Annotated in this window: 195 protein-coding genes (1 of these 195 running past the window's edge); 102 read left to right on the forward strand and 93 right to left on the reverse strand. The window is 42.0% G+C overall.

Going from position 1 to position 230,686, the window contains the following annotated elements; all coding sequences use genetic code 11:
• The first annotated feature begins 9 nt into the window (after positions 1-9).
• Together ABKW31_RS00510 and ABKW31_RS00515 are read left to right on the forward strand one after the other, a co-directional pair.
• Entirely contained in the window at positions 10-1,524 is a 1,515-nt protein-coding gene (locus tag ABKW31_RS00510; RefSeq protein WP_348614168.1) for a hypothetical protein, read from the forward strand.
• Positions 1,525-1,699: 175 nt separating this feature from the next.
• Positions 1,700-3,388 (forward strand): DUF3466 family protein, encoded by a 1,689-nt coding sequence (locus tag ABKW31_RS00515; RefSeq protein ID WP_348614169.1) that lies wholly within the window; start codon positions 1,700-1,702, stop codon positions 3,386-3,388.
• 14 nt (positions 3,389-3,402) lie between these two features.
• On the opposite strand, the gene ABKW31_RS00520 is transcribed toward ABKW31_RS00515, so the two are convergent.
• Complete coding sequence (locus ABKW31_RS00520; RefSeq protein WP_348614170.1) at positions 3,403-3,843, reverse strand: hypothetical protein; 441 nt, start codon at positions 3,841-3,843, stop codon at positions 3,403-3,405.
• 77 nt (positions 3,844-3,920) lie between these two features.
• Between ABKW31_RS00520 and ABKW31_RS00525 the strand changes: the two genes are divergently transcribed.
• From ABKW31_RS00525 to ABKW31_RS00545, 5 genes are all read left to right on the forward strand, one after another.
• The gene (locus ABKW31_RS00525) at positions 3,921-5,120 is read left to right on the forward strand and encodes a PQQ-dependent sugar dehydrogenase (protein ID WP_348614171.1); all 1,200 of its coding nucleotides are present in this window, start codon (positions 3,921-3,923) and stop codon (positions 5,118-5,120) included.
• 186 nt (positions 5,121-5,306) lie between these two features.
• Complete coding sequence (acnB, locus tag ABKW31_RS00530) at positions 5,307-7,919, forward strand: bifunctional aconitate hydratase 2/2-methylisocitrate dehydratase (RefSeq protein WP_348614172.1); 2,613 nt, start codon at positions 5,307-5,309, stop codon at positions 7,917-7,919.
• A gap of 239 nt (positions 7,920-8,158) precedes the next feature.
• The gene (locus tag ABKW31_RS00535) at positions 8,159-8,593 is read left to right on the forward strand and encodes a DUF192 domain-containing protein (protein ID WP_348614173.1); all 435 of its coding nucleotides are present in this window, start codon (positions 8,159-8,161) and stop codon (positions 8,591-8,593) included.
• A 219-nt stretch (positions 8,594-8,812) separates the two neighbouring features.
• On the forward strand, positions 8,813-10,153 hold the full coding sequence (gene lysC, locus ABKW31_RS00540; RefSeq protein WP_348614174.1) for a lysine-sensitive aspartokinase 3: 1,341 nt from the start codon (positions 8,813-8,815) through the stop codon (positions 10,151-10,153).
• A gap of 43 nt (positions 10,154-10,196) precedes the next feature.
• Positions 10,197-10,373 carry a hypothetical protein gene (locus ABKW31_RS00545; protein WP_348614175.1) on the forward strand — a complete coding sequence of 59 codons (177 nt, stop codon included), beginning with the start codon at positions 10,197-10,199 and terminating at the stop codon, positions 10,371-10,373.
• 60 nt (positions 10,374-10,433) lie between these two features.
• Here ABKW31_RS00545 and ABKW31_RS00550 read toward each other — a convergent pair whose 3' ends face one another.
• From ABKW31_RS00550 to lptD, 7 genes are all read right to left on the reverse strand, one after another.
• A complete protein-coding gene (locus ABKW31_RS00550) occupies positions 10,434-12,458 on the reverse strand; it encodes a methyl-accepting chemotaxis protein (protein ID WP_348614176.1) in 2,025 nt (674 codons plus the stop codon).
• A 173-nt stretch (positions 12,459-12,631) separates the two neighbouring features.
• The gene (locus ABKW31_RS00555; RefSeq protein WP_348614177.1) at positions 12,632-13,444 is read right to left on the reverse strand and encodes a symmetrical bis(5'-nucleosyl)-tetraphosphatase; all 813 of its coding nucleotides are present in this window, start codon (positions 13,442-13,444) and stop codon (positions 12,632-12,634) included.
• Positions 13,445-13,449: 5 nt separating this feature from the next.
• The gene (gene apaG, locus ABKW31_RS00560) at positions 13,450-13,827 is read right to left on the reverse strand and encodes a Co2+/Mg2+ efflux protein ApaG (RefSeq protein ID WP_348614178.1); all 378 of its coding nucleotides are present in this window, start codon (positions 13,825-13,827) and stop codon (positions 13,450-13,452) included.
• A complete protein-coding gene (gene rsmA, locus ABKW31_RS00565; protein WP_348614179.1) occupies positions 13,814-14,632 on the reverse strand; it encodes a 16S rRNA (adenine(1518)-N(6)/adenine(1519)-N(6))-dimethyltransferase RsmA in 819 nt (272 codons plus the stop codon). Before rsmA ends, apaG begins: the two co-directional genes overlap by 14 nt.
• Positions 14,625-15,608, reverse strand: a complete 984-nt coding sequence (gene pdxA, locus ABKW31_RS00570) for a 4-hydroxythreonine-4-phosphate dehydrogenase PdxA (RefSeq protein WP_348614180.1) — start codon at positions 15,606-15,608, stop codon at positions 14,625-14,627. The genes rsmA and pdxA overlap by 8 nt, the downstream gene beginning before the upstream one ends.
• Positions 15,609-16,901 (reverse strand): peptidylprolyl isomerase SurA, encoded by a 1,293-nt coding sequence (surA, locus tag ABKW31_RS00575; RefSeq protein ID WP_348614181.1) that lies wholly within the window; start codon positions 16,899-16,901, stop codon positions 15,609-15,611.
• A gap of 76 nt (positions 16,902-16,977) precedes the next feature.
• Positions 16,978-19,185, reverse strand: a complete 2,208-nt coding sequence (gene lptD, locus ABKW31_RS00580) for an LPS assembly protein LptD (RefSeq protein WP_348614182.1) — start codon at positions 19,183-19,185, stop codon at positions 16,978-16,980.
• Positions 19,186-19,506: 321 nt separating this feature from the next.
• Between lptD and djlA the strand changes: the two genes are divergently transcribed.
• Both djlA and ABKW31_RS00590 read left to right on the forward strand, forming a co-directional pair.
• Positions 19,507-20,343, forward strand: coding sequence for a co-chaperone DjlA (djlA, locus tag ABKW31_RS00585; protein ID WP_348614183.1), 837 nt, complete (start codon positions 19,507-19,509; stop codon positions 20,341-20,343).
• Positions 20,344-20,442: 99 nt separating this feature from the next.
• Positions 20,443-21,186: a choice-of-anchor H family protein gene (locus tag ABKW31_RS00590; RefSeq protein ID WP_348614184.1), complete on the forward strand. Its 744-nt coding sequence runs from the start codon at positions 20,443-20,445 to the stop codon at positions 21,184-21,186.
• A 34-nt stretch (positions 21,187-21,220) separates the two neighbouring features.
• Here ABKW31_RS00590 and ABKW31_RS00595 read toward each other — a convergent pair whose 3' ends face one another.
• Both ABKW31_RS00595 and ABKW31_RS00600 read right to left on the reverse strand, forming a co-directional pair.
• Positions 21,221-21,418, reverse strand: coding sequence for an Arc family DNA-binding protein (locus tag ABKW31_RS00595; protein ID WP_348615164.1), 198 nt, complete (start codon positions 21,416-21,418; stop codon positions 21,221-21,223).
• 26 nt (positions 21,419-21,444) lie between these two features.
• Positions 21,445-22,302: an SPFH domain-containing protein gene (locus tag ABKW31_RS00600; RefSeq protein ID WP_348614185.1), complete on the reverse strand. Its 858-nt coding sequence runs from the start codon at positions 22,300-22,302 to the stop codon at positions 21,445-21,447.
• Positions 22,303-22,777: 475 nt separating this feature from the next.
• On the opposite strand from ABKW31_RS00600, the gene ABKW31_RS00605 reads away from it, so the two are divergent.
• Together ABKW31_RS00605 and ABKW31_RS00610 are read left to right on the forward strand one after the other, a co-directional pair.
• Positions 22,778-27,211 (forward strand): ExeM/NucH family extracellular endonuclease, encoded by a 4,434-nt coding sequence (locus tag ABKW31_RS00605; RefSeq protein ID WP_348614186.1) that lies wholly within the window; start codon positions 22,778-22,780, stop codon positions 27,209-27,211.
• A 94-nt stretch (positions 27,212-27,305) separates the two neighbouring features.
• Positions 27,306-27,824, forward strand: coding sequence for a PEP-CTERM sorting domain-containing protein (locus ABKW31_RS00610; protein WP_348614187.1), 519 nt, complete (start codon positions 27,306-27,308; stop codon positions 27,822-27,824).
• A 101-nt stretch (positions 27,825-27,925) separates the two neighbouring features.
• Here the strand turns inward: ABKW31_RS00610 and ABKW31_RS00615 are convergent, their stop codons facing one another.
• Positions 27,926-29,686, reverse strand: a complete 1,761-nt coding sequence (locus ABKW31_RS00615) for an acyl-CoA dehydrogenase family protein (protein ID WP_348614188.1) — start codon at positions 29,684-29,686, stop codon at positions 27,926-27,928.
• Between the two features lie 121 nt (positions 29,687-29,807).
• Positions 29,808-30,389, reverse strand: coding sequence for a hypothetical protein (locus ABKW31_RS00620; RefSeq protein ID WP_348614189.1), 582 nt, complete (start codon positions 30,387-30,389; stop codon positions 29,808-29,810).
• Positions 30,390-30,462: 73 nt separating this feature from the next.
• Here ABKW31_RS00620 and ABKW31_RS00625 point away from each other — a divergent pair, with 73 nt between their 5' ends.
• Positions 30,463-31,527, forward strand: a complete 1,065-nt coding sequence (locus tag ABKW31_RS00625; RefSeq protein WP_348615165.1) for an efflux RND transporter periplasmic adaptor subunit — start codon at positions 30,463-30,465, stop codon at positions 31,525-31,527.
• A 3-nt stretch (positions 31,528-31,530) separates the two neighbouring features.
• The gene (locus ABKW31_RS00630; protein WP_348614190.1) at positions 31,531-34,641 is read left to right on the forward strand and encodes an efflux RND transporter permease subunit; all 3,111 of its coding nucleotides are present in this window, start codon (positions 31,531-31,533) and stop codon (positions 34,639-34,641) included.
• A 96-nt stretch (positions 34,642-34,737) separates the two neighbouring features.
• Here ABKW31_RS00630 and ABKW31_RS00635 read toward each other — a convergent pair whose 3' ends face one another.
• The 3 genes from ABKW31_RS00635 to ABKW31_RS00645 all read right to left on the reverse strand — a co-directional run bounded on the left by ABKW31_RS00635 (position 34,738) and on the right by ABKW31_RS00645 (position 39,257).
• Positions 34,738-35,910, reverse strand: a complete 1,173-nt coding sequence (locus tag ABKW31_RS00635) for a dipeptidase (protein ID WP_348615166.1) — start codon at positions 35,908-35,910, stop codon at positions 34,738-34,740.
• 219 nt (positions 35,911-36,129) lie between these two features.
• The gene (locus ABKW31_RS00640) at positions 36,130-38,286 is read right to left on the reverse strand and encodes an alpha-galactosidase (RefSeq protein ID WP_348614191.1); all 2,157 of its coding nucleotides are present in this window, start codon (positions 38,284-38,286) and stop codon (positions 36,130-36,132) included.
• 212 nt (positions 38,287-38,498) lie between these two features.
• Positions 38,499-39,257 (reverse strand): DeoR/GlpR family transcriptional regulator, encoded by a 759-nt coding sequence (locus tag ABKW31_RS00645; protein ID WP_348614192.1) that lies wholly within the window; start codon positions 39,255-39,257, stop codon positions 38,499-38,501.
• Positions 39,258-39,865: 608 nt separating this feature from the next.
• Here ABKW31_RS00645 and ABKW31_RS00650 point away from each other — a divergent pair.
• The 7 genes from ABKW31_RS00650 (at position 39,866) to ABKW31_RS00680 (ending at position 49,870) form a co-directional block, all read left to right on the forward strand.
• Positions 39,866-42,649 carry a TonB-dependent receptor gene (locus tag ABKW31_RS00650; protein ID WP_348614194.1) on the forward strand — a complete coding sequence of 928 codons (2,784 nt, stop codon included), beginning with the start codon at positions 39,866-39,868 and terminating at the stop codon, positions 42,647-42,649.
• Between the two features lie 83 nt (positions 42,650-42,732).
• Positions 42,733-44,274, forward strand: a complete 1,542-nt coding sequence (locus tag ABKW31_RS00655) for a tryptophan halogenase family protein (RefSeq protein ID WP_348614195.1) — start codon at positions 42,733-42,735, stop codon at positions 44,272-44,274.
• Between the two features lie 22 nt (positions 44,275-44,296).
• Complete coding sequence (locus ABKW31_RS00660) at positions 44,297-45,046, forward strand: SapC family protein (protein WP_348614196.1); 750 nt, start codon at positions 44,297-44,299, stop codon at positions 45,044-45,046.
• Between the two features lie 3 nt (positions 45,047-45,049).
• Positions 45,050-46,534, forward strand: a complete 1,485-nt coding sequence (locus ABKW31_RS00665) for an SLC5 family protein (protein ID WP_348614197.1) — start codon at positions 45,050-45,052, stop codon at positions 46,532-46,534.
• 23 nt (positions 46,535-46,557) lie between these two features.
• Complete coding sequence (locus ABKW31_RS00670) at positions 46,558-48,174, forward strand: glycerol-3-phosphate dehydrogenase/oxidase (protein WP_348614198.1); 1,617 nt, start codon at positions 46,558-46,560, stop codon at positions 48,172-48,174.
• 169 nt (positions 48,175-48,343) lie between these two features.
• Positions 48,344-48,697, forward strand: coding sequence for a DUF4870 domain-containing protein (locus tag ABKW31_RS00675; RefSeq protein WP_348614199.1), 354 nt, complete (start codon positions 48,344-48,346; stop codon positions 48,695-48,697).
• A gap of 411 nt (positions 48,698-49,108) precedes the next feature.
• Positions 49,109-49,870, forward strand: a complete 762-nt coding sequence (locus tag ABKW31_RS00680) for a SapC family protein (protein WP_348614200.1) — start codon at positions 49,109-49,111, stop codon at positions 49,868-49,870.
• A 133-nt stretch (positions 49,871-50,003) separates the two neighbouring features.
• Here the strand turns inward: ABKW31_RS00680 and ABKW31_RS00685 are convergent, their stop codons facing one another.
• The 6 genes from ABKW31_RS00685 to ABKW31_RS00710 are packed head-to-tail and all read right to left on the reverse strand — an operon-like array spanning position 50,004 to position 55,948.
• Entirely contained in the window at positions 50,004-51,065 is a 1,062-nt protein-coding gene (locus ABKW31_RS00685) for an aldose epimerase family protein (protein WP_348614201.1), read from the reverse strand.
• Positions 51,062-52,555, reverse strand: coding sequence for a glycerol kinase GlpK (glpK, locus tag ABKW31_RS00690; RefSeq protein WP_348614202.1), 1,494 nt, complete (start codon positions 52,553-52,555; stop codon positions 51,062-51,064). Before glpK ends, ABKW31_RS00685 begins: the two co-directional genes overlap by 4 nt.
• Before the next feature lie 24 nt (positions 52,556-52,579).
• Positions 52,580-53,308, reverse strand: a complete 729-nt coding sequence (locus tag ABKW31_RS00695) for a FadR/GntR family transcriptional regulator (RefSeq protein ID WP_348614203.1) — start codon at positions 53,306-53,308, stop codon at positions 52,580-52,582.
• 45 nt (positions 53,309-53,353) lie between these two features.
• Positions 53,354-54,253 carry an SMP-30/gluconolactonase/LRE family protein gene (locus ABKW31_RS00700; protein ID WP_348614204.1) on the reverse strand — a complete coding sequence of 300 codons (900 nt, stop codon included), beginning with the start codon at positions 54,251-54,253 and terminating at the stop codon, positions 53,354-53,356.
• Positions 54,246-55,181, reverse strand: coding sequence for a 2-dehydro-3-deoxygalactonokinase (locus ABKW31_RS00705; RefSeq protein WP_348614205.1), 936 nt, complete (start codon positions 55,179-55,181; stop codon positions 54,246-54,248). Before ABKW31_RS00705 ends, ABKW31_RS00700 begins: the two co-directional genes overlap by 8 nt.
• Entirely contained in the window at positions 55,181-55,948 is a 768-nt protein-coding gene (locus ABKW31_RS00710) for an SDR family oxidoreductase (RefSeq protein ID WP_348614206.1), read from the reverse strand. Before ABKW31_RS00710 ends, ABKW31_RS00705 begins: the two co-directional genes overlap by 1 nt.
• A gap of 471 nt (positions 55,949-56,419) precedes the next feature.
• Between ABKW31_RS00710 and mraZ the strand changes: the two genes are divergently transcribed.
• From mraZ to ABKW31_RS00815, 21 genes are all read left to right on the forward strand, one after another.
• On the forward strand, positions 56,420-56,878 hold the full coding sequence (gene mraZ, locus ABKW31_RS00715) for a division/cell wall cluster transcriptional repressor MraZ (RefSeq protein ID WP_348614207.1): 459 nt from the start codon (positions 56,420-56,422) through the stop codon (positions 56,876-56,878).
• Positions 56,878-57,813, forward strand: coding sequence for a 16S rRNA (cytosine(1402)-N(4))-methyltransferase RsmH (rsmH, locus tag ABKW31_RS00720; protein ID WP_348614208.1), 936 nt, complete (start codon positions 56,878-56,880; stop codon positions 57,811-57,813). Before mraZ ends, rsmH begins: the two co-directional genes overlap by 1 nt.
• Positions 57,810-58,130 (forward strand): cell division protein FtsL, encoded by a 321-nt coding sequence (gene ftsL / locus ABKW31_RS00725; protein ID WP_348614209.1) that lies wholly within the window; start codon positions 57,810-57,812, stop codon positions 58,128-58,130. The genes rsmH and ftsL overlap by 4 nt, the downstream gene beginning before the upstream one ends.
• Positions 58,127-59,884 (forward strand): penicillin-binding transpeptidase domain-containing protein, encoded by a 1,758-nt coding sequence (locus tag ABKW31_RS00730; RefSeq protein WP_348614210.1) that lies wholly within the window; start codon positions 58,127-58,129, stop codon positions 59,882-59,884. The genes ftsL and ABKW31_RS00730 overlap by 4 nt, the downstream gene beginning before the upstream one ends.
• On the forward strand, positions 59,874-61,430 hold the full coding sequence (gene murE, locus ABKW31_RS00735) for a UDP-N-acetylmuramoyl-L-alanyl-D-glutamate--2,6-diaminopimelate ligase (protein ID WP_348614211.1): 1,557 nt from the start codon (positions 59,874-59,876) through the stop codon (positions 61,428-61,430). Before ABKW31_RS00730 ends, murE begins: the two co-directional genes overlap by 11 nt.
• Complete coding sequence (gene murF / locus ABKW31_RS00740; protein ID WP_348614212.1) at positions 61,427-62,833, forward strand: UDP-N-acetylmuramoyl-tripeptide--D-alanyl-D-alanine ligase; 1,407 nt, start codon at positions 61,427-61,429, stop codon at positions 62,831-62,833. Before murE ends, murF begins: the two co-directional genes overlap by 4 nt.
• Positions 62,827-63,909 carry a phospho-N-acetylmuramoyl-pentapeptide-transferase gene (gene mraY / locus ABKW31_RS00745; RefSeq protein WP_348614213.1) on the forward strand — a complete coding sequence of 361 codons (1,083 nt, stop codon included), beginning with the start codon at positions 62,827-62,829 and terminating at the stop codon, positions 63,907-63,909. The genes murF and mraY overlap by 7 nt, the downstream gene beginning before the upstream one ends.
• Before the next feature lie 18 nt (positions 63,910-63,927).
• The gene (gene murD / locus ABKW31_RS00750) at positions 63,928-65,250 is read left to right on the forward strand and encodes a UDP-N-acetylmuramoyl-L-alanine--D-glutamate ligase (protein ID WP_348614215.1); all 1,323 of its coding nucleotides are present in this window, start codon (positions 63,928-63,930) and stop codon (positions 65,248-65,250) included.
• Positions 65,247-66,602, forward strand: coding sequence for a cell division protein FtsW (gene ftsW / locus ABKW31_RS00755; protein ID WP_348614216.1), 1,356 nt, complete (start codon positions 65,247-65,249; stop codon positions 66,600-66,602). Before murD ends, ftsW begins: the two co-directional genes overlap by 4 nt.
• Entirely contained in the window at positions 66,595-67,695 is a 1,101-nt protein-coding gene (gene murG, locus ABKW31_RS00760; protein WP_348614217.1) for an undecaprenyldiphospho-muramoylpentapeptide beta-N-acetylglucosaminyltransferase, read from the forward strand. The genes ftsW and murG overlap by 8 nt, the downstream gene beginning before the upstream one ends.
• On the forward strand, positions 67,688-69,142 hold the full coding sequence (gene murC, locus ABKW31_RS00765) for a UDP-N-acetylmuramate--L-alanine ligase (RefSeq protein WP_348614218.1): 1,455 nt from the start codon (positions 67,688-67,690) through the stop codon (positions 69,140-69,142). The genes murG and murC overlap by 8 nt, the downstream gene beginning before the upstream one ends.
• Entirely contained in the window at positions 69,139-70,089 is a 951-nt protein-coding gene (locus tag ABKW31_RS00770; RefSeq protein WP_348614220.1) for a D-alanine--D-alanine ligase, read from the forward strand. The genes murC and ABKW31_RS00770 overlap by 4 nt, the downstream gene beginning before the upstream one ends.
• Before the next feature lie 4 nt (positions 70,090-70,093).
• Positions 70,094-70,873 carry a cell division protein FtsQ/DivIB gene (locus tag ABKW31_RS00775; protein WP_348614221.1) on the forward strand — a complete coding sequence of 260 codons (780 nt, stop codon included), beginning with the start codon at positions 70,094-70,096 and terminating at the stop codon, positions 70,871-70,873.
• A 21-nt stretch (positions 70,874-70,894) separates the two neighbouring features.
• Positions 70,895-72,124: a cell division protein FtsA gene (gene ftsA / locus ABKW31_RS00780; RefSeq protein WP_348614222.1), complete on the forward strand. Its 1,230-nt coding sequence runs from the start codon at positions 70,895-70,897 to the stop codon at positions 72,122-72,124.
• A gap of 82 nt (positions 72,125-72,206) precedes the next feature.
• Positions 72,207-73,376, forward strand: coding sequence for a cell division protein FtsZ (gene ftsZ, locus ABKW31_RS00785; protein WP_348614223.1), 1,170 nt, complete (start codon positions 72,207-72,209; stop codon positions 73,374-73,376).
• A gap of 172 nt (positions 73,377-73,548) precedes the next feature.
• Entirely contained in the window at positions 73,549-74,463 is a 915-nt protein-coding gene (lpxC, locus tag ABKW31_RS00790; protein WP_348614224.1) for a UDP-3-O-acyl-N-acetylglucosamine deacetylase, read from the forward strand.
• 241 nt (positions 74,464-74,704) lie between these two features.
• Positions 74,705-75,607, forward strand: coding sequence for a M23 family metallopeptidase (locus ABKW31_RS00795; RefSeq protein ID WP_348614225.1), 903 nt, complete (start codon positions 74,705-74,707; stop codon positions 75,605-75,607).
• Positions 75,608-75,750: 143 nt separating this feature from the next.
• Positions 75,751-78,453, forward strand: a complete 2,703-nt coding sequence (secA, locus tag ABKW31_RS00800) for a preprotein translocase subunit SecA (RefSeq protein ID WP_348614226.1) — start codon at positions 75,751-75,753, stop codon at positions 78,451-78,453.
• 113 nt (positions 78,454-78,566) lie between these two features.
• On the forward strand, positions 78,567-78,953 hold the full coding sequence (mutT, locus tag ABKW31_RS00805; protein WP_348614227.1) for an 8-oxo-dGTP diphosphatase MutT: 387 nt from the start codon (positions 78,567-78,569) through the stop codon (positions 78,951-78,953).
• A 109-nt stretch (positions 78,954-79,062) separates the two neighbouring features.
• Positions 79,063-79,980, forward strand: coding sequence for a M14 family metallocarboxypeptidase (locus tag ABKW31_RS00810; RefSeq protein ID WP_348614228.1), 918 nt, complete (start codon positions 79,063-79,065; stop codon positions 79,978-79,980).
• 62 nt (positions 79,981-80,042) lie between these two features.
• Positions 80,043-80,270 (forward strand): hypothetical protein, encoded by a 228-nt coding sequence (locus ABKW31_RS00815; protein WP_348614229.1) that lies wholly within the window; start codon positions 80,043-80,045, stop codon positions 80,268-80,270.
• A 3-nt stretch (positions 80,271-80,273) separates the two neighbouring features.
• On the opposite strand, the gene ABKW31_RS00820 is transcribed toward ABKW31_RS00815, so the two are convergent.
• The 4 genes from ABKW31_RS00820 to ABKW31_RS00835 form a co-directional block, all read right to left on the reverse strand.
• Positions 80,274-80,813: a DUF6436 domain-containing protein gene (locus ABKW31_RS00820; protein ID WP_348614230.1), complete on the reverse strand. Its 540-nt coding sequence runs from the start codon at positions 80,811-80,813 to the stop codon at positions 80,274-80,276.
• A complete protein-coding gene (locus ABKW31_RS00825; protein ID WP_348614231.1) occupies positions 80,810-82,291 on the reverse strand; it encodes a methyl-accepting chemotaxis protein in 1,482 nt (493 codons plus the stop codon). Before ABKW31_RS00825 ends, ABKW31_RS00820 begins: the two co-directional genes overlap by 4 nt.
• Before the next feature lie 272 nt (positions 82,292-82,563).
• Positions 82,564-83,397 (reverse strand): DUF2797 domain-containing protein, encoded by an 834-nt coding sequence (locus ABKW31_RS00830; protein ID WP_348614232.1) that lies wholly within the window; start codon positions 83,395-83,397, stop codon positions 82,564-82,566.
• Between the two features lie 30 nt (positions 83,398-83,427).
• Positions 83,428-84,261: a DUF1353 domain-containing protein gene (locus ABKW31_RS00835; protein WP_348614233.1), complete on the reverse strand. Its 834-nt coding sequence runs from the start codon at positions 84,259-84,261 to the stop codon at positions 83,428-83,430.
• 200 nt (positions 84,262-84,461) lie between these two features.
• Here ABKW31_RS00835 and ABKW31_RS00840 point away from each other — a divergent pair, with 200 nt between their 5' ends.
• Complete coding sequence (locus tag ABKW31_RS00840) at positions 84,462-84,836, forward strand: DUF2177 family protein (protein ID WP_348614234.1); 375 nt, start codon at positions 84,462-84,464, stop codon at positions 84,834-84,836.
• Positions 84,837-84,952: 116 nt separating this feature from the next.
• Here ABKW31_RS00840 and ABKW31_RS00845 read toward each other — a convergent pair whose 3' ends face one another.
• A complete protein-coding gene (locus ABKW31_RS00845) occupies positions 84,953-85,672 on the reverse strand; it encodes an amino acid ABC transporter substrate-binding protein (protein WP_348614235.1) in 720 nt (239 codons plus the stop codon).
• A 230-nt stretch (positions 85,673-85,902) separates the two neighbouring features.
• On the opposite strand from ABKW31_RS00845, the gene ABKW31_RS00850 reads away from it, so the two are divergent.
• From ABKW31_RS00850 to ABKW31_RS00865, 4 genes are all read left to right on the forward strand, one after another.
• Positions 85,903-87,624 carry an ABC transporter transmembrane domain-containing protein gene (locus tag ABKW31_RS00850; RefSeq protein WP_348615167.1) on the forward strand — a complete coding sequence of 574 codons (1,722 nt, stop codon included), beginning with the start codon at positions 85,903-85,905 and terminating at the stop codon, positions 87,622-87,624.
• A 63-nt stretch (positions 87,625-87,687) separates the two neighbouring features.
• The gene (gene def / locus ABKW31_RS00855; protein ID WP_348615168.1) at positions 87,688-88,218 is read left to right on the forward strand and encodes a peptide deformylase; all 531 of its coding nucleotides are present in this window, start codon (positions 87,688-87,690) and stop codon (positions 88,216-88,218) included.
• Between the two features lie 32 nt (positions 88,219-88,250).
• Complete coding sequence (locus tag ABKW31_RS00860) at positions 88,251-88,943, forward strand: phosphatase PAP2 family protein (RefSeq protein ID WP_348614236.1); 693 nt, start codon at positions 88,251-88,253, stop codon at positions 88,941-88,943.
• Positions 88,944-89,107: 164 nt separating this feature from the next.
• The gene (locus ABKW31_RS00865) at positions 89,108-90,367 is read left to right on the forward strand and encodes a lytic murein transglycosylase (RefSeq protein ID WP_348614237.1); all 1,260 of its coding nucleotides are present in this window, start codon (positions 89,108-89,110) and stop codon (positions 90,365-90,367) included.
• A gap of 80 nt (positions 90,368-90,447) precedes the next feature.
• On the opposite strand, the gene ABKW31_RS00870 is transcribed toward ABKW31_RS00865, so the two are convergent.
• Positions 90,448-92,334 (reverse strand): ATP-binding protein, encoded by a 1,887-nt coding sequence (locus ABKW31_RS00870; protein ID WP_348614238.1) that lies wholly within the window; start codon positions 92,332-92,334, stop codon positions 90,448-90,450.
• Positions 92,335-92,391: 57 nt separating this feature from the next.
• Positions 92,392-94,620, reverse strand: a complete 2,229-nt coding sequence (locus ABKW31_RS00875) for an EAL domain-containing protein (protein ID WP_348614239.1) — start codon at positions 94,618-94,620, stop codon at positions 92,392-92,394.
• Between the two features lie 886 nt (positions 94,621-95,506).
• Here ABKW31_RS00875 and ABKW31_RS00880 point away from each other — a divergent pair.
• A complete protein-coding gene (locus tag ABKW31_RS00880; RefSeq protein ID WP_348614240.1) occupies positions 95,507-97,807 on the forward strand; it encodes an immune inhibitor A domain-containing protein in 2,301 nt (766 codons plus the stop codon).
• A gap of 78 nt (positions 97,808-97,885) precedes the next feature.
• Here ABKW31_RS00880 and ABKW31_RS00885 read toward each other — a convergent pair whose 3' ends face one another.
• The 3 genes from ABKW31_RS00885 to ABKW31_RS00895 all read right to left on the reverse strand — a co-directional run bounded on the left by ABKW31_RS00885 (position 97,886) and on the right by ABKW31_RS00895 (position 98,569).
• On the reverse strand, positions 97,886-98,080 hold the full coding sequence (locus ABKW31_RS00885) for a hypothetical protein (RefSeq protein ID WP_348614241.1): 195 nt from the start codon (positions 98,078-98,080) through the stop codon (positions 97,886-97,888).
• A 113-nt stretch (positions 98,081-98,193) separates the two neighbouring features.
• Entirely contained in the window at positions 98,194-98,388 is a 195-nt protein-coding gene (locus tag ABKW31_RS00890) for a protein kinase (RefSeq protein ID WP_348615169.1), read from the reverse strand.
• Positions 98,389-98,446: 58 nt separating this feature from the next.
• On the reverse strand, positions 98,447-98,569 hold the full coding sequence (locus tag ABKW31_RS00895) for a hypothetical protein (protein WP_348614242.1): 123 nt from the start codon (positions 98,567-98,569) through the stop codon (positions 98,447-98,449).
• Positions 98,570-99,107: 538 nt separating this feature from the next.
• Between ABKW31_RS00895 and ABKW31_RS00900 the strand changes: the two genes are divergently transcribed.
• Entirely contained in the window at positions 99,108-101,393 is a 2,286-nt protein-coding gene (locus ABKW31_RS00900) for a YgiQ family radical SAM protein (RefSeq protein ID WP_348614243.1), read from the forward strand.
• 78 nt (positions 101,394-101,471) lie between these two features.
• On the opposite strand, the gene ABKW31_RS00905 is transcribed toward ABKW31_RS00900, so the two are convergent.
• Together ABKW31_RS00905 and ABKW31_RS00910 are read right to left on the reverse strand one after the other, a co-directional pair.
• Positions 101,472-103,199 carry a DUF885 domain-containing protein gene (locus ABKW31_RS00905; RefSeq protein ID WP_348614244.1) on the reverse strand — a complete coding sequence of 576 codons (1,728 nt, stop codon included), beginning with the start codon at positions 103,197-103,199 and terminating at the stop codon, positions 101,472-101,474.
• A gap of 15 nt (positions 103,200-103,214) precedes the next feature.
• Positions 103,215-104,516, reverse strand: coding sequence for a Xaa-Pro peptidase family protein (locus tag ABKW31_RS00910; RefSeq protein WP_348615170.1), 1,302 nt, complete (start codon positions 104,514-104,516; stop codon positions 103,215-103,217).
• A 353-nt stretch (positions 104,517-104,869) separates the two neighbouring features.
• Between ABKW31_RS00910 and ABKW31_RS00915 the strand changes: the two genes are divergently transcribed.
• The 6 genes from ABKW31_RS00915 to ABKW31_RS00940 all read left to right on the forward strand — a co-directional run bounded on the left by ABKW31_RS00915 (position 104,870) and on the right by ABKW31_RS00940 (position 109,321).
• The gene (locus ABKW31_RS00915) at positions 104,870-105,523 is read left to right on the forward strand and encodes a methyltransferase domain-containing protein (RefSeq protein WP_348614245.1); all 654 of its coding nucleotides are present in this window, start codon (positions 104,870-104,872) and stop codon (positions 105,521-105,523) included.
• 133 nt (positions 105,524-105,656) lie between these two features.
• Positions 105,657-105,857, forward strand: a complete 201-nt coding sequence (locus ABKW31_RS00920) for an SMR family transporter (RefSeq protein ID WP_348614246.1) — start codon at positions 105,657-105,659, stop codon at positions 105,855-105,857.
• Positions 105,858-105,979: 122 nt separating this feature from the next.
• Positions 105,980-106,393 carry an ACT domain-containing protein gene (locus ABKW31_RS00925; RefSeq protein ID WP_348614247.1) on the forward strand — a complete coding sequence of 138 codons (414 nt, stop codon included), beginning with the start codon at positions 105,980-105,982 and terminating at the stop codon, positions 106,391-106,393.
• A gap of 530 nt (positions 106,394-106,923) precedes the next feature.
• Entirely contained in the window at positions 106,924-108,135 is a 1,212-nt protein-coding gene (locus ABKW31_RS00930) for an alanine--glyoxylate aminotransferase family protein (protein ID WP_348614248.1), read from the forward strand.
• A gap of 194 nt (positions 108,136-108,329) precedes the next feature.
• Positions 108,330-108,812, forward strand: coding sequence for a hypothetical protein (locus ABKW31_RS00935; protein WP_348614249.1), 483 nt, complete (start codon positions 108,330-108,332; stop codon positions 108,810-108,812).
• Positions 108,812-109,321 carry a hypothetical protein gene (locus tag ABKW31_RS00940; RefSeq protein ID WP_348614250.1) on the forward strand — a complete coding sequence of 170 codons (510 nt, stop codon included), beginning with the start codon at positions 108,812-108,814 and terminating at the stop codon, positions 109,319-109,321. The genes ABKW31_RS00935 and ABKW31_RS00940 overlap by 1 nt, the downstream gene beginning before the upstream one ends.
• Positions 109,322-109,365: 44 nt before the next feature.
• On the opposite strand, the gene ABKW31_RS00945 is transcribed toward ABKW31_RS00940, so the two are convergent.
• From ABKW31_RS00945 to ABKW31_RS00985, 9 genes are all read right to left on the reverse strand, one after another.
• Positions 109,366-110,010, reverse strand: coding sequence for a GntR family transcriptional regulator (locus tag ABKW31_RS00945; RefSeq protein ID WP_348614251.1), 645 nt, complete (start codon positions 110,008-110,010; stop codon positions 109,366-109,368).
• A gap of 1 nt (position 110,011) precedes the next feature.
• Positions 110,012-111,187 (reverse strand): benzoate/H(+) symporter BenE family transporter, encoded by a 1,176-nt coding sequence (locus tag ABKW31_RS00950; RefSeq protein ID WP_348615171.1) that lies wholly within the window; start codon positions 111,185-111,187, stop codon positions 110,012-110,014.
• 556 nt (positions 111,188-111,743) lie between these two features.
• Positions 111,744-112,670 (reverse strand): diguanylate cyclase, encoded by a 927-nt coding sequence (locus ABKW31_RS00955; RefSeq protein ID WP_348614252.1) that lies wholly within the window; start codon positions 112,668-112,670, stop codon positions 111,744-111,746.
• 1 nt (position 112,671) lies between these two features.
• The gene (locus ABKW31_RS00960; RefSeq protein ID WP_348614253.1) at positions 112,672-116,766 is read right to left on the reverse strand and encodes a response regulator; all 4,095 of its coding nucleotides are present in this window, start codon (positions 116,764-116,766) and stop codon (positions 112,672-112,674) included.
• 374 nt (positions 116,767-117,140) lie between these two features.
• A complete protein-coding gene (locus ABKW31_RS00965) occupies positions 117,141-117,890 on the reverse strand; it encodes an SDR family oxidoreductase (RefSeq protein ID WP_348615172.1) in 750 nt (249 codons plus the stop codon).
• Between the two features lie 13 nt (positions 117,891-117,903).
• On the reverse strand, positions 117,904-118,599 hold the full coding sequence (locus ABKW31_RS00970; protein ID WP_348614254.1) for a histidine phosphatase family protein: 696 nt from the start codon (positions 118,597-118,599) through the stop codon (positions 117,904-117,906).
• The gene (locus tag ABKW31_RS00975; RefSeq protein ID WP_348614255.1) at positions 118,600-119,697 is read right to left on the reverse strand and encodes a phosphotransferase family protein; all 1,098 of its coding nucleotides are present in this window, start codon (positions 119,695-119,697) and stop codon (positions 118,600-118,602) included.
• The gene (locus tag ABKW31_RS00980) at positions 119,694-120,503 is read right to left on the reverse strand and encodes an SDR family oxidoreductase (RefSeq protein WP_348614256.1); all 810 of its coding nucleotides are present in this window, start codon (positions 120,501-120,503) and stop codon (positions 119,694-119,696) included. Before ABKW31_RS00980 ends, ABKW31_RS00975 begins: the two co-directional genes overlap by 4 nt.
• Before the next feature lie 3 nt (positions 120,504-120,506).
• Entirely contained in the window at positions 120,507-121,733 is a 1,227-nt protein-coding gene (locus ABKW31_RS00985; RefSeq protein ID WP_348614257.1) for an acyl-CoA dehydrogenase family protein, read from the reverse strand.
• A gap of 118 nt (positions 121,734-121,851) precedes the next feature.
• On the opposite strand from ABKW31_RS00985, the gene ABKW31_RS00990 reads away from it, so the two are divergent.
• Together ABKW31_RS00990 and ABKW31_RS00995 are read left to right on the forward strand one after the other, a co-directional pair.
• Complete coding sequence (locus ABKW31_RS00990; protein WP_348614258.1) at positions 121,852-122,772, forward strand: LysR family transcriptional regulator; 921 nt, start codon at positions 121,852-121,854, stop codon at positions 122,770-122,772.
• 106 nt (positions 122,773-122,878) lie between these two features.
• The gene (locus tag ABKW31_RS00995; protein ID WP_348614259.1) at positions 122,879-123,940 is read left to right on the forward strand and encodes an alkene reductase; all 1,062 of its coding nucleotides are present in this window, start codon (positions 122,879-122,881) and stop codon (positions 123,938-123,940) included.
• Positions 123,941-123,944: 4 nt separating this feature from the next.
• Here the strand turns inward: ABKW31_RS00995 and ABKW31_RS01000 are convergent, their stop codons facing one another.
• The 4 genes from ABKW31_RS01000 to ABKW31_RS01015 form a co-directional block, all read right to left on the reverse strand.
• Entirely contained in the window at positions 123,945-124,739 is a 795-nt protein-coding gene (locus ABKW31_RS01000) for a transporter substrate-binding domain-containing protein (protein ID WP_348614260.1), read from the reverse strand.
• Between the two features lie 63 nt (positions 124,740-124,802).
• Positions 124,803-125,768 carry a calcium/sodium antiporter gene (locus ABKW31_RS01005; RefSeq protein WP_348614261.1) on the reverse strand — a complete coding sequence of 322 codons (966 nt, stop codon included), beginning with the start codon at positions 125,766-125,768 and terminating at the stop codon, positions 124,803-124,805.
• Positions 125,769-125,894: 126 nt separating this feature from the next.
• A complete protein-coding gene (locus tag ABKW31_RS01010) occupies positions 125,895-126,272 on the reverse strand; it encodes a hypothetical protein (RefSeq protein WP_348614262.1) in 378 nt (125 codons plus the stop codon).
• 342 nt (positions 126,273-126,614) lie between these two features.
• On the reverse strand, positions 126,615-126,953 hold the full coding sequence (locus ABKW31_RS01015) for a P-II family nitrogen regulator (protein ID WP_348614263.1): 339 nt from the start codon (positions 126,951-126,953) through the stop codon (positions 126,615-126,617).
• A 261-nt stretch (positions 126,954-127,214) separates the two neighbouring features.
• Here ABKW31_RS01015 and lspA point away from each other — a divergent pair, with 261 nt between their 5' ends.
• Positions 127,215-127,712 carry a signal peptidase II gene (lspA, locus tag ABKW31_RS01020; RefSeq protein WP_348614264.1) on the forward strand — a complete coding sequence of 166 codons (498 nt, stop codon included), beginning with the start codon at positions 127,215-127,217 and terminating at the stop codon, positions 127,710-127,712.
• Positions 127,713-127,957: 245 nt separating this feature from the next.
• On the forward strand, positions 127,958-130,129 hold the full coding sequence (locus tag ABKW31_RS01025) for a glutamine synthetase III (RefSeq protein WP_348614265.1): 2,172 nt from the start codon (positions 127,958-127,960) through the stop codon (positions 130,127-130,129).
• A gap of 102 nt (positions 130,130-130,231) precedes the next feature.
• Here ABKW31_RS01025 and typA read toward each other — a convergent pair whose 3' ends face one another.
• Positions 130,232-132,070, reverse strand: coding sequence for a translational GTPase TypA (typA, locus tag ABKW31_RS01030; RefSeq protein WP_348614266.1), 1,839 nt, complete (start codon positions 132,068-132,070; stop codon positions 130,232-130,234).
• 377 nt (positions 132,071-132,447) lie between these two features.
• Here typA and glnA point away from each other — a divergent pair, with 377 nt between their 5' ends.
• The 4 genes from glnA to glnG all read left to right on the forward strand — a co-directional run bounded on the left by glnA (position 132,448) and on the right by glnG (position 137,073).
• Positions 132,448-133,857 carry a glutamate--ammonia ligase gene (gene glnA, locus ABKW31_RS01035; protein WP_348614268.1) on the forward strand — a complete coding sequence of 470 codons (1,410 nt, stop codon included), beginning with the start codon at positions 132,448-132,450 and terminating at the stop codon, positions 133,855-133,857.
• A gap of 108 nt (positions 133,858-133,965) precedes the next feature.
• Positions 133,966-134,493, forward strand: a complete 528-nt coding sequence (locus ABKW31_RS01040) for a DUF4124 domain-containing protein (protein ID WP_348614270.1) — start codon at positions 133,966-133,968, stop codon at positions 134,491-134,493.
• Positions 134,494-134,575: 82 nt separating this feature from the next.
• Complete coding sequence (gene glnL, locus ABKW31_RS01045; protein WP_348614272.1) at positions 134,576-135,658, forward strand: nitrogen regulation protein NR(II); 1,083 nt, start codon at positions 134,576-134,578, stop codon at positions 135,656-135,658.
• Positions 135,655-137,073: a nitrogen regulation protein NR(I) gene (gene glnG, locus ABKW31_RS01050; protein WP_348614273.1), complete on the forward strand. Its 1,419-nt coding sequence runs from the start codon at positions 135,655-135,657 to the stop codon at positions 137,071-137,073. Before glnL ends, glnG begins: the two co-directional genes overlap by 4 nt.
• A 53-nt stretch (positions 137,074-137,126) precedes the next feature.
• On the opposite strand, the gene ABKW31_RS01055 is transcribed toward glnG, so the two are convergent.
• Complete coding sequence (locus tag ABKW31_RS01055; RefSeq protein ID WP_348614274.1) at positions 137,127-137,819, reverse strand: hypothetical protein; 693 nt, start codon at positions 137,817-137,819, stop codon at positions 137,127-137,129.
• A gap of 76 nt (positions 137,820-137,895) precedes the next feature.
• The gene (locus ABKW31_RS01060) at positions 137,896-139,038 is read right to left on the reverse strand and encodes an HD domain-containing phosphohydrolase (protein ID WP_348614275.1); all 1,143 of its coding nucleotides are present in this window, start codon (positions 139,036-139,038) and stop codon (positions 137,896-137,898) included.
• 203 nt (positions 139,039-139,241) lie between these two features.
• On the opposite strand from ABKW31_RS01060, the gene ABKW31_RS01065 reads away from it, so the two are divergent.
• Both ABKW31_RS01065 and rraB read left to right on the forward strand, forming a co-directional pair.
• Complete coding sequence (locus tag ABKW31_RS01065; protein ID WP_348614276.1) at positions 139,242-139,955, forward strand: 1-acylglycerol-3-phosphate O-acyltransferase; 714 nt, start codon at positions 139,242-139,244, stop codon at positions 139,953-139,955.
• A gap of 46 nt (positions 139,956-140,001) precedes the next feature.
• The gene (gene rraB / locus ABKW31_RS01070) at positions 140,002-140,358 is read left to right on the forward strand and encodes a ribonuclease E inhibitor RraB (RefSeq protein ID WP_348614277.1); all 357 of its coding nucleotides are present in this window, start codon (positions 140,002-140,004) and stop codon (positions 140,356-140,358) included.
• Positions 140,359-140,438: 80 nt separating this feature from the next.
• Here the strand turns inward: rraB and ABKW31_RS01075 are convergent, their stop codons facing one another.
• From ABKW31_RS01075 to ABKW31_RS01090, 4 genes are all read right to left on the reverse strand, one after another.
• Complete coding sequence (locus ABKW31_RS01075) at positions 140,439-140,705, reverse strand: hypothetical protein (protein WP_348614279.1); 267 nt, start codon at positions 140,703-140,705, stop codon at positions 140,439-140,441.
• Between the two features lie 26 nt (positions 140,706-140,731).
• Positions 140,732-141,133: a hypothetical protein gene (locus ABKW31_RS01080; protein ID WP_348614281.1), complete on the reverse strand. Its 402-nt coding sequence runs from the start codon at positions 141,131-141,133 to the stop codon at positions 140,732-140,734.
• A gap of 5 nt (positions 141,134-141,138) precedes the next feature.
• Complete coding sequence (locus tag ABKW31_RS01085; RefSeq protein ID WP_348614282.1) at positions 141,139-141,447, reverse strand: DUF883 domain-containing protein; 309 nt, start codon at positions 141,445-141,447, stop codon at positions 141,139-141,141.
• A 323-nt stretch (positions 141,448-141,770) separates the two neighbouring features.
• On the reverse strand, positions 141,771-142,175 hold the full coding sequence (locus ABKW31_RS01090; RefSeq protein ID WP_348614283.1) for a hypothetical protein: 405 nt from the start codon (positions 142,173-142,175) through the stop codon (positions 141,771-141,773).
• A 219-nt stretch (positions 142,176-142,394) separates the two neighbouring features.
• On the opposite strand from ABKW31_RS01090, the gene ABKW31_RS01095 reads away from it, so the two are divergent.
• The 3 genes from ABKW31_RS01095 (at position 142,395) to ABKW31_RS01105 (ending at position 148,248) form a co-directional block, all read left to right on the forward strand.
• Positions 142,395-144,776 (forward strand): TonB-dependent receptor, encoded by a 2,382-nt coding sequence (locus ABKW31_RS01095; protein WP_348614285.1) that lies wholly within the window; start codon positions 142,395-142,397, stop codon positions 144,774-144,776.
• Positions 144,777-144,866: 90 nt separating this feature from the next.
• Positions 144,867-145,994: an alkaline phosphatase family protein gene (locus ABKW31_RS01100; RefSeq protein ID WP_348614287.1), complete on the forward strand. Its 1,128-nt coding sequence runs from the start codon at positions 144,867-144,869 to the stop codon at positions 145,992-145,994.
• A 313-nt stretch (positions 145,995-146,307) separates the two neighbouring features.
• Positions 146,308-148,248, forward strand: coding sequence for an alpha/beta fold hydrolase (locus ABKW31_RS01105; RefSeq protein ID WP_348614289.1), 1,941 nt, complete (start codon positions 146,308-146,310; stop codon positions 148,246-148,248).
• Positions 148,249-148,386: 138 nt separating this feature from the next.
• On the opposite strand, the gene ABKW31_RS01110 is transcribed toward ABKW31_RS01105, so the two are convergent.
• The 5 genes from ABKW31_RS01110 to ABKW31_RS01130 all read right to left on the reverse strand — a co-directional run bounded on the left by ABKW31_RS01110 (position 148,387) and on the right by ABKW31_RS01130 (position 154,854).
• Positions 148,387-149,475 (reverse strand): mechanosensitive ion channel family protein, encoded by a 1,089-nt coding sequence (locus ABKW31_RS01110; protein ID WP_348614290.1) that lies wholly within the window; start codon positions 149,473-149,475, stop codon positions 148,387-148,389.
• A 136-nt stretch (positions 149,476-149,611) separates the two neighbouring features.
• Complete coding sequence (locus ABKW31_RS01115) at positions 149,612-150,508, reverse strand: DapH/DapD/GlmU-related protein (protein ID WP_348614291.1); 897 nt, start codon at positions 150,506-150,508, stop codon at positions 149,612-149,614.
• A 143-nt stretch (positions 150,509-150,651) separates the two neighbouring features.
• Positions 150,652-151,815, reverse strand: a complete 1,164-nt coding sequence (locus ABKW31_RS01120) for a hypothetical protein (RefSeq protein WP_348614292.1) — start codon at positions 151,813-151,815, stop codon at positions 150,652-150,654.
• Between the two features lies 1 nt (position 151,816).
• Positions 151,817-153,880: a DUF3857 domain-containing protein gene (locus tag ABKW31_RS01125; RefSeq protein ID WP_348614293.1), complete on the reverse strand. Its 2,064-nt coding sequence runs from the start codon at positions 153,878-153,880 to the stop codon at positions 151,817-151,819.
• Between the two features lie 113 nt (positions 153,881-153,993).
• A complete protein-coding gene (locus tag ABKW31_RS01130; RefSeq protein ID WP_348614294.1) occupies positions 153,994-154,854 on the reverse strand; it encodes a hypothetical protein in 861 nt (286 codons plus the stop codon).
• A 202-nt stretch (positions 154,855-155,056) separates the two neighbouring features.
• Here ABKW31_RS01130 and ABKW31_RS01135 point away from each other — a divergent pair, with 202 nt between their 5' ends.
• The 4 genes from ABKW31_RS01135 to ABKW31_RS01150 all read left to right on the forward strand — a co-directional run bounded on the left by ABKW31_RS01135 (position 155,057) and on the right by ABKW31_RS01150 (position 159,208).
• Positions 155,057-156,682 (forward strand): VCBS repeat-containing protein, encoded by a 1,626-nt coding sequence (locus ABKW31_RS01135; RefSeq protein WP_348614295.1) that lies wholly within the window; start codon positions 155,057-155,059, stop codon positions 156,680-156,682.
• 135 nt (positions 156,683-156,817) lie between these two features.
• Positions 156,818-157,672: a PA4780 family RIO1-like protein kinase gene (locus ABKW31_RS01140; protein WP_348614296.1), complete on the forward strand. Its 855-nt coding sequence runs from the start codon at positions 156,818-156,820 to the stop codon at positions 157,670-157,672.
• A gap of 330 nt (positions 157,673-158,002) precedes the next feature.
• Entirely contained in the window at positions 158,003-158,416 is a 414-nt protein-coding gene (locus ABKW31_RS01145; RefSeq protein ID WP_348614297.1) for a GNAT family N-acetyltransferase, read from the forward strand.
• A 348-nt stretch (positions 158,417-158,764) separates the two neighbouring features.
• Positions 158,765-159,208 carry an SRPBCC family protein gene (locus ABKW31_RS01150; RefSeq protein WP_348614298.1) on the forward strand — a complete coding sequence of 148 codons (444 nt, stop codon included), beginning with the start codon at positions 158,765-158,767 and terminating at the stop codon, positions 159,206-159,208.
• A gap of 31 nt (positions 159,209-159,239) precedes the next feature.
• Here the strand turns inward: ABKW31_RS01150 and ABKW31_RS01155 are convergent, their stop codons facing one another.
• The 5 genes from ABKW31_RS01155 to ABKW31_RS01175 all read right to left on the reverse strand — a co-directional run bounded on the left by ABKW31_RS01155 (position 159,240) and on the right by ABKW31_RS01175 (position 163,816).
• Complete coding sequence (locus ABKW31_RS01155; protein ID WP_348614299.1) at positions 159,240-160,553, reverse strand: ribonuclease J; 1,314 nt, start codon at positions 160,551-160,553, stop codon at positions 159,240-159,242.
• Positions 160,554-160,736: 183 nt separating this feature from the next.
• Positions 160,737-161,882 carry a retropepsin-like aspartic protease gene (locus ABKW31_RS01160; protein ID WP_348614300.1) on the reverse strand — a complete coding sequence of 382 codons (1,146 nt, stop codon included), beginning with the start codon at positions 161,880-161,882 and terminating at the stop codon, positions 160,737-160,739.
• On the reverse strand, positions 161,879-162,352 hold the full coding sequence (locus ABKW31_RS01165) for an acyl-CoA thioesterase (protein WP_348614301.1): 474 nt from the start codon (positions 162,350-162,352) through the stop codon (positions 161,879-161,881). Before ABKW31_RS01165 ends, ABKW31_RS01160 begins: the two co-directional genes overlap by 4 nt.
• 7 nt (positions 162,353-162,359) lie before the next feature.
• Positions 162,360-163,055 carry a hypothetical protein gene (locus ABKW31_RS01170; protein ID WP_348614302.1) on the reverse strand — a complete coding sequence of 232 codons (696 nt, stop codon included), beginning with the start codon at positions 163,053-163,055 and terminating at the stop codon, positions 162,360-162,362.
• 35 nt (positions 163,056-163,090) lie between these two features.
• The gene (locus ABKW31_RS01175; RefSeq protein ID WP_348614303.1) at positions 163,091-163,816 is read right to left on the reverse strand and encodes a CBM9 family sugar-binding protein; all 726 of its coding nucleotides are present in this window, start codon (positions 163,814-163,816) and stop codon (positions 163,091-163,093) included.
• A 101-nt stretch (positions 163,817-163,917) separates the two neighbouring features.
• Here ABKW31_RS01175 and ABKW31_RS01180 point away from each other — a divergent pair, with 101 nt between their 5' ends.
• The 5 genes from ABKW31_RS01180 to ABKW31_RS01200 all read left to right on the forward strand — a co-directional run bounded on the left by ABKW31_RS01180 (position 163,918) and on the right by ABKW31_RS01200 (position 169,103).
• Entirely contained in the window at positions 163,918-164,517 is a 600-nt protein-coding gene (locus ABKW31_RS01180) for an elongation factor P hydroxylase (protein WP_348614305.1), read from the forward strand.
• Positions 164,510-165,649, forward strand: a complete 1,140-nt coding sequence (locus tag ABKW31_RS01185; protein ID WP_348614307.1) for an ATP-NAD kinase family protein — start codon at positions 164,510-164,512, stop codon at positions 165,647-165,649. Before ABKW31_RS01180 ends, ABKW31_RS01185 begins: the two co-directional genes overlap by 8 nt.
• 22 nt (positions 165,650-165,671) lie before the next feature.
• Complete coding sequence (locus ABKW31_RS01190) at positions 165,672-165,941, forward strand: YfcL family protein (RefSeq protein ID WP_348614308.1); 270 nt, start codon at positions 165,672-165,674, stop codon at positions 165,939-165,941.
• Between the two features lie 343 nt (positions 165,942-166,284).
• Positions 166,285-166,716: a hypothetical protein gene (locus tag ABKW31_RS01195; RefSeq protein ID WP_348614309.1), complete on the forward strand. Its 432-nt coding sequence runs from the start codon at positions 166,285-166,287 to the stop codon at positions 166,714-166,716.
• Between the two features lie 644 nt (positions 166,717-167,360).
• On the forward strand, positions 167,361-169,103 hold the full coding sequence (locus ABKW31_RS01200) for a SulP family inorganic anion transporter (protein ID WP_348614310.1): 1,743 nt from the start codon (positions 167,361-167,363) through the stop codon (positions 169,101-169,103).
• A 290-nt stretch (positions 169,104-169,393) separates the two neighbouring features.
• Here the strand turns inward: ABKW31_RS01200 and mnmC are convergent, their stop codons facing one another.
• Positions 169,394-171,409 (reverse strand): bifunctional tRNA (5-methylaminomethyl-2-thiouridine)(34)-methyltransferase MnmD/FAD-dependent 5-carboxymethylaminomethyl-2-thiouridine(34) oxidoreductase MnmC, encoded by a 2,016-nt coding sequence (mnmC, locus tag ABKW31_RS01205; protein WP_348614312.1) that lies wholly within the window; start codon positions 171,407-171,409, stop codon positions 169,394-169,396.
• A 232-nt stretch (positions 171,410-171,641) separates the two neighbouring features.
• Here mnmC and fabB point away from each other — a divergent pair, with 232 nt between their 5' ends.
• Entirely contained in the window at positions 171,642-172,856 is a 1,215-nt protein-coding gene (fabB, locus tag ABKW31_RS01210) for a beta-ketoacyl-ACP synthase I (RefSeq protein WP_348614313.1), read from the forward strand.
• Positions 172,857-172,925: 69 nt separating this feature from the next.
• Here the strand turns inward: fabB and ABKW31_RS01215 are convergent, their stop codons facing one another.
• Together ABKW31_RS01215 and ABKW31_RS01220 are read right to left on the reverse strand one after the other, a co-directional pair.
• Entirely contained in the window at positions 172,926-174,809 is a 1,884-nt protein-coding gene (locus ABKW31_RS01215; protein ID WP_348614314.1) for a CocE/NonD family hydrolase, read from the reverse strand.
• Positions 174,810-174,965: 156 nt separating this feature from the next.
• The gene (locus ABKW31_RS01220; protein ID WP_348614316.1) at positions 174,966-175,691 is read right to left on the reverse strand and encodes a Crp/Fnr family transcriptional regulator; all 726 of its coding nucleotides are present in this window, start codon (positions 175,689-175,691) and stop codon (positions 174,966-174,968) included.
• An 81-nt stretch (positions 175,692-175,772) separates the two neighbouring features.
• Here ABKW31_RS01220 and ABKW31_RS01225 point away from each other — a divergent pair, with 81 nt between their 5' ends.
• From ABKW31_RS01225 to ABKW31_RS01245, 5 genes are all read left to right on the forward strand, one after another.
• The gene (locus ABKW31_RS01225) at positions 175,773-176,525 is read left to right on the forward strand and encodes a class II aldolase/adducin family protein (RefSeq protein ID WP_348614317.1); all 753 of its coding nucleotides are present in this window, start codon (positions 175,773-175,775) and stop codon (positions 176,523-176,525) included.
• Positions 176,526-176,528: 3 nt separating this feature from the next.
• The gene (locus ABKW31_RS01230) at positions 176,529-177,443 is read left to right on the forward strand and encodes an alpha/beta hydrolase (RefSeq protein ID WP_348614318.1); all 915 of its coding nucleotides are present in this window, start codon (positions 176,529-176,531) and stop codon (positions 177,441-177,443) included.
• A 212-nt stretch (positions 177,444-177,655) separates the two neighbouring features.
• Positions 177,656-178,777, forward strand: coding sequence for a 4-phosphoerythronate dehydrogenase (locus ABKW31_RS01235; RefSeq protein ID WP_348614319.1), 1,122 nt, complete (start codon positions 177,656-177,658; stop codon positions 178,775-178,777).
• Between the two features lie 41 nt (positions 178,778-178,818).
• The gene (locus tag ABKW31_RS01240; protein ID WP_348614321.1) at positions 178,819-179,835 is read left to right on the forward strand and encodes an aspartate-semialdehyde dehydrogenase; all 1,017 of its coding nucleotides are present in this window, start codon (positions 178,819-178,821) and stop codon (positions 179,833-179,835) included.
• A 429-nt stretch (positions 179,836-180,264) separates the two neighbouring features.
• Positions 180,265-183,729, forward strand: coding sequence for a FimV/HubP family polar landmark protein (locus tag ABKW31_RS01245; RefSeq protein WP_348614323.1), 3,465 nt, complete (start codon positions 180,265-180,267; stop codon positions 183,727-183,729).
• Between the two features lie 117 nt (positions 183,730-183,846).
• Here ABKW31_RS01245 and ABKW31_RS01250 read toward each other — a convergent pair whose 3' ends face one another.
• The 3 genes from ABKW31_RS01250 to ABKW31_RS01260 form a co-directional block, all read right to left on the reverse strand.
• Positions 183,847-184,569 carry a DUF481 domain-containing protein gene (locus ABKW31_RS01250; RefSeq protein ID WP_348614324.1) on the reverse strand — a complete coding sequence of 241 codons (723 nt, stop codon included), beginning with the start codon at positions 184,567-184,569 and terminating at the stop codon, positions 183,847-183,849.
• Positions 184,570-184,651: 82 nt separating this feature from the next.
• Entirely contained in the window at positions 184,652-185,380 is a 729-nt protein-coding gene (locus ABKW31_RS01255; RefSeq protein WP_348614326.1) for a DUF481 domain-containing protein, read from the reverse strand.
• A 188-nt stretch (positions 185,381-185,568) separates the two neighbouring features.
• Positions 185,569-186,423 carry an HDOD domain-containing protein gene (locus ABKW31_RS01260; protein ID WP_348614328.1) on the reverse strand — a complete coding sequence of 285 codons (855 nt, stop codon included), beginning with the start codon at positions 186,421-186,423 and terminating at the stop codon, positions 185,569-185,571.
• 163 nt (positions 186,424-186,586) lie between these two features.
• Between ABKW31_RS01260 and ABKW31_RS01265 the strand changes: the two genes are divergently transcribed.
• Genes ABKW31_RS01265 through ABKW31_RS01275 form a run of 3 tightly spaced genes read left to right on the forward strand, consistent with a single transcriptional unit; the run spans position 186,587 to position 189,775 of the window.
• Positions 186,587-188,032 (forward strand): wax ester/triacylglycerol synthase family O-acyltransferase, encoded by a 1,446-nt coding sequence (locus ABKW31_RS01265; protein ID WP_348614329.1) that lies wholly within the window; start codon positions 186,587-186,589, stop codon positions 188,030-188,032.
• 15 nt (positions 188,033-188,047) lie between these two features.
• On the forward strand, positions 188,048-188,806 hold the full coding sequence (locus ABKW31_RS01270) for a hypothetical protein (RefSeq protein WP_348614330.1): 759 nt from the start codon (positions 188,048-188,050) through the stop codon (positions 188,804-188,806).
• Positions 188,807-188,857: 51 nt separating this feature from the next.
• Positions 188,858-189,775 (forward strand): alpha/beta hydrolase, encoded by a 918-nt coding sequence (locus ABKW31_RS01275; protein ID WP_348614331.1) that lies wholly within the window; start codon positions 188,858-188,860, stop codon positions 189,773-189,775.
• A gap of 34 nt (positions 189,776-189,809) precedes the next feature.
• On the opposite strand, the gene ABKW31_RS01280 is transcribed toward ABKW31_RS01275, so the two are convergent.
• The 9 genes from ABKW31_RS01280 to ampD form a co-directional block, all read right to left on the reverse strand.
• Positions 189,810-190,592 (reverse strand): SDR family oxidoreductase, encoded by a 783-nt coding sequence (locus tag ABKW31_RS01280; protein ID WP_348614332.1) that lies wholly within the window; start codon positions 190,590-190,592, stop codon positions 189,810-189,812.
• 38 nt (positions 190,593-190,630) lie between these two features.
• Positions 190,631-190,876, reverse strand: a complete 246-nt coding sequence (locus ABKW31_RS01285) for a DUF1289 domain-containing protein (RefSeq protein ID WP_348614334.1) — start codon at positions 190,874-190,876, stop codon at positions 190,631-190,633.
• 620 nt (positions 190,877-191,496) lie between these two features.
• The gene (locus ABKW31_RS01290) at positions 191,497-193,563 is read right to left on the reverse strand and encodes a M13 family metallopeptidase (RefSeq protein WP_348614335.1); all 2,067 of its coding nucleotides are present in this window, start codon (positions 193,561-193,563) and stop codon (positions 191,497-191,499) included.
• Positions 193,564-193,827: 264 nt separating this feature from the next.
• On the reverse strand, positions 193,828-195,249 hold the full coding sequence (gene lpdA, locus ABKW31_RS01295; protein ID WP_348614337.1) for a dihydrolipoyl dehydrogenase: 1,422 nt from the start codon (positions 195,247-195,249) through the stop codon (positions 193,828-193,830).
• Between the two features lie 117 nt (positions 195,250-195,366).
• The gene (gene aceF, locus ABKW31_RS01300; protein ID WP_348614339.1) at positions 195,367-197,364 is read right to left on the reverse strand and encodes a pyruvate dehydrogenase complex dihydrolipoyllysine-residue acetyltransferase; all 1,998 of its coding nucleotides are present in this window, start codon (positions 197,362-197,364) and stop codon (positions 195,367-195,369) included.
• A 20-nt stretch (positions 197,365-197,384) separates the two neighbouring features.
• Positions 197,385-200,057, reverse strand: coding sequence for a pyruvate dehydrogenase (acetyl-transferring), homodimeric type (gene aceE / locus ABKW31_RS01305; protein ID WP_348614340.1), 2,673 nt, complete (start codon positions 200,055-200,057; stop codon positions 197,385-197,387).
• A 111-nt stretch (positions 200,058-200,168) separates the two neighbouring features.
• Positions 200,169-200,921 carry a GntR family transcriptional regulator gene (locus tag ABKW31_RS01310; RefSeq protein WP_348614341.1) on the reverse strand — a complete coding sequence of 251 codons (753 nt, stop codon included), beginning with the start codon at positions 200,919-200,921 and terminating at the stop codon, positions 200,169-200,171.
• Between the two features lie 206 nt (positions 200,922-201,127).
• Positions 201,128-201,949 carry a beta-lactamase regulator AmpE gene (gene ampE / locus ABKW31_RS01315; protein ID WP_348614342.1) on the reverse strand — a complete coding sequence of 274 codons (822 nt, stop codon included), beginning with the start codon at positions 201,947-201,949 and terminating at the stop codon, positions 201,128-201,130.
• Positions 201,950-202,001: 52 nt separating this feature from the next.
• Positions 202,002-202,556, reverse strand: a complete 555-nt coding sequence (gene ampD, locus ABKW31_RS01320; protein ID WP_348615173.1) for a 1,6-anhydro-N-acetylmuramyl-L-alanine amidase AmpD — start codon at positions 202,554-202,556, stop codon at positions 202,002-202,004.
• A gap of 98 nt (positions 202,557-202,654) precedes the next feature.
• Between ampD and ABKW31_RS01325 the strand changes: the two genes are divergently transcribed.
• The 12 genes from ABKW31_RS01325 (at position 202,655) to trxC (ending at position 212,473) form a co-directional block, all read left to right on the forward strand.
• Positions 202,655-203,164 carry a TIGR02281 family clan AA aspartic protease gene (locus tag ABKW31_RS01325; RefSeq protein WP_348614343.1) on the forward strand — a complete coding sequence of 170 codons (510 nt, stop codon included), beginning with the start codon at positions 202,655-202,657 and terminating at the stop codon, positions 203,162-203,164.
• 137 nt (positions 203,165-203,301) lie between these two features.
• Entirely contained in the window at positions 203,302-204,150 is an 849-nt protein-coding gene (gene nadC, locus ABKW31_RS01330) for a carboxylating nicotinate-nucleotide diphosphorylase (protein ID WP_348614344.1), read from the forward strand.
• A gap of 170 nt (positions 204,151-204,320) precedes the next feature.
• Positions 204,321-204,764 carry a pilin gene (locus ABKW31_RS01335; RefSeq protein WP_348614345.1) on the forward strand — a complete coding sequence of 148 codons (444 nt, stop codon included), beginning with the start codon at positions 204,321-204,323 and terminating at the stop codon, positions 204,762-204,764.
• Positions 204,765-204,840: 76 nt separating this feature from the next.
• Positions 204,841-206,052, forward strand: coding sequence for a type II secretion system F family protein (locus ABKW31_RS01340; RefSeq protein WP_348614346.1), 1,212 nt, complete (start codon positions 204,841-204,843; stop codon positions 206,050-206,052).
• Between the two features lie 660 nt (positions 206,053-206,712).
• Positions 206,713-207,594, forward strand: coding sequence for an A24 family peptidase (locus tag ABKW31_RS01345; protein WP_348614347.1), 882 nt, complete (start codon positions 206,713-206,715; stop codon positions 207,592-207,594).
• Positions 207,591-208,208, forward strand: coding sequence for a dephospho-CoA kinase (coaE, locus tag ABKW31_RS01350; RefSeq protein ID WP_348614349.1), 618 nt, complete (start codon positions 207,591-207,593; stop codon positions 208,206-208,208). The genes ABKW31_RS01345 and coaE overlap by 4 nt, the downstream gene beginning before the upstream one ends.
• A gap of 125 nt (positions 208,209-208,333) precedes the next feature.
• The gene (zapD, locus tag ABKW31_RS01355) at positions 208,334-209,086 is read left to right on the forward strand and encodes a cell division protein ZapD (protein ID WP_348614351.1); all 753 of its coding nucleotides are present in this window, start codon (positions 208,334-208,336) and stop codon (positions 209,084-209,086) included.
• 104 nt (positions 209,087-209,190) lie between these two features.
• Complete coding sequence (gene yacG / locus ABKW31_RS01360; RefSeq protein ID WP_348614352.1) at positions 209,191-209,418, forward strand: DNA gyrase inhibitor YacG; 228 nt, start codon at positions 209,191-209,193, stop codon at positions 209,416-209,418.
• 153 nt (positions 209,419-209,571) lie between these two features.
• On the forward strand, positions 209,572-210,312 hold the full coding sequence (locus ABKW31_RS01365) for a glutathione peroxidase (protein WP_348614354.1): 741 nt from the start codon (positions 209,572-209,574) through the stop codon (positions 210,310-210,312).
• A 138-nt stretch (positions 210,313-210,450) separates the two neighbouring features.
• Positions 210,451-211,488, forward strand: a complete 1,038-nt coding sequence (locus ABKW31_RS01370) for an alpha/beta fold hydrolase (RefSeq protein WP_348614356.1) — start codon at positions 210,451-210,453, stop codon at positions 211,486-211,488.
• 1 nt (position 211,489) lies between these two features.
• Positions 211,490-212,035 carry a DUF1697 domain-containing protein gene (locus ABKW31_RS01375; RefSeq protein ID WP_348614358.1) on the forward strand — a complete coding sequence of 182 codons (546 nt, stop codon included), beginning with the start codon at positions 211,490-211,492 and terminating at the stop codon, positions 212,033-212,035.
• A 15-nt stretch (positions 212,036-212,050) separates the two neighbouring features.
• Positions 212,051-212,473 carry a thioredoxin TrxC gene (trxC, locus tag ABKW31_RS01380; RefSeq protein WP_348614359.1) on the forward strand — a complete coding sequence of 141 codons (423 nt, stop codon included), beginning with the start codon at positions 212,051-212,053 and terminating at the stop codon, positions 212,471-212,473.
• Positions 212,474-212,491: 18 nt separating this feature from the next.
• Here trxC and ABKW31_RS01385 read toward each other — a convergent pair whose 3' ends face one another.
• The 9 genes from ABKW31_RS01385 to ABKW31_RS01425 form a co-directional block, all read right to left on the reverse strand.
• Positions 212,492-213,166, reverse strand: a complete 675-nt coding sequence (locus ABKW31_RS01385) for a YceH family protein (RefSeq protein ID WP_348614360.1) — start codon at positions 213,164-213,166, stop codon at positions 212,492-212,494.
• An 89-nt stretch (positions 213,167-213,255) separates the two neighbouring features.
• Positions 213,256-214,440 carry a HupE/UreJ family protein gene (locus ABKW31_RS01390; RefSeq protein ID WP_348614361.1) on the reverse strand — a complete coding sequence of 395 codons (1,185 nt, stop codon included), beginning with the start codon at positions 214,438-214,440 and terminating at the stop codon, positions 213,256-213,258.
• A 53-nt stretch (positions 214,441-214,493) separates the two neighbouring features.
• On the reverse strand, positions 214,494-215,663 hold the full coding sequence (locus tag ABKW31_RS01395; protein ID WP_348614362.1) for a tetratricopeptide repeat protein: 1,170 nt from the start codon (positions 215,661-215,663) through the stop codon (positions 214,494-214,496).
• A 32-nt stretch (positions 215,664-215,695) separates the two neighbouring features.
• Positions 215,696-216,196: an Ig-like domain-containing protein gene (locus tag ABKW31_RS01400; protein WP_348614363.1), complete on the reverse strand. Its 501-nt coding sequence runs from the start codon at positions 216,194-216,196 to the stop codon at positions 215,696-215,698.
• 10 nt (positions 216,197-216,206) lie between these two features.
• Positions 216,207-217,799 carry a DUF4331 domain-containing protein gene (locus ABKW31_RS01405; RefSeq protein WP_348614364.1) on the reverse strand — a complete coding sequence of 531 codons (1,593 nt, stop codon included), beginning with the start codon at positions 217,797-217,799 and terminating at the stop codon, positions 216,207-216,209.
• A gap of 420 nt (positions 217,800-218,219) precedes the next feature.
• On the reverse strand, positions 218,220-218,936 hold the full coding sequence (locus ABKW31_RS01410) for an anti-sigma factor (protein WP_348614365.1): 717 nt from the start codon (positions 218,934-218,936) through the stop codon (positions 218,220-218,222).
• Positions 218,933-219,463, reverse strand: a complete 531-nt coding sequence (locus ABKW31_RS01415; RefSeq protein WP_348614366.1) for a sigma-70 family RNA polymerase sigma factor — start codon at positions 219,461-219,463, stop codon at positions 218,933-218,935. The genes ABKW31_RS01410 and ABKW31_RS01415 overlap by 4 nt, the downstream gene beginning before the upstream one ends.
• 204 nt (positions 219,464-219,667) lie before the next feature.
• Positions 219,668-220,993, reverse strand: coding sequence for an AarF/ABC1/UbiB kinase family protein (locus tag ABKW31_RS01420; RefSeq protein ID WP_348614367.1), 1,326 nt, complete (start codon positions 220,991-220,993; stop codon positions 219,668-219,670).
• Between the two features lie 60 nt (positions 220,994-221,053).
• The gene (locus tag ABKW31_RS01425; RefSeq protein WP_348615174.1) at positions 221,054-222,382 is read right to left on the reverse strand and encodes a M28 family metallopeptidase; all 1,329 of its coding nucleotides are present in this window, start codon (positions 222,380-222,382) and stop codon (positions 221,054-221,056) included.
• Between the two features lie 135 nt (positions 222,383-222,517).
• Here ABKW31_RS01425 and ABKW31_RS01430 point away from each other — a divergent pair, with 135 nt between their 5' ends.
• On the forward strand, positions 222,518-223,417 hold the full coding sequence (locus ABKW31_RS01430) for a histone deacetylase (protein ID WP_348614368.1): 900 nt from the start codon (positions 222,518-222,520) through the stop codon (positions 223,415-223,417).
• A 426-nt stretch (positions 223,418-223,843) separates the two neighbouring features.
• Here the strand turns inward: ABKW31_RS01430 and ABKW31_RS01435 are convergent, their stop codons facing one another.
• Positions 223,844-224,065, reverse strand: coding sequence for a penicillin-binding protein (locus ABKW31_RS01435; RefSeq protein ID WP_348614369.1), 222 nt, complete (start codon positions 224,063-224,065; stop codon positions 223,844-223,846).
• Between the two features lie 648 nt (positions 224,066-224,713).
• The gene (locus tag ABKW31_RS01440) at positions 224,714-225,724 is read right to left on the reverse strand and encodes a zinc-binding alcohol dehydrogenase family protein (protein WP_348614371.1); all 1,011 of its coding nucleotides are present in this window, start codon (positions 225,722-225,724) and stop codon (positions 224,714-224,716) included.
• Between the two features lie 236 nt (positions 225,725-225,960).
• Between ABKW31_RS01440 and ABKW31_RS01445 the strand changes: the two genes are divergently transcribed.
• From ABKW31_RS01445 to ABKW31_RS01455, 3 genes are all read left to right on the forward strand, one after another.
• Positions 225,961-226,335, forward strand: coding sequence for an MbcA/ParS/Xre antitoxin family protein (locus ABKW31_RS01445; RefSeq protein ID WP_348614372.1), 375 nt, complete (start codon positions 225,961-225,963; stop codon positions 226,333-226,335).
• 6 nt (positions 226,336-226,341) lie between these two features.
• Positions 226,342-227,100 (forward strand): RES family NAD+ phosphorylase, encoded by a 759-nt coding sequence (locus tag ABKW31_RS01450; RefSeq protein ID WP_348614373.1) that lies wholly within the window; start codon positions 226,342-226,344, stop codon positions 227,098-227,100.
• Positions 227,101-227,212: 112 nt separating this feature from the next.
• The gene (locus ABKW31_RS01455; protein WP_348614374.1) at positions 227,213-228,112 is read left to right on the forward strand and encodes a WYL domain-containing protein; all 900 of its coding nucleotides are present in this window, start codon (positions 227,213-227,215) and stop codon (positions 228,110-228,112) included.
• Between the two features lie 25 nt (positions 228,113-228,137).
• Here ABKW31_RS01455 and ABKW31_RS01460 read toward each other — a convergent pair whose 3' ends face one another.
• From ABKW31_RS01460 to ABKW31_RS01470, 3 genes are all read right to left on the reverse strand, one after another.
• Positions 228,138-228,695, reverse strand: a complete 558-nt coding sequence (locus tag ABKW31_RS01460; protein ID WP_348614375.1) for an AAA family ATPase — start codon at positions 228,693-228,695, stop codon at positions 228,138-228,140.
• A 75-nt stretch (positions 228,696-228,770) separates the two neighbouring features.
• Positions 228,771-228,950: a DUF6435 family protein gene (locus ABKW31_RS01465; RefSeq protein WP_348614377.1), complete on the reverse strand. Its 180-nt coding sequence runs from the start codon at positions 228,948-228,950 to the stop codon at positions 228,771-228,773.
• Between the two features lie 57 nt (positions 228,951-229,007).
• Positions 229,008-229,652: a peptidylprolyl isomerase gene (locus ABKW31_RS01470; RefSeq protein WP_348614379.1), complete on the reverse strand. Its 645-nt coding sequence runs from the start codon at positions 229,650-229,652 to the stop codon at positions 229,008-229,010.
• A gap of 163 nt (positions 229,653-229,815) precedes the next feature.
• Here ABKW31_RS01470 and ABKW31_RS01475 point away from each other — a divergent pair, with 163 nt between their 5' ends.
• A complete protein-coding gene (locus ABKW31_RS01475; RefSeq protein ID WP_348614381.1) occupies positions 229,816-230,628 on the forward strand; it encodes a hypothetical protein in 813 nt (270 codons plus the stop codon).
• Here the strand turns inward: ABKW31_RS01475 and ABKW31_RS01480 are convergent.
• Positions 230,593-230,686, reverse strand: the 3' end of a protein-coding gene (locus ABKW31_RS01480) for a tetratricopeptide repeat protein (protein ID WP_348614383.1). The gene runs 2,054 nt beyond the window's last position; only the last 94 of its 2,148 coding nucleotides appear in the window; the start codon falls outside the window, past its right edge — the gene reads right to left on this strand; it ends in the stop codon at positions 230,593-230,595. The two genes, ABKW31_RS01475 and ABKW31_RS01480, sit on opposite strands and share 36 nt — an antisense overlap.

Raw genomic sequence — 230,686 nt, forward strand, 5'->3', positions numbered from 1 at the left:
GGAGAAACAATGAAGTGTAAAAGCGTTCTACTGAAGCCATTCAACCCTATGGTGTATTTGTGTTTAGTGATATTGGCCTTGTCCGGCTGTGGGTCTGGCAGTAGTGACGAAGACAACAATGGTTACATTAAGTTATACAATGCCTCATCGAATGCGCCAGGCATCTTTCTAACGGTTGATGAAAACCTCGACGAAGATACGGTTGATGAAATCGAAGTGACCTATAACTCGGTAGCTTACACCAAAGTGAGTGCTAACAACGCCTTAGACAAAGGAACGTATTATATTGAGTTGGCTTGGCAAGATGAAGAAAGCAGTGCTAGAAGTGATTTAGAGATTGTTTACGAAGACAGTGTGAAAATAGTAAAAGACCAGATTAAGTTTATCGCTTTAATGGGGGATGTACGCGAACCTACAGTGCTGCAATTTGATATCGACCTAGTAGATGATGATGGGGACGATGACAATGATTTATTTAATGTTCGCTTGTTAAATATTCACCCTAGCTATCAAAGTGTTGATCTCTATATGTCTAAAGATAACGAAACTTTTAACGAAGCAATATTAATAGACACTGCTGGCTTTCAGGCGCTTTCTGACAACATTAAAGTGGAACAAGATCAGTATATTTATTATGTTACACCCGCCGGCAGTACTGAGGTAATTTACACTTCAGTAGACCAAACTTACTCTGCTGTGAGTCAATATGTCATTGTATTGCGTGAAAATACTGGAGTTGGCTCATCTCCGTTCACTATCGACAGTATTGGCGTCAATGGCGTAACTGAATTGGAAGATGTGGATTCGGAAGCTAAATTTAGTTTTTACAATGGCATCGCATTAAATGATTATTTACCAGACTATTTTGGCGAGATTGATGTAGAAGTTAAATTAGATGGTCAAAGCGAAGTTAAGTTTAGTCAACTGGGACTTAATCAATTCAGCGATACCACCATTACCTCAAATGGTGACTATGACTTTTATGTAAGCAGTAGCAATACCAATAAATTGTACGTTAATAATGCTTTGCTGAGCTTACAGGAAAACGCCGACAATACTTTGTTCTTATATGGTAAAAAAGATCCCATCGACGACGACAATGACGGTGATATTGATGAAAATAATGATGGTATTGTTGATGGTTATGAAACGACAGTTAAAACATTAACGGTGACCAAAAGCAGTAGTGCCAGTATATATAGTCATGGCATTAAAGTGATTAATTTAGCCGATTCAGATGACTTTAGTCGCGTGACTTTCTATTTTGTCCTGAGCGATGAAATCATAGCAACCGCCGCCAATAAAATTTCAGTATTACAAGAAAATAGTGCCTCTGTGAACCTGCTCAACAACACCTACAATGTTTATGCTATAGCTCCCATCGATGGTACCGATATCAAATTGACCAGCATGTATATGGTGCTGAATGAAGATAGCAAGGAACAATACCTGATTTTTGAAGCTGACCCTTCAGCGTCATCGGGCTATAAAATGACCTTGGTTAATCAAAAAACAGACGATTAGTTTTTCCAGAGTCGGGGCGTCGATACACAGTCAATAGTCAGGCTTTTATCGACGTATCCCGTTTCCATATTAAGCCCTAATTAACCAAGCAAAATCCTCTATCAGTTTGATTTTTATCGCTCTGCTAGAAAGGTGTGCGCGGTGCTTAGGCAACTTACTTGTTAAAGCAGGAATTATGTATAAAAAAGTAAAATTTGCTGTCATTTTTAGCTCTGCACTATTGCTTGTCTCACACTCTCACGGCGCACAATATCGTGTTGTTGAACTGCCTATTGCTAGCTTGGCAGAAAATTCATTTCCATCTGCAATTAACGCCTCTGGAACTGTCTCTGTAAATTTACAAAGTCCTTATAATCCAACGATTGACTTTACTTTACTCGACTTCGCTTCTGCCATCATGCTGACTTACCTTACTGATATTGAAAGTGCCAAAGGTTGGGACCTAAACGATACTGACTACACATTTGTATACACCTATATTTCATCCAATAGTGAAAATCAGTTCTTTCAGCAGATCGCAAGTTACAACAGTTATCTTGCGGATGAGTCAAGCGATGAATTACTGCATGGTTTTGACAGTATCGACAGTTCAACTGGGGCCTATCGCAATAGCGCTACAACCATGGTTCGCGGCATTAACGACTTAGGTCATGCAGTGGGTCTGAGTCAAGATGGGTTTTATCTTTTATCTTATGTTAGCAATGATGTGATAGATGTGACTTATGTACTTAATGACTTTTATTCACGGGGTTTCGCCTTAATAGAGGGGAAGTCGTTTGAATTATTGCCACCCGATATCACCGCAGGGGGCTTAAGTGATGCCTACGATATTAATGCCAATAATCAGGTTGTGGGTATAGGCACGACTGCAATCACATCGAGCGCCTTTAAAGCGAGTGTAGAAGCCTGTGACGATGAAGATAAAAGAGGTGATATTCCGCTAGAATCGTGTTTACGCGCCCTCAGTATTGAGTTGAATAACAATGTTTCCTCTATTGCGCAGCAACGGGGCATCATCTGGCAATTAGATGGAAAAGGTAACACCAGTGAGATCTTAGTTTTAGATATGTTAATTACCCCCGACATTACAGATACCACTATTTATAGCAGCACTGCGGTGGCTATTAATGACTATGGCGTAGCAGTGGGAGAGTCCCCAGCCCAATATTTAGCTACAAGCTCTTTAACCACGGCGGCCGCTTTTTATATTAATGATGAGGTTCTCACCATCAACTATGATGATGGGGTTTATGCAAGCGCGGCGACCGATGTGAATAATGATAATTTAGCTGTAGGTTATGTGACTAAAAACGTAAGTGGTCTGACTAAAACTAAGTTTTTTGTTCACGATATTAACGCCTCGCTCACGAGCTACCCAGATGACTTTTTTAGCAGTTCAGGCAGTGTTGCCAACGCCATTAATAATCAAGGTATGGTAGTGGGCTATGGCGAATCGGAAGCTACCTCTGGGCTTAGGCGTACTGAAGGTTTTTTGTATGATTACCGTAATGATTTGTTTGTAGGATTAAATAGCTTACTAGAATGCAACTCGCCTTTTACCATTAGTCAGGCTAACGCTATTAATGATGACAATGAAATTGCTGCAACAGCCTTAATGACGGGTCCAGCGAGAGACATCAAAGGTAATATTATCTATGATTCGCTCGGGGCACAAACCGAAGTCGATTATGTTGTTGCGGTTAAATTAATACCGATTTCCGGTGGCTCGGTTGATAACTGTAGCGCATATGAAGAGCAAGAGGTTCGTCAAGGTGCCAGTTTAAATTTACTCATGCTATCGTTTTTGTTTGGTTTTGTGCTACTCAGACATGCAGTCTTTGCCAGACGAGTTACAGGTAATTAAGTAAGACTAATGCCTTACTGTGCTCTTATTTTTGAAAAAATAATACCGCCAATGGCACCACAAATACACAGGCTAACAAGGCCCGCAGTGCTGCGGGCACTGGCCAGCACTGTAATATTCATGATGGGGTGCATCGCCGCTAGCATGACCCATATAGCAACTGACCCAGCAAGAGGATACAAATAAGTATTGTAGTGCCGCGTTTTTGTGAACTTGTTGATTGCGGCAACTGTAGAAAAACCAAGCAACAAACTAAGACTGATGATCGCACCTAAGGTCGCAAATAGGCCTTGCAGATCATCTATTGTCATATTAAGTCGGTCATGCAGAGATACAGTGATCCCAATATCCACCAATCCCTGCAGTACAAATTGACTGTGTACCACACTAGATAAAACAAAAGTGACTAAACAAGCAAAGGCAAAGTGGCCAACAAGTACAAAAAATCGTTGCATAAATATCAGGCTATGATGGATTAGTTTAGCGATATCATGGCACTATCTGTGTCATATCCCAAATAATACCCGTAGTGATGATGAAAAATAAGTTATTGGTCGCCCTTCAAGTCAAATTTCTAGTGAGTACTTTAATGCTGCTTACCTTTTCCCTAGACGCAGCAGAGCAAGGCACAAGGTCCAATGCAAAAAGTGACTTATTTAATTATCAAATTAGCCCAGTGGCAGAGGGCTTATCCTTTCCATGGTCTTTGGCTTTTTTGCCGAATGATGAATTACTGGTCACAGAGCGTAGTGGTAACTTAAGAAAAATCATCAAGGGGCAGGTAAGTGAACCGATAAGTGGTCTACCAGACGATGTCTATATAAAAAGTCAGGGTGGCTTATTAGATGTTGTTTTACATCCTAACTTTTTACAAAATGGTTGGATTTATTTGAGTTATGCCGCAGGGACGGATGAAAAAAATGCACTCAAAGTGATGAGAGCAAAATTAAATGGCTTAACATTAACTGAGCAGCAGGTTTTATTCACGGTGACCCCGGCTAAAGATACGCCAGTACATTTTGCGGGGCGTATGGTTTTTCTGCCTGATAATTCGCTCTTGATTACCAGTGGCGATGGCTTTGATTATCGTGAGCAAGCTCAACGCTTAGATAGCCTATTGGGCAAGATTATTCGCATTAATGATGACGGGACAGTGCCCCTAGATAATCCGTTTTCTGGACAAGATAATATGCCATTGGCAGAGGAGGGGAGTAAAGGAGATACTATTGAGTCGAAGAATTATATTTATTCTTTGGGGCATCGTAATGCACAAGGCCTAATCTATGATCCAGTCAGAACCCTAGTCTTCTCTCATGAACATGGACCCGCTGGTGGGGATGAAGTTAATATCATTTCATCGGGCAATAATTATGGCTGGCCGGTGATTACTAACGGACTGGATTATTCAGGTGCTCGTATTAGCCCATTTACCGAATACCCTGGTATGCAACAACCGTGGCTTGATTGGACTCCTTCTATCGCACCCTCCTCTTTGGTCGTTTATTATGGGCCAATGTTTGCTGATTTACAGGGGGATCTATTAGTGACATCCCTTAAGTTTAAGCAAGTTTACTGGTTGCATGTAGAGTCGAATAAAGTGATAAAACAGAGTGTATTGTTTAGTGAAATTGGCCAACGACTGCGTGATATTAAAGTGCATTCTGATGGCAGTATTTATATACTAACTGATAGTGCGCAGGGCCAAATTTTTCGAATTTCTGCTCAGCCCTAAATAAATCACTGAAATTGGTTAAAAAACACATAATTTCAAAGCCTTATCACTAAAAATAATAGTGACTATCAGTAAACAAAGGACGAGATAAATTTTAATTTTCAAGCGAAAGCTTTATAATGTTTGAGTTTATTTCTAGCCTCCATGATAAGTAGTACCAGCGGAGCCAACCAAGAGGATCGTATAGTGTTAGAAGAATATCGTAAACACGTTGCAGAACGTGAGGCTCAAGGCATTCCAGCTCAAGCGTTAAATGCAGAGCAAGTCGCTAGTTTGGTAGAGTTGCTCAAAGCACCACCAGCCGGTGAAGAGGGTTTTTTACTTGAGTTACTCTCTGAGCGAGTTCCTCCCGGTGTGGATGAAGCGGCCTATGTCAAAGCCGGATTTTTAAGCGCCATTGTCAGAGGTGAGACACAATGCAACTTGATCTCTAAAGATGCAGCCATTCAATTATTAGGTAATATGCACGGTGGATATAACATCGTTACCTTAGTTGATGCCTTAGACGACATCGAATTAGCTGAATTAGCTGCGGAAGAATTGAAACATACTTTGTTAATGTTCGACCGTTTCCATGATGTAGAAGACAAAGCAAAAGCAGGTAATCTATTTGCACAAGACGTCATTGAATCTTGGGCAGAAGCAGAATGGTTTACTGCGCAACCTGAATTAGCTGAAAAAATTACTGTTAGCGTATTCAAAGTCACCGGTGAAACTAATACCGATGATTTATCTCCCGCACCTGATGCTTGGTCACGTCCTGACATTCCCTTACATGCGCGTGCCGCTTTTAAGATGACTCGAGATGGATTGACACCCGAAAAACATGGTGAAGTAGGTCCATTAAAGCAAATCGAAGATATCAAAGCTCAAGGTTATCCAGTTGCTTTTGTAGGTGACGTAGTCGGCACTGGTTCTTCACGTAAGTCGGCGACTAACTCAGTATTGTGGTTCTTCGGTGAAGATATGCCTGGCGTTCCTAATAAACGCGGTGGTGGTATCTGTATCGGTAGTAAAGTCGCACCAATTTTCTTCAACACTATGGAAGATGCTGGAGCCTTAGTTTTTGAAGCCGACGTAGAAAAAATGAACATGGGTGATGTGATCGATATTTTCCCTCTTGAAGGTAAAATTACCAATCACAAAACTGGCGAAGTTCTAGCAACCTACGAGTACAAATCTAAAGTGTTGTTAGACGAAGTGCGCGCTGGTGGCCGTATCAATTTAATTATTGGTCGCGGTTTAACTGATAAAGCGCGTGAATCACTTAACCTACCTGCTAATGATATGTTCCGCAAACCTGAGCAGCCTGTCGATACGGGCAAGGGTTATACCTTGGCTCAAAAAATGGTTGGTAAAGCCTGTGGTGTAAAGGGTATTCGCCCTGGCACTTATTGCGAACCTAAAATGACCACAGTTGGCTCACAAGATACCACCGGACCTATGACTCGTGATGAATTAAAAGACCTAGCGTGTTTAGGTTTTACTGCAGATTTAACCATGCAGTCTTTCTGTCACACAGCGGCCTATCCTAAACCTATCGATATTGAAACTCAGCACACTTTGCCTGATTTTATTATGAATCGTGGCGGCGTATCTTTGCGTCCAGGTGACGGTATTATCCACTCGTGGTTAAACCGCATGTTGTTGCCTGATACTGTCGGAACCGGTGGTGACTCACACACCCGTTTCCCAATGGGTATTTCTTTCCCTGCAGGCTCTGGTTTAGTGGCCTTTGCTGCTGCTACCGGTGTTATGCCTTTGGATATGCCTGAATCTATATTGGTGCGTTTTAAAGGTAAAATGCAACCCGGTATTACTTTACGTGACTTAGTACATGCGATCCCTTTATACGGCATCAAAGCGGGTTTATTAACCGTGGCTAAGAAAGGTAAAATCAACGCGTTCTCTGGTCGTATTCTAGAAATTGAAGGCTTAGATGATCTGACTATCGAACAAGCGTTTGAATTGTCTGATGCTTCTGCAGAACGCTCTGCTGCCGGCTGTACCATCAAACTTTCGCAAGACTCAATTGCTGAGTATCTTACCTCGAACATCACCATGTTACGTTGGATGATTAACGAAGGTTATGGCGATCAACGTACCCTTGAGCGTCGTGCTCGTAAGATGGAAGACTGGTTAGCTAAACCAGAATTGATGGTAGCTGATGCTGATGCCGAATACGTTGAAGTACTTGAGATCGATTTGAACGAAATCAAAGAGCCTATTTTGTGTTGTCCTAATGACCCAGATGATGCCAAAACCTTGTCTGAGGTTGCGGGTGACAAAGTTGACGAAGTTTTCATTGGTTCTTGTATGACTAACATCGGACATTTTCGTGCCGCTGGTAAATTATTAGAGCAATATGACGGCACTTTACCAACACGTCTGTGGATGTCGCCTCCAACGAAGATGGACGAAGCCCAGCTTAAAGAAGAAGGTTATTACAATATCTACGCTAAAGCGGGTGTTCGTACTGAAATGTCAGGCTGTTCACTGTGCATGGGTAACCAAGCACGAGTAGAAGCAGGCGCTACCGTATTGTCTACTTCTACTCGTAACTTCCCTAACCGTTTAGGTGATGGTGCAAACGTGTATTTATGTTCTGCTGAAATGGCGGCCGTTGGTGCCATTGTGGGTAAAATCCCAAGTGCTGCAGAATATATGGAATATGCCAATAAGATTGAATCAATGTCGGGTGATGTATTCCGCTATCTGAACTTCGATCGTATGCCATCGTTTAAGGCGGCTGAAGAAGAAGCCAAGAAGAACATTATCCCAACTTTAAAAATAGCTTAATGAGACCTTAGTCAATAATTAACCACACAAGCCGGATAGGGAAACCTTCCGGCTTTTTTAATACCGAAAACTTTATACCGTCCATATTAATAAGTCGTCATTCAGAATATGTCAGTGCTTATTGAACAAGGTATCCGCAATGCAGGAATGGGAATGCAGCGCTAAACAAATGGGTTGTTGATGTAAAAAGTTGTAAACTAACACCTGTTTATTAACCATTGCCTACTAAGTTAATTATTATGAAACTTCGTTTATTTTTATTGTCTTTAGTATTTTGTTGTTCTCTCAATGCTCAATCTACAAATACCGTATTTCCTCAAATAATAGTTGAGGTGCAGGGTAAAAGTCTTGGACTTGAATACGCGAATAGCTTCGAATTACGTAGTCAAGGTTTGATGTACCGTAAATCAATGTGCAGTGACTGTGGGATGTTGTTTAATTTCAATCAGATTAAAACAGCGGGTATGTGGATGCGTAATACCTTTATACCCTTAGATGTGGCTTTCATCCGCAAAGATGGCACGATCACCGATATTAAATCCATGACACCTCATGATGAATCCACTACCTCTTCATCTGAAAAAGTTCTGTATGCGTGGGAAATGAATCAAGGTTGGTTCAAGCGCAATAATATTGCGGTAGGAGATAAAGTTTCTATTAAAGAAACCGAGTAAGAGTCGCTAATATTCTTAGCAAACAGTGTTTGCGTGCTTACTTCCTACTTTTAATCACCTAGTTAGAGGGATTAGTCTGTGGTTAAAGTTAAATCAAAATAAACTAATCTCAAAAAAAAAGCGTACAGATTCAATTTTTATTTTCTCTTGGCAACTAAAACTGCTATTTTTATCGACCATTTTTAAGACAATTTTTTAAATTTAAGTGAGGAGTGGATTGTGTTGAATGTAGCCAAGTTTGGCGGTACGAGTGTGGCTAATTTTGCTGCAATGCAAAATTGCGCAAACATAGTTAAAAGTAACAACAAGACTAAAGTAGTTGTGGTTAGTGCCTCTGCTGGCGTGACAAATTTGTTAGTCGATATCGCCCACACTGCGATGACAACTGAGCAAGTTTTGGCAAAAGTAGCACAAATCAGTGACATTCAATTTGCTATCTTGAATGCCTTAGACAATTCGCAAGATGTCAGCGATAAACTAGCAGAGTTATTAGATTCATTAAAAGAACTCGCACTGCATGAAGAGTTATTACATCGTCCTGATTTAAAAGACGCCTTATTGTCACACGGCGAAAGATTATCTTCTTTGTTGTTTAGTGCTGTATTAAAGCAAAATGGCTTAAATGCGGGCAATTTTGATGTGAGAAAAGTACTGCGTACCGATAACGAATTTGGTCAGGCTGCGCCACAGTTAGATGAGATTCGTCAATTATCTCAGAGCTTATTATTGCCTGAGTTGGCATCTAAAGTGTTGGTAACTCAAGGATTCATTGGTTCAGACCCAGATGGTAATACTACTACATTAGGCCGAGGTGGTTCAGACTTTACTGCTGCTTTATTGGCTGAAGCACTGGATGCTGAAACCTGCGAGATATGGACTGATGTTATCGGGGTGTACACTACCGATCCAAGAATAACGGCAGCCGCCAGACCCTTACCAGAACTAAGCTTTGAAGAAGCAGCCGAAATGGCTACCTTTGGTGCTAAGGTATTGCATCCGGCAACGATGGAGCCAGCACTTAGAAAAAATATTAAAGTTTTTGTGGGTTCAAGTAAAGAGCCAGAAAAAGGCGGAACATGGATAGTACGAGACTGCACAACAGAGCCTTCATATCGGGCGATTACTCGGCGTAAAGATCAGGTTATGGTAACTGTTAAAACCCCGAAGATGATGTTTGCTCAGGGCTTTTTACAAAAAGTATTTACCATCATTGCCCAACATAAGTTGAGTGTTGATTTAGTGACGACATCTGAAATTTCAGTTTCGTTTACCTTAGACAACCCACCTAACTCTGTACTACAGCGTTTGAACCGTGAAACTATCGAAGAGTTGAGTCAATTTTGTAATGTATTAGTTGAAGAAAATTACGACTTAGTCACCGTGGTAGGTAATAACATGCATAGTGCTGCGGGTGTGTCGAGCAAGATATTTGCAGCTATCAGCGACTACAATCTACGTTTGATCTGTTACGGTGCTAACCCTCATAACATGTCATTTTTAGTGGGTAATAACGATAGCACCGACGTCGTTAACGTTTTGCATAAGGCCTTGTTCGAATAAGGTAAATACATTTAACTTTAGTTAAATTAGAGGCGAGCAAATTGTGAAGTCAAACAACGGGGTATATCAGTCACCTCTAAGCAAGTTGTTTGCTCGCCAACAACCTAAGGTTAGGGCCAAGAAAGCCATGGCGGCTTTATTATTAGTGTACGCAGAACAAGATCATCGGCGTATTGCATTGCTGATAAAAGATTGGCTTAAAGACAATAAATTCAAGTGAGCACTTAAGCTACTTACAAAAAAACCGCCAACTGGCGGTTTTTTACATTGAAATGAAAAATTAGACTCTAAATTGTTGAATCGAATTTTGTAACTCTTCTGCCAATCGGGCCACTTCTTGGCTCGATTCTGAAGTTTGACGAGCGCCTATAGTGGTTTGCTCGGCAATACCCACTATGTTTTCTAGAGTTTCACTGATTTCAAGTGATACTACGTTCTGCTCTTTTGCCGACTGTTCAATCTGGCTACTTACATCGTAAGCCTTATGAACTGCGTCAGTAATTAACTGCAGGGCCGCAGTCGCTTTTTCAGTTTGCAATACACATAAGGTGGTTTGTTCTTTACCTTGATTCATTACCGCCACGGCTTTTTCAGCGCCAGCCTGTAATACTTCAATCATCGAATTTATTTCTTGAGTTGATTTTTGTGTGCGACTGGCAAGCGTACGAACTTCATCAGCAACAACAGCAAAGCCCCTGCCTTGTTCACCTGCTCTAGCGGCTTCTATGGCAGCATTTAACGCCAATAAGTTGGTCTGGTCAGCAACGCCGCGGATAACGTCAAGAATGCCGCCTATGCTGGCACTATCTTGGTGTAATTTATTAATAACATCAGCGGCTTGTTCCACGTCTTTGGCTAAGACTAGGATGATCTTTTTATTCTCCTCAGAAATGAGCTTAACTTTCTCAGCCTCGTTATCGGCATGGCGAATTTGATTAAGTGTATGCTCTGCGCTTTGTAACACTACCTGTGAGGTGCTATGCATCTCTGATGTCGCTGTCGCAACTTGCGCCACTTGTGATTTTTGCTCTTGTATTGATAAGGTCGTTTGGGCCGTGACCATTGAGGTTTCTTCAGAGGCCGCTGCTAATTGTGCTGCGCGTGAACTGATACCGGAAATAAGCGCTTTAAGACTGTTAATTAGGTTATTACAGTTTTTGGCTAATTCGCCAAACTCATCGTCTTTTGAATCATCTAATTTGCGAGTTAAATCACCAGAGGAAACAACTTTAAGCATTTCATTAACTTTGTGTAAAGGTTTAATAATGGCGTTAACGGTAATAAAGGCAATGCCGGCTGCGACGACAACAGAAATAAGTCCGATCACGATAGTAGACCACAATCCTGAGCTAACCGAACCTGCTACTTCCTTTTTGGATTCGACGGTTTTTGTATCAGTAAGTTTGAGTAAATCATCCAATTTTTTTATAGCTTGACTGATATTATCTTCTGAAGCGCGATAAGACGTTGACGCTTGGTTTCTCGCATTTAAACGCTTAACTTGAGTCTGCAATAAACCGTTTGATGATGTTACCGCAGTAACCACGTTATCCATCAAGCTATAAATTTCGTTTAGAGTGCCACTGCTATCTTGACTGTCTGCTGCAGTTTGAATCTCGGCTACCTTTTCTTTGATCTGACTAACAACTAGATCAACTTCGTTACCCAAGGTATCAGCACGCACAAGGGTGGATGTTTTAACGTATTCCGCGCCTACCGTTAGTAGCGATAATAAACTTGTCTCTAGGGTATTGCTGACTTCAGATGCTTTAGCCAATTTCTTATTTTTTGCAACAATATCTAGGTCAGCAAAGTCAAGAATATAGGTTGAGGTGTCATCCGAATTGTCTTCTATATCACCCAATAGACTATCAACCTTACTGGCATAGTCTAAACTGGCTTGTTTGTTATCGAAAATTGAATTTACATTTACAAGATAATCGTTGTAGATTTCTTCTGTTTCAATTAAAGATTGGCGCAAATCAGGCTCTTTGCTGACGATGGCTGTTAAGCTACGGATTTCACTGTCAAAGTTATTTTTACTTTTTTCGAAAGAAGCCTGTTTATTTTTGAGTTCGCTTAATTCGGTTTCATAGTAGGCTTCAGTGGTTAAACGGCCCATATTCAAAAATGAAACTTTTAGTTGACTGCTACCACTGACAGTGGGGATAGTCAAAGTATTCACTTGATCGGTGGCATTTTCTATACTTCTTAAACTGTTTACTGCAACTATACCGAGAATTAATAGCAGAACTGTAATTAAGGCGAAACCGCCGACTACCCGCATGGCTACTGTTATTTTCATTTTTTGGCCCTTGTTTTATTCGTTATATGGGGTTAAGTCCGTTTTACCTAATACTGAACTTATCTGTCCATAATTGTATCAGCAATTTGTTTGTTTAAAAAAATTTTAAAAATACCATTAACATACTGCTCTTTAAACCGAGTCACAATCTTTAACCTATCGACCCCAGATTGTTAATCTTGATAAGAGACTGAATATTTTTTGCCGTTTTGTCGTTGCCACATCGTTAATTCTTGCTGCCAGACGTATCCGGTATCCAATGCAATAAATTGCGGATGATGAGTCTGTCCAGCTAACGTTGCCCAGTGACCAAACACCACACTATCTTGGCTGCTTAAATTAACATTTTCAATATTAAACCAAGGATAAAGTGTGTTTGGGGCTAAGTCAGGCGAATCTTTACAATTAAACTCGAGTTTATCCGGCGCCAGCATATAACGCATACGAGTAAATGCATTGACAATAAACCGCCAGCGGCTGCTCCCGCTTAGGGTCTCATCCCATCTATTGGGTTGATCACCATACATCTTTTTTAAGATTTTTTGCCAGTCTTTACTTTGTAAGCTATCACTTACTTCTTGGCTTAATGCCAAAGCTTGTTTGATGGACCATTGCGGATAGAGTCCTGCGTGGCTGATCAGAGTGTGTTCATCAAGAGCCAAGGCTAAGGGTTTATGGCGCAACCAATAAATGTATTTGTCAATATTTGGGCTGGCAAGTAAAGCGTCGAATTTATCTTTTGTTTTGAGTTTTCTAATACCGCTGTAGACGGCTAAAAAATGCAGGTCATGGTTGCCTAAAACTGTTTTAAAGCTATCGCCCAAAGAATACAAGTAGTCTATTGTTTCCAGTGCTTGTGGGCCACGCCCAATTAAATCTCCTACCGCAATTAATTGGTCGTTCTTTGGATTAAACCCTACACTGTCAAGTAAACGCTCTAGAGCCTCAAAACAACCTTGAATATCGCCTACGACATACTCAGCCATAGTGTCTAATTAACTAAACTAGGAACGCGTAAGCTAAAAACGTCAATCGGCGCTTCAAATAGGGTTCCATCTTTGCCACGCATTTCGTAATAACCTTGCATACTGCCGACCGGTGTTTCAAGTATGGCACCACTGCTGTATTCAAACTGGGCACCGACAGCAATAGTCGGCTGCTGGCCAATAACTCCTGGCCCTTTAACTTCGGTATTTTTGCCATTCCCATCAGTTATTAACCAGTAGCGATTTAATAACTGTATTTCTTGTGGGCCGCTATTTCGAATCGTAACGTGGTAGGCAAAGGCATATTGGTCTTGCTCAGGCGCTTGTTCGGGGAGATATTGCGTCTGTACAGTAATTTTAATATTGTTTTCAGTTACTAACATTTGATAGTTCCAAACGATGGGCTGCATCAGCTATTTGAGCAAATTGTTGCAAGCTCAGATTTTCGGCACGTAAATCTGGATTAATGCCCAGTTCGATAATTTGTTGTTCATTTAAACTGTCTTTTAAACTGTTTCGTATCGTTTTGCGGCGCTGATTGAAGGCTTGTGCACATACTTTATGTAGGCTTGCTTCGCTTGCAACAACGACCGGTTTAATCTGATGCGGAGTAATACGTACGACAGCAGAGTCAACCTTGGGGGGTGGATTGAAAGCCTCGGGCGGCACATGTAACACTGGCATGATGTGGCAATGATATTGCGCCATCACGGAAAGTCTTCCATAATTTTTATTACCCGGCACTGCCGCTAAACGATTGACCACTTCTTTTTGCAACATAAAGTGCATATCTTGTACTTTATTAGCAAATGAAAATAGATGGAACATCAACGGTGTTGAGATGTTGTAGGGTAAATTACCAAAAATTCTGAGTGGTTTGTCGTCATTTATTAACGTTGCAAAGTCAAATTTTAAGGCATCAGCTTCTATAATCGTTAATTTGCTGGCCATAAAAGGATGGGTGCGCAGCCTTGCTGCCAAATCGCGATCTAACTCGACGACTGTTAATGCGTCAACTTGTTCACATACCGGTTCGGTTAAAGCACCTAAACCCGGCCCAATCTCGACTAAATGTTCGCCATTTTTAGGGTTAATAGCGCTAACAATTTGATCGATAACAAAAAGATCATGCAGAAAATTTTGGCCAAAGCGCTTGCGAGCTGTGTGCCCTAGATGTTGCTTACTCATAATTATTTACCAATGAAATTGCACTTTGTATTGCCAAGGCGAAACTGCCTGTTTCCGCATTCCCTGTGCCCGCAAAATCCAGCGCAGTACCGTGGTCAACAGATGTTCGTATGTAGGGTAGACCTAGGGTGATATTAATCGAAGCACCAAATCCTTTGTACTTTAGCACAGGTAAGCCTTGATCGTGATACATCGCAAGTACCGCATCCGCTTGTGCTAAGTATTTCGGATTGAAGATGGTATCAGCGGGTAGGGGACCACTTAATTTAATCCCTTCTGCGCGCAACATGTCGAGTGTTGGATTGATAATAGTGAGTTCTTCTTTACCAATGTGTCCATCTTCTCCTGCATGAGGATTTAATCCACACACAAAAATATGTGGCTGGGGGATAGCAAACTTGTGTTTGAGTTCATGATTTACGATGCGGATGACTTCTGATAATCCTGCTTGGGTAATGGATTTGGCTACATCCATCAAAGGAATATGCGTGGTGGCAAGTACAACTCTGAGTCCCTCTGTGGCGAGCATCATCACTACTTTAGGCGTGTCTGATTGCTCAGCAAAAAACTCTGTATGACCGCTAAAAGGCACACCGGCCTGGTTAATAATACCTTTGTGGACAGGGCCAGTAACAATGGCTGAAAATTCACCGCTTAAGGTTCTGGCGCCAGCTTGGGTCAGTGTTTCAAGCACATAATGGCTGTTAGCTTGATTCAATTGTCCCGCAACCACCGGCTCACCAAGCGGAATATGCACGCAATACAAACAAGCTGCATTCTGGATCTGTTCGGCTTGCGCCGTGTATGGGTGGAGCGTTAAAGGTAAACCGAGTAACGCTGCCCGTTGTTGGAGCATATTGGCATCAGCAAAAACGGTCAGTTGCACATCCCATTGTTGCTGAGCCAATTGAATAATTAAGTCAGGGCCAATCCCGGCGGGTTCGCCAGGTGTAATGGCAAGTTTAATAGTTGGCACTCAAATATCTTTTCTAGGAATAACGTCAATATAAGCACTGGCGCGAATCTCACGTAACCATGCATCCGTTTCTTCGGAAAATTTACGTTGGAAGAGCAGTTGATATGCTTTGTCTTCTTTTAGTTTTTCCGTGGCGTCACCAACGCGTTTGTCCATTAATTGCATTAAATGCCAGCCATGCACAGTACGCACAGGCGCACTAATTTCATTAATCGCTAATTTGTTCAAGGTATCTCTAAATTCAGGTACGTAAACATTGGGATCAGCCCAGCCTAGTTCACCACCTTTTAAAGCAGAGCCTGGATCGGCAGAATATTCCTTGGCCAAAGCGTCAAAGTCAGCATCACCAGCTAAAATTTTTGTGCGGAAGTCTTTGAGCATTTGCACCGCTTTTTCGTCACTCAATATGACTGAAGGTTTAATCAGAATATGTCTAGCATTTAACTCCACTACTTCGACTTTCTCGATACCACGGGTATCAATAACTTTTAGTATGTGGAAACCAGCGCCACTGCGAATAGGCCCAATTAATTCATCTTTCGCTCTATTTTGCACGGCTTCAGCAAATAATGTGGGCATAGAGTTAATATTCATCCAACCCATATTTCCACCTTCTAAGGCATTAGCACCAGAAGAAGAGGCCGTCGCAATTTTAGCAAATTCAGAACCACTTTTAAGAAGTTCGATAACTTTTTCTGCCGTACCTTTGGCTTTTTCAATATCGGCATCACTTGGTTCACTGGGGAAAGCGATAAGAATGTGACCCAACTCATACTCTGCTTGCTGCCCGCCTTGTTCATCAATCAATTTGACTAAGTTGGCTATTTCCTGAGGAGTGATGTAAATACGGCGACGTACATTGGCACGACGAACTTCTCCAACGATTAACTCTTTGCGAATTTCTTCACGATAAACATCATAGCTCATACCTTCTGCAGTGACTTTTTCGCGCAGTTGCTCAATAGTCAGATTATCGCCTTGGGCAATATTAGTGATGGTTTGCTCCAATTGCGGGTCGCTTATTTGAATACCCATTCGCTCGGCCATTTGCATTTGTAAACTATCGATAATTAGACGCTCTATGGCTTGAGTGCGCAAAGCGCGGTCAGAGGGTAAGTCTTGCTTATTAGCAATGGCGTTACGTTTTACCGAAGAAACGAGTTCTTCAATCTGACTTTCCAATACGACCCCTTGGTCAACAATAACTGACACACTATCGAGCATCTCAGGGGCGCTTTTAACGCTAGTTGATAGAAGCATACCTACTAAAAAACTGACTACTATTACTTTCATGGTTTCTTTTACTTTTAAGTTAATTACACGCCTAAGGCGAGGTTAGTTTAGAACAATTTTGGTAAGGCCAAATACCCTAGTTGAGTAAGTATGGACGGCGATAGCCAAATAATCCGTCGGTTAACATATCTCGTCCAGCACTTTTGCCGCCCATTCCTTTTAAAATAAACTGTAGGGCAATGCCTGATTCAAATTCGTTGGTACTTTGTGAACCGTTAAGGTCATAGCGATTACTCAAATGTCTTTGAGCCACTAATCTAATCGCCCAACAACAAGATTCATACTGTAGACCAGCATAAGTCTCAACAGTTCGATGACTTTTTACATCCTGATACCAACGACCTACCCAATGCCATTGATGGTTAATCGGCCAGCTTGTGGTAATACCGACCTGATTGATTTCTTCACCCGACAATTCACGTACATAACGATGGTTAATTTGTGCCACTCTATCTTTTGATGACGTGTACTCCAATGAGAGACTGCTGCGCTCTACTTTATCGGTCACACTTGATATTTGTGCTTCTGTATGGGCATACCATTTGCTGCCAATTTGCCAATCTATCTCTGCGGCTAAAGCTGAACGGTCATTTTGTTCCAATGCTGCAGCCACTTGAATATCTTGCAAATAGAATATTTGACCAAAACTGAGGGCAAATTTTTCGCGATTATTGTCATCCAATAAACGTGTTGTTAATCCTACCGTTAGTTGATTTTTATCACTAATTCTATCTAAGCCAGTAAATTTTTGACCTCTGAATAAACCATCAAAATCACTAAATAATCGAGTGGTGTCGTACAGGCCTATGTCAGTCTGACGCTGATAACTGGTATACAGGTATTGGATTTTCGGCTCAAGTGTTTGCACGGCATCTTTTTGAAACCAGTTAGCCTGTCGTTCAAAGGCTAGGGCGCCATATAATCTGGCTTGACCGAGAGTACGTGACACATTTTTAGCTAAACTAGTATTTTCAATATTGTCTTGGCGATAATAGGTTTGTAGTAGACTGGTCTCGGCTAAAAACTCACCCCATTGAGTTTGGTATGGATAACGTATACTGGGCGCTATATGTAAACGGGTTGCTTGCGGCCCAAATTCCGTATTGTTATCAAAATATGCCAGTTCTGAGGCCAAACCAAATTCAAAGCCATAGGCCAACTCACTTTCGTAATTGAGCTTCATTTCAGGTAGAGCGCGATAACTATTGGCGTGTTCTCCTAGTATTTCAAAGTCTCTAAACTGCAGGCTGAAATCGAGTTGATCATTGTAATAACTGACACCCAAGGTCTGATAAAGATGGGTATCGGCGCGGCTATAATAGTCAGAGCCAAGGTCAACAATATAGTTGCTATCGCTTAAACCATTATATTCGGCACTGACTTGCCAGTTGTCTAAAAAAGTTCCTTGATGCACAAAACGGTAAAAATAGCGGGCATCTTCTGAATCAGTTGCAATGTCAGTAGGTAAATACTCAAGGTCCACTTGACCACTATGTTGCACAGTCAGATAACGAAATTCAGTTTTTAATTGTACCCCTCTTTCCGACATAAGGCGTGGTGAAATAGTCGCATCCATATTTTCAGCGATATTCCAATAATAAGGTTGCTCGTAAGATAAGCCGGTAGCGGTCGAGCTAGAAATCATTGGATATAATAGGCCTGATTGCCTTGCGTCGGTCACTGGAAAAGCGAAATAGGGCAGATACAATACAGGAACATCTTGAATGTAAAAGCGCGCATGGCTGACTTCTCCCCAGCTTTGATCTGGGCTTAGAGTGATGCTACTGGCTTGAATTCGCCAATCTTCGTGACCTTCAGGACAAGTAGTAAAGCTGACATCGTTTAAGGCCACACCAGAATTCTGATTTAATTCAATCGTCTTGGCTTGGCCTCTGCCATTCATTGCAGCTAATTGATAGGTGGTATCAGTAATGAGTAATTCATTTGTCGAGGTGTTCAAGTCAACACTTTCACTACTTACTTTGATAAATTTATCGTGATAGGTCACCTGCCCTGATGCCTTTAATGATTGGGTGTTACGATTTACCCGAGCTTCATTGGCGGTGATCTTTGAGTCTTGACTGTCTATCTCAACCTTGCCGTCAAATTCAGCCAGGGTATCTTGTTGAATCATCGCATGTTGCGCAGTCACTCTAATTTGACCGGTTGTGAGCGCTGAATCTAATTCAATGGGCGCTATTGGAGCAAAACAAAGCTCTTGAGCTAAGCTATTGGCACTTATAAGTGCAAGGAAATACCAAAAAGAGGAAAGCTTTGTTTGCATAGAAAAGGTTTAATAGTGCCTAGGTTGCGTTGCGCATTGAAATCAATTGGCGATTTTAAGGGTTTCAACAAGATTTACCAGCAGACTTGCAAAAAAAGCAGCAATTCTATTATTTACACCGCTAAATTGAGCATTTAGAGGATTAATTTATCCTGCAACTACCCTTGTAAAACCCCTATTGGGTTCCCATTGCATTGATTAACTTAATCCACTGTTTGACTATGCAGGGTTATTTAGCCAAGTATACTGGTCTGCACTAAGCAAAAAACGGCTTAGATTTTTCACTATTTTCAATTATCTACAGGGTAACGATACATTATTATGATTGGTAGAATTTTAGGTACGCTATTTGGCTTTATGTTTGCCAGGATCCCCGGTGCTATTCTCGGCTACGTAGTTGGCCACTTTTTTGACAAAGGTTACAGTCAAGATTTCAATCAAATGGGGGGATTCAGTCGCTTTTTTACTAGCCAAGATCAGTTTAAGCAGCAAGCTATTTTTTTTCATACCCTATTTTCAGTGATGGGTCACATCGCTAAAGCGGATGGCAAGGTGAGTGATGCAGAAATAAAAATGGCCAGCTCCTTGATGAGCCAAATGGGTCTCGAAGGGGATACTCTGCGAGAGGCTCAAGCAGCATTTCGCGAAGGTAAGTCTGCTGACTTTCCGCTTAAACAAACGGTATTGGAATTTAAAGAATCGTGTCATGGTAGACGCGACATCTTGCAAGTTTATTTAGAAATACTTATTCAAGCCGCTTATGTCGATGGCAAATTGGACAAAGCTGAACAAGTTATATTAGAACAAGTTGCCCAATACATGGGCTTTAAAGACACCGAGTTAATGTATTTATTATCCGTGTTTGAAGCTGAATTACGCTTTCGTAGTGGTCAGGGCCGTGGACAGTCAAATCAAAACAAATCGAGCGCTTACTCTACTCAGCAGTCAATGAGTGACGCCTATAAAATTCTAGGAGTTAGTACCAGTGATGATGACAAATCAATTAAAAAAGCCTATCGCAAATTAATGAGTGAAAATCATCCTGATAAACTTGTTTCGAAGGGCCTGCCTAAACAAGCCTTGGAACTGGCAAAAAATAAAACTCAGGATATTCAGGCGGCTTATGAATTAATTAAAGAGAAAAGAGGTTTTCGTTAGTTTGTTTTTAGGCTGAAAAATAGTTTAAATTAAGTTTGGCTTCAGTTTTGGTTCATGCTTAAGGCTTCACACTTAACCCATCGTTAAAAGGAGAAAGTGATGAATACATTACGCTTAATTACCCTTGTCAGCTTGTTGCTTGGATTTAGTGTTCAGGCGCAAGATGGTGACTGGTCGGTACAATCGACAGAAACTCAATACAAGCAGACCAGCCAACTTTTTAGTAAAGATTCAAGGGGAAGTAACAAGTCTTTGTTGCAGACGATGAACAAAGACAAACATTCAAGCCAAACAAAGTCACAATCCCTGCACAATCAGGGAGCCATTAGTCTGCAATCGCGCTCCATATTGAACAATTATGACCACGAATTTTGGATTTATGATGCTTGGGTCACCTTGCGTAATGATTTAGATTATGACGGTTTTGTTTACCGTTTTTCTCTGGAGTTTGATGCTGATACGGTATACAGCGAAGCGGATGTTTATGCTCGTTTGTATTTATCCAGAGGGGAAGTATTCAATGAATATCATACTACCTCAGTCTTCACCATATATGGTGAGGGAAGCGATGACAGTTTATTGGTTGATAGCGAACTATTAAGCGGATTTCCCAGTGGCGATTATGAGGTACTGATTGAGTTGTACGATGCTTATACTGATGAACTTGTTGCTATCCTAGATGGTAATGATGATCCTGATCTTTATTTGCTCAGTTTAGAAAGCAAAGACTACGAATACACCGAACCTGTTGTGATAGTTGAGGGTGGCAGCTTTGGGTATCTAAGTTTATTGTTACTGCCTTTAATCGCTTTTCGTAGCAGAGTATTGCAAAAACTGCACTAGGGTAATAACCCAATAAGAATAAGCCCAGATGGGCTTATTCTTTTGGTTCGTTTTCAATCACCTCAGTTAATACTTTCTGGACTAACTTAACTCGCCCTTGCTTGACTAATGCGTCTCTCAATACGTATTCAATTTGTGCATTTAAACTACGCAAATCGTCATCAGCCCAGCGCTGTATTGCAGCTAATACATCAGCATTGATTCTTAAGGGAAAAGCTTTTTTAGACAAAATATCGGTTCCTCGTCAGATTTGCGTATTTAATAAATTGAGCCCGTATTGACGATGGGTTGTACGTTTTTGTCACCACATAAAACGACTAATAAATTACTGACCATCATGGCTTTTCGTTCTTCATCGAGTTCCACCATGTTTTTCTCTTTTAGTCTATGTAAGGCCATTTCAACCATTCCCACCGCCCCCTCAACTATCTTGCTACGAGCAGCAATAATTGCAGTGGCTTGTTGGCGTTGTAACATCGCGCTGGCAATTTCTTGGGCGTAAGCTAGGTGACTGATACGTGATTCATGCACGGTCAAGCCCGCTTTGCCTAAACGCTCCTGAATTTCTTGCTTTAATATTTCTGAAATACGCTGTGGGTGGCTGCGTAAGGCAATGTCTTGACTATCATCATCTTGCGGATCATAGGCATAACTACTGGCCATATTTCTGAGTGCCGATTCAGTTTGGATGGTGACATAACTTTCGTAGTCATCCACTTCAAACATGGCCTCTGCTGAGTCAGTAACCGACCAGACCACAATAGTGGCTATTTCAATCGGATTGCCCAGATTGTCATTGACCTTAATTTTGGCACATTCAAAATTGCGTACCCGTAAAGAAACAGTTTTGCGCATATAAAACGGGATCGTCCATCTCAGACCATTACGTTTTTCAGTACCTACATAACTGCCAAACAATGTCATCACTTTGGCTTGATTAGGTTGCACCATAAAAAAGCCAGCCCAGCATATCAACACGAGTAAACTGGCAATAAGGGCCAAAGGGACGAGGATCTGGTTAACTAACATAAAGCCAAATCCGAATTGTAAAATCGGTAAAACGGCAAAAAAAGCCAAATAACCATTGATAGAGAAACCTGCTTTTTCAGTAATCATATAAACCTCAATTTGATATCATTATGATATGTATTTGACTTAGCTTAACGTTTTTTTTGTAAGCTGCAAATTATTTTTTGCTTAATTCTAAAGAGCATGACTTAAATTTAATTGATAGAAAAAAGTTATAAGTAGTTGATTATTTTGGCTCGCCGATATTTTAGTGCGTCAAAATGATGCGTGCCTGGCCCTGTTTGGAACGGCTAAAGTCAGAGGTGGAGTGTAAAATTATCCCAAAAAAAATAATGTGGACTATTTAGTCTAAGTAAGTAGAAAACGAGTAAATCTTGTGCAATTATCGCAGCAAATCAACTGGACGCAGTTCCACTAAATAAAACATAAACACCAGTGATTTGTAATTAAAAAAGCCGCAAGTTTATTCCTCGCATTCATCTGAATGTCATAGAAGTAAAACAAAATCGCAGGCCAAAATAAAAATAACCAGAAAACTGGCTAAAAACAGTTAGGAGAAACGATGAAATTAAAATATCCAGCTTTGCTGGCGCTTTTTATGGCGCCGGTAACGCAAGCAAGTGATCTAATTATCTCGGGCGTATATGACGGGCCGTTAACCGGTGGTACACCTAAAGGTGTTGAGTTATATGTACTAAACGATATTGCTGACTTATCAATATGCGGTGTGGGTTTCGCCAATAATGGCGGTGGTACGGATGGGCAAGAATTTACCTTCCCGGCTGGTTCGTCAGCGACTGCAGGAAGTTATCTTTTTGTGGCTTCTGAAAGTGCACAGTTTAGTGCCTTTTTTGGTTTTGCTCCTACGTATACCGATAGCGATGCAGGAATCAATGGTGATGATGCTGTTGAATTATTTTGCAACGGTACTGTTGTTGATGTTTTTGGTGATATCAATGTTGACGGTACAGGAACCGCTTGGGATTCTATGGATGGTTGGGCTTATCGTAATTCGAATACTGGCCCTGATGGTTCGAGCTTTGTAATAGCGAATTGGACTTTCAGTGGTATTAACGGATTAGAAAACGGTACGACTAACGACACAACTAGTAGTCCATTCCCTATACAAACTTATGTCAACGATAATACTGGTCTTGGCGGTGGAGACACTGGTGGCACGACAATCAGCGGAAGTGTCTGCACCAACTGTCCAGATTTAGAAAAATTTAAAGATTTAGCGGCTTTTAATGCCACTGATTATTATGCTGCTGTGCAAACAGAAATTGATCTGGGTTCAAGCGCACAAGTGATTAAAACCACTATCAACTCAACTATAAGTAGTGATATTAAGTCATTAACTTACGCTGAGGTATGGACTGCACTGACTTACACCGATGAAGATCCTAGCAATACAGATAATGTGATCTTGTGGTACACCGCTCGTTCACAGGCAAAATCAACTAACGGTAGCGGAGCGGCATCCACTAATCCAGATAACTGGAATCGAGAACATTCATGGCCAAAAAGCCATGGTTTCCCAGATGAAGGCCAACTCGCTTATACCGATATTCATCATTTACGCCCCAGTGATATCAGTGTCAATGGTTCACGCAGCAATCTAGATTTTGATAACAGTGATTCTCCCTTGGCAGAAAGCCCGAGCAACAGAATCGACAGTGATTCATTTGAACCTCGTGATGATATCAAAGGTGATGTTGCTCGCATGATGTTCTACATGGACACACGTTATGAAGGCGCGGGCTCTGACAACGTGAATGACCTAGTATTAGTCAATCGTTTAACTAGCGCCGCAGAACCTAATCTAGGCTTTTTGTGCACACTTATCGCATGGAATAATGCTGATTTGGTGGACGCCTCTGAGCAAAGTCGCAACGACCGAATTTATGAATTGCAAGGTAATCGTAATCCCTTTATTGATAATCCTAGTTGGGTAGCAACGCTATATCCTGCAGAGTCATGTGATACCTCAGGTGGTGACACTGGCGGCGGCGATACCGGCGGCGGTGATACGGGCGGTGGAGACACCGGCGGAGATACTAGTGGTGGCGAAACTACCTTGGTATTTATCAACGAAATTCATTACGATAATGCTAGTACTGACAGTGGGGAAGGTATTGAAATAGCCGGTCTTGCAGGTACTGATTTAGCCGGTATGACCTTAGTGCCATACAACGGTTCAAACGGCACAAGTTATAGTATTACCGCGTTGACAGGCATTATTCCAGATCAAGAAGGTGGTTTCGGTACTTTGTGGTTTGCCATAAGTGGTTTACAAAACGGTGCACCAGATGGTGTTGCTTTAGTTGCTGCTGATGGAACAACCGTACTACAGTTTTTAAGTTACGAAGGTGCATTTGAGGCGACCAATGGTCCCGCTATAGGTATAATGAGTACTGATATCGGCGTGGCTGAAACTTCTAGTACCCAAGTGGGTGAATCCTTACAGCTAGTAGGTAGTGGATTTAGATACGAAGATTTTACTTGGCAAGACGCAGCAGCGAGCAGTAATGCTGCGATTAACAGCGGCCAAAGCTTTGTTGCTCCAGCACCATTTATCAATGAAATCCACTATGACAATAGCGGTGCCGACAGTGACGAAGGCGTTGAGATTGCCGGTCTTGCCGGTCTTGATTTAACGGGTATGAGTTTGGTGCCGTACAATGGTTCAAACGGCACAACTTATAGTGTCACCGCGTTGTCAGGCGTTATTCCTAATCAACAAGGTGGTTTTGGTACCTTGTGGTTTGCTATAAGTGGTTTACAAAATGGCGCCCCTGATGGCGTAGCATTGGTTGCGGCTGATGGAGCGGTTCTGCAATTTTTAAGTTATGAAGGTGCGTTTGCTGCAACCAATGGCCCTGCTTCGGGTATCAGCAGTACTGATATTGGTGTGGAGGAAACAAGTTCTACACCCATCGGACAGTCTCTACAATTAATCGGTTCTGGTGTGCAATACAGTGACTTTACTTGGCAATCTCCAGCAGATGGCACTGCAGGGCAAGTTAATACCAATCAAACCTTTGGTTCTGGTGGAGCTGGTGGCGACACGGGCGGTGAAACTGTTGAACTTGGTGTTTGTGCAGACCCCGCTACCTTAATCAGTGCTATTCAAGGCAGCGGTTCTGCATCTCCAGTAGAGGGCGACGATCATGTTGTTGAAGCCATAGTCAGTGCGTCGTTTGCTAATTTGAGTGGTTTCTTTATTCAAGAAGAAGCGGCCGATATGGACGCCGATAGCCAAACTTCAGAAGGTCTGTTTGTTTATTATACCGGTACGTTGCCAGAGGTTGGTTCAATAGTCAGAGTATTGGGTAAGGTTGAAGAAAGGTTTGAAAAAACTCAGCTAAGTGCGAGTGAAGCTCCCTTAGTGTGTGGCAGCGACGTTGTTGTGGCTACTTCATTTAGTCTACCGTTTGCTAATGCTTTAGTGCCTGAAAGTCTGGAAGGTATGTTGGTTTCTGCGTCAAGCGAATTAGTCGTTACTGATAATTATAGCCTTGGCCGCTATGGAGAAGTTGCACTCGCACCTGAACGTTTGTTTGTGCCAACTAATCTGTATGTAGCTGGGAGCCCTGAGGCGATTGCATTAGCGACTAACAACGCACTAAGTAAAATTACCTTGGATGATGGCATGAATGGCTCAAACCCTGAACCGGTTATCTACCCAACAGGTGAGCTATCAGCAGCGAATACTTTGCGTGGTGGTGATACGGTCAGCAGTCTAACTGGTGTGATGGATTTTAGTTTTAATTTATATCGCATCATCCCCACTGAGGCACCAACCTTTGCTGCGACTAATCCCAGAACCGCTGAGCCTGAACTGACTCAGGGCAATCTGAAAGTTGCTAGCTTAAATGTGCTAAACCTGTTTAATGGTGACGGTCAGGGCGCTGGCTTCCCAACGGCTCGTGGCGCAAGCACCGCTGCTGAATTGGAAAGACAAATGGCTAAAACTGTCGCGGCTTTAGCTGCAATGGATGCTGATATTGTTGGTTTGATGGAGATTGAAAATGATGGTTTTACGCCGACCAGTGCCATTGCGCAACTTACCGACCGGTTGAATGCTGCAGTAGGAGCTGAAGTTTATAGCTTTGTTGATGGCGGTGGTGTCATTGGCACCGACGAAATCAAAGTAGCACTGCTGTATAAACCTAGCAAGGTAGTGACTGTTGGCAGCTACAAGATTTTGGATAGCAGCAATTCAATTACTGATGAGCAAGGTCCATTATTTGTAGATACCAGAAACAGACCTGCATTCAATCAGAAGTTTGCTCTACTCAAAAATGGCGAAGAAATCGTGATCAGCGTTAACCATTTGAAATCAAAAGGCTCAAGTTGTGGTGCGGGTGATGACGATACGACAACTGATCAAGGGAACTGTAATTTAACCAGAACCCGTGCGGCAAAGGCTCTGTTAGCTTTCCTTGCACAAGAATATGCAAATGAACCTACTTTGATTATTGGTGACCTGAATTCTTATGCACAGGAAGAGCCCATTCTTACCGTCAAACAAGGGGGTTACACCGACTTGGCAAATCTTTTCCAAGGTAGTGGAGCCTACTCATATGTCTTTGGTGGTGAGTTTGGTTATCTCGACCATGCCTTAGCCAGTGCCAGTCTAGTGGACAACGTGGTTGATACAGTTGAATGGCATATCAACGCTGATGAGCCAATCGTATTAGATTACAACGTTGAGTTTAAGAGCGCTCAGCAGCAACTTGATTTCTACGCAGCCGATGCTTATCGCATGTCTGATCATGATCCTGTATTGATTAGTATGTTATTAAAAATCAGAGAAGATTATGACGGTGATGATGATGTTGACCAACGTGACATTGTTGAGTTGACTAAGGCTATTGCGAAAAAACAAGTCATAGACAGTCGTTTTGATTTAAACGGTGACGGAGTGATTAATATTCGCGATGTTCGCATCATGCAACAACGTTGTACACGTCGTAACTGTGCTACCAATTGAAATATCATTTTAATAACGCAGCAGTAAGGAATAGATAGTTTACTGCTGCCCTTGATACTTGTTGCATCAGTTGGTGACAACATAAGGAATATTGATGAAAAAAATTATTTTTACTTTACTGATGTTGGTTGGCTTTAGTGCTAAAGCCAATGTCATAAATATTGATCTGAGTAATACAAATTTGGCTGTGGGTGACACTACCCAGGTTACACTGACCGCCGATAGTTTTGAGAGTTTTGAGTACTTTGAGTTTGATTTAAACTATGACAGTACAATATTTTCATTTGTTCCATCGTCATTTTTTAGTGACATCGGGACTCGTGATGTTGATATGGTTGCTGAAGAAAATCCTTTTGGAATGACGTTCCTATTCTTCGGAACTCCAGTATTAGCAGGGACTCATGTATTGGCTCGATTCAATTTATTAGCTATTGCGGCAGGGGACCCAACCTTCTCGTTATTGAATGTAGATTTTCTGGGAGCTGTTGATGGTTTGAATGTTGATAGTTCAGCCCAAGCAACGGCCAAAGTCTCTGCTGTACCAGAACCTAGCTCCCTTGTTTTGTTTAGCCTAGTGGGTTTAACGCTATTAAGTCTTCGCCGCAAAGCCTAGTTAAAGTCGTTAATACGAAAAAGGCGCTTGATTTCATATCAAGCGCCTTTTTTAATTTTTATTAGCTCGAAGCTCGAAGCTCGAAGCTCGAAGCTCAATAGCTACTGATAATCAAATTCATTATCAGCGGGCGCTAACAAATCCTCAGCACCACTAAACAAGTTAGCTTTAAACCCGTCTTTTCGTGGTAACAGGCGCTTTAGATAAAAAGCACAAGTATTGGCTTTGCCGCTTTTGATACTGGCAATACTAGAGTGTTGAGCGCTATCTGCCATGCTAAGCCATAATACACCTAGGATCGAATATGCACTGTAATGCATATAGTCGTAAGCACTGCCGGCTAAGTCAACTGCGTTTAAGCTAAGCAGTTGTTTGGAAGTGTCAAACCACTCTTCTAGAATGTCTTGGGCAAATTGTTGGCTGGCGGACATTTGAATGTTAGCAACCAACTTGGCTAATACCGTATGAGTGGCCTGCAACATATCGCCTTTGTCTCGTGCGAGTTTACGAGAAATTAAGTCAGCAGCTTGAATACCATTAGTGCCTTCATACAGCTGGGCAATACGACTATCGCGCATCAGTTGTTCCATGCCCCATTCGCGTATATAGCCATGGCCACCAAAAACTTGAATACCAAGGCTACTTACATCTGTTCCTATGTCAGTCATAAAGCCTTTGCAAATAGGGGTTAAAAAAGCGATCACTTTATTAGCTTCGTGCTTTTGTGAGTCGCTGCCAAATTTTTCGATATCCATTTGCTGAGCGTATAAATACGCGAGTGCGCGCGAGCCTTCGGTCAAGGCTTTTTGTGTTAACAACATTCTGCGCACATCAGGTTGAAACATGATGCTATCAGCTTTTTTACTTGGTTCAGCCGCTCCTTGTGGTGCGCGTGATTGCAAACGTTCACGTGCATAAGTCAAGGCCCCTTGATAAGAGGCTTCAGCCACGCCTAAACCTTGTAAACCCACTTGAAAACGTGCGTCATTCATCATCGTGAACATGCAAGCGAGCCCTTTATTCTCACTACCCACCAACCAACCTTTAGCATTGTCGAAGTTCATCACACAGGTTGGGCAGGCTTTTATGCCCATTTTCTTTTCGATGCTTCCCACTGATAAGGTGTTGAGTTCACCTAGTTGGCCATTGCTATTAACCAGCACCTTGGGCACCAAAAATAGGCTTATACCTTTAACACCCTCGGGCGCATCGGGCAAACGTGCCAATACCAAGTGGCAAATATTGCTACTCCAGTCTTGATCACCACCAGAGATAAATATTTTGCTGCCGGTAATATCATAACTACCATCATCATTGGGCGTGGCTTTACTGCTCAATAGGCTAAGGTCAGTCCCAGCATGAGGTTCCGTTAAACACATTGTGCCAGTCCACTCTCCGCTAATTAACTGACGTAAATACCTTTGTTTGAGTGCTTCATCACCATGTTTGGTCACTGCTAGTACAGCGCTTTCGGTAAGCATACAAATCAAGCGCCAGCTTAAGTTCGCAGAATTCAGCATTTCATGCACAGGTATTGCGATGGAGTTAGGCAAATCTTGACCTTCATAGTCGGCGCTGCCTAACATGGCATTCCAACCATTAGCGATATAGTCTTGATAAGCTGCAGCAAAACCGTGGGGTGTGCTTACCTTACCTTCGTGTAATTTACTACTTTGTTCATCGCCTTCACGGTTCAATGGCGCAATGACTTCTTGTGCAAACTTGGCACCTTGATTGAGAATTTCATTGACCAACTCCTGATCAAAATCTTGCTGACCAAGAGCTTGGTAATGGTCACATATGTTAATCCAATCATGTAATAAAAATTGCATGTCAGCTAATGGGGCATGATATTGCGGCATATTGATACTCTTTAAAAGTTGACTACTCCGACCAGTATATCCGATTTTTTACTTAACTTGCGGTAAAGTAACGAATATTTGGTATAAGTTAAGGTGATACTTGCATTCACACAAGTTATGCTTAGGGTGCAAAATCGTGATCTTGTTCATCGTTATTGAATAGCTCAGTGAGCAAAATTAGATCACTTTTTTCTGACCATTGTGATGAAGTAGTAAGATTCGGGTTGATGACATTAATGTTGACTACTCTGCGCTCAGCCCATTCGGGAACGGGCAGGGCCTGTGCTAGGTTTTCAAAACCGTTGGACAATGAGCAAGCATAGATGTGCAAATTGTCAGGTCGGGTTGCCAATAACTGACCGACTTCAACGTTTAGTCCCGTGTTTTGCCAGACCGCTTGATGAGCGGTGCATTGAGCGGATTGCTGCATGTTCATACTGCCGGAAGGTAATTGCCATCCGTTGTCGTTTTGCAGCTTAATGACCAAAAGTTTAGTGTCTAACTTTATAAAACAGGCTGCAGGCGCCGCAGGGGCAGGTGAGAACATTGGGGCAATTCTGCACATAGGGTCGGCAAGTTGCTCTTTGGCACAACTACTTAGCAATAAACTACTTAAAGCAACAATGACTAATCTGAAGTGCCAAAAACCGCGTACAGAAGGGCTTTGCAAAAGCATCATTTGTTGTAAGCCTCTGGTTAGCATAAAAAATTCGCCAACGGGCGATGAAGTTTCACAAGTATTATTAAACTATTTGTTCTCATATTATAGGTAAAAAATTTTGAAAGGATTAAAGTTCTCGCCCCTTATTATCGCAGCTATCGCATTTATTGCGTTAATTGTTTATTTGTATCTTCCAAAAGAAGCAATACAACAAACTAAAAGCCAAGTGCTGACTCCTGTAACTGTGCATGTGATCAAATCAGAACCTTTTCCAATTACCATAGAGGCTTTAGGTACAGCCAAAGCCAATGAGTCTATTGCATTAACGGCGCAAACCACTGATACCGTGCAAAGTGTTGAGTTTGATGATGGCGACATTGTTAAGCGCGGTCAGTTACTTTTAACCTTAAATGACAATGAAGAGAAAGCACGGCTCAATGACTTAGACATTAATTTGCAAGAAGCCAAGCGACAATTAAATCGTATTACTAATCTTGCTAAGGAAAGCGCTGCCTCAGAACAATTACTGGACGAACAACAGGCAAAAGTAAAATCATTGAAAGCGCAAATGGACGTTGTCACTGCACAGTTAAATGAATTAGAGATACGCGCACCATTTGATGGTGTATTAGGTGTGCGCCAAGTGAGTTTAGGCGCTTTACTCAAGCCAGGTGATTTAGTCACCACTTTGGATGATATCGCCATAATAAAGCTTGATTTCAGTATCTCTGAATCTCACTTGCCTACTGTTGCCATTGGGCAGTTGATACAGGCGACGTCGGTTGCTTACCCTGGAGAAGTTTTTGAGGGAGAAATTACCAGTATTGCTTCAAGAGTAGATCCTATAACGCGCTCAATTCCGATCCGCGCTAGCATTAATAACCAACAACTCAAATTACGTCCCGGTATGTTGATGCAAATCGAGTTGCAAAAGACGGTTTTGCAAACCTTAGTATTGCCCGAGCAATCTTTGGTACCGGTAGAAGACAAACAGTTTGTTTTTGTTGTGGTTGACGGTGCCGTGATTCGACAAGAAGTGGTAGTAGGCAAACGTAAACCTGGCTTGGTACAAATCATTTCGGGCTTAAGTGAGGGCGATAATGTGGTGGTTGAAGGAACATTACGCTTGCGAGATGGCTCAAAAATTCGTGTACTAAGCACTGAAAATACCAAGGGGTAAACGATGTTACTTTCAGATCTCTCGGTAAAACGTCCGGTCTTTGCCTCTGTAGTAAACCTACTGCTGATTGTATTTGGTATTGTTTCTATTACCTTACTTTCGCTGCGCGAATATCCTGATATTGACCCGCCTATAGTGTCGATCAATACCAATTACCCCGGTGCTTCTGCCTCTATTATTGAAACCCGTATTACTCAATTATTAGAAGATCGTATTAGCGGCATTGAAGGCATCAAAAACATTTCATCGAGCAGTCGCAACGGCCGCTCGTCTATTACTATTGAATTTAATTTATCCCGTGATATTGATGCGGCCTCAAATGATGTGCGCGAACGTGTCAGTCGGGCTTTAAATAATCTACCAGACCAAGCTGAACCGCCGGAAGTCTCTAAGGCCGGCTCAGATGAAGACGTGATTGTTTGGTACAACTTGCGCAGTGACAGTCTATCGGTTCTTGAACTAACTGATTATGCTGACCGATATATTGTTGACCGTTTATCGGTGGCTGAAGGCGTGGCTAATATTAGATTGGGCGGCGGACGCAGCTACGCAATAAAAGTATGGTTAGATCGCAATGCCATGGCCGCTCGACAGATTACCGTTAGCGATGTTGAAAACGTCATTCGTTCAGAAAATGTTGAATTACCCGCCGGTGAAGTAGAATCAATAAGTCGAGATTTTGAAGTCAGGGTGGCACGCAGTTTTTTGACACCAGAAGATTTTGCTAATTTAACCATTAAAGCCAATGCCGATGGCTACCTAGTCAAATTGGGTGAAATTGCCAAAGTAGAGTTGGGCGCTGAAGATGACGAAGCTGAATTTCGTGGTGGCGGCGTGAATATGATTGGTTTAGGTATTTCTAAACAGTCAAAGGCCAATACACTTGAAGTGGCTCGCGCTGCTAAAAAAGCCATACAAGAAATTGAAGCTACCTTACCCGATAACATTTTTATTGTACCCAGTTATGACTCATCAGTATTTATTGAAGCGTCGATTAACGAGGTTTACGAAACATTAGCCATCGCGGTATTGATGGTGGTACTGGTTATTTATGTTTTCTTGGGCAATATTCGCGCAACCTTAATCCCAGCGGTTACCGTACCTGTGTCTTTAGTCGCAGCCTTTATCGTCATGTATGCTTTAGGTTTCTCAATCAACTTACTGACCTTGTTAGCTTTGGTACTGGCGATAGGCTTGGTAGTAGATGATGCTATTGTGGTACTTGAAAATATCACTCGGCGCATAGAGATGGGCGAGCCGCCTCTACTTGCTGCTTATCGAGGGGCGCGAGAAGTAGGTTTTGCAGTTATAGCGACCACCCTAGTATTAATTTCAGTTTTTGTCCCTTTGGTTTTTTTAGAAGGTAATATTGGACGACTATTTACCGAATTTGCTCTGGCTATAGCGGCAGCGGTGGCTTTTTCAAGTGTCACGGCGCTGACCCTTTCCCCGATGATGTGTTCCTCTTTGTTGAAAAAGCGCACTAAAACCTCAGGTTTTGCGCATTGGGTTAATCAAAAATTCAAAAAAATAGAACTGAGTTATTTTAATAGCTTGAATACCAGTATTCACCAAACAGGATGGATGTTGATCTTAGTTGTGACCAGCATTGCTGCTTTATTTCAACTGGCTAATTTGATCCCTAGTGAATTGGTGCCTAAAGAGGATAGAAGAAACTTTTTTATTCAAGTACAAAGCGCTGAAGGCGCTAGTTTTGAGTCAAATTCTGCCAATGTTAAAAAGTTAGAAACTATTTTACTGAAGTATCTAGATGCTGGTGAAGTAGAGAGAGTATTAGTTAGAACGCCTGGTTTTGGTGGGTCTGCAGGGATTGGGATTGTCGGCATGCCGATGCATGGTGAAGACTCGACCTCAACCTTTGACATTATGGACAAGGTAAGTGCAGAGATTTCTGAGATCCCTGACATTCAAGCTTTTGCGATTATGCGCAGTGGTATAGCTGGTGGCGGATTAGGACGACCAGTGCAATTTGTATTACAAGGTAATACATACGAAGACTTAGTCGCGTGGCGCGACATCGTTATCGATAGGGCGCGAGAAAATACCAAACTAGTCAGGATGGATTCAGACTACAAAGAAACCTGGCCACAACTGTTAGTCAATATAGATAAAGACCGCGCTGCGGATTTAGGCGTGTCATTTAGTGATATTGGTCGTACCTTGGAAACGATGTTAGGGCAAAGAAGGGTATCGACCTTTTTAGATAGAGGTCAGGAATATTACGTTATTATGGAAGGCTGGGAAGAAGACTACCGCAGCCCACAAAGTATCGAAAATATCTATGTACGTTCGTCTACAACCAATAGACTTATTCCCTTGGATAACTTAGTTAGTGTTGAAGAGCGTGCGACGTCCTCGACTTTAAATCGCTACAATCGAATGCGCAGTATTACTATTAGTGCCAACTTAGCCGATGGATATACCGTCGGTGAAGCGCTCGAATATTTACGAAATATCGTGAATACAGAACTTCCCAGTGAAGTCTCGATTGATTACAAAGGTGAGTCCCAGCTTTATCAAGAATCGGGCAATTCAATACTATTTATTTTTGCCTTAGCATTGGCTATTACCTACTTAGTACTAGCCGCCCAATTTGAAAGTTGGATCCATCCTTTGGTGATCATGCTCACTGTACCTATGGCTTTGGTAGGCGCTTTAATTGGTTTGTATTTTGCGGGCATGACCATGAATATTTATAGCCAAATAGGACTGGTGATGTTAATTGGCTTAGCGGCCAAAAACGGCATATTAATCGTCGAGTTTGCTAACCAATTACGTGACGCTGGTTACGAATTTGAAGACGCGCTGCGCCGTGCAGCAACCCAACGCCTGCGACCGATTGTGATGACCGGTTTTACCACGGTATTCAGTGCGTTGCCGTTAGTCTTTGCCACGGGTGCGGGGGCAGAGAGTCGCACAGTAATTGGTATGGTGATTTTTGCTGGCGTACTGTTGTCAGCGTTTATGACCTTATATATCGTGCCTACGGCTTACTATTGGTTAGCCAGAAACACCCGCTCTCCTAACGAGTTAAGTCAAAGACTAGAGAAGTTAGAAGAGGAAGTGCCCTATAAAAGGGGTGATCTTGAGTAGCTTCTTTCAAGCATTGAATCACTATTCAAATAACTAAAAAAGGGGCTTATGTTGTGACATAAGCCCCTTTTTTACTGCTACCACTTTTATGAATGTTTAATGTGCAGCGGCATACTCTTCAGTAGCACGCCATACTCGTAACAAGTTACCACTCAAAATTTTAACAATATCTTGCTCACTATAACCGCGGTCTAATAAACCTTGTACCAAGTTAGGATAAGTAGACACGTCTTTTAAGCCAATGGGCAAGGTATCACCAACACCATCATAATCTGAGCCAATACCCACATGGTCGATACCAATGAGTTTGACCACATGATCAATATGATCCAATACGGTTTCTAATGTGGCATAAGGCAAGGGATTTTTTTCAGTATAAGATTTTGAAAACTTCTCAGTTTCCTTGCTGTCTTTGCCTTCTTTTTCTTCAACTTCTTTGCGTTTTTTACTAAAAGCATCGCTCCAAGTACGGGCTATTTTACTGACAAAAGTGGAGCCGAAGTTTATTTGAATAACGCCTCCATTTTTACCCAAGGCTTTTATCATATCGTCATCCATATTGCGCTCAAAACCCGGTGTAAAGGCACGTAGCGATGAGTGAGAAGCAATAAGCGGTACCTTGGAGATTTCGACAGCCTGATAAAAAGCATCATCAGAAACATGGGAAATATCCACTAAGATGCCGATTTTGTTCATTTCCACCACTAATTCTTTACCAAAGGGGCTTAAACCTTTCCATTGACGGCGAATATCGTAAGAAGAGTCTGAGATATGATTGCTTTGTGAGTGGGCTAGGGTGATATAGCGAATTCCCCGTTCGTAAAAATGTTTGAGGTTTTCGAGGCTACCCTGTATGGGCGAGCCATTTTCCATGCCCATAGGTAATGAAATCAAACCTTGTTTAAATTGTTGTTCTACATCTGTGGTAGATTTTGCAATAGCGAACTTGTCTGGTGCACGACCAACGATGGCTTCTACAAAGTCGATAAGTTTGTCGGCTAAAGCGGTTGATTCAGCTGAGTTGTCTAAACTGGCTGGCACGTAAATCGACATAAAGGGGGCATTTAAGCCACCTTGCTTAGCGCGAGGATAATCAAAGTCGCCATTCTCGGTTGCTTGCGTCACATCTTCCCATTGCTTATTTAAGCGATAGGGGACGTCGATATGGGTGTCGATTAAAATATTGTCGTAAGTTAATTTTTTAGCTTTTTCAGATGCCACATAAGCGGTATCTGCAATGGCTGATGAACATAACAATGCGCTGGCCATTGCTAAATACAAATACGAAGCTTTGAACATGTCATATTTCCTTGTTTTATAGGTTGCGGCTTATTGTGCGCTGCATTTTTTGGTTCTCTTACTCTAACAGAGCGGTGATTATTTTGTCTTTATTTACCCACTTTGTTTGCGTAAATATTGCCCAAACAAAAAGACAAAAACCCGATAAATCGGGTTTTTACTTCACATTATTATCTTTTAAAGGGGGAGTTACATCGCCGTCAGTTGAAAGATTAAACTACTTTGTGGGGTGAGCAGGGGCAGTTGTAAACCAAGTTGCATCAGTAATTCACCACTGAATACTTGTCCGTCAATATCGGGTAGGTTGGTTTTAAAATTAAATAGTGCCGACTTAGGCCAATTTCCGCCCAACTTAATCGGCCAAATGACGTCCAGTTTATAGTGGTTGTCTGCACGTAAACCAGCAAACAAGTATTGTTCGGGTAAGGCGTAAGAAGGACATTCTAGCAAGCTATACGAAAATAAACCCTGTGATTTATCTGCAGCGACGATGCCCAAACCATGCATATAAGCCGGCAGTTCTAATCTGAATAGATCACCCGTGTGGACCAAGTCGCGATGCTGTTTGTAGAGCGTCGTCATTGCGGTTAATTCAATCTTTTCACTGTCGCTCAGTTCTCTTAAGTCCATCTCCATACCCATGTGCCCAAATAATGTCACAGAGGCCCGCATTTCCATACTGATATGGCGATGAGTGATATGACAATCCCGCGGACCGACATGTGAACCCATTAATTCGGCCGGGAAAAAATAAGAGAAACCTTTTTGGATTTTTAAACGCTCTAACGCATCATTTGAATCGGAAGTCCAAATACGGTCAGTATGGGCTAATACGCCAAAGTCCGCGCGCCCGCCGCCTGAAGCACAACTTTCAATTTCTACACTAGGGTGTTTTGCTTTTAAAGCGGCAACTAAATGATAAAAAGCTAAGGTTTGACGATGAATAGCCGGTTTGCCAGCAGCATCACCCGCATGATTAATATCGCGGTTCATGTCCCATTTTATATAACTAATGTCATATTCACTTAATAGACTATCTAAGCGTTCGTATAAATAATCGAATACTTCAGGGCGAGTCAGATCGAGCACTAATTGATGGCGAAAGCCTAGTTGTTCATTGCCAGCACAGCTTAGTACCCATTCAGGATGGGTGCGAAATAAATTGCTGTCAGGATTAACCATCTCTGGTTCAAACCACAAACCAAATTCAAGGCCTTGCGCTTTAACATGGTCGATAAGTGGGCCAAGTCCATCTGGATAAAATGCCTGATCAACATACCAATCACCCAGTGCTGCAGTGTCATCATTTCTGCCGATAAACCAGCCATCATCTAATACAAAACGTTCGGCACCTAATTTTCCTGCTCGTTCAGCTAGGTCTTTTAAGGTATCCATATCATGTTTAAAATATATACCTTCCCATGTGTTGTAGTGCACGGGGCGAGCTTTATTTTTTACTTCTGGGCGAATCAAATGCTGGCGGACATAACGATGATATTGTTGTGATAAACCAGATAAACCTTGGTCTGAGTAACAGGCATACAGCACTGGGCTAGTGTAACTTTCGCCATGAGCCAGCTGTATCTCACCGGGTAACAGCAACTCGCCTAGTTGCACATAAGCTCGTCCATCAGCCATTTTTTCGGCCAGAATTTTATGATTGCCACTCCAGCCTAGGTGAAAACCAAAGGCTTCGCCGACCAATTCGGTGGTGGCTTTACTGCGCATAATTAAACCCGGAAACGCATCATGTGAGGTACGCCCTCGGCGGTTTTCTCTTACATAAGAGCCAAAATGCAAGCTTTGTTCATGAGTGTGAAATTCGCCAGCCCAGTGTCCGTCAAAACCAATGATGTGTTGAAATTGACTGGTAATGGGAAGTGTTGCCGCGGCGCAATGATTAATGGTGATGGGGCTGCTGTGCAAGTTTGACACCTTTGAACTTATGCTCAATACATCGGTGTTCGGGTCTATAGCAACACTGGCTTCAATCTCGATTTGACGGTCTACATCGAGGCTGAAAATGCTGTAATGATGTTCACTGTGTTGCACTATCTTTTTAATTTTAGCTGCGACAGACCATTGATCGCCATCACCCGATAAGCTTAATCCGGGATGTCCGGTAAAGCCTTGGCCTGCAGTGGGTGTTAAGGATAAAGCAACTTCCTTCATTGGTGAAGCAGGGGCCTCCTGTCTTTGTCTCAACAGACTCAACATTTTTGCTGATATGTTTTGAGTGAGTTTTTTACGCCAGTAAACAACTTGTGGGATGTTTGAGTAACAGTCAATGACGACGCTGGATTTACTGCCATTTAATACTAATAGGGTTTGAACGGGTAAAGACATAATGGTTAAACCTGACTTGATGAGTGGGCTGATTGTGTGAATTCATTAATATGCATATTCAGCATAGTCGCCCCAAAAAATTATTTTGATTCAAAATACAGAAATTCGTATTCGCCATCATAAAAGAACGTTGAAACATTATGCTGCAGGAATGTTGCGCATTTGATAACTAAAAAGAAAGCATGTCAACAATAACGAAAATTATCGAACAATCAGGCCTTGATGAAGGTAATGCCATTTTGTTTGATAATTTCTTGAATTTCGGTGGGTGGCAACTCATCACAGACTAAGTAATTAACTTGAGAAATATGCCCTTGTTTGACCATGGCACAGCGTTCAAATTTACTGGCATCCGCAGCCAAAATAACATTGCGCGAATTCTTTAAAATCGCTTGGGAGACCTTTACCTCTCTGAAGTCAAAGTCGAGTAAAGCTCCATCTGCACTAATGCCACTGATACCAATGATGCCGTAGTCCATTTGAAACTGACTGATGAAGTCACAAGTGGCCTCACCAATGATACCTCCGTCCCGATACCTCACTTCTCCAGCAGCAATAATTACACTAAAATCCTCTTTAGCTGACAGGATAGTGGCCACATGGATATTATTGGTGACGACATGGAGGTTGCGATGATTAAGTAATTTAGAGGCAACTAACTCGGTAGTTGTACCAATGTTGATAAACAAAGATGCACCGTCTGGGATCATATTGGCGATCGCTTCAGCAATACGTTCTTTTACGCTTTTATTAAAGGTTTTTCTGTCTTGGTAAGGGGTGTTTTCCCAACTGGCATTAATGCCCGCACCACCGTGATATCGACTTATTAAACCCGCTTCAGCTAATTGATTTAGATCTCGTCTAATGGTTTGTGGGGTAACATCACACTCACTAACCAAATCATCAATCGACATGAAACCACGTTGTTTAATTAAACTAACAATTAATTCATTGCGACGAGTCTGGTTCATTTACAGAATTCCCTTATTACATTTTACAAGAGTGTACAATATTAAGTCGTTAAATGGAGAGAGTTGATCATCATATTTTCATTTACGAAAATCATCAAATTATTTTCTTTCATATTCTAACTACGAATCAAATCCATTCATTGCGCTTTCCTGCACACTTTAATGTCTGGGGTAGCATTTAATTTATGCCATTTTAGTCATTTTTCACTCAAGTCCTAAATTTTGACCTAGAGTAAAAGTATTAAAAAATTATTGTGCTGGACAGTGACCAACCAAAGGCGCAATTGCAAGTTAAGCGTAAAGATGATCAGCACTAGTTAGCGACCACAATATAGACTAAAGTGTTGATTAATCATAATAATCCTAATAATATTATAAATGGAAGTTTGTTATTTAAACGAAAATAAACGAATGCAAATGAATATCATTGGTTAACTGCTTGTTAATATGATTTTTTCAATAAAAACAATTACTTATGTTTTTATTTGGTGGTCATGCAAGTAATTTTTTGTAAATCATTTGTTATTGTTATTGAGCAAAAATGAATATTAGTGTATAAATATCGAAAATTTATCACGCGTTAATTTTTACAACCGACGAGAAAACACATGACACACAAAACAAAACAAATAGAAAGCTTTGCTAAACGTTCTCTTCTTGGCATGGCAGTAGCAACTGCTTTGTATTCAGGAGCGACCTTGGCACAAGAAACACCTGAGCCTGTTGCTGATGATGTTGAGGTAATAGAAGTTCGTGGTTTAATTAGTAGCCTTAAACGTTCTTTTTCTGACAAAAAAGAAGCGTTAATTGTATCAGACGGTATTGCAGCAGAAGATTTGGGCAAGTTTCCTGATCAAAACGTTGCTGAATCGTTGCAGCGTATTACTGGTGTTTCAATTGACCGTAGTGGCGGCGAAGGCCAGCTAATCTCGGTACGTGGTTTTGGACCACAGTTCAACCTAGTCACCGTCAATGGTCGTCAAATGGCCTCTGAAAGAGCGGGCCGTGAATTCAGTTTTGATACTTTAGCGTCTGAACTAATTGCTGGTGCAGACATTTATAAAACGGCTAATGCCGCTAACCAAGAAGGTGGCATCGGCTCATATATCAATTTAAAAACAGCTAAACCTTTTGACCTAGACGGCTTCAAAGCGGTAGGTAGTGTAAAAGCCACCTATGACAGTTTGTCAGAAAGCACCACTCCAGCATTCTCAGGCTTAGTTAGCAATACCTTTATGGATGACAAGTTAGGCGTGTTAGCGTCTTTGTCAGTGCAAAAGCGTGATGCCCAAATTAACCAAGCGGATACCCGCGGTTTTTATCGCGTTGACCGTATTCAAACCAATGACTTTGACGCTGCAACAGGCGCCGGTAAAGAAGCGTTTAACGTGTGGGTGCCTCGTAACTTAGATTTGACTTCTAACGAAGAAGATAGAACTCGTACCAGCGGTACCTTAGTGGTGCAGTATGCTGCGAGTGATGATTTAACCGTAACCTTTGATGGTCTGTATTCTAAATTTAAGGTTGATTCACAAGTAAGTAACTACGCTAACTGGTTTACTCCTGGCAACTTCCGTGATTTTGAAGTCGATGCCGCTACAGAAACCGTGACTAAATGGTCACATAATGCCTTCAATGATCCTATGGGCGGCGGTTCTGGTGCAACTGACTTTGTGCAACAAGGTTTAGATCGTAACGTCAAGATTCAAGGTTTTGGTTTTAATGCAGATTGGGACCTAAACGAGCAGTTGAATGTCAATATCGATATCTCAACTTCTTCTGCTGAAGATTTAAGTGGTGATCAAAGTCGTGTATTTACGGTTATGGGATATGCTAACGGTTATACTTACGACTTCACTGGCGGTGGCGACTTGCCTTCGTTCTCATCTGACGGTATCAATGGTCCTTTCACTGAAGCTGATGCCAGTAAATTACGCGCCCACTATGTAGAACGTGGCGGCGATGAGCGTAAAGATGACATCACTGAAATGCGTGCTGATTTTACTTATACGCCTGATAGCGAAACATTTACCCAATTGCGTTACGGTTTGTATACTCAGGATAGAACTAAGTCTGCCAAAGTTTTCCAATCACCTAGCTTACCTAACTGTTTCTACTGTGGTTACGGCTTTGATGTTCCTGACGACCTAGCGTATTTAGTATCACCAAACGGCTGGTTTGATGGTATCCCATCTTCGTTTTATGGTTATAACGTTGATGATTATCTAGCGTTTTTAGAAACTGATGGCGCTATTGCTGGCCAGTCTATCAATCGTGGTGAAGATGGCGCGACTAATATTGCGGCCTTTGCTGCCCTAAATGGTTACACTCCTGTCGAACTGGGTACGAGCTTTGAAATTGACGAAGAAATTTTGTCAGCCTATGCTGATTTTGTTTTCCAAGGTGATTTAGGTGACATGCCATGGACTGTTAATGTAGGCTTCCGTTACAGCGAAACCACTACTACAGCATCAGGTAATCAAGCAACATTATTAGATATTTCACAGAATCCATTAGACGGTACCATACTTGACCAAACCTATCAGGTAGACGCCAATGGTCAACGTGTATCTGTGCCAATTTCATTAGAAAATACTTATAGCAACTTATTACCCAGCTTAAACGTTAAGTTTGAAATTGAAGAAGATATGTTGTTACGTTTTGGTTACTCAGAAACCTTAACTCGCCCTACCATGTCAGACATGCGTCCAGTAACCAATATTGGTTCAACACGCCCTGATTTGTTATTAGCAAGCGGTGGTAACCCTTACTTGACGCCTTTCTTGTCAACTAACTGGGATGTTTCATACGAATGGTATTATGCTGATGCGAGCGCCGTTTCGATTGGTCTTTTCAGTAAAGATGTTGTCGGTTTTATTACATCAACACCTGCAACGGAGACTTTCTCTCTAGCTAGTGGTAGTTATGACTTTGAAGTTAACCGTCCACGTAATGGTGCAGCAGCGCAAGTTCAAGGCTTAGAAATGGCTTGGACACATACTTGGGAAAGTGGTTTTGGTTTCCAAGCAAACGCCACTATTGTTAACAGTACCAGTGAAGACGACTTCCAATTAGAAGGTTTAGGTGATTCACAAAACTTGATTGGCTTCTATGAAAAAGACGGTTTCCAAGCACGTGTTGCCTTTAATAATCGTGAATCTTTTTTACAGACTTTACGTAATGGTGATACAGCCGAGCCTGAATTTGTTGATACATACGGACAGTGGGATGTAAGTGCTAGTTACGATATTAATGAAAACTTTACTCTTGTGTTTGAAGGTATCAATGTTACTGATGAATACACGTCTAAACACGGTCGTTTAGCGAGTCACTTTACTGAACAAGTTCGTTCAGGTGCACGCTACGCAGTAGGTGTTAGAGGTTCGTTCTAGTTAAGTTATGTTAGTAAGTTAAAAAAGGGGATTTAATCCCCTTTTTTGCTGAAAGTTTAGCAAGCATTTTAAAGGTAAAAACGTTGTCTGGAGTTATTAAACGAATTATTGTTCTTGGCGGGGGTACGGCAGGCTGGATAACCGCCGGTATTCTTGCAAAAAAACACATGGGTAATTCAATAAACCAAGGCATTCAGATAAGCCTAATTGAGTCGCCTGATATATCTGTTGTGGGAGTGGGTGAAGGCACTTGGCCCACTATGCGCAAGACTTTAGCTCAGCTTGGCATTTCAGAGACGCACTTTATACGTGAATGTGGTGCAACGTTTAAGCAAGCAAGTAAATTTGTTAATTGGATAAAAGCACAAAACGATGTGTATTATCATCCTTTTACCGAGCCTCAGGGTTTTAACAGAATTGATCCCGCCCCTTATTGGCAATCATCTGTTGAGTCAGCTGGTTCATTTTCTGCTGCAGTTAGTTTTCAACACTACCTGTGTGAGCATGGCCTTGCGCCTAAAACCATAGCCAACAAAGAATTCGAAGTCATTGCCAATTATGGCTATCACTTAGACGCGGCTAAATTTATCACCCTCTTACGTGAACACTGTGTCAATCAACTTGGCGTTGAGCATATTTGCGATACGGTTGAGCAGGTCAAACAAAACGAACAAGGTGATATTACGGCCTTACAGACCAAACAACACGGAGAGCAACAAGCCGATTTGTTTGTCGATTGTTCAGGTATGCGCAGCTTGTTATTAGCAGATACCTTGAACGTGCCTTTTGTTCCTTGTGACCATGTTTTTTTAGCTGATACCGCATTAGCTACTCAAGTGCCTTATACCCAGGCTGATGATCCTATTGCTTGTCATACTATCGCAACTGCCCAAACAGCGGGCTGGATCTGGGATATCGGTTTACAGCAGCGCCGTGGAGTAGGCTATGTGTATTCAAGCCAGCATTGCTCTGAAGAAGAAGCTCGACGAACGCTTGCTCAGTACATTGGCTGTGAAACAGTAGAGAATGCAAAGAAGATAAACTTCAAACCTGGGCACCGCGAGGTATTCTGGAAAAATAATTGCGTTGCAGTGGGCTTAGCCGCCGGCTTTTTAGAGCCCCTTGAGGCATCCGCTTTAATGTTGATAGAAACATCGGCAAATTTTATTGCAGATCAACTGCCAGCAGACACAGAGCTTATGCCTTTAGCCGCAAAGCGTTTTAATACCATGATGTTAAAAAAATGGCGGGGTGTGATTGATTTTCTAAAACTACACTATGTCTTAAGCGAGCGCACCGAGCCGTTTTGGCAACAGCACCGCCAAACCGCGAGCGTGCCTGAGTCACTACAAGAACTGCTCACATTATGGCGTTACCGCTCACCCAATGAATATGACTTTACTGATAGTGTAGAAGCCTTTAGTGCAGCGAGTTATCAATATATTCTTTATGGGGTGGGTTTTAAGTCTGACTTTAGTCAGATGAAACATCTGTACCAGCAAGGTGAGTTGGCCAAAAAGCAAAGCTTATTGACGCAAAAACGCATCGAGCAATTGAAATATACCTTGCCAACACACAGAGAACTTATCAATAAAGTAAATACCTTAGGTTTTTCGAAACTTTAATACCCTCTGACGAGAGATAATAATGTCTAACTATGTACTACTTGATCCTGCTCAACACCAGGATATAAAAATAAAACCACACAGTAATTTTGCGTTTTCAGAGCATCAACATCACGCTTCATTAGTGGTGCATGAGTTCGGCGCTGCTGCGAGTAGTTTTCCCGTTGTGTATATGAAAGAACCCACACAGGGGCAATTTCGGGCCGTCGCTATGCTAAGTTTGGTCGCAGGTGCTAATCCATTTTTTACTGAGCAAGAATGGTTAGCTGTGCATGTACCATCAGCTTTTTTGCGTAAGCCCTTTGAATTTGGCCCTGATCCGGTGCAAGAAAAAACCTTAACAATTTACATTGATGAACAAAGCGACTATCTCAGTCAATCTGAGGGAGAGGCGCTTTATCAAAATGGTGAGCCCAGTCAGTTTTTGCTGCAGATCCAACAAAAAATGGCCGAATATTATCAACAAGAGCAGTTAACCCACCAATTTACTCAACAATTACTCAAACTTAATTTACTCAAAGAAATTGAGCTAATGATGGAGTTTAGCGATGGTAAAAAAACGCAAGTCAAAGGTATTTATACCATTGATGAAGAGGCCCTACGTCAGTTACCCGAAGCTGATATTTTGGATCTCAATAAGAAAAATTTCTTATTACCCATTCATGCAATATTGTCATCATTAATTCAAGTTAATCGACTTATCAAACAACATAATTATCGTTCAGAGAATAAAATTCTTGGCGTACAAATGCGCGTTAACGCAGAGGAATAAAAGATGTCAGAGAATATGCTCCAAGTATCTATTTTCGCCATTGTAACTGCCCTAATTGGCTTGTTAACTTACTTACAATGCCGTGGTAAAGGGCGTTTACAGAACGCCAGTGAAAGCCAGCAAAACAAAGAATTATTTCTCGCTGGTGGTAATTTAAAGTGGTACTTCATTGCGGGCTCTATCACCTTAACTAACTTAAGTACCGACCAATTAGTGGGCACTAACGGCACTCAAATGGCACTGTTAGCGTGGTGGGAGTTTGCCGCCTTAGTTGGCTTAATTATATTGGCCAAAGTCTTCTTACCGGTTTATTACAAATTTCAGTGCACGACCACTACAGAGTTATTGGAAAAACGTTATCAAAATAAACATATACGCGCGGTGATTGGGGTATTGTTTTTCTTAAGCAGTGCCTTGGTATTTTGTCCTGCAGTTATTTATTCCGGCTCTTTATTTATGCAGACTATGTTCAATGTCGACATTCCGCTAATGTACATAGCAACCGCATTTGCCGTGCTTGGCGCCATGTATGCTATTTTTGGTGGATTACGCGCAGTTGCTGTATCGGACACTTACTCTGGTGTGTTGCTTTTAACCATGGCAATTGTGGTGGTGTTTCTAGCGCTTAATGCAATCGATTATGATTTCTCTGCTATCCCAGCAGATAGAATGACCTTGATTGGCGATAATGAGTCACCCATTCCTTGGCCTACCTTATTGACCGGTATGATATTTATTCAAATGTTTTATTGGGGGACTAATCAGGTTATTACTCAGCGTGCTATGGCTGCTCCAAACTTAAAAGAAGCACAGAAAGGCGTGTATGCCGCAGTGGGTATTCGTCTGTTAATTGTACCTGCTATTGTGGTTATTCCCGGCATTGTATCCTTTCAACTTTATGGTGATATTGGTGATGCAGCCTATGGACGAATAGTGGGCGACTTACTACCCTCTTGGTTATCTGGCATTTTTGCTGCCGCAATGGCCGCTGCTGTATTATCGACCTTTAACAGTAACCTGAACTCAGCCACGACATTATACGTCTGTGATATTCATGAACCCTATGTGGGACATACTTCAAATGTACCAAGGTTAAGTGCTTGGATCACGGCAGCGTTAACCGTCATCTCTTTATTGTTGGTACCTGTTTATGCCCAAGCAGACAGCATTATTAATTTGTTGCAGCAACTATGGGGTCTATTCAGTATGCCGATACTATCCATTTTTATAGTCGGTTTAGTGTTTAGAAACGTACACGCGAATGCGGGTATTGTTGCTGTTATTTTTGGTGTGTTTTTATATGGCTTTTTGTCATTCGACTTCTCGCCTATCCACGCACCATTTGGCTTACATTATATTCACTTAATGTTTGTGACTTTAGTGTCTTGTGTTTCGATGGCACTGTTAGTCAATAAATTGGTCTTTAAGCAAAGCGCAGAATTTGCTTGGGGCAGTGATGATGGCCTTGAGCAAGTAAACAAAATTTAAACGCATTAATTATCGGAATCGCCATGAGTCATTTGAGAAAAAGTAATATTAGCAAATTGCCCCAAGGCACTTATGATGTTTTGATTGTCGGTGGTGGCATTAACGGCGCTGTGTCAGCGGCAGCACTGGCAGCTAAGGGAGTTAAAGTAGCACTGATCGACAAAGGCGACTTTGCGGGTTTTACCAGTTCTAACTCATCCAATTTAGCGTGGGGCGGAATTAAATATTTAGAAAGCTATGAATACGGTTTGGTCAATAAGTTGTGTCTTAGTCGCAACCATTTAATGCGCAGTTATCCGTCGACGGTCAAGGAAATACGCTTTTTGACCAGTATTCAAAAAGGTTTTCGGTTTCCTCCTCTGTTTGTTTATATGGGTACCTTACTTTATTGGATGATGGGGCGTTTTTTTACTAAAATGCCGAGTTATCTTTCGGGTGGCAAAATTAAATCCATGGAAAATGTTATCAATACTCAAAACGTAATAGGAGGTTTTGAATATTCAGACGCCTATTTGTATGACAATGATGCGCGTTTTGTGTTTAATTTTATTCGTTCTAGTATGAGTTATGGTTGTATCGCGGCCAATTATGTTGAGTCTTTAGGATCAACGCGCAGCGACAATACATGGGTGACTAAAAGTAGAGACTGTATTTCAGGACAAGAATTTGAAATTCGTTCAAAAGTATTAATTAACGCTGCAGGGCCTTTTGTTGATCCCTTAAATATGGTCAATAATGAGAAGACTGAACATCATCATGTTTTCTCGAAAGGTATTCATCTTATCGTAGACAGAGTGACGCCAAGTAATAAAGTTTTGACCTTCTTTGCCGATGATGGCCGTCTGTTTTTTGTCATACCTATGGGGCCTAAAACCTGTATTGGTACAACCGATACCCAAGTTGAAAGCCCAATAACCCAAGTCACCGAAAAAGACCGACAGTTTGTATTAGACAATGTCAATAAGTTACTCGCTCTGGATAAACCTCTAAGCAAAAAAGACATCATTTCTGAACGATGTGGGGTTCGCCCCTTAGCGATTAAGGGCTCTGGAGGTAAAGCAGATTGGGTACAATTATCGCGTAAACATGCTATCGACAAACATAAAGAACACAATTATTTATCAATTTTTGGCGGTAAGCTAACCGATTGCATCAATGTTGGTGATGAGGTTGCTGGTATCGTTGAGAACTTTGGAATAAGCCTGCCTTATACTAATTTCAAATGGTACGGAGAGCCAGATGATACGGTTAGAGATGAATTTTTTCATCGAGCCAAACTAATGGGCTTAGACACATTGACACCAGTAACGTCATCAGAGCCTCTTACATCAAGATTTTGGCGACGTTATGGGCGCAATGCCATCAACATGTTAGAAAGAATCCGTGAGAATCCACAAATGGCGGAATTATTGATCGAAAATTCTGAATACTTGCGGGTTGAAATTGAGCATGCGGCCGAACGCGAAATGGTCACCAAGTTGGAAGATTTTTTGCGTCGCCGTTCAAAGATATCGTTAGTGGTGCGCGATAAAGACATACTCGATGCACCCGGTTTAAAGGAGGCCTGTGAAATACTATTTGGTGACGAAGCGCAGGCTAAATTACAGGAGTATATTGACACTGTAGCAAAATACGCGTGATTCATCGTTGCGCTTGAGGTGGTGAATTAGGTATTGCGTTGAGCGTATTTTCCCTTTAACTTCAGACGTCAGCGTTGAGTGATTGGTAAGTTGCTTTGAGTTACTAAAAATTTAGTGAGACCTTGACCTGGATAGAAAAATTGACTTTAACGTTGAAAAAGGAATTACCATGAGTGAATTTGATAATGAACTGCTACCCAAAAGCGTTGATCAAGATGCTAAAAACTTAGCCTTACTCACTTGGGTAGGAACAATATTTTTCGGTTTTATCCCCGGTTTAATCATGTATTTAGTCAAGAAAGATGAGCCTTTTATTTGTAGTCACGCAAAAGAAGCGCTCAATTGGTCGATTACGGTGACCATCGCTTACTTCGCTTGTCTAGTCTTGACCGTTATTGTGATTGGCGCCTTATTGTTACCTGTTGTCGGTATTTGTCACTTGGTTTTTTGCATTCTGGGCGCGATCAAAGCCTCAAATGGTGAAAACTATTTATGCCCCTTTGCCATACGTTTGATTAAGTAAGATTTAAGGTGCTGGCTTACTTACTTAATCACTTATATCGGCTTAGGCCTTAAATCTTGGGCTTGTGTTATAAGGTAAGGCTGCAAGATTTATTTTTATTCTGCAGTCTAAGATTTTGTTTTACTTAGTAAAAATTCAATATTTTTGTCCACTTAATTTGGTTAGTTAAATAAGCTGTGAGCAGATGATGACAAAAACGGCTAAATGTAAGATACTTTTGGCCGTTTTTGTTAGGTTTAGCCTTGTAGCGATTCAAATATCGGCACTGCTAAGATGACTCTATGAAGTGATATACTGGGGTGCTCAGGTCTAATAGCTACTGTTTTTCGTTAGTCGCACTTGAATTAAATTATTTCGTCAGCATTTCGTCTAAGTCACATTTTATTTACAAATTATAAAGAGAAGTATCCAATGACCATGAATTATATCCCCTTAGATAAAGATAAACATAAAGATCTACGCGTTAACCTTAAACATGAATTTGCTCATGTAAAAGATGCCCATATCGCTGCAGCATCATTAAAAGAATATGCGCAACTAGCCAGTTGTATGCCTATTATCTTTGTTAAAGATCCTAAGTCAGACATTACTCACAGTGTGGCAATGTTAGGCACCGAGCAAAATGTAAATTTGTATATGCAAAGCGGCAAGTGGAGCGCCCATAGCGTGCCTTTGAACATTCAACGTTATCCTTTTGATGTGCGCCCCGATGGCGACAAATTAGGTGTATATATCGATGAAAAGAGCGAACTAGTAGGTACTAAAGAAGGTGAGTTATTGTTCACTGAAGCCGGTGAAGCCAGCCCTTATTTGCAGAATCGTCAACAGTTATTGTCTGATCTTGCTAACAGTGAAATGGCCACTCAACGTTTTATCAATAAATTGATTGAATTGAAATTGCTTGATCCCATTGTTTTGCGTGTGCAATACGTCAGTGGCCAGCAACGTAATATCAACGGTATGCAAAGTATTAGCGAAAAGCGTTTACATGAACTGTCTGATGAGCAGATTTTAGAATTACATAAAGCCGGCTTCCTTGGGGCGATTTATGCCATCTTGTTGTCGCTCGGCCAATTAAATCGTCTAGTACAAATGTCAGCTGAAGGCGCTTCACCCATTCAATCTTTGCAATTAAAGATTGATGAGCCAGCAAAAGAACCAGCAACAGCTTAAGTATTTGGATCCACTGTTGAGCCCCCTTGACTCAAAGTCAACGGGGCTTTTTTGTTTTATGTCGGCCACGTAGCGTTAAATAATCCTGGCGATGTGTTTTAGGGTTTAACAATATTCGTGGCTGAAGCCACTCCTACAAGACTATCTGATACTCGGTAACAGCATAAAAGGTCTGGCCTTTTTCCAGCATAGCGCTGGGGAAATGGGGCTGATTAGGTGAATCGGGATAAAACTGGGTCTCAAAACACAGGGCGCCGTTACCTTGATAGCTCACCCCTTCTTTGCCTATAGGCTCTGAGCCCAAAAAATTAGCGGTATACAGCTGCACTCCTGGCATGGTGGTGTTAACAATCAACTTACGTCCTGATTGTGTTTCTAGGGCCATTGCCGCAAAAAACGGCTGCTGTAAGTCAGCTCGATAACCATCTAAACACCAATTGTGATCATAGCCGCTTCCAAATTTAATTTGTTCATGGCTACTCGCTAAACCTACTTTAACTGGCGTAAGTTCACGCAAATCAAAAGGGGTATTGGCAACTGGTGCCAATTCACCACTTGGTATGGCATTGCTATCGGTAGGCGTAAAATGACTAGCGAGTATTTGTGCCTGATGACTGTCAATATCGCCACTTTGATGGCCAGCTAAATTAAAATAACTATGCTGAGTAGGGTTGTACAGGGTAGCTTGGTCAGTGCTGGCCCTATACTCAATCCGCAGGCTATTCTCTTCTGTCAACGTATAAATTACTTCAGCTTTGAGCTGGCCAGGAAAGCCTTGATCGCCGTCTTCGCTGGTTAACTGTAAACATATACTAGGATTGAGCGCTTGACTAATCACGCTGGTTTGCCAAAGACGACGATTAAAACCATCAACTCCGCCATGTAAACTGTTACCTCCTTGGTTTGCGTCAAGCTGATAGCGCGTTTCTTTGAGGGTAAATTTACCGTGTTTAATTCGATTAGCGTAGCGACCAACTAGGGCGCCAAGGTAAGCTTGATCAGCTAAATAGTCCTCAACGGTATCAAAGCCTAATACGATATCCACCTGTTCAGAAGAGGGAGTAGGTACTAACCAACGTCGAATAATTCCGCCAAGATTTAATATGTCTATCTGCATGCCATTAGCATTAATTAGGCTTATTTGTTCTACTGCACGGCCGTCTGGTAAATGACCAAAAATTTGCTTGCTTATCATGCTTGAAATCCTAAGGTACTGTGCACCGCACTTTGCCAACCTTTTAATAATTGCTCTCGGCTGGTGTTATCCATAGTAGAGTTAAACTCAACATCCACTTTATTACGCGAAGCGAGGTCTTCTACTGAGGCATAGATACCAGCCTGTAAGCCGGCAAGATAAGCCGCGCCCAGTGCGGTTGTTTCTAAAATTTGCGGACGTTCCACCGTGATATTAAGTATGTTTGCCAAAAACTGACATAACCAACTATTGCCCACCATGCCACCGTCTACCCTGATTTTGTGAATAGATACGCCATCTTCGGCCATTGCCTGCATTAAATCGGTAGTTTGAAAACACACAGACTCAAGGGCGGCACGCACAAAATGTGCGTTAGTTGTTCCTCGGGTTAAGCCATATATTGCACCACGTGCGTCAGGGGCCCAATGTGGCGCACCTAAACCGGCAAACGCGGGTACCATAAATACACCATGATCATCTTCCACTGACTTGGCCAAGGCTTCCGTTTCTGAGGCGCTTCGTATCAAACCTAAACCATCCCGCAACCATTGTACTGCAGCACCAGCAATAAAAATCGAGCCTTCTAAGGCGTAATGGGTTTTGCCTTTAATGGTGTAAGCGACAGTGGTCAGTAATTTGTTTTTAGAAGCAAAGGCCTGTGTACCCGTATTGAGCATGACAAAACAACCGGTGCCATAAGTACTTTTAATCGCACCTTGTTGAAAACAACACTGGCCAATGCTGGCGGCTTGTTGATCGCCCGCTACGCCCAAAATAGGTAGAGAAAAACCAAATAACTCTTCAGTAGTATGGCCATAATCATCAGCACATTCTTTTACTTCAGGTAAAACTGATTTGGGTACATTGAAAATCTCAAGTAGCTTGTCATCCCAGGCCATATCATGAATATTAAACAGGTTGGTGCGACTGGCGTTAGTCACGTCGGTGGCGTGCACTTGGCCATCGGTAAGGCGCCAAATCAAAAACGAATCAATGGTGCCAAAGGCAAGTTCACCTGCTTGCGCTTTGTCGCGAGCTCCTTCGACATTATCTAGTATCCAGGCAACTTTTGATGCTGAGAAATAGGGGTCAAGTAATAATCCTGTGCGCGAATTCACCGCTTCGAATAAACCTTGTTCTTGTAAAGTGCGGCAGCTATTAGCAGTGCGTCTATCTTGCCAAACGATGGCGTTATAAATGGTTTGGCCGGTGGACCGGTCCCAAACAACGGTGGTTTCGCGCTGATTAGTCACGCCTATTGCCGCTATGCGAGCACCTTTAGCTATGGCTAAAGAGACGGCTTCGCGGCATACCACAATGGTAGAAGTCCAAATATCTTCCGGATCATGTTCTACCCATCCATCATGGGGATAGTGTTGCGCAAACTCTTGTTGAGCAACCGCAATAATGCTGGAGTCTGGGGCAAACACAATGGCGCGAGTAGATGTTGTTCCTTGGTCAATAGCGAGTATACAGTTTGAGATCTGCATGGTCATTCTGGTCCTTTTACAAAATTACAAAGATTTTTTATGCTTTTCTTCAGCTAAAGCGTTATTCAATAAGGATTTAGCTTCTATCAGTAAGGTACGCATTTGATCCTCGGCCCCTTGCTGATTACCGGCTAATATAAGGTCGAGGATCTTTTGATGATCATCGACACTGGCACGATCTACGCCTTTAAAACGATTGGTCATGCGAATACTAAAACGTAAGGCAACTTCGATGGTATGTCGCATGTTCCAGAAAAAACGATTATTACTTGCTTCTAAAATACCTACATGAAAGGCAATATCCGCATCTAAATGATCATCTTCACCTCGATCAGCCGCTTTCATTCTCTCCATCGCTTTTAACAACGTGAGGCGACTTGTTTCATTGAGATTTTGCGCGGCTAAGGCCGAAGCAGCCGGTTCAATCGCCAAGCGCATATCAACAAATTCTGAAATAATCGGTAAGTTACCTTTGCGTGCCAACATCCAATTTAATATATCGGGATCAGATAAATTCCACTGTGATTCAGGTAATACGATAGTGCCACGACGCGGCCTCGCATCTAGCATTCCCTTGGCAGTTAACATTTTCACCGCTTCGCGCAATACAGTGCGACTGGCGTCAAATGATTCACATAGCTGCGCTTCTGCCTGCAAAGGTTGGCCTTGCGGGAATTCGCCTAGGGCAATGGCTTTACCAAGCGATTGCACAATGTGTTGGGTAAAATTTCCGCTAAACATTCTCGTTGCCATTTTATTCTCTTTATTAGTCTTCAAAGTAAATTCGCTAATCAGATGTTAGTTTGGCTTAGCAACTGACATCGGCATGTGACATATCTGTTCTGGTAAGCCCGAATAAGGGCTACTAAATATATAAAGTCCGCCATCGTTTGGGCTGACTTGAGTTTGATCTAAACTTTGACGCGCTGATGTAATACATAAGTGGTCAAGATTGGGACCCGCAAAAGTCACGCAACTGGGTTGTTTGCAGGGTAAGGTTAGAGTGAGTAACAACTCACCACTGGGACTATAACGTTTAACTGTTGAGCTACCCCACTGGGCACTCCACAAGCAGCCGTCTTTATCTATACATGCGCCATCAGGGAAGGCTTTTGGTTCAGTATGGGCAAAGTCATGTAATTGGCCAATATTGCCACTCTTTGGATCAAATTCAGCGCTTTGAATGCAACGACTAGGGGAGTCGGCAAAATACACTCGCTGACCCTCAGGGCTCCAACACAAACTATTTGATATTTGTACGCCACTAATTTGCGCGCTGACTGTTGCATCAAAATCAAGGCGGTAAAGTTTACCTAGTTGTTGTTTTCCTTTTGATGAGTCAACCATAACACCGGCCCAAAAACGGCCTTGTCGATCAACTCGACCGTCGTTTAAACGCGTACCTTCAGGAAGTTCCAATTGTGTGATCCAACTCAGGGCTTGGCTAATGGGATTAAAAAAGGCAAACCCTCTTGGAAAAGCACATATCAGCCATTGCGGATCAGTCGTTAGGCCAAAACTACATAGTTTGTCAGGGCAAGGATAAACGGTTAAATCACCGCTGAAAGTCCAACAGTAGAGCTTATTTTGTAGTATGTCGGTCCAATAAAGTTGCTGTAAACGGTGATCCCAAATAACCCCTTCTCCGAGGGCATTATTAACCAACAAACTGTGTTCTAATTTGATGTCATTAAGCACTGATAGGGTCCTCCCAATGGCTTGAAACTAAGGTTTGCAAACCCAATATTGTGGCCTCTTCACTGCTAAAAAGTGTGTTCGCGATACCAATATGGTTAAAAGCTTGGACATAGAGGCTACAAATATAATCAGAGCCAATCACGCTTACCTGCGTAAACAAATGAAAATCTTGCATAGCAGCTTTTACATCGGCACCAATTAACAAACCTGATAAATAGCCTGCGGCCTGATTGTTATCCATGTTGTTAATTACTTGCAATGAACGAGTGGCAAATAGGGTATGCAGTAAATTACTGTTGGCGCCCATACCAATTTGCAGACCTTGGGTAAAACTCATTTCACAAGCACGCTGGTGGATAGACGGATTCAATAACACACTATGATGACAAAGAACTTCAAATAACTCGCCAACGGGACTGGTCACAAAAGATTGTATCTGCTGATTATTTAGCAAAGCCCATTTGGTATGGGTACCGGGCAAACAAACAAGGTGTTCTTTTTGTGGTTGGCATTGAGATAAAAAGCCAAAAAGTTGGGTTTCTTCACCCCGCATTATGTCAGGTAAACCATGTATATTGGTGCAAGTGACCCCCGGCAATATGGTGATGTTTATGCCTTGTGCATTGAAACTAATGGCATTATCGACTAATTGATGTGGGTCGGTAGGACAAGCTACATAAGGGGACTTTTTCCAGCCAATATCAGCCCCGACAGTGCCAATTAAAAAAACCGGTAAGGAACCATGTTGATCGAACCAGCCTTGGCATAATTCAAAAAAGCAGGCTTGAGGATCACTGATATGCTTAATGCCCCGTCCTTGCGAACGCGCTAATACCGTGATGCGTTGCTGATTAAAACGGCACAGATAGAAGCGACTAACGCTGGTACCCCAATCACCAATTACCATAAGTCCGTTGTTGGGCAGCATTAAGTGCGCCCCGCATCAACAATAAATTGTTGTCCGGTGATCATCGCACTGTCATCAGCAGCTAAAAAAAGTGCCATGTTTGCTACGTGACGTGATTCAAGCCGTCCTTTTAGAGCAACTGATTTTTGCCATTCTCGCTCAGCTTCTGGTGTTAGCCACATGGATAATTGCTTTTCTGTGGTAACCCAACCCGGGAGGATAGTGTTTATACGGATACCATATTCACCATATTGATTGGCCAAAGACTTACTTAAGCCATTGAGAGCTGATTTTGCGGCCACATAACCGGGCATTTGCCGTGGACCGATAAGGACATTAATTGAGCTGATATTAATGATGTTGCCTTTGCGATTTTCTCGCATCAACTTTATCGCAGTTTGTGAGGCAAAAAATGTGGCATCGAGGTTTACTGATAAACAATCTCGCCATGCTTTTTGACTTACTTCTAAGGGCGAATGACGCATATCATTTGCCACATTATTAATTAATATATCGAGTCTTTTAAAGCGCTTGGGAATTGCCTCAATAAAATCTTGTAAGGCATCAATGTCAGTGGCATCGAGATGAGTAAACTCAGGCTTATTGCCATATTGTGCTTGTACTTTTGCACAAAGGGCTTGAGCGGCATCAGACAAGATATCAATAAAAATAACTTTAGCTTGCTGACGACAAAACACTTCGACCATAACGGCACCTATGCCTGACGCGCCGCCAGTTATAAAAACAACTTTATCTTGTAGGCTAGGATAGATAGCATCGTTATCCATTAGCTAATACCTAAGTAATATAGTATTGCAGAGCACCGAGGTATTCCTTAAGCTTATGATTAATAAATATAAAATTCAAAAATCCCTGTTGGTATAAATAGTATAATATTACTTAAATACACAATATCCCACTAAATTTGCTTATTTTTAGCCTCTTGGTGTTTTAGCGCAGATGGAAAAGCGTTTTTAGCTGCTTAAAGTTAAATATGACTACCTAGTCTATTTTAATTTTCCTGTTACCAACTTGCGTCACCTCTGGTGTTTTTCTAGCGATATCAAATACTTCGGAAATAGCTGATTTATTGCGGCTGCGAAAGCCTTTCATTTGCTGCTTTTAGTCCTTGACATGCAATACAAGTGGTACCTAAACTGTGCATTGTGGGTAAATGTGGCGTAAAGTGGATCAAAGAGGTCGATTTATCGCGCAACTAGTTCAATTCGACAGATAAAAATTAAAAAAAGGTTAGGGAAATGTTCCGCGGCGCTAATGCAATCAGTCTAGATATTAAAGGGCGCGTAACGATACCTACTCGGTATCGGCAGTCTTTGCTGGATGATTGTCAGGGACAACTGGTTTGTACGATCGATACACAACAACCCTGCTTGCTACTTTACCCACTGCCCGAATGGGAAGAAATTGAATTAAAACTCTCTCGCTTATCTAGTATGAATCCTCATGAACGTCGCCTTCAACGTCTGTTGTTGGGTTATGCCATGGAAGGTGAAATGGATAAGAATGGGCGTTTTTTGCTCAGTTCACCTTTGCGGCAACATGCCAAGTTAGATAAACAAATCATGTTAGTGGGGCAATTTAATAAATTTGAATTGTGGGATGCTGATGTTTGGCAACAGCAAATTAGCTTGGATGTCGAAACTGAACAACAAGCTGATTTTGAACTAACCGAACGCCTACAGGATTTTGCCCTTTAATGACTACCTCTTTCATTCATAATGCCGTTTTATTGCAAGAATCTATTGACGCTCTCGCCATCAATCCTGATGGCATTTATCTTGATGGTACGTTTGGACGTGGTGGCCACAGCCAGCAAATTTTAAATGCCTTATCTGCCAAAGGTCGATTAATCGCCCTCGACAGGGATCCACAAGCGATTGCTGCCGCAGAGCGTTTTGCAGATGACCCGCGCTTTTCTATTCATCATGTTACTTTTTCACAATTGACAGAAGTGGCGGAGCAGTTACAACTGGTAGGCAAAATAGACGGTATCTTACTTGATCTTGGAGTGTCTTCACCGCAGTTGGATGATGCTGAACGTGGTTTTAGTTTTATGCGTACTGGACCCCTCGATATGCGCATGGATACCAGTAAAGGACTGAGTGCAGCGCAGTGGCTGGCTAAGGCCGATGAACAAGATATTACTCAAGTTATCAAAGAATTAGGTGAAGAGAAGTTTGGTAAACGTATCGCCCATGGCATTGTAAATGCGCGTGCTCTTGCACCTATTGAAACCACCACACAATTGGCGGCTATTATTGATGAAGCTGTGCCAGTAAAAGATAAATTCAAACATCCAGCAACGCGCAGTTTTCAAGCCATCCGTATGTATATTAATAGTGAATTGGATGAAATTCGCAACGCCTTAAAAGCGGCATTGACGACGCTTAGCCCAGGTGGTCGTTTAGCGGTTATTAGTTTTCATTCTTTAGAAGACCGCATCGTAAAACGTTTTGTTCGTGAGCAAAGCAAAGGACTTAACGTCCCTCATGGTATGCCGATTTTTCAATCTGAGATAGACGCGGCCAAGGCACTCAAAGCCATCGGTAAGGCAATTATGCCCAGCCCCAGTGAATTAAAGCAAAATGTGCGTTCTCGCAGTGCGGTGCTGAGGGTGGCAGAAAAGCTATGACAAGCGCCAATACTAATTTTAATTTACTCAGTTTTATTGTTGCTGATTTAGCCCGCCACCTCTTGCGGGTTTTATTGTTTCTGGCGGTATTGATCAGTGCCGTGGCGGTTATATTGAGTGCCCATCACAATAGACAGATGGCGATAGCACTTGAAAAGCTAATGCAGCAACAAGATCACTTGGATGTTGAATGGCGCCACTTGGTCTTAGAGCAAAGTGCTTTATCAGAACACAATCGCATAGAGACCTTAGTTGAAAAGAAATTGGATATGCATCGCCCCGAGCCGGACGAAGAAGTAATGGTGCGCATCAAATGAAACGTTCAGGCAGCTCATCTCGTTCAGCTCAAGCAAAAGTGCTAACTGCGCCAACTTTATTGCATTGGCGATTTGTGTTGGTGCTTATGGTTATTTTATTGGTTTTTATTGGCTTAGGTGTGCGCGCCGCTTATATTCAAGTGGTTTCGCCCGATCAACTGATTCAACAGGGTGATAATCGTACCTTGCGCACGCGTAATGATCCGATACACCGTGGTCTTATTACCGACAGAAATGGTCAGCAGTTAGCCGTTAGCGTGCCAGTTAGAGCCATTTGGGCTGATCCTAAAAAAATCGCTGAAGGCTCCGGGTTTAGCGACAAAAGACGCTGGCAGGCATTAGCAGAAGTGTTAGGGCAAGATGTCAGTGAGCTTGTTGCCAAAGTTGATGACCCGACTAAACGTTTTGTCTATTTACAGCGCCAAGTATCTCCTGCCATGGCCGACTATGTTGATCAGCTTAACTTAGACGGTATTTATCTGCGTAATGAGTCTCGTCGTTATTATCCAACGGGTGAAGTGTCGGCCCATGTTATTGGTTTTACTAATGTCGATGATGAAGGTATTGAGGGCATTGAAAAACTTTATGATGATTGGCTGACTGGTACGCCTGGCACCCGCCAAATTCGTCGCGATGGTAAAGGCCGTCAAGTAGAAATATTGGCCACTGAAGAAGGCAAAAAAGCGCATAATATTCAATTAACCATCGATCAACGCATTCAAGCCTTAGCTTATAAAGAGCTCAAGTGGGCGGTCAATTTTTATAAAGCAACTTCTGCGTCAGCTGTGGTGACAGACGTGCGAACTGGCGAAATTTTAGCCTTGGTTAATAGCCCGTCTTACAACCCTAATAACCGTCAAGGTGTTTCTCCTCATCGTATACGTAATCGTGCGGTAACCGATGCCTACGAACCCGGCTCATCAGTAAAGCCACTTGCCATGATCAGTGCGCTAGAATTTGGTTCAGTCAACCTTAATACCATGATCGATACATCGCCAGGTTGGATGCACTTAGGCGGTAAAATAGTTCGTGATGGACATAATCTGGGTAAAATTAGTTTGACTGACATTATTCGTCACTCCAGTAATATGGGTACCTCTAAGTTAGCCTTGTCGGTGCCTAAAGAATATTTACTTGATATGTATTACAACGTGGGTTTGATGAGCGGCAGTGGCGCTAATCTATTGGGCGAAACTAATGGTATTTTTAATGAGCGCCCCCGTTGGTCTGATTTTGATATTGCAACACTCTCATTTGGTTATGGTATTTCAGTTACCGCCCTGCAATTGGCGCGCATGTATAGCATTATTGGTGATGGTGGCATGAAGCGGCCCTTGAGTATTGTCAAAAGTGACCAGCCCGTTGAGTCCGAGCGCGTGATCAGTGAGGAGGCTTCCCGCCAAGTGCTGCATATGTTGGAAAGCGTCTTACAAGAAGGCGGCACAGCGCGTAAGGCAGCTGTTCCTGGTTATCGTGTAGCGGGAAAAACAGGGACTACTCGTAAAGCTATCGCCAACGGATATGGCGAAGAATATGTCAATATATTTGCTGGGGTGGCACCGGTATCTGATCCACAACTGGCTGTTGTTATTCTTATTAACGAACCCAAAGGTGACGCATATTACGCGGGTGATACTGCGGCTCCTGTCTTTGCTAAAGTGATGGCGGGCAGTCTGCAAATGCTCAATGTCGCCCCCGATGACAAGACAGTGTCTTCGTTGGTAGCGTTAGGAGGCTCAAGTAATGCGGGTTGATATGGTATCTATAGATAGTCAGTTTGCTGAGCCTTTTGCGCAAAGTATTCAAGCCTTGTTAGCCAACTTCTCTATCACAGCGCCTGACATTATGGTCAGTGAGTTAGTGCTTGATAGTCGTGATGTCGCAGTTCATAAAGCCTTTATTGCTGTTAAAGGGCATAATCGCGATGGCCGTGATTTTATCCCTCAAGCGATTAGTCTGGGTGCCAAAGTTATTATTGCCCAATGTGACAGTGCCGAGTTACACGGGCAAGTGAGCATGCGCGAAAACTCGGTGATTATTTCTTTTTTTGAGTTGGCTAACAAACTGTCAAAGTTAGCGGCCTATTTTTATCATCACCCTGCCAATTCATTGTCCGTTATTGCGGTTACGGGAACCAATGGCAAGACTTCGGTGGTGCAGCTATGTAATCAACTTGCTTTTTTATTAGGTGAGCGAAGTGCATCTATTGGCACCCTGGGTTCTGGTGTTTATCAAAGTCAAACCAGCCAACTCAATAGCACCTTAAATACCACGCCAGACGCTATCAGTATTCAACGTCTTTTAGCAGATTTTGTTGGTGAAGGTGTTTATCAAGTGGCGCTTGAAGCCTCATCTCATGCCTTAGTTCAACAGCGCTTATCGGCATTGAAAACCGATGTTGCAGTGTTTACAAATCTAACACGTGATCATCTCGATTATCATCACACCATGGATGAATACGGTCGGGCGAAGCGAGTGTTGTTAAGCCAACCCGGTCTAAAATCAGTGGTACTGAATATTAACGATGCTGAACATAAAAACTGGCTAGCTAATGCGCCTAGTAAAATCAAGGTTGTACTCTACGGCGTTAATGTTGCAATGCACAAGATAGCCTCAGATTATCAATATTGTATAGCCAATCGTGTGCAATTTACCGCGACTGGAGTGCGGTTTAGTTTGGAATCTTCGTGGGGCAACTGCGAACTAAGACTCAATCTTGTGGGTGAATTTAATGTTTCTAATGTCCTAGCGGCAATCAGTGCGCAACTGTGCTTGGGCAAGAGTCTTAAAAATATTGCTTATGTCGCACAAAAATTACTACCGGTTGCCGGTCGAATGGAGCTTTTTAGTCATCCTCAAAAAGCCACGATAGTGGTTGACTATGCTCATACACCGGATGCCTTAGAAAAGTCTCTGATTGCTGCACGCCAACATTGTAAAGGCCAGTTATGGTGCGTTTTTGGTTGCGGTGGCGATCGTGATAAAGGGAAACGGCCACTGATGGGGGCTATTGCTGAACGTTTAGCGGATCGTGTCGTAATTACTGACGATAACGTTCGCACCGAAATACCCCAACAAATTGTCGAAGATATATTACAAGGTTGTACTAACGCCCAGCAGATCTTAGTGGAACACAGTCGTACTAAAGCGATTGAGTTGGCGGCTGGACTATGCAAGGAGCAGGACATCATTCTTGTCGCGGGTAAGGGACATGAAGATTATCAAATAATTGGCCAACAGAGCCAAGCTTACGACGAAAGAGCGTTTGTTAAGCAGTTTCAACAGGGGAAAACACTATGATCCCAGTTTCACTATCATGGGTGGCTGAGCAAATACAAGGCAAGCTTATTGACGCTAATAATCAATCAATGATGATTGCAAGTGTGAGCACCGATACGCGGCATATTGAGCAAGGCGCTTTATTTATTGCCTTGCAAGGGCCTAATTTCGATGGTCACGACTTTGTCAATCAAGCCCAAAAATCAGGGGCCATCGCTGCTATTGTAACTCATCAAGTAGTAGCTGATATTGCGCAAATTATTGTCAGTGATACTAAAGTCGCCCTGGGTCTGTTGGCTGGGGCAGTGAAAAAAGAAGTCGCTCCTCTTACGGTCGGTATTACCGGTAGTAGTGGTAAAACAACTGTGAAGGAAATGGTTGCGGCTATCTTGTCGCGTCGCGGTAAAGTATTGGCGACCAAAGGCAATTTTAATAATGATATTGGCGTGCCCTTAACTTTGTTGCGCCTTGAAGCAGATCATGAGTTTGCGGTAGTCGAAATGGGTGCAAACCACTTAGGTGAGATTGCTTATACCACTGATTTAGTTAAACCTGACGTGGCAACCATAGTTAATGCTGCGGCGGCCCATTTGGAAGGCTTTGGCAGTTTGCTCGGCGTGGCTAGAGCCAAAAGTGAAATTTTCAAAGGACTACCAGATCATGGTGTTGCGGTACTTAATGTTGATAGTCAGTTTTATGATTTTTGGAAAAGTAAATTACGTTTAACCAAAATTCAAAGTTTTTCCTGCGACAAGGCGGCTGACTATTGTGCCGAAGAAACTATCCTAGGTTTAGATGGTTGTGCCCAATTTGATTTGGTCTCACCTTTAGGTCGTGTCAGTGTGTCTTTGTCATTACCAGGTATGCACAATGTCAGTAATGCTTTGGTTGCAGCCGCACTTGCTATTGGTGTGGGAGCGAGCTTGAACGATGTTGTTGAAGGGCTACGTAATATGCCTCATGTTGCCGGACGCTTAAACGTTAAGCAGCTAAGTAATCAAGTTAAGATTTTAGATGATACTTATAATGCCAATGTTGCCTCAGTCAATGCCGCCATCGATTTACTCGCCAGTTTTGCCGGACGTAGAGTACTAATTTTGGGGGATATGGCTGAGTTAGGCGAAAAAGCGCGTTATTATCATGAACAAGTCGGTGAATATGCCAAACAAAAAGGAATTGACGAGTTATACACCTTAGGAGTGTTAAGCCAAAGCGCGAGTGTCGTGTTTGCTGCCCAGGGTAAACATTTCAGTGATATAAACCTGCTTGGTGAATATGTTTTAAGTCAATTAGCCGGTGAGCAGCGCGATATAACTATCCTAGTTAAAGGTTCTCGCAGTGCCAAAATGGAACGTGTGGTGCAGGCTTTGGAGGGCTCTAACTTGGGAAAGTTTGAACGGGTTAGGGAGCGAATCGCATGTTGATTTGGCTAGCCGAGTGGCTACAACAATTTGATTCGGGTTTTAATGTCTTTACCTACCTGACCCTGCGCGCCATTTTGAGTACTTTAACTGCATTACTCATTGCTTTGCTGATTGGTCCTAAAATGATCCGCTGGCTGCAACATATGCAGATAGGGCAAACCGTAAGAACCGATGGGCCGCAAACTCATTTAGTCAAGTCAGGCACGCCTACAATGGGCGGTTTGTTGATTTTAGCGGCTATTATGATCAGTGTCTTATTGTGGGCTGATTTATCTAATCGCTATGTATGGGTGACGCTTTTTGTGGTGGCTACTTATGGTTTAATTGGTTTTATTGACGATTATCGTAAGGTAATCCGCAAAGATCCCAAGGGATTAATTGCCCGCTGGAAATACTTTTGGCAGTCAGTCGTAGCCATTGGTGTTGCTTTCTATTTGTACGCCAGCCAACAAAATGTGGCTGAAACTGCACTCTTAGTGCCATTTTTCAAAGAAGTCATGCCGCAAATGGGGCTGTTTTTTATTGTGTCGACATATTTTGTGATTGTGGGCACCAGCAATGCAGTTAATTTAACCGATGGCTTAGATGGTTTGGCCATCGTTCCGACCATTTTAGTGGCAGGTGCATTTGCAATTTTTGCTTATACCACTGGTAACGTGAATTTTTCAGCCTATTTAAATATTCCACACATCCCACTTACTAGTGAATTGGTTATTGTCTGCACCGCCATTGTGGGAGCAGGTTTGGGTTTTCTATGGTTTAACACATATCCAGCTCAGGTCTTTATGGGCGACGTCGGTTCCCTAGCCTTGGGCGGTACCTTGGGTATTTTGGCGGTATTGGTGCGCCAAGAAATTGTATTAATCATCATGGGTGGGGTGTTTGTGGCAGAAACCTTGTCGGTGATATTGCAAGTTGGCTCATTTAAATTGCGCGGGCAGCGCATTTTTCGTATGGCGCCGATACATCACCATTATGAATTAAAGGGGTGGCCAGAGCCGCGAGTTATTGTGCGCTTTTGGATTATTTCTTTGATTTTGGTGCTTATTGGTTTAGCGACATTAAAATTAAGATAAGGGTTTTTTAGAGGGCTTATGGTCACGGTTAACTTGGCGGATAAAAATGTTGTAGTAGTAGGTATGGGGCTTACGGGCCTGTCCTGCGTGCAGTTTTTATTGGCTCAGGGTGCTAATGTGAGTGCTATGGATAGTCGCTCAGAACTCAGCCTTTCACTGGACATTCCACTTTATCTTGGTGCCCTTGACGAGAGTAGATTAAGTCATGCTGATTTAATCATTGTCAGTCCCGGAGTCAGTTTGCAAACGCCAGCATTGCAATATGCCATCGCGGCTGGGGTGAGCGTGATAGGCGACATCGAGCTATTTGCCCGATTTAATACTCTGCCTGTCATCGCGATCACTGGCTCTAATGGCAAATCAACGGTGACTCAATTGGTCGTTGAAATGTGTAAAGCGGCAGGAATGCGGGTATTGATGGGGGGCAATATAGGTGTGCCTGCCTTAGATTTATTGAATATTTCAGCGGACATTGTAGTCCTTGAACTATCAAGCTTTCAATTAGAAACCACTCAATCATTACATGCCCTTGCCGCGACAGTATTGAATATTTGTGATGATCATCTTGACCGTCATGGCAGCCTAGAAAATTACCAAAATATTAAACACCGTATCTACAAACAGGCGACATATGTAGTGGCAAGTCGTGATGATCTTGCGACTCAGCCCAAGGGGCGAGCCATTGATATCAGCTTTGGTTTATCCACCAGTCAAAGCGGATTTAGTTGGGATAAGGTGAGTGCCAGCCTGCACTATGAAGGCAAACATTGGTTGAGCAGTACTGAATGTTTGTTAGTAGGGGCCCATAATATGCTGAATATTCAAGCAGCAGCGGCTCTGGCTATGTTGGCTGGGGTACATATCCACGGCATCAAACAAGGAGCGAGACTCTTTCCAGGCTTGGCTCACCGTTGCCAAACTATATCGCTACATAAACAAGTGCGTTGGATTAATGATTCTAAGGCCACAAACGTTGGGGCAACATTAGCTGCGATTGAGGGGCTGGCTGACACGTGTACTGGCAGACTGGTTTTAATTGCAGGAGGACAAGGTAAAGGCGCTGATTTTAGCCCGCTAAGCTTGTTACTAAATGAAAAAATTGACTTACTCATTACCTTAGGTAAAGACGGCGACAAAATTGCTGCATTAAAAGCAAATAGTTCGCAAGTAAGTAGTTTGGAGGATGCTGTGAAGCTTGCTGCAGGCTATGTGCAGCCCAATGATACGGTGCTGTTGTCTCCGGCTTGTGCCAGTTTAGATATGTTTCATAATTATCAGCATCGCGGTGAGTGTTTTATCCAAGCAGTGCAACAATTAGCTGTGCAGGAGTGCTCTGCATGACGACATTAGTGCAATCAAAAATAGAAGTATTGCGTCATCTTTTTGTGCACAAGCATGACAGCCCAGCTAATGCAAAAGCAGCGTCACAGGAGATTCGCAAAGCCTACGACACATTATTGTTGTTAGTCGCCCTAGCCATTTTATCCATAGGCTTTGTTATCGTGACCTCGGCATCGATGCCGGTAGCGGATAGGCTTTACAATAATCCTTTCTATTTTGCTATTCGACACGGTATTTATATATTACTTGCCATAACTGCTGCCCTAGTCGTTATGCAAATCCCTATGCGTTGGTGGCGAATGACCAATGTGTGGTTATTGTTAATGGCCATCGCTCTGTTGGTCGCAGTGTTGCTGATTGGCCGCAGTGTTAACGGCAGTACCCGCTGGCTAGTGATAGGTCCTATTACTATACAAGCGGCAGAGCCAGCGAAACTGTTTTTCTTTTGTTACTTGGCGGGTTATTTGGTTAGACGTTTTGAAGAAGTCACTGAAAACATTAAAGGCTTCATTAAACCCTTAGCGGTATTTTTTGTACTCGCCGTATTGCTGCTGATGCAACCTGACTTAGGCACGGTGGTGGTGATGTTATTTACTACTGTTGGTCTGCTATTTTTAGCCGGTGCTAAATTGTGGCAGTTTTTTGGTTTAGCCATCACCGGTAGCTTAGCTGTCATTATGCTGATTGTATTTGAAGAATACCGCATGAAGCGGATTACATCCTTTTTAGACCCATGGGCTGATCCATTTGGTAGTGGGTATCAATTGACGCAATCGTTAATGGCCTATGGGCGTGGCGATGTATTCGGTCAAGGCTTGGGTAACAGTCTGCAAAAATTGGAATATCTTCCTGAAGCACATACCGATTTTATCATGGCGATTTTAGCTGAAGAGTTTGGTTTTGCCGGCGTATTAACCGTACTCGTGTTGATGTTGATTATCGTCATTAAGGCCATGAGTATGGGTAAACTTGCGCTGCGCAAAGAGCGTCCGTTTGACGCCTATTTAGCCTACTCCATAGGAATTTGGTTTAGTTTGCAAACTGCTGTCAATGTAGGTGCCAGTGCGGGTATCTTGCCCACCAAAGGATTGACTTTCCCCTTGTTAAGTTATGGTGGCTCAAGCTTAATTATTATGGCGATAGCTGTTGGTATATTAGTGCGCATTGACTTTGAGTTAAGAGTTGATGGTATTCAAGCGATGAACAAAGGTTTTACCGGCAAGTCTAATCGTAAGGCTTTGCAACAAGGTGATAATGCAGTCAGCGCGGGTAAAAAACGTCTTAGTCAGGTCATTGAAGGTTTGAAAAAACCAAAGATGAAAACAGATGCTAATGGTGACGTAAATGAATAAGCGCTTATTGGTCATGGCGGGCGGTACTGGAGGACATGTGTTCCCCGGTTTGGCGGTCGCGCATCTGTTGGCTGACAAACAATGGCAAATACATTGGCTTGGCACTAGTGAACGTATGGAAGCCGAACTTGTGCCTAAAGCAGGTTTTGCGATTAGTTTTATTGATGTGGCTGGTGTGCGTAACAATGGCTTACTGCGCCTAATAGCTGCTCCAGTAAAGATTATCAAATCTATTCTACAAGCCGCAAAAGTGATTAAGCAGTTTAATCCCGATGTCGTTATTGGTATGGGCGGTTTTGCCAGTGGACCAGGGGGAATCGCTGCGTGGTTAGCAAATAAACCCTTGGTAGTGCATGAACAAAATGCGGCAGCGGGTATGACTAATCGAATATTAGCGCGCTTCGCCGATAGGGTGTTGACTGGTTTTGATCATACCTTTCGTGCTCAGCTTAGCTCGACTAAGAGCCAAACTAAAAAATATCAATGGGTAGGTAACCCTGTACGTTCCGCGTTTGACAGTTTACCCCCTAAAACACAGGTATCCTTACCACTGAATATCCTAGTCGTTGGTGGCAGTTTAGGTGCACAAGTATTGAACCAAATTGTGCCTATCGCATTGGCCAACAATAATAATGTTCAGATTCGTCATCAAACCGGCAAGGGGCATTTGAGCAGTGTTGAAAGTGCTTATAAACAGTACTTCAGTGACCAAGATAATTGGCAGTTGAGTGAATTTATCGATGATATTCCAGCCGCGTATAACTGGGCAGATTTGGTTATTTGTCGCGCTGGAGCACTGACTGTGGCCGAAGTTGCTGCAGCTGGTGTGTGTGCTATTTTTGTGCCCCTACCTCATGCTGTTGATGACCATCAAACTAAGAACGCGCGAGTCTTGGCCGATGACCACGCGGCATATTTACTACCACAATCACAGTTTACAGTGTCAGCACTGCAAACTCTTATTAACGTTTGTATATCACAACCAGAAAAATTAATTTTAATGAGTCAAAAAGCAAAAAAATTAGCATGTTTAGATGCCACCCAACGTGTTGCTGCAATATGCGAACAATTAGCGGAGCACAGCAATGATTAAACCATCTGCGATGAATTATCACGTACCGGAAATGCGCCGCATTAAACATATTCATTTTGTGGGTATCGGCGGCGCAGGGATGGGAGGAATAGCTGAAGTCTTATTAAATGAAGGTTATCAGGTAGCAGGCTCTGACCGTCAAGCTAATGGTATGACAGCGCGCTTACAAAACTTAGGTGCAACTATTTTTATTGGTCACCAGGCTAGTAATGTTGAACAAGCCAACGTCGTAGTCGTTTCAAGTGCGATTGATCCGAGTAATGCCGAGGTTAAAGCGGCAATAGAGCAGCGCATACCGGTTATTCGCCGAGCTGAGATGTTGGCTGAATTAATGCGTTTTAGACATGGTATTGCCATCGCAGGTACCCATGGCAAAACTACTACCACTAGTTTGATTGCGACTATATTTGCGCAAGCAGACTTAGATCCTACTTTTGTTATCGGTGGTTTGCTTAACAGTGCTGGTACTAATGCACGATTAGGTGCAAGCCGTTATTTGATAGCCGAAGCAGATGAAAGCGATGCTTCGTTTATCCATTTGCAACCTATGGTTAGCGTGGTGACCAATATCGAAGCGGACCACATGGATACTTACCAAGGTGATTTCCAAAAAATGGAAGACACTTACATCGATTTTCTGCATAACTTGCCCTTTTATGGCTTAGCAGTAATGTGTATTGATGATCCGGTTATCAGTAAATTATTGCCACGCATCGGGCGAAAGTATTTAACCTATGGTATCTCAGATAACGCCGATGTAAGAGCGGTTGATGTTAAACTAGGTTTTAATCAAAGCGAGTTTACGGTAATTCGAGCAGATCTAGCGCCATTAAAAATTCGCCTAAATATTCCCGGCAAGCACAATGTACTTAACGCCTTGGCTGCTATCACCGTGGCAACGGACGAAAATGTGTCAGATCAAGCTATTGTAAGCGCGTTGGCAGGCTTTTCTGGCATAGGTCGTCGTTTTGAATTGTTGGGTGATTTCACGACCCAAAAGGGCCAAGTTATTTTGGTTGATGATTACGGCCATCATCCAACAGAAGTGGCAGCAACAATTGCAGTAGCTCGCAACAATTGGCCGGATAGACGCCTAGTTATGGCTTATCAACCACACCGTTTTACACGGACGCGAGACCTGTATGAAGAGTTTGTACAGGTACTGTCACAGGTTGATGTGTTATTGCTACTGGAAGTGTATTCAGCCGGTGAAGCGCAAATCGATGGTGCAGACAGTAAAGCTTTGTGCCGTTCTATTCGCCAACGAGGTGAACTAGAACCGGTTTATGTGTCTCATGTCAATGAATTGCCCAAGTTGTTAGCAGAAATTCTCACTGACCAAGATATTTTGATGACCCAAGGCGCCGGTAATATCGGCCAAATCGCGAAATTTTTACAAACAAGCAAACTTGATATTGAGCAATTGGGCAAGGGGGTGGTGCAATGAAGACAATTGATTCTTTAGACCCATCTTCTTTTGGCAAAGTGGCAGTGATGTTCGGTGGTAAGTCGGCTGAGCGTGAAGTGTCATTACTTTCCGGCAATGCAGTATTAAACAGTCTACTGTCGTTGGGCATAGATGCTCATCGTTTTGACCCTGCTGAGCAGGCAATTACCGAGCTGCTGACGCAAAATTTCTCACGAGTTTTGATTATGTTACATGGTCGTGGCGGAGAAGATGGCACTATGCAAGGAGCCTTGCAGTTGCTCAATATTCCTTATACAGGCAGTAGTGTGCTCGGATCGGCTTTGTGCATGGACAAGATAAAAAGTAAGCAGATTTGGCAAACTTTAGGTTTACCCACCGCTAAATATGAAATTGCCGTTAAAAGTTCCTTTGATGCGGGATCTTGCAAGGCTATAATGGACAAATTGGGGAATGAGGTAATGGTCAAACCTGCGCAAGAAGGTTCTAGCATAGGGATGACCAAAGTAAATAATACACAACAATTAGAAACGGCCATTCAAGACGCTTTTAACTACGATGAGCATGTCCTGATAGAGCAGTTCATTCAAGGTTCTGAATTTACCGTCAGTCTATTAAATGGTCAGGCTTTGCCTTCTATTCGTATGTCGACCCCGCGTATTTTTTATGATTACACCGCCAAATATAAATCTGATAGCACCCAATATTTCTGTCCCAGCGGCCTAAGCGGCGAGCAGGAAGAGCAATTGGCTGAGTTAGCACAAAAGGCTTTCAATGCTTTGTCGGGTAGTGGTTGGGGTAGGATAGATTTTATGCAAGATAAAACCGGACAGTTTTATTTGCTCGAGGCGAATACCGTGCCTGGGATGACAGAGAAGAGTTTAGTGCCGATGGCGGCAAAACAAGCGGGTATGAGTTTCACTGAATTAGCCTTGGCAGTATTGCAAACGTCTATGGGTAACGCTTAATAGTATGGCTGAACTAGACCAATTGCCGGCGCCTCAAGCGCGCTCACAAATGATAATCGGTCTGACGTTTCTGCTGTGTTTGTTATTAGTATTGGTATTGGGTTTAGTCAAATTGTTAGCGTGGTTAGATGACGAACAACAATCGCCCCTTAAAGAAATTACTATTTCAGGGCAACGACAGTTTATTGAAGATAAACAAATTGAAAGCTTGGTTAGGCAAGGTCAACCAGGCAGTTTTTTTGAATTAGATGTAGCACAAACCCATAAAATGATTGAAGCATTGCCGTGGGTTTATCGGGCATCAGTGCGCAAACGTTGGCCAAATGGCTTAGAAATTTATGTTGTAGAGCAGGTGCCCTCTGCTCGTTGGAATGATGATTTATTGTTAAACCAACATGGCGAAGTGTTTGATGGAATTGAAGTAGCTAAGCGCGAACAATTGAGTTTGCCGAGCTTGTTTGGACCGGGTGGTAGTGAGCAGACTGCCTTACAAGGATATCGTGATATGCAATCCTTACTTGTAGTGGCGGATTTGCAGATTCACGAGTTATTTTTGAGCGAACGATTTGCTTGGAATTTACGTTTGGCAAATGGCATAAAATTAAATTTAGGACGCAGTGAGTTTATTGACCGACTGCAGCGGTTTGTGGATATTTTTCCATTGATTTCAACGCAGAATAAGGCAGTTGACTATGTTGATTTACGTTATGACACAGGTTTAGCAGTGGGTTGGGTAAATGCCGAAACCACAGAAAAGACAAAAACCAAACAGCGAGAGAGCTAATAAAAGTGATTAGGAAATACAATGTCTAAGGTCGTAGAACGCAAACTTATCGTTGGCTTAGATATAGGCACCAGCAATGTTAAAGCTGTAGTGGGTGAATTACTTGATGACAATAGTATCAGCATTGTTGGCGTGGGCAGTCATGCATCCAAAGGTATGGATAAGGGCGGCGTCAATGATTTGAACTTAGTTGTGCAATCAGTTAAACGCGCGGTGCATGAAATGGAACTCATGGCTGATTGTCGGGTGTCTTCGGTATTTATGTCGATTTCTGGACGTCATGTTAAGTGCCAGAATGAGAGCGGCATGGTGCCGATAAATAACCAAGAAGTGACACAAGAAGACGTTGATAATGTCGTGCATGCTGCTCGCTCAGTGCCGATCGCCGCTGAACGTAAATTATTACATGTATTGCCACAAGAATTTACTATTGACGTGCAAGAAGGTATAAAAAATCCCATTGGTATGTCAGGTGTCAGGATGGAGGCTGAAGCCCATATCATTACCTGTGCCGATGACATGGCAAAGAATTTAGTAAAGTGTGTTGAGCGCTGTGAGTTAAGCGCCGATCACATGATATTTTCTGCCTTAGCCTCTAGCTATGCGGTGTTAACCGATGATGAAAAAGAATTAGGCGTGTGTGTGGTTGATATTGGTGGCGGCACCATGGATATAGTGATTTACACTGACGGAGCGATTCGTCACACCGCTGTAATCCCTGTGGCAGGCAATCAGATAACCAGTGATATTGCCAAGATATTTCGTACACCGCTTAATCATGCAGAAGAAATAAAAATCAACTATGCCTGTGCCTTAAAAGACATGGTCAGTATGGAAGAAAGCATTGAAGTACATAGCGTAGGCGGCAGACCTGCCAGAGCGATGTCTCGACACACTTTGGCTGAAGTAATTGAACCACGTTATCAAGAACTGTTTGAATTAGTTCAAGATGAAATTCGTGCCAGTGGTTTTGAAGAGCAAATAGCCGCAGGCATTGTACTCACGGGTGGCACTGCAAAAATGGAAGGGGCAGTTGAATTTGCCGAAGAAATTTTCCAAATGCCGGTAAGAGTGGGTGTGCCACTTGGTATTAAAGGATTGTCTGAATATGTAGAAGATAGCAAATTTGCTACTGCGGTCGGTTTATTGCAATACGGCAAAAATCATCTGTTAAGTAAATTAGCCACAAAAAATAAAGTCAGTGATGGACCCTGGCAAAGAATACAAAGTTGGTTTAAGGGTGAGTTTTAGCCAAGTCATTTTTAAACTTTTTAATCTGCAGCTGCTAAGGAATATAGCCAGCCTGTTTGGATGTTAAGACCGGAGAGATAGTATGTTTGAATTAATGGATAGTCACAGCGAAGAAGCAATTATTAAAGTTATTGGCGTGGGCGGTGGTGGCGGAAACGCTATCGAGCACATGGTAAAACACTCTATTGAAGGAGTGGAATTTATTGCTATCAACACCGACGCACAGGTGTTACGAAGTTCAGCAGCTAATGTAACTTTACAAATTGGTTCGGGTGTAACCAAAGGTTTAGGTGCAGGAGCGAATCCAAATATTGGACGTCAAGCGGCAGAAGAAGACGCTGATACCATTCGTCAATGCCTCGAAGGCGCTGATATGGTGTTTATTACTGCCGGTATGGGCGGTGGTACTGGTACTGGTGCTGCACCAGAAGTGGCTAAAATTGCAAAGGAAATGGGCATATTAACGGTTGCAGTAGTAACTAAACCTTTTCCTTTTGAAGGACGTAAAAGAACTGATTTTGCAGAGCAGGGTATTGCTGAGTTGTCAAAATATGTCGACTCTTTGATCACTATCCCCAATGAAAAATTATTAAAGGTATTACCCAAAGGGACTCCTTTACTGCAGGCTTTTAGTGCAGCAAATGACATCTTACGCGGTGCGGTACAAGGTATTGCTGAGCTAATTACTCGTCCAGGTTTGATCAACGTGGATTTCGCTGACGTGAGAACAGTTATGTCTGAAATGGGTACAGCAATGATGGGTAACGGAAGCGCTAGCGGCGAAGATCGTGCTGAGGAAGCGGCAGAAATCGCTATAGCCAGTCCTTTGCTTGAAGACATCGATTTGTCAGGCGCGCGCGGTATTTTGGTTAACATTACTGCCGGTCCTAGTTTCTCTATTGATGAGTTTGAAACAGTGGGTAATGCGGTTAAAGCTTTTGCCTCTGAAAATGCGACTGTGGTTATTGGTACTGTAATTGATATGGATATGACCGATGAATTACGTGTCACTGTTGTTGCAACAGGTATCGGTACTGAACGTAAACCTGATATCTCACTGGTATCAAATCGGGCGCCACGTGTGATGAACGACCACAATGAGTTCAGATTGCAAGCAAATGGGTCGTCTGCAGTGCCCTCAAGCATTACTAGTGAGAGCTTACGTTCTGCTGCGCAAGAAGATAAACATGAGAGCAGTAGTGATCTAGAATATTTAGATATTCCGGCTTTTTTACGCAAACAAGCCGATTAATAATTAAAAGAAGGGAATTTTAGGATTAATAATGTTGTCTATATATTGCATCTGCCAAAAATCAGAATATGCTGACGATTATTGGTTTATGACAGTATTTTGACAAGGCTAAGCATTTTTAGTACTATACGTGCCCATTTTTATTACGTTTTGGCAACTGAGCAAAAGGTAGATGATTAAACAACGTACCATCAAACAATCTGTTCAGGAGACTGGGATAGGTTTGCATAAAGGTGACAAGGTCACAATGACTCTCCGGCCTGCGCCGGCGAATACAGGTATTGTATTTCGCCGCGTTGATCTTGAGCCTTATGCAGATATTCCGGCGCGTGCGAATGCGGTTGGTGATACGATGTTGTGTACCTGTATCAGTAATGAGCAAGGCGTCACTATTTCTACTGTGGAGCATTTATCTTCTGCTCTGGCTGGCTTAGGCATAGATAATATTATTGTTGAAGTTGATAGCAACGAATTGCCGATCATGGATGGTAGTGCAAGTCCCTTTATATTCCTGCTGCAATCAGCAGGCATTGAAGAGTTAAATGCAGCCAAACGTTTTATTAAAGTTACTAAACCAGTAAGAGTTAAAGACGGTGACAAATGGGCAGAGTTACGCCCTTTTGACGGTTTTAGAGTGGATTTTCGAATTGATTTTGATCACCCAGTGATCAGCCAAACACGTCAACATATGGTGCTTGATTTTGACTCAAGCTCATACGTCAACGAGGTTAGCCGCGCTCGAACCTTTGGTTTTATGAAAGACATTGAATACATGCATTCACACAATTTGGCACTCGGTGGAAGCATGGAAAACGCAGTAGCCTTAGATGAATACCGAGTGTTAAATCCAGAAGGATTGCGTTATAGCGACGAGTTTTTAAAACATAAGATTCTCGATGCTATTGGTGACTTGTATCTAGGTGGTCACAGTATAATTGGTGAATTGGTGGCCTATAAAACAGGGCATGGTTTAAATAATAAACTGTTAAATGCCTTATTGAATGACAAAAAAGCGTGGGAATTTGTCAGCTATGATACTCCCGAAGAAATGCCTATCCAATTCGCTTCGCCAGTACTGGCTAGCTGAATTTGTATTTAATAAAATGCCGCAGCTTTGCGGCATTTTTGTTTTTGGTAGTTTGTATTTTTGATGTTTTGAACTAACAGAGGCTTGTGTTAATCTCAGCCCCAATAAAAAATAGATAACAATCTCAACCTAGCACAGACTGTAAGTGGCGCAAATATTGACCTGTTAAATCGAGAAATATTTACACACTAGTTTTGGCGCGATAATCTGCTCAAGCTTTTGTAAAGAGGTAATTAACAGAATGAACATCACTTTGCTTGTTAGAAGCGAAAAAACGCGACTAAAATTTCGTGCAGACAAGCCAAAACTAATTATTGCACTGCTTATAATTTGTGGCGTCTTTTTGATTTCTAGCCGCTCTACTGAGACTGTAGATGAAAAAATTGCTCGAATCTCTTATGCCAAGGCTGGCTTTGAACAGCAGGAACAACGTGTAGTAGAGTTAAAAAATGCAACAGAACAACAATTAACCAGTATGACAATGAAACTAGCAGAAATGCAAAGTCATTTACTGCGTTTAAATGCCTTGGGCGCGCGTTTAGTTGAGGACGCGAGTTTGAATCCTGAAGAATTTAGTTTCGCTGAAGGCCCCGCCATTGGTGGGCCAATAGACTCAGATGGTATCACTATTCAGGTTGAAGATAGCTTGCTCAACAAAATGGATAGCTTATTAGTGCAAATACAACATAAGGCACAACAGCTTGATGCACTTGAATCTATCATGTTAAGTCACCATATAAGTGAACAGAGTCGCCTTGCGGGCAGACCCGTTGTGTCAGGATGGTTGTCTTCGCATTACGGCATACGTAAAGACCCCTTCAATGGTCAACCCGCTATGCACAAAGGTGTCGACTTTGCCGGTAAGGAAGGCGATTCAGTGTTGGCTACTGCAGCTGGTATCGTAACATGGGCCGATGAGCGATATGGTTATGGTAATTTGGTTGAAATCGACCATGGTGAGGGATTAGTCACTCGTTATGGGCATAATAAGCTGGTTAATGTTAAGATAGGCGACGTAGTAACCAAAGGGCAAGTAATCGCTGAAATGGGCAATACTGGTCGCTCGACTGGCGCTCATGTACACTACGAAGTATTACGCAAAGGGCAACAACTTGATCCACTTCCCTATGTTTACCGGGAGTAGTTTGGGTTTGAAAAGCGTTAGTAAAAACGCACCGTAGAATCATTGATAATCGGCTCCCAGTGAGCCGATTGTTTTATTTTTATCCTGTTAGTTAGTCATTGTGCTATGTAACAACTAATTATTAGATTGGAAGCTGTAAGTTGATGTTCTCGAGTATCCTCACCAAAATTTTCGGTAGTCGTAATGACCGCATTCTTAAAAAACTTAATGTTGCTGTTGAGCAGATTAACCAGTTGGAAAGCCAGTATGAAGCCTTGGCAGATGATGAGTTAAAAGCCAAAACAACAGAATTCTCTAAACGTATCATTGATGGTGCGACGACCGAAGATATTCTGGTTGAAGCATTTGCCGTTGTCAGAGAGGCGAGTAAGCGCGTATTTAATATGCGCCATTTTGATGTGCAAATGTTAGGTGGTCAAGTATTGCATCAGGGTAAAATCTCTGAAATGCGCACAGGTGAGGGTAAAACACTTACCTCTACGCTACCCACCTATCTGAATGCCTTAAGCGGAAAAGGCGTGCATGTTATTACAGTCAACGACTACCTAGCTCGCCGTGATGCTGATTGGAGTAGAGCCTTATTTGAATTTTTAGGTTTGACGGTAGGTTGTAATATTCCAGGTATGAACCATCAGCAGAAAAAAGAAGCCTATCAAGCGGACATCACCTACGGAACCAATAACGAATTTGGGTTCGACTATTTGCGCGACAATATGGCTTTCAGTCCTGAAGACAGAGTGCAGCGTTCCTTACACTTTGCGGTGATAGATGAAGTCGATTCAATTTTAATTGATGAAGCCCGCACACCGTTAATTATATCTGGTCAAGCAGAAGACAGCTCTGAGCTTTATCGCAAGATAAACCTGATCATTCCTGAACTAGAAAAACAGGATAAAGAAGATGAGGAAGGTCAAGAGGGTGAAGGCGACTATACCATTGATGAAAAAGCAAAACAGATCCATTTGACCGAACATGGTCAGATCCATGTTGAACAGATTTTACAACGAGAAGGTGTGTTAGCCGAAGATGAATCCTTGTTTGCTGCGACTAATATTTCATTCTTACACCATGTGAACGCAGCGTTGCGAGCACATAAGATGTTCCATCGTGACGTAGATTACATCGTAAAAGAAAATGAAATCGTTATTGTTGATGAACATACTGGCCGCACCATGGAAGGCCGTCGTTGGTCTGAAGGTTTGCATCAAGCAGTTGAGGCAAAAGAAGGGGTTAATATTCAGAATGAAAATCAAACTTTAGCCTCAATTACTTTCCAGAACTATTTCCGTCTTTATAAGAAACTCTCTGGTATGACGGGTACCGCTGATACTGAAGCCTTTGAATTCCAGTCAATTTATGGCTTAGAAACCGTGGTTATTCCGACGAACCAACCAATGGTACGAAAAGATAAGGCCGATTTAATTTATTTGACTGCCGAAGAAAAATACGAAGCCATTGTTGAAGACATTAAAGAATGTGTTAAACGCGGCCAGCCGGCTTTAGTTGGAACCGTGTCGATTGAAAATTCAGAGTTGATTTCGGGTATTTTGAAAAAAGCCAAAATTCCGCATAAAGTACTTAATGCTAAGTTCCATGAGCAAGAAGCCGACATCATTGCTCAAGCGGGTAAACCCGGTGCAATTACCATCGCAACCAACATGGCTGGTCGTGGTACCGATATTGTATTAGGCGGAAATTGGCAGGCAGCGATCGATAAAATTAACGATCCTAAAACCGGTACAATTGAAAAGATTAAACAAGAATGGAAAGCCGATCACGAAGCAGTATTGAAGGCTGGTGGTTTACATATCATCGGTACTGAGCGTCATGAATCGCGACGTATTGATAACCAATTGCGTGGTCGTGCCGGTCGCCAAGGCGATCCCGGATCTTCACGTTTCTATCTGTCCCTTGATGATGCCCTAATGCGCATATTTGCTTCAGAAAAAATGGGCAATATGATGAAGCGTTTAGGTATGGAACGCGGGGAAGCAATAGAACATCCGTGGGTCACTCGCGCGATTGAAAATGCTCAACGCAAGGTAGAAGGCCGTAACTTTGATATACGTAAGCAGTTATTGGAATACGATGATGTTGCCAATGACCAACGTAAGGTTATTTACCAACAGCGCAATGAATTGCTTGATGAGGGCGATATTAGCAGCACCATTGAGGCCATCAGAGCCGACGTGCTAAACGGTGTTATTGATCAGTATATTCCGCCTCAATCCTTAGACGAAATGTGGGACATTGATGGTTTAGAAGAGCGCTTCAAAGGTGATTTCTTACTAGATTTACCGATAAAACAATGGCTAGCCGACGACAATAAATTATTTGAAGAGAAGTTGCGTGAACGTTTAGTAAGCGAAGTCGTAGCGGCTTATAAAGCTAAAGAAGATATTGTCGGTGCTCCTGTTATTCGCCACTTTGAAAAAGCGGTAATGTTGCAAAATTTGGACAGCCACTGGAAAGAACATTTGGCTGCCATGGATTATTTGCGCCAAGGTATTCATTTACGTGGTTTCGCACAGAAAAATCCTAAGCAAGAATACAAACGGGAATCTTTCGAATTATTCTCACAAATGCTTGAAACCTTAAAAGTAGAAGTGATTACTATCTTGAGTAAGGTACAAGTGAAAGCTGAGGCTGACGTTGAAGCAATGGAAGAGAAACGTCGTATAGCTGAGGCAAAACAAGCGAAAAATTTCGAACATGAGTCACCAACTGAACCTAAGGCAGCAGCACCGAGTGTTGGTTTACGCCACGGTCCTAAGGTCAGTCGTAATGACCTATGTCCTTGTGGCTCAGGTAAAAAGTACAAGCAATGTCACGGTAAATTGAGTTAAGTTTAAACAACTAGTATTTATGGATAACCAAAGTGTGTATCCATATCGTTGAATAACCACAAAAAAGTCGAACGATTGTTCGACTTTTTTATAGCTTAATATTGGAGACAAACATGAAAGTGGTCGAAGTTGCTGTCGGCGTAATTAAACGTGCGGATAAGATCTATATCAGTAAGCGGGCAGATACCCTGCATCAAGGTGGCTTATGGGAATTTCCCGGTGGTAAGCGTGAACAACAGGAAAGTATTGAGCAGGCTTTATGCCGAGAACTCCTAGAAGAGGTGAATATCACCGTACTTGAGCAACAAGCTCTAATGGTCATCGAACATGACTATGGTGATAAAAAGGTCAAGCTAGATGTTCGTTTGGTTGAGCAGTTTTTAGGTGAGCCGAGTCCGCAAGAAAATCAACTTGCGCAATGGGTTAATATTGATGAGTTAAATAACTACGAATTTCCTCAAGCAAATTTGCCCATCATCGAACATCTGATGAAAAACTGATGGTAATCGCTAAGAGAAAACGTCGGCTGTTGGGCTGACTGAAAATGGTGAGCGTAAGGGGTTTAATTGAGGCTCATTATTACTAACTAAATCAGACTGGAGGTATTACATGCAATTAGAAAGTCCATATCCGATCGGTACACCTGGACACAAGTGGGAAGCTAAAGAAAAAGCCCAGTGGTCGTCTGCGCAAAAAGTGCAGCGCTCTTACGCAAACGATGTTCTAGCCCCCATTACTGCTATGGCAGCCTCAGGCATATTTAAGACTCAGCAATACGGAGAACTCGAGTATGAGCAAGATACATATCCTCTTATTGCGCTGACCAGTACTCAGTGGGACGACAATAATCCCATCGTATTAATTACCGGTGGTGTGCATGGCTATGAAACCAGTGGCGTTCATGGTGCCTTGCGGTTTGCTCAAACAAAGGCGCAAGACTATGTTGAGGACTTTAACTTTATTATTGTTCCCTGTGTTAGTCCGTGGGGCTACGAGACCATTAATAGGTGGAATCCTTTAGCAATCGATCCTAATCGCTCTTTCTACGCTGATAGTCCAGCCCCTGAAGCGGCCAATTTACTCAGTTTGACTGAGGGATTAAATGTGTTGCTGCACATTGACCTGCATGAAACCACGGATAGCGATAACAGCGAATTTCGTCCAGCGTTAGCTGCTCGAGACGCGATTGAGCAGCGTAGTTGGGATATACCAGATGGTTTTTATACGGTAGGGGACACTCTCAACCCTTGTGAGGCATTGCAAAGCGCCATTATTGCTGCAGTAGAACAAGTAACTCATATTGCACCATGCGATGAACAGGGCATGATTATTGGTTCGCCAATGGAACAAAAAGGCGTGATCAATTATCCACTCAAAAAGTTGGGTTTATGCGCAAGCTTAACTAATGCAAGTTACACAACAACAACAGAAGTCTATCCAGACAGTCCTAAAGTGGATGCTGAAAATTGTATTGTGGCGCAGGTCGCGGCGATTTGTGGTGGTTTAGATTTTGTCAAAGAACAATAATAATTAGTCTATAAACTGATATCACTATCATTAATGCAGCAGAAGAAAAGCAAGGATTAGGTTTGAAAAACGAATTGCAGTATCGATTCAACGATGGGCAGATAGCTAATCGATTTTTAAATGAATTGACCCACTGGTCATCGTCTTCGGGGAACGTTCACGTTAAGGCTAGTTTAGCCAAAACAAGTCATACGGTGCAGGTAAGCTACCTATTTGATGGCCGTGGGTTTGATTATACTTGCTCTGAACTAGATGAACTGGCTGCCCGCTACGGTGGTGAAGAAGTTTGAATCCTAGCGAGTAACGGCAAGTTTGTTGGCACAATAACAACCCTCTACATCGGCGTTGATCTGGGCGCCAAAGTAGCGTGATTGACTTAGTTTAATGATTTTTTGTGACAAGCTTGAATTGGTGAAACAGCCCAAACCCTCAGAGTAAGGGCCCAGATAGAGAAGTTTCTGCTCATGGTTGAAAACCAACACTGCTGGTGTAGACGGTATTAACTTTGCTAATTCTGGCAGCGCATCGAGGTTAATCGCCTCGCTTTTAAAACCTAGTTTAGCTAAGTTATTGGATAATTCACTGCTGTGCTTTTCGGCTAAAGATTCACATACACATTCGCCTGAGCGAATGTGTATAACCTTATTGGCTAAATCAGCTTCTACCGTTTTGAGCGCTGCACCTAGGCGAGGTTCAAAATTCAATTCCATGCTCTGCATGATCAGCGACTGAGTGGGATCAAAGGGGCTAAGTTTAGCTGCTTCAGCAATTTTAAGCAGGGCAAAAACGGCTGTCAACCATAGAGCCAAACCAAACCAAAGCCCCAATTTCATACTTTAAATTGGCTAATTTGTTTGAGTAAAGCCACGCACATATCGTGTAACGAGACCACTTCGTGTTTGACCGCAATCATATGCTTAGACTCTTCTTTTGATAAGCTATTCAACTGTTGCGCTGCATCTGAAATAGTATTAGATAAAGTAAATTGTTGTTTCGATGCCATCGCGATCTGTTGCGAGTTTGTGCTCACTTCTCCTATAGCTTTTACTATTTCGCCCATTACCGTTGCATTTTTAGAGGATTCTCCAACTGAAGTATCAACCATAGTGACACAGTTATTCATTTGAGTAACTGAGTTGCTGGCACTGCTAATGAGTGTTGCAGTAATGGCTTCAATTTCTTCCGCGCTTTCTTTGGATTTAATGGCTAGCTGTCTTACTTCATCTGCAACCACCGCAAATCCGCGTCCATGCTCACCCGCTCTCGCAGACTCAATCGCAGCGTTTAAGGCCAATAAATTGGTTTGTTCGGCTACAGATTTTATTGATTGCATCACGGTTGAAATATTTTGACATTTTAAGCTTAATTCTTGAATAGTAGCTGATGCTAATGTGAGCGTATCACGCAAAGTCTCAATACCTTTACCTGATTCAGTTACATTTTTTGCAGTATCAGCCGTCTTCTTCTCGGCCTCTGTGGACAACTTATTGGCTTGTTCCGATAAGGAGGTAATCGAATTGATAGCGCGAACAACGTCTTGAATTGAATTATTAATATTCCCAATCTGATACACGCTGTTGTCGTATGAATTAGACAATTCAAGCGAAGAGGCTTGAACCTTATTAGTAATTTCTACCGCATTTTCACTTAAGTCTTTAGACTGACCTACCAACACTTTAATCGCACTAATAAGTTGATTAAATTCCTTTAGGTCATCTCCACTATTGAGCTCTGAAGCCCTAAAATCCAAATAGTCTTTGTTCTGCATTATGCTGCTAACACTTTTTGATAATAGGAAAGCAGAACGCCCTTCAGCATTGATTTTTATCGCCATATACATCAGAACCCCACCTTCAATTAGGGCGAAGACTGCATGTATTACAAGAATGTAGAACTCAACACGATCCTCTTCGAATATATAGATGCCTTGCGTATTGGATTGTAAAACAAAGAAAAGGATATGGTGAATTGCAACCACTGCGGTACTAGAAGCTATTACTTTCCAATCGCGGTAGAAGGACAAAAACGCCAATAGAGCGAATATTTCAAAATGCATCTCGGTCATGCCATAGGTTTGTTGAAGATGCAGCGCTGTAAATAGCTGTACGCCAACCCCTACAGCATGTCGGCTAATGGCTTCTTCAGGAAACTTCAGACTCAAGTAAAACGGGACCACTAAAATAAAGGTACCAATAACGAGCGGTTCAAGCCAGTTGCCAAAAAATGCAGCGATGCCAATAGACACTAACCACTGAATAAGGAGAACATATCGAAAGGTCGTATGGGCTTGTGAAATCCAAGGATATTGCATGGGGTAAACACTCCGAATGATGGTTGTATATGACCAAGCTTAGTCGTCAATGTTTGAATTAAACAATCAAAGTATTAACGCATTCTTATCGACTATATCGACCTAGTTGCTTGTTTCATTGAAATAAATTTTTTCACAAAATCCATAGTGTGAAGGTAGAGATAAAAACCTATATTTAAAATATGTTATTTATTTAATTAAGACAAACAAAATGCCAATGTCTATCGCTTGTTTTGTTGTTTTAAATTTTTCTTTAAAACAAGGTAATTTAGTTAATATTCAATCCTTAAGTCATAACCACTATATTTTCGTAGGTTAATGACTCGGTCACCATCTAATAATAGGTATTGGCCCTTTATACCCTGCAATATCCCGGTGAAACTGCCTTCCTTATCTAAGTTAATTGATTTTACTTTGTCGGGGTAACGCTCAACGGGATACGAAATATCAACCCCATCGTGGTCGATAAAGTGAATGGCCTGAAAACCATATTCTTGTTGAATATCATCAAGTTCTTCTTCAACTTTAGCCAATAATTTTTGTTTAAGGGCCATCAAGTCAACTTTGTCTGGTTGGGCTTTCAACATGGTTCGCCAATTAGTTTTATCGGCTATATGAGCCTTCATAGCACTTTCTACTAATCCACTGATTAAACGGTTTTGCACACGTAGTATAGCCACAGCTTGGCTTGCACCTTGATCCAACCAGCGGCTAGAAACCCCAGAACTGACCTGACGTGTAATGCCAACTTTAACAGTGCCTGTGTTAGCCAGATACACAAAATGATCTTGTAAACAATGGGTTTCACCCCAAGAGGGCTCTCTACACGTTCCTGCATCATAATGGCATAACTCAGGTTTGATAATGCAACTATCACATTGTGCTAAGCGAGTTAAACAACGATAGCAATAACCCTGATTAAAACTTGTTTTGGTTTTTGTTCCGCAATGTACACACAGAATTTTATCCATAAAGTTGACGGTGAGTTGTTGTCCAATCAATGCATTCATTGGAACTTCCTGCTCACCGATAGGAAGGATATATTGCGCGGTCTGCGAGGGCTGTGCCGTCACACGCATTTTACGAATGGTTCCGTTAAATTGCATTACTACTCCGATATGACAACTTAAAAAAGATTAAGATTTATCTATGATATTTTTAAATGTAGCACAGCTCAAACTTGAGTTTTGTTTTGATTCATTAGCGCCCACATCGTTTGCTCCAAATTTGACCACAGCAAATAAATAAATGTTAGCAATTAAATGGGGTACTTGTGCTTCAAGTAACATGGAGTAGAACAGCCCATCTACTTCTCGCTTAGCAATGGGAATATTGTCTAGGTATTGATAAAGAGCGTCATGGACTAGACTCGCGTGTAAGGCGACTTGCCAGAAAACAGTTTTGTCGATAATTTGCCCAGAGCTCGTCAATTTTTGTATTTTAAGCTCTTTATGCCACCAATCTGGGGTACCAATTAGAGCAAACCAATAAAATAACCGCTTGGGTGTACAGCCATCCCAAGCATAGGTGCGTGGACTCTGAATATTATAGCTAACTGTGCCTGCCTCTTTGTCATAAGTATTGGCGCCAGGATTAACAATGATATTGCCATTTTCGATAACCAGCCAGTCACTGTAAAAATATTTGTCTATGGCAATAGGGCTTTTATAAAGCAAGGGATAGTCAATATAATTAATCCAAGGGCCCTCTCTATCTCTACTGGCGAATCCCCATTTTTCTAGCTCTTGAGTTTTAGCTTGAAGGGCTCTTTGTTCTCTTATTTGCCAACTAATATGGCGTGGAAGATAGAAGCCTGCACAAAGAACGACTCCCAAAACGATAAAAGTGACGATTAAATTGGGGTAATTAAACAGTAAAAATACAATTAATATCCCACCCACTAACAAAAGCAGCTTTAAAATCTGGTCAATGCGTTTTACTAGTTGAATAGTGGTAGCAGGTGTTTCCATGTTGCTCACAATGTAAAAAGTAATGAGTCAAAAGTATAGAGCTGTTTGGCTTAAAAAACATCCATTGTAATTCAGCATTTATTTGAAACTATGAGCTAACGCAGGTCGCGTTGTCTTAGTTTGGATCTTAGCTCATCATGTTCCAAGTTTGTGTTTAATCAGTTATGTTAGAACATCATTACTCGACTAGCCTTATCCTTATGTATAAGAAAGTTATTTTTACTTATCTAAGTGTTTTACTGGTTTTATTGCTGATGGATGGTGTGTGGTTAAGTTTAATTGCCAAAGACAGCTATCAGCAACAAATTGGTTATTTGATGCGCCGAGATATTCCCATATGGCCATGGTTTACTTTTTATTTGCTTTACCCTGCAGGTATTATTTATTTAACCATAGTGCCATCGATTAAAATCTTGCAGGCCAGCCTTAAAGGCTTTGTATTGGGCCTAATTGCCTACGGAACTTATAATTTAACCAATTACAGTATCATTGAACATTGGCCCCTATCTATTACCTTGCAAGACTGGTTGTGGGGCAGTGTATTGACTTTGATTTGTGCAAACTGTGGCATGTAAACTTGGCTGCGGATAAACCATGATTCAAGCGAATGACTTGTTGGATCGGGTAAAAGCTCCTTAGATAGGGAGTTATCAAGCACAAAAAGCTCTAACTATTAGTCTCTTACTCAGTCTCAAAGCGCCGCAATCGCAACTTTGAGTTTATTTAAGATTATGGGGTCAATATTTTTATTGGCAGCAAGATAAGCGGTGATTTCCAGTTCTGGGATGGGGGCAATGAATTTAGCCATGTCTAAAGGTCGGTTGAATTGTTGCAGCATGCTTGCTATAAAATCTGGAGATTCAATCACAAGATCGACATTTCTATTAAGTAACAACTGCCATGAACAGCCAATATCCGAGCAAGTGATAAAATGTTTATCTTCAACAAACCCATGACCTAACAACCAAATATGCGCTATGTCATCCCGCTGGACTACTATTCTATATTGTTTGGCATCCTCTGGTTTATTAATTTGGATATCAGATCTGTCGCGTAAACTGACCCAGCCAAATTTATATTCTGTCACAGGGGTTAACCAGTAAAACAATGGTTCTCTTTGCTCACTCTTAGCAATGGAATATATCAGGGTATTGGGCTCAGTTACTGCTTTTTTGTAGGCTCTAGCCCAAGGGAAAATTTCGATGCTTGCGCTTAATTCAGCCTTATCTAGAATCTCTTGCACTTTTGCGGTGGCTGTTCCAGCTGCCTTACCATCAATGATGGTTTGCTCGGGTGGAGATAACTCAGTGACAACTTGTAAGCGGGGCTCTTGTGCTTGACTTTTAATCGGCAATAACAGACTTAAGCAACACAGTAATAATCTGAGCTTAGGCTTTTGTGAAAACAACATATTGGTTGAGCTCTGACTGATTATTTTGAGTCTTATCATAAGCAAATTAATTGAATTGTCCAAAACTTACTCTATTAATCTCTAGGTACTAATGGGTACGACACAAATTGAAGCACTTAAAATGTTATATCAAGGGCCTAATTAACTTCAATTCACGTTAAAGTAGTTACACTAGCACCAAATCAGTTTAGGTAAATTTTTCGGTGAAAAAACACTCAACTAAAGCACTCATGTTATGGTTATTTGGTCAATTAGGCCCTTACAAACGACAAGTCACTTTTGCCATGTTGGCCCTCATTGTGGGTGCTATGTCTTGGTTAGTTCTGGGCCAAGGCGTCAAGTATGTGGTTGACCAAGGTTTTGTGGCAAATAATGCACAACGACTTAATCAGCTTGTCTTAGTGGTCATTGGTATTGGTCTGGTGGGGAGTTTTGCTACTTATTTTCGTTTTTATTACATGATCTGGCTGGGTGAGCGAGTGAGTGCTGATATTCGACAAAATGTTTATTCCCATCTATTAACCTTGTCCCCATCATTTTTTGCGGCAACTCGGACCGGTGAGGTTATATCGCGGTTTACCTCTGACACCACAGTATTGCAGTCTGTTGTCGGCATGGGATTGTCTATGGCGCTGCGTGCAATTGTAACCTTTATTGGTTCATTAATTTTAATGATGTTAACCAGTCACATGTTAACGCTTTATGTACTGATTGCCGTGCCTGTGGTGTTATTTCCTATTCGGATTTTTGGTGCCAAAGTCAGAGTGTATGCTCGCAATAGCCAAGACAGAGTAGCCGATGTTGGGGCTTATATTGATGAAAGTTTACATGAGATCCAAACGGTACAAGCTTATACTCATGAGCAAATCGATAAACAACGTTTTTTTAGTCGCATCGATGGCGTAATGGAAGCGGCCAGAAAACGCATCCAATTTCGTGCCTTGATGATTGCGAGTATTATGGGCATCAGTCTCTTAGCCATCACCTTGGTGGCTTGGCTGGGTGCGCAATTAGTGCTTAATAGTGAATTAACCGCGGGTGAGTTAACCGCTTTCATGTTTTATGCGGTAATGGCAGGTGGCAGTGTCGCGACCATCAGTGAAGTTATTGGTGAAATACAAAAAGCGGCCGGGGCCAGTGAACGTCTGATGGAGCTATTGCAAACCGACAGTACAGTGCAAACTCAAGCCGAACCAATATTAATATCTAGCAAGGTCAGAGGAGAATTAAAACTTGAACAGGTTTCATTTTACTATCCCACTGTAGATGAAACACCGGTACTGACAGAACTTAATTTAAGCATCAATGCTGGCGAGCGAATTGCGCTAGTCGGACCTAGTGGGGCGGGTAAATCAACCCTTTTTCAATTGTTATTGCGCTTTTATGATGTGCAACAAGGGCAAATAACCCTCGATTCATTACCTATTGCCCAGCTAGATATCAATCAACTGCGACAACAATTCGCGTTGGTTTCGCAAGAGTCGGTTATTTTTGCTTGCAGTGTATTCGACAATATTGCCTATGGTCGTCCGAATGCGAGTAAGGATGATGTCATTGCCGCGGCTAAAGCTGCAAGGGCAGATGAGTTTGTCAGTGAATTTAGTGAGGGATATGAGACGCAATTAGGGGAACGTGGAGTGCGTTTATCGGGCGGACAGAAACAACGTATTGCTATTGCTCGGGCGATATTAGCAGACCGACCCATTTTGTTATTGGACGAAGCCACCAGTGCATTAGACGCAGCCAATGAAGTAAAAGTGAAGTTGGCACTGGATGAGTTGATGAAGGACAAAACCACGATTATTATTGCCCATCGGCTGTCTACTGTCATTAATGCAGATAGGATAGTGGTAATGGATAAAGGAAAAATAATAGCCATCGGCACTCACCAAGAACTGGTGCAGAGCAATAGTTTGTACCGAGAATTAGCGGAGCTGCAATTAATTAGTTAGGATTTTTAGACACGAGTTTCGAGCAAGAGTTAAGAGTGACAGATAGGAGTATTGAGCTTAATGATGAAAATTGCGCAAATTGGTGAAGTGATACTACGTACACCAGCTCGGCAGGTGGAAGAGGGCGAATTTAATGGGGCTGAGTTGCAAGTTTTTGCTGAAGCCTTGCTCAGTACTATGCTTGAAGCCAATGGTATAGGTATCGCCGCGCCGCAGGTATTTGACCCAAGGGCGATGATGATTATTGCCTCAAGGCCCAATGTGCGTTATCCCAATGCGCCTTTTATGGAGCCTTTATTGCTCATCAACCCGCGTATTGTCAGTCAAAGTGAAACAAAAGTTTGGGAGTGGGAAGGATGTTTGTCGGTTCCCGCACTAAGGGGGAAAATACAACGTGCCGATGTGGTCGAAGTAGATTATCAAGGATTAGATGGTCGCTCGCATAATCACCGTTTTGAGGGTTTTGTTGCTCGGGTCTTTTTACATGAGTTTGATCATTTAATTGGTCTGACTTGGTTAGACCATATTCAATCAGGACAGCACATTATGGCTAATGAAGTGTGGTTACATGCTCTTGAACAAGGTTTACTGTAATGACTTATTTTGCACAACATAGTAGCTAGAAGGTGAATAAAGTAGTTTATAAAATCAGTGATATGCGCCTAGCAAGCCTATTTTGGTTTGCTTTGGCGGCCGTGTTGGTGACGCTATTTATAGAGCTCGCGCTAAGTGTATTGGCGGGCGAGACCATGACATTTGATCGCAATATTATCCTAGCTTTGCGCAATCCCTTGGACTTAAGCGACCCCATTGGTCCTTACTGGCTGGAGGAACTGATGCGCGACATTACGGCTTTGGGCGGAACCGGTGTACTGAGCTTTGTCACGCTATTTACGGTTTTATACCTGTATTTGCAGCAGCATCGACAAATGGCCATGTTTGTTAGCATAGTGATTGTGACCGGTATGCTGAGTAGTAGTTTATTGAAATATGGTTTTGCACGTCCTCGCCCAGATTTAGTGCCACATGGTAGTTATGTTTATACCAGTAGTTTCCCTAGTGGCCATTCAATGATGTCGGCTTTGGTGTATTTAACCCTCGCTTTGATGTTTGCTAATAGCCAAATCAGAGTCAGTATTAAAATTCTGTTTATTACAAGCGCGCTATTTTTAGTGTTATTGATCGGTTTGAGTCGTATCTATTTGGGGGTGCACTGGCCGAGTGATGTTTTAGCGGGCTGGAGTGCAGGCAGTGTATGGGCCTTGATGAGTTATCGTTTTGCGCGTTTTTGGCAAAAACGCGGTAAATTTTTGTTATAAATAGCTCGATTTGATTATGCTTGTTAATCCTTTTGTTTTGCTTAAATGCTTTATTAGTAGGGGCTTTCCATAACACGCTTACACTTTATTTCATTTTTCGAGCTGTTAATTGGGGCCGCTTCAGTTAGCATATCCCTATAGTAAAAAAAGTGATTATGGTATTTATGTCTGGTTTTCCTTCTCTTCGTTGTTTTTTACCCCGCTGCACTATTGGCTTGTGTTTTTTAGCCTACCCATTGCTGGCGCAAGAGCCTTTGCTTGAAAATGAGCAGCAAACCCAAGCGCAAAGCTTTGCGCAATGTGTCGTGGGCTTGCAGCAAAAAGCATTAAGTGCGGGCATATCAACCAATACGGTTGAAACAATATTAGGTCAAGCCCGTTACTTGGCTAAAATTCTTGAATATGATCGTAATCAACCGGAGTTTGTGCAGACATTTCCTGGCTATTTCTCCGCCAGAGTCAATGACTGGCGCATTACTAAAGGGCGCGAAATGCTGGCCAAGCATAAGGACTTTTTAGCTAAGCTTACCCAAGAATATGGGGTGCCTGGGCACTACTTAGTGGCATTTTGGGGCCTAGAAACTAATTTTGGTAACTACATAGGTAAGATGCCAATTATTGATTCTTTGACCACCTTAGCTTGCGACGAACGGCGGAGTAAATTCTTTTCTGCTGAGTTAATGCAAGCTTTACGCTTACTAGAAAGAGAAAACTTGGCTGTTAGTGACATGGTGGGGTCGTGGGCAGGTGCAATGGGCCATGCACAATTTATGCCGACCGCCTATCTAACCTATGCACGTGATGGCGATGGTGATGGCAAAATGGATCTGTGGAATAGTGAGTTAGATGCCTTAGCTTCGGCGGCTAACTTTTTAAAAGCTTTAGGCTGGCAGGCAGGTTTTCGCTGGGGCAGAGAAGTGCTCATTCCGAACAATTTTGATTATCAGTTAGCTGGCAAAAGCAATGTTCAAGCGCTCTCCTTCTGGCGAGAAAAAGGTATTACTGAAGTCGGTAATATTGCGCTAAACAATAGCGATTTGCCCGCAGCGCTGGTGGTTCCCGCGGGGCATACTGGCCCAGCATTTTTGATATATCATAATTTTGAAGTCATCTTACGTTGGAATAACTCAGAATATTATGGCATCGCGGTGGGTCAACTTGCTGATCAAATTGCAGGTAGAGGCCCTCTGTCTAAGCCTTTGCCTGACTTACCCCAATATACCCTGCTTGAAATGCAAGAGTTTCAACAAAAACTCAACGACTTAGGTTTTGATGTGGGCAAGCCAGACGGCATATTAGGGCCGGCTACGCGTCAAGGTGTGCGGGCTTTTCAGGCCTCTAAACGTTTAATTGCTGACGGTTATCCATCCAAAGAAACTGTCGAATCTGTTATGAGTGAAACCTCAACAGACACTGCACTCTAGCCTCACCTTGGGGCGTAGAAATGCCGCTTAAATAGCCCTTACTGTCGGTTTAGTAAAATCTGGGCCGACAATTGTAATTGCTAACTTGTCAGGCTATCGCTCGAATCGATGGGTAATATTATAGTAAATTGGGTGGCAAATTCACTACTGCCATTTTGTTCAGAAACAAAACTCAGTTTACCCGCTAATAGTTTTGTCACCCATTGATTGACCATATATAAGCCCAGACCAATGTTGCCCTTACTTCTGCCGCTAGTAACAAATGGTTCAAATAGGGTGCTTTGCATGGCTTGTGGGATGCCCGAGCCATTGTCCGATACGGTAATACAAATTTTGTCTTCAAGCAGTCGGCGCGCTTTGATGGCAATAATACCTTGTTGTTCAGACTCAAATCCGTGGTTGAGACTATTGACTATCAGGTTTTCCAGCACTTGTGAAATAATGCCAGGCCGGCTGATAAGGTGCAGTTCAGGTTCAATGTTGTTAACCAGCGCCACTTTTACTGTTTTTAGGCGAGGCTCCAAACTTATGATTAAATCGGCAACGATTACATCCAATGAACATTCAATATAATCCTCGTTAACTCTATCAATGGCCAAGCGTTTAAAGTGTTTTATATGGCCGACGGCTTTATCTAAGTTGATTTTTGCCATATTTAGATTGCTAGCAATCGAATCCACACCCTCACTAAATTGGGTCTTGGTAATGCCTTCTAACATCGCTTTTTTAAGTAGCTCATTGGCGTTTTCTGCATTGGATACCGACATTATGGCACCACCAATTGGGGTGTTTAGCTCGTGGGCAACACCGGCTACCATTAAACCCAAGGAAGAAAGTTTATTCGCTTCGACTAATTCGTCTTGTAGCAATTGTTGGCGGGCAATGTTTTCAAGTAATATTTGATTAACGCGCTTTAATTCCTGTTGTTCAGCCCTTAGTTTTAATGACAATGCAATTAACAGACTTTGATGACGATATTCTCGCCAGTTTATGGTTAAACCAATTAAAGTTAAGCTTAGAAAAATACCTAAAGCGATAAGTAGAGAGTTGTTTCGAGCGTGTGCAAGAAAGCGACTATCACTTATTGTATATAACATCAGAGTACTAGTATCAGCACCGTATTCTGAGCCTGAAAAAGTTGCCAATGGCACAAAACTACTAAGTTGATTGTTGATTATAAGATCACCGCCAGCGGGATGTTGGCTTTGATACTGCCACAATTGTGGCGACTCATTTTTTAAGGTTAGCTGGGGTTGCTGCAACATGAACCCCCATTCTTTTTCTGGCAGGGGGTTTAACAACCAATATCCCTGATGATTAACAATGTTGATTTGAGCTTCAGCAATACTGTCCTGTTTTATCGCAGCCAGAAGATTGTCTAATCGGTAATTGACAATAAGTAAACCTTCAAATAGATGCGTTTCAGCGGAAGTTTGTATCGTTGCTCTGATACTAGGTTCATAGGGCTCGACAACCTTATTATGTTCCACGTTAAGGTCGATGGGAGAAAAGTAAATATTGGGCGGAGCGACTTTCATTGCCTGATTAAAATAATAACGTGCTTGTTTATTTTGTCGCTCTTTTGGCTCAGCTATCTTGGCTTGGTCAGCAGAAAAGTCCACTCTAACAATCTCCTGCCCATTATAATCAAGCCAACGCAGTTGAGCGATTTTGCTTGAAGCATGGCCAAATTGAATAAAATGGTCTTGAATTTGTTGTAAATATTTCGCTGGTAATTCTTGATTCTGCCATCGATCACCATTGTTATTAGCCAGAGCTTTAGTTTGCGCAAGTAACAGTAATAAATCACTTAAACTACCTAGTTCGCGGTTAAACAAGGCTGAAGTAGCTAACAACTTCTGAGCTTGAATGTTCTTTAATTCATTCACTTTATTATCATAAATGAGTTGGCAGGCTAACCAAGCGAGTAAAAAAGAAAAAAATAATAAAATTAGGGTTTTAATCATTATTTTATATTTTCTTTTTCTCAGGTTTTCATTAGAAATTAACATGAATGACAGTCACTAGATTGTGTTGTTGGCGCTTAACCATTCTATTAATTCATCGGTGAACATGGGTTTGGCAAATAAATAACCTTGACCGACATCACAGCCCATTTTTGTTAGCCACTGTTTTTGATAGTCAGTTTCTATACCTTCAGCAACGATAGTGAAGTTAAATTTTTTACCTAAATTCAAAATCATATTGATTACATGTTGGCTATTTTTATCCGTCTCCAGTTGACTGACAAAGCTGCGATCAATCTTTATGCAGTGGGCGGTAATGTTAGAGATATGGGCGAGCGAAGAATGGCCAGTACCAAAGTCGTCAAGGCTTATCTTAATGCCTAAAGCAGCAAAACGTTGTAGAGAATGTCTTATGCGCTCGTAATCGGTTATGGCTTGGGTTTCTGTTACTTCTAATTCTAGTAGAGCAGGAGACAAACCGTATTTTTTGATGCATCCTGACACATAAGTAAAATAGTCTGGATGCAATAAATCAAAGGATGAAGCATTGAAGGCCACTGGCAATGTGTAACCTAATTCAAGTAAACGTTGCAAAGCTTGCATAGTTTTTTCAAAAATCAAACAATCGAGTGAAATAATCAAACCTGATGTTTCAGCAATAGCAATAAATTCATCTGGTGGCACAAAACTACCATCATCACGCTGCCATCTTGCCAGAGCCTCAAAACCCACGACGTCGCCAGTGGATAAACTGACTTTTGGTTGTAACATTACGTTTAATTTGCCTTCCCTAATACTCTGCCGTAATTCTGTCATTAAAGAATAGCGCCGGCTGATGGTGTCGGTTTTTTCCTGTGAATACTGAACATAGGATACATTTTTAAGGGTGGCTTCTTTAAGGGCTGATTCTGCCATGCTGACTATTTTAGTAGCAGAATTTTGATTAATAGTGTCAAGCTGCATATCTAATAAGCTAAATAATGAGGTATGTGCTACACCATCCACTTTAATCTCGTTAATCGTTAGTTTGTCGATGAGTTCAGGCGACAGTTTAAATTCCTTGTCTAATAAGATTGAAAACTGCTTGTGACCTGACAATGTTACTCTTGAGCCGGAAGGCAATATTTGACGTAAGTTTTTATAAATATGGGCCAACACTCCCTGAATAAATTCATAGCCAAAAGTAAACTTCATTTCATCAAAAAATTTCACTTCAAGCATCAATAAACGGGTTTGTCGCCATTCTTGGCGGCTCATATTATGAATTTCTTTGCTTAGCCAATTACGATTTGGAATATTCAGCTCACTGTGGGTATAGGCAAGCTCGGTAACCCTATTTAATAAAGCGATATTAGTAAAACCACTGCCGATATTTTCACAAAATACTTTAAGTAGATTGATATGTGCAGAGGTTAATGGCTGCTCTGAATTAACCACGACCAAATAGCACTTTTCATTAATGTTTTTGGTTTCAAAATAAAAAAACGATTGTGTTGGTGTTATGACATTTTGCTTTTTTTCTAAGACTGCTCTTATGTCTGCATGCATGATACTAAGTTGTTGATCGACAAGTGGCAAACCCTCTAAATGGGCAAAGCAGCCCGTCGCGCTGAGTATCTGAGCCTGTTCAAATGGCAAGGTGCAATCCCCCATACACACTATGCCGCACTCTTTGACATTAATAATACGGCCAATTTCATTTAATACAGCGCGAGTAAAAGAGGGCAGGTCATAACGACTGTTTATGCTTCTGGCTGCATCCAGTACTATTTGTAAGCCTTGTTTTGCTTCGTTTAAAGCAGCTATGTAATTCCATGTGCGTATATTGCTGGATACAATAGAATGTAGTTTTTCTGGGGTGATATCCGCCTTATTCCAATATTCATCGATGTCTAAGGCACTCATTACTTCTTTTTCAGGAGCGAAACCCGGTTGACCGGTTAACAGTACTATTCTGACTTGGGCATTGCCTTGCTCTTTTCTGATGGTGTTGACTAAGCGCAGTCCTGCATCATCCTCCTCCATCACTACATCTAATAGAATGAGGCCAATATCTTTTTGTGCATTTAATACTTTGCATGCTTCAAAAGCGGAATTAGCGGTGAGCACTTGTAGTCTAGTGCGATTGGGTAATATTAAAGCCTCTAAACTGGCAACTAAGGCATTTTGGTAATCTAGATTATCTTCCACACTTAACACTTTCCAAACTTGAATCGGCGTGAGCTTGGTTTTTACTTGTTGAGTGGTTTCTTCAGTAAATTTAAATGAGTCATTAGCTTGTGACACAGCGACCTCCCCTTTTTCAACTAATAAACGCTTTTGCAGAATAAATGAGGAGAGCCTAAGAAACAATGGAGTTGTTAAATTCTTTGTGCAATACAGGCATCCGTTCCACTTTAAAAACGATAAAATTATTTACCTCAGTCTATTGAACATACGTCTTTTTAGCAACGGCTTAAACTCTAAATCTAAAGTATGGTTGGCAAACAGAAAATGTAAATATGACCCAGTTATATTTTTTAAAAGAAAGATTTGTAAAAATGTCAATTATGATGGGCCTATGTCTCTGCCTATCGATTCAACAAAGTTAAAATTGTCAGCGTCAAGAGCAGACTAATCATTTGCCAGACTGCTACTGGATTACGCTCCACCAAGGGTAGTCTAGCTTTAGATAAAAACGCTTGGCTGGATTGGCGTAGTTCAAAGATAAACGTTGGCCTTATTTATAGACTAAAGAGATGTGTTGTTGACCGCCATTCAATTGATTTCACTAAGTATTTTTAGCGATATAATTGTTCAACAGTTACTAAAAAACTGAGCAATGCAGCTTGATTATTAGTTAGTACAAACGATTTACACCTAAGTAACATGCAAATTACTTTAGTCATTATTTATTACCTAATATGGTAAAAATTCTTTATATAACATGTTGTTGGGGGTGTTTTATTAAGTTTATACTGCCATGATTAGTGTAAATAAATCATGCCAGAAAATTTCAAATAGCTAACTTGCTTTAATTATATTTGTTTCTATAATTTTTCGGACTCAAATGAGTTCATACGGAGATTTTCCTTCTTAAAGTAATGTCGTTATCGTATGTCAGATATATAAAAATAAAGGGATTGTCAGCCGTTTCAACTATGAAAAAACAATAGTGATTCAGGAGCAATACATGAAATTGAAATTCGTGACACTTGGTACATTACTGATGCTCAGCGCAACCAGCATGATGAGCTTAGCTAAATCAGACAACCTTTACGGCGACTTGCCAATGAAAGGTGCTAACACCGATAACCCCGGTCATCCTTTGGGTGATAAACAAAATGCACTAAAACTAAAAGCCCTGCAGGCTAAATTAAAGGGTAAGACATCTGGACCAGTGAAAGAAGTCGCAAAGGGCCAGTTTGTCGAGCTAGAGCGGGAAGGTGAGGATTCTATATGGACCGTCGTTGCTCAATTTGGACCGACAACTTCGCCCTATGGCATACTGCAATCTAACGTTCCCGGCCCTTTGCGTAACCAAATTCCAGAGCCAGATAGAAGCGTTGATAACACCACTATATGGGCGCCCGATTTTACCCCAGAGTATTATGAACAGTTATTGTTTTCAGACGCGCCCGGTGCCATATCGATGCGTAATTTTTATCTAGAGCAATCATCCAATCGATATACGGTAAATGGTGAGGTTAGCGATTGGGTACAAGTGCCTTTCAATGCGGCACATTACGGTCGTGACTATTGTGGGGGTATTGTATGTCAAACAACATGGTGGTTTGTAAATGATTCAATCGATGCGTGGTATCAGGCGCAACTTGATGAAGGCAAAACTGCTGACGAGATAAATGATTATCTTGCGCAATTTGATGTATGGGACCGCTACGACTTTGATGGTGATGGCGACTTTAATGAGCCAGATGGATACATAGATCACTTTCAATCCGTTCATGCCGGTGAAGGGCAAGAAACTGGCGGCGGCGCTCAAGGCAGCGATGCTATTTGGAGTCATCGGTGGTACGCCTATTTTTCTGCAAATGGTCCTGATGGCGCAGGTCCAAATGGTCGAGGTGGTGTCAAAGTGGGTGGTTCAAATTACTGGATTGGTGATTATACCATTGAGCCTGAAAATGGCGGGGTTGGCGTATTCGCCCATGAATTTGGTCATGACTTGGGTTTACCTGATTTATATGACACCTCCGGCAATACCGGTGGCGCTGAAAACTCAGTGGCGTTTTGGTCACTTTATTCCAGTGGTTCATATGGAAGTAATGGTGACGCCAGTGCAGGTATCGGTTCTAAACCGATTCCGATGAGTGCTTATGAGAAAATATTCTTGGGTTGGTCTAATTATGAGGTAATTAATTACGGTCAATCAGCCTCGTTGAAAATGGGTCCCGCTACTGACAATACCAAACAAGCACAGCAACTAGTGCTGTTGTTACCGGATAAAGAAGTTGTCACTCAAGTGGGCGGTCCCTTTGCTGGCAGTTACTTTTATTATTCCGGCTCAGGCAATAATTTGGACAATGCCATGAGTCGTAACGTTACTTTACCCGCAGGTGCGCCAATGTTAAGCGCTAAAGTTAAGGTTGCAATAGAGCTTAATTGGGATTACGCCTATTTAACCGTCAATGGCAATGCAGTGGCGACTAATCTTTCAACCAACACTAATCCCTATGGGCAAAATTTTGGTAACGGTATAACTGGTTCTAGTGGCGGAGCATGGCTTGACCTAACGGCTGATCTAAGTGCCTATGCTGGTCAAACGGTCACCATTGGTTTCCGTTACTGGACTGATACTGCTGCGATTGAGGAAGGACTGTTTGTCGATAATATCGCGATTGATGGCAGTGCTTTAGACGATGCTGAAAGTGACGCTGGTTGGATTTATTCTGGGTTTACTCGAACAACAGGCACAGTTTCTGAGTATTTCTTTAATGCTTATTTTGCCGAATATCGAACCTATCGCGGATATGATGATGGTTTGCGTACTGGACCCTATAATTTTGGTTTTACTGACGATCCGGCATTAGGAAATTGGGTAGAGCATTTCCCTTATCAAGATGGTTTGTTAATTTGGTATTACGATACTTCATTTGCTAATAACAACATAGGTGACCATTGTTTGGCGGGTAATTGTGGTGGTTTAGTGCTGCCTGTGGATGCGCATCCGGAATTATTATTGCGTCCAGATAATGCCAAAGCGTGGAGACCAAGAGTGCAATCTTATGATTCTACTTTTGGCTTAGATAAAACTGATGTTGTGTGTTTGCATCTCTATAGTATTGAACAGTGCTATGGTGGTTTACCCGCAGTGAAAAAATTCGATGATACCCAAAGTTATTGGATAGCCCCGGATGCGAGTTTAAACCACTATGGTTGGTCAAGTGTGCAGGTACCTAATACGGGCACTACTATTGAAGTGAAAAGTATTTCTGCGAAAGGTAACTTTATGCAGGTTCATGTAAACAAATAGTCATGCATTAACCAAGACAAAAAACCCATCAATTGATGGGTTTTTTTAACACATCATAATTGTTCAAACTTTACCAATTTACTTTATTAACAAAGTTACAATCATCAGCGCCAAAATAAAACTAATCATTTGCCAGACTGCAACCGGATTAAGCTCCACCAATGGTGGCCTAGCTTTAGATAAAGACGCTTGGCTGGGTTGGCGTAGTTCAAAGATAAACTCTGACAACTCCTGATAACGCTTAAAAGGATTGGGTTGTAAGGCTTTCGCCATTTCAGCGCCAAAGGGAAGTCTGCCGGTCAGCATTTGATAAGTAATCACGGCTAATGAAAATAAATCGGACTGTGTCCTACCGACTCACCTAGAAAATATTCAGGTGCGCTGTATTAGGCGTTGCCAAGCATGCTTTGTTGAGCAAGTGGGCTCGCTATTTTTGCTAAACCCGCCAATAAAGTTGAACAGAAATCGATGATTTTTACCATACCAGATTTATCGATCATAATATTTTGTGGGCGTAAATCTTGATGCAGCATTTCGAGTCGGTGAAAAGCGCCTAAACCAGTAGCAATCTGCTCAACAATTTTACGTACTGCATCTAGCTTGCGGCGGGTTGTCTAGCATCCATTGGCTTAATGTTTGTCACTCGATATATTCAAAGGCAATATATAAAAATTGACGTTGCCGTTTTTGTTCATAAGGTTTGAGTACATGGGGATTATTGATCCGCCGAGCAATCCATTCTTCTTGTAAAAAAACGTTCAAGATAGGCCGCATCATCTCGCAAATCGATAGAAGGTGTTTTGATTATAAGCGGCCGTTCATCCACTTTACCGTTAAGGCCTTGAGCAAGATAAACTTGGCTACGACTGCTGGCGTTTTTCTTTTAAGTCAATGTTCAGCAGAGAGTTTATTTTAACTAGTTGGATACTTAAATTATCATCGCTATTATTATTAAACGCCTGCTCGGCAATCAACTTTGCTGCATTATTAAGCTCATTTGCATGTTGATTAATTGCTCGTCGCTGGCAAATTCATCAATACCGGTCTGTAACACTACTCTGGTGAGTAAATAAAAAACTTTCCGCCGATAAAGCTAGGATAGGTTGCAATAAAAACTGATTTACAGTTGGTGTAATAATCAATCGCGGACAATAGCTAATATTGAAACAAAGTAACAATGACATTGATTTTAGCCCATGGCATCTGAGGAGCATATAAATGTCAGCAATTGGGCTGTTTGGCTCAATCCACATCTGCTATAATCTCGCCGATTTTTTGACCACCTGTTTTTAGAGAACCTATGCCCACTATCCAACCTGTCAGCCGTGTTAAACCCACTGAACGAATGAAAGCCGAACGTGGCTTGTTTTCGTACCCCAAATATTGGGCAGAATGTTACGGCCCAGCGCCATTTTTACCAATGTCACGCCAAGAAATGAACGACCTAGGTTGGGATAGTTGCGACATTATTATTGTGACCGGTGATGCTTATATTGACCATCCTAGTTTTGGCATGGCAGTTATTGGTCGTACCCTTGAGGCGCAAGGTTTTCGTGTTGGTATTATTAGTCAACCTAATTGGCATTCAAAAGATGATTTTATGCAGTTAGGCGAGCCCAATCTGTTTTTTGGTGTCACCGCGGGCAACATGGATTCGATGATCAATCGGTATACGGCCGATCGTAAATTACGCCATGACGATGCATACACTGCCAATAACGAAGGCGGCAAACGCCCCGATCGCGCCGTAACGGTTTACACCCAGCGTTGTAAAGAAGCCTATAAAAAACCCGTAGTCATTGGTGGTATTGAAGCCAGCTTGCGCCGTATTGCTCATTATGATTATTGGTCAGACAAAGTACGTCGCAGTGTATTGTTTGACTCTAAAGCCGACATGTTAATGTTTGGTAATGCTGAACGCCCTTTATTAGAAATGGCTCATCGTTTTGCTGCCGGTGAAACTATCGAACAAATGCAAGATATTCGCGGTACAGCGGTTATTCGTAAAGAGCCTTTGCCCGGTTGGCAAGGCGTAGATTCAACCCATGTTGATGTGATTGGTAAAATCGATCCTATCATCAGCCCATATGAAAACATTGAAGATAAGTGTGCTGTTTCATCTGAAGCCGAAAAACAAGCCGCTATTGATTTGCAAAAAGCCAAACCCGTGGTAGTGCAGCCTTATAAGGCTGGCACTGAAAGGCGCAAACCGTGGGAGTATACCTATGTGTTATTACCACCTTATGATGTGGTGCGCGCCGAAAAAACCCACTATGCTCATACTTCGCGGATATTACATCAGGAAACGAATCCAGGTTGTGCTCGTGCTTTAGCGCAGCGCCATGGTGATCGCATTGTCTGGATTAACCCGCCGGCCTTTCCCTTAGAAACCGAAGAAATGGATGCGGTGTTTGATTTGCCCTATGCGCGGGTGCCGCATCCGAGTTATGGCAAAGCTAAAATTCCGGCTTACGACATGATCAAAACTTCAGTCAATATTATGCGCGGTTGTTTTGGGGGCTGTACTTTTTGTTCTATTACTGAGCATGAAGGACGCGTGATCCAAAGCCGTTCTGAAGAGTCAATCATTCGCGAAATAGAACAAATTCGCGACAAGGTCCCCGGTTTTACCGGCGTTATCTCTGACTTGGGCGGGCCAACAGCTAATATGTATAAGCTGCGCTGTAAAAGCCCCAAAGCAGAGCAAACCTGCCGGCGTTTATCATGCGTATGGCCAGATATTTGCGGCCACTTAGACACCGACCAAACGCCTACTGTGGATTTATACCGCAAAGCCCGAGCAGTAGAGGGGGTGAAAAAAGTACTGATTGCCTCTGGAGTGCGTTATGACTTGGCGGTTGAGGACCCAAACTATGTACGTGAACTTGTTACCCATCACGTAGGCGGCTATTTAAAAATTGCCCCAGAGCATACCGAAAAAGCACCATTGGATAAAATGATGAAGCCGGGTATGGGCAGCTACGATAAATTCAAAGCCATGTTTGAAAAATACAGTAAAGAGGCGGGTAAAGAGCAATACCTGATCCCGTATTTTATTTCAGCCCACCCAGGCACTGAAGATATTGACATGCTTAACTTAGCCATGTGGTTAAAAGAGCGTAATTTCAAACTCGATCAAGTACAAAATTTTTATCCATCTCCCATGGCGAATGCGACTACCATGTATCACACCGGTAAAAACCCGATACACAAGGTTAATCACAAAAGTGAAGTGGTGAATGTGCCTAAGGGTGAAATTCATCGCCGTTTGCATCGCGCGTTTTTGCGCTATCACGATGCAGCCAATTGGCCTTTATTGCGTAAAACTTTAATAGAGATGGGTAAGGCCCACTTGATTGGCAGCGGGCCTAAGTGTTTGGTGCCTGCAGAAAGTCGCAATGAACTGAAAGGTCGCGACCAAAAAGACTTTGCCAAGCGCTCAGTGAATAAAGCCGTGGCTAAAGGTAAAAATCCAAATGCCGCCAAAGCGCAGCAGGGTTTAACGCGTTTTAGTGATAATCAGCCGCATAATAAGGCTGGTGGTACTGACAAACCTAGCGGTCGTCCGGCTCGGGCAAAGCGTTAAGCTTTCAGGAATAACAATAGCTTGGGCTGTTAGCAGCCCAAGCTAATACACCGATTAGTTTAGGTGTAGGACTTCGCGTTAGGCTTTTTGTTGCACTTTAATCCACTCGTCTATGACATCCTCTAATACATCCATCGGCAATGAACCCTGACCAATTACGGTGTCATGAAAACGACGTAAATCAAATTTACTGCCTAAGGCTTTTTCTGCTTTGGCGCGTAACTGACGAATTTTAATCTCCCCTATTTTGTAGGAAAGGGCCTGACCTGGCCAACTGATATAACGGTCAATTTGATCATTAACCGATTTTTCAGTCAAAGCCGTGTGTGAGGCTAAATAGTCAACTGCTTGCTGGCGTGTCCAGCCGAAGGCATGAATACCAGTATCAACCACTAGCCGCACGGCACGCCACATTTCATAACCAAGGCGGCCAAAATCACTGTAGGGGTTTTCATAAAAGCCCACTTCTTTGCCTAAGCGCTCTGAATATAAACCCCAACCTTCAGCAAAAGCGGAATGATTGAGAGTGCGGCGGAATTCCGGTACGTCCTGTTCTTGGGCGATGGCATTTTGTAAATGATGGCCGGGAACTGCCTCATGTAAACTTAAGGCCTCAAGGTTGTACAAGGGTTGCTGTTTGGGATCAGAGCTTAAGAAATACGTACCTGGAGTGCGGTTGTCGGGTGGCGGCATGTAAAAAGCGCCCCGTGAGGCAGAGCCTTTGATTGTGAAAGTATTACGCGGCAAATGGGTAAACAAAGAAGGTAACAGGCCATACATTTTTTGGGTAATAAAGGCAGTTTTTTCTAATACATCTTGGCGGTCAACAGCATAAAACTGCGGATCATTCGCCAGAAATTGTAAAAATTCGGCTTTACTACCTGTAAATTCAACTTGTTTAATAATGGCATCCATTTCTTGTTGAATACGTGCCACTTCACTTAAACCGAGTTCATGGATTTCTTTCGGTGTCAGCGTGGTGGTGGTATAGAAATTAGCCACGTAGGCATAATAGTCATCGCCACCTTTAATGCTGCCAATACCCGCTTGCTGTCTGCAATTGGGCAGGTATGCTGTTTGAAAATAATCGTAAAACTCTTGATAGGCTGGCACAACGGCCTCGCTGATCAATTTTTTGGCCTTAATAATGTAAGTCTGCTTTTGTTGCGGACTAAATTGTGCCGGAAACCGGGTGAATGGGTCAAACAAGGCGCTATCTTCGGGCTGAGTGACAATGTGCTGACTGATGGTTTCACCGTAGTCTTTGAAACTCTCACAATAATGCACAAAACCCTCGGCAAGGCCGGCTTTGAGCAGTGCAATATTTTCCCGATTAAAACGCGGATAGTCGGCTAAGCTGATTAAAAATTGCTCGTAATCGGCGGCACTTAAAAACGCCATATTAGCGGGGGCTTCAGCAAAGTAAGTATGCCAACCACTTAAAAAATTAATCGGAAAGTATTTGTCTTGATGGGCAAAGCTGGCTTTTTCGGTTTGCCGTTCGTAAAGAAACAAACGATAACTCATTTGATTGTCAGCACTTAATTGAGCTGGTGCAATCGACTCTAGTTTTGCCAGTACTTCGCTATTAAAAGCATCGCGCCTTGCCATGGCCTGCGGCGTCCACTGTGCAAGTTTGCCATCGGGCTTCCAGCCATCTGGGTCGGTGCGAAAAAAGACTTTTTCTTGTTGGGCGTTTTGCCAGTGTTTTGCGAGCAGAGCGGAAAAGTCACTATCGGCATCAGCCAAAACGTGGCTACTAAATAAGCAAAATAATGCAAATAAACTGTTTGGTATTAGTTTCATTGTGGTTTCTTATCGTTAAAGTGGTAGGGCGGCAAGCTTGCCGATGGGATCGGTCAATGAGTCTGGTGGCACAGTAAACCACTGTGGGCCTTTACTGCTCATATAAATACAGTCTTCCAAACGTACGCCAAATTCGCCGGGTAAATAAATACCGGGTTCATTAGAAAAACACATGCCGGTTTTTAGTAATTCAGTTTCACCGTGCACAAAGTTAACGCTTTCGTGGCCTTCCATACCAATGCCATGGCCAGTGCGATGAGATAAGCCCGGTAGTTTGTAAGCTGGGCCTAAACCTTGAGACACATAATATTGACGCACTGCATCATCGACCTTACCTGCAGCTGCACCTAACTGAGCGGTTTCAAACGCAATGCTTTGTCCTTTACGCACAGTATTCCAAATTTTGCTTTGTTGTTTATTGGGCTCGCCAAAAACAAAAGTTCGGCTGATATCCGATTGATAACCTTCGACTGCACAGCCACAATCCATTAGGACAATTGAGCCCTCGCGAATAGTTTGGCTTTGGCGTGTGCCATGGGGGTAGGCACTGGCTTCGTTAAATAGGGCCATATTCCACACACTACTGCCACCTAATTGACTTTGGGCAGACGACATCATCGATTTAACTTCGTTTTGATCCATACCTAATTGCAGGTTTGACCAAACATGGGCATACGCGTTTAGGGTGATTTCATTGGCTTTGTGCATGAGTTGTAGTTCATGGGTATTTTTGAACATGCGACAGCCTAGGGTAATAGGTTCAGCGCGTAAATCTTGCATGTCATTAGCTAATTCCATCACACCCTTGAGTACAAAATAACGTACCGTATGTTCAAAGGCGAGGTTCGCACCAGACTTGGCAACGCCGCGCTCAAGCAATATCTGCTTGACTAAGGCATAGGGACTTTCATGCTCTTGCCATACTCGTACATCTTTACCGACGGCCAAGGATTCACGAATGCTGGGCTCTTCAAAAAATGGGCAAACGACACCAATTTCCCCTTCACGAGGAATAATCACCGCCGTTAAACGTTCACTACGCCACCATTGAATACCACTAAAATAATCCATCGCTGCACCGGGCTCGAGGATTAAAGCTGCAATATTATGTTCCACCATTAAGCGTTGTGCTTTAGCGATTCTGGCTTTACGTTCGTCTGGACTGATGGGTAATACATCACCAATAATATTTTTTAGGGCACTTGAGCCAGAAGATATTGGCTTAGAGGTACTACCTGCAGCCAATGCTGGGCTGAGTGATAAAGACGCAACGGCGGCACCTCCTATCTTTAGAAATTGTCGTTTATTGATACTTATCGTCATGATATTCCTGCCTGAATTGTTGATTAGTTAGCATTCTAAGTTGCTTTACACTGCAGGCCAGACTATTACAAATACGGCTTGTTTTACAGTGTCTTGCGTTCAACGATAGGTGAGTTAAGAGCAGTGTATTAAAGTTAGCTTGGGCAAAGCTGATTTAATATTGGTTTACTCTTTGCTGCAGCACATTGCTAGCTGCCACCCCATGCTGTTTAGGCACCAGTATAAATTACTATCAAAATACGGGGTTTAGTTAGTCAGTTTGCTCTTTAGTCTATATAGTGATCAACCCTGCGTAGCGGATCTTAGGTGTATCTGGCGAGTTGCGTTTATCTAACCGAGCCCATCTCATGCCTTTTCGCGTGCGTTACCAAACCATTGAATTTGATTTATTCGATATTCACTTATGTACCTTGCGTGATAAACAGCAATTTTCTGATCAATTAGGTGAAGCCGAATCCATGGGGATTTCTTCTGCACAGTGGTCGTTGTTTGGCGTTGTGTGGGAGTCCAGTGAAATTTTAGCCAGAGAAATGCAACATTTTGATATTAAAAATAAACGCATACTTGAGTTAGGCTGTGGTATTGGCTTGTCTAGTCTGCTTTTAAATGAGCGACTTGCCGATATTACAGCCACTGATATTCATCCCTTAGCAGGGCAATTTCTAGCCGATAATGTGCGCTTAAATCATGGGCGGAAAATTCCTTTTTTACGCACGGGATGGAATGATGATAACCTGGGGCTTGGGCGTTTTGACGTGATTATTGGCTCTGATGTATTGTATGAGAGGCAACATATCGAATTGTTGGCCAGTTTTATTTTGCTGCATGCACAGCCCAATTGCGAAGTGATTTTGGTTGATCCTGGCCGCGGTAACCATGCAAGCTTCAGTAAAAAAATGTTGAGTTTAGGTTTTAGTCACACCCAAAAAAAGCCCATTTATGCTGATAATTATGCCGGCTCATTGAAGGGGCAAATTTTGACATATGGCCGTATTCAATAGGCAACATGCAATTAATTTGTTACCTTACTAGCTTGTAGTTGTGATGAGGACTACCTCATCAGGCAGCGTTACCCGATAACGTTTGCCGCTCAACCTTAATTTCTGGGGACGACCCCATCAATTAGGGGGCACTATGTCTTGGTTTATTCTATTTTTAGCTGGTTTACTCGAAGCAGATTGGGTTTTAGGTCTAAAACAATCTGATTCAATGAGTAAAATACCCTATGTTTTACTGGCCATCGTCAGTATGTTGCTCAGTCTATTTTTTTTACTCAAGCGCTACGCACTATTGCCATTGCCCATGCCTATGTGGTCTCGGTGGGTGTCGGTGTGATCAGCATTTCTATACTAAATACCTTATTATTTTCAGAGCCAATTTTAAAGCAACATTATTTTTTCTATGGATTAATATTGAATGGCGTAGTGGGTTTGAAATTTTCTTAAAGGAAACGAATTATGTTTGGTGAAAAAGACTTAAAGGTATTACTGGCATCAATGGCGCCGAGTTTGGATGTGGAAGAATTTGTTTTTTGTACAGCTGACGACCTGCAGATTGTTTTAAAACTCGGTATTTTGCCCAAAGGAATGTTTGCAGAGAAAGAGGGAACAACCTTAATTTTAACAAAATCGGAGGCACAACAAGCTAGTTTGTCTTTCTCTGGTGAATATCGCTGTATCACTCTGAATGTACATTCAAGTCTGGAGGCGGTAGGTTTAACCGCCGCAGTATCGACAGCCCTAGCCCAAGCTAATATCAGTGCCAATGTAGTTGCCGCTTATTATCATGATCATATATTTGTGCCAAGTAACAAGGCGCAAATCGCCATGTCTGCGCTTGAAGCTTTGGTAAATAAAAGTCGACTTAGCTGATTACTGCAGGGTAATGCGATGTTATTAGTGAACTGCATGAAACAGCTTAACCAAGGTACTTAGTATTTTGCGAAACCAATTTTTATCTCATTGAATACTGGTATTCATAGCCATTAACTAGGATTGCGGCAGAAAATTCCTGCTCAGAATAAAAAACATCTTTGGGACAGGTCAGTTTGCTGCTTTGTGTTCGAGTGGCAAATATATTCGTTGGGTGACGTCGACAAACTGAACCTGTATTAACAGCTATTCTATGCGAATTAAATTAGTTGTCAGCTCCGGATAAAGGGTCTTTAGTGCTGCCACAGGCATCTGCTCTCCTTCATCTAGTGCATTGGCTCGTTGCCTGCTGCGCGCAGTGGCGACCATCTCATTTTTCGCTTAGAGCTTGCTTCCTCAAGTGGGTTTAATAGGTAGTCTGCGGTCTAGAGCATATCTTATGCATAAAGATAGTTGATAGGCGGGTGGTAAGTTAAATTTCTAATGGCTTATGATGGACTCTAATTGAAAGTCATACCAAAGGAAAACCTGTGCGTATAGCAGTGCCAAATAATCTATTAGCCTTAGATAATATCCTACCTGAAGAACCATTATTGATGATGGGAGCGGGTCCAGTGCCTATTCCTGCAAAGGTTGCGGCGGCAAATGGCATCGTGATTAATCATCTGGGCGATACCATGGCACAGATTATTGAGCAGGTTAAAGCGATGTCACGTTATGTATTCCAAACTGAAGATGGTCATATACTCGGTGTCGCGGGACCGGGCTCGGCCGCGATGGAAATGGCAGTGGTTAACTTGGTGGTGCCGGGCAGTAAAGTGCTGAGTGTATGCAATGGCTTTTTCAGTAATCGCTTGGCGCAAATGGCGCAACGAGTTGGCGCTGATGTGGTGATGCTCAATATTCACAATGAACAAAGCGCTAAAGTCAGCGAGGTTGAGCAATATATTATTCAACATCAACCGCAAGTCCTCACTATCGTGCAAGGTGAAACGTCGAATACAGTATGTAATACCGAATTAGCCGCCATTGCGGCGATTGCCAAGCAGCATCATTGCTTGGTTATTGTGGATGCCGTTTGTACCTTGAGTACCATGGCATTTGAAATGGACGAGTGGGGTATTGATGCGGTTATTACCGGCGGGCAAAAAGGCTTGTCATGTATTCCGGGGATTTCCTTGGTGGGGTTTTCGGCTAAAGCCTGGCAGCATATTGAAGCGCGCAAGGATCAACTTAAACATTGGTGTTTGGATGCAAAACTGGCTGATCAATTTTGGTACAAAAAGTCTTATCATTATACCGCGCCTGTTTCAGGCATACTCGCGATTCATGAAGCGCTGCGGCTGGTCTGTAATGAGACATTATCGCTACGTTTTGACCGTCATTTGCGCTGTTCTGAGGCCTTACAAGCAGGCATAGAAGCGATGGGTTTGGGTTTGTATATCACGCCACCTTCTCGTCTGAATTCAGTTGTTGGCATCACTATGCCGGCAGCTATTAATTCGAAAGCCTTATTGAGTACTATGTCGCAGCGCTTTAAGGTCGAAATATCTGGCTCTTTTGGTCCCAATATTGTGCGCATCGGCCAAATGGGTGAACAGTGCCGCGCGCATAACTTATTTCGCACTTTGCATGCCTTTGGTGCCAGTTTTAATATTTTAGGACAAAAATTAGATTTGCCAGCGGGAATGGCAGCCCTAGAAGGTGTATTAAATAAATATCAATTTAGTGAAGGTTTATAACTAAGGGCAAAAGTGACTGGTCGGCTCGCCTCTTTTAGTTCATTATTTAAGCTAAGGGAGAGGGGGCAATACTGGCTCGTCTTCCCACCGTTAACCTTTAGTATTCTCAATTGTATCTTGCACAGAGCTTGTTGTTGAATAGTCGTATACGGTGTTATCGATATTGAAATCAGCCAATCTTGAAGGAAATAAGGATGAATAAAGCTATTCAGTTTCAACACGAGGTTATTCGACCTGTACTCGCCAAAATGCAAGCATCGAGCCTTGCTGCAGAAGAACTTTTGTTAGGCACCGCGGTGCAAGAAAGCCTAAATTTCAAATATAGACGGCAGATGGGTAACGGTCCTGCTCGTGGCTATTATCAAATGGAGCCCGCTACACATGATGATATTTGGCAAAATTATTTAAAATTTAATGCGGCAAAAGCACAACTTGTTAGCACATTTTTATCCTCAGCGAATGCCGATAAACACAGTGAATTAGAAAACAATGATCAATATGCCACTGCTATGGCGCGGGTGCATTATATGCGTGTACGAGAAGCACTACCCAAACAGGGCGATGTAGCAGGCCAGGCCAATTATTGGAAGCAGTATTACAATACCCCGCTTGGCAAAGGCAAACCGGCTGAATACATCGAAAAATGGCAACATTATGTACTTGCTGACCAGGCGTAATGTCTTACTTTAAAAATGCAGCTACGCTGCTATTACTGCAGGCCTTATTATGCGCTTGTAGTCGCGCTGCAGTTGAATCGCCCACTCTCCCTTATGTGCTGAATCACAGCACCACAGGTAAAACTTACTATCACTTGATGTATGCACTTACTGCAGATAATTTATTGAGTGTAGAGCGAATGGATCACGCACAGTTTGTGGCAAATGGCGGGCAGTTTGAAGTGGAAATAAAACAGAGTGCCTTTCCTATTCAAGCGCCCCATTGCGAGGGCAATATTATACTGAGGATGCCTTGGGTATCAGCGGGTAACGACTTGAGTGAAAAGTATCAACTGTATAGCGCGCTAACTACACTGGTTGATTCGGCTAAGGGCTCTGTGTCAGTAGCGCTAGAACTTAACCCTTATATTGAAAAAACTGCTGAGGGTATTCAGTTGCAGTATTGTAATGTGTTTTTCAGGCATGTTTACAAGCAATACATTCCCCACGTAAAGGCATTAAGCCAGTAGAGCTTATTTTTGCTGGTATTTAACATTGAGCAGAGGGGCCCTGCCTAGACTGGATTTTCGGTCAGATAAGCTACTAATATATTGCTAGCCACAGCAATATGCCGTTTTAATATTGCCTGAGCCATTACGCTATCGCCTGCTTTGACCACCTCAAGTAATTGATAATGCTCAGTCTGACTCGTGTTGTTATAGTTAAGTTGGCTATTATGATAGCCAATATAACGGGCACATTTTTGATGCAGACCAGCGATGGTATTAAACAAAGTAGGGCGATTAGCTGCCTGATACAAGCAAGCATGAAACTGCCAGTTTAACTCACCATGTTGGCTTACTGATAAACCGTCAGTATCCAGCTCGAGCAATAAGTCTTCTGCCTTACCTATGATCGCTTTAGTCAGATTAGGTAGGGCATAAGTCAGTATCAAAGGCTCAAGATATTGACGCATCAAACTTAAATCTAGGGCTTCAGTGGCATTTAAGGCTTGTACCATGACCCCGCGTTTACCACATTGTTGTAACCAACCTTCAGCTTGAAGTTTGTGTAACACGTCTCTGATGGGAATGCGACTCACGCCGTATTGTTGTGATAATTCTGTTTGTTTGAGAGTAATACCCACTGGATGTTTGTTCTCAAGAATATCCTGTTTAAACTGCTCGCAGAGTGACTGAGCCAAAGGTTTATTTGCCATCTTATCGAGCCTTATATTGTCGCAGGACAAAATGAGTTAGCAAGCCCAGTACTAAACCCCAAAAAGCCGAGGCGATATCAAAAAATGAGACGCCCGATGCGGTCACTAAAAATGTCACGATGGCTGGATCGCGATATTGCGGTTTTTCGGTGGCTGTCATTAAACTTGCGCCAATGGTGCTAAGCAGAGCTAACCCCGCCAGTGCAGCAATAAGTGGTTTGGGAAAGGCCGCAAATAGGCTGACCACTGTGGCACCACCTATACCTGCCAAGATGTTAAATACCCCAGCCGATACTCCAGCAATATAACGCTTGTTGGGATCTGGATGGGCTTCTTCGCTGGTACAAATTGCCGCAGTGATGGCGGCCAGATTAAAGGTGAAACCACCAAAAGGCGCCAAAAGTAAATTAATGATACCTGTGCCACTTAATAGCGGTGATATGGGCTGGGCGCTGTAGCCGCTAGATTTGAGTATGGCCACACCAGGAATGTTTTGTGAGGTCATGGTCACGATATACAAGGGAATGCCAATACCAATGAGGTGACTGAGGGTAAACTCGGGCATCACCCAGATAGGTGTGGCGAGAGAAAAATTAAGCGCCTCAATCAACAAGCTATCTTGCCAATAAGCTAAGGTTAAACCGCTACATAATACCAACATAATGGCATAGCGAGGCAACCAGCGTTTAGCCACAATAAACACGCTAAACATCACCGCTACCAATAGTGGACTGGCTTGTAAGGCAGTGAAAATACCTAAACCAAATTGCACCAGTATGCCCGCTAACATAGCCGCTGCGATAGGCAAAGGTAGGCGTTTGGTTAGGGTGTCAAATAGACCTGATAAGCCAGTAATTAAAATAAGTACGGCAACAAATACAAATACACCGATGGCCTGTTCAATACTGATATTGGTTAAGCTGGTGGCTAATAACGCTGCGCCAGGCGTGGACCAGACAATAATAATGGGCCGTTTGTAATACAGTGAAAAAGCTAAACAGCCAATGCCCATACCCCAACCCAGTGCCCAAACCCAAGACTCAATCATCTCCTGACTAGCACCCGCCGCCTGCGCAGCCTGAAATACAATCGCCATAGCACTGGCAAAACCTACTAACACAGCAATAAAGCCCGCGCTGATGGCAGATAAACTCAGATCGGATATAAAGGACTTCATCTGCTTCGCACCTAAAAATGTATACAAATATAATTTTGTATACATTTATAAAGCATTAGCCTTCGTGTTCCAAGTAAAAACAGTAAATAGATGCTAGGAAATAGAAGAAACTAAAGTCAACTGTAGGACAGCCTTTAGGCGGGAAAGAAACAACCACCAGAGCGAACGCTCTTGACCTCCATCTGCCAGAAGCGTTTATTCGCGAGGCCATTGCTCAACGATCCCAATTTTGCAAATAACAGCCGTTCAGTGCGTTGGAAGGTTAATTATGTTTCCAGCAAGACTTGCTAATCTGTAATTAAGACTCTGGTTGTCATTGCTATTTGGTAAGCTTTGCTTGTGGTAAGGATATCATTTGTTCAATATCTATTTTTTGATGCTGCTATATCGGTAATATTTGAATGGTTCTTCGCTCTAGGCTTAATTTTACCTTTCAGTGCATGTTTAGTTTTGGTTATATAAGAGGCGGCCCTTAAGACTAACAGACATAGTGATTTTGTTTACTAAGAGTTGCTGTAAAAAGGACTTAAATCGTATTTGGTCTCAGGTATGTAATCTAATAGCAGGCTTTGTTGCGACCAGATTCTTTTGCCGCATAGAGTTGCAGGTCTGCGTCTTCTGTGGCGCTTCGACTATTATTTTCACTCCTTAAAAAAGTCGATATGCCGATACTGACACTGATTCTATTATACGGGGACTGCGCATGTGTTATTTTTAAGCTTGCCACATTGTGCAGTATTTTTTCAGCTACCACTAAGGCACCTTCTATATCAGTATCAGGTAATACCACTACAAATTCTTCCCCCCCATAACGACTAACAAAATCTGCTGGGCGACTTAAGGCCATCTGTATCGTCAGAGCTACCCGAATCAGTGCATCGTCACCCGCAACATGACCGTAATGATCGTTGTAAAGCTTAAAGTAATCGATATCTACCATCAATATAGCGGTATCACGATTTGAACGCTTTACTTCATTGTGTAACTTTTCAAGATGGGTATCAAAATACCGTCGATTAAAAACGCTGGTTAGGCCATCCACATAAACCATTTTTAATAATAAATCACGTTGGTACTTTAGCGTTAAATGGGCTCTTACTCGATTTTTAATCGTCATTGGGTTGACGGGTTTGGTTATAAAATCTATGCCGCCACTGCGCCAACATTCATCTTCTTCATGTTGTTCGTTGTAAGTGGTAACAAATATCACTGGAATGCTTTTAGTGTCAGCGCGTTGTTTGAGCTCGTGACACAACTCTAAGCCTGTCATCCCAGGCATCGATACATCTAATAAGATCAAATCAGGCGGATTTTTTTTACAAACTTCTAAAGCGTCTTGGGCACTGGTCGCAGCCAATACCGTATAATCTGCTGCCAAGATGTTATAGATAGTTTGAATGTTGATAGCTTGATCATCAACTACCAAAATCTTTGAATGAGCTAAATCAACCTCAGCTTCTTCATTTAATCTATCAATTGACATACTACTCCTTGTCGATTAACGCATCAAAGCGCACTAATATCTCAGTGGCTGTTTTAAATTTTAATTTATTCAAGGCAGTTGTTAATTCATTTGCCAGTTCAGTAGACACTGATCTTAGTGAACCTGAAATTTTTTGGAAGGAATCAATCGCATGCATATTAAAGTTTTCAACTTCAGTCTTTAGTTGCTTGTAGGTCGCTAAAAAAACATCGGCATCGGCTTCTTGCTCATGTTCACTAAGCCCTCCTTGCAGTAACTCCATTAGTCGTGATAGCGTCAATAAATTTGTACGGCAAACCTCTGCAAAACCAATGTACTTTTTAATATCGAGTTTTTCAATGCCGTCGTCTATTAGTTTGTTATCTCTTGATTTTGCTTGTTTACTCAGTTCGGTAAAACCCAGTGCAGCAGCCGTACTTTTTAAAGTGTGAAAAATCAATTTTAGATGGTCGTAAGTACTATTTTCGTCTTCGAGTTGAAGTATATAGTTTTGCAAATCTGCTCTGAATAGGGCTAGAGATTTAAGATATAGTCTCTCAAGATGATTAAAGCGTTGCATTGCTTGTTGTATATCAATCTTGGCTTCTTTGCAAAAGTCAGTGAGGTTTGCACTTTGCTGTGGATGACTTTGGGCCTCGCTTTTGGGGGAGTCATATAGGTGGTCAAATTTATTGGTAATGAGTAAAATCTGCTTAACGACATGACTTAATTCAAATGGCTTGCCAATGTGTCCATTCATACCTGCAGCAAAGCAGCGCTCTTTATCTGAAGGCATGACGTTGGCAGTCATCGCTAATATAGGTAATTGTGTGAATTTTACATTTTCCCTAATTCGTTCGGTGGTTTCATAACCGTCAATACCTGGCATTTGTATGTCCATGAGAACGACATCAAAAGGCAGTAGGCTATTTTCTAGTTCAAATAAAGCGTCTAGCCCACTATTACTAATGGTGGTACTGGCCCCTTGGCTCTCTAATAATTGCTTTACAATATTTTGATTCGTTGGATTATCTTCCACCACCAATACCCGCATTTTTAATAGTGGTTTATCATTTATATTCAGAGCTTGTTTTATAGAAGCTTGTTTGGTGGTGGCAACTGCATCATAAAATGCGTTGATTAATTGCGCTCGAGTAATCGGTTTGGTTAAAAAGCCATTTAATAATTTGGGATTTTTTTGGTGATTTTGCACCAATATTTCTTTGCTATGTGCTGTAATCATAATAAGCAAAGGCATCATCTCAACCGGTGCCTGCTGTCTAATTAACTCAGATAGGGCCCAGCCGTCTGTATTAGGCATTACCCAATCAATTAATGCCAAATCAAAGGGGGAATTATGCTCAAGTGCTGACTGAAATAAGCTGAGCGCATCTTTTGCATTATTGGCTGTTTTTAACTGCCATCCGAGTTGAGTGATCGTTTCACTCAATATACTCAAACTGGTTTGGTTATCATCAACCAACAACACTTTAATGGGGGATTCGGATGTAAAGGATAACTTAGTGTTTTTAGGCTGCACGGCGGGTTGCATCAAAACAGAAAAGCGAAATTCTGAACCTTTATTCAGCTCACTACTGGCTTCAATCGTACCGCCAAGGAAATTGATATACTGGCTAGCAATGGTCAATCCAATACCGAGACCACCGTATTGTCTATTGGCAGCATTATTGGCCTGAGTAAACATTTCGAAAATATAGCTGAGTTTATTTTTATCGATACCGATGCCACTATCTTTGACTTTGACTTGTAAACAAATATGTTTAGTCCCTTGTTGCTGAGCTGCCAGTTCTATTAATACTTCTCCTTTATTTGAAAACTTAACGGCGTTACTACCCAAATTCAATAAAATACGTTTTAGTTTATTTTTGTCGCCATACATAACATAGGGAGTGTCTGGTGATACCTTGAAATGAATCTCTATGGCTTTGTCTCCCGCCATTTCATATAAAAATAACCCTACTTCAGCGAGTAATTCATCGAGTACAAAATCACTTTGTTCAAACCTTAATTGATTTTTCTCGGCATAGGTCACTTCTAATATTTCATCAACGATTTGGGTTAAAGATGAAATGGCTATTTTGGTTTGGGTGATATGTTTTTGTTGAATATCGTCAATGTGAGTTAATTGCAGTAGTTGCAAAAAGCCATTAGCGCTGTTTAAAGGAGTACGAAGTTCATGGCTCATATTAGTAATAAATTCTGTTTTGGCTTTATTCGCCGTTTCAGCTCTATTAAGGGCTGCTTTTAGTTCATTTTCATCTTTAATACGCTGAGTGATATCTGTGGCGGTTAAATAGATAAACTGCTGGCTTTCAACCTTTATTCGGCACGCGGATACAAGTTTTAGTAGCCATTCCCCTTTGGCATTTCTGAAACTGACTTCAAAAGTATATTGTTGCTTTTTTATCACTTCACTGACCACAGCTTCCCAAGAGCTGGCGGCTTTAAAATCGACTAGGTCACTGATATTTAAATTTGTTAACGCGGTTTCTGAGTAGTTGAGTCGTTGATATGCATAAGGGTTCGCCTTACAAATAGAGCCATCGATATTTACCCATAGGAGTAACTCTTTGGTGTTATTAATGGCGGCATCAATTAAGGCAATATTATTTTCAAGGTCTTGTTTTTCACTTAAATCGTGGGCAATCAGTACAAAACCATTTGAATTAAGCAAAGTGGTTACTGTCATTTTTACTTTAACTGATTCCCCGTTTTTGCGCAGTAGCAGACAAATAGCAGGGATCTTTTTGTTTCTCTCTGCTTGCTTCATTTCCATCTCAAACATTTGTTCTGTGACTGGTTTATCAGTGAATATCTGTTTTAAACAACTTGGGTCCATTAGGCTTACTATGTTTAATTTGCCAACGGCCTCAGCGGCGGAAAACCCGAGTAAGTTGATGGCACTGTTGTTGAGTAGTGAAATGAGACCAGACTTATTAAAAGCAATGATGGCTGAATTATCACTTTCTATTATGCTATGCTTAAAATTAAGCTCTCTGCTGAGTTGGGCTGTTGCCTCGCTAATTTTTTGACTTAATATTAAGTTTGTTTTTTCAACCACATTAGCAAAATCTGCTCTTTGCCTCAGTTTTTGTAAACGACTGGATGAGAAAACCTTGAGTAAATAGAAACCAAGTGCAGTCAAAAAGGTCAAACCTAAGACTGACCAAAATTTATGATTGGCATTTTGTAGGTGCAGTGAATCAATAAAGTTGCCCGTGGGGGTTATAGTAATTTGCCAATTGCGGCCAAATACTGAGCTAATATTTTGGCTTTGGTACTCTATTGCTAATCCATTGCTAGGCTCGGATTGTGCAGATGATGAGTAGAAATCAATTACACGATCGTTGGTCGTATCTGAAATATTGATTTGAACGTGGTCGGTCTGGGCTAACACTGCATCCAGTATTTCTGAGATGAGAAGAGGGGTGTAAACCCAGCCAACTAATTTTTTTTGTTCTGCATCTGGGACTTGTTGATAAACGGCTAATAATAACAAAAAACCGTGTTGTCTCCCTTGAACGGCCTGAACCAAGGTAATAGGCCCAGTTAATTGAGGTTTGCCCGTAATTGCCGCTTGCAGTGCTGCCATACGTCGATTTTTTTCTGAGCCAATGTCTAAACCTACGGCCGCTTGGTTATCTATTTCGGGTTCAATGTATTGAATGATAAACAGCTGATCATAAGGTTCATCCAATTGTTTCAGCGCAAAGGGTGCCTGCCTATCGGTTGCTGCAGTTTGTAAAAAGGTTTTTAGTTGCGATTTTTCAACATATTTAATTAAGCCAAAACCCCGGGTGCCTGGAAATTCAGTTGGGTAATCTCGACTATTGAAATAGGCAAGTTGCTTTTTATAATTGAAGTTTTCAACTTCGGCGGTTTTAATGGCAGCCAGTAAGCTCCGCAAACCATATTGATATTTTTCTAAGCCCAGTAGGATGTCAGAACTGATACTGTTTAATTGTACGGTTATTGTCGCTTGAATCAGTTGCTGATTGTTTTGCTCAGTAGAGGTTTTTGTTTGAATCGCGACATAAGTGCCTATTATAAAAATCCCTGCTAATAAAAAAGAAAACCAATAAGACCGAGTTTTCATAAACGACAATTATCCTTAAAGTGATTTGTGATGTTTCGGTTTAATGCCATCAAGCACAAACTAGCTATATAAACTTACTCTATTTTTAGTTTTTAGATAGTGAGTCGACCAGTTTAACTCTTATTAGTTGACTGTTGTGTGGTTTTTTTGCCGATAGTGGCATGCTTGTTTAGCAAAAAAGATAAGTACGTTATTTTTAACAGATATCAAGGAGAGTGACAAAGATGCCTACAGGCACCTTTGTTTTATGGGTAAACATATCGACTACGAATTTTTTTCTTAGGAAAGGGTGTTGTATAGCGCGAGAAAATTAAGACTTTTAATTAAGACACTGAAATTTAACACTCCTTGTAACGTCAATTGACTTAACCTAATTAACTCATTTTTGCCAGCCAACTGAGCGGTGCGATAGGGGCGATATATCTAAATAATGCCCAAGGCCATGCAGGCACAAAGCTACTTGCCACTTCTTTTTCAATGGCTTTTACCATGGCTTTGCAGCCGGTTTCAGTGTCGACGATAAACGGTACTTTTTTCACTTTTTCGTTGATTTCACTGCGAATAAAACCGGGGTGGATCGTAGTCACTTTGATAGGGGTGTTCATTACATCGATGCGGATCCCTTCACTCATTGAGGTCAATGCTGCCTTGGTTGCAGCATAAACGGTCATGGCGCGCCGTGCACCACGCACTGCACTGACTGAAGAGATCGTGACTAAGTGCCCTGCATTTTGTGCTCTAAATAACTGCATAGCGGCTTCACACTGAGCCAAGGCAGAGACAAAGTTTGTAATGGCGGTTTGTTTATTGGCGTAAAAATAACCGGTGCCCACCGAAGCGCCTTTACCCATACCGGCGTTAACAATGACTCTGTCGAGACCGCCCATATCATCAGCAAAGGCTTTGAATACGGCAAAAACTTGGTCGTGATCATCCACATCAAGAGCGCGAATATAAATTTTGATGTCTGGATTGATAACAAGCAACTCGGTTTTGAGTTCTTCTAAACGTTCTAAACGACGGGCACACAAAGCCAGATTACGGCCTTTTTTGGCAAATTCAATCGCCATACCGCGGCCTAGACCAGAGCTTGCACCGCTAATTAATATATTTTTTCTGAGCATCATATTCTCGTTTTTATTTATAGCTGATGAATTTAGGTTGCTGATTATCAAATGCAGCATGTTCGTTCATGGTAGAAAGTATCGGACCCTTGCGACTAACAATAATCTTACTAACACCACAATTAACCAAGGTCCAGTTCAGTTGCATAAGCTTAACAGCAGGCACGCCCAGTAGCATTTGACATAATAAAGCAATCGGGCCACCTGAGGTGAAAACAGCGATATTTTGGCCATGACTGTGCTGGGCAGTTAACTGAGCCAGTGCAGATCGAATTCGTTGTTGGTAAGCCGACCACGATTCTTGATAATCCTCGTCATGTTCACTTTGAATCCAGCGGGTAAAGGCCTTAAACACCAGTGTTTCAAGCGCTGTTTGAGGATTGGTTTGAGCCAGTACCCATTTTTTGACTCCTTGCGCAGTGGCACATTGCGGTTCGTATTGTGCCAATATATCTTGATGATCATATTCATTCCAGCGTGCATCCACAATGGGCTGTTGCTGATTTGAATTTAGGCCGAGTAAACAATGTTGTGCAGTTTGAGCATGACGTTGCATGGCACCCCGCACCATTTGGTCAAATTGAATATTACGTTCTAAAAAATGTTGACCTAATAAGTTGGCTTGTTGTTCACCAAGTTGGGATAAACAGTCATAATTGTCTTGACCAAATGAGGCTTGACCATGACGAATAAGATAAATACAGGTCATTTAACGTTGTCCTTTGATGGCTTTACGGCATTGCCATAACAAATAGTGCACGAAAAACCAAATATGTTTAAATGCTGGATTTTGGGTTTGTTTATGGTGATAACGGTAATAAATTTGCTGAACAATGGCGGCTAAACGAAATAAACCGTAAACCTCATAAAATGCAAAGCTTTCTACCTTAAACCCCGTTTTTGCTAGGTAATAATCAATCACTTCACGGCGTGTCAACATGCCATCTAAGTGGCTGGGCTGTCGACGTGTGCCCAAGGCTATGCGGTCATCATCTGCTTGTACCCAATAGGCGAGGGAATTACCGAGGTCCATTAAAGGATCGCCTAAGGTAGCGAGCTCCCAATCAAGCACACCAATGATATTGCTCGGGTCTTGGCTATCCAAAACTAAATTATCAAAGCGAAAATCGTTATGGGTTAAACAAATATGCTCTTGACTGGGTTGGTTATCTTGTAGCCAGGCCATGACATATTTACCGCTTGGTACATTCCACGTTTTGGCTTTACGATAGCGTTCACTCCAGCCTGATATTTGTCTTTCTATATAACCTTCACCTTTGGCAAGGTGACTTAATCCGGCCGTTTTATAATCAACTAAATGCAGTTTTATCAGACTATCTAGGGCGTTCAAACATAACTGGTGAGTTTCATTTTTTGTTATGTTCAGGCCCTTGGGCATATTTTTGCGTGGAACAATACCCTGCAGTTTTTCCATGACGTAAAAATCAGTGCCAATAATATCGGGATCATCACAAAATGCATGCATCTGCGGAACATAGGGATAAACCGGTTTTAGTGCAGCTTGTAAGCGATATTCACGGCCCATATCATGGGCACCTTTGGCTTTAGTGCCGGCAGGGGCTCGGCGTAAAATAAGCTCAAAGACAGCAGCGTTTTCTAAGGTATAGGTGAGACAGTAAGTCCAGTTTGAGGCGCCACCAGAATATTGTGTGACGCTCGGCCTTGCAAGTTGCGTCGAGGTGTTTAGCTTTGCTATATGTTGGATCAACCAAGGATGAAGTCGCTCAAAGTCTAATTCTTCGCCTTGCCTGACTTGACCTGCGGTATCGATAATAGGGTTTTTCATGTCGCTTTGGGCCCAAATTGTTTTAACTTTTTCAACATCATCTTTAAATAGCGATTGCTTGGTAGGTAACGTTTTAAGCGATAGGCAAGTCGACCTTCTTTATGACTCAGTATCATAAAATCCCCAGCGTTTGCTCGACTTACAATGATTGCGGCAACTTCGGCTGCATCAATCGTTGAGCGTGTCAGTAGCTTGTTTACTAACACTTGTGCACCGGGCTGTTGACTACGCATAGATTGACCAAGTCGAGTGGCAAAAAAAGAAGGACAGGCGACACTGACTTGGATCCCAGACTTGGCAAGTTCCAAATACATGGTTTCTGAAAAACTCACTACTGCCGCCTTACTGGCATTGTAACTGGCCATGTAAGGGATGGGCGTAATACCGGCTTGTGACGCGATATTAATTATCTGGCTATGTGTTTGCGCAGACAATAAGGGAACAAAGGCTTTGGTCATTCGAACCAAGCCCAATAGGTTGATATTTAAAACCCATTGCCATTGCTCGATATCTTCATATTCTAATGCACCGCCCGTCGCTACCCCTGCATTGTTAACTAATACATCTAATTTACCCCAGCGTGACACGATAGCCTTATATAAGTCTTCAATATCAGTTTGATTGGTAATATCGCAGGGCTGAAAAAATAGATCCTCTGCCTGCTCAGAATGGGCCGCAATGACCTCATTAGCGAACTCGGGGTTTAAATCAGCAATACAAATTTTAGCCCCAAGTTCGGCATAGTATTTTACCAAAGCGGCACCTAAACCTGAGGCGCCGCCGGTAATTAAGATATGCTGCGACATGAATTAACCTGCCTGATATTTACGTAATTCCAAGCGTGTTACCATGGCCTGATGCACCTCATCCGGGCCATCAGCTAGGCGTAATGAGCGCGCACCTGCAGCAAAACGAGCCAGTGGGAAATCACCACACATGCCAGCACCACCGTGAATTTGTACCGCCATATCAACCACTTGTTCTAACATTCTAGGCACTGCGACTTTAATTGCAGATATTTCTGTCATGGCGTGCTTCACACCCACATTGTCTATTTTCCATGCTGCATAAAGAGTCAATAAACGAGCTTGATCAATCGCAATACGCGCATCTGCAATGCGTTCGCCATTGCCGCCCAACTTGAGCAGCGGTCGACCGAAGGCCGTGCGACTTAAACCGCGTTGCATGGCTAACTCTAATGCTTTCTCAGCCATACCAATGGAGCGCATACAGTGGTGAATACGGCCTGGACCTAAACGCCCTTGGGCGATGGCAAAGCCTTGACCTAAACCAACCAGTAAGTTTTCTTTCGGCACACGCACATTGGTAAAGTGCATTTCACCATGGCCAAAGGGGGCATCATAATCTCCATAGGCTTGTAACATGCGTTTGATTTCAATACCGGCAGAATCAAGAGGCACTATAACCATAGAATGCTGACTGTGCTTGTCGTTTTCTGGGTTAGATAAAGCCATAAAAATAGCCACTTTAGCATTGGGATGACCAAGACCTGTGGTCCACCATTTTTTACCATTGAGTACTAATTCATCGCCGTCAAGTTCAACGGTCGCTTGCATATTGGTGGCATCAGAGCTGGCGACATCGGGTTCAGTCATGCCAAAAACTGAACGAATTTCTCCGGCTAAAAGTGGTTTAAGCCACTTATCTTGTTGAGCCTGATCACCAAAGTGATAAAGCACTTCCATATTGCCTGTATCAGGGGCATTACAATTAAATATTTCTGAAGCAAAAATACAGCGACCCATTTGCTCAGCTAAGGGAGCATATTCTAAGCAGCTCAAACCTTGCCCTAGTTCCGCTGAAGGCAGAAATAAATTCCATAAACCTGCAGCTTTAGCTTTTTGTTTTAGTGGCTCAATCAAAGGGTGTACTTGCCAGTTACGCCAATTACCATCTGGATTAAGTGCATGGGTTTCAGCATAAATTTGAGTTTCAAGCGGATAAATATGTTCATCCATAAAGGCTTTTAACCGCTCTAGGTAACCTTGGGTCAGTTCATTGTGAGCAAAGTTCATATTGATATTCCTTTTAGTGTTTCAAACACGGGTGGCAAGAGCATACTGCCAATTATCAATTGAATGAAATGAAAAATAGTATATAAGTAATGTGAATATTATTCACAATGGTGGCTGAGTGACGGATACTAATCAATTACACAAGCTCGACTTAAATCTACTTAAAGTTTTTGAGAGTATTTACCAAGAGCAAAATATGTCGCGTACCGCAGAGTTGCTGCATATTACTCCCTCTGCTGTGAGTCACGCTCTCAAGCGCCTGCGTGATGCCTTAGGTGACCCCCTTTTTGTGCGCAGCAATAATCAAATGTTACCCACATCGGTTTGCCAACAAATGGCCCCTTTAATCATTGATAATTTGAGTCGCTTACGGCAAATTTTGCAACATTGGGGCGCGTTTAATCCCTTGCTCAGTACCCATCATTTTCGTTTAGGTATGCACTATGCGCTTGAGCCCTCTATTTTGCCCCTACTGGCTCGATTGTTGGCTGATGTTGCACCTAATACCACTTTTGCCAGTATAAAAGTGGAGAGGGCTCATTTAACTCGCGCCTTAGCGGCAGGACACATTGATGTGGCTTTTGATGTCGCCTTGCCAATAAAACCGCCGGTTCTGCACAAAAAACTACTAATTGATGAATTTTGTGTGATGATGAAAGTCAGTCATCCGCTAGCGTCCGCGCTAAGCGCAGAGGATTATTTAGCGGCTAAACATATTGGAGTGTCTAATCGACCCAGTGGCGCAGCTTTAGAAGATATATTGTTGCAGCAGCAGGGCTTGGCACGGCAAATAGGTATTCGATGCCAAAATTACTATGCTGCCAAAGATATTGTGGCACAGTCAGATTATTTGCTGACCATGCCTCGTCGCTTAGCCACCCAATTGATTACTCAGTTAGGCATGGCAGCCGATGTAAGTTTACAAGAGCTACCTATTACCCTGACGGGCATAGAGACCCATCTTTATTGGCATACTCAAACCGAGCAAGATGAGGCACTCAGTTGGTTAAGGCATCAAATGAATCATTTATTTGATTGAATGAAAAACACTTCTACAGTAGTAGGGTAGATAAGATTGAAATTACCTTTAATTAGTGCGTAACTGGCTAACGCATTTTTGCTGAAAAATTTGGAATTTAAACACTATGACTGATCTTTTTACCCCTGTTACCTTAGGTAAAGTAGAACTAGCAAATCGTATTATCATGGCGCCGTTAACGCGCTGTCGTGCAACTCTGGAGCATGTTCCTACTGATTTAATGGTGGATTATTATAGTCAGAGAGCGAGTGCCGGCTTAATCATCGCAGAAGCGACTATGGTGGCCGAGGGAAATAGTGCATTTTTTCACGAACCGGGTATTTATTCCGAAGAGCAAATTACTGCATGGCGTAAAGTGACTACAGCAGTGCATGCCAAAGGCGGAAAAATATTTTTACAACTTTGGCATGGTGGTAGAGCCTGCCATCCTGCACTTAATAACGGAAAAGTCCCGGTAGGGCCAAGTGCTATTGCTATTCAAGGGGAGGTTCGTACACCAGAGGGGAAAATGCCTTATGTGGTGCCTAAAGTCCTTAAAGACTCTGATATTGCGGACATTCTTGAAGATTTTACTAAAGCAGCTAAAAACGCTAAAGAAGCGGGATTCGATGGTGTTGAGATCCACGCTGCCAATGGTTATTTGATTGATCAGTTTTTACGCGATGGCTCAAATAAACGTGATGGTGAGTATGGCGGTGATTTAGAAAACCGTGCTCGATTATTATGTGAAGTACTTGATGAAGTCATTAATGTTTGGGGCAGGGGGCACGTAGGCGTGCGCCTGTCGCCTATTAATAGTTTTAACAGCATGCAAGATAGCAACCCCATGGGCTTATTGGAGTATGTGCTTGAACGCATCAGTGAATACGACCTCGCTTATGTGCACTTGATGCGCGCTGATTTTGAACAAAAGCAGCAGGGCGATGTTATGCAAGTGGCATTGGACAATTTCGACGGTAATTTAATTGGCAATATGGGCTATACCTTCAAAGAAGCAACTGTCGCGGTTCAAAAAGGGCAATTAGAAGCCGTTGCTTTTGGCATGCCCTTTGTTGCCAATCCTGATTTAGTACAACGTTTTGCAAATGGTTTGTCACTTGCCCAAGCTGATAGCGCTACTTTGTATACTCATGAAGCTAAGGGCTATAGCGACTACCCCACAGCATAAGCGGCTATTTTGATTGCAGTGTGGCCGGGATCTCAGCCTTTACCCCGTGTTTTTCGAGCAAGCTCGCTAATTGGCCAGATTCTTTGATCGTTTCTATGGCTTGATTGATGATTGGCATCCATTCGCGTTTGTCATCTCTGAGTCTAATAATTATTGAACCATGAGTATGGGCAGCGGCAAAACTAATATCGATATCTAACAGGTTTGCCCAATATCTTGCTGTTTCTTTTTCAATAATGATAGAGGTGAACCTCTCGTGTTTGAGCCCGAGTAGCAACGCCTCTTCATTAAGAAAGTCCATACGTTTAAATTGGTCATCATCAACGTAGAAGTAGCCTGCAATAGTACCTACCGACTGATCATAAATGGCACTGCGGTCAGGCACGGCTGCTACATTTTTCGGCAGAGTCACCACATATTCGGAAACGTTGAATATAGGATTGCTATAGGCAAATTGTGCGGGAGAACGTCCCTCTTTTAGCCATTCTAAACACACAAAATCAAAATCGACTAAGCCATCCAATAAGGCCTTTTCTGCACGTTTTGGCGGGAAATGTACCGCTTCAAATTCGATGCCAGTTAGCTCTTGAATTAGTATGGTGACTTCTTCGAAGATGCCAAGTCGACCCCTCTGTGCACTCTGCTGATAAGGGATCCACCCACCTTGCTGCCCTAAGTCATATCGTAAAAGAACAGGCTCTTGCTTAGTCTCTTCAGCATGGGCTTTCATAGTAAGTAAATACATGCTGCACAGCATGAGAACATAAGCGAACCAGCTGTTCGTTTTATTCGGCTGCATTATTTATTCATCCTTTGGCGTGACGAAACTTTTGACACATTGTTGATACTTGGTAATCATTTTTTAAAAGCTGGTACTGATTAAATAATAATTATAAATTACAAAACAGCTGAGTAAAGCACCACCTTCTAGACGATTAAGTCTTCCGGGTTTTTTGATGCCTAAACAGAAAACCAGCAAGGCAACGGTCACAGCTAACATTAGTAATGCATCTCGATAGAAAAACACCGCGTCTACGGTGACGGGCTGAATCACACCCGCTAAACCGATAACCGCCAAGGTATTGAACATGTTAGAACCAACTACGTTGCCTATGGCCATTTCGTGCTCGCCTTTTTTAACGGCGATTAATGAAGAGATTAATTCAGGTAGAGACGTACCGATACCGATAATGGTTAAGCCAATAATCACGTCACTAACTTCAAAATAGGTGGCTATTTCCACTGCACCCCAGACTAAAACTCGTGAACTGATTACTAACACAACTAAGCCTAAAATCAGCCATACTAGATGGGGTTTTAATTGGGTTTTATCACCCTTAATAGATTCAGTGACTTCATCGGCAAGTTTATCTCCCTTGTCATTTTTGGCATGCCAAATACTCCAGACAATCAGCAGTACAAAAATACCTAGTAGAGATATTGCATCGTCATGAGACAGTTCAAAATCCATTAGCTGCCACACGGAAAAAAACGAGATGGCCAATAATAGCGGAAGTTCTTTACGAATAATGCCTGATTGCACTGCAATAGGGCTGATCAAAGCTGTTAACCCTGCAACCAAAGTGATGTTGGTTATATTTGACCCGTAGGCATTGCCGAGGGCTAGACCACCATTGCCTTGTAATGCGGCAAAAACCGAGACGATGATTTCAGGGGCAGAAGTACCAAAGCCGATGATAAACATGCCTATAAATAACGGTGAAACACCATAATAGCCAGCAGTGAAGGACGCTCCGTGAATAAAACGTTCGGCGCTCCAAATAAGTAGCGGTAGACCCAGCAAAATGGCAAGACTAGCCAACATCATAATACATCTCCATTCTCAAAATTAAGCCGCGGCATAGTAACAGGTTTAGGGTGAACACTAGTGTAAATCAGCTCGATATCAGCTGTTTTCTTTGGCATTTAGGATCTCAGTTACAGGATTACTACCTTAAAAACCGCCTAAAAGTTCTCTTAATTTTTTATCGGCGCGTTCTTTGGCGCTAAGGTTATTATCGTTATTATCTGCTTCCGGCAGCGGATCACCGAACAGTTCTGCAAATTTGACTTTGGCGGCATAAGATTTGTCTTCAGACTTTTTGTTAAACACTCGAAAAGCCGGTTTAAAATAGTCACAGAAGTTAGCTTTTTCAAGATCAGTGACCTGCTCAGCGCGCTCTTCATTGCAGCCCATTCTACTATCATAATATTCACACATCCGGCATACATGCTGGTCAGCGCCACAGTTTGCGCACTCTTCGCGCCGAGAAAGTGGAAAGATAACCCCGTCCAGTTGGCTTAAACATTTCCAACATTGCAGTGATTTCACGTGCGTTCCTTAATGACTTTGCATATTCAATTTGCCGATCTTGCGTGAATTATTAGAATTGATCAAATATTATGACATTACCAACGGGGTCTTTAAACTTGAAGTGAGCTAGGTCAGTATCAGCCAAAATCGCTAAATTAAGTCGCGTATGGTTAGGGAATAAGCATTTTTCAAACGCCCGATACGTAAACCCCATAATATTAGCGCAGCTAATACCGACGACCTGTATAAGTAATTAATTACGCTTAGGTGTTTAAGGGTCCGGCTTCAAAAAACAAAACCTGTTTGAACGGTGTTACCTAAACGAAAAGAGGACTAGGCAAAGGTTTAAGTAGGCAGGGCTTAAATTGCATCCTCATTTTCTTCACCTGTGCGGATCCGAATAGTTCGCTTAAGCGACGTAACAAATATTTTTCCGTCACCTAATTTATCTGTCTTAGCAGTTTGTTCAATTATTTCAATGCTTCGCTCTATTTCTTCGTCGGATAATACGAGCTCTAGCTTAATTTTTGGCAAAAAGTCCACTGAATATTCTGAGCCACGATAGGTTTCAATGTGACCTTTTTGCCGACCATAACCGGTAACTTCGGTAACAGTCAGACCTTTAATACCGGCTTCAGTTAGCGCTTCTCTCACTTCGTCGAGTACATAAGGTTTAATAATAGCTTCAATTTTTTTCATATAAATGACGACGGATTCAACAACGTCTCCCATGGTACAACGGCTGAAAGAAATTAAGTTGTCTGTAAGTAATAACTTAATGGGATAAGTTATTACAAATAATTAACAAAAATTTGATAATTTAAAAAGGCAAATGAAAAAACACAATCTTCCAGCTTAAAATTTGAGTTTATTAGTAGTAATGAAATTTTTAATCGGCATAATTCAAGGCTTGCGCAGTACGTATTATTTTACTGCCCCTTTTTAAAACTAGGAATTTGCATGAGCTTAGTGGTAAAACTTCGTCTTATCTTTATTATTACCTTCGTCAGCGTAGCTATTGATCAAGTGAGTAAGTTGTGGGCTGATCGCTACCTAATCCACTTTACGATGAACAGCTATTGGGGCGATATCGTCAGGATTGGTTATGTGGAAAATCACGGTGCTTTTTTAGGCTTGGGTAGTAGTTTGTCTGAGTCATTACGATTTTGGATATTTGTTGTGGCAGTGGGATTGGTGCTGTTGACGCTACTTATCTATATGTTCAAAAGCAAACAACAGACTACTTACAGTTTAACTTGTCTCGCGTTAATTTTTTCAGGTGGCATCAGTAATTTTTATGATCGTGCAATGAATAATGGCGCTGTTATTGATTTTTTAAATATTGGTATTGGCTCATTACGAACAGGTATTTTTAATATTGCCGACATGGCCATCATGTTAGGTGTGTTTATGTTGTTGTTTGCAAAAAATGAAAACAACAAAAGCCAAAAAGCATAGTTAGCAAGACTCTGTGATTAATAGCAGAGTCTGTACCTTTTATCTCCGATTTCATTGTTGCCCTTCTTAACTTTTCATCTGTTATTTAAGCGATATCCACATAACTGCCTGAACATTTTCTCTTCATTTTAACCTAATTCGGTCTGATTGTTGCTGCATGTCAGTTTAAGTCTAGTGATTTATGTTGTATGGATGGAATAAGTTGGGCGATGCGCCCCGCGTTTTTATTAAGCTGAGGAACAATAATGAGTGGAAATCAAGCAAGAGAACAAGCGATCGCATATATAACCAATCGTGAACCAAAACAGAGCAAAATGCCTGAGTCATTGAGCAAAATCTGGGCAAAGGATGTTTTTAATTTAGCCGCTATGGAAGAAGCATTATCAAAAAATGCTTTTAAAGCCATGAAAAATACCGTGCAAACTGGCGCTCCACTCGACCCCGCTACCGCTGATGTGGTTGCTGCAGCGATGAAAGACTGGGCGATGTCTAAGGGCGTTAAATTCTTCTCACATATTTTTTACCCAATGACCAATATTACGGCTGAAAAACATGATGGTTTTATCATTACTAATTCTGACGGCAATGCAATTACAGAATTTACTGGGAGTTTGCTTATAAAAGGTGAGCCAGACGGCTCTTCTTTTCCCAATGGTAGTTTGCGCATGACCAATGCGGCTCGTGGGTATACCGCTTGGGATCCCACTAGTCCGGCCTATGTTATGCACACGGATAATGGCTCTACGCTGATGATACCCAGTGTGTTTATGTCTTGGACCGGTGAAGCCCTAGATAAAAAAATTCCACTGTTACGTTCCAATGCGGCGATGAATAAATCTGCGACCAAAGTGTTGTCATTGATGGGCGAGGTAGAAATCGCTCCGCTTAATTCAAGTTGTGGTGCAGAGCAAGAATACTTTTTAGTGGATGAGAATTTTGCCAATAGCCGCCCTGATTTATTGCTAGCAGGAAGAACCTTATTTGGTGCACCACCGGCCAAAGGCCAGCAGTTTGATGATCATTATTTCGGTGCTATACCTGCGCGCGTTCAAGTGTTTATGCAAGATTTTGAAGATAAGCTTTATCATTTAGGCATTCCTGCCAAGACCCATCACAATGAAGTCGCCCCCGGTCAATTTGAAATTGCTCCCTATTTTGAAGCGGCTAATGTCGCGGCGGATCATCAGCAATTGTTAATGACCTTGATGAAAAGTACCGCCAAACAACATGGTTTTTTATGTTTATTACACGAGAAACCGTTTGCAGGTGTCAATGGGTCTGGTAAACACGTTAACTGGTCTGTGGGCAATGCCACACAGGGTAATTTACTGGATCCGGGCAGCACGCCCCATGACAACCTTAATTTCTTGTTATTTTGTGGCGCTGTTATTCGTGGCGTTCATCTATACGGCCCATTGTTGCGTGCCGTTATTGCTTCGGCTGCCAATGATCACAGACTAGGGGCAAATGAAGCGCCTCCTGCTATTTTGTCAGTCTATCTAGGTGAACAACTAGAAAGTGTCTTCAATGATATCAAAGCAGGTAAGTTGCTAGAAAAAGCTAAAGGTGGTTTGATGGATTTGGGACTGTCGCAAATCCTAAAATTTGAGCGCGATCCTGGTGACCGCAACCGGACCTCGCCTTTTGCTTTCACGGGCAACCGCTTTGAGTTTCGAGCGGTCGGTTCGTCACAATCTGTATCCGGACCCCTGGTAGCGATGAATACCATGTTAGCCGATTCATTAGATTGGATTGCAGAAAAATTAGAAGTCGCTCTCGCTAATAACGACAAAACCACAGCGGTGATATTAGTGTTGAAAGAGTTAATGGAATTACACGGTAACGTAGTGTTTGGTGGTGATGGTTATTCATCTGAGTGGCACAGCAAAGCGGTAGAAGAGCGCGGACTGAAAAATATTCCCACTGCGGCAGAAGCGCTACCTTATTTTAAAGATAAGGCGATAGTTAGCTTGTTTGAGCGCACTGGCGTGCTCAGCCCAAAAGAACTGTTAAGTCGTTTTGAAGTGTATGCAGAGCAATATATTTTGTCGATTGAGGTTGAAGCTAAACTGGTTAAAGATATTGCTACAACTCGAATTTATCCGGCTGCAATCAAGTATATTTCAGAAATATCAGCTACCAACGCTAGTTTGACGAGTGCAGGTATAGGGCTAAATAAGGAGTCTCTAGAAAAGTTAGTTGCCTTGACCAACACTATGATGACTGCCGTCAGTGAACTCAGCACTGCTATCGATGAACATGGCTTTGATTCGGTCGAAGCACATATGACTTTTTGCGCTAAAACAATATGTCCCTTAATGCTTGAAGTAAGAGCTGCCGTTGACTCACTTGAAGGCATTGTCACTGATGAATATTGGCCCTTGCCAAAATATCAGGAAATGTTATTTATCAAATAACCAGGTTTAAATACTTGGATATAAATTAAAGACTATAGTGTAAATCGTGTATAAAAAAACCGGCTAAGAGCCGGTTTTTTATGTGTTCAAATAATACTGAATTTAGTCTTTTGGACCACGACTCGCACGTTTGCGATCATTTTCAGTTAAATGCTTTTTACGGATACGAATGCTTTTGGGCGTAACTTCAACCAATTCATCATTATCAATAAATTCTAGGGCTTGTTCTAAAGCTAGAATAACCGGCGGTACCAGTGACTGAGCTTCGTCAGTACCTGATGCACGAACGTTAGTTAACTGCTTGCCTTTAAGCGCATTTACAGTTAAGTCATTGTCACGGTTATGCATACCAATAACCATACCTTCGTAAACTTCCACACCATGACCGATAAACAAACGACCACGTTCTTGCATGTTAAACAAGGCGTTAGTCAGCGCTTTACCAGTGGCATTAGCTATTAGTACACCGTTTTTACGTTGACCGATGCTGCCGCCTTTATGCGGGCCATAATGATCAAAAGTATGGTACAACAAACCCGAACCTGAAGTCATGGTCATAAAGTCAGTTTGGAAACCAATCAAACCACGGCTTGGAATGATAAAGTCTAAACGAACACGACCTTTACCATCAGAGGTCATGTTAGTCATTTCGCCTTTACGCAAACCAAGTTGTTCCATCATAGAACCTTGGTGTTGTTCTTCACAGTCGATAGTCACTGTTTCAAAAGGTTCTTCTAATACGCCGTCAACAGTGCGTAAGATTACTTCTGGACGCGATACGGCTAACTCGTAACCTTCACGACGCATGTTTTCGATCAAGATACCTAAGTGTAATTCACCACGGCCTGATACACGGAATTTATCTGCATCTTCGGTTTCATCAACACGTAAGGCTACGTTGTGAATTAACTCGTCTTTCAAACGGTCAAGGATATTACGTGAAGTAACGTATTTACCTTCTTTACCAGCAAAGGGAGAGTTGTTGACTTGGAAAGTCATCGTCACAGTAGGCTCATCCACTGATAAAGGCTTTAATGCTTCGACTTTATTTGGATCGCAGATAGTATCTGAAATTTTCAGTTCACCAAGACCGGTAATAGCAATAATGTCGCCGGCGCTAGCCGATTCAACTTCAGTACGCGCTAATCCCATATAACCCAAAACTTGGCCAATTTTGCCAGTACGTTTGCTGCCATCAGCGCCAACTACTGTTACTGCTTTGCCCGTTTTAACTGAGCCGCGGGTAATACGACCTACACCAATAACGCCAACATAAGAGTTGTAATCAAGCTGTGAAATCTGCATTTGGAAAGGACCATCAAAGTCTGCATCCGGTTGCTTAACATGCTTAACAATGGTTTCGAACAAAGGTGTCATATTCTCGCTTGGAGTATCAACATCATTTGAAGCCCAGCCGTTTAAGGCAGAAGCGTAGACCACTTGGAAATCAAGTTGATCATCTGTTGCACCAAGGTTATCAAACAAATCAAATACTTGATCAATTACCCAACTAGGACGTGCACCAGGCTTATCAACTTTATTGATAACTACTATTGGCTTTAAACCCTGTGCAAACGCTTTTTGCGTAACAAAGCGAGTTTGTGGCATTGGGCCTTCTTGGGCATCAACTAATAATAAAACTGAGTCGACCATCGACAATACGCGCTCTACTTCGCCACCAAAGTCGGCGTGTCCAGGAGTATCTACGATATTTATGCGGTAATCATTCCAGCGTATCGCGGTGTTTTTGGCAAGAATGGTAATACCACGCTCTTTTTCAATGTCATTTGAGTCCATGACGCGCTCTGCAGCAGCTCCACGGCTTTCAAGGGTGCCAGACTGTTGTAAAAGTTTGTCAACTAGGGTGGTTTTACCGTGGTCAACGTGGGCTATTATTGCTATGTTCCTCAAAAAGTCTGTTGAGGTTTGCGGTGCGCTCATGATCTTATCTCTATAGGGGCGACACACAAGTTTGTGCTTCGCCGATTAACTGAAATTTACTGGGCGCGGATTGTACAGGCTTATCATCCATATAGCGAATGACAAATAATGTTTGTTAAAAATTAACTTTATTGGGTGGTCATATAAAATTGCAATGGGGGTCAAATGGTGCAGTAAAGCTGTTTTTGCCCTTCTTTGGTGCGTAATTGCCTTTTTGTGGTGCCTTGTGATTTTTATGTTTCTACAAAATGATGCAGAAAAACCGTAATTATGGGCATTCCTTTCTGTTGGCTATGTGGCATGATAATAGCTTCACTATCTCCATAGCTTAATATTAAGTTAGTGACTTATTCGTATATACTAATCCGGAGGACACCATGTCAGCACAAAAGGCCATAGACCTAATCAAATCAAGCGAAGCTAAATTCGTTGATTTACGCTTTACCGATACCATTGGTAAAGAACAACACGTTTCAATCCCTGCCCATCAAGTTACCGATAGCTTTTTTGAAGATGGTAAAATGTTTGACGGCTCTTCAATTGCCGGTTGGAAAGGCATTCAAGAATCAGACATGGTGTTAATGCCTGATGGTGATACTGCTGTTGTCGATCCTTTCGCAGAAGAAACTCAGGTCAACATTCGTTGTACTATCCTTGAGCCTCACACCATGCAAGGGTACGACCGTGACCCGCGTTCTATTGCTCAGCGTGCAGAGCAATACCTGATTTCTACTGGTATCGGCGACAAAGTATTAATGGGGCCAGAGCCAGAATTTTTCATGTTCAATGACATTCGTTTCCATACTGACATGTCTGGTTCTATGTACAAAATCGATGCAGTTGAAGCTAAATGGAATTCAGGTACTGAGTATGAAGATGGCAATATGGGTCACCGTCCAGGCGTTAAAGGCGGTTATTTCCCAGTTCCTCCAGTCGATTCAGCCCATGACATTCGCGCAGCAATGTGTTTAGTTATGGAAGAAATGGGTTTAACTGTTGAAGCTCATCACCACGAAGTTGCGACAGCTGGGCAAAATGAAATTGCCTGTTTGTTCAATACTATGGTTAAAAAAGCCGATGAAGTACAAATTTACAAGTACGTCGTACATAACGTTGCTCATGCATATGGCTTAACGGCTACCTTTATGCCTAAGCCTATAGTTGGTGATAATGGTTCTGGTATGCACGTTCACCAATCAATCAGTAAAAATGGTAAAAACGTATTCGCTGGCGATAAATACGCTGGTTTGTCTGAAGAGGCCTTGTTCTATATTGGTGGTACTATTAAACATGCTAAGGCCATCAATGCTTTTACAAACCCTGGCACCAACTCATACAAGCGTTTAGTACCGCACTTTGAAGCCCCTGTTATGCTAGCTTACTCAGCGCGTAACCGTTCAGCTTCTATTCGTATTCCTTATGTAACGAGTGAAAGAGCACGCCGTATCGAAGTGCGTTTCCCTGACCCTTCAGCTAACCCATACTTAGCATTTGTTGCATTGTTAATGGCTGGTCTTGACGGTATCAAAAACAAAATTCACCCTGGTGATGCGATGGACAAAGATTTGTACGACTTGCCTGCTGAAGAAGCAGCAGAGATTCCACAAGTTTGTACCTCTCTAGAAATGGCTTTGGATGCATTGGACAACGATCGAGACTTCTTAACTGCAGGCGGTGTTATGTCTGACGATATGATCGATGCCTACATCGAATTAAAGCGCAAAGAAGTACAAAAGCTTAATACTACGACTCACCCAGTCGAATTCGATATGTATTACAGCTGCTAATAGATATATAAATAAATAACAAGCCCGCAAATGCGGGCTTTTTTTTGCCTGTTTTGCGGTTACACTGTTAGTTACTGATATCCAAAACTGCGTAGAATTGAGTTAATCATGAAAAATGCATTCCAGTTAATTGCCTTGTTATCATTGATAGTGACCGCTCCATTGCTTGCAAATACCATATATAAAACAGTTCAAGCTGATGGAACAGTGGTATACAGCGATGTACCGAGCCGTGATTCTGTGCCAGTCAATATGGTGCTAAGTAATAACGTGATAATTCCTAAATTAGCTGATCCTATGACCACTGGGCAGGATATTTCAGAGATTAAGCAGCCTACCACGCAATACCAAATTACGGTGCTGTCTCCTCGGCCTCAAGAAACAATCAGAAATAATAATGGTGAAGTAAATATAAACTTTGAAATCACTCCAGATTATGTCGGAAAGTCATATTTATTAGTTGATAATCAGGTGGTCAATACAAAAGGTAAAACTCAAATCAAGCTTAATAATGTTGAAAGAGGTGAACATTTCATCGAAGTTCAATTACGTGACAACTCAGGCAAGATCTTTGCATCATCAGGAAAGCAGAGCTTCTATTTGCACAAAGCCTCGGCACTTATTAATGCTAATTAGCTATAAATTATATAATTAGTACAAAAGTATCGGCAAGGTATAACCTTATTGCACCGCTATGGTGCTCGATGAAATTGAGTTTATGTCAGAATTTCCAAACTTGGACAATTTATTAGATAATCTATCAACGGCTGTGTTGTTGTTGAACGACAAGTTGCAAATCCAATACGCCAACCATGCCGCTCAGTCTGTATTTGATCGCGGCTTCAATTTGTTAGTTGGTTGTTCTATTTTTCAATACATTGCTCATAGCAGCTTAGATTTAAATCGATTTAATCAAAGCATGCAGCACGGCGAAGCTTATTCAGATGGTGAAGTACAAATCTCCTTTACTGACGGTCGTCATATATTAGCAGATGTATCCGTTACCAATATGGTCGAAGAGCAAAGCAATCAAATATTGCTTGAAATTCGCTTAGTTCAGCAACAAAAAAGAATAAGTCAAGAAACTCACCAGTGGGCGCAACAGCAGGCTGCAAGAGAATTGGTGCGTGGGTTGGCCCATGAAATTAAAAACCCTCTTGGCGGCATTCGTGGCGCTGCTCAGTTATTAGAAAGACAACTAATCAGCGAAGAGCAAAAAGAATTTACTGCCGTCATTATTGAGCAATCAGATCGCCTAAGTAACCTTGTTGACCGTCTATTAGGGCCGAATATTAGACCTAATTTCAAGTGGCAAAACATTCACCAAGTGCTAGAGAAAATTTGCACCCTAGTGAGCCTAGATTTGAGTCACAACATCAAAATTGTAAGAGACTACGACCCGAGTATACCTGACCTATTTATCGATCAAGATATGCTGCAGCAAGCTGCGCTAAACATTGTTAGAAATAGTGTGCAAGTGCTTACCGAAAACAGTAACTATGAAGAATCACAAATTACCTTAATCACGCGGATCGAACGTCATGTCATTATTCACGGCACCACGTTTCCTTTATGTTTGAAGATCCAAATTATTGATAATGGACCCGGTATACCCACTGAATTAAAAGATACGCTTTTTTACCCGATGGTAACCAGCAAAAAAGACGGAACGGGACTGGGCTTATCGATTTCACAAACCTTGATTGGGCATCATCGTGGTAAAATTGAAGTCGATAGTTGGCCAGGACACACAGAATTTACCCTATATTTACCCATTGATAAAAAGGAAGCAGATAAATGAGTTCAGAACCCGTATGGATAGTGGATGACGATAGTTCAATTCGTTGGGTGCTACAAAAAGCTCTACAAACTGCCAATCTTGGTTGTGTGAGTTTCGAGAATCCACAAGATTTGTTACTGCAATTAGAAACAGGGCAAGCGCCTGAGGTAATAGTATCGGATATTCGAATGCCACAAATGGATGGTATGACCTTATTAGGTGAAGTACATAAACTTTATCCTAATATTCCTGTAATTATCATGACTGCTCACTCTGATCTCGATAGTGCAGTGAATGCCTATCAAAGTGGTGCCTTCGAATATTTGCCCAAACCCTTTGATATCGATGAAGCCGTTGGTTTGGTGCGCCGTGCGTTAACTCATGCTAGAGAACAAAGTAAACAGCACCAATCTCCAGAGTTGATTAAAGCCACCGAAATTATTGGTGAAGCACCGGCCATGCAAGAGGTTTTTAGAGCGGTTGGTCGTTTGTCGCGCTCGAGTATCAGCGTACTGATCAACGGTCAATCAGGTACTGGTAAAGAGTTAGTTGCCCAAGCATTGCATCGTCATAGTCCTAGGGCGAAACAGACATTTGTTGCGTTAAATATGGCAGCGATACCGGCCGATTTGATTGAGTCAGAATTATTTGGCCATGAAAAAGGCGCCTTTACAGGGGCGCAAAATGCGCGGCAAGGGCGGTTTGAACAAGCTAATGGCGGTACTTTATTTTTAGATGAAATTGGCGACATGCCTGTCGGTGTGCAAACCCGTCTATTGCGAGTCTTGGCAGACGGTCAGTTTTATCGAGTAGGGGGTCATAATCCTGTTTCGGTCGATGTCAGAATTATTGCAGCAACTCATCAAAACTTAGAGCAGCGTGTGGCAGAGGGGAAATTTCGAGAAGATTTATATCATCGTCTTAACGTGATCCGTATTCACATTCCAAAATTAAGTGAAAGGCGAGAAGATATTCCAATCCTTGCCATGCATTTTTTACAAAAAGCAGCTGCTGAATTGGCCGTAGAAACCAAATCTCTCAGTAAGGAAACTAAGAAAATACTGTCGCAGTTACCTTGGCCAGGAAACGTACGTCAGCTGGAGAATATGTGTCGTTGGTTAACTGTTATGGCCAGTGGTCAAGAGGTTCTACCTCATGATTTACCCCCTGAAATTCATCAGCAACCTATTGTTTCTGAGCAATCATCCAAAGGTAATGATTGGCAGTCTTTACTGTCAAATTGGGCCGATGTGCAACTTCAATCGGGACAAAGTAATATATTAGATGAAGCGGTGCTCAATTTTGAACGTATTTTACTTGAGCGAGCTCTTCACTATACTCACGGACATAAACAAGAAGCGGCAAAGCGTCTAGGTTGGGGCAGAAATACCTTAACACGCAAATTAAAAGAGCTTAATTTAAAACAATATGAATAGCATCATTAGATAGCCAGACAAAGAAAAGTAAAAAAGTGACCTAGGTCACTTTTTTATTGTTTGCTTAAACTGTTTTTTTCGAATTGTGCGTTAAACCCAGGTAATTTTTCTATTATTTTTTGTTGAATTAAGGGCAGTATAGCAGCGTGTTTTTTGTGAATGACATGAAATACGGATATTTCTTGGATATCTACCATGTTGAATTCTTGAGCAAAATCTATTTGTCCGTCTATTAAGAAAAAAGCATAGTCTGCTCTTTTAGCCTTTAACATATCTATTGCATTTACCGTACCTTGGGGCTTCACTATTCTAGCGCTCACCTTTAATTCGGTTAGATAAGGTTCAAATGCATCACTAGAGAGCAATACCTCATTTTTTGAGTGTAAGACGCTTGCTTCACATGTCACGTCTTTTCTACATAGTAGTACCAGCTTGCCAATTTTTAGTGCAGGCTCAACTAAAACGGCATTGGGATACTGTTCTATTGTGCGTCTCACACGCACTACATCTGCATCAACCTCTCCCTCGTTAAGCAATATTAGTCCCCGAGTCGATGGGGTTGATAGCATAGTAACTTTGAACCCAAGCTCAGTGTAAATGTCTTTAATCAAAGCTACATAACCCTCTGCCTGAGGGTAAACAACATAGGAAATAGTCATCTTTTTATCATCAACACTGTGACTAATTGCCCAGGCGCTGCTTGCAAATAGCCAGACTCCGATAGCGCTCAATAGAAATATTTTCAAAAGGTAAATCAAATCCTAAAGTAGTTCTAACTATGATATTAGATTACCTTCACTTAACTTGTTACTAACTTTTTGTTTATTTCGTCAGTAAGGCCGCCATACCTGAGTTAAAGGCTTGCATCCATTTAGTACTAAATTGGCCTTTGGCAATCCGATTAATCTCAATCACTGCTTTTTTCTTAGGTCTTTGCAAGTGACCCTCATGGGCACGAGCATGTGTGATGGCATCAAAGGTATCAAGTATGCCCAATAGCATAGCGCCATCACAAATATCTTGTTCTTTGAGACCCAATGGATAACCTGAGCCATCTATCCGCTCATGGTGTTGCATTACGATTTTACGAGCTTCGTTCCATTGGTTTAAATACTCAAGCAAACGGGCGCTTTTATAGACGTGTGAACGCATTAAATTGAACTCTTGATCCCCTAAGGTGCCTTGTTTATGCAAAAGATGAATGGGCATAAATGCCATGCCAAAATCATGCATGTAGCAAGCAACAGCAAGCTGATCTTCATCAATCGGCGAGCCAGCTATCTTATTAATGTAGGCGGCTAATTTAGCAATGCGGTCACCGCGACCTTCCCAATACATTGAGCGTTTTTCGATGGGCTTCATCAGTTCACGGAAAAACACGATATCAGTGCGTTTTTCATTGCTAATAGATTTGGGTATGCCTGTAGTTGCCAAACTGATGGGCGCATTAGCTGTGGTGTCACCCGCCGTTGAATTGTCTTCGCCTAGATGTAAATCTAAACTGGGGTCTAAGAGTAAAACAGCTTCTGCTAATAGTTTTTCGTGCTGTGTGGAATTTTCAGGTGTGATGCGCATGATTTGCGTAACAAGTTTAGAAAATAACGCGTCGTCATATTCAGCTTTACCATCATTAATACTGCTTTGTACAAAAATTTTAACTCTATCCATGGTCAGCAAGACCAAATCACTCATATTACTGGTGTACTCGATTTGACCTTTACGTAAAAAATCTAATAAATCTTCAACATGCTGTAATAGCGGAATTAAAGGGGTAAAGCTCACTAAACCCAAATCACCTTTTATAGTGTGGATAGAACGAAATAAAGCTCGTTGTAGCTCATTGTCGTGTGGTTTTAGTTCAAGCTCAATGAGCGTTTGCTCACTGGCTTCATAAAGCTCATTAATTTCTTCCAGCAAATCCGTCAGAATATCTTCATCCAAATCTTCATGTTGAAATATTTTCATTACTAGTAGCCTTTTTGAGTCAAAAAATATCGAGCAGTGCTTAATTTAAAGATTATCGGCCAATTTGCACAATAATTCACAAATTAGTGCAACGTTATCCTGATAACTTGTTTCAATCAAAGTAAAAACAATAAGTTCAAGGTGTTTAGGCCAGCATTAAAAGTCGGTATACTGCAGTCATATACTATTCTTTCGGATAATTTGTGTTAGCCCTAGCCCGCATCTTTGTCATATTTTTTTATTTTTTACTCATCAATTTTGTATTGATCGTAGTTTGTTTGCTGCGTCCGTTTCACCGCAATAATGTTCATTTAGCGGGTAAACTCTATAGCAGTGTTTCTTTTTTTCTGGGGCTCAAATTAGAATTGCGCGTCCCCGAAAAGATTAAGCAAGGTGGACCATTTGTGTTTATCGCGAATCATCAGAATAGCTATGATTTATTGACTATATGTGCCGCAGCACAAGAGGGCACGGTGACTGTAGGCAAAAAAAGTCTTAAATGGATCCCGATTTTTGGACAAGTATATTGGTTGTCGGGCAATATTATGATCGATCGTAAAAATTCTGGTAAGGCTCAAGATACCTTGCAAAGTGCAGCGCACAAAATCCAAAATAGGAATCTCTCTGTGTGGTTTTTTCCAGAAGGTACCCGCAGTTATGGTAGAGGACTATTACCATTTAAATCGGGGGCGTTTCGCCTCGCCAAAGTAGCCAATACCCCGGTTGTGACGATCGCTGCCAGTAATTTGCATAATAAGATAAAGCTAAACCGTTGGAACAATGGCACCTTGCTAATTGACGTGAGTGAACCGCAGTTAATGGACGCGAGCCTAAGTACTAAAGGGTGGAATGACTATTTTCATAAACAGATGGCGACACAAATAGAAAATTTAGATGTTGAATTGGCGCAACGCTAATGAGCCCAATATCAACTTACCCAATGACACATCGACAGGAATTAATATGAGTACTGAATTGCAAGAATGGCGTGAATTCAATCAAGAAACTATAGAAGCATTAATTGAAGATGGGAGCGACCATAGTCAGGCCCATACTATTGAATACCACTTCGCCAGCTCTAATTTCGAAGCCTTAGAAAAAGCGGCTGTAGATGCATTTAAAGCAGGTTTTGAAGTCGGTGATGCTGAAGAGCTTGAATTAGATGATGGTGGCGAAGTGTTTTGTTTTGATGCCGTGGTTGAACGCATGTTAGAGATTGAATTAATCAATCAAGATACTGAAAAGTTATTGGTCATTGCCAATAAACACAAAGTTCACTATGACGGTTGGGGAACTTACTTTATCGAACTCGAAGAATAGGAAACTAGCAGTCATATAGACCATTGTTAGGATGAGGGCGAGCGTTCAATAATAGTTGAATATTTGCCCTAGTTGCTTGGTTAAATTCCAAAGGATGATGGGCGTAAGAAGCGGCTAAGGAAAGACAAAACTGCGCCTGTTTTGCTGTCTGTTGAGTTGCTTAACCCACCTTTCACCAAGCCACCTAAAACCAACAGAGCTAAGGTATCCGGTCTTGCTATGAGGTGGCTAAATTCCTTTTTTGCTGTGATTTTTTGTAGCTGACACACGCTTTTATCAAGGGCTATTTGTTGCTCTTGTTGCTCAACTTCTTGGCTATACTTAGCAACTAAATACTCTGCTAACATAGGTTTATCCTTATATTAATTGATGACTAATCGCTAAAACTGCTAATTAAACGTGAAAATCCAATTTTCTGTATTAACGTTTTAATGGTTTGCCATAAGCCAATAATTATCCCAACATTAAATAGCAGTAAAATACTACCTAGTCCCCATAGAGGGCAGCCTACTTTGTATAATAGAGAGCCTATTACGCCGTTAGTAATTAACCAAAGGGTCGATATCATGGCAGACAGGATTAAGGTCAATAGCAAAATTAATGCAGCAGATTGCTTAGACAGTACCCACTCTTTTTGGGCTAAGTTATATTGAGACTTAAACCGTTGTTGGTAGACAGCGATTAAACCGCCCACGGAGTCAACCGTGCGCTCAATTTGAGCGCGTAAGGCTAACTCCTCCTCAGTCGATGTCTGCTGATTTTGTTCACCTGACATCAGGTTTAAGAACGACGCAACAGAGTTGACACTAAAACACCGGCCGCAAAGGCGATGCCAGCAGCGGCAACGGGGTTTTCACTGGCATAAGACCGTACTTTAGAATTCTGCCACTTGTCTTGCAGTTCTTTTTGTTGTTTAGCAATTGCTTCAGCTGAATGTGTCGCAGAGTCACGTAGCTTCTCTTCTTGGCCCGCAGCTTTTTCAGCCAATGAATCAACCGCTTTGTGCAAGGCTTCAGTGGTTTTTTCAGTCAAGGGTGACGGGCTGTTGGCAGAGGATTTAGTACTTGAATTTGCTGTTGTGCTAGCCATGATAAAACTCCTTTAATCGATTGTTTGAAAGATAAAAACGAAATGAGGGGGGTAACTCAATATATCGAGAGTAAATTGCGTCATTACATTTTCTCTTGAGTACACGAGCAAAACTTAAGCCAAGGTTGTTTTCCTTAATTTAATCAATGTGATAAGCGTTTTTGGCTGGTGTTTTAAACTGAGTTTTAAGAATTAATAAGTAAAATATTCGCCAGACAGGTAAATATTACAGGGTGATGAATAATCATTAGACTAAGCCATGGCCATATAAATTTTGACTAGATGAAAAGCCAGTAACTGTCTGCCACTTTAGGGTTTTAGCGTTATTTAAACTCATCGGGTAAGGAGATTGTAAAGCCCTTTTGCTCAAGCCAACGACACGCTTCGGCTGGTTCTTGGGTATACAACTGAAAATCTGCACCATAATTTGAGACATCGCCAATTATGTTTTTTTGCATATCAAAACGGCATATTGTCGCTTCGTGGGTTTGATTATTGGCTAAACACCAATCGTAGATTTGTTGCAAATCATCCATGGCTTCCATAGAAGGCATTATCCAATCGCGAACGTCGATATAAGCAGCCCAAGGTTGATGTTTTATGGTTGACACCTGCCTTTGGCAATCAGCAAAAATCGCTTTGACATTCGATTTTGTCCAAATACCGCTAAATTTTACATACAGTACTCGATCGACAACTTTCATATAATATAGATTTGCTCTCAACATGATCTCCCCAATTCGCGGCCTCTTGTTGACTTATTTGGCTAATCATTGTCAGTACATGAACACTTATTTTGACTGACTTTTGGCCACTACCGTACCAAATTTAATCACAATATTAAAAGTGTCGCAAAAGTATCAAGTAAGCGTCATCAAATTTCTATCTAACTGTCATACAAAAACTCCACATTATGGCGCATTAAAATAACAGTCAGGAAAACACTTGTGCGCACATCTAAACTCTCAAAACTTACGCTGGCAATAACGTTGGCATGTGGAACCCTTAGTCTCTCTCAGGCAGCAATGGCAGAAGAAACCACTGAAACTGCCGATGCAATGGAATCTATCACAGTTGTTGGCAAAAGCGTGTCTTACGCTAATAACCAAACTTCAAATGAAATGCTCAAACAACAAAGCGCTTTGACCAGTGCCTTAGCGGTTATCGATAATTTACCCGGTGTATTGGTTAATGAGGGCGATACCTTTGGTTCAGATGACTGGTCAACTACCGTTTCAATTCGTGGTTTTCAGTTAAGCTTAGATGAGCAACAAATCGGCATTACCATAGATGGTATTGCTAACGGAAACTCTAATTATGGCGGTGGCGCAAAGGCTAATCGTTATATTGATACCGAAAATTTAGGTTTGGTTGAAGTATCTCAAGGGACCGGTGATATTGCTTCGCGTTCGAACGAAGCCTTAGGAGGCACACTTAATTTCACTACTAAAACACCTGATACAGATGAAAACATGGTGGTGAGTTTATCGCTGGGTAATTTTCAAGCGCAAAAATACTTCGTACGTTATGAAACCGGTGAAATTGCCAAAGATACTTACGCCTGGCTTAGTGCTTCAAGCAGCCAGAATAGTGATTGGATTGATCAAGCTGCGGAAAATAAACGTGACCACTTGGCGGGTAAAGTTGTTAGCTTGATTGGTAATGTTGAAGTAAAAGCATATATATCTTGGGATGATACCCATGAAGATAACTATCAACGTATTACTCTGGCTGAATTTGCACAAAATCCTGAATGGGACAGACTAACATCAGACTGGACCGGCGTACCTTATGTTGATCAGCTATATCGTCGCGGTTGGTCTACTTTAAGGGAAAACCTGTTTGCTTACGTCAGTGCAGATTACAAATACGACAATTTACAATTATCAGGTAACGTTTATTACCACAAAAATGAAGGACGTGGTGATTGGGTTCCACCCTATATTGTTGATGTAAAAGCGGACGGCGCTGATGTTGGACATTCAGAGTTGCTATCGGGTAATACCGTTCTAGGCGGCTCCGCTTTGGGCACACTTTTTTTTGTTGATGCCAACGGCAATTCACTTGCTCCAAACCCGAATTGCAGCAGTTCAATTACTTTTCCCTATGGTGGCGCAGGTAAGGAATATGACTCAGCTTGTTATATATCCAGCGCTATTCCGGTAAGTTCATACCGCACTACCAATTATAAAAAAGAGCGAATTGGTTTTAATGCAGATTTTGCTTTATTCAGTCAAATAGGTGACATGGAAAACACCTTACGCGGCGGTCTTTGGTACGAAAATTATCAACGGGATGAAACGCGTAGTTGGCAAAAAATCATCGATTCTGAAGTAGGCTATGAATTCGACCATACGCCTTACTGGATTCAATACGATCGTTCTTTTCCAGTACAAACTGTAATGGCCTACCTTGAAAATGAGTTAGATATGGGCTGGGCTAACGTACGTTTTGGTGCGAAACAGTTTTATGTAGACTTAGAGCGTAATGATAACTTTGCTGTTGATGAAGACTTAAAGGTCAATTCGGATTCAGACTTGTTATTCTCAGCTGGTATCGTCGTTCCTATGCCTATTGATGGCTTGGAGCTGTTTGCTGGCTATGCGCAAAATTTTGCTGCCATCAAAGATGGGGTATTAGAAGCCGACCCAACTAAATTTACTAATGTGAATCCTGAGACCGCAGACAATATTGATTTAGGTCTGCGTTATGTGTCGCAAGATTTGAGTATGAGCTTAACCTACTATGATATTAAATTTGATAACCGTTTAACCTTTATCGCACCTGGTTCAGCCTCTGGTGTGGATTATTTGTCAGGTGAAAATGGCAATTATCTTAACGTAGGTGGAGTTGAATCTAACGGTATTGAAGCTTCTATCACCCTCAGCGTAACGGAAGATTGGCAAGTGTACGCTTCTTATACTCACAACAAGGCGACGTATGCCGATAGCAGCATTATTTTACCTGATGGCAGCACCACAGAACTCAGTTTCCCCGCAGGTAATACGGTTTTCGGTTCACCGCAAAATATGGCAGTGGTATCGCTTGATTGGAGCAAAGAATCACGTTTTGCCGGTCTTTCAACTAAGTGGGTTGATGAGCGTTTTATTGATGCAAGTAATACCCAAGTAGCTGATGCTTATGTGATAAGTGATTTATACGCTGGCGTGGCGGTGGAAAGTCCTGTTGCTGGTATTCAAGCATTAGAGTTGCGGTTTACGCTGAATAATCTGTTTGATAAAAGTTATTTAGGTGGAATTGCGGGTGGTTGGGGCGCATGGATTGGGGCACCAAGAACAGCTGCAATGAACCTAATGTTTAAATTTTAAAAGTTGTGTTTAGCATGTAATTGACTTTGGTTGATTGGATGTTCCCTGGTTGGGCGAGCTTCTGCTCGCCCTTTTTTATGGAGAAATAAGATGAAATCAGTCATTTTGGCTTGTTTAGCATTATCAATAATGTTGTCTGCTAAAGTACATGCAGCCGAAAATTTACTTATCATCAGTATCGATGGCTTGCGTTGGCAAGAAGTATTTCAAGGTATAGATTCAAGTATCGTAGAACTGCAAAGTAATGAGCAGCAACAAGGTTTAAAAAAAGACTTTTCAGCAGATACTGAGGCCTTGAAAAGGCAAAAACTGATGCCGTTTTTATGGCAAGAGCTGGTTAAAAAAGGTCTTATTATCGGTAATCGAACCCTTGGTTCTAAGATGAATGTAAGTAACGATATGTGGTTTTCTTATCCGGGTTACAATGAACTATTAACGGGTAAGCCGGACCCCAAAATTACCTCCAATGACAATGTCCCTAATACAAACATCACCTTTCTTGAGTGGCTTAATCAACAGAGTGGATATCAGAATAAGGTTGCTGCCTTTGGTAGCTGGGATGTATTTCCAGCGATCATTAATCAACAACGCAGTGGTGTCATGGTCAATGCCGGTTTTGAATCTGCAGTGTGGCCCAATTTATCGGCAAAAGCTCAGTGGCTAAATACCTTGCAGCAACAGATACCCAGTCCTTGGCACAATGTGAGGTTCGACGCATTTACTGTCGGCTTCGCCAGCGAGTATATTGACACTCACCACCCCAAGGTTATTTACATCGCCCTTGGCGAGACTGACGATTATGCCCATCAAGGTCACTATGCTGAATATATTAGAGGTGCCCACCGCGATGATCAGTTTATCGCTCTGTTATGGCAGCAATTGCAGTCTATAAAAAGCTACCACAATAATACTAACTTAATCATTACTGTTGATCATGGGCGTGGTAATACGGCACAAATGTGGCAGCATCATTCTAGTCACAAGGTGATGAAAAAATCCGCAACCACAGATGCAGAATCACAAGGCATTATTGGCTCTGATCAAATATGGTTGGCAGCCATGGGACCTGATATAAAACCATTGGGCGAGCTAAGCATCGCAGGGCAATATTACTTGTCTCAGGTTGCGGCAACTGCGTTAAATTTTCTTAATTTCCTGCCATCCAATTATGCAACTGATATCGGCAGTACGATTAATATCATGCAATCCAACCCTTAAATCCAATGGTTAACCACTTTTGTTGATGAAAGTGAGACGCAAACTCCGCGGTAAAATTCATTTTTAAAGGTACTTGGTGCAACAATTCAGTATTTATTGTGTACTTGGTAGCAATACTTACCACAAAAAAATCACAACGTCCGCTCATTAAATTGAATTATCTGATAAAAGTAAGGTAAAAAATAAGCACTGATTATTTTCATTTTTGATGTTAATTTTTATGGTTTGTCGCTGTTGTTTTTAGTAACATCAAAAAAATGCAGCCCCAAACGCTGTAAAAATTAAAATAATAAATCAAGTAATAAAGGGACTTATGTCAAACTTAACGCTACTAATATTACTGAGCATTCTCTCATTAAATGTTTTTGCCAGTTCAAAAAAATTAATTCCAATAGAAAATTTTGCTGCATTGCCAGCAATTACCCAACCAGAACTTTCGCCTGACGGGCAGCGAATACTCGCTTTAAGCACCATTGATGGTTCGGAAACCGTTGTCGTAGCAAAATACGGTTCAGTAGAAATTTCACCGGTTATAAAACTACGTAAAGACAGTGACAGAATTGAATGGGCTGAGTGGGCCAATAATGAGCGCATCTTAATTTATGCTACTTATCCAAAACTTCAATTTGGCAAAAGGATTCGTATTGGACGTTTATTCGCTGTCAACAGTGACGGTTCAGATCTAAAACAGTTGCAGCTCAATAAGATATTTAGACATGAGCAAGCCGATCTATTTTCAAGCATCAGCCTTCGAAATATTTTACCTGATGACAATGATAATGTTTTGGTTCAAACCTACACTGGTCGGGATGAAAGCCCCGCTGTGTTCAAATTCAATATATACGATAGCTCGTTCGAAAAAGTGGTTTCAGCAGTTCACGAGATTGGTTCATGGGTGTCCAATAGTAAGGGCGAGGTATTAATTGGCCTCAAACGGGACTATGACGGCAAAAAACAAGAGCTAACCACTGATATCTATTTTAGACCGAATATTGAAACGGATGATTGGGAAAAAATATACAGTTATCGCTCATTCAAAGATTTTTATATCAACCCTATTGCTTTATCTGACGACAAAAAGACCCTTTACGTTATGACTGACTTTGAAGTATATAAAAACGTAGTGCGTGAATTTGATCTTGAAAAACGCGAGTTTGGCAAAATCGTCTACCAACAAGACAAATATGATGTAGATAGTGCAATCACTCGAGATGGACGTTTTGTCGGCGTAGGTTATACAGATGATTTTTATCGCATTGAGTACTTTGATGAGGAGTTAAAAAATCGACAAGCGATGATCGCTCAAACATTTCCTACTTATAAAACCTATATAACCAGCAGCAGTAAAGATAAAAATCGCTTAATCGTAGCGGCACTTTCAGCAAATAGTCCGACCAAATTTTTTCTGGTTGATCTAGAAAGTAAACAAGCTAGCTTCTGGTTGTCTCATAACGCAAGTTTAGAAAATCAATCACTGCCAAGTAAACTACCTTTTAGTTTTACCACCAAAGACAATTTTGAACTTTATGGTTATTTTACTCAAGGAACTAAGGGCAAAGATTCTCCTCTTATAGTTTTACCTCATGGTGGGCCCGGAGCTCGAGATACCATGGACTTTGATTATTGGACGCAGATGTTGGCTCGTCAGGGCTATGCGGTATTGCAGGTAAACTTTAGAGGCTCGAAAGGTTATGGCAATAACTATGAAATATCAGGCCGTAAGCAATGGGGTAAATTAATGCAAACCGATGTATATGAAACTATTGATTGGGTGAAATCGATGGAATTGGCTGATACCAATAACATGTGCATGGTTGGAGCCAGTTACGGCGGTTATGTTGCCTTGACCGCAGGATTTCAGAAACCAGATGCCTTCAAATGTATTGTGAGTATTGCTGGTATTTCAGATCTTGTCGCGATGATCGAATTAGACGATTTTTATGACGGCTTGAAAGTTGATAGTAAAGTTCGTATTGGAGACATTGAAAACAGCGCAGAAAAAGCCGATTTAGCAATGAACAGTGCGATAAATCATATTGCTGCATTTAAATCGCCAGTTTTGCTCATTCATGGTGAGAATGATCAGGTAGTGAACTATAACCAAAGTAAATTGATGCATGAGGCACTAAAGAAAAATAAGAAGAAAAGCACCTTACTGATATTAGAAGATGGTACACATTACATTGACAATCCCAAAAACCGCACAGAAGCTTTTACTGCAATAGATAAATTTTTAGCCAAATATTTAGATTAGTTATAGGTAATTTAAAGATGAAAAAAGACGCTTCGGCGTCTTTTTTGTTTTGGCGCTAAACGCCTTAAGTTTGCGGTCAGTATACAAACATCAACTGGGCTAAGGTTATTAAACGCCAGGGTGTTCTACTCCAATATATTACTGTTGTGTTTCGACTTTCATCGTAGTGAAACGGGGGGCTTCCTGCGACGTATTAATCGCACGAATAGGATAGGGAATAACTATTCCTTCTTGGGCATAACGTTTGTGCAGGGCTTTTATAAATGCAGATTTTATAAAAAAACGATTAAAGTATTCTTCTGCTCTGAGCATTACGGTGAAATTGATACTGGAATTATCAAATGTATGGTAAACCACAAAGGGCTCATAAGCATCAACCCCCCATTTGTGCGAGACTAAGATTTGTTTCGCTACCTCCAGTGTGACACTTTCAACGTGCTCTAGGTCACTGTCATAGTGCACACCTATATCCACCGGCACAGATAATTCTTTTTCTGGATAATAATAATTGATAATTTTTGACTGTGACAATTTACTGTTGGGCATTATTACCACGTTGTTAGGCAGCATTTTAATCCAAGTGGAGCGCCACCCAATTTTTTCAACAAATCCTTGTTCACCGGAGTCTAACTCTATGTAATCTCCGACTCTAATAGGTTTATCGATGACCAATTGTACACCCGAGAAAAAATTTTCAAGGGTCGGTTGCAAGGCCAGTGCTACAGCCAGTGAGGTAATGCCTAAAGAGGCTATAATAGGGGTAATGGAAATGCCTAAGGTACCCAGTATTACTAAACCGCCAATGCCTAAAATTAGTATTTTAGTGAAGCCTTTAACGATACTTTTACTGGTTTTTACCGCCTCAGAAGATTCAGCAAAGTGATTAATTGCACCTGAACAAAAACGTTCAATAAAAATCAACAAGCTCAAGATTATGGCTATCTTGGTAGTGATAGAAAAGTATTGCTCAATTTTAAGGCTGGTCAGTTGATAATAGCTCAGCAGTAAATCCAGCAAAAATAAATTAAGCAACAGGATAATAATCGACAAGGGCTTACTCATTGCCATCAATACTATTTTGGTGAGGGAATGCCCTTCCAGAAACCGGCTTTTACTTAATTGCACCATAGTAATGCGTTTGATGAGGTACATAATCAAAGTGCTTAAACTGACTAGAGCCAGCGTCACTGCCCATGGTGACATTGAAGAGTCTAATAATTCTTGCATATTAATTCCAAAGCAAAAGTGGTTTGAGGAAATAAACGCAAGTTATATACCATGCTAAAAAATACAGTATTGCCTGATACAAAAAAGCCAGTCTAGAATAAGACTGGCTTTTTTAGGATGCTAATATGGTATTAAATTAGTCATTGCTGTGTAGACTGGCATTGAGCCCGCCCCATTTAGATGCGTCGGCAACAATGGCTTCAACCGCACCGCTTTGACTATTGCGTCTAAATAGCAGACCGTTCATGCCCGAAAGTAAACGCGCCGCTACGATTTGACCGTCAGGGGTGAGCACCTTAGTGCCTGCGGTAATATAAAGACCCGCTTCAACAATGCAATCATCTCCTAATGAAATACCAATACCTGCATTGGCTCCCAACATGCTGCCCTTACCAATGGCGTTAATGGTTTTACCGCCACCTGACAAAGTGCCCATGGTTGAGGCTCCGCCACCAATATCAGAACCTTCACCGACGACAACACCTTGAGATATGCGACCTTCAACCATAGAGCTGCCTAAGGTACCGGCATTAAAGTTAACAAAACCTTCATGCATTACGGTAGTACCTGGTGCCAAATGCGCCCCTAAGCGCACTCGATCAGCATCGCCAATACGCACACCTTCAGGAATAACGTAGTCGGCCATACGCGGAAATTTATCAATTGAGTTGACTAACAAATGATGATGCTCATTGGCGATTAAGGCCCTGAGTTCTTCTATTTTCGCTGGTAGTACCGGACCCGCTGATGTCCACGCGACATTATTTAGCAAGCCAAATACGCCTTGAAGATTAATACTGTTAGGCACAACAGCACCTTCAGACAATAAATGTAAACGTAAATAAGCGTCTTCTGCAGATGTTGGGGCTTGGTCTATTTCAATACTCAGTTCAATAAATTCACTTTGAATGAGTCCTACTTTTTGCGCTAAACAACTGCGGGCAATTTTTTGATTGCTACGCGCAAACCAGACATCCAGTGTCTTACCACTTTGCGCGTCAAAATACTTGTGACCTATGCGAGTTACCGTCATGTTAATTCCTATCTTCTTATCAAAACGCGAGGATTATGGCCTTATTTACCCAGCAACGCAGCCACCTTTTGTTTATAGTTTACAACCAAAGTGTCTAGAAGAGTCTCTACTCAGGTAAAACGATGAATTATCTAAACAGGGGCTTAACTAAGTGAGCGTGTTTTAAGCCATTGCTGGTATTGATCCGAGCGCATAAAATTGGCGCTGTCGTCAAATTCAGCAATAACATCTTGGCCCATAATGAAATCAAATTTGCTGATCAATACCTCTATTAGTTCAATACTTAAATCATAGTCTTTAGCCAATAAACTCACCTGAAGTAAAACGAAATAAGCTTCATTGTCATTCGGCGCAGCAAAAATAGCACGGCGTCCGTGTAACACGGCTGGCTCAAAATCTTGGTTGTAGGCATACAAAATAGCCATTTCACTAAGCATTTTACTATCTTGTCGAGCAAACTCAGGTAGCCCTTCGACCATTTTAATCGCCTGAGTAAAGTTATCTTGTTGAATATAATAAGATTCAAATAATAAAGAACTTAGATTCTGTTGTTCATAGCTTCTAATTAAAGCCGCCATGAACTCAGGGCTATCATTCTTCATCTGACTATATTTGCGCAACAGAAAATCATTTAACACTGGTTCAGCTTTAATATCGGCATCTAATGCTTGGTAAAGTGCGGTGACTGTATCCCATTCATTTTTTTGCGAGGCGAGAATTAACTCAGCTAGTTGTGCTTGTCTATCACTGTATTTAGTAAAGAGTTGAGTAAATTCACCAACAAAATTTAAAGTAGAAAAATGAAAAGAAACTGGATGAAAATCATAAATTTTATAGCTATCTGCGCTTAGCCAAAAAGTAATATAACTATAGCCCTCATCATTATCTATTCGATAATAAGCGGCAATTTTATCACTGCCAATCAACTCTGAATGCAAATAATGCCAAGTAAAAGTATTCGACAGCTCGAGCATACCTGAGACGAGTTGTTGTTTTATATCGGCAGCTGTTTTAGCGGTTATGAGTGGATTTAAAAACTGCTGTGGTTGTAGCGTGCGTAATTGCTGAGCGATAAGTAAGACGTCAATTTTACTTTGTAAACGACTGAGGTTTTTATCATTCAAATCGTTCTCTAAACCTTGATTAAATCCAAAACGAGTCAGTGTGTCTGGCTCTGTTACCTCAAGTGACTTTGGTGTATTGACGCTAGGAGCTGCTTCTTGCGAACTCGTGCCTGCACAGCCGTTTAATATACAAATAAACGCCACTACTACTATATGAATCCATGAAAAACACCCCTTCGACATACTACTCTCCTGCCTTTTCTTTTTGCGCTATACGACGTTGATTTAAATTAAGCAGTAGCTTTTGTAATGCTATATTGCCAGGATCATCAGTGACGTTGGTGATGCTATTGTAATAATTCATACGATTAGCTATCTCAGATAACAAGGCCAAATGCTCTGGTACCTGAGCGACATCGACATATTCACCTTTTGTTGTATAGCTATTTTGGAAGGTCAATAAACGTCGATCGTAAATAATACTTGAAGCAAAATTCACAAAGTTATCTTCAAATAACTCTGTGCCTTCATCTGTACTAAAGTCGATATGCTCTGGCAATTGCAAGGTCACTTTATGATTAATACTCAGATTAGGATACATCGCCAATGGTTGTTCGCGCTTGATGGACTTAGGCAATTGCGCATAGTGGCTATAGTAATCCGCGTGCAGCTCAAATTCGGCATTTTTCTGGGCATTTAATAGCCAAAACTCAGGCACTAAATAATGTTCCACTACGGTGATGATGTTTTGCTGCCTTTCATCAATAATCTGCAATGGCCTAAGAGATTCAATCTTGGCAAAACGCTTGGCGTAAAAATTTAAGTAGGCCTTGGCTAATTTAACTTGTCCTTCAGATTTAATACGATAACGTAAACTATCTGCCTCACGTCCAGTGACGGTAGTGGTTACCGTCCATTCAACTGGTGATGCGTAATCAGCTGCTACAATAAATTCTTTAACCGCAATTTTACTGTCAAAGTTAATAGTCGGTCTGGCGCTGGTAAGCCCTTCAGTATAGGGTGCCACAACTAAGGCTAAACCATAATCCGTTTGAAACTTACTATCTAGTTGCGAGCCTTGATGGGTCATCGTTGGGTCAATCCAATAACTTACGCCATCTACTTGAATTTCCACTATCGCATGGTCAAATACCGCATGAGTAGGCAAATAATCACTGACATGAGCGCGACTACTGGTTGAAACTAATGCAGGATTAGCGGTAATACCCAATTGATTGAGTAAAACACTGAGCAATAGCGATTTGTCTTTGCAATCTCCTTGGCGATTAGCAAAGGTCTCAGAAGGACTGTTTGGACGATGGGAGTTTTCTCCGAGCTCCAAGCCTAAATAGCGGATTTGATTCTGGCTAAAGTCAATCGCCGCATTAATTGCCTGATCAATTGGCTTTGTTTTTAACTGGCTGATGTAAGCCGCTAAGTCAGCTGAAGGAATGTGCTCAACATCAAATAAATCATTTGCCCACTGAGCTACATCCTGCCAATTTCGGTATTCGCTAAACTGTATATAGGGATAAGGGTTGTACCAAGCCGGAAGGTTATCCTCCTCATACACTTCTGTGGTGTTGGTTAAACCTAGTCGGTAAGTACTAATCTGCCCTACAGTTTCGACATTTAACTGTGCGTTGCTTTTAAATATTTTGTATTGAATTGCTCGCTCTGAAGGCATTAGCACCGAAACGTTGACTTTATCTACCGGGATTGACCAACCTATGGTGGCTCCTGCCGAAAATTTGTCAGCAAAGACCGGATTGTTACCCACAAGGGTATAACTATAATCGACCACATCACCGACCCGAATGTCTTTAAGCAAAATAACCGCTTCAACTTCGCCTGAGTAGATATTACTACTTTGCCGATCTTCGACATTTATTACTTCTACATCCGCCGGCGATAATGAATTTACAAGTTTACCCAGTCTATTGACTGCAATAGCGTGGATTTGCAAGGTTTCATAAGCCGGATTAAAACGAATACGGATGTTGGAATTGGATTCGATACCTGAAGGATCCGTTAAGGAATAAACAAATCGAGAATACACTTGTTTACCTTGGATGCCGTTTATTTGCTTATCAACTAAGTGATAGTGACTTGGGCTGACTAAATCCACTAGATCACCCACTTCAAAATCTTGTACTTCAATCCACTCTGGCACCGCGACTATACTTACTTGCGGTTCATGTGCATTAAGTCGGCTAGTGGCATAGCTATTTACCGAGCTGCTGCAAAGTATGATAAATAACAAAACAGTAAGTGGGGATTTACAGCGATAAAGTCGATGACTAGGCATGTCCATTTCCTAACAAAGGTTTGTGTGTCTGAAAATTAGCGCAGCAGTATATCCTTTATTCGACAATTTACTTATGCCTGAATGGAATAACTGCTGCGTCAGAAGGTTTGCGCTTACAAGTTCAATTTAAGTTGTTCAGCAGCCTTCACTTGTTGATCAGCAATGTTTTTAGCCACAGGGAAATTAACCAAGGAAAATTCTAAACCACGACTGTTCGCATTTGCTGCGCCGGGGGCAAATGCACAAAACCTTAAAATCTCAGTATAGTCATTTTTAGGCCACAAATAACACTGATCAAAGCCGTTTTGAAATAAGCCATAACCCTGTGAGTCAGCACTGATTTTGGCATTTCTTGTGACACCGAGCTTTTTAAAATAGTCCCGAGCCTCGGCAGATAAATTGGGTATGGTATTAATGAAATCGGTTATTTTAACTGTATTTTTAGTTTGTCCCGTTGCGGTTTGCGCCTCTTGCAAGGTTAAGGGCGGTCCATATTTTGTCACGGCAGCTTGTAGTACTTGCTCGCGAATCAGCTCGATACTTAAATATGCGCTACTAATAAAATAACGTAAATTGATTGCATTAATAAATCCCAAATTCTTATCAAAATTCAAATCAATTCGTTGCTCAACACTCGATTCTTGCAAAGGTTGGAAAAAACTAAATGTCACTTTGTCACTGCGGTTTCCGCTAGTAATATTATGAATTTCGCCCCCTTGTTCTGTCAAGTCGATGGCCTTTGCTAATACATTTTGGCCTATTTTGACGTTTTTAATATCCATGCTTGAGTTGAGTACTACGGCAGGATTTTGCGGGTCAACAAGTAATGTTGTCTTGTTAAAGCGTTTTAAGCCATCGAGCTGTTCAAGCGGATGAGCTTGTACTGAGTGACAAAGACCAAACAGAATATAAGTGGAAATGACCAGTTTACTGATGAATAAGCCAATATTGTTATTAGTATGCCTAAAAAGCATGGAGTGCCTCTATTACAATGATATCTATGATATTTCGATGCAAAATCCTAACATATAAGCCGTTGAATTAAATATCGAAAACGAAATTGCTTAAAACCACTTGGGTATCGCCTCCTTGAATTAAAGATTTACACTTTAAGGCGGCACAAACAAGGTATTTTGATATGCTGCGCTACTCGTGTTCGGGCTAAAGGAAAGCATAATGAAAGATACGTACTATCCACTTAATTTGATCTTTAAGACTAGGGTCATTGTCAGTTTTTTGCTGCTAGTCGTGGTCTCTATGCCTTCATTTGCTGATAAATCTGCTTTATTTTCCGAATATGCGATTGAGTTGCCCTTTAATCTCACGCAACCCGTGTTGGCCGCTAATCTACTGGCAAACCCCGGTAACGAATTGATTGCCTTTGGAGTGTCAGAAAAGGGCGATAGGCAACTGGCCATTTACGCCTTTGATTCACAAAAAAACACCTCAGTGTTACTGGATTTATTCACTTTAAGTCATAACTTATTTGCTTACGATCTTGGTGTCGTGCAAACAAGTGGCTTGCAATCCCTGTATTTTTTAAGCAATCGTCATATTTTCAAATATCAATATATGGCTGATGAGGGCGGAAATCTCCCTAAATCTGGCCCTGTTATGATGGCAACAAATGACAAAGCCGTTGCAACAATTACCAAATCTAAGTCTTTGTTACAGCCGATTTTAAGTGTTTCGTCAATGTATCTGAGTGAAAAATCAGATGTGCTTATGGACTTAGACTTTTCGCAAGACTTGAATGACGATCAGCAAGATGACTTTATACTTGCACAATTTACAGAGCTGAGTTTGTGGCTATCGCAGTCCAATAATCGAGATTTATTGGCGCAGACCTTAACCATTCCATCGTTACTCAAGGTGGATGGCAAAAATGTGACGTTTAAGCCCCGTGAGTTGTTTTTTGTGGACATGAATTTAGACACCAAAAGCGATGTGGTTTTGGTGGAGACTGGTGAGTTACTGGTTTATCAACAAAATGCACAAGGAAGTTTTAATACTCAAAGGATATCAATACCCTTGGCCGATGATATCGAAGGTGTGAATTGGTGGGATAAAATTGACGCTGACGGACAGCAGCTCGACCAAAGTCAGTTAAATCACAAGCTAGTCGAGACAATTGCTGACCTCAATGGTGATGACCTACCTGATTTGATCGTGCGTTTCACGCAAAGCTCAGGGGTGTTAGATCGTACCAACGACTATGAAATTTATTATGCTCAACTTGGGCAGCAAGGTTTGCTTTTTGAGCAGAGTCCCGCGACACGCATTCAATCTGACACAACTTTGTCAGACTTAAAATTAGTTGATTTAGATAACGACGGACGTCAAGAAATTATGGTCTCGTCCTTTGAGTTGGGGGTATCGCAAATTATAAGTGCCTTGTTATCCAGCAGTATTGAGCAAGATGTATTTATTTATAAAATGGACGAAAATCAGCGTTATCCGAGCAAACCTACCGTCAGTCAAGAAGTTGAAATTACCTTTAGTTTGTCTTCTGGACGCAGTGGTCAACCTATGGTGAAACTACAGGACATTAACGGCGATGGTTTTAAAGACATTATTTTTTCTGAAGAAGATGAGCAAATAAAAGTGATTACCGCCTTACAAGACGGAAAAAGGTTATTTAATCGCCGAGCAGAGAAATACGAAGTAAAGGTACCTAAAAACGCCACTCTTATTACTCACAATGACGTCAATCAAGACAACAAGATGGACTTGATATTACATTATAGTCGAGCTGATTCAGCTGAACGGCTAAATAAAGTCATAGTGCTGATCGCTAATTAGGTAAAACTATGTGAAAATTTGCTAATACCTACCTAGGCAAGTGTAAACGCAATTTGACATTGCGCGGCCATAAGGGTTTAAGGCAAACTCTGCATTAATTTGTACAGCGTAGTTAGTTGACTTTATAAGGACTCCATGAAGACCCCCAAACGAATCCAGCCTCTTGTTGATGATGGCTTGGTAGACGAAGTGTTATATCAATTGATGAGCGGCAAAGAAGCCACTGTTTATGCAGTGCGCTGCGGAGAGCAGGTGCGTTGTGCCAAGGTCTACAAAGAGGCCATGCAACGTAGTTTTAAAAAAGCCGCGCAATATCAAGAAGGTCGTAAAGTCCGCAATACTCGCCGTGCCAGAGCCATGGAAAAAGGTTCCAAATTTGGTCGTAAACAGCAAGAAGATGCCTGGCAAAACACCGAAGTAGATGCTTTGTTTAAACTTGCTAAGGCTGGAGTGCGTGTGCCACAACCTTATGGTTGTTATGACGGTGTTTTGTTAATGGAGCTGGTAACCGACGAAAAAGGCGATGTCGCCCCACGTTTAAATGATGTCAGCATGACAGCTGAACAAGCAGTTGAAGACCATACACAAATAATGCATTACGTTAAACAAATGCTGTGCATTGGTTTAGTACATGGTGATCTGTCTGAATTTAATGTTTTAGTCGACGACTACGGCCCGGTGATCATCGATTTACCCCAAGTCGTTGATGCCGCAGCCAACAATAACGCGTTTAGTATGTTGTGCCGAGATGTGCGAAACATGAGTGAATATTACGGTCAATACGCCCCTGAATTGCTCGATACCCATTACGCAGAAGAAATGTGGGCGCTGTTTGAAGCTGGTGAATTGACCACTGAAACTGAATTAACTGGCCATTTTGAATTCTCATCCGAAGCGACCGACGTTGACTCAGTATTAGAAGAAATTAAAGCCGCCTTCGCAGAAGAGCAAGAACGTTTGGAACGCATTAGCGACGCTAACGAGGACTAAGTCAGCGAGCTGTGAGTTAAAAAATACAAACATATCTAGCCAAGATAAAGTGCTTGGACACAGGACGCGATTAGCTTGTTGAGCATTCTCGCTGATCCAGCCCTGTGTGCAAGCGACTTTTTAAAATCGTCATCTTAGCTTTAACAGCATGTTAGTGTTCTGCTGGCTTGCCTTATCTGTCTCACTGATATCCTTAAATACTGGTCCTTAATATGCGCTCTAAGCTTTATCATTTATGGTTTATATGTGAAATTACGCCAAAAAACTGCAGATGGGTACTGCGCTATCATTGAGATATCTGTTAGCAAGAGCGAATAACTCGGAGGTAAGATGAATATTGAAGTGTTACACAATCCAGAACAACAACTGATCGATTATTTGGATGAAAAAATTGCTGAGTTTAACTGGGCCCATTGGGAAGTAAATGAGCGAAGACCTTTGGCGGTGCAAATTAAAAATGCCAAGGGTGAAGTTATTGCCGGTGCGGCGGGTCGTACTTTTGGTAACTGGTTGTTAATTAATACATTATGGGTTTCAGATAAACTGCGTGGTCAAAATATAGGCAGTCAAATATTACAAGCAATGGAGCTTGCAGCTAAGCAGAGGGGCTGTATAACCTGCCTTTTGGATACGCTGAATTTTCAGGCTATGCCTTTTTATGAAAAACATGGATATAAAACCCAATGGATTCAAAAAAATTACCCTAAAACGGGCTGTAAATACTTTATGGTCAAAGTGCTTTAGTAGCGTTCAGATCTTATTCGTGGGTTTAATAAGCAGTTTTGCTGACTGTTTGCTCAAGATTCAGCGTCATTAAGCTGAACGCTATATAGTAACAGCCGATCATTGATTTCTGTGACCTCATGCTATTGTAAGCAAGCTAGTATTTAGGATTGTTAGGGTTTATCGGGCTATGATGGTCCGTAAACTCATTTTATTAGTAACTACCTTAGTATTGGGTAATACAGTTTCTAAAAACGACCCACCTTAAGTTGTCACTGTGAAGGGTATTACGAGTAAAAAACCTCAACATCACCCTTACGGTTTGGGCAAATTTTAATCACACAAGCACCAGCAAAAAGAAGGAACCCCATGTTTTCAATTTCAGTTGAACGTATTATCGATAAGCCCATTGCCGATGTTTTTCAGGTATTAAGCGAACATGCTAATTATGCGCAGTTCAAGGGTGTCGATAAATCTAGCCTTATTAAAAAGGGTCATAGTGAAATTAATGGTCTTGGAGCAGTCAGAGAAATTCAAGCGGGTGGTGCGACTTTGCATGAAGAGATTGTGGCATTTGAGCGGCCCTATTTACTTGGATACAAAATCATTTATTCAAAGCCACTCCCTTACCTGCATGAATTAGGTGAAGTTAAGCTAACTGAAGTTGGCGGAAAAACCCATGTACATTGGCGGTCTCAAGGCCATATCAATATTCCCTTATTGGGTAACTGGTATTTTGATAAGCAAATAGAAAAAGGCGGTCAACGTGCTTTTGGCAGTATTTTAAAATTTATTGATAATATGCCCGCTTAAGCTGCTAAGTAAGGGAAAAAAGACAGAGTCTCTATTGTTGCAAAGCGATCCGTCCGGTTTTTACCGCACTTTTTATTAGCTTGGGCTGTGGGGCAATAATAAATAAATCTCCATTTAGACCGGTTAAGCTTTTGGGCACATGACATTGGTTGGCTATGTCGGCATTGGCGCGAAGATGCTTTGGCTCACCATGAGTAGGAATGGCAAGTTGCGGTTTTACCCACTCATACATAAGTTTTAATTCGTCTTGATAAGGATGCCCTGAAGCGTGGATGGGTTTGCTGTGTTCCTCGGCTAAAATGGTGCGAATTTTGCGCTGATGAAATTGTTCTATCATTCTATCGATGAGTTTTTCATTACCCGGGATAATAATCGAACTAAATATGATGAGATCGTCTGCCTCTAAGCTGAGATTACGATAGTTATCTTGAGCCATTTGACTAAGGGCAGCCCGGCTTTCTCCTTGGCTGCCAGTCGCCACCGCCAATACTTCGTGTTTCAACAAATAACCTGCATGATAGGCGTCAATCACATTTAGATCATCTGGCCAGTGACCGGTTGCTTTGGCCGCTCCGACGGTATTTTGCAGTGAACGACCAAATAAGGCTAAATAACGACCTGTCTTTTGGGCTATTTGAGCCAAGCTGATCATGCGTGCAATATTGCTACTAAAACACCCAACCACCACGCGACCCGTTGCCTGTTCAACCAGTTCCAGTAAACCTGCAGAGCATTCACTCTCAGAAATGGAGTGACCGGGCCGCAGTGCGTTGGTTGAGTCGCACACCATGGCGTTCACATTTTGTTTGGCCAGCAGTTTAAAAGGGTGAGCATTGAATGGCTGATCGGTGATTGGTTTTTTGTCTATTTTCCAATCTGCAGTATGAAATACACTTCCAGCCTCGGTGCGGATCATTAAGGCATGCGGTTCTGGAATAGAATGCGTGATGCCAAGCCATTCGACATTAAAGGGGCCAATATCAACCCTTTGGTTCGTTTCAACTTCAATAATTGGCATGCGCTGGGCCAAATTATCGCGATTAAGTTTACGGCGTAAAATTTCAGCGGTGTATTTTGTGGTATAAACCGGACATTTGAAGCGCTGCCATAAATAGGGCAGGGCCCCCACATGATCTTCATGGGCATGGGTGATAACAATGCCGGCTAATTGTTGTTTGCGACTGCTAATAAAACTAGGATCAGCCGATACCACATCAAATATATCCCGAGCTAATACCGATGAACCTTCTGTTTGCAAATATTCAGGACGCAGAGGGCTTTGAAATGTAACACCACAATCTACCATTAACCAACTGCCTGCATGGCCATATAGGTTCATGTTCATGCCAATCTCACCAGTGCCGCCGAGGGGCAAAAACCACAGATCATTAAAACTTGGATTGAGACTAGTAATGGTATTTCCTAATTGCGCGATTATAAATGTGTCGTATTGACTGTTTACTTGCTTAAGTAATAAAAAAGTTCAGTTTGTGTCGATTTAATCCGGCTGCATACTCTGGTGAGTGTACTAAGGCTTTAAAAACAGCATGGCTTGGCGTTGGTCGATTTTAAAATCAAATTCTCGTAAAAAGTTCATACCGAGTAAGCCATTTACATTGTCCATATTGCGCATGGGTAAAACGATAATCGATATATCGTATACAATAGCATGGTTTAATTTGAGTTCTGCAAATTGATACATAGGAGCGAGCACTTTGCCTGCTGCTGTATTGACGTTGAACCGCCCAATAAAATTAATCTTGAAACGGTTTGCTAGGTTTTGGAAATAGGTGTTGGACACGGCAGTTATAGATGCGCCAGTATCGATTAATAAGGCCACATTGTTGCCACTAAGTTGGCCATGAACTACGTATTGGTCGCCCATTTGCTGTAATTTAATAGCGGTAGCACTAACTGGCTCTTTAAAGGGGATATCTGGTGATTCAGCATCGCTGCTTTTCTCTTTTGTTTGCGTGATTAATGTTAATTGGCGCAGGCGCATAGCACTGGGATCATCATAAGCCAAGGCTGCTAAGGTGTTTTCCATTAAGTTGATTTGCTGCTGTTGTGCATATGCCTCTGCTAAGGCCAAAATATAATCACGATTTTCAGGTTCGAGTTGTAATAAAGGCTCAACAAAAATAGCAAGGGTATCCCAAGAATAGGCTTTTTGTAGTTGTGTTATGGTTTGCGCCGACAGGGTATTAATTTGGGTGTTAACTAATTGTTCTTGTACCGCATTCATGGGCAACTTTTTTAAGCTGTAATAATGAGCAATGGCGTCACTGAGTAATTGGGTGTGGACGATAAGTTCAGCCTCTAGTAACAAAAAATCCATATCAAGGGGATGTTGTTGCAAATAATCACGTAAAAACAGCTCAAGTTCTGGATAATTTGCTGCCACTAACCATTGTTTTCCTTGGGCTAACAGTTCATCGCGCTTGAGCCGGGGCAATTGCTCTGGCGATTGTTGAGAAGTGCTAGGATTAAGTTGAGCATTTAAGGTGGTTGAAGAGCTTGTTTGCGAAAACCCTAACTGATTTGAGCTCATCGATTCTGCCTCAGGTTTATTTACCTCAGACTCATCTGTTCGGCTGAGTAGTTGAACCAGCAAAAACACATTGAGCAAGACAGACAAAGTGAGTAAAAAAACGATACTGCTTTGTCTAGTCATGGGCCCGCAGTCACTATTTGTGCTTGACCATAGGGCTGGGTAAATTCTGGCGGCATGCGTTTGGGGCGACCACTTGATAAGGCAATACATACAAATTCAGTGCGCGCAGTCAGTAAACATAAGCCATCAGCCCGGCGAATAAACTGGAAAGCGCGGGTGAGTTTTAACCTATTATCACACTCAACAATCCAGGTGGCGCAGGCTATGTCATCGTGTAAATAAGCGGCGGCCAAATAATTAATTTCATGGCGACTGATAGCCATGCCTCGATCGAGTTGCTTGTATTGCTCTATTGTTAAACCCAATGCATTGGAGTGAGCCCATGATGTCTGCTCTAACTGACTGACATAAGCCACGTTATTAGCATGCCCATAATGATCTATATGTTCAGGACTAATCCGCCATTCATTGATAAACGGGTTAGCATATTGCCAGAGTAAAGCGGGCTGCCTATGATTAACACTCGACATAAGTTGCTTAAACGTCAGGCAAGGGGTTGGGCTGATTGAGATCGAACATTTGATTCATTAAACCTTGTTCATGATGAACGATAGGTAAGATAAATTCATCCACATTGCCTAAATTCTTAAAGGCTTTAAAACCCATTTCAATAAATTCATGTAAGGCTTGCACGCCTGCCAATTTGGCCGGCTTACGTGATAGCATCAACAAAGCCGAAATGCCGCGCATTTTAACCACTTCGGCTAAATCTTTACCTAGTACTTCGATAAAATAAATTTGTTGTTGTCTGGCATTGCGATTATCACAGGCGCGGTAGGCTTCAAGGTAAGTATCCCGATTAATTTCTTTGCCTTGTATTTTCTTAGCTAAGTCAAAATCGAGTTCAAAAGACAGTTCATTTAGATGCAATGCCGATACAAGGGATTGCAATGCCGTTTCTGGCAGAAGCTTGGCCATCTTAGGTGCAACACGAGCAATATCTTTATCTCGTTGGCTAAAGTCTTTGGGGCCATACAATTCTTTCACAAAAAACTCTACTGCAGGTTTAAACTTATCCTGTTCATACATTTTTTGATGACTCGCTAGCAAGCGTTTGCATTGCCATGCCTGGACTGAGCGAATGGTGCTGAGCAAATCGCCTTTTTGTGCAATCTCTTGCATGGTCATGACACCATGTAAGTGGCGAATAATTTGTTTAGTGCTTTCACTCATTGATTACGCTTCCGAGTACTGTATTCATACTAAAACTAGAGTTTAAGGGTGATTTTGCCAAATACACTGGCATCAATAAAGCCTCTATTGCGACTGCCATTTAACGGCTCAACCTCGTGAGAGCCCATAAAATGTTCCCTAACATCACTACCGTCATTGTCACAATAAGCCAACATAAAACCAATCACTTGATCGCCAGTCAATACCAAGGGAGAGTTTTGCTGACCCTCTTGGTAATTGTCAGGATAAAGTTTAATTGCGACTTCCCAAATAATATTATGAGGTGCCTCTGAACTACGTCGCCATTGGCTTTTTAGATGATCAGTATACAAATGGGCTTGTTTATCTGGACCATAGTCAGCGGCTTGATTGTCAAGGCCAATATGATAGGCAAAGGCTGTGTGGTTAAATTGATGATTGCCACCTGAAGCATCACTATCTATAAATACTTCAAGACAATCATCATCCCAATAATTCACAGTTGGATCAGCATGAGTATCGATTAATTTGTCGTCAGTAATTTCAGCTTGTAAATATAAGTAATTTTTGTCCCACAGTAGGCGATATCTGCCGCTAAAGTCTTGTTTTGAATCGGGCAGACTACCGTCCATTAAATGGGGCATATCGTGCCACGTTGCTTGTTGCCAGGTTTGTTCTGCAACGCCATCGATCACGATTGCACTGTCGGTGTAACTCACATCCATGGCGAACAGATGATGACTACTTAGTAAGGCACAGAAGGCTAAAAATAATGGTTTCATAGACTGATTCATTAACAATAATTTGCCATAGCTTGGCGTAAACTTAGCATGAAAACAATAGCTGGCAGTCATCCGCCCTTCAGTTTAAAATGCGCGCCCTTATGAAAGATACTAATTCAGCTCTCCTATTTTCTTCCTTATTAGAGGCTTGTTTGCCTGTCATCGACGAGCCTGCTGCGCGCTTGCGTTACCATGATATTATTCAACTATTCGCGCAAAACTTTGCAGTGAGTGAAAATACTCAACTGGTCAAAGGGGAGTGTGAGCCTGTGTATCTTCCTGCGGATGAACAGGTCAATTATCATCGTGTTATTTTTGCCCATGGATTTTTTGCCAGTGCCTTACATGAAATAGCCCATTGGTGCTTAGCTGGTAGGGCTCGCCGTTTGCAAGAAGACTACGGTTATTGGTATTGTCCTGATGGCAGGAACGCCGAGCAACAGGCCGAATTTGAACAGGTTGAGATAAAACCACAAGCCATAGAGTGGGCCTTTTCGGTAGCCTGTGGAAAACCGTTTAACGTCAGTACTGATAATCTTAATGGCGCGCCTGTTGATAGCGTGGGTTTTACGTATAATGTGCGACAGCAAGTTTCACATTATCTACAACATGGCTTCCCCCCTAGGGCGCAAATATTTATTGGCGCCTTACAGGCTTTTTATCAAACGCCAGCATTAACAGAGCGAGATTTTCATGCTTAAAAAAACCTTTAAAGTGGGCCTTATTATCAATCCGTTTGCCGGAATTGGTGGTGCATTAGCTTTAAAAGGCAGTGATGGGGCTGAAATCAGAGCGAAGGCTTTAGCCTTAGGAGCAGAAAAAAAAGCTTTAGATAAAACTCGTGTCGCTTTAACAGAAATTCTACCCTTACAACAACAAGTGCATATTTATACTGCCAGTGGTGATATGGGTGAGACACTCGCACAAGCCATGGGGTTTAATTATTCGGTGGTCTATCATCCCGCCACAGAACAAAGTGAAGGACATGATTCAGAGTTAGCCGCCAAGGCGATGTTAGACGAAAAAGTCGATTTGTTATTGTTTACTGGTGGGGATGGTACGGCGCGTAATATTTGTAAGGTAGTTGACTTTAGTGTGCCAGTGTTAGGTATTCCGGCGGGCTGTAAAATTCATTCAGGTGTTTACGCCATCACGCCGCAAGCCGCTGGCAGAGTGGTTGCGCAGATGATTCAAGGCCAAATAGTTAGTCTGACTCAAGCTGATGTGATGGATATTGACGAAGATTTATTTCGCCAAGGTCGGGTTAATGCTCGTCAGTTTGGTGAAATGCACGTCCCTACTGAGCTGCGCTATATGCAGGCGGTAAAAATGGGGGGCAAGGAATCTGACGAATTAGTGTTAGCCGATATCGCCGCTTACATTATTGAGTTAATGGATGAGTATTCTGAGCATTATTTTATTATGGGCTCTGGTTCTACAGTTGAATTTATCATGCAGGAGCTGGGGCTTGCCAATACCCTGTTGGGTGTGGATCTGGTTAAAGGCGGTCAATTGGTCGCCAGTGACCTCACCGCTCAGCAGCTATTTGAACGGGTCAATCATCAAGCGACTAAACTGGTCATTACCCTGATTGGCGGCCAAGGCCATGTGTTTGGCCGTGGTAATCAACAACTCAGTCCTCAGGTGCTACGCAGTGTGGGTAAAGAAAATATTCTGTTGGTCGCCACTAAAAGCAAACTCAATAATTTGGGCGGAAAACCGCTAATTTCAGATAGTGGTGATATTAAGCTAGATGCAGAGTTAGCAGGCCTGATGACGGTAATAACAGGCTATCGCGACCAAGTACTTTATCCCTTGGCAGATTTGCAATAATTTTAAGTAGAAGAGTACAAACATGCAGTTAGAAAAAATAGTAGAAAAAGCCGAGCAATATTTTGTTGATGTGGTAGAAGAGGGCAGTGATCAAGACCTATTTATCGCGGGTTATGTACAGGGGCATTTTTCCTTAGGGCTAGCAAAACTTCAATCGTACGAGACCCAATCCACTGAACAATTAAAAGCCATTATTGATAAAAATTTAGACCAAGCCTTCGCCGATAAAGAACTTGAAGAGCCTGACCAGCAACAAGCCCGTAAATTAGTTGAGACCTTGTTTAGTAGCTAAAATTGGAACCACTGAGTACAACTAGCCCGAAGAGGGAATTAGGTAAAAAAGACAGTTATTATTGAGCTAAAGAGGCAGAGGCGACTGGCTCTAATGTGCCAATAGCGGTCATAGCCGAGTCGCTCAGGGAACGATTTCAACTAGCAGACAGGAGACATTCAGGGCATGACTCGCAGAATCCAATGTTATTGAGAAATTAATTTTTATTCTTGAAGAAAACAGGGCTGTAAAACATACTCGAAGTTGAAAATACAATACATAGAAGAACGGACTTACCACAAATGCATGGTCGCGGTGGGAAAGATATTGAAGTCATTTGTGTAACATGCTTGGAGTGGAATAAATGAAAGTTTCTATTATCTTGTTATTTGTATTATTTTTCGTGCAATTAAGAGCAGAGACTGAACCTGAGCTTATTAGTAACGCTCAGATTTATTATTCAGGTTGGTCTTCGACTACAATAATTCCTAAAACATACGACAGTCTAAAAAAGAGTAATGATTATATTTTGAATATTAGTAGACGTGCTATTGTCGAAAGGATTCTGCAACGTTTAAATTTGTTGGAATGGGTAGATCAAAACGGAAATGTTAACGATATTGATTGTAGATTATTGATTGAATTTGGTAATGCTAAAAAAAGTTTAGTGAAAAGATTTATAAGCAGTGGTGCCAATATTTATGAAGTTGGTGAAAATGATGTCATTTTAAGAAAGGCTGCAATCAATGAGACATTCAGGTCAGAGTTTGATTTAACTTCGAGGCTTTTCAATTAATTGGCTGAGATTCATTATTACGTACTCTGAAATAATAGATTCCCAACGGCCGCTTACTCAGAGTAAATGCGATCCTCAAGACCAATTAATTGTATGACTGCTTTTCGCTCTAAGGAGCCAGTCGTAAAATTTTTACAGAATCAATAAGAACACTTTTTGTTGTTCTAAATTTGGAATTGCTTAAACGTCTTTTTGTAGGATCAACTAATTTGCAGGACAGGCATTAGTGACTTGCTGAAACTTTAGTGGCGGAGCCACTAAAGCGCTTCTCGGCAAATATTACTCTTCTATCTGTTGAGGTAGGGGGCCGGCTTATAAGTGCATTAATCCATAGCGAAACGTAAGCTTTTTGCCAATAAAACCCACATTTACTCGGTGGAAGTCATACTTAACGTGATTCAGCTATCAGTAAATTATAAATGTATACTTATAATCAGCAGGCAGACCTGATTGACCAGGGTGGATAACCTTTGCCACAAAGCGACTTCTCTACATAAAGTTAAAAGATATGTACGTGGTAGATTTGCACCCAGCTGAGGAAGCCGTTTAATATAGCCTTATTGTTGTTTTATTAGTCGGCTCAAAAAATTCTGCTGTCTTTGTTTTTAACAAGACACCTTTTTTATACTTGCAAGGAAAATACAGTGTTGTCACGGTTGTGTGATTTTATGCCGGGTTTGAATACCTTGCTTAATTATGAACGTAGTTGGTTTTCTGATGATGTAAAAGCCGCCTTATCGGTTGCAGCAGTTGCTTTACCTGTGGCTATTGCTTATGCCCAGCTCACAGGCGTTAATGCCGCGGTAGGCTTGTATTCCTGTGTGCTCCCTATGCTAGTTTACGCATTATTTGGCACCTCTAAACAATTAATAGTCGGCCCCGATGCCGCCACCTGTGCAGTTATAGCCGCTGTGGTAACTCCTCTGGCAGCAGGAGACGTCGTTAAACATTGGCAATTAGTGATTGCTATGACTGCCATGACTGGCTTTTGGTGTTTAATTGCCAGTCGGTTTAAGTTAGGTGTATTGGCAGATTTTTTATCTAAGCCCATTTTAATGGGTTTATTAAATGGCGTGGCCATTACCATTATTGTTGGCCAGTTTTCTAAGGTACTTGGTTTTACCTTTGACGAAAAAGATTTGTTAGAGCGTCTCGGGAGCGTGCCCTCCTATCTGTCCCAAACCCATTTTCCTAGCCTATTAATGGCCTTGCTTACTGTCGGCATCTATTTTGGTATGAAACGTTTGAAACCTAGCTGGCCACCCGCTATGTTTGCGATAGCCATTGGCGCAATTTTGGTTTGGTTATTTAACTTAGAGCAGTATGACGTCAAGAGTATTGGCATGGTAACCGGCGGCTTACCCTTGTTTCAAGCACCTGTATTTGATCTCGGTATTATTCGTGAGTTAGTCATGCCGGCACTTAACTTAGCTATAGTAAGCTTTGTTAGTATGATGCTAACTGCGCGTAGTTTTGCTGCAAAAAATGGTTATGACATTGATGCAGATAAAGAGTTTAAAGCGCTAGGTCTTGCCAATATCGCTTCTGCGCTATCTCAGGGTTTTGCGGTAAGCGGTGCAGACTCCCGCACCGCGGTGAATGATGCTAATGGTGGTAAAACCCAATTAGTCTCAATAATAGCTGCAGCAATCATTGCAATAATTGCTATTTTTTTAACTGCACCACTGCAGTTTATTCCCAGTGCAACATTAGGCGTAGTGCTGATTATTGCTTCCATACATCTCTTAGATCTAAAAGCGGTTTGGCAGCTAAGACTGCGCGACAAACAGGCGTTTTACCTAGCCTCTATCACTCTTCTTGCGGTGCTTTTTATTGGTGTGATTCCGGGCATTACCCTTGCGGTATTGCTGGGTTTATTCCAATTTATTCGCACCGTAATGCGCCCAACCGATCAAATACTGGGCGTCGATATTAAAGGCGTGGTGAGAAGTTTAGATGCAAGTGATAAGGCAAAAGCTATTCAAGGCATTTTTATCTATCGTTTTAACTCACCACTGACGTATTTTAATGCGAGCTATTTTAAACGGCGACTGCTAGAGCAATATGCCAGACAAAAAGACGACATTGAAGTGGTGATAATTGATGCGGTATCCTGTTTTACTCATCAAGATCTTAGTGTTATGGCTATGTTGGCCGACTTAGATGTTATTTTCAGAAAACGAGGCATACGTTTTGAAATCGCTGGTAGAAAGCGTCAGCTAAGGGCTTGGTTTGAGCAGGCGGGGATAAAATCAGGTAGTGAAGGGATTTATATTCACTCAGACTTATATTTAGCCTTACGGATAAATCAAAGCAAGCTCAAGCAAGTTGACCTTGCTGCCCAAGCTGGTATTGAGGACGCTGAAGCTAAGACGGCGTTGCTGTAAATCAATGATTAGGAAGATGTAAATAAAAGTACGTTTACAGGTCTATGGCTTTTGCCGTCAAACCCTCTGTTGTGCTACTTATTTATAAAAAAACGTCTCTATATTTTACTTTGAGCTATTCAAAATCACTCTAGGCGACCTTGTCTTTTTTGTCTTTAGGTGAGTGAGTATATTTGCTATTACATCCCATTTCTCATATTTGCAATTACTTGGGGGGGGGCGACGCTTCTTAGTTTGATAAACGGCCATTAGAAAAACAACTACTTATGAACCACTTCGGCATGACTCAATTAACTTATTTCCCGTCGTATGAGTCCACGAATTAAAAAACGATTGGGGTTAAGCGCATCCAGCAGTGGCGTCGACAATGGTATTGACTCATGGCAAATCTGACTAGCAACGACTTCTGACAAAAGCGGAGCGGTGGTTAATCCTCGAGAGCCTAAACCATTAAGCATATATAAATTAGGGTAGTCTGCGGCGATGGGATAATGCCCCACGGGTAATGCTTTATACAGATCCCAAAACTGTTGACGCTGGGTATTGATATCTGGAATAGCACCAGCCATTGGCAGATGATCCGCGGTGCTGCAGCGAGTGGCGGCTCTGCCATTAGCCTGACCTTTTAGTTCTTCTACCCAATCACAGTGCTTGAGTGAAGTTTGGTGCATGGCTAGATTTTCTGTTTGCTCTTGCGGGCGATAGTCTGTTGAAAAGTCTTGTTTTTTGTAAGTTGAGCCTAGGGCATGCAGGCCTTCGTGGGCGGGGGTTAAATAACCTTTGTGACAAATAACGGTAGCAAGCTGGGTGAGTTTATCTGTGGTATCAATGTATTCAACTTGGCCGCGGACACCGCGTAAGGGTAAATCTGCTATTTGTTCAATATTTGCAAACTCGCTGCCTGTTGCCACTATCACAATATCAGCCTCAATAGGCGCCTGTTGTTCAAAGTGCAATTGCCACGTTTTTTCATGGCGCACCATGTTAAGTAGTTTGTTGCTGGTATGCATGCGACTCTTCGCTTGTTGCAATAGGGCAGAGACGAGTTCAGGTGGGTTGAGCCAGCCACCATGAGGAAAATATAAACCTGCATAAGGCAAGTCGACACCGGCAACCTTTGATGCTTGCTCTGGTGTTAAAGCGCTGACCAGTTCTTGGGGCCACACATCGTGTTCGATTAATTTTTGTTGGCGATCAAGTACTTTGTCATTAAATGCGGCATGAAACACACCGCACCACTGGTGGGCGAATGGCACATTTTGTGTCGCCAAACCCTTGTAAAAATTAGCCGCGTAGAGATAAGCCTGGGCATAAAACTGGCTGCTGATATTCGCGATGGCATTTAATTGCGGATAAAGCGCACCTTGATGATTACCTGAAGCACCCTGGGCTAAGTTTTCATCTTTGCAATATATATCGGCAATCAGCCCTCTTTTTGATAAAGCGTAAGCACAGTTAGCGGCGGCTAATCCTCCGCCAATAATCGCGATGCGAGGGGGCGTTCTGAGCATGTTATCTAGGCTACTTGACTGATAAGACGCCCTGGCATAATAGGGCTTTGGCCATGGCATTAGTGCTTTATCGTTTAGTACACCGCAGAGGTTATGGCGTTTTTGACCATGTCCTGGCACTTTTTCAACGCTAAACCCGGCTGCCGTTAATCCTCTTTTAACTATTCCTGATGCGGTAAAAGTCGCATAACGACAGTTATTCTTGGCTAATCGTGCCATTTGGCTAAAGAGTGAGTCAGTCCACATTTCAGGGTTTTTACTCGGAGCAAAACCATCTAAATACCAAGTATCAACTAAGCCCTCAGGCGGAGTCGATATTTGTGGTAATACATCGTGTACATCGCCTAGCCACAAATCTAACACTACACTGGCGTCTAGAAACGTCAATCGATGGCAACCCGCAACATTAGGTGGATATTGCTTAATTAGCGTCTCACTGTAAGGGGCTAAACTTACGTAGCGGCTTAAGGCTAAGGTTAATTCAGATTTTTTAATTGGGTATTTTTCAATGCTAATAAAATGCAGATTAAACTCTGGAATTGCGCCATCAGCCCGTAACTTAGCAAAAAGGGCTAAGGTCACTAAAAAATTGAGTCCGGTGCCAAAGCCTGTTTCTGCAATAGTAAATTGGCGGTCTTGCCAACCTTGCCAGCGCTGAGGAAGTTGGTTGTGCTGCAGAAACACATGATGGGTTTCCTCTAGGCCAAAGGCATCGGAAAAATACAAATCATCGAATTTTTTGGCAAAGGGAGTACCATTTCCATTAAAATGGATTTCAGCATTAATTATTTTCAAAAACAAGATTTCCCATTGTGTGTCATCAATTAATCATTCGTTACGATGCAACATGCGCTAGTGTTCAATTCGCGGATAGTTTAAGGTAGAGGACGTTAGGTAACAAACTCATCTTAGTGGGTCTTACCTACTACAAGTAAATATTCAAATTACCGAGACAGTGTAAAGAGCAGACCAGTTTACACTGTAAAATCAGTAAAATATGCGACAAATTTTTGTTGAAGGGTTAAGCATGAGAAGAGCGGTTATCACTGGCTTAGGAATAGTATCCAGTATCGGTATTAATAAAGAAGAAGTCACAGCGTCGTTAAAAGCAGGGCGTTCGGGCATTACTTTTTCAGAGGAATTCGAACAGGCGGGTATGCGTAGCCATGTTTGGGGTAAAGTTGACATTAATCTAGATGAAGTCATAGACCGTAAAATAAAGCGTTTTATGGGAGATGCGGCTGGGTACGCCTATGTTGCGATGCAGCAGGCTATTGATGATTCTGGTTTGACGGATGACATGGTTTCCAATGTACGCACCGGTATTATAGCCGGCTCGGGTGGTGCTTCGTCGCAAAATCAAGTTGAAGCGGTCGATATATTGCGCGCAAAAGGCGTAAAACGTATTGGGCCATACATGGTGACTCGTTGTATGGGCAGTACAGTTTCAGCCTGTTTAGCGACCCCTTTTAAAATTAAAGGGGTGAATTACTCAATCAGTTCAGCTTGTTCAACCAGTGCTCACTGTATTGGTAATGCCCTAGAGCAAATCCAACTGGGTAAGCAAGACATTATCTTTGCTGGTGGCGGTGAAGAACTTCACTACACTTTGTCGGCAGAATTTGATGCTATGGGCGCGCTGTCAACTAAATACAATGATGATCCGACTAAAGCGTCACGTACCTACGACGCTAATCGTGATGGATTTGTTGGGGCTGGCGGTGGTGGCATGGTGGTAGTTGAAGAACTCGAACATGCCTTGGCTCGCGGTGCAAAAATCTATTGTGAAATTGTTGGTTACGGTGCCACATCTGATGGTGCTGATATGGTTGCTCCCTCAGGTGAAGGCGCAATGCGTTGTATGCAACAAGCAATGCAAGGCTTAGATAAACCTATCGATTATATTAATACTCATGGTACTTCTACGCCGGTAGGGGATGTGAAAGAGTTATGGGCTATTCGTGAAGTATTTGGCGATAAAGTCCCGCCTTTCAGTGCCACTAAAGCAATGACAGGCCATGCGCTAGGTGCTGCAGGTGTTAACGAAGCTATCTACAGTATTTTAATGATGGAAAATGGCTTTATAGCACCATCTATTAATATCGAAACCCTAGATGAGCAAGCCATCGGTATGGATGTGGTTACGACAACACGTGAAGCTGAGTTAACCACGGTTATGTCAAATAGCTTTGGTTTTGGTGGAACAAATGCAACCTTAGTCATGCAAAAATACAAAGCCTAAACATTTAGGTTTGAGCAGTATAAAAAAGCCGTTCAGTTGAACGGCTTTTTAGTTTCTGAGATCTGAAGCTTAGTTTTCGATCACTTTAAATTGAATTGAGCTTGGAAACTCCTCGCTGTGATAAAGCTTATGCTGGGCTTTAACAAAGTCTTCAGGCTTGGCTTCAAAGATATTATCAACATAGTTTTGCGGATTCATATCAATGAAAGGAAACATGCTGCTTTGCACCTGGATTTGCAGTTTGTGACCACGCTTGATGGTATGTAGCACATCTAATAACTCAAACTTAACCAAAGTCGGTTTGTTTGACTCAAAGGGCTCTGGTTGGCTCATACTGTTTCTGAAACGCCCACGCATGGCATGCCAACGCACTAATTCATGACGATTACCGGTTTCTTTGTCAATTTTGTCGGTATTAACATCCTTACCGGGGAAAACATCAACTAGCTTAACGATAAAGTCAGCAGCAGTTTGATTGGTCGAAACCCATAAGTTTAAATCAATGGCTCCTGCTATTGTTTGATCTTCAGTGGCCACTTCAGTATTAAAAACCAATACATCGGGACGTCTAGCTGCAAAACGCTGATCTTCGGCCATATAAGGTCTATCCCAGCCGCGACTGATTTTGGCAGAATGGGGAACTGGTTTTTTTGGATCGCTGACATATTCACTAAATCCACCGCGGCTTTCTTTGCCGTTAAGCAGTTTTTCGTCAGCACCCATATATAACACCACGTCTTTTCCTGCTTTAGGTGGCCAGCTTGAAAACTCACGCCAGCGGTTTGCCCCGGTTTCGAATATGGTGGCGGTGGCCAAAGGCGCTGCCTTTTCCTGTTTCAAATTTTGTTTAAAAAACGGCAGTAAAATATGCTCTTGAAACCATGAGCTGGTATCAAAGCCAAGTTGTGCCTCACCCATTTTGTCGCCTTCACCGCGGTTCCATTGGCCGTGATACCAAGGACCCATAACGAGGTGCACGTTATCTTTTTTATTGTTCTTCGACATGGTTTTGTAGGTAGACAAAGGACCGTATAGATCTTCTGTGTCATACCAACCGCCGACCACAAGGGTGGCAGGTTTTACGTTATCAAAGTGCTGCAATACATTGCGAGCTTGCCAATACTCATCGTAATTGGGATGTTGGGTTAATTCGTTCCAAAATGGCCGCTCACCTTTAAAATACTTAGCATTAACGTTACTTAATGGCCCAAGTTCTCGATAAAACTGATAGCCGTCAGGCGTGCCTAAATCACGTCCTTCAATACCCTTGGCTTGTGGCCCATCGCGGGGTGCGTCAAAGGTATCAAAAAAGATAAATGCCATGGGTACAACAAACGCGCCATTGCGATGAAAATCATCAAAAAACCAATCAGCAATGGGGGCTTGTGGTGAGATAGCTTTAAGTGCTTTATGACTATTAATCGCCCCTACTGAGGTGTAATAACCGGGATAAGAGGTTCCCCACATACCCACATTGCCGTTGTTGTTGGCAATGTTTTTTACTAACCAATCGATGGTGTCATAGGTGTCAGTTGCGTCATCTGCGGCTTTACCGCCTTTTTTATAGGCGTCTTGGGGGCGCATATTAACGAACTCACCTTCAGACATATATTTGCCACGCACATCTTGAAAAACAAAGATAAAACCCTCTTTTTCGAAAATTTCACTGGGTCCAAGTTTGGTTTTGTATTTATCTGCGCCATAAGGCGCCACACGATAAGGGGTGCGCTGCATCAACATCGGCCAGCTTTTTGATTTGTCGTAGGGAACATAAACAGAGGTGAAAAGTTTTATGCCATCACGCATGGGTATTTGATATTCATATTTTGCGTAGTGGGAACGAATATACTCCGCTCGTTTGTCTTGCTCTTTGGTATCGGCTGCTTGCACCCACGCGGCGTGCATCAACAAACTCAGCAAAGCCAATAGCCCGCCAAATGACTTAATTTTCATTACTCTTCCTTTTATTTTTATCTGTAAGAAATAGTGAGGTTTGATTTTTATATTACTCATTAAGCCTACTATGAAGGCTCTCATCAAACGATCTACTTGAGTTGAATGTGGTAAAAAATAGGACTGTTTATTAAAGATTTGTAGATGTCTCAATTGCTAAACTTGGCTTAAACTTAATAACTTGGATTTATCAAACAAGGTGATATGTCCGTAGTGAACGCTAAGCACGCCTTCTTTTTGTAGTTCTTGCAAAATCTTGTTCACAGTTTGTCTGGAGCTATGCAGCATCAGGGCGAGAGATTCTTGTGAAATATCCAGTGTGTAGGACGGCGATAAGGCGTCACTTTGCTTATTTGGCCACAGTCCTAAGCCATCAGTCAGCAGTAACAAACGGCGACACAGTTGGCCTTTCAATGACAAACTGGCCATTTCATCAATAAGTTTAAAGGTTGTGCGTACTCGTTGGCATATCAAGCGAATGAAATGAGGATATAAGCAGGGCTTATTTTGCAGCAATAGCTCGAAGTTTTGATTCGACAATTTTAATAAACAACAATCTTGCTCAGCAATAGCATCATGGGTGCGAGGTAAACCATCGAACATCGATATTTCACCAAACCAATTACCAGCTTGTAACCATGTAAGTATCAGTTCTTGTCCAGCGAGGGTCAGGTTACTGACTCGTAACTTGCCATTTAATAAACAATAAAGCCCATCGACCTTATCGTCTTTACGATGCAAGTATTGACCTTGTTTGAGATGCTTAACCGCACCTGCTGCTGCAATAGCCTCTTGCAATTCTTCGGGTAAACCACTAAACCACAGGCTTTGTTGTAGAGTTGGTCGTAATAAAGTGGCTTCGGTACACATTAGTTTAGTCAATTGTCTAATTGGCGACAGTTCAATAGGCTTATGATAGCTTATGTTGTTGACAAATAATTAACAATCATGAGAGCAAATAAAATGAATTCAATTCAACAGCAAGTTTCGTCTGAAGAGTGGCAGTTACGGGTAGATCTGGCCGCATGTTATCGCGCCGTCGCCATGTATGGTTGGGATGATTTGGTTTTTACTCACATATCGGCTCGTGTGCCGGGGCCTGAACATCATTTTTTGATTAATCCTTACGGCATGATGTTTGAGGAGGTTACAGCGTCGAGTTTAGTGAAAGTTGATTTGCAAGGTAACAAAGTCATGCCATCTGATTATGATATTAATCCAGCGGGCTTTGTTATCCACAGTGCTGTGCATGAGGCCAGAGAAGACGCACACTGTGTCCTTCATCTTCACACTGCAGCGGGCATTGCGATTTCGGCCACCAAACAAGGCTTATTACCTTTAAGTCAGCAATCATTATTTGCCCTGTCTTCATTGTCTTATCATGATTATGAAGGAGTGGCACTCAACCCAGATGAAAAAGTACGTTTAGTCGCTGATTTAGGTGAAACTAACTTTATGATTTTGCGTAACCATGGCTTACTTACCTGTGCTAGCAGTATTGCCGATGCATTTCTTTTTATGTATTTACTCGAACGTTCTTGTGAAATTCAATTGAAAGCGCAGTCAACGGGTTGTGATTTATTGCCTATTCCGGATGTAATTTTGGGCGGTATACGAACACAAGCGCAACAAGTAACACGTTCTGCAGGTGGGGCCTTGGCATGGCCGGGAATTTTGCGTAAATTAGATCGTATTAATCCTGGATATGATAAATAAATTTTGACTGAACTCAGCTTAGCTCGATATAAAGAACTCGCTCAATACAGCCAGTTGTGTGGCCATAAAATTGCTTACTGGCAGTCTTATGCACCTGCATTGGCCAAGAAAAAAGATACGATTTTATTTATTCATGGCTTTCCAAGTGCCTCGTGGGATTGGCATTATCAATGGAAGTATTTGGCGCGAGAATATAGTTTGCTTTGTTCTGACATGCTTGGATTTGGCCTATCTGCTAAACCACAAAAATATCGTTATAGCCTGATTGAACAAGCTGATATTTATGAGGCTTTATTACTTGAAAAAGGCATAGGCGATTATCACATTTTGGCTCATGACTACGGCGATTCTGTGGCGCAAGAATTACTGTATCGTCAGTCTTTGCGGGCCAAAACGGGCGAGCAAACACATGCTCAACTTAGGTCTGTGTGTTTTTTAAATGGCGGTATATTTGCTGCCTGTCATCGGCCACTCCTAACCCAACGTTTGTTGAAAAGTCGTTTGGGACCTTTGTTGGTTAAATTTTTAAGCAAAGACAGCCTTACTGCCAGTTTTGCTAAAATATTTGGTCAACAGAGCCAAGCTAAAAAAAGCCATGTAGATATTATATGGGAGTTAATCAGATACAATGACGGACATTTGGCCATGCCTGCTATTTTGCGTTATATCGATGAACGCAGTGAATGGGGAGGTCGTTGGGTAGAGGCGATGATAAACGCGTCAGTGCCATTGTATTTTATCAATGGCATTCAAGATCCGATTTCTGGCAGACATATGTTGGATCATTATATTGATGTCATTCCGAATGCGCATACGGCCTTGTTGGATGTTGGCCATTATCCGCAGTTAGAGGCCCCAGAAGAAGTGCTGAGCTTATATCAAGAGTTTTTAAGCTCGCTAGTAACGCGGGACGAATAGTAAAAATAAAGTCAGCTAAGGCTAAAGATGCACGAGACTGTGTATTGATAAAAGCAACCAGAGATAAGCGCGATCCGATTAGTGCCTATCCATGCTAATTGATAGGTTTGTCGCTTAATTAATTCGCTAAATAACGTCGCTTACGTTTTACCTAGTGTGGCTTCGTGGCATACTATCGTCCTGTATTTTTCTGTAAACAAGACCCTTATTTAATGAGAATTTATTACGAAGATAGCATGCCCTATGCTGCAGAATTTTTTTCTGAGTTAGGTGATTGTCAGGTCTTTTCACATAAAACCATTACTGCCGAACAATTAATCGATGCAGATGTGCTGCTGGTGCGCTCTACCACTAAGGTCAATGCCGCATTATTAGCCAATAGTCCAAACTTGAAATTTGTTGCTACGGCTACGGCGGGGACTGATCATGTGGATATCGATTATCTAACTCAGCGGGGCATTCATTTTCAATCGGCGGGAGGATGTAATGCAGTTGCTGTCGCAGAATACGTAATGAGTGCTTTGTGTATTATGGGTGACAAGCTTAACTGGCAATGGCATGACAAAACAGTAGGAATAGTCGGTGCTGGCCATGTGGGTAGTGCCTTACAAAAGAAACTAGATGTGCTTCAGGTTAACTACAAACTTTGCGATCCCCCTTTACAACAAGCAGGTGACCCACGTCAGTTTGTCGATATGCAAGAGATCATGAAGTGTGATGTGATTACCTTGCATGTGCCACTTGTGACCAGCGGACATCATCCTACTGAACACTTGTTTGACCTTGCACGCTTGACTCAACTGAGTGAACAACAATTGTTGATAAATGCCTGTCGAGGTGAGGTTGTCGATAATGCAGCCGCATTAGCCTTATTTGAAGCGGGGCATAAACGGCATATCGTTTTAGATGTATGGGAAAATGAACCTGATATAAACTTGTCGCTAATCCCTTATGTTGCCTTAGGTACTGCGCATATTGCCGGTCATACTATTGAGGGTAAAGCACGGGGAACAGAAATGTTATATCAAGCCCTTTGTGAGTTTTATCAGCTACCCAATACCAAACGCTTAAGTGATTATTTACCCACTACACAAACCCAACTAAGCTTTAATCCACTGCATGATTTGAGGCAGAATATTAATGATTTTATACTAGAAGTTTACAATATCAGTACTGACAGTGAACATTTTAAAGCGGCTATGCAAAATGCAGAGCAATTTAGATATATCAGAAAACACTACCCTATAAGAAGAGAGTTTTCTGCGGTACAGGTTAATACTGGAAATTTTGCCGAATCAAAGGCAATCTACGCCCTCGGTTTTTTACAGACTTAATTGGCTGATTTTTATTTTATTTTTATAGGAGTATATCAAACATGTCGCGGTCTTTTGATGTTGCTGTGCTAGGCGCTACCGGATTGGTAGGGCAGCATATGATCGAAATTCTTGAACAACGGAATTTCCCGGTCAACACACTTTATCCTTTAGCAAGCTCACGCTCAGCCGGTGGTACAGTATCATTCAAGGGTAAAGATATTACCGTATTGGATGCTGAAACCTTTGACTGGTCAAAAGTACAGCTTGGTTTCTTTTCAGCGGGTGGCAGCGTGTCAGCCAAATACGCCCCCATGGCGGCTGAAGCAGGCTGTGTGGTCATCGACAATACATCTCATTACCGTTATGACGATGATATTCCCTTAGTCGTGCCAGAAGTGAATGCCCATGCATTGGCCGACTTTAGAAATCGCAACATTATTGCTAATCCCAATTGCTCAACTATTCAAATGTTAGTTGCGCTAAAACCAATTCAAGATGCAGTTGGTATTGCACGGATTAACGTGGCGACGTATCAGTCTGTCTCTGGTGCAGGTAAATCTGCCATGGACGAATTGGCTCATCAAACAGCCGCATTGCTAAGTGGTAAGGAAGTGCAAACCAAGGCCTTTAGTCGTCAAATCGCTTTTAACGTTATTCCACAAATCGACGTCTTTATGGATAATGATTACACTAAAGAAGAAATGAAGATGGTGTGGGAAACCCAAAAAATTATGGGTGACAACACTATTTTAGTGAATGCCACAGCTGTGCGTGTTCCGGTCTTTTTTGGTCATGGTGAAGCTATTCATATTGAAACACGTTCGCCTATTGATGCTGAAGAAGTGAAAAATCTGTTAGCTGATGCACCAGGCGTCAAATTGATGGCACAGCGCGAGGACTTCCCGACGCAAGTAGGTAACGCTAGTGGTCATGATGAAGTGTTTGTTGGTCGTATTCGCAATGATATTTCTCACCCAAATGGTATTAATATGTGGGTGGTTTCGGACAATGTGCGTAAAGGCGCTGCCACCAACAGTATTCAAATTGCTGAAGTGCTGATCCGCGACTACTTGTAATACCTCCATATAGTTTGTACGACTAAGGGGGCATTGGTTTATAGCTAATGCCCCTTATGTTTTCTGCCAATTTGCCGATGACTTTTCATACGTTTTAAAAAACGCTTTTTGATGACTTAAGTCGCTGTATTCTAGATCCGTTTTCTCATCTGGTTTATAGTGTTTGGGTTGAGTGTTTATGACTAGAAAATGTTGGAATACCATTTGCTTACCATTTGTTAATATAATGTCATTAAATCGGCAATAAACAAAAAGTCTAAAAGTTTGACGCTTGCTTAATGGCACTCGACATGAAAACTGATGTGAGTGCAGGTAGTGGAATATAACTAAAATGAGTAGGCTAGCTTTTAGTATTACTCAATAAAATTGATTTTTAGGTCTGAGTGGAATCGCACAAAACATGACACAACCAATATTGGGGCAAGCCGTTTGACAATAAATATGCTAAACAAGGCGAGACTATTTGTCGTTTGTTGCAGTTTTGCTATTTCAACACTGTACGCAGCAGAACCTCAAAGTGCCGAAATCAAAGGGCCTAAAAATAGTTCAGCGCAATATTCTGGGGTGACTTATGGCCCTATTAAATCTTCCGATACGCTTTGGCAAATAGCCAGTCGCTATCGCCAAAATAAAGACCTATCTATTTATCAGGTCATGTATGGTATTTACCAATTAAATCCAGACGCCTTTGAGCAAGAGAACATTAATCTTGTTAAAAATGGCACAATTCTCAATTTACCCTCCGAAAGATACGCGCTCAGAATTGATAAAGCTGCTGCACTTGAACGCTTTCAAGCGGATGAGCAAATACTTAAGATTGCCCAATCCAATTTGGCCTTGTCTAAGGCGTCTTCTCCTGCAAATGCCGACTTGGCGAGTGAATTATTAAGCAACGCGGCAGCGAACAGCAAAGTCAGTAAAAATGATCTTGACGAAACTAAGGCGCTAATTGAGGAAAGATTGGGCGCCTTGGATGAGGCACAATCACGCCAATTTTTAGAAATTCGGCAACAATTTGCCGAATCAATTGGTCAAGTTCAGGCCATATTGACTGAAAATCAAAAGCTATTTGAACGACTAGACAAAGTTAATACTGATATTGACCAAATGCGGGTTGATGAAGTCAGTAAAAGTCAGCAAATGGATCAAATGGGCCAGAGTATTGAGGAGTTACTGGCGCGTTCTCGATTAGAAGACGAACTTAAAACAAAACAAGCAGAGGAGCAGGCCAACTCAAATTGGTTAGATAGTCCTCTTGCGCTTGCTGCTATCACCGTACCCCTGACTTTATCGATCATTGGAGCATTAGCTTACTTTTTCTTAATGCGTCGCAATAACCAAAAATTGCCTAACGAACTTGATCTAGTTGAAGATGACGATATTTCCCTTGATCCCCACACTTCAGCCCTTGATGATTTATCGGATGCCTTAAGTGACGAACTCTCTGATGAATTAGGCGACGAGCTTGATGATGACAATCTCTTTGGTGATGATGATTTACTCGACGACGTATTGGCCGAGGAGTTACGAGAATCTTTAGATGACGCCTTAGATGATTCCTTAGACGATTCTTTCGAGGAAGATATTGATTCCTTTGATGATCTCGGCGATGACGTGCTTGATTCAAGCACTGCAGATGAACCCTTTGAAGAAGGTGAGCAACAACTTGAGCAAGACGATCTAGATAGCTTATTTGATGAAGATGAGATGGAAGATCTGCTGAGTGACCCAGATGATGGAGCAGAAGCTGAATTAATTGATAGTGATATTGATGGGCTATTGGCGGAGACAGCAACGCCAGAAGAAGACGTTGCTGAGCAAGTAGATGATGACTTAACCACACAAGCAGAGGGTTTGGACGAACAAGAACCTGTTATTGCCACCATTCCAGATCAAGAAGAGCCACCTGAAATAAGCATTGATGAATTATTTGAAGGTGGAGTAGCGCCTATCACACCAGAGGTGATATCTGATGAAGACGAAGATATCAATGAAGACGTATTACAAAAGCTAGATAACGAAATTTCGACTCAAAATGCTGAGATAGATAATTTAACCGGCAATCTGCTTGATGAGTTAGAACAAGTTGAACAAATGCGCGATATGCTGGGTGAATTCGGTGATGACGACGAAGATGAAACTGAGGAAAACATTGCGGTACAACCCAGTATACAGAAACTCGATGAGGACAGTTTAGCCGCTGGCTTTGATGAAAATGCTGGTTTTGAACCAGACTTTTTGGACGTAGACGAAGAGACGGCAAATACCTCTATAGATGATATCGACGAAACTGAATACGACCTTGAAGAAGCTAAGGATGCTCAAGAAATTAGCGACGTACAAGGGGCTGATGAGGCTGAAGAATTAGAGCAAGCTGAAGTATTAGCCGACGTTGAAGAAAATGATGAAGTCGAAAAAAATGATGAAGTCGAAGAAGGCGATGACGTCGAAGAAAATGATGAAGTCGAAGAAAACGATGAAGTCGAAGAAAACGATGAAGTCGAAGAAAACGATGAAGTCGAAGAAAGCGATGAAGTCGAAGAAAACGATGAAGTTGAAGAAAGCGATGAAGTCGAAGCAAGCGATGAAATCGAAGAAAGCGATGAAGTCGAAGTAAGCGATGAAACCGAAGAAAACGATGAAGTTGAAGAAAACGATGAAGTTGAAGTAAGCGATGAAGTCGAAGAAAACGATGAAGTCGAAGAAAACGATGAAGTCGAAGAAAGCGATGACGTCGAAGTAAGCGATGAAGTCGAAGAAAGTGATGAAGTCGAAGAAAGCGATGAAGTCGAAGAAAGCGATAAAGTCGAAGCAAGCGATGACGTCGAAGAAGATAATGAAGTCGAAGAAAGCGATGAAATCGAAGAAAGCGATGAAGTCGAAGAAAACGATGAAGTCGATGAAATCGATGACGTCGAAGACTTGGACGACGGCGATGCAGTCGACGAAGCTGAAGAACAGAGCACAGAAGCGCAAAGCGCACAATTTGAGCAACAATCTCAAAACGATAATGGCCTCGATGAAGATCAGTTAGAAAAAGCGTTAGAAGATTTTGAACACCAAGAATTAGATGAAGTACTAAAAGATTTAACCTCTAATAAAAAAGACCCTCTGGATTCACTAGACGATTTGGAGTTTGGGGCAGTCGCTGAAGATTATTTGGAACACAAGTCTAGCGATAGCCAGATTGAGTCTGAAGAACCAGATGATTCATTATTAGAACAAGCCTTAGCTGATCTTGATTCTGACGCTGAATCCCTCAGCGAAGATAATGAAAATGATGAGCCCTTAGCTGAGTCGACAGCGGATGACTCACTGGATGATTTCCCTGGTTTGGGCGATTGGCTAACGGAAGATAAGCACCCTGATTCTGCCAAGAGCAAGAAGAGTCAACTACAAAGTAATATTGAAGATGATTCCGTACTGGAAGAAATTGAAGACGCAGATTTTGATGAGTTACTTAATTCTATTGATATCAGCAATGACAAAGATTACTTAGAGGCTGATGACGGTTTAGATATTTCAGCTCTGCTTTCAGAGCCTTCCACACAAGACAATTCTGACAGTGAAGTGACTGATAGTAGCGATGAGGATGATTTTTTAGATGTCGAAGCTTTACTAAATGATAGTTTCGACGAGGGAAATGATACGACCACGGATAAAGATTTTGATTTGTCAGCGCCACTTGCATCTTTCTTCGGAGACCCACAGGATGGTGAATCTATTGATGTAGATGATGACAGTGGTTTTGGCGCAAAGTTAGATCTTGCCCATGCCTATATTGAAATTGGTGAGCATGATTCAGCGGTCGAATTGTTGCAAGACATTATTGATAATGGCGATCAGCAACAAATAGCTGAGGCTCAAGCGGTATTAGCTAACCTTTCTGATTGATTAGATTAGCCTTGTAAAAAATCATCAAGCTGAAATTTATTTAAGCGTTTAGAAACTAAAAAGCCAACTTATTCCAGTTGGCTTTTTTCATCATACTTAGTTTAGAAGAGTCTAGGTTTAGAAAAAGGTATAAACAACGGTTACAGCTGTTTGTGTATCAAGATTATCCTTACCTTCGACAACATCAGAGTTATGATCCATCAGCAGTGATACCTTCAAAGAAAGTGCCTCATTAATTTTAGCTGATAACGAGGTTTCTGATTTTGATTTTGTATTGTTACTACCGACTTCGCTAGACAGTATCTGTTTGAAAGTCGCAGTATCAGAAACCTTCCATTGATAATCTATTGCTCCCCTGACGATAACACCATTCTCAGACACTCCGTCATTGGTTTTCGCAAACGAATAACCCGGACCTATGCTGTAGCTAAATCTGCTGCTAGGATCATCCCATAATTTTTGTTGCCAACCTACTGCTAGGGTAGCCTGATAATCATAACTACTAAATTTGTCGTCAGCATAAGATGCAAAACCAAACAAACGGTGGTCGGGGTTATCTAATTTATAGTTACCTTGCGCAGACATAAAGTATTTTTGCGCTGTCGTTTGGGACACACCGGCGACATCATCTTTTTTATACAGACCTTCTATAGAAAAGTCGTTACTCCACATATCAAGTTCTTGGTGAGCGGCTAATTTACCTTTAAAAGATGTGGTTTCAGTATTACCTGTGGTAGAGATGAAACCAAATTCACCATCCATTGATAAGGGCTTAACTTCGTCTGCTGCAGTTGCGATGCCTGAAGCGAGAAGTCCTAGAACGACTAGTGTTTTTTGCATGAAATATCCTTAAATTAAATTAAACGCGTTTTTTAAGCGCTGGCGCAATACCAAATCATAATATTCTACCCCATTGGTTAGTTTAGAAAAACTGATAAACCAAGGTCACGGCTGTTTCTGTGTCTAATTCTTCAGTTTCTTGACTGACACCGGTGTCGTGATTAAGTACAAAAGTTAATTTCATGGCTAAGGAGCCATTGATTTTCGTGGACAATGAGGTTTCAGATTTGGTTTTTGTAGAGTCAGTCGCGGCTTCTGTGCTAACAAATTGTCGAAATGTGGCCTGCTTATTAAACTTATGTTTATATTCAAAGGCTGCTCTAACAATTAGGCTTTGTTCATCGGGTAGGTTTTTAACTGGTTCAAACTTTGATACAGCGTAACCTGGTCCTATGCTGTATTTTAATTCGCTAATGTCGTCTCGCCATAATCTCGATGTCCACCCTGCAGCAATAGAGGTTTGATAATCGAAACCGCTAAAACGATCATCTTCATACTCACCATAAATAAAAACACGATTATTGGGGTCAGGTAATTTGTAATCTAACTGTGTGGATAAAAATAGTTTCTGGGCAGAAGTTGCATCTACACGTTCCCCTTCTACTACTGAACTACTGCGCTTGTACAAGACATCACTGATAACTTGATAGCTCCAATATTCCAATTCTTGGCTGGTATTTATTTTTGCTGTAATGGTAGAGGTATTGGTATTGCCGGCGGCTACCACTAAGCCAAATTCTCCGATCATTGACATTTCACTGTCTTGACCGATAGCGTAAGAGGGTTTTTCAGCCATATATAATGAACGCATTATATTAAGCTGTGCATGACTATGGCATGCGAATAGGAAAAGTAACAAAAAACATTTTTTCATCAAAAATATAAGCTTTAGCGCCAGTAAAAAGCAGGGGGCATTGTATAAAACTAATGGCGCAAAGTGCAAAAATAATGCAGGAAAAAGCTCAGTAAAAACATTAATTTATGGGTTTTAATAATTAATTAGCTAACTTTTTTTCGCTTTGGCTGCATTAAGGTAATAATATTGTCCGATTCCATAAGCGCATACTTTACTGCCGCATTTAAATCATAGTTCTCTAGCTTTAACGCGCTGATAACCAATGGTGGAACAAGTTGATGAATAGTGTACATGTCTTGATTTGCCATAGCGATACTTGCTCTGACTGCGCAAAAAATAACCGCTATTTCTTTGTTGTTTAAGGCTTTATTTTCGTCATGGGTATATTTAATCGGCAAGTAAAGTTGAGACGGTAAACTCCACATCTGCATCAGCTCTGAACTGCACTGCGCATAGTCAAAGCCCAGAACTTGTTGTTGTTGTTGCCAAGGGCAAACGGTCTCACTGTATTGGCTACTCTTTATCGCCAGCTCAGGAGCTTGAACAGCCACCAGAAGCTCGCCAATATTGTGCAGTAAACCCAAAACAAAAAATCGCTCGCTGCCACGAATGCGGGCAATTTTGGCCAGATGTTTTGCCACTAAACCTGCATACACGCTCTGTAACCAAAACCTTTTTAAATCAATTACATCACTACTAAAATGCTCAAAAGCTGAACTGGCAGTCTCTGCCATCACTAAGTTATACAAAGCTTCACCACCGATAACCCCTATGGCCTTCGATAAGGTATCGATTTGCGATTCAAAACGAAATAGGGATGAGTTGGCTAACCTGAGTAATTTAGATGAGAGTGAGGGATCTAAAGCGATGAGAGCGCCAATATCATCGAGGCTGGTATTGTCGTCATCTAGCATTGACCGAATTCGCACGCAGATATCCGGCAAGACAAAGGATTGGCTGGCAACTTTAGCAACATCTTTAGGGTTTATAGTTAGCATAGTAATATTTAGTATTTCCAGACTCGCGCATATTATAAACAGATGATAGCGCAAATAAGTGTCACCTTATGCATAAGGATTCATAAATATTATTACTCTCACTCTTGTGAATGGTGTAAGTTAACAAAGAATTTACAAAATGTTGTGAGGCTTGGGGAAATTAATGGAAGAATTAAGCGGCTTAGATGCATCTTTTTTATATTTAGAAACGCCCAAAATACCCATGCATATAGGGGGGGTTGCGATTCTAGAAGGCTCACTTAGCTTTGATGACTTTAAACAGTATGTCGCTGATAGGCTGCACACCGTCGACAAACTCACGCAGAAATTAGTCACGGTACCTCTTAGCCTTGATAGACCGTACTGGGTCGAAGACCCTGATTTTGATATAAACCTGCACTTGCATCGCACCGCATTACCTCGTCCAGGTGGTTGGAAAGAGTTACGTTATTTGGCCTCGCACATATTTTCGCAACAACTGAATCGTGAGCGGCCCTTATGGGAATTTGTTTTTGTCGAAGGGATAGACACTATCGCCCAAGTGCCCAAAGGCTCGGTTGCTCTGATCACCAAAGTTCATCACGCAGGTTTTGATGGTAAATCAGGTGACGATCTGATGAGTATGTTATTTGACATTTCACCGACCCCCAGAGCGGTGCCAGCAAAAGTTGCCAAACAAATCGAAGATGTGCCTGGACCAATAGGTTTGATGGCCAAGAGCGCTTACAATTTTGTTACTCGTCCAACTAAATTGCCCGGTTTGTTATGGGATACAGGTAAAGCCACGCTAAAAGCAGGTTATATGACCCGTATCCAGGGGATCAAAATGCCGACCTTGCCTTTTCGAGCCCCAAAAACACGCTTTAATGACACAGTTGAATTAGAACGGGTGTGGAATTCTGCGATTCTCGATGTTAATCGAGTCAAAGCTCTGCGCCAAGCAGTTGAAGGCGCCACCCTAAACGATGTTATTTTGGCCATTTGTGCGGGTGCATTGCGACGCTACTTACTTGAAAAAGATGAATTGCCAGAAAAACCTTTGGTTGCAATGGTGCCAGTGTCGACTCGCTCTGAACAACAAAAGAATGCCATGGGTAATCAGGTTTCTGCAATGTACATCCAGTTGGCAACAGATGAAGAAGATCCAATCAAGCGATTAAAGAAAATTCATCTTAATACGCTAATTGGAAAGCTGTATCAAGATGCGGTTGATGCAAAAAGCTTGATGGGGTATGCCGAATTAATTCCTTTTGGCTTAGCAGGGGTAGCCGCCCGTTTTTACTCACGAGCCGCCATCGCCAAACATCATAATCCGTTTTTTAATGTCGTTATTACGAATGTCCCCGGTCCACAAATACCCATTTATTTGGCGGGCCATAAGTTAATCGTCAACATGGGAACGGCACCTATTTTTGATGGTATGGGGCTGATTATTCCTATTTGTAGTTATAACGGTGTATTGACGATTAGTCCGACCAGTGCAGCCAATTTAATGCCAGATTTGGACGATTTCACTCGTTATATTCGTGAAAGTGCTAATGAATTGGAAGTTGCAGTGCAAGAAAAACTAGCTGGATTAGAGGCACTAAAACGCTTAATGCAAGAGTAATTTAGAGGATAAAGTATGAGACATGCTGTAATGAAATTGAGTTTACCCAAACCTTCATTGTTTCATTTTTTAGTTGAGGGCCGTTCGTTGTTTGAACTTGGTGCGACCGGATTGGCTATGCCGTCTTTGCGCAAAGCTCCAAGTGGAGATGGTCATCCTGTAATGGTACTTCCAGGATTTTTGGCCAGTGATTTAAGTACTAAAGTTTTACGTAGCTTTTTAAAAGGCAAAGGTTATCAATCCAGTGGTTGGGGCTTGGGTCGTAACCTTGGCAACCATATAGTGGGAGGTCAACAAATCATTAGTGATAAATTGATTAATCAAGTTTTACGTATGAGCATTGAACACGATGCGCCTGTGAGTCTAGTTGGCTGGAGCCTTGGTGGCATCTTAGCCCGCGAAGTGGCCCGAATTATCCCTGATTGTGTGCGCCAAGTTATTACCCTTGGTAGTCCTTTTAATGGCCCTCATGGAGCGTCACCTATTGCTGCAAAAATCTTTGATCTAATCAATGGTGATCTGACTAAAAGTAATGCACAAGCGATGCAACAAATGTTACTAGCGCCACCTGTGCCAAATTCTGCTATTTACTCACGCAGTGATGGCGTAGCGCATTGGCAAGCCTGTATCAACAATGATGATGAACATCAACAGTCTGAAAATATTGAAGTTCGAGGCAGTCATATCGGTTTGGGCCATAATTCGCAAGTATTGTGGATCATCGCCAATCGCTTAGCTCAAGCTAGAAACCAATGGTTACCTTATCAAGCATAAAGCCTGATTCAGCTCGTTAGCAAACTGCTACTCTAAGTAAGGAAAGTCTGCATGGCAGAATATGACAATATTATGCATCAAGCTGAACAACAGGTAGATGTTAATGGCATTCGTATTAACTACGATGCCTTTGGTGATAGGCAAAACCCAGCGATTGTATTAATTATGGGTTTAGCCACACAGATGATTTTTTGGGATGAGGGATTTTGTCGACAATTGGCTGCAAATGGATTTTGGGTGCTGCGTTTTGACAATCGTGATATCGGCAAAAGTTGCTGGATGACAAAAGCAAAAACTCCCGGAGTATTTGCATTTTTAAGCAATGGTTTATTTGGTAAGCGGCTTAAAGCGCCTTATCTGCTAAGCGATATGGCTGCTGATACTCTGGGACTACTTGATGCGCTAACTTTAGCTCAAGCGCATTTTGTTGGGGTATCTATGGGTGGAATGATTGCGCAAACAATTGCAATTGAAGCCCCTCAACGCGTGCTAAGTTTAACGTCAATTATGTCAACTACTGGCGACCGTGCATTGCCCAAACCGAAAAAATCTGATGCATTAAAGTTAATGACACCGCCACCCAAAGAAAAACATGCCTATATCAAACACGCCGCTGATATCTGGCAGTTGTTACATGGTTCGCATTTTCACTTCGAAAGAGACAAAATTGAACTACAACTTGGCATTGCGCGGGAAAGGGGATTTAATCCTAAGGGTATTAGTCGTCAATTAGCAGCAATAATCGCCTCACCTGACAGAACAGACGCTCTAGCACGCTTGAAAATGCCTTGTCTAATTATCCACGGTGACAACGACCCATTAATATTAGTTGAATGTGGACGTGCCACCGCTAAGGCTATTAAACAAGCTGAACTAGTGATTTACCCGGGAATGGGACATACACTGCCAAGTGAGCTGCATGGGGATATGATTGAGCATATTAGTGATATGGCTAAGTCAGTTTCTTAAACAATTAACTCACTTGAGTTAATTGTTTCCAAGCCTATTTAAAGCGGCTAAATAATCCATTTACGCCGCGCACCATCCAACGTGGATAGTGACTCGCCCATTGCACAATGGCTTTATTTGCCAGTTTATCTAAAAATACTACCTCACCTTTCATACTGGCTTTATAGGCTTGTGCTGCGAGTTCCATCGGATCTGCTTTGAGGAACTTAGGTATAAAGCGCTCCAAACCTTCAGCATGGCTAAGCATTTTAGTTTCTGTCATGCCGGGGCATACACAAGTTATTGTTACCCCTGTACCACGCAATTCCTCGGCTAGGCCTTCAGAAAATGACAAAACAAAAGCCTTACTTGCGCCATAGGCAGAAAAGTTCGGTGTCGGCATAAAACTGGCAATCGACCCAATATTGACGATTTTCCCTTTGCCTCTGGCAATCATTGGGTTGATAAAGTAATGCGTCATATTGACTAAACTTTGCACATTTAATTGCAGCAGATTATTTAAACTTTGATTATTACTTTGATGCAGTTTTTCGACTAACATCATGCCGGCATTGTTGACCAGAATATCAACAGCAATGTTTTGTGTTAGCAAGTCGTCAAAGAGGTTTTTTGCTGCATCTACTGGGATCAAATCGTAAGGAAAAACCTTAACTTCGATTGCATATTTAGTGCTCAGCTCAGCGGCAAACAACTCGAGTTTTTCCTTACTGCGTGCGACTAAAACTAAGTTGTGTCCATTTTGGGCGTAAACCTCGGCAAAACAACGACCGATACCTTCAGAAGCACCTGTAATTAGGGCGGTTTTCAAGTTGTGCATAATTTCCCTTTTAAATAAGGTAATAATTTTTAATCGATTCAGTCCAAAAGACTAATTTGTTGTTGCTCATCAGTGCCTTTAGTTGGTTTTGAGTGAGTCTGTGAGAAACGTTTTTTACGCAAAGCGCAGGCTTTAATAACCTTGCTTTGCACATCTTGTTCAAGTTTTGTCCAATGCAGCCTTTCGTCTCTTGAACGAAAGCAACCCAAACAATAACCCTTAGGGCCGGATTGGCATACACCAATACAAGGACTGGTTATTTCAAAGATTTCAATTTGTTTCACAGCCCACCTCAATGGGATAAACAATCAAAGCACATCGCTTATTAAACAGTAAAGCCGCAGACGAGTCGAATTTACTTACATCAGATTTTTTTAGGAGCTGTCGGTAAGCGGTATTTTTGAGTTGTGAACATTTCGACAGATTAGATTTAGATTAGGATTGTGGAAAGATTAGTCTTTGTGGCTGGTTTGTTCGTACCTGAAGGAACTCCTACGAGGGTGGGGAGGACTGTCTTTGTGGCTGGTTTGTTCGTAATTGGAGGAGCTTCTACAAGGGTGGTGAGGGCTGTCTTTGTGGCTGGTTTGTTCGTACCTGAAGGAACTCCTACAAGGGTGGTGAGGGCTGTCTTTGTGGCTGGTTTGTTCGTCCCTGAAGGAACTCCTACAAGGGTGGGGAGGACTGTCTTTGTGGCTGGTTTGTTCGTAATTGGAGGAGCTTCTACAAGGGTGGTGAGGACTGTCTTTATGGCTGGTTTGTTCGTACCTGAAGGAACTCCTACAAGGGAGGGGCGGTGAGTGCAGGCTCTGTGGAAATTATGTTTTGGCTTTAAGCTACTTTCTGACTTGTCAAAAAAAAGCCCTAATCAAGTATTACCTGATTAGGGCTATATCTATTAGACTTCTTACCAGATTTTTACTCGATCTTCTGGTTTGAGGAACATTCCGTCGCCTTCTTTAACGTCAAAAGCTTGGTAAAACGCATCAACGTTGGGTGCAATACCATTTACGCGGAATTCGCCAGGTGAGTGGGGGTCACTTAACAATTGTGCTCTCAGAGAATCTTCACGTGACTTACTGCGCCATACCTGGGCATACCCCATAAAGAAGCGTTGTGCCCCTGTTAATCCATCGATTACTTGTGCTTCTTTGCCCATTAATGACATTTGATAGGCTTTATAACCGATTGTCACGCCAGCTAAGTCACCGATATTTTCACCCAGCGTCAGGCTACCATTTACATTTTGGCCTTCAATTGGTTCAAATGCGTCGTACTGAGCAACTAACTTTTTACCTAGAGCATCAAAGGCTTCACGATCGGCGTCAGTCCACCAACTACGAAGGTTACCTTGTCCATCGTATTTAGAGCCTTGGTCGTCAAAGCCGTGACCGATTTCATGGCCGATGACCGCACCTATTGCGCCATAATTTGCTGCGTCATCCGCATTCATATCAAAGAAAGGTGGTTGTAAAATTCCAGCAGGAAAGACGATCTCATTTCTGACCGGGCTGTAATAGGCATTAATGGTTTGTGGTGTCATGCCCCAATCTGCCTTGTCCACTGGTTGGCCAATTTTTTTCACATCTTCCATATGGTCGAAGGTAGAATAACGTAAATAATTGCCTACGAGGTCATCGGCTTTGATTTCTAAGGCCGAATAATCACGCCATTTACTTGGGTAACCAATTTTAGGGGTAAATGAAGCAAGTTTTTCTAGGGCTTTGACCTTGGTTTCTTCACTCATCCAATCAAGTTGCTGGATACTATCGCCGTAAGCTTTAATCAAATTTTTGACTAAGTCGTCCATCTTGGTTTTAGCTTCAGGAGTAAAGTGACGTTCAACATACTGCTGACCTAATACTTCACCTAGTACACCACTTGTGGAGTTCACTGCACGTTTCCAACGTGGCTGTTGCTCTGGAATGCCGTTTAGCGTGGTTGAGTGAAAGGCGAAGTGCAAATCCACAAAGTCCTGACTTAAACGACTTGCATAGCTGTCAACCAAGTTAAAGGTTAAATAGTCTTTCCAGGTTTGTAAGTCGTGGCCAGTCATTATACTACTGAGCTGCTCAAAGTAGGGCATATTGCGTACTACTAAGTTTTCAACCGAGCCGATACCACCTGCATCTGCATAGGCTTGCCAATCAAAACCTGTGAGTAGGGCTTTTACTTCATCTTTACTGCGGTTGTTATAATTTTTCTCTGCATCGCGACTTTCAACTCGAGAGATGTGCTTTGAGGCAATGTCTTTTTCTAAAGCCATGATGCGCTTTGCCGCGTCAACTGAGTTAGGTGTTCCAGCCTTAGCTAATATTTCTGCCATGTACTTTTCTGTGGCTACACGGAAATCGACGTATTTTTGCTCATCTTTGCTGTAGTAGTCTCTATCGGGCAGGGTCAAGCCAGCTTGATATAAATACATTGTTGTGACTTCGGGATCTTTAGCATCCGGTGAGGTGTAGTAATTAAACGGGCCACCTACACCTAGAACATATAACTCGCCCATTTTTTGCGCAAGTTGAGCGGGCGTTTTGATCGCAGTAATTGCATCAATATAACTCTGTAAGGGGCTTAGACCTAATTCGTTGGCACGGTCTACATTCATGTAACTGTTGTACATGTCACCCAGTTTCTGGGTATTGGATCCCATTTCTGCCTTGGTGTCTGCCGCTTCTTGAATAATGGCTTTTAGATTTTCTTGAGTATTGTCATACAGTACATTGAATACACCATAACGACTCTTATCTGCCGGTATCTCTGTGGTATTTAACCAGTGGCCATTAACATGGCGAAATAAATCGTTTTGGGCACTTACTGTTGAATCCACGGCCGTTAAATCAATGCCTGATGTTAGCGCGATTGTTTCAGCTACTGTCTGAGTTGCCTGTGTTTCAGTTTTAGATGCTGGGCTACAAGCGGCTAATCCTAGAGCCACTGATACGCCTAAAGCGAGCATACTTAATTTGTTCATCTGTTTTCCTTCGTAGGAGCAAGTTATAGGGGATTATGCCTTCTTGATCTTATTATTTTGAGAGTAAAAATCCGCCAGAGTCTACTGTTTGCAGGAGGGCCTTGCAAAATGTTATGTATTTAAAGTGTGAATAATTGTTACAAAACATAGATATTTAATGGATTGCTTGGAGTGAAAATGCCGAGGAGGGTCCGAAGTTTGCGTTTTTGTTAGAATAAAAAAAGGGCCGTATTGGGCCCTTTGTATTTAACGTTTTAAAGTCTATTATTTTTTCTTGGCTTTGGGATTAGGCAAGTCAGTAATACTACCTTCGTACATTTCTGCAGCTAAACCAATTGACTCGTTAAGTGTTGGGTGAGCATGGATGGTTAATGCGATATCTTCAGCATCGGCACCCATTTCTATGGCAAGTCCAATTTCACCTAACATTTCACCAGCGTTAATGCCGACAATGGCTCCACCGACGATGCGATGAGAATCTTTATCGAAGATAAGCTTAGTCATTCCTTCTGTGCGACCAGAAGCAATCGCACGGCCAGAAGCGGCCCATGGGAATGTAGCAGTCTCAACACTTAAACCTTGTTCTTTGGCTTCTTTTTCAGTCACACCTACCCAAGCCATTTCTGGATCGGTATAAGCAACAGAAGGAATACATTTAGGATCAAAGTAATGTTTCAAACCAGAGATAACTTCAGCTGCAACATGACCTTCATGTACCGCTTTATGAGCTAACATGGGCTGACCAATCAAATCACCAATGGCAAAGATATGCTTGACGTTAGTGCGTAATTGCTTGTCTACGTTAATAAATCCACGCTCGTCAACAGTAACACCTGCTTTGTCGGCATCAACTAGTTTACCGTTTGGACGACGTCCAACAGCCACTAATACTTTATCGTAACGTACCGCTTCAGCAGGGGCTTGTTTACCTTCAAAAGTGACATAAAGGCCATCTTTTTTAGCTTCTACGCCGGTAACTTTGGTTTCTAACATCACGTTAAATTTCTCTTTAACGTATTTCTGATAAACCTTAGCAACATCTTTATCTGCGGCAGGAACAAGTTGGTCTAAAAATTCAACCACATCAATTTTCGAGCCTAGGGCGCGATAGACTGTACCCATTTCCAAACCGATAATACCACCACCGAGTACTAACATTTTTTCTGGAATGTCGGCCATCTCAAGGGCGCCAGTTGAATCAATGACACGTGGATCATCTTTCGGAATAAAAGGTAGGCTGATAGGCTCAGACCCTGCAGCAATAATCGCATGTTCAAAAGTAATGACGGTTTTACCGTCAGGGCCTTCAACTTCAAGAGTATTGCTACCGGTAAACTTTCCGAAGCCTTGCACATGTTTAACTTTGCGCATTTTTGCCATACCAGATAAGCCTTTGGTTAACTGGCCAACAACGCTGTCTTTCCAACCGCGAACTTTGTCTAAATCTATTTTTGGCTCACCAAAGACAACACCATGGGCGGCCATGTCTTTTGCATCATCTATTACTTTTGCGACATGCAATAAGGCTTTTGACGGGATACAACCGACGTTCAGACAAACACCACCTAGAGTTTCTCGGGCGTCGACGATGACAGCTTCTATTCCTAAGTCAGCAGCACGAAATGCCGCAGAATATCCGCCAGGACCTGCGCCTAATACTACTAACTGGGTTTTAATTTCGCTCATTATGACCTCAATTTCTTTAAATTTTTTATTTGCTTTGTATGGACGCTGAAATTCTACCTAGTCGCCCGAGAGTTAGCAAAGAAAAGGCGCTAAAACACGCCAATTCTTTCATATTTGTTATAACAACATTTGACGAATGTCACCGAGTACATTGCTTAAGTGCACTACAAACCTAGCGCCCACCGCACCATCGATGACACGATGGTCGTAAGATAGAGACAAAGGTAACATTAAGCGAGGCTCGAATTCTTTACCATTCCATTTAGGCTTCATTTCGCTCTTCGATACACCTAAAATGGCAACATCGGGCGCATTGACGATAGGCGTAAACGCTGTTCCGCCAATTCCACCTAAACTAGAAATAGTAAAACAACTGCCTTGCATATCAGGTGCTTTGAGTTTTCCGTCACGGGCTTTGATACTGATTTCAGTCAATTCACGTGACAGTTCGTAAATGCCTTTTTTGTCGACATCACGCACCACAGGAACCACTAAGCCCCCAGGTGTTTCTACCGCAATACCAATATGGAAGTACTTTTTCTGAATCAAGCTTTCACCTGATTCTGATAAAGAGGTATTAAATACAGGATAGGCTTTCATCGCATCGGCTACGGCTTTCATCATAAACACTAGTGGCGTGATCTTTACCCCTAACTTACGTTTTTCAGCAATCGCGTTTTGTTCTTTACGAAAGTCTTCTAATGCGGTGATATCAGCCTCATCAAACTGCGTTACATGGGGAATAGTTACCCAATTTCTGTGCAGATTAGGGCCGGAAATCTTTTGAATACGAGTTAATGGGACTTCTTCTACTTCACCAAACTTACTGAAATCAACCTTGGGTGCCGCCAATACTTGTAAGCCGCCTGAACCACCCGCTGACACTGAATTGTTAGTGGCTTTGGGACGAGATAACTCGTATTTTACAAATGACTGAACATCTTCCTTCAATACACGCTTTTTAGGGCCTGTACCGCTAACTTGGGCTAAATCAACCCCAAATTCACGGGCTAAGCGACGCACTGATGGCGAAGCATGGGCCTTACCGCCTTTACCTTGATCACCGGCTGATGGATGGTGGGGTACCGGTGGAGCCTTCTGAGCTGAAGAGGCTGGAGCGACTGTTGGCTTAGTGGGTGCTGCATCTGCTTTACTGCTGGTCTCTTTGGCAGGTGCGGCAGCTTTTGCACTGCCAGAAACCTCGAGTAAGAGTACCAAGCTACCTTGCGACACTTTATCGCCAACCTTCACTTTCACTTCTTTGACGACACCGGCTTTAGGTGCCGGCACGTCCATAGTGGCTTTATCTGTTTCAAGGGTAATCAAGCCTGTTTCAGCGTCTATCTTGTCGCCCTCTTTAACTAGAATCTCGATAATATCAACATCAGTATCACCGCCGATGTCAGGCACACTCACTTCGATCACTTCACTTTCGCTGGATGAACTTGTTGGCGCAGACTCAGCTTGAGCAGGTGCTGCTGTTTTTGCTGCAGGTGCAGAGGCTGAAGCGGCACCGGCTACTTCTAGCATAAGCACCAAACTACCTTGAGATACTTTGTCGCCAACCTTGATTTTAATTTCTTTAACAATGCCGGCTTTAGGGGCAGGCACGTCCATGGTTGCTTTATCGGTTTCAAGAGTAATAAGGCCGGTTTCTGCCTCAATTTTGTCACCAACCGCAACAAGTATTTCAATCACTTCAACATCAGTATCACCACCGATGTCGGGTACTTCAACTTCAATTAGCTCAGCAGAACCACTATTGTCTTTCGACTCTTGTTTAGGTTCTTCCTTGGCTTCTTGCTTCTCTGGTTTAGGCTCTGACTTAGTTTCAGCTGGAGCCTTATCTTTTGGTGACTCAGACTCAGCTCCGGCAGCAGCACCAGACATTTTCATGATTAAAGTATCTTGGCTCACTTTATCGCCGACTTTAACCAGTATTTCACTTACTTTTCCAGCGAATGGAGCAGGAATGTCCATACTAGCTTTATCGCTTTCGACGGTAATAAGCGACGCTTCTGCGTCTAGGGTGTCGCCAACGGCTACACAAATTTCAATGACTTCCACTTCTTCGCCACCGACATCTGGTACCAATACATCTTTTAAATCTGACATTTTGATCGTCTCCTATTCGGTTAAGCGTAAAGCGGGTTAGTCTTGTTGCCGTCGATGGCAAATTCTTTCAGCGCGTCAACCAATACTTTTTTATCTAAGTCACCGGATTTCACTAGTTCACGTATAGACGCAATAGCAATAAAAGCAGGGTCAACTTCGAAGTGACGGCGCAAGTTTTCGCGGCTATCAGAACGACCATAACCATCAGTACCTAGTACCTTATATTGACCTGGTACAAAGGCACGTATTTGGTCGGTATAGGCTTTAACATAATCAGTAGCAGCAATAGTTGGACCTTTGTTACCCTTGTTTAATAGTTGGGTAATATAGGGGACTTTCTCTGTACCCTCAGGGTTTATCATATTGAAGTGTTCGCAATTTAGACCATCGCGGCCCAGTTCATTGAACGACGTCACACTATACACTTCCGAACTTATGCCAAACTTCTCATCTAACAACGTGGCCGCAAGGCGAACTTGTTGTAATATGGTGCCAGAGCCCAGTAATTTAACATTAAGTTTGTTTTTCTTTTTACCAACAGTGTCTAATAAATAAGCCCCTTTTACGATGCCTTCGGCTGAACCTTCTGGCATGGCGGGTTGCACGTAGTTTTCATTCATTACAGTGAGGTAGTAAAACACGTTTTCTTGTTCTTCAAACATCCGACGCATACCGTCTTGTACAATAACCGCGACCTCATAACCATAAGTAGGATCGTAGGTAATACAATTTGGAATAAGTGACGCTTGAGTGTGTGACTGACCATCTTGGTGCTGCAAACCCTCACCGTTAAGTGTGGTGCGCCCCGCGGTACCTCCAATTAAGAAACCACGAGTTTGGCTGTCGCCAGCGGCCCAGGCCATATCGCCTACTCGTTGGAAACCAAACATGGAGTAGTAGATGTAAACCGGGATCATGGGTAAATCGTTGGTTGAGTATGAAGTCCCTGCTGCAACAAAAGAGGCCATTGCACCTAGTTCATTAATACCTTCTTGCAATACTTGCCCTTTGGTATCTTCACGATAATAAGCTACTTGGTCAGCATCTTGCGGAACGTATTTTTGTCCTTGATTGGCATAAATACCTACTTGGCGGAATAAACCTTCCATGCCAAAAGTACGTGCCTCATCCGGAATAATAGGAACAACGCGAGAACCAACTTTTTTGTCTTTTAACATCACGGTCAATACACGAACAAAGGCCATGGTTGTTGAAATTTCGCGGTCCCCAGAACCTTTGGTAATCGCATCAAAAGCCGATAGAGCTGGAGCAGGCAGACTTTCACTGCTTTTGGCTAGGCGTTTTGGCATGTAACCGTGCAGCGCTTCACGACGACTGCGCAGATATTTCATTTCAGCGCTGTCTTCATCAAATTTGTAATATGGAAATTCAGCTAACTCATCGTTACTTAATGGAATATTAAAGCGGTCACGAATATGTTGAATGGCTTCCATATCCATTTTTTTCACGTTATGCGCGATGTTTTTACCTTCACCGGCAGAACCCATTCCGTAACCTTTAACGGTTTTAGCCAGAATAACCTGTGGACGACCTTTGGTTTCTGTCGCGCGTTTGTAGGCTGCATAAACCTTAACTGGATCATGACCACCACGATTTAAACGCCAAATGTCATCGTCTGACATATTAGCGACCATGTCTTTGGTTTCTGGAAACTTGCCAAAGAAGTTTTCACGGGTGTAAGCGCCGCCTTTAGCTTTGTAATTTTGATACTCGCCATCAACAGTAGTATTCATGATATCAAGTAGCTTGCCAGTAGTGTCGCGAGCCAATAATGGATCCCAATAACGGCCCCAAATGACTTTTAATACTTCCCAGCCAGCGCCACGGAATGTGCCTTCCAACTCTTGAATGATCTTGCCATTACCACGAACCGGACCATCTAAACGTTGCAAGTTACAGTTAACCACAAAGGTCAAATTGTCTAAGCCTTCACGCGTTGCTAAGCCAATAGCGCCCAAGCTTTCTGGCTCATCTACTTCGCCATCACCCATGAAACACCAAACGCGTTGTTCAGAACAATCTTTCAATCCGCGGTTGGTTAAATACTTTAAGAAACGCGCTAAGTAAATAGCCTGCATTGGACCTAGGCCCATAGATACAGTAGGGAATTGCCAAAAATCAGGCATTAATTTAGGGTGGGGGTAGCTCGATATACCTTTACCATCAACTTCTTGTCTGAAGCCATCTAGTTGGTCTGAACTCAAACGGCCTTCGATAAATGCACGGGAGTATATGCCCGGGGATACGTGGCCTTGAACAAACAAAAAATCGCCGCCGTCTTTTTCATTTGGGGCGCGGAAAAAGTGATTAAAACCCACATCATATAACATGGCAGATGAGGCAAAACTAGAAATGTGGCCACCAAGGTCAAGGTCTTTCTTAGAGCCTCGAACTACCATCATCATAGCGTTCCAGCGGATCGCATTACGGATCTTGCTTTCTATGGTTTGGTCGCCAGGCATAGTAGGCTCTTGGCCTGCAGGGATCGTGTTTAGATAAGCGGTTGTCGCATCATAGGGCAAATGTGCTCCGTTGCGACGAGCTTTTTCTATTAAACTTTCAAGTAGAAAATGGGCTCGTTCTACGCCTTCCTCTTCTAAAACTGTTTCTAAAGAATCTAACCACTCTTGGGTTTCTTGTGGATCCACATCCGAATGCATCATATCAGCCATGGTGCTTCCTATATTAGTTTGTTAATGATGACACTTACTAAAAATCAATAAGGATAGTTTAATTTCCAAATTTGGCATGTAATTTCAATAAGTTGTTTAGTACTTCACTTTCTACTTCACTTCAATACGACGTAAGGCACGCTGCATACGCATGTCTTGTCGATTTATATTTAACAAGGTTTCTTCTATATATGCTAAATGTTCATTACTAGCTTGACGCGCCTGTTCAGGATCACCAGCCAAAATTGCCTGCACAATAAGTTCTCGTTGTCGATTAATCACCAACTGTGCTTCAGAATGCGTAGCTAATACTTCTAAGTTACGTTGAATATTATCTTGCAACATAGTTTGTAAACTACGCATTACATGCAATAACACAAGGTTATGTGCCGCTCCAGCCATGGTTAGATAAAAGCTAACAAGTGCTTTTGACTCAATACTTTTATCAGCAGAATTAGCCCCGAGAGGCAAATCAATTAAAGCTTTTTTTAAGGCCGTGTAATCGTCTGGCTGCCCTCGTAGAGCAGCATAATAGGCTGCCATCCCCTCAAGAGCATGGCGAAATTCTAATAAATCAAATTGCATTTCAGGTCTGTCTGACAGTAAAAGCAATAAAGGATCTGTAATCAGTTCATTTAATTTAGGTTTAACAAAGGTACCGCCCCCTTGTTTACGTTCAACTAAGTTTTTGGTTTCTAATTTTTGAATGGCTTCGCGCACTGAAGGGCGAGAAACGGCAAATCGTTCAGCAAGTTGACGTTCAGGTGGTAGTTTTTGGCCTGCTAAAAAAGTACCGTTTAAAATCATGGATTCAAGTTGTTCCATAATATCATCGGATAATTTTCTAGATTGAATTTTACGCATTGCCACCCTTGGGATTACTGTCTAACGTTTATGTCTTGACTTCGCCATCTTGGTAAATTGGTAAGACCATTTAGCCCAGTAGCTTATTAGACATTTTAAGTTGAGTAAATAGGTGTTTAAAAATCAAGATAAATAGATGGAGTTAATTTCATCTATTTTCTTGATTTAAAAGGGTTTTTACTTAATTTTAGGTGTGGTCCGATCAGCTAGTTTATCCAACCTGAAAGGGTCAAAAGGGCGATAGCAACTAGGATAAACATGACGTTGCGTTTGGCTAAACGAACCAAGGTGCAAGGCTCTTCGGTACAATCCTTTTCGTCTGGTTCTATTTCTTCGGCTTGTTTAGCAACATTGAGTAGTAAGCTTTTGGCATCTATTTGTGGGTCCAGTAAATACCCAAACCAGATAGGAAAAGCCCGTGAAAAATGACCGACTAACAGAAAACCCAAAGCCGTAATACGCACCGGCACCCAATCAAGTACGTACAGTAATTTGTCAGCATCAATCGCTTCAGGATGAGAGTTTAGCTTAAGTTGTTTGTTCATTTCTCGACTTAGCACATACAGTAAGGCTCCAGCTGCGCCTAAGGCGGTAAACCACAAGATGACGGCGGCATAATGTAAGTAGTTTTGCCAAACCAAGTTACGGCCAAATGATTCGATCCCTTCGTCTGAGTTACCGAGTTGTTCTGCATAAAGGCTACAGGCCTCAATATCGCCTCGATTGGCCGCCTGTAAAAAACACTTGTAGGTTGCACGAACTGCGGGGCAGCCTACACAAACCATTAATATCGCTGTACTGGCGACTAATTCAATCAATCCACCTGCCAGTTGTTGCACTAAAATGTAGACGACAAAGACCGGTAGGATGATACTTCCTAGCCACCAATAACTTTTACTTGATTCTTCTAAATCCTCTTTTTTGAAGGCTTTCACTAACTTATTGAAATAAAATTCAAATTGCCAGTATTGTGATTTTGTGGTCACCCGCTCAACCAGTAAGACCAAGAGCAAACTGATTATTGTCATAAGACATTTTCTCCAAAATTAATAACTTACTTAATATATCACTTAAACCCAGTTAAAGGGCAACCAAGCATTGACGATAAAAAGACCAATCAAACATTGGCCCTGGATCCGTTTTGCGTTCAGGGGCAATATCACAATGTCCAACAATGCGTGACAGCTTTATTTGTGGGAAAAGCAACATTAAATAGTGGCTTAGTTTTACCAAGCTAGCATATTGGATAGGAGTATAGGCTATATGATCAGCACCTTCTAACTCAATGCCAATAGAATAATCATTGCAAATGCTCCTACCCTGAAAACTCGATTTACCAGCATGCCATGCCCGTTGTGTAAATGGTACAAATTGTATTATTTCACCATTGCGTTTTATCAAACAATGGGCTGATACACGCATCTCAGCTATTTCGCTAAAATAAGGATGGATATTTTTATCAAGTTTCCCACAAAAAAACGCTTCAATATGTTTACCGCCAAACTGGTTGGGGGGTAATGAAATGTTATGAATAACCAACAATGACACATTGTCTGGCTTAGGTCTGGCATCACAATGCATGCTTGGGCATTGTAACGCAGGGGGATAAAAGTCACGGCTTGGTTCGGTATTGATAATGTAGCTTCTTCTAATAATATCCTCTGGCAGTTATCATAGTAATCAGGATAAGGTCCTGGTCAAGTAGCAGTTTAGGTTTTAAATAGGAGATAACTTTGTCTGAGCAACACAGTGCGATGGGAAAATGGATGCTAATTTTTGCTTGGGTAGCGGGTTTAGCTTTGCTAGTAGTGGTATTTGATGAGCAGCTCGAAGAGCAATTTAACCCCAATAGAAAACCTATTTCAAGCACCTTGCAAGGAGTGAGCGAGGTGCAATTAAAACAAAATCGCAATGGCCACTATGTCAGCAATGGTTTAGTCAATAATGAAGCTGTGGTGTTTTTATTGGATACAGGTGCTACTCATGTATCTGTGCCGTTACACTTAGCAAAACGCCTCAATTTAACTGCGGGTGCTTTGTATCCAGTGCAAACTGCCAATGGTATTGTGCAAGTCGCACGGACCACAATTGGACAACTTTCAATTGGAGATATTCAACTGTTTGATGTGCAAGCCAGCATTAACCCTGCTGACCAAAGTGATGAAATATTATTGGGCATGAGTGCATTAAGGCAGTTAGAGTTCACCCAAAAAGGCGAATGGCTGATATTACGCTCATTGTAGGAACGGCTTTAGCCGCGAAAAATCAAACCGCAGCTTCAAGCAAGCGCCTTCGAAATGCGAGGTTCCGCCCCACATATGCAAGACCTTATTAACGGGTAAAAATAATCCAAAATAAAATAAAACAAAAAAGGGAAAATATGTTGCAAGAACACATTACACAAGCAGTAAGCTTTGCGTTATTTGAAGACTTAGGTGGTAAGCCAATCGAAACCGGTGATATTACGGCCAATTTAATTCCTCAAGACCAAATGATTCAGGCACAAGTAATTACCCGAGAGCCTTGTGTATTAGCTGGGGCCGAATGGGTCAATGAAACCTTTCGTCAACTTGATCCCAATATAAAAATTACGTGGCTGGTTAAAGATGGCGAACACTTGCAAGCCAATCAAGCTATTTTTCAGCTTAGTGGTGCGGCTCGCGCTATTTTAACCGGAGAAAGAACGGCCTTAAACTTCTTGCAAACCTTAAGCGCCACTGCAACACAAGTTGCTGCATGCGTTGCAGAACTCGTTGGCACCCAAACACAACTATTAGATACGCGGAAAACACTGCCTGGAATGCGACTTGCGCAAAAATATGCAGTGACCTGTGGTGGTGGCAAGAATCACCGCATAGGCTTGTATGATGCTTTTTTGATTAAAGAAAACCACATTATGGCCTGTGGCTCAATTGCTAAGGCGATTGAACAGGCAAGATCACAACATAGTGAGTTAGCGGTTGAAGTCGAAGTAGAAAATTTAGCTGAATTAACTCAAGCTATTGAGGCAGGGGCCGACATTGTTATGTTAGACAACTTCAGTATTGCCTTGATAGAGCAAGCAGTCATACTTAATCAAGGTAGAAGTAAACTTGAAGTGTCTGGTAATGTGACACGTGAACGTTTAAAAGCACTGTCTGCAACAGGAGTGGACTACATTTCTTCTGGTGCGCTGACTAAAAACGTTAATGCCATTGATTTATCACTGAGAGTCATAAAGTCACGATAATGTTATTTAATTTTCACACTTTAGACTTAAGTATGTTTTTAGATACTTGTCAGATTGTTAAGTCGTTCTATACTAAACAGGAATTTAAAGAACGCCATTAAGCAGCCCACTGTCATTGGCACAAACTTGAAAAACCACTACGCACTTATAAAGTGTTGGAGAAATACACCATGAACATGAATCAAATGAACAATGTTAAAAAACAAGGCGGCTTCACACTAATCGAACTAATGATTGTTGTAGCTATTATCGGTATTTTGGCCATGATCGCTTTACCTGCGTATCAAACTTACACAGCTAAGGCTGGATATAGTGAAGTGGTTTCATCGGCTGGCCCGGCTAAAACTGCCGTTGAAGTTTGTGTACAAACAGGCATTCCAGCTGATTGTTCAACTATCGCTGCACAGGCTGGTTGGAGTCAAAGCCCATTAGTTACTAGCGTTGCTATAACAGGCGCTGCGGGCGGTCCATATACTATTACTGTCGTTCCTACTGCCGGTGTGCGTAGTGGCGTTGCTGTAACTGATACTTATGTTGCTGTTGGTACAGTAGCAAATGGCACTACTACTTGGGATACAACAACTGGCGGATGTGTCGCTACTAACTTGTGCTAATCAATACTAGTAAATAAAATAAGAAGCCCAGAATTGTCTGGGCTTTTTTTGTTACGGACTTACTGAGAAATTCATTATGGCTACTGCTCCCATTACTTATATATACAATGGCGCTAATAAACGCGGTCAAGCGGTTAAAGGTGAAATATCGGCTACGTCGATAGTAGAAGCAAAAAATCAATTGCGACGCCAAGGTATCTCTGCCAAAAAAGTTAAAAAGTTAAGCAAACCTTTATTTGGCAAAGGCGCTGAAAAAATTAAACCGATGGACATTGCGATTATATCTCGTCAACTGGCAACTATGCTCAGTGCCGGTGTAACGCTGATTCAATCCATCGATATGATTGCGCAAGGCCATAATAATGTGAACATGCGTAAAATGTTGGCAGCCGTTAGTAATGAAGTAAAAGCCGGTAATCCCTTATCTAATTCCCTGCGCAAACATCCTGACCAATTTGACGATCTTTACTGTGATTTAGTAGAAACCGGTGAACAATCCGGAGCGCTAGAAACTATTTATGATCGTATTGCGATTTATAAAGAAAAAGCCGAAGCACTAAAGTCAAAAATTAAAAAAGCCATGTTTTATCCAGTGGCAGTTATTGCAGTAGCGTTTATTGTTACCACCATATTGCTAATTTTTGTGGTACCGCAATTTGAAGAGATTTTTAGTAGTTTTGGTGCCGAGCTGCCTGCCTTCACCCAATTTGTTTTAGTGATCTCACGTTTTATGCAAGATTATGGTCTATTTGTTGGCGCTGGTTTGTTTGCGGCCAGCTACTTATTTAAACGGGCGCATAAAAAGTCGAAAAAATTACGTGATTCAGTTGATGCTAAATTACTTAAAATCCCCGTTATTGGTGAGATTCTTAAAAAAGCCGCAGTGGCACGCTTTACCCGAACATTATCTACAACCTTTGCTGCTGGTGTGCCCCTTATCAGCGCGCTAGACTCTGCAGCCGGTGCCGCAGGCAATGCTATATTTCGCGATGCCATTTTATTTGTTAAAAAAGAAGTAGCAGGCGGGATTCAAATGAATGCCGCGATGCGCACGACCGGTGTGTTCCCAGAAATGGTGGTGCAAATGATTGCCATTGGTGAAGAAGCGGGTGCAGTTGATGAAATGCTTAGCAAAATTGCGTTTATCTATGAGGCTGAAGTCGATGACTTAGTTGATGGTCTTACTAGCTTATTAGAGCCACTGATAATGGCGGTATTAGGTGTTGTTATTGGTGGGTTAATTGTGGCTATGTACCTGCCGATATTCGAAATGGGTAATGTTATTTAGGGTATAAAGCAGCTTCGAGCAGCGAGTTTTAAGTTAAAGCCGCCGAGAGGGAGCTATGTTGTAGGAGCTGCCGGTGACCGGCGCGGTTCAGCTGCGAACAGTCATCCTAGCTAATAATTGGATATTGGTTGTTAAATCAGCATTTGTTGTTGATTTATCTTTTGTAGGAGCTGCTTCAGCTGCGAACAAGTATCCTAGCTAATAATTAGACATTGGTTGTTAAATTAGCATTTGTTGTTGATTTGTTCGTCCCTAAAGGAACTCCTACAAAAGAGGGGGGCACTTGTAGGAGCTGCCGGTGACCGGCGCGGTTCAGCTGCGAACAAGTATCCTAGCTAATAATTAGATATTGGTTGTGGAATCAGCATTTGTTGTTGATTTATCTTTTGTAGGAGCTGCCGGTGACCGGCGCAGTTCAGCTGCGAACAAGTATCCTAGCTAATAATTAGACATTGGTTGTTAAATTAGCATTTGTTGTTGATTTGTTCGTCCCTGAAGGAACTCCTACAAGAGGGGGGCGCTTGTAGGAGCTGCCGGTGACCGGCGCAGTTCAGCTGCGAACAATCAGCTCAGAAGCAAACAAATATTGAACCGTAGATTGACGTCAGTATTTCTGGCAAGCTATAGCGTTTTTCTTTCTTGACTTAAAAGTACTTAATTATGGATATTTGGATTCAGCTAATGTCGCAGTCGCCGACGTTTTTTATTGCTTTGGTTTTTGTTGTCAGTTTAATGGTTGGCAGCTTCCTGAATGTAGTTATCTATCGTTTACCCATTATGATGGAGCGAGCATGGCGTAAAGAATGCGAAGACTTTTTGCACCCTGAGCGCCCGCAAGATGCCAATAATGGCCCTGCATTTAATCTCATCAAACCCGATTCAACTTGTCCTAGCTGTCAGCATAAAATCAGAGCGTGGGAAAATATTCCGCTGCTGAGTTGGTTATGGCTAAAGGGAAAATGTAGCCAATGTCTTAATCCGATTTCAATTCGATATCCTTTGGTTGAATTAACTACCGCTGTGTTGAGTGCTATTGCCGCTTGGCATTTTGGCTTTGGGGTTCCTGCTTTGTTGGCAGTTTTGGCTACTTGGCTATTAATAGCGATGACCTTTATTGATTTGGATAAAATGTTGTTGCCTGACCAACTCACTCTCAGTCTGCTATGGATTGCTTTAGTCGCCAGCGTAAGCGGCGTGTATGTCAGTACAACTGATGCGATTATTGGTGCCGCAGTGGGATATCTATGTTTATGGTCACTTTATTGGGCATTTAAGTTGCTCACCGGTAAAGAAGGCATGGGTTACGGCGATTTTAAATTACTGGCCGCCCTAGGCGCTTTAGTCGGTTGGCAACAATTGCCAGTTGTCATTCTATTATCCTCTTTTGTGGGGGCGATTGTTGGGATCAGTTTAATCCTAGTTCAAGGCCGCGATAAAAGTCAGCCTATTCCATTTGGGCCATACCTAGCTGCCGCTGGCTGGTTAACCTTGCTCTACGGAGATTGGTTTGTTAGTCAATATTTAAATTGGATTGTACAATGAGTCGCTTTGTTGTGGGTGTAAGTGGTGGCATAGGTAGTGGTAAAACCACCGTTACTGATCTTTTTGCCCGTCTCGGTGTGGATATTATTGATGCTGATGTTATTGCCAGAGATGTCGTCGCCCCGGGTACGGTGGGGTTAAGTCAGATAGTGGCTAAGCTAGGTAAAGAAATTTTAGATGAAAAAGGCCAGCTTAATCGCAGCCTACTTAGGCAAAGAGTTTTTGCTGAGCCTGAACTTAAAGCGTGGCTTAATCAATTACTTCACCCACTGATCCGTCAACAAATGCAGCAACAAACGCAAGCGGCAACATCACCATATTGCATATTAAGTGTGCCTTTGTTAGTGGAAAATAGCTTAGCTAAGTCGGTGGACCGTGTATTGATTGTCGACGTGTCTGAAGCAACTCAGTTGCAACGCACTGTGCAAAGAGATAACAGCAATGTTGAACAAATTTCTGCTATCATGCGTGCACAAGCTAGCCGAGAACAACGTTTAGCTATAGCCGATGATGTAATACAAAATGAAGGCGGCCCCAAAGATCTAGTAGATAAGGTGGCGGAATTACATCAACTTTACGGTAAGTTGGCTGCACAAACACACAGCGTTATTTAGTTTCCTTTCTGCAATTTGCAATAACAGCCTATTGATTTGTTTAAAAACTCTTTACAATGTGAGCTTGTCTCGTTAATGAGTCATCAAACAAACGCTTAAATCCAAAAATTAATTAAAGAGTAACTATGTCACAAGCGATCTACGAATTTCCGCTCAATGAAAAGGTCAGAACGTATCTGCGCCTCGAGCAACTTTTTAAACAGCTTGTACATGCCAATTCAGCCAATGAGAGCTGGCAGTTTATCAATTTTTTTAGTTCATTATTTACCCTACTTGATTTGTTGGAGCGCCTTGATTTGCGCACTGACGTATTAAAAGATATTGAACAACATGAAAAGAATTTGGTCATTTGGTCGCAGCATCCAAATATCGATAACGAAGCTTTGCAGGCATCATTACAAAAAATATTACGTTTGAGAGAGTCTCTTAAAGGTAATAAAAAAATTGGGGCAGATTTAAAAGAAGACCGTTTTTTGGCCTCTATCCGTCAACGTTTTAGTATTCCTGGTGGCACGTGTAGCTTTGATTTACCCAGCTTGCACTACTGGTTACAACAGCCTAGTGCCAACAAATTAAAACAGGTTAATACCTGGATGTTAGAATTGACCCCCATTAAAGAAGCGATAGAAATAACACTTTCATTTTTGCGTGAGCGTGGCCGTTTTGTGCAATACAACGCCGAAAAAGGTTTTTATCAGGGCGTGGCAGAAGATAAAAATGAATTGATCCGTGTTTTTAGCACTACTGATCAAGGTTATTATCCTATGCTCAGTGGTAACAAATATCGCTATGCTATTCGTTTCACATTATTTACTCCCACAGTGCAAGGGAGTAGTGGTGTGGATGCAGTGGTGCCTTTTCAATTGGCTTGTTGTTAGTCAAGCACGCTTGCTATCTGCTTTAGGGTGCATAGTTTTTATAATTAACCCATTTAACTTTATGTTTTTAAACAATCGTCACCCGAACTTAGGTTAATTTTCTTATGAATGTAGTTTGTCCAATGTGTAAAAAAGAAGTGGAATGGTCTCCCGCTAGTGCGTTTAGACCCTTTTGCTCAAAACAATGTCAACTTATCGATTTAGGTGAGTGGGCCAATGAAGAAAAAGCCATTCCCAGTGGTGCAAATAAAGATCAAGAAACCAGTGCTTTGCCAAGTATAGAAGATATTGATGCTATGTTAGCCGAAAAAGGTGATGATTTTTTTCAATGATTTTTAATTAAATGAATTGAAAAATGTTTTTTAATCGTTATTTCCTATTGGTTGCATCGTTTTTATGACTTATCTTTTGTAGCAATAACGGTTTACTCTATTGGCATTGATTGAACAGAACCAATCGAACAACCTACTAGAAGAGGAAAACTTATGACTAATCCAAATTTTCAAGATAAAGCCGGACAAGCTGTACCGAATGTAACTTTTGCTACGCGCGTTAATGATGAATGGGTAAAGCGTAGCACCGACGAATTATTTAAAGGTAAAACCGTTGTGGTGTTTTCACTGCCCGGTGCGTTTACCCCAACATGCTCTTCTACGCATTTACCACGTTACAACGAGTTAGCCAGCACATTCAAAGCTAATGGCGTAGACGACATTATTTGTATGTCAGTAAATGATACCTTTGTCATGAATGCATGGTCGGCGGATCAAGAAGCTGGTAACGTAACGCTTATTCCCGATGGCAATGGCGAGTTTACTCAAGGCATGGGATTGTTGGTAGATAAAGCTGATTTAGGGTTTGGCAAGCGCAGCTGGCGTTATTCTATGTTGGTTAAAGATGGCATTGTAGAAAAAATGTTTATCGAACCAAATAAGCCTGGTGACCCATTTGAAGTATCTGATGCTGATACTATGTTGGGTTATATTGCACCAGACGCAGTTAAGGCAGTGCCTACTACCATTTTGACTAAACCGGGTTGTCCTTTCTGTGCTAAAGCAAAGAACTTACTCGACGAGAAGGGTTATGCCTACGAAGAGTTAGTGATGGGCAAAGAGGTCTCTTTTACCTCACTTAAAGCACTTTCAGGAAAAGAAAGCTGGCCACAAATATTTATTGGCGGCAAACATATTGGCGGCAGTGATGAGCTAGCGGCATACTTTGCCTAAGTTTTTTTAAAATTAAAATAAAACGGCGCCTTGGAGGCGCCGTTTTTATTGCAACACACTAAACATAGATTAAAGCCATGGCGAAAAAACGCTAGGCTCGTTATAGTAAGGAGCTTATCTCAATCTAAGAATCTTACTATGCAATCAAAACATTTCTGCGTTTTTTATACTCTTGTTTTTCTTTATCTGGGTTTTGCCTCTGCGTCTAATGCCCAAGAACTGGACGGCGCGTTTAATCGCTTTGAACAACTTTACCAAGCTCAGTTAGGCACTACCCAAGGTTGCCAAACCCCCAGTTTAGCTGAGTTCTCAGTTTGCTCTGCGGCATTGAGAAACGACGGCAATGCCCCCTATATTCTGCATCACAATAAAGTGACTGAAAAAGTCATTGTATTGTTTCATGGTTTGAGTGACTCACCTTTCTACTTGCGTTCCATCGCTCAATCTTTTCACGCTGAAGGTTATAATGTAGTCGTGGCTTTACTGCCGGGTCATGGTTTGAAAAGTGCTGACACAGATATGGAAGATCCTCAATTAGCCGCCAAATGGCGCGATCTTGTAGACAAGGTGGTTAACTTAGCAAGTGACTTAGGTCAACGCGAGGTTATTGGTGGTTTTTCTACGGGCGGCGCTTTAGCCACAGAGTATGTATTACATCACCCTAATAAACTCGAAGGTTTGATGCTGTTTTCTGGCGCTCTACGCTTAGAGTCAAAGGCAGAAATGTTAGCCAATGTATGGGGCATGAGATGGGTTGCCAAAAAATTAGACGGTGATTACGCAAGCGAGGGACGCAACCCCTACAAATATCCGTCTGTTGCTACCTTTGCAGCCTTTCAGCTTGTTGATGTCATTATGTCGACACGAGAGCTGATGGAAAATAATAGTGAATTAAATCTACCTATTTTTGTTGCCCATTCTCAAGCTGATGCCACCACCTTAATTCAAGGGGTTAAAGACTTAATGGCTTATAACCAAGGAGAAAATCAATTTTTTGAAATTCCGCAGTCTGAAAATGTCTGTCATGCTGACTTGGTTATTAGTGCAGAACAACTTATCGCGATGAAATACGATATGACGGGAATTGAAGAGACCGAGTCTTGCTCAATACCTAAAGCCAATCCCTTACATGCTCAGATGTTGAAAGCTGCTATTCGCTATCTACGAGAACATTAAAATGCAAACTTGGGTCGCGCTGTTGAGAGGTATTAACGTCGGTGGAAACAACATTATACCGATGAAAATATTAACTCAAATTATGACAGATGCGGGCTACGAAGGTGTTCAAAGTTACATTCAAAGTGGCAACGTAGTATTTCAACATACTGAAGTCAGTTCTAATGTTTTGGCAAGTGAATTGTCGTTGTTAATTCAGAGGCACTTTGATTTTCAGCCCAAAGTAATGCTATTGACTGCCACAGAATTTAATCAAATACTTGCACAAAACCCCTATAAACAAGCATACAGTGAGCCAAAGCAAGTGCACTTTTTCTTTGTGGATGAGATACCCGCTTCTCCTGATTTAACCAAGCTGCAACAATTAAAATCACCCAGTGAAACATACGAACTGCAGCCTCAGGGCTTATATTTATTTGCACCAGAAGGTATTGGGCGTTCTAAGCTGGTGGCTAAAGTAGATAAATGTTTAGGTGTTAGTACTACTGCACGTAATCTGAATACCTTGTTGAAACTCAAGGATATCTTAAAACTTAAAACCGTTTAATTAAGGAGTGCTGTGATGCATTTGGTTTGTTCATCTTGTTTTTCTACCAATAATGTCCCTGAGAATAAGTCTTATCTCGAAGGAAAATGTGGCAAGTGTCAGTCGATTTTATATGCCGCAAAACCTGTAGAGCTCACTGATAGTAATTTTTACAAGTATATTGAACGTAATGACTTACCGGTAGTGGTAGATTTTTGGGCCAGTTGGTGTGGGCCGTGTAAAGTGATGGCGCCGGTATTTAGTCAAGTCGCTAAGCAGTCCCCCGGACTCCTGTTTGCCAAAGTGAATACCGAAGTAGCGCAACAGGTATCAGCCAACGCTACCATTCGCAGTATTCCGACCATGATCATGTTTAAACAAGGCAAAGAAATTAATCGAGTTTCTGGGGCTTTAGGTGAAGCGCAACTAAAACAATGGATTCTGCAATCAATGGCATAGTTACGCTTTTTTACATATTTAGGCGCTTAATATCTCAACGAGTTGGCGCAGTTCCTCTAACTGACTTTTCATTTCTGACACTTGGTTTTCAAGTTCAGCAACCCTGACGTTCAATGCTGGCTGGTTGTGAACCGATCTCTCATCCTGCTGGTTAAAATCAGAGGAATTTATTTGTAAACCTTCTTCACCACAAAATAGCTGAGCATAGCGTGATTCACGTTTGCCAGGCTCTCTGGCTAGCTTGGTGACTAACTGTTCGCCATTAAGATCTTGTAGAGCCACTAAACAGCCCTCAACTTGCTCAACATTAGAAAAGTCGGCTAAGCGCTGGGTACGTGTGCGCAACTCGCCCGGAGTTTGTGGACCACGTAGCAACATCACACAAATAAGGGCTCGTTGCTGCTCACTAAATTGCAAAGAACTAAACTCAGTATTGCAAAAGCGGTGTTTATATTTGGCGACGCGACTGCCACTGGTGGTGATGGTAAAGATGCACTTTTTATCATTCAGTTCGTCCAAGCCTTGCTGCACCTCTTGCTCAGATAAATTCATTACCGGTTCACGATTACTTTTTTGATTACAGCCAAGGGTTAAGCTATTGAGCGAGAGAGGGTATTGCTCAGGTGTAGTACTTTCTTTTTCAAGTAATACACCAATGATTCGAGCTTGCAATGGCGTTAAACTAATTAACATGGATTTTCCTTATACGACGGTGGCATTTTACTATCATAACGCGCTTTAAGCCGTCGTAACTAGAATATAACAACTTATTCCACCTTGAATTAAAAACGCTCAATACACCATTGCAAGGCAATGATTGCAATAACGGCTGAACTTGCCTGCATACCGTAAGTTTGGTACCAACGACGTTTACCGACATAGAGTAAAATTGGTAATAGTGCCGCCAATATCATTAGCTGGCCAAATTCTACGCCAAGGTTGAAGGCGATGACCGACAGCAGTTTTTGGTCCTTGTCTATACCTAGCTCTCCCAGAACACCAGCGAATCCCATGCCATGTAATAAGCCAAAAGCAAAGGTAATCCAGCCTAGGCGTAAAACTAAGGGCCAAATATTATTGAGTGCGGTTAACATCACTGACAAAGCAATACCGAATTCAACCCAGCGACTACTTGGCACAATAATATCCATTGCGGTGGCCGTTAGGGTAAGTGAATGAGCAACCGTAAAAGCGGTTATTATCCAGGCTGTGTCTTTTAATATTTTCTTTAAGTTAGCTTTGGCTTGCCACTGGTGATTTTCGCGATGAAGCACACAAGTAAGTAACAAGGCACATAGAAACAAAATATGGTCAGTGCCCATGAAAATATGGCTTATGCCCTGATAAATATAGGTAAAAACAATACTTAAAATTCGGTTATTTTCGGGCTCTATTAGGTAGCTTTGGTTTTGTACATCTAACACGCCAGCAAACTTTTGCTCGAAAAGCTCGGCGTTGACTAACAACTTGTGATCAGCATCTTGAGCGAAAATGGCAGAATACTGAATAGTCAAAACATGGGGTTTATTATCTGCGTTTATCACGGGACAGGGGCTGCTAAAATACAGCACTAAGTAACCTTCATCAAAATGCATGTCGGTCTGAATATCGTTCTCTATGTTTAATTCACAGCGCGCATTAGCGCTTAATATGGAAAGGTGTTGCCGCACAAAAGCTTTGATTTCCGGTGAACGACTATCAACTTCAGCCCAAGATAATTCGCCGTCAGTATTCGCATCTAGGCCAATCACCAATTCTAAATCAAACCAACGCAGTTGGAGTTCCCCATAAAAAGTGGCTAGGGGAGTTTCTTCAGCTGTTTCTTGCTCAAATGCAGAGATATGCAAGGGGCTCTGCGACAACTGCAAATAGGCCGTACTCATTTGATGGGCGTTAGCCGCAGGCCAGTATAACAAAAGGCTTAAAAGTAGCAGTCTGGCATGACAAGAGTTAAAAAAGTACTTCATGGTGGTGTTCCAAAATAAATAGAGTGAGATGACCGCATGGATAGTTGTTGTGCTTAAGAGTCGATATTTTGCATCATTAAGGCTCTATCCAAAAGTTGTTTATCGTCATTTAATTTTGCCTGTTGCCAGTTAATTCTTGCCCAATAAAGTGCTTGCTCAGGATTGGGCGCGATATCCAGATAAAAACGTGCGAGATCAGCACTGTGAAATTTGTCCTGTCTTGCTACTCTTAGTTCAATACGCTCTGTTAGCAGGGTTTGCCACTTAGTTTTGGCGGTGGTTTTTTCGGCCAAGCTCAGTCGTGTTAACAAGGCATCATCTTTGAACCCAGCCTGCTCAACAACGTAACTAAGTTGCACTAATACTGTATTAGTTTGCTTGAGGCTTAATTGCAAATCAGCCCACAATACAATTAAACTGAGTGGTTTCTGCGCTAAATTGAGCTTGTCAGAGCCTTCGCTCACGTCAGAAAGAGCCATAGCCAGCCACTTTTCCGCCTCTTGATACTTATTCAATCTTAAGGCCATATCAGCGGCGAGTTGTAACAACCAATCTTGCTTTTGTTGGCTATTGCGCATCGATTGCTGATTTAACAGTTGGCTCAGTTGCGCATAGCTAGCGCTTAATTGCTCTTGATTTGCCATCACCTCTAAAACACATGCAGTGGTAAGCAGCAGATCGGCTTTGCCTAATAACTGTGTACAAGTCTGTTTGCTCTGAGCGAATTGCCCTTGGGTCAGCAAAACGTTAGCCTTGAGTAATATAGCCGCACTGTTATCAGGGTTCAATTCAATGCTTTGGTCTAGATAGTTGATCGCTTGGGCAAATTGGTGTTGATGTTGTAACACTCGTGACCATAAATATAAGGTGTAACTTTGGGTGATGTTATTTTCAGTACTTAACTGGGAAGTTTGTGCAGAATCAAATAAGGGTGATAACAATGCTCTTGCACGACCATAATGCTTATTGGCTTGGCCTGCATATTGGCCTTGTTCAATGTGCCAAGCGACTTTTTCCATGCGCTGTTGTAAGGGTAAACTAGTTTCTTTATTAGCTGCACCGAGATCCCAACGGGCAACGATTTGTTGTCTATCCAGGGGCTTAGAAGGCTCTGCCGACGCACCAAGGCTAATAAAAAATATGAATAAAATTAAACTACGTTGCTGGTGGCGCATGACTATCTCTCCTAGTTGATAAACAAGGGTATTAAAAAAGCCATCCATGGCTACATAACCTTCCTGGTAAAACAGGTTTGTTAGTTGTTAATTAAGTCGTCATAGGCGTTAGCCTGAGTGACATCTTGGGTGAATGCCCTGCCATTGATTGGTAGAGGTGAGTCGCTTGATGCTTGATTAAAGGCTTGTCGACTGTATTCACCAAAACTAAGCTGTAAGGTTTCAATAGTGATATTCACTGTAGCCTCAGCAGCAGCGCTAATGCCATCGCTCGCACTGAATACAAAACTATCTGAGCCAACAAAGTTTTCTGCTGGTGTATAAGTGAATGAACCATTGCTCATAACCGTCAGGGTACCTGACATGGGGTCGGTAATAACACTGAAGGTCAGAGCATCATTATCAGCATCGGTTGCGCTTAGATTATCCATAACGGGCGTATCAGTTTGGGTCACTATGCTGGCATCTAATGCCATAGGTGACATGTTAGGCTTAGGCGTATCATCGTCTGAAAAATTACACGCCGTTAGCCCAAATAAACTGAATATCACCAGAGTGACTGTGTTTATATTAGCTTTCATTATCGACTCCTTACTCTGAACCAGATTTTGGGGTAGCAAGATAGGGGAATGAGTTCATCATCATTGAAGCATTGACCGGGGCACCATCAGTAAAGGGTACATTGCCGACACTTGCATCTTCAGGCGCACACAAACCTAAATCAGTTTCAACACCTGCAACGGGGATGGGATAACACAAGCGACCCATTACTACACGCAGTGCAATATCTACTACGTCATCACCAGGGCGGCGACCATTAGGAAAACCGGCCAAATCATCTCCAGCAACGCCAAAGGGAGACTGCATTGCACTGGCTGTTGCTGCAATATCCGTATTTAAACGCAACATCTCAGACGGTGTTACTGTAGAAAGTTGGTTTACACCAGGGAAGCCAGTTAAAAATGCCGTGACTAAATCCGTACGAGGAAAATTAGTGGGGGCAAGTGTTGCAATGTTTGCGCCTAAGGTTGTATTGACCGCATCTTTGAATAAGATATTCAATAATTCAGGTAGGGTCGGGTGAGTAACATAATCAGCGAACTGACCATCATCTTTGGGTTGTGAACTAGAAAAAGTATCTTTATCCGCTAAACCAATTACCAATTCATTAACCAGTGGATTACCTAAGCGTGATACTTGAGTCAATGCTCCACCGTTCACTTCTGTGGATGCAAAACTCGCATCAGGATTCAGAATCCGTGCTTGAGGTAAACTGGCTGTGGTCCAAGCTCCAATGGTGCCGTTACCCATACCTGTGGCACATGACTTAGGGACTTCAATGGCAATAGACGTGACATTTTTATCAATTAAATCATCATTGTCAGCCGATTGCGTGATCCCACCAGGAAATCCACCTGCATCACCGGCACCCGGTGCGCTGTCGCCTTCAACCGGTACATAATTGACTAAATCAAAGGTTTTACCTAGGTTGACGACGAAGGCGTCTTTGCGTTGTCCAACAAATACTTTGCCCATTTGCTCACAACCGGGTAGGGCAAATGAGTAAACAAACGTATCTGCGTAGGCTTGATAACCGGCTGCATCAGTAAAACTTTTATTGCCAATGAAATCTAAGGGTTTGTGGAAGGAGTCCATGCCGCTTGTGGCATTTTGTATAGTCGTGGCTGTGCCGCTACTTTGTGGTCCATTTACTAAGGTAAGCGAATACGATTCACTAAAATTAGCAGCACTTTGGTCAGTGGCTGAAATACCACCGATATTTTTTAAAGGTACACCTACGGTACGTTGATTACCTTCAGGGCCGACAGTTAATTTAATTCCTTCATTACTGTTGGCTAACATTGATTTAAAACGCAGTTGAAAGGTTAGATCTTCAACAGCGTCACCGTCATTATCAATGTGTATGCTGTAAACTGCTGCTGGATCCATGGCAAAATAATTTGGACCGCCGTAAGCATCTTGTAATGGAATGTAGTTAGCGATCATGGTAACAAAATCACCGCGCCCTTCTTCATAACTGTTAAAAGCATAAAAATCTGTTGAATCGAGTGTCGGAAAACGCGTGATGTTAGGTGCTTCTCTGTGACTAGATGCATGGGCAAACTGACCGATAATGGCAGTGGCTAAAAGACTCAGTGCGAGTGTGGATGAAGACTTGTTCATGACATATTCCTCTATTGTTTTGTTTTGTCATCAAGCCAAACGATCCACATCCTCAACTAGATGCAAAATAATTAATTTATTTTTTAAATTATTTTAAAAAGAGGATATAGCGATGATTAATATGTGCGTGGTCAAGCTAAAATATTATCATTACTCCTAGGTTTATAGGGGGCTGTGAGGGTGTTTGGGAGAATGTCTCTGATTTAAAAATTTAATCTGTTACTGTTTAGAGTAGTTGAAAATATTTTTTATTTTGTCTTACTTCACTCATTCGGAATCTAGTAAAACTAAGACAGGCTGATATTTACATTATGGGGTGGGGAGATTGAGTTAGGTGAATTCACCAATATTTGTATCGAATGGGTCTGATACAAGATATTGACGCCCTGAGATCAGGGCGTCATAGATTGAATTGAACGTTTACATTAGGGCAAGCTTCGCGACATACAATACTTCAGTCGGTGAACCTGTGGGCGAACCACCTAGCGGCTCTAAACTGACCGCCAAAGCAGCAATATCAAGTTGTTCAAATTGTGCATGTTTTGCCAATGATGCTAAGCCTGACTGTGGCAATAGACCCAGAGAAATAGGGGGCCTGCCATCTTCGGCAATCATCCATAATTGATAGTCATTTTGCTGACGTTGGCTGACGTTTTTAGACGCATAAGCTTCTATTGTCTCTGCGGTAATTTCGATTAACCACAGCGATTCTTTGGCTTCATTTTGCATTACTGTAAATTGTTGAGCAGGCAACAAGGGCGTCGGTTGCAATTGTACCAATAATACAGCCAAAACGATGGCGGCGGCGCTTGCGAGTAGGGACAGTGCTTTGTAGCGCGATACTGTTTTACTTGGAAACTCTATGACATTTTCTGCCAAGGTTTGTTGACTTGGTGTACGTGCCCCGTCAAAGGCCAGTCGTTGTTTAATCTTTTCCCATACAATGGGATCGGGCGGCACAGGTTGCAACTGGCTGCCCAGTGAATTGATGTGTTGTTCCCACTGTTCTACTGAAGCGCGTATCGCAGGATATTGTAAGATTAGACCTTGGAAACGCACACGAGCTCTGCCACGCAAAGTACCAAGCACATACTCGGCGGCCAATGCATCGCGTCGGGGTTGGATTAAATAATTCATATTCCTAAACACCTTTTTAGTAACTGTAAACCACGCCTAATCATGCTCTTGGTTGACCCTAATGGAGCGTCTATGTGGGTAGTCACTTCTTGGTGACTTAAACCACAATAGAAAGCCAAATGAATCGCTTGTTTTTGCGTATCTTCGAGCTCATCTAAACAAAAATTGAGTTGTTTTTTATCTTCGCTAGACAGGTCGAGCAAATCATCATCGTCAAGTAAGATCGTCTCATCAATATCTTGTTCGTTGCGTACTTTATAAAAACGTAACATGTCTAAAGCACGGTAACGGGCAATACTCACCATCCATGTTAGTACCGTACCTAAACCGGTTCGATACTCGCCAGCGTTGTGCCATATTTTCACATAAGCATCTTGCACTGCGTCTTCAGCCCATTCTTTGCGCCTCAGCATTTTTAGACAGATTGCATATAATTGTGCGCTGGTGGCTTCGTATAACGTTGTAAATGCCAGCTGATCGCCCGCTGCTATTTTGCCTAACAAGCGAAGATGCTCTTCATGTTCCATGGTTACTACCTAGTCAAATTGCAATTTAGTTTTGTAGTGTTACCTATAAACGATTGAGAATCCAAAGTAGATGCAAAAAGATGCAAAATTTAACTTTTTTGTACCTTTTTAGAGAGAAATAACGAGGTGGGAAATGGACTAAGTTTTATCGACGGGAGTTCGCGCAAACTCATTGTTCAGCGCGAAACAATGCCGATAATACCCTTATTTATAAAGATAGGGAGCAAATAGTTCGGCCATATTGACCTTGGCTTTGAGTTTCATGGCTAACAAAAACAACCCACCTAATTTGCGATGTAAGAATATCGCGTCGCTAGGAGGGGTGTGAATGTATTCTTTGTCCAAACCAATTTGCATACCTTGTTGTTGCAAACGGGCGGACAAACCACTGTTGGCAAAATCATAAGCTTGTTCAGCATATAAAGGTTCACAGGCTAGATACACCATATCAGTGATAATTGCCTGAATGTGGCTTGGAACAGCCTCAGCTATAAGACCAATAGTTAAGGCGGCTTGTAAAATCGCACTTTTATCTTTGGCAACAGCTGCACTCATCAAACGTCGGTAAGCATTGGCAAATTCAGCTGGATAATTGCGAGTGGCACCAAAGTCTAACAGTATGATTTTTTGTTCGTCGTGGTTGTATTGAAAGTTGGCAAAGTTAGGATCAGTTTGTACTAGTTGAAAATCGAACAACTCCTTAAAAAACAGGCGCATTAAATCGCTTACCACTTTATTTCTTAGTATTTGTGGAGCATCGACTAGTTCTTCAATTGGACTGCCATCCAGATAGGTCATGGCAAGTATCAACTCAGAGCTTAACTGGGGTTCGAAGATGGGCATCGCAAAGGCATCGTCATTGGCGATAACCTTGGCATACTCTTGTAAGCGTCGTCCTTCGAGTGCGTAATCCGCTTCATCGTGTAATTGTTTTTTTGCCTCATTTAGCAAAGGAGTCAGATTTAGTTTCTTGGGTAACAGCCCCGTCATTTTTATCAAAGCCGCCACATTATCAACATCACTGTCGATACTTTGTTTTATGCCGGGATATTGAATTTTAATGGCTAAACGTTTTAGATCATCATCAATAACTTTATGCACTTGGCCAATTGAAGCCGCGGCTATGGGTTTTAGTGGAAATTGGATAAAACGTTTGCGCCAATCCTCTCCCCATTGCTGGCTTAATAGCTTTACCAGTTCTTTTTCTGGCATAGCATGGGCATCAGAGCGCAATTTAGCCAGCAGATTGGTTAATTCCGGCGGCAGAATATCGCCTGAATCCATTGACAACAACTGACCTACTTTCATGGCTGCGCCACGCATTTGCGCCAGTTGATCCGCTACTCGGCCGACGTTGCCTGGGGTAAGCAGTAAATCTTTCAGTTTGGGGCGATTGCCCCTCGCTAGCTCACTCACACCATCGGCCAGCATATTACCCGCCACGCGAGTGGCTAAAGAGCCTAATTTTGAAAAGCGACTGAGCCTACTACTTGGCAAGGCTAAAGCTTGTTTATCGTTTTTATCGTTCACACTGTTCTCTATTCATGTCTTATTCAACTCTGGCTTAATATTGTTAACGAAATCTGGGGTTTACTCACCGAAAGAGCCAGCTGGTCCCGGAAATACCACAGGACTCTCAAATCCGTCTTTACTCACACTGGCAAGGCCAAAAAAGTAGTTGTCGATAACCACATTTTCTAAGGTGTACTCACTAACATCGCCAACATATTTACTGTATTGCCACTGCGGCGCATCAGTATAACGCCAGTAAATTTTGTAGCCAGCCAGTTGAGGATTTTGTTGTTTGTCTAAGGCCTGCCACCTTAAGGTTGTGCTCGCTTGAACGGCCCCTTTGAAGCTTACCTTAGCTGGTGGCGAGGGAGCCCAAGCCATACTGGCCAACGACGCTGCGTTTAACGAAGTGAGTTTGGCAACATAGGGAAAATTAACACCAGTTAGGGTGTCACCGTATTCGATACCCTTTTCAGAGCGTAAATCTTGATGTTGCCGATTATAGTTTTCGTTGGTTTCCATAATACGCACGGCTGGAAAACCTAAGTCGTTAAACGGGCGATGGTGTCCACCGCGACCAAAACGGTCGAGTCGATAGATGACCATAGTATCTAAATTGGGAATATAACGGTCGGCAATCCAGTCTATATAGCGGGCTAAGTTACGACTAGGTGAATCAACTTCTCCACCAGTAAAGCGTCGGCTATTCGCCTCTTCTTTGGTTTCGTTGACCCGAGTACCTTCGGCAAATACTCGCGCACTACTGTTATTGATAACACCGTTGATACCGGCGATATTGCCAATCATATCGTTGTTTAGCACGGCCTTGAGTCGCCATCCGGCTTTTTGTGCTGCTGCGGCGAGAATCTTACCGCCGAATAATCCCTGCTCTTCTCCGGCAAGAGCTGCATAGACAATGCTGCCATTAAATTTATACTGGCTTAGTACGCGCGCCGCTTCTAGGGTGCCAGCAAGGCCTGAGGCGTTGTCATTGGCGCCAGGAGAATCAGAGGTGAAATCCATCACATCCGATACACGGGAATCAATGTCACCAGACATCAATACGTATCGATTCGGATCACTTATACCCCTTTGAATTGCGATAACACTGACGACTTCTGTTGGTCCGGGAATACGTTTTTCATCTTGTATCACTTGGGTTTGATAATACACCTCTAAACAACCGCCACAATTGGCGCTAATTTGTTCGAATTCACTTTTAATCCAACGCCTTGCTGCGCCAATGCCGCGAGTCTCAGACTCAGTTTCAGACAGCGTATGACGAGTACCAAAGTTTACTAGCTTAGTGATGTCTTTTTCGATGTTAGCAGGCGATATTTGGCCAACAATCTGATGTAATTTTGCTTGGTCTTGATAAATCACTTCTGCGTTTGCTAGGCTTATCATGCTAGCGATAAATAAAAGTGGTAAGAGAATTTTTGTTAGATATTGTGGCTTATTCACAGTAGGGTAGTATTCCTTTAAGGCTTTTTTATCGTATTCACTATACAGATACGCTAATTCTTATCATATGGTTTGTAAATGAGCCCATTAGTTTTTCATCCGATTTATAGTCAACTAGAGTTACCCATTCGTCATCGCTTCCCTATTGAAAAATATCAAGGGATCCATGATCGTTTATGCGAATTACAGATACCTGAATCACGCTTTATTGCGCCTACACCAATGACAGAAAAACAGCTGTGCCAGGTATATAATCCTCTCTATGTTAAGCAATTAGTCAGTGGCACCCTTGATCCAAAAGCAATGCGCCGGATTGGCTTTCCTTGGTCAGAACAACTGATAAGACGTTCACTTACTGCAGTTGGTGGAACAGTATTGACCGCTCAACTGGCTTTAGAGCAGGGCAAAGCATTAAATCTAACAGGCGGTTATCATCACGCTTTTGCCAATTATGGCTCGGGTTTCTGTTTATTTAATGATTTGTATTTAGCCGCATTAAGCATGTTGCAAACTAAAGGAGTTGATAAGGTACTGATTTTTGATTGTGATGTGCATCAAGGAGATGGTACCGCCAAATTAGCCGCCAATAATTCACAGGTTTATACCGTGTCGATTCATGGTGAGAAGAATTTTCCAGCGCGCAAACAAGTTTCCGATCTTGACTTTAACCTTGCCAAAGGCACCGAAGATCTTGAATACTTAGAAACCGTTGATCAGGCCTTAAATTTGGCCCTAAATACCTTTGGTCCTGACGCTGTTATCTATGATGCGGGCGTTGATATTCATATCAATGATGACTTAGGCCATCTAAACATCACCACTGATGGGGTATATCAGCGTGATAAGTTAGTTTTTGATATTTGTGCCCAAAAAGGTTTGCCTATTGCAGCCGTGATCGGTGGAGGCTATCAGCGTGATATCAAGGCTTTAGTTGAGGTGCATTTACAGCTTTACAGAGCAGCAGGTATTGTGGCTTAACAAGTTAAGGCGCTGTCAGCAAAATTTATGCTGGCGGAGTAAAACTGCAAAATATTCATTAATGATTTTTTTAGTTAGTTAAGAACTAAACAAGGAAATACAAATGCGCGGAGCAGGTGGCACCTCAGGTGGTTTAGGCCTTTTTTTGCGCTCTTTGAAAACTATTGATGCCAAACCAGAATAGACAGCACTAGGCCAGCGATATAGATGAAATAGTTGTGTTTACTCGCAATGACTATCAAGCCAATGCAGATCTTGGTGAAAACGTCGAAAACAAGATTTTTTACCTAGCTAAAATTTAGTATTGCTCGATCTCCAGAACCACATCCGTGCCGTCTACAATGGTTTAACTGACACCTCAGTGGTTTCACTCACTAATGATATCGAGGTGTTATCAAACGACGAATTGAAAATTAACCAGTAGAATTAATAACAAGAGTTAGGTGTATTGTCTGGGTTTATCTCGCCATAAACCTCTTCTGGATCAACGTCGTTTGCAAGTAATTCTTCACGCACGGTCTCAATATGTTCAAGCACTTTGGTATAACGCTCACCATATTCATACTTATTTACTTCAATCGCTTTAGGCATATAACTAAAGGCTATTTTTAGCGCCATCAAGGCATCTTCATTCATTTTATCTGTCATAGTCGTTCATCTCTGTTCGTTTGAATACGCCCATTGTAATGCAGTTTAGATGACATACCTATTCATCGTCGCTCAAAGACAGTTTTCATTATACTGTTTCATGTTAGGTCAATAAAATCCTAAAAATGCACTCTAGTCGCGCATGTTAGGGCCACTTGCAACTGTGAGTGTTAAAATTCTCTTAGTATTCATCACTATCTATCTGATTTAAAATGATTATTTTTTAAGCCGATATTGAATGCATTTTTGGTGTATAATTTGCTTCTATTGACTAGAACTCAAGTATGAATGGGTGTGAATCTTCACTTGAGAGTTAATTTTCCTCAAATTACGCTAATCCACTGAATAGTGCGCCAATAGGGCTGCGCTGAACGTACCTTTCAGGCTTATAAAGATTAGCGATTTAGCTAAAATCTCGTTTTGCGATGTGGTGCGTCATCGACAATCAATTAGGAATGAACATGACTACAATATTTGTCGCAGTAGGCTTACTGCTTATGATGCTACTAGTGGCTGCTGAATGGCGCAGCCGGAAGACTCAAGATATTCTCGATGAGAAAGAGAATAACTAACAAAGACCCAACAGTGTTGTGTTTGACTTAGGTGCTAGTGCCGCTTTTAGACGCCCATATGGTTTGGGTTTAAAGCTTAAAAGCCCTCTAATACAATTTTGCCAATGGTCTTGTTACTCTCGCTGAGTACATGTGATGCACGTAAATTTTTAGCATTGATGCTCCCCAAGTTTTTACCTAAAGTACTTTTTACCAAGCCTTCATCGATGAGGGTGGCGATACGATTGAGTAAGTGGTGTTGCTCTATCATATCTTCAGTTTGGTATTTGCCCCGTGTGAACATAAACTCCCAGTGCAAAGAGATGCTCTTATCCTTGAGTAAATTAAGGTCTATCGCGCTGCCAGAAAATTCAATGATGCCGAGTTTACCTTGTGGTTTTAATAGTTCGATTAGAGCCACAAAGTGTTCGTCTGCGTGGGTGGTGCAGGCAACGTGACTGACTTGCCCCAAGTTTAAGGCCTCTATTTGTGCTTTAAGAGGCTGGCTATGGTCGAGCACATAATCTGCACCGAGGTCTTTCACCCAGGCTTGACTTTGTTGGCGGGAAGCCGTGGCAATAACAGTTGCTTGGCTGAGATGTTTAGCCAGTTGGATCAGGATTGAGCCCACTCCCCCTGCACCACCTATTACTAGTAACAAGGGGTTGCGGTTCGCCGGTTTGTTTATATCAAGGCGCTCAAACAACATTTCCCAAGCAGTTATCGACGTTAGCGGCAGCGCTGCCGCTTCAGCGTCGCTAAGAGTGCGAGGTTTGAAACCCACAAGGCGCTCATCGATTAATTGATACTCAGCATTGCTGCCACTGCGAGTGATATCCCCTGCATAATACACCGAATCGCCAATCTTAAATAAACTGACTTCATCGCCAACATCTTCGACTACGCCGACTGCATCCCAACCTAATATTTTTGCTTGCCCTTGAGGATCAACATTTTTGCGAATTTTACAATCCACGGGGTTAACTGAGATGGCGCTAATTTTTACCAGCAAGTCGCGGCCTGTGGCAATAGGTTGTTCAATTTCGATGTCGACCAAAGCATCGTCATGCAAAATAGGTAAGGATGAGTAATAGGCGATTGCTTTCATGAGGTGCTCACTAATAAATCAAGGTCATTCTGCCTTCATAATGACCTTATACAGGATTAATTCAAATCTTTTTAAGCATGTTCTGCTCAAAGGGGCAGACAGAAAATTCTTTTTTATTGCTACATTTGCAATTTAATGGCAAAAAATGTGACTTTTGCAACGTATTGGCGTAAAGTTGAACAGAATTCAAGCGCTTAATGCTTAGTGTAGTTTTGCAAAAACTAGAGGAGTCAACGATGTCAGCTTTGGCGAATATAAAAGAGTCAAAAGACCGAGCGTCGGTTTTGCTAAAAGCCTTTAACAATGCTTGTGCTGAATTGGGCATTAGCAAGGTAATAGCCGGCAAGATTATTGGGGTAAATCGTTCTACTTTGTCCCGCAAAGAAGGCATCGGTCTAGGGCTAGAGTCAAAATCTTCTGAGTTATCGCTGCATTTTATCCGACTATATCGCTCTTTATTTGCTATTTCAGGTGGCGACCAAGGTTTTATGCGTCATTGGTTGAGTACGCCCAACAATGCCTTGGGCGGAAAACCCCTTGAGTTGGTGCAAACTGTGCAAGGCCTAATGCAAACCAATGATTATCTTGATGCCATGCGCGGGAAAATATAAACGCTAATGTTTTCCTTAGCAGATTTTACTGAGCTATATAAACACAGTCATTGTCCCGTTAATTATGCGGGGCGGGTGAAACGTTTTGTTGAAACTCAAGAAGTGGCTGCCACCATGAAATTGGTTGATGATCTCGATGAGCAATACTTACTTGAGCAAATGCTCGATGAGGTCAAACCCCGTTATCGTGCAGATACGGAGCACATGCATTATTTGCTTAAAACACCTTTTCGCTATCCTCCACTAAAATACGGCTCACGCTTTGGTACGCGTCTGTTACCCAGCTTTTTTTATGCCAGCGAAAACGAGCATACAGTGCTCGCCGAAGTGGCCTACTATCGATTTGTTTTTTTTCATCATCTGCAGGTTCCTTATCAACATCCAGTCCAATCCCAGCATATGATGTTTAGTTTACAGATCAATACTAGCCAATGTGCAGACTTAAGTTCAGGACATTTTGACCCAATTAAAGCTGCTTTAATAAGTGTTGATAGCTACCAGTTTTGCCAAACAGTGGGGCAGTATTTGCAGCTAGAAAAACAGGTTGCGGTAATACGTTATTGTTCAGCAAGGAGTGACGAGGGGATTAACATTGCGATTGCAATGCCACAGGCGATCACATCAAAAGAGCCAGAATCTTGCCAAAATTGGTTATGTTTAAGCCATCCCGATAAAGTCAGTTTTACTCAAGCAGGGCAGGGTCAACCCTATAATTTTTATCTCAGTGATTTTTTGCATCATGGTAGTTTGCCCTTACCTGCTTAAGCGTAAAAAAAGTTTAATGCTTATAATGATTATTAAGATGCCATCATAATGATTGCATCTTTCTCAAGCTTGGTTTATGCTTTTTTGACATCATCAAAATGAGTCTATGCCAATGCCACAACCCACTCTGGATACAAAACAAGCTATTACTTTATTGGGTCACGCTCAACAAGACCGATTGGCCTTTATCGATTTTAGTTTGCAGTATTTTGGTCAAGTGGCCCGTACTGATCTTATTCAACGTTTTCAAACCGGGTTAGCCGCCAGCACGCGCGATTTCAGTACCTATAAAGAGCTAGCGCCAGACAATTTACAACTGATGCACCAGACCAAGCGTTATCATCGGTGCGAGCAATTTAAGCCCTTATTTAAGCATAACCCTGAAGTCATTCTAACTTCCCTTAGTCGTGGTTTTGGTAATGGTATTTCAAGCGGTGTGCAGCCCTCTGACCAATGTTTTGATGCGGTGCGACTTATTCATCCTGATGCCAACATTATTGCCAGTATTATGCGAGCCATTCACAATAAACAGGCCATTAAGTGCTCTTATGTTTCGGTATCTTCAGGTGAGAGTGAACGGGCTATCGTGCCCCATTCAATTGTGAATAATGGTCATCGTTGGCATGTGCGCGCTTATGATCGTAAGACTAATAAATTCCGCGATTTTGTGTGTACTCGCTTTACCAAGGTCAGTGCAATATCGGCTGATATACGGGTACACGAAGCCAGTGCCTATGACGAACAGTGGCAGCGCATGGTCACGCTTTGTTTAATTCCACACCCAAGTTTGTCCAGCAGTCTTGCCATCGAACTTGATTATGCTATGCAAGAAGGGAAGTTGATTTTACATTTACGCGCGGCCATCGCCGCTTATGTATTACGTCAGTGGCAGGTTGATTGCTCGGTCCAGCATAGTCTGAATAGTCAGGGATGTCAGTTGGCGCTTGCTAACCTAGAAGTGCTTTCTGATATTGAAAGTGTCGGCCTTACATTAGGTCATAAGTTGGCTTAAGTTTTAGTTCGAAACGGTTTGTGCACTAGTCACTTTTGGCGCGAATAGCATAGCTTACTCGTTTTTGCAGTAAGTCATAAATAGCCGGGTCGTCAGTTGCCAATACATAAAGTTTGGCGTGTTGGCTACATAATTTAAGCAGGTAACTTACCTGCTGATTAGCGTAGCTATCATAGTCTTCTTGCAATGCGTTGCGACGGCCAAATAATGAATCGGCCTCATCAAAAAACAATATGGCCTCACTGCTCTGTGCTTCAGCGACAATGCGCGCCAGATTTTTTTCGGTTTCACCAATGTAATCTGTGCTTAGTTGAGCAAGGTCAAGAATATAAAGCAAAGAATGACTTAAATGCGCGAGTTTATTGAGTATCAAAGCCTTGTTACTGCTATTGAAACCGCCCAATAAAACAGTCACCAACTCACCTTTTGCAGCTTTGCTGACGGCATCCTGCAAGCTGACTTTATCTTCGTCACTTAACACAGCGTCACGTTTTTGATCATTCGCATGGCGGAATAAACCTAGGGCCACAACATGACCTTGCTGGTAATCCAAAAATACTTTGCGATATTGCTTAAAACTCACGGCTAAGCTCCCACTCTCATCAATTTAGTTAGCAGAGTGTGGGATAAATTAGGGATTTTCGCCACCAAAGTAGGCTTAAGACTTTTTTTGAGTTTCAATATCAAGAATTTGTTGCCACAGTTTTTCTGCTTCGGCAGTGAGTTCGGAGTACTTCCGAATATCGCCTTTGCGCTGCGCTAACATAGCGTCTGTTGATAATTGATCGTAGGTCTTTCGAAGCTTTTTAGTGGGGTCTGATTTGAAGAAAGAAAACATGGTTAATCCTTTAATTAAATTACAGTAGTTTTACGCTAAGTTATCTTAATGTGATCACTAATTTTGCAGGCTTATTTTCAAAATTGTAACCGGCTCGGACAATATTTGTCCCTGAATATAAGGATCATCCACTTCTATTGCATCACGGTTTTGATGAATCAACTTAACAACTTCCATACCTGAAATAACCCGTGCAAAAGCGGCAAAGCCTTGACCATCTGGATTACGCAGTGCCCCTTTGTCTAGGGCAGGTTGCTCGCCAATACAAATAAAAAATGCTTGGGTGGCGGAGTTCGGCTCACCTCGTGCCATAGACAGTACACCGTCCAGATGTTTAATTCCGGTCTTTTCCGTATTCTCTAAAGGAATGGGCGCAAAGTCTTTGAAGTCAGGATTTGCGCCGCCTTGAATAACTTCAATCTTTGGGCTGCCATTGTCGTTGTCTAAACGTACCACCCGATAAAAGCTGCCACCTTCATAGGCGCCGGCTTGTATATAACGCACAAAATTAGCGACCGTAATTGGCGCTTGCTGGATATATAGTTCAATGTTTATATCGCCCACGTTGGTATAAATCGTTGCCTCTTGCATAGCTGGTTCAGCAGCAAATAGCACTGTTGAAGTGCCTCCACTGAGCATTAATAAAAGGGGTAAAACATAATGCCTGAACTTGGGTGTAGGTCTTAATCTAAGCCTTAACATATTATTTATCCTTAATAGTTAGTCTCTACTTCTTAATGTATAGCAATTGCTATAACAACACACTAGTGGCAAACTATATTGATTAAAATTCGAACAATTCTGAGTGGCCGTCCGGCCTGTCGTCCCAGTCTAATCATTAAGAAAGAAATTAGAGGGAGTTATCATGTATAGAATATTTAAAATACTCATCATCAGTTGTTTGTTCGTTAGCTTTATCGCCGATGCGGGCTTAATTCGAACTGTAGGTCGAGGAACAGTTTCAAATAATTCTGCAACAATCGTTTTATTAGTGCCAGAGACGCAAATTAGTACCAATAGCAATTATTTGTTTTACGATTATTACACGCAGTTTGGTCGCAGTGCTGAGGTTGTAATGGAGTCAGGCTCAGAGAGAATTTATACTGTGCCAGATTATTGTTATACTTTTGTCGGTGACCAATCTCAACTTGCTGATTATAATGAGCCTTGCTACTGGCAATTTGCCCAGGGTGAACAGTTGCAAATGTTTGGCTTTTTAGATCATTTATTTGCTAATACGATTAAGGAAACATTTTGGCAAATTACCTCAGCAACATTTGATGAAAGCTATATTTCGCCTGAAGTTTCTACTGTTTCGCGTAATGATTCAACTACACAAGCAGATATTTATTTAGATACGGCTATGCCAGCAAACATGGAGGTAGGTGAATACGAAGTATTTGCTAACTTTAAACAAACGGCACCAAGCGGTTATGTTTTTTATCAATATGCTTGGGTTAACTCACAAGAAATTTGTGCTCAAGTTGGCGCCGATCCTAATGATATAGAATGTTGGCTTCCTGGTCAGGTACTAGGCTCCACGTTTGACAATAAGTCAGTCGCTACTCGGCTTGTGATTACCGCAGTAAATCAGGTTAATTCACCACCAACTATTGTTTTATCATTGGCGGCTATGTTTGTATTAATCAGACTTCGTAGGCAGAGACAATTCAACTAATTTCGGTTTAGCTAACTCGCGCTGTTCATTCAGAGCAGCGCGAATATCTTGAGCGATT

Origin of the sequence: Paraglaciecola sp. 25GB23A, from assembly GCF_040012495.1 — a bacterium.
Taxonomy (GTDB): Bacteria; Pseudomonadota; Gammaproteobacteria; order Enterobacterales; family Alteromonadaceae; genus Paraglaciecola.

What these genes read in the sequence shown, in the direction of transcription:
- ABKW31_RS00510 (WP_348614168.1), top strand. Translation starts at nt 10, where the DNA reads ATGAAGTGTAAAAGCGTTCTACTGAAGCCATTCAACCCTATGGTGTAT.
- ABKW31_RS00515 (WP_348614169.1), top strand. Translation starts at nt 1,700, where the DNA reads ATGTATAAAAAAGTAAAATTTGCTGTCATTTTTAGCTCTGCACTATTG.
- ABKW31_RS00520 (WP_348614170.1), bottom strand. Translation starts at nt 3,843, where the DNA reads ATGCAACGATTTTTTGTACTTGTTGGCCACTTTGCCTTTGCTTGTTTA.
- ABKW31_RS00525 (WP_348614171.1), top strand. Translation starts at nt 3,921, where the DNA reads ATGATGAAAAATAAGTTATTGGTCGCCCTTCAAGTCAAATTTCTAGTG.
- ABKW31_RS00535 (WP_348614173.1), top strand. Translation starts at nt 8,159, where the DNA reads ATGAAACTTCGTTTATTTTTATTGTCTTTAGTATTTTGTTGTTCTCTC.
- ABKW31_RS00550 (WP_348614176.1), bottom strand. Translation starts at nt 12,458, where the DNA reads ATGAAAATAACAGTAGCCATGCGGGTAGTCGGCGGTTTCGCCTTAATT.
- ABKW31_RS00555 (WP_348614177.1), bottom strand. Translation starts at nt 13,444, where the DNA reads ATGGCTGAGTATGTCGTAGGCGATATTCAAGGTTGTTTTGAGGCTCTA.
- apaG (WP_348614178.1), bottom strand. Translation starts at nt 13,827, where the DNA reads ATGTTAGTAACTGAAAACAATATTAAAATTACTGTACAGACGCAATAT.
- rsmA (WP_348614179.1), bottom strand. Translation starts at nt 14,632, where the DNA reads ATGAGTAAGCAACATCTAGGGCACACAGCTCGCAAGCGCTTTGGCCAA.
- surA (WP_348614181.1), bottom strand. Translation starts at nt 16,901, where the DNA reads ATGAAAGTAATAGTAGTCAGTTTTTTAGTAGGTATGCTTCTATCAACT.
- lptD (WP_348614182.1), bottom strand. Translation starts at nt 19,185, where the DNA reads ATGCAAACAAAGCTTTCCTCTTTTTGGTATTTCCTTGCACTTATAAGT.
- djlA (WP_348614183.1), top strand. Translation starts at nt 19,507, where the DNA reads ATGATTGGTAGAATTTTAGGTACGCTATTTGGCTTTATGTTTGCCAGG.
- ABKW31_RS00590 (WP_348614184.1), top strand. Translation starts at nt 20,443, where the DNA reads ATGAATACATTACGCTTAATTACCCTTGTCAGCTTGTTGCTTGGATTT.
- ABKW31_RS00600 (WP_348614185.1), bottom strand. Translation starts at nt 22,302, where the DNA reads ATGATTACTGAAAAAGCAGGTTTCTCTATCAATGGTTATTTGGCTTTT.
- ABKW31_RS00605 (WP_348614186.1), top strand. Translation starts at nt 22,778, where the DNA reads ATGAAATTAAAATATCCAGCTTTGCTGGCGCTTTTTATGGCGCCGGTA.
- ABKW31_RS00610 (WP_348614187.1), top strand. Translation starts at nt 27,306, where the DNA reads ATGAAAAAAATTATTTTTACTTTACTGATGTTGGTTGGCTTTAGTGCT.
- ABKW31_RS00615 (WP_348614188.1), bottom strand. Translation starts at nt 29,686, where the DNA reads ATGCCGCAATATCATGCCCCATTAGCTGACATGCAATTTTTATTACAT.
- ABKW31_RS00620 (WP_348614189.1), bottom strand. Translation starts at nt 30,389, where the DNA reads ATGCTAACCAGAGGCTTACAACAAATGATGCTTTTGCAAAGCCCTTCT.
- ABKW31_RS00630 (WP_348614190.1), top strand. Translation starts at nt 31,531, where the DNA reads ATGTTACTTTCAGATCTCTCGGTAAAACGTCCGGTCTTTGCCTCTGTA.
- ABKW31_RS00635 (WP_348615166.1), bottom strand. Translation starts at nt 35,910, where the DNA reads ATGGCCAGCGCATTGTTATGTTCATCAGCCATTGCAGATACCGCTTAT.
- ABKW31_RS00640 (WP_348614191.1), bottom strand. Translation starts at nt 38,286, where the DNA reads ATGTCTTTACCCGTTCAAACCCTATTAGTATTAAATGGCAGTAAATCC.
- ABKW31_RS00645 (WP_348614192.1), bottom strand. Translation starts at nt 39,257, where the DNA reads ATGAACCAGACTCGTCGCAATGAATTAATTGTTAGTTTAATTAAACAA.
- ABKW31_RS00650 (WP_348614194.1), top strand. Translation starts at nt 39,866, where the DNA reads ATGACACACAAAACAAAACAAATAGAAAGCTTTGCTAAACGTTCTCTT.
- ABKW31_RS00660 (WP_348614196.1), top strand. Translation starts at nt 44,297, where the DNA reads ATGTCTAACTATGTACTACTTGATCCTGCTCAACACCAGGATATAAAA.
- ABKW31_RS00665 (WP_348614197.1), top strand. Translation starts at nt 45,050, where the DNA reads ATGTCAGAGAATATGCTCCAAGTATCTATTTTCGCCATTGTAACTGCC.
- ABKW31_RS00670 (WP_348614198.1), top strand. Translation starts at nt 46,558, where the DNA reads ATGAGTCATTTGAGAAAAAGTAATATTAGCAAATTGCCCCAAGGCACT.
- ABKW31_RS00675 (WP_348614199.1), top strand. Translation starts at nt 48,344, where the DNA reads ATGAGTGAATTTGATAATGAACTGCTACCCAAAAGCGTTGATCAAGAT.
- ABKW31_RS00680 (WP_348614200.1), top strand. Translation starts at nt 49,109, where the DNA reads ATGACCATGAATTATATCCCCTTAGATAAAGATAAACATAAAGATCTA.
- ABKW31_RS00685 (WP_348614201.1), bottom strand. Translation starts at nt 51,065, where the DNA reads ATGATAAGCAAGCAAATTTTTGGTCATTTACCAGACGGCCGTGCAGTA.
- glpK (WP_348614202.1), bottom strand. Translation starts at nt 52,555, where the DNA reads ATGCAGATCTCAAACTGTATACTCGCTATTGACCAAGGAACAACATCT.
- ABKW31_RS00695 (WP_348614203.1), bottom strand. Translation starts at nt 53,308, where the DNA reads ATGGCAACGAGAATGTTTAGCGGAAATTTTACCCAACACATTGTGCAA.
- ABKW31_RS00705 (WP_348614205.1), bottom strand. Translation starts at nt 55,181, where the DNA reads ATGCTGCCCAACAACGGACTTATGGTAATTGGTGATTGGGGTACCAGC.
- ABKW31_RS00710 (WP_348614206.1), bottom strand. Translation starts at nt 55,948, where the DNA reads ATGGATAACGATGCTATCTATCCTAGCCTACAAGATAAAGTTGTTTTT.
- mraZ (WP_348614207.1), top strand. Translation starts at nt 56,420, where the DNA reads ATGTTCCGCGGCGCTAATGCAATCAGTCTAGATATTAAAGGGCGCGTA.
- rsmH (WP_348614208.1), top strand. Translation starts at nt 56,878, where the DNA reads ATGACTACCTCTTTCATTCATAATGCCGTTTTATTGCAAGAATCTATT.
- ftsL (WP_348614209.1), top strand. Translation starts at nt 57,810, where the DNA reads ATGACAAGCGCCAATACTAATTTTAATTTACTCAGTTTTATTGTTGCT.
- ABKW31_RS00730 (WP_348614210.1), top strand. Translation starts at nt 58,127, where the DNA reads ATGAAACGTTCAGGCAGCTCATCTCGTTCAGCTCAAGCAAAAGTGCTA.
- murE (WP_348614211.1), top strand. Translation starts at nt 59,874, where the DNA reads ATGCGGGTTGATATGGTATCTATAGATAGTCAGTTTGCTGAGCCTTTT.
- murF (WP_348614212.1), top strand. Translation starts at nt 61,427, where the DNA reads ATGATCCCAGTTTCACTATCATGGGTGGCTGAGCAAATACAAGGCAAG.
- mraY (WP_348614213.1), top strand. Translation starts at nt 62,827, where the DNA reads ATGTTGATTTGGCTAGCCGAGTGGCTACAACAATTTGATTCGGGTTTT.
- murD (WP_348614215.1), top strand. Translation starts at nt 63,928, where the DNA reads ATGGTCACGGTTAACTTGGCGGATAAAAATGTTGTAGTAGTAGGTATG.
- ftsW (WP_348614216.1), top strand. Translation starts at nt 65,247, where the DNA reads ATGACGACATTAGTGCAATCAAAAATAGAAGTATTGCGTCATCTTTTT.
- murG (WP_348614217.1), top strand. Translation starts at nt 66,595, where the DNA reads ATGAATAAGCGCTTATTGGTCATGGCGGGCGGTACTGGAGGACATGTG.
- murC (WP_348614218.1), top strand. Translation starts at nt 67,688, where the DNA reads ATGATTAAACCATCTGCGATGAATTATCACGTACCGGAAATGCGCCGC.
- ABKW31_RS00770 (WP_348614220.1), top strand. Translation starts at nt 69,139, where the DNA reads ATGAAGACAATTGATTCTTTAGACCCATCTTCTTTTGGCAAAGTGGCA.
- ABKW31_RS00775 (WP_348614221.1), top strand. Translation starts at nt 70,094, where the DNA reads ATGGCTGAACTAGACCAATTGCCGGCGCCTCAAGCGCGCTCACAAATG.
- ftsA (WP_348614222.1), top strand. Translation starts at nt 70,895, where the DNA reads ATGTCTAAGGTCGTAGAACGCAAACTTATCGTTGGCTTAGATATAGGC.
- ftsZ (WP_348614223.1), top strand. Translation starts at nt 72,207, where the DNA reads ATGTTTGAATTAATGGATAGTCACAGCGAAGAAGCAATTATTAAAGTT.
- lpxC (WP_348614224.1), top strand. Translation starts at nt 73,549, where the DNA reads ATGATTAAACAACGTACCATCAAACAATCTGTTCAGGAGACTGGGATA.
- ABKW31_RS00795 (WP_348614225.1), top strand. Translation starts at nt 74,705, where the DNA reads ATGAACATCACTTTGCTTGTTAGAAGCGAAAAAACGCGACTAAAATTT.
- secA (WP_348614226.1), top strand. Translation starts at nt 75,751, where the DNA reads ATGTTCTCGAGTATCCTCACCAAAATTTTCGGTAGTCGTAATGACCGC.
- mutT (WP_348614227.1), top strand. Translation starts at nt 78,567, where the DNA reads ATGAAAGTGGTCGAAGTTGCTGTCGGCGTAATTAAACGTGCGGATAAG.
- ABKW31_RS00810 (WP_348614228.1), top strand. Translation starts at nt 79,063, where the DNA reads ATGCAATTAGAAAGTCCATATCCGATCGGTACACCTGGACACAAGTGG.
- ABKW31_RS00820 (WP_348614230.1), bottom strand. Translation starts at nt 80,813, where the DNA reads ATGAAATTGGGGCTTTGGTTTGGTTTGGCTCTATGGTTGACAGCCGTT.
- ABKW31_RS00825 (WP_348614231.1), bottom strand. Translation starts at nt 82,291, where the DNA reads ATGCAATATCCTTGGATTTCACAAGCCCATACGACCTTTCGATATGTT.
- ABKW31_RS00830 (WP_348614232.1), bottom strand. Translation starts at nt 83,397, where the DNA reads ATGCAATTTAACGGAACCATTCGTAAAATGCGTGTGACGGCACAGCCC.
- ABKW31_RS00835 (WP_348614233.1), bottom strand. Translation starts at nt 84,261, where the DNA reads ATGGAAACACCTGCTACCACTATTCAACTAGTAAAACGCATTGACCAG.
- ABKW31_RS00840 (WP_348614234.1), top strand. Translation starts at nt 84,462, where the DNA reads ATGTATAAGAAAGTTATTTTTACTTATCTAAGTGTTTTACTGGTTTTA.
- ABKW31_RS00845 (WP_348614235.1), bottom strand. Translation starts at nt 85,672, where the DNA reads ATGTTGTTTTCACAAAAGCCTAAGCTCAGATTATTACTGTGTTGCTTA.
- ABKW31_RS00850 (WP_348615167.1), top strand. Translation starts at nt 85,903, where the DNA reads ATGTTATGGTTATTTGGTCAATTAGGCCCTTACAAACGACAAGTCACT.
- def (WP_348615168.1), top strand. Translation starts at nt 87,688, where the DNA reads ATGAAAATTGCGCAAATTGGTGAAGTGATACTACGTACACCAGCTCGG.
- ABKW31_RS00865 (WP_348614237.1), top strand. Translation starts at nt 89,108, where the DNA reads ATGTCTGGTTTTCCTTCTCTTCGTTGTTTTTTACCCCGCTGCACTATT.
- ABKW31_RS00870 (WP_348614238.1), bottom strand. Translation starts at nt 92,334, where the DNA reads ATGATTAAAACCCTAATTTTATTATTTTTTTCTTTTTTACTCGCTTGG.
- ABKW31_RS00880 (WP_348614240.1), top strand. Translation starts at nt 95,507, where the DNA reads ATGAAATTGAAATTCGTGACACTTGGTACATTACTGATGCTCAGCGCA.
- ABKW31_RS00885 (WP_348614241.1), bottom strand. Translation starts at nt 98,080, where the DNA reads ATGGCGAAAGCCTTACAACCCAATCCTTTTAAGCGTTATCAGGAGTTG.
- ABKW31_RS00900 (WP_348614243.1), top strand. Translation starts at nt 99,108, where the DNA reads ATGCCCACTATCCAACCTGTCAGCCGTGTTAAACCCACTGAACGAATG.
- ABKW31_RS00905 (WP_348614244.1), bottom strand. Translation starts at nt 103,199, where the DNA reads ATGAAACTAATACCAAACAGTTTATTTGCATTATTTTGCTTATTTAGT.
- ABKW31_RS00915 (WP_348614245.1), top strand. Translation starts at nt 104,870, where the DNA reads ATGCCTTTTCGCGTGCGTTACCAAACCATTGAATTTGATTTATTCGAT.
- ABKW31_RS00920 (WP_348614246.1), top strand. Translation starts at nt 105,657, where the DNA reads ATGTCTTGGTTTATTCTATTTTTAGCTGGTTTACTCGAAGCAGATTGG.
- ABKW31_RS00925 (WP_348614247.1), top strand. Translation starts at nt 105,980, where the DNA reads ATGTTTGGTGAAAAAGACTTAAAGGTATTACTGGCATCAATGGCGCCG.
- ABKW31_RS00935 (WP_348614249.1), top strand. Translation starts at nt 108,330, where the DNA reads ATGAATAAAGCTATTCAGTTTCAACACGAGGTTATTCGACCTGTACTC.
- ABKW31_RS00940 (WP_348614250.1), top strand. Translation starts at nt 108,812, where the DNA reads ATGTCTTACTTTAAAAATGCAGCTACGCTGCTATTACTGCAGGCCTTA.
- ABKW31_RS00945 (WP_348614251.1), bottom strand. Translation starts at nt 110,010, where the DNA reads ATGGCAAATAAACCTTTGGCTCAGTCACTCTGCGAGCAGTTTAAACAG.
- ABKW31_RS00950 (WP_348615171.1), bottom strand. Translation starts at nt 111,187, where the DNA reads ATGAAGTCCTTTATATCCGATCTGAGTTTATCTGCCATCAGCGCGGGC.
- ABKW31_RS00955 (WP_348614252.1), bottom strand. Translation starts at nt 112,670, where the DNA reads ATGTCAATTGATAGATTAAATGAAGAAGCTGAGGTTGATTTAGCTCAT.
- ABKW31_RS00960 (WP_348614253.1), bottom strand. Translation starts at nt 116,766, where the DNA reads ATGAAAACTCGGTCTTATTGGTTTTCTTTTTTATTAGCAGGGATTTTT.
- ABKW31_RS00965 (WP_348615172.1), bottom strand. Translation starts at nt 117,890, where the DNA reads ATGCTCAGAAAAAATATATTAATTAGCGGTGCAAGCTCTGGTCTAGGC.
- ABKW31_RS00970 (WP_348614254.1), bottom strand. Translation starts at nt 118,599, where the DNA reads ATGACCTGTATTTATCTTATTCGTCATGGTCAAGCCTCATTTGGTCAA.
- ABKW31_RS00975 (WP_348614255.1), bottom strand. Translation starts at nt 119,697, where the DNA reads ATGAAAAACCCTATTATCGATACCGCAGGTCAAGTCAGGCAAGGCGAA.
- ABKW31_RS00980 (WP_348614256.1), bottom strand. Translation starts at nt 120,503, where the DNA reads ATGTCGCAGCATATCTTAATTACCGGCGGCGCCTCAGGTTTAGGTGCC.
- ABKW31_RS00985 (WP_348614257.1), bottom strand. Translation starts at nt 121,733, where the DNA reads ATGAACTTTGCTCACAATGAACTGACCCAAGGTTACCTAGAGCGGTTA.
- ABKW31_RS00995 (WP_348614259.1), top strand. Translation starts at nt 122,879, where the DNA reads ATGACTGATCTTTTTACCCCTGTTACCTTAGGTAAAGTAGAACTAGCA.
- ABKW31_RS01000 (WP_348614260.1), bottom strand. Translation starts at nt 124,739, where the DNA reads ATGCAGCCGAATAAAACGAACAGCTGGTTCGCTTATGTTCTCATGCTG.
- ABKW31_RS01005 (WP_348614261.1), bottom strand. Translation starts at nt 125,768, where the DNA reads ATGATGTTGGCTAGTCTTGCCATTTTGCTGGGTCTACCGCTACTTATT.
- ABKW31_RS01015 (WP_348614263.1), bottom strand. Translation starts at nt 126,953, where the DNA reads ATGAAAAAAATTGAAGCTATTATTAAACCTTATGTACTCGACGAAGTG.
- lspA (WP_348614264.1), top strand. Translation starts at nt 127,215, where the DNA reads ATGAGCTTAGTGGTAAAACTTCGTCTTATCTTTATTATTACCTTCGTC.
- ABKW31_RS01025 (WP_348614265.1), top strand. Translation starts at nt 127,958, where the DNA reads ATGAGTGGAAATCAAGCAAGAGAACAAGCGATCGCATATATAACCAAT.
- typA (WP_348614266.1), bottom strand. Translation starts at nt 132,070, where the DNA reads ATGAGCGCACCGCAAACCTCAACAGACTTTTTGAGGAACATAGCAATA.
- glnA (WP_348614268.1), top strand. Translation starts at nt 132,448, where the DNA reads ATGTCAGCACAAAAGGCCATAGACCTAATCAAATCAAGCGAAGCTAAA.
- ABKW31_RS01040 (WP_348614270.1), top strand. Translation starts at nt 133,966, where the DNA reads ATGAAAAATGCATTCCAGTTAATTGCCTTGTTATCATTGATAGTGACC.
- glnL (WP_348614272.1), top strand. Translation starts at nt 134,576, where the DNA reads ATGTCAGAATTTCCAAACTTGGACAATTTATTAGATAATCTATCAACG.
- glnG (WP_348614273.1), top strand. Translation starts at nt 135,655, where the DNA reads ATGAGTTCAGAACCCGTATGGATAGTGGATGACGATAGTTCAATTCGT.
- ABKW31_RS01060 (WP_348614275.1), bottom strand. Translation starts at nt 139,038, where the DNA reads ATGAAAATATTTCAACATGAAGATTTGGATGAAGATATTCTGACGGAT.
- rraB (WP_348614277.1), top strand. Translation starts at nt 140,002, where the DNA reads ATGAGTACTGAATTGCAAGAATGGCGTGAATTCAATCAAGAAACTATA.
- ABKW31_RS01075 (WP_348614279.1), bottom strand. Translation starts at nt 140,705, where the DNA reads ATGTTAGCAGAGTATTTAGTTGCTAAGTATAGCCAAGAAGTTGAGCAA.
- ABKW31_RS01080 (WP_348614281.1), bottom strand. Translation starts at nt 141,133, where the DNA reads ATGTCAGGTGAACAAAATCAGCAGACATCGACTGAGGAGGAGTTAGCC.
- ABKW31_RS01085 (WP_348614282.1), bottom strand. Translation starts at nt 141,447, where the DNA reads ATGGCTAGCACAACAGCAAATTCAAGTACTAAATCCTCTGCCAACAGC.
- ABKW31_RS01090 (WP_348614283.1), bottom strand. Translation starts at nt 142,175, where the DNA reads ATGTTGAGAGCAAATCTATATTATATGAAAGTTGTCGATCGAGTACTG.
- ABKW31_RS01100 (WP_348614287.1), top strand. Translation starts at nt 144,867, where the DNA reads ATGAAATCAGTCATTTTGGCTTGTTTAGCATTATCAATAATGTTGTCT.
- ABKW31_RS01105 (WP_348614289.1), top strand. Translation starts at nt 146,308, where the DNA reads ATGTCAAACTTAACGCTACTAATATTACTGAGCATTCTCTCATTAAAT.
- ABKW31_RS01110 (WP_348614290.1), bottom strand. Translation starts at nt 149,475, where the DNA reads ATGCAAGAATTATTAGACTCTTCAATGTCACCATGGGCAGTGACGCTG.
- ABKW31_RS01115 (WP_348614291.1), bottom strand. Translation starts at nt 150,508, where the DNA reads ATGACGGTAACTCGCATAGGTCACAAGTATTTTGACGCGCAAAGTGGT.
- ABKW31_RS01120 (WP_348614292.1), bottom strand. Translation starts at nt 151,815, where the DNA reads ATGTCGAAGGGGTGTTTTTCATGGATTCATATAGTAGTAGTGGCGTTT.
- ABKW31_RS01125 (WP_348614293.1), bottom strand. Translation starts at nt 153,880, where the DNA reads ATGCCTAGTCATCGACTTTATCGCTGTAAATCCCCACTTACTGTTTTG.
- ABKW31_RS01130 (WP_348614294.1), bottom strand. Translation starts at nt 154,854, where the DNA reads ATGCTTTTTAGGCATACTAATAACAATATTGGCTTATTCATCAGTAAA.
- ABKW31_RS01135 (WP_348614295.1), top strand. Translation starts at nt 155,057, where the DNA reads ATGAAAGATACGTACTATCCACTTAATTTGATCTTTAAGACTAGGGTC.
- ABKW31_RS01140 (WP_348614296.1), top strand. Translation starts at nt 156,818, where the DNA reads ATGAAGACCCCCAAACGAATCCAGCCTCTTGTTGATGATGGCTTGGTA.
- ABKW31_RS01145 (WP_348614297.1), top strand. Translation starts at nt 158,003, where the DNA reads ATGAATATTGAAGTGTTACACAATCCAGAACAACAACTGATCGATTAT.
- ABKW31_RS01150 (WP_348614298.1), top strand. Translation starts at nt 158,765, where the DNA reads ATGTTTTCAATTTCAGTTGAACGTATTATCGATAAGCCCATTGCCGAT.
- ABKW31_RS01155 (WP_348614299.1), bottom strand. Translation starts at nt 160,553, where the DNA reads ATGAACATGAACCTATATGGCCATGCAGGCAGTTGGTTAATGGTAGAT.
- ABKW31_RS01160 (WP_348614300.1), bottom strand. Translation starts at nt 161,882, where the DNA reads ATGACTAGACAAAGCAGTATCGTTTTTTTACTCACTTTGTCTGTCTTG.
- ABKW31_RS01165 (WP_348614301.1), bottom strand. Translation starts at nt 162,352, where the DNA reads ATGTCGAGTGTTAATCATAGGCAGCCCGCTTTACTCTGGCAATATGCT.
- ABKW31_RS01170 (WP_348614302.1), bottom strand. Translation starts at nt 163,055, where the DNA reads ATGAGTGAAAGCACTAAACAAATTATTCGCCACTTACATGGTGTCATG.
- ABKW31_RS01175 (WP_348614303.1), bottom strand. Translation starts at nt 163,816, where the DNA reads ATGAAACCATTATTTTTAGCCTTCTGTGCCTTACTAAGTAGTCATCAT.
- ABKW31_RS01180 (WP_348614305.1), top strand. Translation starts at nt 163,918, where the DNA reads ATGAAAGATACTAATTCAGCTCTCCTATTTTCTTCCTTATTAGAGGCT.
- ABKW31_RS01185 (WP_348614307.1), top strand. Translation starts at nt 164,510, where the DNA reads ATGCTTAAAAAAACCTTTAAAGTGGGCCTTATTATCAATCCGTTTGCC.
- ABKW31_RS01190 (WP_348614308.1), top strand. Translation starts at nt 165,672, where the DNA reads ATGCAGTTAGAAAAAATAGTAGAAAAAGCCGAGCAATATTTTGTTGAT.
- ABKW31_RS01195 (WP_348614309.1), top strand. Translation starts at nt 166,285, where the DNA reads ATGAAAGTTTCTATTATCTTGTTATTTGTATTATTTTTCGTGCAATTA.
- fabB (WP_348614313.1), top strand. Translation starts at nt 171,642, where the DNA reads ATGAGAAGAGCGGTTATCACTGGCTTAGGAATAGTATCCAGTATCGGT.
- ABKW31_RS01215 (WP_348614314.1), bottom strand. Translation starts at nt 174,809, where the DNA reads ATGAAAATTAAGTCATTTGGCGGGCTATTGGCTTTGCTGAGTTTGTTG.
- ABKW31_RS01225 (WP_348614317.1), top strand. Translation starts at nt 175,773, where the DNA reads ATGAATTCAATTCAACAGCAAGTTTCGTCTGAAGAGTGGCAGTTACGG.
- ABKW31_RS01235 (WP_348614319.1), top strand. Translation starts at nt 177,656, where the DNA reads ATGAGAATTTATTACGAAGATAGCATGCCCTATGCTGCAGAATTTTTT.
- ABKW31_RS01240 (WP_348614321.1), top strand. Translation starts at nt 178,819, where the DNA reads ATGTCGCGGTCTTTTGATGTTGCTGTGCTAGGCGCTACCGGATTGGTA.
- ABKW31_RS01250 (WP_348614324.1), bottom strand. Translation starts at nt 184,569, where the DNA reads ATGCAAAAAACACTAGTCGTTCTAGGACTTCTCGCTTCAGGCATCGCA.
- ABKW31_RS01255 (WP_348614326.1), bottom strand. Translation starts at nt 185,380, where the DNA reads ATGCGTTCATTATATATGGCTGAAAAACCCTCTTACGCTATCGGTCAA.
- ABKW31_RS01260 (WP_348614328.1), bottom strand. Translation starts at nt 186,423, where the DNA reads ATGCTAACTATAAACCCTAAAGATGTTGCTAAAGTTGCCAGCCAATCC.
- ABKW31_RS01265 (WP_348614329.1), top strand. Translation starts at nt 186,587, where the DNA reads ATGGAAGAATTAAGCGGCTTAGATGCATCTTTTTTATATTTAGAAACG.
- ABKW31_RS01270 (WP_348614330.1), top strand. Translation starts at nt 188,048, where the DNA reads ATGAGACATGCTGTAATGAAATTGAGTTTACCCAAACCTTCATTGTTT.
- ABKW31_RS01275 (WP_348614331.1), top strand. Translation starts at nt 188,858, where the DNA reads ATGGCAGAATATGACAATATTATGCATCAAGCTGAACAACAGGTAGAT.
- ABKW31_RS01280 (WP_348614332.1), bottom strand. Translation starts at nt 190,592, where the DNA reads ATGCACAACTTGAAAACCGCCCTAATTACAGGTGCTTCTGAAGGTATC.
- ABKW31_RS01290 (WP_348614335.1), bottom strand. Translation starts at nt 193,563, where the DNA reads ATGAACAAATTAAGTATGCTCGCTTTAGGCGTATCAGTGGCTCTAGGA.
- lpdA (WP_348614337.1), bottom strand. Translation starts at nt 195,249, where the DNA reads ATGAGCGAAATTAAAACCCAGTTAGTAGTATTAGGCGCAGGTCCTGGC.
- aceF (WP_348614339.1), bottom strand. Translation starts at nt 197,364, where the DNA reads ATGTCAGATTTAAAAGATGTATTGGTACCAGATGTCGGTGGCGAAGAA.
- aceE (WP_348614340.1), bottom strand. Translation starts at nt 200,057, where the DNA reads ATGGCTGATATGATGCATTCGGATGTGGATCCACAAGAAACCCAAGAG.
- ABKW31_RS01310 (WP_348614341.1), bottom strand. Translation starts at nt 200,921, where the DNA reads ATGCGTAAAATTCAATCTAGAAAATTATCCGATGATATTATGGAACAA.
- ampE (WP_348614342.1), bottom strand. Translation starts at nt 201,949, where the DNA reads ATGACAATAATCAGTTTGCTCTTGGTCTTACTGGTTGAGCGGGTGACC.
- nadC (WP_348614344.1), top strand. Translation starts at nt 203,302, where the DNA reads ATGTTGCAAGAACACATTACACAAGCAGTAAGCTTTGCGTTATTTGAA.
- ABKW31_RS01335 (WP_348614345.1), top strand. Translation starts at nt 204,321, where the DNA reads ATGAACATGAATCAAATGAACAATGTTAAAAAACAAGGCGGCTTCACA.
- ABKW31_RS01340 (WP_348614346.1), top strand. Translation starts at nt 204,841, where the DNA reads ATGGCTACTGCTCCCATTACTTATATATACAATGGCGCTAATAAACGC.
- ABKW31_RS01345 (WP_348614347.1), top strand. Translation starts at nt 206,713, where the DNA reads ATGGATATTTGGATTCAGCTAATGTCGCAGTCGCCGACGTTTTTTATT.
- coaE (WP_348614349.1), top strand. Translation starts at nt 207,591, where the DNA reads ATGAGTCGCTTTGTTGTGGGTGTAAGTGGTGGCATAGGTAGTGGTAAA.
- zapD (WP_348614351.1), top strand. Translation starts at nt 208,334, where the DNA reads ATGTCACAAGCGATCTACGAATTTCCGCTCAATGAAAAGGTCAGAACG.
- yacG (WP_348614352.1), top strand. Translation starts at nt 209,191, where the DNA reads ATGAATGTAGTTTGTCCAATGTGTAAAAAAGAAGTGGAATGGTCTCCC.
- ABKW31_RS01365 (WP_348614354.1), top strand. Translation starts at nt 209,572, where the DNA reads ATGACTAATCCAAATTTTCAAGATAAAGCCGGACAAGCTGTACCGAAT.
- ABKW31_RS01370 (WP_348614356.1), top strand. Translation starts at nt 210,451, where the DNA reads ATGCAATCAAAACATTTCTGCGTTTTTTATACTCTTGTTTTTCTTTAT.
- ABKW31_RS01375 (WP_348614358.1), top strand. Translation starts at nt 211,490, where the DNA reads ATGCAAACTTGGGTCGCGCTGTTGAGAGGTATTAACGTCGGTGGAAAC.
- trxC (WP_348614359.1), top strand. Translation starts at nt 212,051, where the DNA reads ATGCATTTGGTTTGTTCATCTTGTTTTTCTACCAATAATGTCCCTGAG.
- ABKW31_RS01385 (WP_348614360.1), bottom strand. Translation starts at nt 213,166, where the DNA reads ATGTTAATTAGTTTAACGCCATTGCAAGCTCGAATCATTGGTGTATTA.
- ABKW31_RS01390 (WP_348614361.1), bottom strand. Translation starts at nt 214,440, where the DNA reads ATGAAGTACTTTTTTAACTCTTGTCATGCCAGACTGCTACTTTTAAGC.
- ABKW31_RS01395 (WP_348614362.1), bottom strand. Translation starts at nt 215,663, where the DNA reads ATGGATGGCTTTTTTAATACCCTTGTTTATCAACTAGGAGAGATAGTC.
- ABKW31_RS01400 (WP_348614363.1), bottom strand. Translation starts at nt 216,196, where the DNA reads ATGAAAGCTAATATAAACACAGTCACTCTGGTGATATTCAGTTTATTT.
- ABKW31_RS01405 (WP_348614364.1), bottom strand. Translation starts at nt 217,799, where the DNA reads ATGAACAAGTCTTCATCCACACTCGCACTGAGTCTTTTAGCCACTGCC.
- ABKW31_RS01410 (WP_348614365.1), bottom strand. Translation starts at nt 218,936, where the DNA reads ATGAATTATTTAATCCAACCCCGACGCGATGCATTGGCCGCCGAGTAT.
- ABKW31_RS01415 (WP_348614366.1), bottom strand. Translation starts at nt 219,463, where the DNA reads ATGGAACATGAAGAGCATCTTCGCTTGTTAGGCAAAATAGCAGCGGGC.
- ABKW31_RS01425 (WP_348615174.1), bottom strand. Translation starts at nt 222,382, where the DNA reads ATGATAAGCCTAGCAAACGCAGAAGTGATTTATCAAGACCAAGCAAAA.
- ABKW31_RS01430 (WP_348614368.1), top strand. Translation starts at nt 222,518, where the DNA reads ATGAGCCCATTAGTTTTTCATCCGATTTATAGTCAACTAGAGTTACCC.
- ABKW31_RS01435 (WP_348614369.1), bottom strand. Translation starts at nt 224,065, where the DNA reads ATGACAGATAAAATGAATGAAGATGCCTTGATGGCGCTAAAAATAGCC.
- ABKW31_RS01440 (WP_348614371.1), bottom strand. Translation starts at nt 225,724, where the DNA reads ATGAAAGCAATCGCCTATTACTCATCCTTACCTATTTTGCATGACGAT.
- ABKW31_RS01445 (WP_348614372.1), top strand. Translation starts at nt 225,961, where the DNA reads ATGTCAGCTTTGGCGAATATAAAAGAGTCAAAAGACCGAGCGTCGGTT.
- ABKW31_RS01450 (WP_348614373.1), top strand. Translation starts at nt 226,342, where the DNA reads ATGTTTTCCTTAGCAGATTTTACTGAGCTATATAAACACAGTCATTGT.
- ABKW31_RS01455 (WP_348614374.1), top strand. Translation starts at nt 227,213, where the DNA reads ATGCCACAACCCACTCTGGATACAAAACAAGCTATTACTTTATTGGGT.
- ABKW31_RS01465 (WP_348614377.1), bottom strand. Translation starts at nt 228,950, where the DNA reads ATGTTTTCTTTCTTCAAATCAGACCCCACTAAAAAGCTTCGAAAGACC.
- ABKW31_RS01470 (WP_348614379.1), bottom strand. Translation starts at nt 229,652, where the DNA reads ATGTTAAGGCTTAGATTAAGACCTACACCCAAGTTCAGGCATTATGTT.
- ABKW31_RS01475 (WP_348614381.1), top strand. Translation starts at nt 229,816, where the DNA reads ATGTATAGAATATTTAAAATACTCATCATCAGTTGTTTGTTCGTTAGC.